Here is a 230,686-nt window from a genome sequence, read left to right as displayed (position 1 = left end):
TTTTTTGCCTTAGGTTTGGCAAAAGCGAAGCAGCGTCCCGTACTATTGATCTGTACATCTGGAACAGCCGCGGCCAACTTTTATCCGGCTGTGGTTGAAGCCCATTATTCAAGGGTGCCTATTATTGTGTTAACTGCTGATCGGCCTCATGAGCTGCGCGAAGTAGGCGCACCGCAGGCTATTAATCAGCACTTCTTATTCGGTAACTTTGTTAAGTTTTTCACAGACTCTGCTCTTCCTGAAGAGTCTCCGCAAATGTTGAGATACATCCGAACGCTGGCAAGCCGCGCTGCCGGAGAAGCACAAAAGCGCCCAATGGGGCCTGTCCATGTGAATGTGCCGCTGCGCGAACCGCTGATGCCGGATCTTTCAGATGAGCCGTTTGGAAGAATGAGAACAGGCCGTCATGTGTCTGTGAAAACGGGTACGCAGTCTGTTGACCGCGAGTCCCTGTCTGATGTGGCTGAGATGCTCGCAGAGGCTGAAAAAGGAATGATCGTCTGCGGAGAGCTCCATAGTGATGCGGACAAGGAAAACATTATTGCGCTTTCAAAAGCGCTTCAGTATCCAATTTTAGCGGATCCGCTGTCTAATCTGCGGAATGGTGTTCATGATAAAAGCACTGTTATTGATGCGTATGATTCGTTTTTAAAAGATGATGAGCTGAAGCGGAAACTCCGTCCTGATGTTGTCATTCGGTTTGGACCGATGCCTGTTTCAAAACCGGTTTTCTTATGGCTTAGGGATGATCCGGCGATTCAGCAAATCGTGATTGACGAGGATGGAGGGTGGAGAGACCCGACACAGGCAAGCGCGCATATGATTCATTGTAATGCGTCTGTTTTTGCTGAGGAGATCATGGCAGGCCTTACTGCTGCTGCCAGATCCTCAGAGTGGCTGGAAAAGTGGCAGTTTGTCAATGGGCGGTTCCGCGAGCATCTGCAAACAATCAGCAGTGAAGATGTTTCGTTTGAAGGCAATCTCTATCGAATCCTTCAGCATCTTGTGCCTGAAAACAGCTCGCTGTTTGTGGGAAACAGCATGCCGATCAGGGATGTTGATACGTTTTTTGAAAAGCAGGACCGCCCTTTCCGGATTTATTCAAACCGGGGAGCAAACGGGATAGACGGTGTCGTCTCCTCTGCCATGGGGGTATGTGAAGGAACAAAAGCGCCTGTTACCCTTGTGATTGGAGATTTATCTTTTTATCACGATTTAAACGGCCTGCTGGCGGCCAAAAAGCTGGGTATTCCTCTTACTGTGATTCTTGTCAATAATGACGGAGGCGGGATTTTCTCCTTTTTGCCGCAGGCTTCTGAGAAGACACACTTTGAAGATTTGTTCGGCACACCGACTGGGCTCGATTTCAAGCATGCGGCTGCACTTTACGGCGGAACGTATTCATGCCCGGCTTCTTGGGATGAATTCAAAACAGCTTACGCGCCGCAGGCAGACAAGCCCGGACTCCATTTGATTGAAATCAAAACGGATCGCCAATCAAGAGTCCAGCTTCATCGCGATATGCTGAATGAGGCTGTGAGGGAAGTGAAAAAACAATGGGAACTGTAAACATAACGGTATCAGATGGTGTCCGATATGCAGTGGCAGACGAGGGGTCGAATGCTTCCGAAGCCGTCGTCTGTCTGCACGGGTTTACCGGCAGCAAACAATCATGGAATTTTCTTGATGAGATGCTGCCTGATTCCCGCTTGATCAAAATTGATTGTTTAGGGCATGGGGAAACAGATGCCCCGCTGAATGGGAAAAGATACAGCACAAGCCGGCAAGTTTCTGACCTTGCCGAGATTTTTGATCAATTAAAACTTCACAAAGTGAAATTGATTGGGTATTCTATGGGAGGAAGGCTTGCTTACTCTTTTGCGATGACATATCCCGAGCGGGTATCGGCACTTGTGCTTGAAAGCACGACGCCGGGTCTCAAAACACTTGGGGAACGGCGGGAACGAATCATGCGGGACCGGAAGCTTGCTGATTTTATTTTACGAGACGGGCTCAAAGCGTTTGTTGCGTATTGGGAGAATATCCCTTTGTTTTCATCTCAGCAGAGGCTGGCTGAAGATATTCGGCACAGGATACGATCGGGCCGTCTGCGGAACAATAAGATTGGGCTTGCGAACAGTTTAACAGGCATGGGCACCGGTTCACAGCCTTCCTTGTGGAGCCGTGTAGAGGAAATAGATGTTCCTGTACTTCTGATCTGCGGGGAGTGGGACGAAAAATTTTGCGCCATCAATCAAGAGGTGCATAAGATGCTTCCTTCTAGTAGAATAGAGATTGTTCCAAAAGCAGGACATACGGTCCATGTGGAACAGCCGCGATTGTTTGGTAAAATAGTGAGTGAGTTTTTGACAAGCATCTGACTCATTCACATAGAGAATAAAAGGAGGTCATCATATGGCTGAATGGAAAACAAAACGGACATACGATGAGATATTGTATGAAACGTATAATGGCATTGCAAAAATAACAATCAACCGACCTGAGGTACATAATGCGTTTACCCCTAAAACGGTTGCTGAAATGATTGATGCGTTTGCTGACGCAAGAGACGACCAAAATGTTGGGGTTATCGTGCTTGCCGGTGCAGGGGACAAGGCATTTTGTTCTGGCGGAGACCAAAAAGTGCGCGGCCACGGTGGATATGTAGGAGACGACCAGATCCCGCGTCTTAACGTATTGGATCTTCAGCGTTTAATCCGCGTCATCCCGAAACCGGTTGTTGCGATGGTGTCCGGATATGCGATCGGCGGAGGCCATGTGCTTCACATCGTATGTGACTTGACAATTGCTGCGGACAACGCAATTTTTGGACAAACAGGCCCTAAAGTGGGAAGCTTCGATGCAGGTTACGGTTCTGGCTACCTGGCTCGAATTGTAGGGCATAAAAAAGCACGTGAAATCTGGTACCTATGCCGTCAGTACAACGCACAGGAAGCACTGGACATGGGTCTTGTCAACACAGTCGTTCCTTTGGAACAGCTTGAAGAAGAAACGATTAAATGGTGTGAAGAAATGCTTGAAAAAAGCCCGACCGCACTGCGCTTTCTTAAAGCTGCGTTTAACGCGGACACAGACGGACTTGCTGGAATTCAGCAGTTTGCAGGGGATGCTACCCTTCTTTACTACACAACAGATGAAGCAAAAGAAGGCCGTGATTCCTTTAAGGAAAAACGCAAACCTGATTTCGGACAGTTCCCTCGTTTCCCGTGATCAGCAATACTTAGTAAACCAACAGCTTGAGACTTTGCGGTCCAAGCTGTTTTCTTTTCAATACAGACATTTTACCTCGGAGATGATGACATGCTGACAGAACAGCCCAACTGGCTCATGCAGCGGGCACAGCTGACACCTGAGAGAATCGCTCTCATCTATAGAGACCAAACCGTGACATTTGCAGAATTATTTGCCGCGTCTAAGCGAATGGCGGCACAGCTTGCCGCTCATTCGCTTCGGAAAGGGGATACTGCGGCTATTTTGCTCCAAAACCGTGCAGAAATGGTATACGCCGTCCACGCTTGTTTTTTGCTTGGTGTTAAGGCGGTGCTTTTGAATACGAAGCTGTCAACACATGAAAGGCTGTTTCAGCTGGAGGATTCCGGATCCGGCTTTTTACTGACAGATTCAAGCTTTAACAAGAAAGAGTATGAACACATCGTTCAAACGATTGATGTGGATGAACTGATGAAAGAAGCAGCAGAGGAAATTGAGATCCAGGCTTATATGCAAATGGATGCAACGGCAACGCTGATGTATACGTCGGGTACGACAGGAAAGCCCAAGGGAGTTCAGCAAACGTTCGGAAACCATTATTTCAGTGCGGTGTCGTCCGCTCTTAATTTGGGTATAACAGAACAAGACCGCTGGCTTATCGCATTGCCGCTCTTTCACATCAGCGGCTTGTCCGCATTATTTAAATCTGTGATCTATGGAATGACTGTCGTGCTTCACCAGCGTTTTTCCGTAAGCGATGTGCTGGATTCTATCAACAGGCATGAAGTGACAATGATATCTGCGGTGCAGACTATGCTGGCCAGTCTTTTGGAAGAAACAAACCGCTGCCCTGAATCCATCAGATGCATTCTTCTCGGCGGCGGTCCTGCACCGCTGCCATTGCTTGAGGAATGCCGTGAGAAAGGATTCCCTGTCTTTCAGTCATATGGAATGACAGAAACATGCTCGCAAATTGTTACCCTGTCGCCGGAATTCAGTATGGAAAAGCTCGGATCTGCGGGGAAACCGCTGTTTTCGTGTGAAATCAAAATAGAGCGGGACGGACAGGTATGTGAACCGTTTGAACACGGTGAAATTATGGTCAAAGGCCCGAATGTCATGAAAAGCTATTTTAACCGGGAGAGCGCAAACGAAGCCTCTTTTCAAAATGGCTGGCTGAAAACAGGTGATCTTGGTTATTTGGACAATGAAGGCTTTTTATATGTATTAGACAGACGTTCAGATCTGATCATTTCTGGCGGAGAAAACATTTATCCGGCCGAAGTGGAGTCAGTGCTGCTTTCACACCCCGCTGTGGCCGAAGCCGGGGTTTCAGGGGCTGAGGACAAAAAATGGGGGAAAGTGCCTCACGCCTATCTTGTCCTTCACACGCCTGTGAGCGCAGAAGAATTGACTGACTACTGTAAAGAACGCTTGGCGAAGTATAAAATTCCGGCAAAATTCTATGTGCTTGACCGCCTGCCGCGCAATGCGTCTAATAAGCTCTTGCGAAATCAGCTGAAGGATGCGCGTAAAGGAGAACTGCTATGATCGAAATAGAAAAAATCACGCTTTACCATTTGAGCATGAACTTAAAGAAACCGTTTAAAAACAGTATCGAAACGCTTCAAGAGCGTAAATTTCTGATCGTGGAAGCCATTGATACAACAGGTGTCACAGGCTGGGGAGAAGTTTCCGCTTTCTCTTCGCCTTGGTACACCGAGGAAACCATTGGAACATGTTTGCATATGCTAAAAGATTTTTTTATCCCAAATGTCGTCGGCCGTGAATTCAATCACCCTTCAGAAGTGCCGGACAGCCTGGCGCGTTATAAAGGAAACCGGATGGCAAAAGCGGGACTTGAATCGGCTATATGGGATATCTATGCCAAAAAGAAGGGCTTATCCCTTGCTGAGGCATTGGGCGGAACAAGGGATAAAGTCCCTGCCGGGGTGGTAGTCGGCCTGGCGCCTCTTGACGATATGCTGAAGGAAATTGAGAGCTATCAAAAAGAAGGCTATCAAAGAATAAAAATTAAAATTCAGCCTGGGCAGGATGTGGAATTGGTCAAGGCCATCCGCAGCCGATTCCCAACCATCCCGCTTATGGCCGATGCCAATTCCTCGTACGAATTGAAGGATATCAGCCGTTTAAAGGAGCTTGATGAGTACCATTTAATGATGATTGAGCAGCCCCTTCAATCCGACGACATCGTTGATCACCGCCACCTGCAGAAACATTTGAAAACGGCCATTTGCCTTGATGAGAGCATTTGTTCAGTTGATGATGCGAGACGGGCGATTGAGCTAGGAAGCTGCAAAATTATTAATATAAAACCTTCTCGTGTCGGCGGCTTAACAGAAGCCTTAAAAATTCATGATTTATGCAAAGAGCATCATATGCAGGTTTGGTGCGGCGGAATGCTGGAAACAGGCATATCAAGAGCGCAGAACGTGGCGCTTGCTTCACTGCCTCAATTCACAATACCTGGCGATATATCTTCATCCTCACGATATTGGGATGAAGATATTGTAACCCCTGATATTCGTATTGATAATGGATTTATTTCTGTGTCAAAACAGCCTGGTTTAGGGGTTGAGGTGAATCAAGACATTATGCGAAAATATGTGACCAAAATGGATGTTTTCACACAGCATGGGTAAGAAAAAAGAATTTTGCTATTTTGAATAAATGACACTGTGCTGTTACAGTAAAAGTGTTCGTTGAATACATCCCTTCTCGTTTGGACCGGCTGCTGACCCAGCCGGTTTTTTTATGTAAATCAGCTTGACAAAAATGGTCAAACGCGATAATTTTGCACAAAGGAAACTTTTTGTCCTGTGTAAATAAAACATGCTTTTGGCTAATTTAATGTCACATGTCTAAGAACTGACAACATAAGATAAAACAATCGGACATTGATGGCAAAGAGGAGGAGAAATATGAGACGAGGGCTGATGGCAGCAGTGCTTTTTGCGACCTTTGCGTTAACGGGATGCGGAACGGATTCAGCCGGAAAAAGCGCTGATCAGCAATTACAAGTGACAGCGACAACATCTCAAATTGCCGATGCAGCAGAAAACATCGGAGGTAAGCATGTAAAAGTCACCTCTTTAATGGGACCGGGGGTTGATCCGCACCTCTACAAAGCTTCCCAAGGTGATACGAAAAAATTAATGTCTGCCGATGTTGTTCTGTACAGCGGGTTGCATTTGGAAGGGAAAATGGAGGATGTCCTCCAAAAAATCGGCGAACAAAAACAAGCGACGGCAGTAGCTGCGGCCATTCCGAAAAATAAGCTTATTCCCGCGGGGGAAGGCAAGACGTTTGATCCCCACGTCTGGTTCAGCATTCCGTTATGGATCTATGCGGTGGATGAAATTGAAGCGCAATTCAGCAAAGCAATGCCTCAGCACGCAGATGCCTTTCGGAAAAATGCCAAAGAGTACAAAGAAGATTTGCAATATTTAGATAAGTGGTCGCGTAAAGAGATCGCACATATTCCGGAGAAAAGCCGTGTGCTTGTGACTGCTCATGATGCGTTTGCGTACTTTGGGAATGAGTATGGATTTAAGGTAAAAGGCCTGCAGGGACTCAGCACAGATTCGGACTATGGATTAAGGGATGTTCAGGAGCTGGTTGATCTTCTGACAGAAAAACAAATAAAAGCTGTGTTCGTAGAAAGCAGTGTATCTGAAAAATCAATCAATGCAGTGGTGGAAGGCGCTAAAGAAAAAGGCCATACAGTCACAATCGGCGGTCAGCTTTATTCGGATGCCATGGGTGAAAAGGGCACAAAAGAAGGTACATACGAAGGAATGTTCCGCCACAATATCAACACGATTACTAAAGCGCTTAAATAAAGAAAAGAGGTGGAGGATATGTTCCCTGTTGAGCTTGATAATGTGACGGTTGCTTATCATAAAAAGCCTGTACTGCAGGACATTTCGCTGCAGGTACCGGAAGGAAAACTTATTGGCATTATCGGCCCAAACGGCGCAGGAAAATCAACCTTGATCAAAACGATTCTCGGTCTTGTGCCCCGTGCTTCCGGAGACATCTCTATTTACGGCAAAGACTATAAGGATCAGCGGACCAGAATCGGATATGTTCCGCAGCGCGGCTCGGTTGACTGGGATTTCCCCACAAGCGCGCTCGATGTCGTCCTAATGGGAAGATACGGGAGAATCGGTTTATTAAAGAGGCCAAAGAAAGCGGATGTGGAGATGGCTAAGGCCGCATTAGCAAAAGTCGGGATGCTTGATTATGCGAAGAGGCAGATCAGCCAGCTGTCAGGCGGCCAGCAGCAGCGGGTGTTTCTTGCCCGGGCACTCTGCCAGAACGCTGACATTTATTTTATGGATGAACCGTTTGCAGGTGTCGATGCAGCGACGGAGCGGGCGATTATGACACTGTTGGCAGAACTCAAAGAAAAAGGAAAAACCGTGCTTGTCGTCCATCATGACCTGCAGACCGCCGAGGATTATTTCGATTGGATTTTACTTCTTCATTTAAGAAAAATCGCTTTCGGACCGGCGGAAAACGTTTTTACGATCGAAAACCTGCAAAAAACATATGGAGGAAGGCTTACGTTTTTAAAAGATAAAGTGCTGGCAGAAGGACATAAGGAGTGAGCGCGATGTTTGAAAGTTTGTGGCTGCAGCTCCAGCTTCCGAATACACAGTGGGTGCTGGCCGGTACGCTTTTGCTCGGGATGGCAAGCGGTGTTTTGGGCAGCTTTGTGCTGCTGAGAAAGCAAAGTTTAATCGGCGATGCGATGGCCCATTCAGCTCTGCCGGGAGTGTGTCTCGCTTTTCTGTTCACTGGGCAAAAATCACTGCCTTTCTTTTTGCTGGGTGCGGCGCTCGCCGGGCTGCTCGGAACGTTTTGTATTCAGCTGATTCCGCGGCTTTCAAAAACAAAGGAGGACTCGGCGATCGGGATTGTTCTTTCTGTGTTTTTTGGCGTCGGGATCATTCTGCTGACATATATTCAGCAACAGGGGGCGGGAAGCCAAAGCGGGCTTGATTCTTTTTTATTCGGCCAGGCTGCTTCATTGGTCAGGCAGGATATCATCCTTATTGCAGGAATATCCGCTGCTCTGCTGCTCCTATGTATTGTTTTCTTTAAGGAATTTACATTGATTACTTTTGATCTCGCGTTTGCAAAGGGATTAGGAATCCCTGTGCGTTTTTTAAACGGGCTTTTGGCTTGTCTGATTGTCTGTGCTGTCGTCATTGGGCTTCAGACTGTTGGTGTGATATTAATGGCGGCTATGCTGATTACACCTGCCATAGCTGCGAGATATTGGACCGAACGATTAACCGGGATGATCGTCATTGCCGGGATTACAGGCGGGGTCAGCGGCGTGGCCGGAACCCTGCTTAGCACCACGATGAAGGGAATGGCGACAGGGCCATTAATGATCTTATCTGCAACGCTGCTCTTTCTTTTTTCAATGATTTGCGCGCCTAAGCGGGGGTTGGCTGCTAAAGCCATAAGGCTGATGAGGCTGCGGCGCAGAACAAGCAGGGAGCAAGTGCTTTTGGAGATTTATGAACAGTATGAAAAGAATAATCTTTGTGTAACTGTTGAAAGTGTAAGAAAGAAAAGACGCCTATCCCCTTCATTATGCCTTAAGGCATTAAATGACTTGGAACAAGAGAGGTGCATTGAGCGTATCGAAAATGGGATTTGGCAAATCACAAGCAAAGGGATAGAAAAAGGCTATCACACAGCTTTGAAGCAGCGGATGTATGAAGTGTATCTCATGCATGAAATGGAACTTGCCAATATAGAATCCGATCAAGACTGCTTTGACCCGGACCGTTTACCGAGAGAAACGAGAGAGCGGCTTTATTCACTCTTAAAGCTGTATGGACGGATGCCTGAGCGTCGAAAAGCGTCTCATGATGCCGAGAAGGGACAGATCGCAAATGAGTTTTGAAGCATGGATTATAGCTACCGGTGTATTAGTCGGTGTAAGCTGCGGATTGATCGGCACATTTCTTGTGCTGAGAAGCATGGCGATGCTGGCCGACGCAATCAGTCATACAGTGTTGCTTGGCATTGTCGGCGCTTTTCTAGTGACGGGAAGTCTCGATGGGATTTCTATGTTTATTGGCGCAGCCGCAACCGGTCTGTTAACGGCTTTCTTGGTTCAGCTTCTTCATAGCAAGGGGGTTCAATCAGATGCTGCCATAGGAGTTGTGTTTACATCCTTATTTGCAATCGGGGTTATTTTGCTTTCTGTGTATGGAGCGAATGTCCATCTCGATATTGAGCACTCGTTAATGGGAGAAATCGCTTTTGTGCCGTGGAATACGGTGACGGTATTCGGGGTTGATATTGGGCCGAAAGCGTTTTGGATGCTGACATCTGTTCTGGTTTTAAACGTAGTGTTGATCAGTGTGTGCTATAAGGAGTTTAAAATCGCTTCGTTTGATCCTCAAATGGCTTTAGCCTTGGGAATACCAGTTTTGCTCATTCATTACGTGCAAATGGGCATGCTGTCCCTGACGACTGTTGCTTCCTTTGATTCGGTTGGTGCCGTATTGGTTGTGGCCATGCTGATTGTTCCGCCGGCTGCGGCACATTTGTTGACAGACCGGCTTCTTTATATGCTGATTCTCAGCGCGTTGATTGGCGGGCTGTCGGCGGTCATGGGCTATTTCTTCGCAACGTGGCTTAATGTTTCGATTTCAGGAGCGATGGCAGCCATGACAGGTGTATGTTATGCAAGCGCCTTTTTGTTTTCACCTGCAAACGGGGTCATAACTAAAAAGCTGAGAACACTCAACATGCAAAAAGAAAGAGCTGGCTGATGCAGCTCTTTCTTTTAATTATAAATCATGCGGCTTAAACGTTTTGCAGTCTGTTTCCCGGCTGTTTTCAGCCGTTTCACCAGTATGGCTGACAACATAAATGGCATCAGCGGTGCATTTGTTACCTTTGCCCCAATAAGAACAGTTGTTGACCTCACATAGAATTTTCTGCTCCATGCCATCCCCTCCTTATAAAGGTTCTGGATTAGTATAGCCGGCTGGCTTGCCCTCTATTCCTCCTGGCGGATATAGCGTTTATCTCGCATAAACATTTTCCAGAAGAAATAAAAGCCCGGAAATAGAATGATAAATGCAACGATATAAGTCGCAAACAGCGCCCTGAACGTTGCTGGCTCTGTGAAGCCTGACATGACTGTCACATCAGGATAAATCATATACGGAAGATGCGCCCGCCCGTACGCGTAGCTTGCGAGAAAATACTGTATCCCAATCGCGACAAGTGCAAGCCGCGGTTTTCCGATGTTTTGCCCAAAGCTCTTATTAGGCAGAAAAAGGGCGATTCCAGCAATGACAAATGTAATGAACGATGCAATAATCCAAGTAAAATCATTCATCATTCCGCTGTACAGCCAGTTTGCTTCATTCCGCATTGTTACCATGATGCATACAGCAAACAACAGTGAAATCGGGCCGGTAATCAGGGCGCTTTTTCTGTAGGCTCGGTACGCATCCTGTTCCTCTGCCACATTTGAAACATCTGCAAGCAGCAGCGAGGACAAAAATAAGGTGCTTAAAATCGCAAATCCGATAAATGAATAGGCGTTGGGGCTTGAAAAGATTTTAGACATATTTAAGTTATAGATTCCATCCGTTTTTTCTATAAACCCTCCGTGTGTCACAGGAAGCACCAAAATTAAAATAGCAGGAATGATAAAGCCGGAGATGCCGGAAATATATCTTAGCGTTTTCCGCTCCTTTGCTGTATTTGAAAAAACGAGAAATCCGCTTCGAATCGCTAAAAGCAGCAAAATCATGCTTCCGGGAATTAATAAAACGGTTCCGAGCACAAATGTCGCGCCGGGGAAAAAACTGAAAAGCGCCACGACGATGGCCACAATAAAGACGTTTGTGACCTCCCAAGTCGGGGACAAAAAGCGATTCGCAATATCGGTGGCCTTCATATGCTCCTTATTTAAATAGATCATAGACCAAAATCCCGCTCCAAAATCCATTGTCGCCATGACGGCGTAAATAAACACAAAGCCCCAGATAATTGAGATGGCGATCAGAGCGTCAGTTGAAATCTCCATTTGTCGATCTTCCTTCCATTTGGTTTCCTGTTTGCGGAGCCATTACGACTCCGCTGTATTTAAATCTTCGTCAACCGGGTGCTTGCGGAAATAATACAGCAGCACGTAGACGACAGCTGCGCCTAACACGGCATAAACAAATGTGAAAAATAAGAACAGCACCCCGATCGAACCAGTCGTTGTTACGACATCTGACGTTTTCAACAGATGATAGATGACCCAAGGCTGCCTCCCCGTACATGCGAAAATCCAGCCGAATTCAATGCCGATGAGACTAAAAGGGCCTGCTGTCATGAAAATGACCAAAAGCCACGTTGGGAAACGGTCTTTCTTAAGCACCTTTCTCCAGACCACACCGATAATGGAATAAAGAATAAGCAGCATGCCTACACCGACCATCGCATTAAACAGCGTGTGAATGAAAAGCGGCGGCCATTCATCTCTCGGAAATGCATTTAATCCCTTTACAACAGTGTCAAAACGGTTCGCTGCCAAAAAGCTTAAAGCCCATGGAATCTCGATTGCCCATTTTACTTTTTCTTCATTCGGGTCGGTAAAACCGCCGATAGCGAGCGGGGCGTGGGATCTTGTTTCAAACAGGCCTTCCGCACCGGCTAATTTTTCGGGCTGGTATTCGTACAGCATCTGTGCAGATTCGTGTCCGTTCAAAGCGGTCAGCAATGAAAAAATACCGCCGATCGTCAGTGCGAGCAAAAGGGCTTTCCGGTGAAAGCGATAGACCTTTTCCTTTTTCCTCGTCCGGATCATTTTATACGCCGCAACAGAAGCCACGATAAACGCACCGGTCATAAACGCGGACAGCACGACATGGCCGGCAGTGATAAAAAAGCTAGGATTAAAAAACGCAGCCCACGGGTCAACATCTGTAATTTTTCCGTTTAAAATTTTAAAACCGGCGGGCGTACCTTCAAAAGCGTGAACATTCGTAATCAGAACAGCTGATGCTGCTGCCCCGACTAACACAAAGAAAACAGCAACAATCCTCATTGCAGGTGACAAACGGTCTGCAGCGTATACATAAATCGACATGAATAGGGCTTCAACAAAAAAAGCATAGATTTCAATTTGAAACGGCAGGGACATGACCCGGCCGATGACTTCCATAAATCCCGGCCATAAAAGCGCGAGCTGAGTGCCCGCGATCGTTCCGGTCGGTATGGCGACCCCCAGCAAAACGGCTTGTGCTTTCGTCCATCTTTTCGCCATGATCGCATAATGGTCATCTTTCGTTTTTTGATAGATCAATTCCGCCACTAAAATCATGAGCGGGAGACCGACTCCAAGCGTTGCGAAAATGATATGAAAGCCCATTGTCGTGCCAAAGAGGCTTCTGGCCAAAACTAAATCATCCACAATCGTAAACCACCTTTCTAAAAAGACGTTCTGTATGTATTTTGGGTTTATTATTTGCTTCCTCGGTTAGATTATTCTTCCTATTCTTAAATGCCATGAGGTTTACGATGTGAAAACAGAGGGAAGGATATAAGAAGATTGACAAAACGTTTGTAAGGTTATAAAATAAAACGTAATTATTACGATTTATTGAAAGGAGATTCACATGAAAGAAGGAATTCATCCGAAGAACCACAAAGTGATATTTCAGGATGTCAACAGCGGCTACCGTTTTCTCAGCACCTCTACGAAAACATCTAATGAAACAGCAGAGTGGGAAGACGGAAACACATATCCTGTCATTAAAGTAGAAGTAAGCTCTGACACGCATCCGTTTTATACTGGCCGCCAGAAATTCAATGAAAAAGGCGGACGAGTTGAGCAGTTCAAAAAACGCTATAACATGGGGAAATAAGGCAGACCAGAGGGTTTGTCTTTTTTTATTATGACGAATAAACAAGGGTTGTGATATATTGAAGAGTAAAAAGAATAGAAAGGGACAACGAACATGAGTCTTCTAAATGATATTCTTGAATTTAACAAGACATTTACTGAACAAAGAGAGTATGAAAAGTATCAAACATCAAAATTTCCAGATAAAAAAATGGCGATTCTTTCTTGCATGGACACTCGTCTGGTTGAACTGCTGCCGCATGCGATGAATTTGCGAAATGGTGATGTGAAAATCATTAAAAGTGCCGGTGCGCTTGTGACACACCCATTCGGAAGCATCATGAGAAGTTTACTCGTCGCAGTGTACGAGCTGAATGCAGATGAGGTGTGTGTGATCGGGCATCACGATTGCGGCATGAGCAAAATCAGCAGCAAAAGCATGCTTGAAAAAATCAAAGCAAGAGGGATTCCGGAAGAACGCATCGAAACAATAAAGTACTCCGGTGTAGACTTTGATCAATGGTTTAAAAGCTTTGATTCAGTGGAAGCGAGTGTGAAAGACAGCGTAGACGTTATTAAACATCACCCGCTGTTCCCTGAAAACGTTCCGGTCCATGGCTTAGTCATTGATCCTAAAACCGGAAAACTGGATCTTATCGTAAACGGTTATAACAATTAATGTTTTTGTTTCTTTTCAGGAACGGGATCGACTCCTCCCGGATGGAACGGGTGGCATTTCAAAATCCGTTTGATTGTCAGCCATCCGCCTTTTAAAGCGCCATGTGTTTTAATCGCTTCGATTCCATATTGGGAACAGGTCGGATAAAAGCGGCACGTTGGCGGTGTCAGGGGCGAGATGAATTTTTGATATCCTCTGATCAGAGCGATGAATAGGGTTTTCATATTTCTTCAGCAACCTTTCTGATGCAAGTATAAGAAAAAAAACACAGATTGAAAAGTTAATCAATAATTCTTATCGGAAAAGTATGTTATAATGAAATTACATTTTTAAAAAAGGGGAGAGTGCCATTATGCCTTCAGTAGAAAGTTTTGAGCTTGATCATAATGCGGTTGTTGCTCCATATGTAAGACATTGCGGCGTGCATAAAGTGGGAACAGACGGCGTTGTAAATAAATTTGACATTCGTTTTTGCCAGCCAAATAAACAGGCGATGAAGCCTGACACCATTCACACACTCGAGCATTTGCTCGCGTTTACGATTCGTTCTCACGCTGAGAAATACGATCATTTTGATATCATTGATATTTCTCCAATGGGCTGCCAGACAGGCTATTATCTAGTTGTGAGCGGAGAGCCGACATCAGCGGAAATCGTTGATCTGCTTGAAGACACAATGAAGGAAGCGGTAGAGATTACAGAAATACCAGCTGCGAATGAAAAGCAGTGCGGCCAAGCGAAGCTTCATGATCTGGAAGGCGCTAAACGTTTAATGCGTTTCTGGCTTTCACAGGATAAAGAAGAATTGCTAAAAGTATTTGGCTAAAATAGAAAGGACCTTTTTGCGCATAAGCAAAAAGGTCTTTTTTGTGACGTCTCATATTTTATGTACCATTTGCTGTAAGCGTTTGCTACTATTTAGGTAAACGATGAAAGGGTGATGGCATGAAAAAGATGTTGGTTGTTCTGCTTTTTTCTGCTTTATTGCTTAATGGATGCGGATCTGGTGAAAGCAAAGCAAATACAGCTGAGACGCCGGAGGTTTTGGATGTCAAGCTGACCGGGCCTGAAAAAGTAAATCCCGGAGAAAGCGCTGCTTATGAAGCAGCCGTATCATATGGTGATGAAGCTGTGACGGATGCCGATGAAGTAGAGTTTGAAGTATGGAAAGAAGGGGAAAAAGACGCAAGCCAAATGTTTAAGGCGAAACAAGAAAAAGGCGTATACCGATTGGAAACGACGTTTAAGGAAGATGGTGTATACACTGTCCAATCCCATGTCACAGCAAAAAAACAGCATAGCATGCCGACCTTAAAAGTCCAAGTCGGAGACGCCGATGCTGCCAGCAATCAGTCAGAAGAGGAGCATTCACATCATCATTGATTGTGTGAATCAGAGTGATTTTCTTGTGGTGGATCAATGGTATGCTTTACATTATAGGCTTTTACAGTCGTCCAAATGGTTACAAGCAAAACAGCCAGCACAATCAAAATACTTATCGTAATGAGAAGCGTCATGACATTCCACCTCCCGTTTTTTAACAATTGTAGCATAATAGAAGAAATCGTGACAGATAAGGGTAAAAAAGAGGTTTTAGCGTACGATATTAAGGGTATACATAGTCATATAACAAGGAGGAGATACCATGTCAGAACAATTGATTCAAGCAGTGAACAAACAAGTAGCCAACTGGACAGTCATGTATGTGAAACTACATAATTATCACTGGTATGTGAAAGGAAAAGATTTCTTCACTCTTCATGAAAAGTTTGAGGAGCTGTACAATGAAACGGCAACTTATATTGATGACTTAGCAGAACGTCTTTTGGCGCTGAACGGAAAACCGATTGCAACAATGAAGGAATCCTTAGAAACGGCTTCTGTCAAAGAAGCTGCTGGAAATGAAACAGCTGAACAAATGGTTCAAAGCGTATATGATGATTTCACAGTCATCGCGGAAGAACTGAAAAACGGCATGGATTTAGCTGATGAAGTCGGTGACGAAACAACAGGGGACATGCTTCTTGCGATCCATCAAAATATTGAAAAACATAACTGGATGCTAAAAGCTTACCTAGGTTAAACTCAAAAATAGAACGGCCGGATGTCTTAAAAAAGACGTCCGGCTTTTCTTTTTGTATCTTAAAAATAGGCGACAACCAGTCCATTTTTCTGAAAAATCCAAACCGTTCGGCTTGTTTACCATAGAATATCGTAAGGCCGTTTCTGTGAAAGGATGTTGGGATAAATGGATAGAGACTTTGGCATCTTTTCGTTTTTAGCAGTCAGCGTTTCAGCAGCGGGTTTTTTCTTTGGAGGTTTTCAGTATTCATTTCTGATTTTGCTCTCTCTTATGGCAATTGAATTTATCAGTACGACTTTGAAGGAAACCATTATTCACAAACTGTCATTTAAAAAGATATTTGCCCGGCTTGTCAAAAAATTAGTCACGCTGGCTCTGATCTCTGTATGCCACTTTTTTGATCAGCTGCTGAATACACAGGGATCAATTCGTGACTTGGCTATTATGTTTTATATTCTTTATGAATCTGTGCAAATTGTTGTGACAGCCAGCTCTCTTGGCATACCGGTTCCCCAGATGCTTGTCGATCTTTTAGAAACGTTAAAAAATAAATTTAAGCGCAAACCGTAACTTTTCCCTGTTCGAGGGTCATAATAAAGCCCAGAGCGTCGGCCGCACTTTTCGGCAAAAGCTATCGCAAAAAACTGTACGAGCTAGTCTGCATGCAGAACCTGACGGCGTGCTGGGTTTCCCTTATTTTTTGATAAAAGGCTTCCGAAGAAACGTAACTGTGGTATGATGTATGGAAGATAGCTAGGAACGGATTTGAGGGATAAACATGTACGAGTTTAAAGATTATTATCAGAATACTGTTCAGCTTTCCTTTGACGATCAGCCTTTCTCGGACAGCCCGAAGCATGTCTGGGTGATTTGCCGTTTTGGCGGCAAATGGCTTTTAACAGAACATGAGGACAGAGGCTATGAGTTTCCAGGCGGGAAAGTAGAGCCGATGGAGTGCGCAGAAGAGGCTGCGCTCCGGGAAGTAAAGGAAGAGACGGGCGCGAGAGTCAAAAGCCTCAAGTATCTCGGACAGTATAAAGTTCTCGGAAAAGAAAAAGTGATTGTGAAAAATATATATTTTGCAGATATAGAAAAGCTTGAAAAGCAGGCTGATTACTTTGAAACGAAAGGCCCGGTTTTGTTTCACGAGCTGCCGGAGAACCTTTCCCGCAATAAAAAATTCAGCTTTATTATGAAGGATTCCGTTCTTCCGATCAGCTTGAAAAAACTGAAAGAATCTGGATGGATTGAATAAAAAACCCGGCACATGTGCCGGGTTTTTTATGTCCTCCCCTTCGTCCATTTCTTTTCCAGCAGCTCGACGCCCTGATACATCAGAGTGGCGAAGATGGCGATGATCAGCAGGCTTAAGAAGACGAGTGTAAAATTGAAGACTTGGAATCCGTAAATAATCATATATCCTAATCCGACCTTCGAAACGAGGAATTCCCCTACAATAACGCCAACCCATGATAAACCGACGTTCACTTTTAGTGTTGAAATAATCGCGGGGGAGGATGCAGGCAGTATGACTTCTTTAAAAATAACCCACTTTTTTGCGCCGAATGTTTTCATGACTTTCGTATAGTTTTCGTCGACCTCTTGGAAGGCGGTGTAGACAACGATGGTTGTGATAATGACGCTGATGATGGCTCCCATCGCAATGATGCTGATAAAACTGGGACCGAGCGCGACAATCAGGATCGGGCCCAGGGCCACTTTCGGCATTGCGTTCAAAATCACAAGATACGGATCTAAAATTCTGGCAAGTCGGTTAGACCACCATAACAAAGCGGCGAGGCACGTGCCCATAAACGTCCCGAGCAAAAAGCCAAGCACCGTTTCAAATAAAGTGACGCCGATGTGTGACAGTAAAGAACCGTCACCAAGTTTCTCCAGCAATAATCGCCACACAGCTGATGGAGAGCTGAAGATCAGCGGATCGATCCAGCCCTGCCTGCTGGAGATTTCCCAGCCCGAGAAAAAGAGAATAAATATGGCAAGCTGAAAGGAATGGACCTTCCACTTTTCCTTTTTCTGTTTGAATTGATACTGCTCGTGAAGCAGATCAATGGTTTCTTTGCTGTTTCTCAAGAGAATTCAGCTCCTTCCATATCGTTTGAAACAGTGTCTGGAAGGAAGGTTCCTGACGGGCGTCAAAAGGCAACATCGCGGCCAATTCCTTAGGAATGGTAAAAATCTGATGGATGGTGCCCGGCTGATTTGAAAATAAAAAGATCGTATCGCTCATCGCTATCGCTTCCCCTATATCATGAGTGACAAGCACTGCTGTTTTTTGATATTCCTTTAATGTGCGGAATACCAGGTTTTCCAAAGACAGCTTTGTCTGAAAATCAAGCGCGGAAAATGGCTCATCCAGCAAAAGCAGACTAGGGTTAGGCGCAAGTGTTCTTGCAAGCGCAGCCCGCTGGCGCATCCCGCCTGACAGCTCTTTCGGATATTTTTTCTCCACATCTATGAGGCCGAACTCCGGCAATAGACCGAGTGCAGCGGCTTTGCTTTCTTCTGTCAGCGTGTCGGCGATTTTTAAACCGAGAAGCACATTTTCCTCGATAGATTTCCAGGGAAATAAGTAATCCTGCTGAAGCATATAGCCAATATTATGTTCTTTTTGATTCGGCTCACGGCCTTCAATCAGAACTCTGCCTTCTGATGGCTCAATCAAACCGGCAATAATGGAAAGCAGTGTTGTTTTTCCGCAGCCGCTTGGGCCGAGAAATGAGATGAAATCACCTTTTTCGGCATCGAAATGAATATCCCGCACAGCCGTTGTTTTTTCTTTAATAGAAAAATAAGTATGGGTTACATGGTCGACATGTAAGAAAGACATAGATGGCGCCTCCTATTTCTCCGAGGTGACTTTTTCAGCAATTTCTTTATTTACAAGCTGATTGTATGGAATGTGCTTCGGCAGTTCTCCCGATTGATCCATAATGGTTTGGAGAAGCTCCCATTCTTTTTCGTTAAGCAGAGGGTCTGGTGAATATGAATGCTGTTTTTTATAGCGTTCAATGGATGTTTCGATGACGTCTGGGTCGGTATCATCAAATTCATCTTTAATGGCATCTGTGATGTCCTTCGCAGAATGGTTTTCAACCCACTGCTGCGCCTTATAAATGGCCTTTGTAAACTTGACGGCTGTGTCTTCATTTTTCTTCAAATAGCTTTGTTTCGCCATAAAAGTCGTATAAGGAACCTCTCCTGATTCTTCTCCGAATGAAGCCACGATATGGCCGATGCCTTTTTTCTCAAAGAGAGAAGCCTGCGGTTCAAAGAGCTGTACATACTCACCGGTTCCAGAAGCAAACGCATTGGCAATATTGGCGAAGTCTATGTTCTGGATGAGGTCTATATCCTTATGCGGGTCAATCTTATGTTTGTTCAGTACATACTCGCCGACCATTTGCGGCATGCCGCCTTTTCGCTGACCGAGAAACGTTTTTCCTTTCAACTGATCCCAGTCGAAGTGTTCAACATCTTCTCTCGCGACAAGAAACGTTCCGTCTGTCTGAGTCAGCTGGGCGAAATTAATGACGGGATCTTTAGCCCCTTGCGCTTCGACATAAATAGATGTTTCTGACCCGACAAGCGCGATGTCGGAGCCGTTGGAAAGAAGCGATGTCATCGTTTTGTCTCCGCCCCAGGTCGTATTCACATCGACATCAAGCCCTTCTTCTTTAAAAAACCCTTTAGACTCAGCAACATATAAAGGTGCGTAAAAAATTGAATGGGTCACTTCAGCTACCTTGACTTTTGTGAGCGTTTCTTCCTGCTTGCAAGCCGCCAGGGCGAACATCAGAAAGATACTGCCGACACAGGCGAAGCTCAGCCTTAACCATCTGTTCACATAGACAACCTCCTTATTTCGCATCAAGTTAATATCCTTTTTTGCTTTACATATCGTATGATGGGTATAAAAATGTGTGAATGCCTAACCAGGTTCTCCGGATGTAATTTTGGAGTAAGGAAAGCATATAGAAAAAAAGGAGGCGGCTGTTTTGATTGTAGAGAAAAGAAGATTTCCGTCGCCAAGCCAGCATGTGCGTTTGTATACGATCTGCTATCTGTCAAATGGATTACGGGTTAAGGGGCTTCTGGCTGAGCCAGCGGAACCGGGACAATATGACGGATTTTTATATTTGCGCGGCGGGATTAAAAGCGTGGGCATGGTTCGGCCGGGCCGGATTATCCAGTTTGCATCCCAAGGGTTTGTGGTGTTTGCTCCTTTTTACAGAGGAAATCAAGGAGGAGAAGGCAATGAGGATTTTGCCGGAGAAGACAGGGAGGATGCATTTTCTGCTTTTCGCCTGCTTCAGCAGCACCCAAATGTCAAGAAGGACAGAATTCATATCTTCGGCTTTTCCCGCGGCGGAATTATGGGAATGCTCACTGCGATCGAAATGGGCGGGCAGGCAGCTTCATTTGTTTCCTGGGGAGGCGTCAGTGATATGATTCTTACATATGAGGAGCGGCAGGATTTGCGGCGAATGATGAAAAGAGTCATCGGCGGAACACCGAAAAAGGTGCCTGAGGAATATCAATGGAGGACACCGTTTGACCAAGTAAACAAAATTCAGGCACCCGTGCTGTTAATCCATGGAGAAAAAGACCAAAATGTTTCGATTCAGCATTCCTATTTATTTGAAGAGAAGCTAAAACAACTGCATAAGCCGGTGGAGACATGGTACTACAGTACATTCACACATTATTTCCCGCCAAAAGAAAACCGGCGTATCGTGCGGCAGCTCACACAATGGATGAAAAACCGCTGACAGTGAAATATGTTATGATAAAGAAAAAAGAGAACGAAAGGGGATTTCACTTTGGGAATGCCTGTTGAATTTAATACACTGATTGTGACAAAAGGAAAAGAAGTTCGCATAGATGAAAATATATTCACGTTAGAGAAGGACGGATACCGAGTATATCCGATGGAGATTCCAATGGATGTACGCAAAACAAAGTTTGGCGAAAAGTCAGGCACAGCTGAAGTGCAGAAGCTTCAATGGGAAGAAGGCCGGACCATCATTACATACAAGCTGACTTCTTTGCATTCCGTCAATTAAAACAAGCCAAGAGCATAATTGCTCTTGGCTTTTGTTTTTTATACGAGAGGGCCGCCTGCCTGGGCGATGGCATCGGTATGTGCGAACTTTTTAAAGTTCTCTTTGAATTCATTTGCAAGGTAGACTGCTTTTTCTTTGTATTCTTCCTTGTTGGTCCACGTATTTTCAGGCTGAAGGATATGATCAGGAACGCCAGGAACATGTGCTGGAATGTGCAGGCCGAAAATATCGTCAGTTATCATTTCAGCATCCTCTAATTTACCTTCAATCGCTGCTTTGACCATTGCTCTAGTGTAAGAAAGCTTCATTCGTTCGCCTGTGCCGTAGCCGCCCCCGGTCCAGCCGGTATTGACTAAGAAAACGTCTGCGCCGTGTTCATCGATCTTTTTGCCGAGCATTTCAGCATAGACGTGAGCAGGAAGCGGCAGGAACGGTGAGCCGAAGCATGTAGAGAACGTCGTTTCAGGAGACGTTACACCACGTTCGGTTCCGGCAAGCTTACTTGTGTAACCGCTCAAGAAATGGTACATGGCCTGCTCCTTCGTTAGTTTGCTGATCGGCGGCAGGACTCCGAATGCATCAGCCGTCAAAAATACAATTGCTGACGGATGGCCGGCCATGCTTGGAGTCACGATGTTGTCAATCATATGAATCGGGTAAGCTGCCCGCGTGTTTTCAGTATAGAAGGAATCATCATAATTGGCTTCGCGTGTATCATCGTCAACAACGACATTTTCGAGAACAGACCCGAAACGGATCGCGTTAAAGATTTGCGGCTCCTTTTCCTCGCTTAAATGAATGCACTTAGCGTAGCACCCGCCTTCAATATTAAAGACGCCTGTATCAGACCAGCCATGTTCATCGTCACCGATCAGCTTGCGGTCAGCATCTGCCGACAGGGTGGTCTTGCCTGTTCCTGACAGTCCGAAGAAAAGGGCGACATCGCCTTTTTCACCGACATTGGCGGAGCAGTGCATAGATAAAATATCTCTTTCAGGCAGCAGGAAATTCATAATGGAGAAAATGGACTTCTTCATTTCACCGGCATACTCAGTTCCGCCGATTAAGATCGTCCGCTTTTCGAAAGAGACAATAATAAACGTTTCGGAATGAGTGCCGTCTGTTTTTGGATCCGCTTTGAAATGCGGAGCAGAAAGAATGGTGAACGGCTGCTCAACTGTTTTCTTATCATTTCCTTCCGGACGGATAAACAGCTGCCGCGCAAATAAATTGTGCCATGCGAATTCATTTACGACAGTGATTGGCAGCCTGTATTTCTCGTCTGCTCCGGCAAATCCTTCGAAAACAAACAGCTCATCTCGCTCCTTTAAATAGCTGACAACTTTCGTGTACAGCCGCTCAAACGCTTCTTCTGAAATCGGCTGATTCACCGGGCCCCAATCGATCTTATTTTTCGTGCTTTCTTCCTCCACGATGAATTTATCTTTAGGTGAGCGTCCTGTGTAAGCGCCTGTTGTCGCGCGAACAGCACCTGTGGATGTTAAAATGCCTTCGTTTCGGGAGAGGACTTTTTCTGTTAGCTGTGCTGCAGATAAATTATGACGCACATTTGGACATGTTAATAAGGCTTGTAAATCAGCGGTCAAATCAACTGAGTTCATATGAAACCTTCCTTTATCGTTTTTTGTGTTTTGCTAATTGTGAATTAGTATAACATATATTTTCAAATAGTCTATACTATTTATTATTTTTTGTGTGTGCATTTCCATTGTTTTCCCTCAATATAGGTGCCTATTTCTTCTGAATCATATTGACATTGCAAACCCTTTTACGATAAGATATTTCATTGAGCGGATACTCTTATCCCGAGCTGGCGGAGGGACAGGCCCTATGAAGCCCAGCAACCGGTTTCTCTGTTATTTATTATGTTCAACTGAGTGAGACAACCAAGGTGCTAACCTGTTGCAAGGTTGTATGATTCCTTGAGCGATAAGAGTGAAAGGCACAAAGACCAAACCCTTTCCTCGATGGAAAAGGTTTTTTTATTTCATAAATATGCCAATTAACATTCTCTAATATAACTGTACATTGTATAAGAGGGAGCGAGTTCCGTATCATATATACAAGGTCTTTCGGGAGGCCTTGTGCAGGAGGAAGCAAATCATGAGTAAAAATCGTCGTTTATTTACATCAGAATCTGTTACGGAGGGGCATCCGGATAAAATCTGTGACCAGATTTCTGACAGCATTTTAGATGAAATTTTAAAGAAAGACCCTAACGCGCGTGTTGCTTGTGAAACATCTGTGACAACAGGTTTGGTTCTTGTAAGCGGAGAGATCACAACTTCTACGTATGTTGACATTCCGAAAACGGTTCGCCAAACCATTAAAGAAATCGGATACACACGTGCAAAATACGGATTTGATGCGGAAACTTGTGCGGTTTTAACATCAATTGATGAGCAGTCTGCTGATATCGCGATGGGCGTAGACCAAGCGCTTGAAGCCCGTGAAGGCACAATGAGCGACGAAGAAATTGAAGCGATTGGTGCGGGTGACCAAGGATTAATGTTCGGTTATGCGTGCAACGAAACGAAAGAGCTTATGCCTCTTCCAATTTCACTTGCCCATAAATTAGCCCGCCGCCTAAGTGAAGTCCGTAAAGAAGATATTCTTCCGTACCTTCGCCCTGACGGCAAAACACAGGTAACGGTTGAGTACGATGAAAATAACAAACCAGTCCGCATTGACGCGATTGTTATTTCAACTCAGCATCATCCTGAAATTACACTTGAGCAAATTCAGCGCAACATTAAAGAACATGTCATCAATCCGGTTGTTCCTGAAGAGCTGATTGATGAAGAAACAAAATATTTCATCAACCCTACAGGACGTTTCGTAATCGGAGGCCCTCAAGGGGATGCGGGACTTACAGGACGCAAAATCATCGTTGATACGTACGGCGGCTATGCACGCCACGGCGGAGGCGCGTTCTCAGGTAAGGACGCGACGAAGGTAGACCGTTCTGCAGCTTATGCGGCAAGATACGTTGCGAAAAACATCGTTGCGGCTGAGCTTGCTGATTCTTGCGAAGTACAGCTTGCTTACGCGATCGGTGTTGCACAGCCTGTGTCAATCTCAATCAACACATTCGGTTCAGGAAAAGCTTCTGAGGAAAAACTGATTGAAGTTGTTCGCAATAACTTTGATTTACGACCTGCCGGCATTATCAAAATGCTTGATTTGCGCCGTCCGATCTACAAACAAACTGCTGCGTACGGCCACTTTGGACGTCACGATGTTGACCTTCCATGGGAGCGCACAGACAAAGCGGAGCAGCTGCGTAAAGAAGCGTTAGGAGAATAATTTTATAGCCGCTTACTGGTTAAGCGGCTTTCCCTTTTTTATCGTTGTATTCATGTTTATTTTTTTACATAACTGTGAAACCAAATACTATTCACAGCGTCTATAAATAGGGGTTCAATGATGACAATTTTAATTATGGAGGCAATACTATGTGTGGATTTGTCGGGGTTTTTAACAAGCATCCGTTAGCTCAAACCGCTGATCAAGAAGAACTAATCAAACAAATGAACCAAATGATCGTTCACCGCGGTCCTGACAGTGATGGATATTTCCATGATGAGCACGTCGGCTTCGGATTCAGACGGCTCAGCATTATTGATGTAGAAAATGGCGGACAGCCTTTATCATATGAAGATGAAACATATTGGATTATCTTTAACGGAGAAATCTATAACTATATTGAACTGAGAGAAGAGCTTGAAGCAAAGGGGTACACATTCAACACGGATTCGGACACAGAGGTTCTTCTTGCGACTTACCGTCACTATAAAGAAGAAGCGGCGTCCAAACTGCGCGGTATGTTTGCCTTTCTGATTTGGAATAAAAACGATCATGTGCTTTATGGGGCAAGAGATCCATTCGGCATTAAACCGTTGTACTACACAACGATCAATGATCAGGTTTATTTTGCCTCAGAGAGAAAAAGTTTAATGGTTGCTCAGAATGATATTGAAATAGATAAAGAGGCATTGCAGCAGTACATGTCTTTCCAATTTGTTCCTGAACCAAGCACGCTTGATGCCCATGTGAAAAAAGTAGAGCCGGGTTCACAATTCACAATCCGCCCGGACGGCGATATCACATTCAAAACGTATTTCAAAGCGAACTTCAAGCCGGTTCAGACTGAAGAAGACAAGCTTGTGAAAGAAGTCCGAGACGCGATCTATGATTCTGTAAACGTTCATATGAGAAGTGACGTTCCTGTCGGTTCGTTTCTGTCTGGCGGGATTGATTCTTCCTTTATTGTGTCTGTTGCGAAGGAATTTCATCCAAGCTTAAAAACATTCTCTGTCGGCTTTGAACAGCAGGGCTTCAGTGAGGTTGATGTAGCGAAAGAAACTGCAGCGGCGCTGGGCATCGAAAATATCAGCAAAGTCATTTCGCCTGAGGAATACATGAATGAGCTTCCGAAGATCGTATGGCATTTTGATGACCCGCTTGCTGATCCGGCAGCGATTCCGTTGTACTTTGTTGCAAAAGAAGCGAAAAAACATGTTACGGTTGCTTTATCAGGTGAAGGAGCGGATGAGCTCTTCGGCGGATATAACATTTACCGTGAACCGCTTTCGCTTAAACCGTTTGAACGGATCCCGTCCGGCTTGAAAAAGATGCTTCTGCACGTCGCTGCCGTTATGCCTGAAGGTATGAGAGGAAAGAGCCTGCTTGAGCGCGGCTGTACTCCGCTTCAAGATCGTTATATCGGTAACGCGAAAATCTTTGAAGAGTCTGTCAAAAAGCAGCTGTTGAAGCATTATAATCCGAACCTTTCATATCGCGATGTGACGAAGACTTACTTTACAGAAAGCAGCTCGTACAGCGATATCAACAAAATGCAGTATGTCGATATCCACACTTGGATGCGCGGCGACATTTTGTTAAAGGCGGATAAAATGACGATGGCGAATTCTTTGGAACTGCGTGTGCCGTTCTTGGATAAAGTCGTATTCGACGTCGCTTCAAAAATTCCTGATGAGCTGAAAACGAAGAACGGCACGACGAAGTATCTTCTTCGCAAAGCCGCTGAAGGAATTGTGCCTGAGCACGTATTAAACCGCAAAAAGCTCGGTTTCCCTGTACCGATCCGTCATTGGCTGAAAAACGAAATGAACGAATGGGTGCGGAATATTATTCAAGAAAGCCAAACGGATGCTTATATCCATAAGGATTATGTCCTTCAGCTTCTTGAAGACCATTGTGCGGACAAGGCTGATAACAGCCGTAAAATCTGGACTGTGCTAATCTTTATGATCTGGCACAGCATCAATATTGAAAAACGGTATATGCCTGAAGAGCTGAGCCATCAGCCTAAAGAAGTCATCTTTGTGTAACAGACAACAAGGCTTTCGAGTAGTCGAAAGCCTTGTTGTTATCCTTTTATTTCTCCATCATCATTGATTTACCCAATCCGTACGAAATATTCAGAAAAATGATTTAATGATATTTTTTTCTAGGGGAGAAGAAAGCATGCAAAAACAAAAACAAGAGCTGCACCGCGGACTCGAAGAAAGGCATATTTCTTTAATGTCTTTAGGAGCTGCTATAGGAGTAGGGTTGTTCCTCGGCTCCGCATCAGCTATTCAATTAGCAGGGCCTGGTATTTTGGTAGCGTATGCCGCAAGCGGCCTGGTCATGTTTTTTATTATGAGAGCGCTTGGGGAAATGGCCATTCAAAAACCGGTCGCAGGCTCCTTCAGCAGGTATGCGCGTGATTATTTGGGACCGCTTGCAGGCTATTTAACAGGGTGGAACTACTGGTTTTTATGGGTTGTCACCTGTATGGCCGAAATTACTGCTGTCGGTATCTATATGGGGTTCTGGTTTCCTGACGTGCCAAACTGGATTTGGGCGTTATCGGCACTGGTCATTATGACGGGTGTTAATTTCCTGGCTGTCAAAGCTTACGGTGAGTTGGAATTTTGGTTCGCATTGATTAAAATTGTTGCGATCTTATCCATGATTGCTGTCGGTTTATTGATGATTATTGCAGGAGTCGGCAATGGGGGCATTGCCACTGGAATCAGCAATTTGTGGAACAACGGAGGATTTTTCCCTCATGGTTTAAAAGGGGTTCTATTGTCTCTTCAAATGGTCATGTTCGCCTATTTAGGGATTGAAATGATCGGGGTGACGGCTGGCGAAGTAAAAAACCCGCAAAAATCGTTAGCCAAAGCAATCGATACAGTATTTTGGAGGATTTTGATTTTTTATGTAGGCGCTTTATTTGTCATTATGTCTATTTATCCGTGGCAGGAAATTGGCTCTCAAGGAAGCCCATTTGTTCTCACATTTCAAAAAGTGGGCATTCCATCGGCGGCAGGTATCATTAACTTTGTCGTGTTGACTGCCGCGCTGTCTTCATGCAACAGCGGTATTTTCAGCACAGGACGGATGCTGTTTAACTTGGCGGAACAGAAAGAGGCGCCACAAGCATACGGTCAGCTGACGAAAGGCGGCATCCCGGGTAAAGCTGTTCTGGCTTCAGCGGGGGCTTTATTAGTCGGAGTGCTGTTAAACTATGTTGTCCCTGCGAAGGTATTTACTTGGGTTACAAGTATTGCGACGTTCGGAGCGATTTGGACGTGGGCAATCATTTTGCTTTCTCAAATAAAATACAGGAAAAGTTTGAAGCCGGAAGAAAAGAAACAATTAAAGTACAAAATGCCTTTCTTTCCGTTTACGTCTTATGTGTCATTGGCGTTTCTAGCATTCGTCGTCATTCTTATGGCTTACAGCCCTGATACAAGAGTAGCCGTGATTATCGGGCCGATATGGTTTCTCATCTTGCTGGCTGTGTACTATGGAAAAGGGTTTCACAAAAAAAATGCAGCAGCTGCCAGCGAACGAAATATCAGCTGACAAAAAGAGCTCCCAGTGGGCTCTTTTTGTGTGTGCTCATAGAAAATAGAGAACAGGAAAGAATAGGTATGTGTGTTTGCAGAGGCTGTTTATAGTTTTGTGATAAGATAAAAGTCATACGTTTCATGCTATATGTGAACGTTTTATGGAAAAATTGAAACCCGAACTGTGATGACGTCCGGGTTAACGATGGTTATTGCTTTCAAATATAATTTGAAAAATGGTAAAGTAAGACGAAGCAGGTCTTATGTTTGTTGAAGAAATTTATAATATTGGCCCTTTTCTACATATTCTGACCGTATTCTTTGCATATCTTTTCGGTCTTCTTCCGTCAAAGGGCGGATGACTTTTGCAGGGCGGCCAAAGGCGAGATGGCCAGGCGGAATGGTTTTTCCAGGCGGGACAAGACTGCCGGCACCAATAAAAGCGCCTTCGCCAATTTCGGCTCCGTCTAAAATGATTGAGCCCATGCCGATTAAGGCGTTCTTGCGGATAACAGCGCTATGAAGTGTAACCTGATGGCCTATCGTGGCGTCATCTTCAATGAGCAGCGTCTGGTTCGGGCTTTGATGGAGGCAGCTTAAATCTTGGATATTGACTCTGTTTCCGATTCTGGTCGGCGCAACATCTCCCCTTATGACAACAGAAAACCAAATGCTGGACTGTTCTCCGATCACGACATCACCGGTAATTGTTGCATTATCAGCTATAAAGGCTGTTGGGTGGATATCTGGCTTGTGTTCCTTATAAGGGTAGATCATAAGATTCATCCTTCTTTCTCTATTTAAATTTCGTATGAGGTGAAGAGCATGTGGACCTGGAAAGCAGACAGACCTGTTGCCGTGATTGTAATTATTCACGGGGCAAGTGAATATCACGGACGATATAAATGGCTGATTGAAATGTGGCGGTCCTCGGGTTATCACGTTGTCATGGGCGATTTGCCTGGACAGGGAACAACGACAAGAGCGAGAGGGCATATTCGCTCGTTTCAAGAATACATTGATGAAGTAGATGCTTGGATAGATAAAGCGCGAACTTTTGATCTGCCGGTTTTTCTTCTAGGTCACAGCATGGGCGGTCTGGTCGCGATTGAATGGATTAAACAGCAAAGAAATCCCAAGATTACGGGAATTATTTTATCATCACCGTGTCTCGGACTGCAAATTAAAGTGAATAAAGCGCTTGATCTTGCATCAAAAGGTCTGAATGTCATCGCTCCGTCACTTAAGGTTGATTCGGGATTATCAATTGATATGGCGACACGCAATGAGGACGTCATCGAAGCTGACCAAAATGATTCGTTATACGTCAGGAAAGTTTCTGTCAGATGGTACAGAGAGCTTTTAAAGACAATTGGATCGGCAATGGTGCCGACAGAGGCATTTTTGAAAGTTCCGCTTCTTGTGATGCAAGCCGGTGATGACAAGCTTGTTGACAAAACGATGGTCATCAAGTGGTTTAATGGTGTTGCTTCTCATAATAAAGCATACAGAGAGTGGGAAGGGCTTTACCATGAGATCTTCAATGAACCCGAGAGAGAAGATGTCTTTAAAGCAGCAAGAGCGTTTACTGATCAATATATTTGAACTAGTAGGGGGTGCATGTGTTGACAGTACCGGAACATCCTTTTGGATTGATGGCAAAGGTATATCGAGATATTTTTCCGCTCGTTCATCAAGAGCTGGACATATGGAAGCAAAAATCAGAATCGATTCATAACAGTGAATTGAAAGCACAGGCAACCGCAAGTATTCGGGACAAAACGTTTCACTGTGAAGGCGGCGGCATACTGGCCTTATTGTCAGGCAGCCAAAAACAGAAATGTGTCGAGTTTATCATCGCGTATCAAACGATTAGTGATTATTTGGACAATCTGTGTGACCGCAGCACCTCGCTGGACCCGCAGGATTTTCGGATGCTCCATGCCTCAATGCAGGATGCACTGACAGTTGGGGCGGAACTGCAAAACTATTATCAATTCAGGGAAGAACAGGATGACAGCGGATATTTGCATGAACTGGTTAAAACGTGCCAGCGTGTTCTCGGCTCCATTGAGCACTATGACATGATTAAACCTTATCTGCTTGAACTGTGCGGCTATTATTGCGATTTGCAGGTGCATAAGCACGTTATTGAGCATGAGCGTGTTCCGCGGCTTGAAAAGTGGTTTACTCAATATGAATCAGAGCTCCCTGAGATGGAATGGTATGAATTTTCAGCCTGTGCAGGCTCAACGTTAGGCATTTTCTGTCTGGTTGCGTATTCGTTCCAGCCTGATTTCACAGAAAGCACCGCTAAAAAAATCCGCGACAGTTATTTTCCTTACATACAGGGCCTTCATATCCTGCTTGATTATTTGATTGATCAAGAGGAGGACTTGCTGGAAGGAGACTTGAATTTCTGCTCGTATTATCAGTCTCATGAAGAGATGATGGACCGGCTTGAACACTTTATCCATAAAGCCGACGAGCATTTACAAGGCATTCCGCATGAAAACTTCCATCGTTTAATCAATCGCGGCTTGCTTGGCGTTTATTTGTCAGATGATAAAGTGGCGGGCCAAAAGGAAATGGGCCGGCTCGCAAAGAAGCTGATCAAAGCCAGCGGAAAAACCTCCCTTTTCTTTTATATCAACGGCAGAGCCTACCGGAAATTTCAAAAAATGTCCTGGATGAAAAACTCAAAGAAAAAAGCTCAAATCATTTGCTGATCTGAGCTTTTTTTTCGATGGCGATAATAAATGGCGGGTCATTTTGCTGATTGATAAATCCGTATGATAATACACGGGCTGTTTGCTGGTCCAAGTCCCGGCAAAACTCGAGCACGTCGTTTTTTTCAGCTTTGCCTTCCGGGTGGCCATGATAGACGACGAGAACAATCAGACCTTCGTCTTTCATGATGCCGAGAAGCTGTTCAATGGCTTTGATCGTAGAACTGCCGTTTGTCGTAATTGATTTGTCCCCGCCAGGCAAATAGCCGAGGTTAAATACCGCGGCCGCCACTTTGCCATGTGTTTCAGGCGGAAGGGATTCAGCGATTTTGTCATGGCTTTTGTGAAATAACGTTGTTCGCGCTTGATACATGTCACCGAGCCGTTCCTTTGTATTGGCCACGGCTGATTCTTGGATGTCGAATGCGTACACATGACCGTTTTCACCAACAAGCTCCGCTAAAAACTGTGTATCATGTCCGTTGCCCATTGTCGCATCTACGACAATATCTCCTTCTCCCGCGGCCATTTTCAGCAGTTCTTTGCTGTAAGGAAGAATTTTCTTCAAAATCATAGCGCTGATTCCTCCTCAAGCCGCTGAAAGAACTTTCCTTGATAGCTGCCTCGGTTTTCTAGCTCTTTATTAATGGCGCCAAGCACTTCCCATTTGTTGACGCTCCACATTGGCCCGATCATCAACTCAATCGGTCCGTCACCTGTAATGCGGTGGACGATCATTTCAGGCGGAATGATCTCAAGCTGATCGCACACGAGCTGCACATAATCATCTTGAGAAAGAAATTCCAGCTTTCCCTTTTCATATTGCTTGACCATCGGCGTGCCTTTCAGTAGGTGAAGCAGATGGATTTTAATGCCCTGGACATCCAAATCTGCGACGGCCTTTGCCGTTTCCATCATCATGTCCCGGTCTTCCAAAGGCAGCCCATTGATAATATGCGAGCAGACACGTATGCCGTGTTTTCTTAATTTATTGACGCCTTCCACATAGCAGTTAAAATCATGTGCGCGGTTGATCAGAAGTGCAGTCCGTTCATGAACTGTTTGAAGCCCAAGCTCCACCCACAAATAGGTGCGTTCATTCAGCTCTGCCAAGTAATCAACGACATCATCAGGCAGACAGTCCGGGCGTGTGGCGATCGAAATGCCGACCACATCATCTAAAGCGAGGACGGATTCGAATTTCTCACGAAGCACCTCAACCGGGGCGTGAGTGTTTGTGAAAGCCTGAAAATAAGCGATGTACTTGCCGTCCTTCCATTTTTCGTGCATGCGGTTTTTGATGTCATGGAATTGCGTAATTAAATCATCGGCCCGGTTCCCGGCAAAATCGCCGGAGCCTGCTGCGCTGCAAAACGTACAGCCTCCGTGGGCTACGGTGCCGTCCCGATTCGGACAGTCAAAACCGCCGTCAAGCGCTACTTTAAACACCTTATGGCCGAAATGTTCTCTGAGATGATAATTCAATGTATGATAGCGTTTTTCCGTATTTGAATAAGGAAAAGGATTGTTCTGCATCACAATTCATGTGCCTCCTTGCGTACGATTGCATCCTAAAATTGTAGCACGCATTTCACAAGAGAACAAATGAATATCGACCATAAATTACTTTATTGAATAAAGTCAGATGAGGCTACAATATGAATGATGGATGAATTCCATTACCAAGAGGAGGGGTTACTGTGGCAACAAGACAATCAGTAGATGAACATCTCCAGCAATGTATGCAGGCCTATGATTATGCTGAAGAACAGCTGAAAATCGCTTCTAAACAAGAGCATTATAACGATCAAGAATATAGTGATGCACAAATGCAGCTAGAAGATGCGGTAAATGCCTTGAATAAACTATGGCTGTCGTCAAATGATCAGCAGAGAGAACAGCTGTACAGAATGAGACTTCAGCTTCAATCTTTGCAAAATAATATGATCCTGCAGCACCCTCTTGATGTGTAGGAAAACGGACCCTTTTAAAAGGGTCCGTTTTTTTGTAAAAAAAGGATTGACTTTGTGAGTCAAAGTATTTATTGTATTAAGTGTACTAATTGAAGTAATACACTGTAGACACTAATATAAAATCATTTATATATTGACATTAAGGGAGGCAGTTATGAAACATAAAAAACGAAACAAACGTAACGTGCCAATGCTGATTGCGGCATCTGTGATCGCTTGTTCTTTTTTTCTTGTTCTCGTGATGATCGGTTTTGAATGGCAAAAAAGTATAATTGATCATTTTTATCTATAAAAGGTTCAGATCGTATAGAAAGTAGGGAAGTAAATGATTCAAATCGATCCAAGAAGCTCAACACCCATTTACGAACAAATTATTCAGCAAATGAAAGAGCTTTGTTTGAAAGGGATCATGAAGCCTGGTGATAAGCTTCCTTCTGTCAGAGAATTGGCAACGATCATTATTGCGAATCCGAACACTGTCAGCAAAGCGTATAAAGAACTTGAGCGAGAGGGGATTATTGAGACGCTGCGGGGCAGAGGGACCTATATATCGGAGAATGCAAAAACGACACTGGTTGAAGGGAAGATGACGATGATTAAAGAGCAACTCAAACAGCTCATCATCGATGCACACTATGCAGGGGTTGAGCTGGAAAAACTGCACGAATGGATAAAGGAAATCAGCGCTGATGTGAAGGGAGGCAAAAAAAATGATTGAACTGCGGCAGCTGTCAAAAGCGATTGACGGCAATCAAGTATTAAAAGATGTTTCATTAACAATCGAAAAAGGAGAAATCTTTGGATTGCTTGGACGCAATGGATCGGGCAAAACGACGATGCTTCGCTTAATCCAGCAAATCATTTTCGCTGACAGCGGAACGATTTTATTTGACGGCGTAGAAATCAAAAAGCACCCGAAAGTCAAACAAAATATCATCTACATGCCTGTTCAAAATCCGTTTTACGATAAGTATACATACAAGCAGTTAGTCGATATTTTGAGAAGAATATATCCGAAATTTGATGTCACGTACGCGAATGAGCTGATGAACAGATACGAAATTCCGGAAACGAAAAAATACCGTGAGCTGTCGACAGGCTTAAAAAAGCAGCTATCGCTCGTTCTGTCGTTTGCGGCGAGACCGGCGCTGATCCTCCTTGATGAGCCGACGGATGGTATTGATGCGGTAACTAGACATGATGTGCTGCAGCTGATGGTCGATGAAGTGGCAGAGCGTGATACGAGTATCCTGATTACGTCCCACCGGCTTGAAGACATAGAGCGGATGTGCAACCGAATTGGCTTTCTTGAAGATAACAGGCTGACCAACGTCATGGATCTTGATGAATTAAAAGAAGAATACATCAAAATACAAATGGCGTTTGACACAGATGTCAATCTGGCCATCAGAGAGCAAAACATTCCGATGCTCGATCAGGCCGGCGTGTTTTACACAGTGCTGATTCCGAAAAGCGATGAGGAGAAAAAGAGCTTTTTGAGAGAGCTGAAGCCAAAAGTATGGAATGAGCTTCCTGTCAACCTGGAAGAAGTGTTCATTGCGAAGTTTGGAGGGAAGCGGAGATGGTAGACCGAGGTCTCCTCTATCGAGAGTGGAAGCAGAATCAAGTGGTGATTTTGTTAAGTATCGCGTTTTTAGTGCTGGCAAATCCGCTTTCTATCGTTAATACGTATTTGTCTTATCAAGGATGTCTTGATCGCCAAGACCCGCAATATTGTGATTTTATTGTGAATTATTCCATAAGCAATCTGATAGATCTCAACTGGGTGCCGGGTGTCATTTTGGCGGTCTGCTTCCTAGGAATGGAACGTTCGAAAGGCACGATGGATTTTATATTAAGCCTTCCATATAACAGAAGCCAAATTTTCCAGACGAAATTTTGGTTAGGCGGTTTTGTGATTGTGCTGTCGCAATTGATTGGCTTTTTACTCGCATGGCTGCTGATTGTTGTCTATAACCCTGAACACGTCTACTTTTTTGAGCACAGCAGCGTTGGAGTAATTGTGATTAGTTTTATGGCTTTTTCACTGGTGATGGCCGCCGGAGCGTTAACTGGAAATGCTTTTGCCCAGCTGTTAACGGCGTTTTCTGCAGCTATATTGCCGTATTTAATTATTGCATTGCCGGTTGGAAACCTTGAAGTTGTTTTTGGTGTGAGTATATGGGAAATGTTCCCTTCCCCTGAGAGTTATTTCTCTCTGGCAAGCAATTTATCGAACCTAGTACCGATTAGTTACGTTGTAAATGAATGGATGACTAACAGTAAATATCTTTTATTGATTCCAGCCGTAATGAGCATTCTATTTTACTTGATTGGTTTGATAAGCTTCAAAAAGCATCCAAGTGAACGAAACGGACACTTTTTCTTATGGAACAGATTAGACCGTCCGGTGCAAATTCTGGTTATGGCTTTCGGCATCCTTGGATTTGGTTTATTTGGATACTATACCGGACATTCCATTATTGGTTATATTTTGGGTATGATCATTGGGGCAGTGGCTGGATTCTTTGTGAGCTACTTCTCTATTTATAAGAAAACAAAAGTGTAAGAAATGCCTTAGGTTTGGAGGGAAGTGAGTTGCCGGATTCCGGACTGCTTTACAAAGAGTGGCGGCAGAATAAAGTCGCCTTAGTTATCACCATTTTGGTTTTTATATTAGGTAATCCATTATCAATTTTAAATATGTATCTCATCTATCAAGGCTGTGTCACTGGAAAAGAAAATTGGGTCGGCCCCTGCGTATTCAGCGTTGATTATTTAAACAGCTCATTTATCTCATTGTTTTGGATTTGGGGAGTCGTTTTGGCGGTCAGCCAGCTAGGGATTGAACGAAGCAAGGGCTTTTTTGATTTTACATTAAGCCTTCCTTATACACGAGGGCAGATATTTAACGCGAAGTTCTTTACTAGCGGAATGGTGATTGTGATCCCGCAGCTCATAGGTTATGTTTTATCTGTTTTACTGATTTTGTTTTTGAAGCCTGATCAGGCCGTTTATTTTCACAATTACAGCTTGGGAATGATTATTGTTAGCATGCTGGCTTATTCTTTGATTATGGCCGGAGGAGCTTTGACAGGCAATAGTTTCGCACAGCTTCTAGTCTCATTTACCGTAGCCATTTCGCCGTTTTTACTCATCAGCCTGCCTGTGATCAACCTCGAGATCCTTATTGGCGGATCAATCGATTTTATCCATGGTCCAGTACCTAAATGGGTGCAGTATTTCATTCCGATAATTTATGTAGACTCAAAATGGGCTGAGAATTCACCATATTATTTAGTGATTCCGGCTATCATGACTATCATCTTCTACATCATCGGCTATATTAGCTTTGTCAAACTGTCTAATGAAAGAAACGGATATTTCTTCTTATGGAAGCCGCTTAACCGCCCGGTGCAGATCATCGTTATTATCATAGGAATCATGGGCTTCGGCTACTTTGGATTTTCTGCCAGCGAGAGCTTTGCAGGCTATTTCATTGGCATGGCTACAGGTGCGGTAATCGGTTTCTTGATTAGTTATTTTGCGATTTATAAAAAAACGAAACTTTTGTAAGGGAGAGAGAACTTATGATAGATGTTCAGCATATCGACCATTCTTTCAAGATCGGAAAAAAGGGCCGTGAGAATGAAGTTCCAGTATTGAAGGATGTTTCATTACGTGTGGCGAAAGGGGAAATCGCCTGTATTGTCGGACGAAGCGGCTCAGGTAAATCAACGCTTTTGAATTTAATTTCCGGCTACATATCGCCGACAAAAGGGCGGATTGTCATTAATGGCACTGATGTTACGGGGTTTAATGAAAAGGAATGGGCGCAATTTCGGCTTGACCATTTCGGGTTTATTTTCCAAAGCTTTCAGCTCATTCCGGGCTTAACGACGTATGAGAATGTGGAAATGCCGCTGGCGTTAAAAGGAATCAAGCCATCTGAGCGGAAGCAAAAGGTGCAGGACATGCTGAAACGCGTCGGTCTGGAAAACCACGCCGCTCATTATCCGAATGAACTGTCAGGCGGCCAGCAGCAGCGTGTCAGTATTGCTCGAGCGTTGATTTTAAATCCTTCGATTATCTTAGCGGATGAGCCGACGGGAAGCCTTGATTCAGAAACGGAACATGAAGTGCTGGAATTGATCCAGCAGCTGAATCGTGAGCGTGGCATTACATTTGTGATCATTACTCACGATGATGAAGTCGCTTCTATCGGACATTCAAAATTTCAGCTTCATGATGGTGTGCTAAAAGGAGGAATTACCGTTGAGGTTTAAGGATCAGGTTCATTTTATCAGAAGAAATATGAAGAAAAACAGACTTCGCGTCTTTATGACGATTCTTGCGACAACAATGGCGTGTGCGTTTTTGGTTGTGCTGTCGTCCGTTGGGTTTGGGATTCAAAAGACAATTACAGATATGACAATGAGCCAGCAGGTTGTAACGAAAGTCAGTGTAATGGGCAAGGAAGGAGACAAGCCTATTAAAAAAGCTGACTTAGAGAAGTATGATCACGTAAGGTCAGTTGTAGAAAGAACGCAAGTGTATGAACCAAACAAAGCTACTTTAGGCAATCGTACAAATGAAAGCTCAAATCTCATTTTTACTAATATGAATGATGAATTAAAGGCCAATATGGAATTGGAAAAGGGAAGAGTCGCAAAGTCGGAAAATGAAATCGTAGTAGGATACGACTTCGCAAAGAGATTATTAACGAAAAAAGAATCGGAAGAATATAACAAAAAAATCGAGGAAGCAAAAGGAAATCCAGAAGATATAAAAGAACCAAAGGGCTATACGAAAGATATTCTGAACAAAACAATAGAACTAAGTGTATCGAAGACAGATCCTAAAACAGGGGATGTTACAAAAACAAAAGCATATGACTTTAAAATTGTCGGTATTACAAAAAAACCATCTCAAGACTGGATGGAGGACTCAAACATTTTTATCAGTGATCAATTCAAAAAAGATTTTTCGGAATTCTTAGATTTCAAAGGCGGAAATGTTGAAACGAACATTGGTGTTTTTGCTGATAAGTTTGAGAATGTGGAACAGCTGACAAATGATCTAACAGATGACGGGTACTATGTCACATCAGTGACTACCGAACTTGAGGGAGCCAATACCTTCTTCATGGTCTTCAAAATCGGACTGATCTTTGTCGGATGTATCGCAGTTATTATTTCAGCGATCGGCATTTTTAACACGATGACGATGGCGGTGACAGAGAGAACGCAAGAGATCGGCATTATGAAAGCGATTGGGGCGAGCCCGTCAATCATTCGCCGAATGTTCTTGATGGAAAGCGCGTATATCGGAATTTTAGGCTGTGTGATTGGGATTATCATTTCTTACGGCGTGAGCTACCTTGTCAACCTGGCCGTTCCGATGATTCTTGCGGCCACAAGCGGAAGCGATGCGGGCGACTTGAATTACACATTCTCCTACATCCCGGCGAGTCTTGTGATCATTGCCGTTGTGATTTGCGGAGGGGTCGCAGTCATTTCCGGAATGAACCCGGCGAGAAAAGCAACAAAAACCAACGTGCTGACAGCGTTGAGAAGAGAACTATAATGCGAACGAGCCGGCTGAGACAGCCGGCTTTTTCTATAGCACATAATAGCGTTTTGCTATACACTTGATAAAAAAGGAAAAAGTGCGGTGAATTGATTGTTTAAACTTTTGCTGATTGAAGATGATGAATCGCTGTTTCATGAAATCAAGGATCGTTTAACGGGATGGTCCTATGATGTATACGGCATTCAGGATTTCAGTCAGGTGCTGCAGGAATTTGCGGCGGTTAATCCTGATTGTGTCATTATTGATGTACAGCTGCCTAAATTTGACGGCTTTCATTGGTGCCGGCAGATCCGCTCCCGGTCAAATGTTCCGATTCTCTTTTTATCCTCCCGGGATCATCCTGCTGATATGGTGATGTCCATGCAGCTCGGGGCAGATGACTTTATCCAAAAGCCATTTCATTTTGATGTGCTGATTGCGAAAATCCAAGCGATGTTCCGGCGTGTGCACCATTATAATACGGAGCCGAGTACGATTAAAACGTGGTGCGGCGCTGCTGTAGACGCGGAGCAGAACCTCGTCAGCAATGACAAAGGATCTGTTGAACTGACCAAAAATGAGATGTTCATTCTTAAACAACTAATAGAGCAAAAAAACAAGATCGTCAGCCGGGAAGAGCTGATCAGAAGCTTGTGGAACGATGAGCGTTTTGTTAGTGATAATACGCTGACCGTCAATGTCAATCGCCTGCGAAAAAAACTGGAGGTCCTGCAGCTAGGTGCATATATCGAGACAAAGGTGGGCCAGGGCTACATCGCGAAGGAAGAGGACAAGTTCTATGATTAAAGCATTCCTTATCGAAAGGCGGAGCTGGATTGCCGCGTTTTTGTTTCAGCAGGCTTTGATGCTGTTCATTGCTTTTGTCGATCCTTCCATATCATTTGGGAATGTACTTTATATGGTGTATTTGTGCATCTTGTTTTTTATCATATTCCTTTGGTTCCGCTATCGGAAAGAAACAGCGTTTTATAAAAGCTTGAAAACATGGGAGAACAATCTCGATGTGACAGCCATAAATGAACCGGAAACGCCGTTTGAAGCAATGATTGAAAGAAGCATTGCCGGGCAAACAGAACACTTGAAGCAGACCGCAGCACGGCATCGCTTAGCATTGGAAAATGAAAAAGATGAGCTGATGGCATGGATCCATGAGGTCAAAACTCCATTAACAGCGATGCATTTAATCATTGATAGAATGGAAGAAAAAGCACTGAAATCCCAGCTGTCATATGAATGGCTGCGAATTCACCTGCTTCTTGATCAGCAGCTTCATCAAAAACGGATATCATTTATTGAAAACGATCTGTCTGTAGAATTCATTCAGCTTCAGCCTTTGATCTTTAAAGAAATCAAAGATTTACAATCGTGGTGTATCCAAAAAGGGATCGGTTTTGACATACAGCTCGATGCCAAAGAAGTGCTGAGCGATGCAAAATGGCTGGCGTTTATCATCAGGCAGCTGCTGACAAACGCGGTGAAATACAGCGAAGCCTCTGAAATCGAGATCAAAAGCTTTCAAAAAGGGGAACAGACGCAGCTCCAAGTGAAAGACTGTGGCAGGGGCATTGATCCAAAAGATGTACCGCGTATTTTTGATAAAGGGTTTACATCCACAACGGATCACCATGATCAAGCGTCAACTGGCATGGGGCTGTACTTGGCAAAAAAAGCAGCGGCGCCGTTATTGATCCTTATTGATGTTGAGTCGGAGTTCGGTGCGGGGACAGTTTTTACATTAATCTTTCCAAGACGGAATCAATTTGAACATGTCATAAGCGTGTGACGAAAATGTCACATGCTTTTCTTTTTTGTTCGCCGTATCGAAGGAAAAGCCCGGCATTCCTTTTTATAATGAGATTATCCAATATAAAGGAGACTGCGTAAATGGTGATTTTAGAAGCGAATAAAATTCGAAAAAGTTATGGAAACAAGCTGAATAAACAGGAAGTGCTGAAGGGCATTGATCTTCACATTGAAAAGGGCGAATTCGTCAGTATTATGGGTGCTTCCGGGTCAGGAAAAACCACTTTGCTTAATGTACTGTCCTCAATCGATCAGGTCAGTCACGGAACCATTCATATTAATGGAAATGACATGACGGCTATGAAGGAAAAGCAGCTGGCTGAATTCAGAAAACAGCATTTAGGCTTTATCTTTCAGGATTACAATTTGTTAGACACATTGACAGTGAAAGAAAATATCCTTCTACCATTATCAATCACGAAACTGTCAAAAAAGGAAGCCAATCGCAAGTTTGAGGAAGTTGCAAAGGAACTGGGAATATATGAATTGCGGGATAAGTACCCGAATGAAATTTCCGGCGGCCAGAAGCAGAGAACATCCGCCGGAAGAGCGTTTATTCATGACCCGAGCATTATTTTCGCTGATGAACCGACCGGCGCGCTTGATTCGAAATCGGCCTCTGATCTATTAAATAAGCTGAGCCAGCTCAATCAAAAACGAAACGCCACGATTATTATGGTTACCCATGATCCCGTCGCTGCCAGCTACTGCGGCAGAGTCATTTTTATTAAGGACGGGCAAATGTATACACAGCTGAATAAAGGGGGCCAGGACAGGCAGACGTTTTTCCAGGATATTATGAAAACGCAAGGCGTGTTAGGCGGGGTGCAGCATGAACATTAATCAGCTCATCCTGCGAAATTTGAAAAAGAATCTTCGTAATTACTATCTGTATGTGTTTGCGCTCATCTTTAGCGTGGCGCTTTATTTCGCCTTTGTCACGCTGCAGTATGACCCAGCAATTAACGAAGTGAAGGCTTCGATCAAGGGAGCTGCGGCTATTAAAACCGCTTCGATTTTGCTTGTGGCTGTGGTCGCGATCTTCATTTTATATGCCAATACGATTTTTATTAAGAGACGGAGTAAAGAAATCGGGCTGTTTCAATTAATTGGAATGACGAAGCATAAAATTTTTCGCATCTTAAGTGCAGAAAATGTCATGCTGTATTTCGGTTCATTAGCGATCGGGGTAGCGGCCGGGTTTTCGATATCGAAGCTTGTCTTGATGATTCTGTTCAAAATTGTCGATGTCAAAGCGGATGCGAAACTGCATTTTTCTGAGCAGGCCTTGGTCCAAACGGTCATTGTGTTCTGCGGCATTTACCTTTTGATCATGATCATGAATTATACGTTTATCAAAAAACAGAGTATTTTATCTTTGTTTAAAGTAACGTCCTCCACTGAAGACAAAGTAAAGAAAATATCATTTTTCCAAATGATAATCGGCGCTTTAGGCATCGTGTTGATTTTGACAGGATACTATGTGTCTTCTGAGCTGTTTGGCGGAAAATTTAAGACCATTAATGAACTGTTTGGTGCGATGAGCTTCATTCTGGGGAGCGTCATTATCGGGACGTTTTTGTTTTATAAAGGATCAGTTACGTTTATCTCGAATATCATTCGAAAAAGCAAGGGCGGCTACTTAAATATTTCTGAGGTCCTGTCACTGTCATCGATCATGTTCAGAATGAAATCGAACGCCTTGCTGCTGACGATTATTACAACCGTTTCAGCGCTCGCCATCGGGCTGTTATCTCTTGCTTACATCTCGTATTACTCGTCAGAAAAGACCGCTGAACAAAATGTAGCGGCTGATTTTTCATTCATGAATGAGAAAGATGCCAAGTTATTTGAAAACAGATTGAGGGAAAGCAACATCTCGTTTGTAAAAAAGGCAACACCTGTCCTGCAAGCAAATGTTGACATTGCAAATATCATGGATGGAACTCCGAAAGAGATGCAGGGCGATCCCAGCAATATGCAGCTTGCTGTTGTTAGCGACAAAGATGTAAAAGGAGTCGATGTGGCGGCTGGAGAAGCCGTTTTCTCAGGATACACCGACTTGCTGCAAAAAATAATGGTTTTCAAGGACTCTGGTATTATTAAAATAAAAAGCAAACATGAGACGCAGCCATTAAAATATAAAGGATTAAGAGAAGAGTTTCTTGTATCCTACACGTTTACAAGCGGGGGCATGCCCGCTGTCATTGTGGATGACAGCCTGTTTCAACAGCTGAACAAGGATAAGGACCCCCGCATTCAGCTGGCGCAATCTACATTTATCGGCGTCAATGTGAAACATGACGATCAAATGGAAAAAGCAAATGAGCTTTTTCAACAGGTGAACAAGAAAAACGAGCATTTATCAAGACTGGATACAAGTGCTGCGCAAAAATCACTGTTTGGTATGGTGATGTTCATCGTCGGCTTCTTAGGGTTAACGTTCCTGATTACATCAGGTTGTATCCTTTATTTTAAACAAATGGGTGAAAGTGAAGATGAAAAACCGAGCTATACGATTTTAAGAAAACTCGGTTTTACGCAGGGCGACCTAATAAAGGGAATACGCATCAAACAAATGTACAACTTCGGCATTCCGCTCGTTGTCGGCCTCTTCCACAGTTACTTTGCCGTCCAATCCGGCTGGTTCTTATTCGGATCAGAGGTATGGGCGCCTATGATTATGGTGATGGTGTTATATACTGCGCTCTACTCCATTTTTGGTTTTCTGTCAGTTCTTTATTATAAGAAGGTCATTAAATCGTCGTTGTGAAACAGAAAAAGCTCCAGACATTCTGGAGCTTTTTGTTTATCGTTTTGGCGCCCTATAACCGGCGGCTTCAGCTTCTTCAACTGAGCAAAACATTTCAGCCGGATCGGTTGTCCGGTCATAGTATGTACTGCCTGGCGTGTGGTAGATGCCGTTTTTGCTTCCTTTGATATTACAGCCTTCTGCTTTGTCAGCTGTTTTGGTTTCATCACTTTTACTCGTATTGTTTGAAGAACTTCCAGTGTCTTCATGAGAACTGGCGGTTTGGCTTTCCGTCTCTTTTAATTGATTTTCAAGCTTTGTTTTATCTTGTCGGAGTGTTTCATTTTCAGCCTTTGCCGTTTTTGCATCTTCTTTGAGCTGCTTTTGATTTTCTTGAAGCTCTTTAATCTCAGCTTTTAATGATTTCTGAGTCTTTTTTAGATCGCTATTTTCGTTTTTAAGCTTCTCAAGCTTGTCTTGATCTTCTTTGTTGTCTTTTAATTTCTTTGCTTCAGAGCTGACAGATTTATATTCTTTCTCAAGTTCTTCATGCTCTTTTGTGAGGTTTTTGTATTCGGCGTTTAGCGCTGAATATTTTTTCTCGGCATTTGCTGCGGAAGTGTCAGGTTCTGCCAATGCTGCCCCGGTAAAGAGCAGCACAAGGCCTCCAATGAAAAGCGGCCAAAAAAGTCTCTTGGAGAAACGTTTTTCCTTTTTCAGTACATATCTGACAAAGTGATATAATCCATAGCCCAGTGCAATGAGACATGCCAGAAAACCTAAGAATGCTAATACCATTTCCATAATATGACCCCTTTTTCTATTTATTTTACATTTTTCAAACAATATTTGTTAGATTTTTTCACGCTCATCAGTTGAAAAATGTGAGAGAGACAGATAGAATGAATGTGCTATGATAACTGGATTCGTACGGAGCCGTTTTAGGTTTCGTTTTTTTCATGAGCTTTTTTAGGTAAGAAAGGGGGATAAGTATGCCGCGTGCTCTTAAAATTTTAGTCATTGGAATGTTTATCAATGTGACGGGTGCTTCTTTTTTATGGCCGCTGAATACGATTTATATCCATAATCATTTAGGAAAGTCGTTAACAGTAGCCGGACTTGTCCTGATGCTGAATTCCGGCGCCAGTGTGGCTGGTAATTTATGCGGAGGTTTTTTGTTTGATAAAATCGGCGGTTTTAAATCGATTATGCTTGGGATAGCCATTACGTTAGCAAGCCTGATGGGTCTTGTCTTTTTTCATGATTGGCCAGCCTATATTGTGCTGCTGACGATTGTGGGCTTTGGCTCCGGTGTAGTTTTTCCGGCCAGCTACGCAATGGCGGGATCGGTATGGCCTGAAGGGGGAAGGAAGGCATTTAATGCGATATATGTCGCGCAAAACGCGGGTGTGGCCGTCGGTTCAGCACTTGGCGGTGTCGTGGCATCTTTCTCGTTTTCATATGTATTTTTGGCAAATGCCGTATTGTATCTGATCTTTTTCTTTGTTGTATATTTCGGATTTCGAAATATTCAGACGGGCGATGCATCCCAAACATCCGTGCTTGATTATGATGCTGTGAACAGCAAAGCAAAATTTGCCGCATTGATCATTTTAAGCGGAGGCTATGTACTCGGATGGCTGGCTTATTCTCAATGGTCCACCACAATTGCTTCGTACACACAAAGCATTGGAATATCTCTTTCCTTATACAGCGTGCTCTGGACGGTTAACGGAATTCTAATTGTGCTCGGCCAGCCGCTCGTCAGTTTTGTGGTGAAAAAATGGGCCGAGTCGCTAAAAGCGCAAATGGTCATCGGCTTTATCATTTTTATTGTGTCTTTCAGCATGCTGCTGACTGCAAAGCAATTTCCGATGTTTCTCGCTGCGATGGTGATCCTGACGATCGGAGAAATGCTTGTTTGGCCTGCTGTGCCGACAATTGCCAATCAGCTCGCCCCTAAAGGGAAAGAAGGCTTTTATCAAGGCTTTGTCAACAGTGCGGCGACAGGCGGCAGAATGATTGGTCCCCTGTTCGGAGGAGTGCTTGTCGATCATTACGGCATTAAGGCCCTTGTTTTATCTCTGTTGGTATTGCTGCTGATCAGTATTGCCACAACGCTTCTATATGACAAACGGATAAAATCAGCTAAAGAAACAAATAAGCAGGCATCAATCTCTTCATAATAAAAGATCCCGCCGAATGAGCGGGATCTTTCAGCGTGTCGACAAACCCTCGCATTCGTTGTCAGGCCTGCGCTTCGGTGCTCACGAATTAGAACATTCGCTCCGCTCCTATGCTCGTCCTTCCTAGACTTCAAGGGTTTTCAATCACGCTGAAAAGATGACAAAATCTTAAAATGAAAACCATTTTAGGATTTTGTCAACAATCTGAAAGATCCCGCCGGATAAGCGGGATCTTTTTACATAATCGGAAGCACTTTAACGGCATCCTTTACATTTGAAAATGTTTTCAGCGACGAAAAATTGGCATCCAATTTATTCATTTTCATGGCCAATTCAGGCTTAATGCCGGTAATGATTAACTCAGTTCCAGTCAATTTCAGCAAATGGCTCAGCTTGAAAATTTGGTCGGCCGTTTGTTCGTTCACTTGGGCCAATCCGGATAAATCAATGATCAAATAATCATCTTTGGATGTTGATAAGATATTCGTCAATGTGCAAACGATGGAATTAAATCGCTCCTCTGTCAGGTTTCCGACTAGCGGAAGAGCTGAAATGCCATTGCGAATCGGGACAATAGGAGTTGAAAGTGCAGTAATTTCCGTGAGGGAATCCTCGAGAAGCTTTTCATACTCTTTTTGCTTGGTGATGTCTTTCTGAATTCCGACAAAATACGTTTTATCCTCTATTTCCATTGGATCAATATTTAATTCATTCCAGAACATCGTTCCGTCTTTTTTGTAGTTTTGAATCTGAACGGTGACCGGTTCTTTATTTTGTAAAGCGGTTCTGATGTTGTCCACTTCTGCAGGATCTGTGTGTTTCCCCTGTAAGAAGCGGCAGTTCTTTCCTAAAATTTCCTCGGTTTCGTAGCCGGTCATTTGAACAAAGCCTTGATTTACGTAGACAATAGGATTATCTTCAAGTGCGGGATCTGTAATTACCACACCGACTCGCACGTGATCAAGCGCTTTTTTGATGACTTCCAGCTGTCCTGGTATCCCAAATGATTGAAAACTAGCCATATAAATCCCCCTTAGGCCGTCAGCTTGCTATGCGAAAGCCTGATATTCCCCTTTTTTAAAATGAATTCTACAGTAACCGTAGCACAACACATGTTCTGATTCAAGCAAGTGCAGTTTGTTGTTTGTCATTAGGGCTTGTCCTCGTATACACTAAAAATAAGAACAGAATATGAACATATGAACGGAAAGGTTTTCTACATGCTAAATAGGTGACTAGGTAAATGTCACTGGGTGAAAAATGAATCCAATGCATCAAGCTTACCGATCATGTGTTCACATATAATGGAAGAAACAAGCTTTTTACAGATTTGCCGGTATGTAGATATCGAAAATCATCGGAATCGTTTAAGGGGGCTGGATGGCCTGAAGTCGCTTTACGAAATAAGGGCTTTAGGAAGGTGATGATGAAGATGCTGCATCAGGTACTTATTGCTTGTGTAATTGGAGGAATCATGGGGATTCTCGGTCATGTGAAAAAGAGAGGCAGACTGGAGAAGCCCAGAATGACGAAGCGGTTTATCTACCTTGGATTTTTGGAAGATTGGTTTATCGGAATGACAGCTTCCATTTTACTTGTATTATCCGCTGACCCCGATTCAGGAATTCAACTTGTCATCTTATCCATTATCTCAGGCTACGGCGGTGAAGCTGTTCTCAGAAGTTTTGACTTTGTGAGAGAACTGAACAGCGGCGGCGAACCGGCCGAGTCCAAACGTCAAACCAAAACTCCACCCGAATAATTGTCCTCAATCTTCGCCCGTTCAGGGTACATTCCCATTGTATACAAACCTGCTTGCACTTATGAACAGAATTCTATAAAATACAGTTAGATTACGGTTGCGATAAGAACAATGAAGAGGAGCAGTAAGAAACAGATATTGTTGCAGAGAGTTGACGGCTGGTGAAAGTCAATCAAGTTTGTTTCCGAACTCACCTCAGAGTTGCAGCGGTGAAAAGCCGCTGACGCATAACTGCGTTAAAAGTATCAAGTGAGTGCGGCGTATGCCGCGCTAACGAGGGTGGTACCGCGGGAAAACGAAAGTCTCTCGTCCCTTTTTGGGATGAGGGAGTTTTTTTTAGTTTGGGAATATTCTGAATATAATCCTCTCCTTCCCGTCAATACTTGAACCATACACGCCGTATTCAATCAGAAGGAGGTTTTTACTTTGAGTTTTCAGCACAAAGAGATAGAAAAGAAATGGCAAACATATTGGCTTGAAAACAAAACATTTGCCACTCTTGATAATAATGAAAAACAAAAATTTTACGCGCTGGACATGTTTCCTTATCCGTCTGGAGCTGGGTTGCACGTCGGCCATCCTGAAGGATACACAGCTACGGATATTCTGTCCCGCATGAAGCGCATGCAGGGCTATGATGTCCTTCATCCAATGGGCTGGGACGCATTCGGCCTGCCAGCTGAACAATACGCCCTTGACACAGGGAACGACCCTGCTGTGTTTACGAAGCAGAATATTGATAACTTCCGCCGCCAAATTCAAGCGCTTGGCTTCTCATATGACTGGGATCGCGAAATCAATACGACTGACCCTGAATACTATAAATGGACGCAATGGATTTTCTTAAAGCTATACGAAAAAGGCCTTGCTTACGTTGACGAAGTGCCTGTAAACTGGTGCCCTGCGCTCGGTACTGTTCTTGCCAACGAAGAAGTCATTGACGGCAAGAGCGAACGCGGCGGCCATCCGGTAGAGAGACGCCCAATGAAGCAGTGGATGCTGAAAATCACCGCTTATGCGGACAGGCTCCTTGAGGATTTGGAAGAGCTTGATTGGCCGGAAAGCATTAAAGATATGCAGCGCAACTGGATCGGCCGTTCGGAAGGCGCTCACGTTCATTTTGCAATAGATGGACATGATGATTCCTTTACGGTGTTTACAACAAGACCAGATACGCTGTTTGGCGCTACATACACTGTCCTTGCCCCGGAACACGCATTGGTGGAAAACATCACAACGGCTGAGCAAAAAGAAGCTGTTGAAGCTTATATCAAAGAAATACAATCAAAGAGTGACCTTGAACGCACAGATCTTGCGAAAACAAAGACAGGCGTATTCACAGGAGCGTATGCGATCAATCCTGTAAACGGAGAAAAACTGCCGATTTGGATTGCGGATTATGTTCTTGCATCATACGGAACAGGTGCTGTCATGGCAGTTCCAGGCCACGACGAGCGTGATTTTGAATTCGCCAAAACATTTGGCCTTCCGGTGAAGGAAGTCGTAAAAGGCGGGAACGTTGAGGAAGCAGCTTATACTGGCGACGGCGAGCACGTGAACTCTGATTTCCTGAACGGCCTTCACAAACAGGAAGCGATTGAGAAAGTGATCGCTTGGCTGGAAGAAACGAAAAACGGTGAGAAGAAAGTGACGTACCGTCTTCGTGACTGGCTCTTCAGCCGCCAGCGTTATTGGGGCGAGCCGATTCCGGTCATTCATTGGGAAGACGGAACGTCAACAGCTGTCCCTGAAGAGGAGCTGCCGCTGATTTTGCCGAAAACGGATGAAATCAAACCGAGCGGAACGGGCGAATCACCGCTTGCGAACATTAAAGAGTGGGTGGAAGTCACAGACCCTGAGACAGGGAAAAAAGGAAGAAGAGAAACGAATACAATGCCGCAATGGGCGGGAAGCTGCTGGTATTTCTTGCGCTATATTGATCCGCACAATCCGGATCAGCTGGCATCACCAGAAAAATTGGAAAAATGGCTTCCGGTCGATATGTATATCGGCGGTGCAGAGCATGCCGTGCTTCACCTTCTGTATGCGCGCTTCTGGCATAAGTTCCTTTATGATATCGGCGTAGTGCCGACGAAAGAACCGTTCCAAAAGCTGTACAACCAAGGAATGATTCTCGGCGAAAATAACGAAAAAATGAGTAAATCTAAAGGGAACGTTGTCAACCCTGACGAAATCGTGTCCTCTCACGGCGCTGATACGCTGAGATTGTACGAAATGTTCATGGGACCTCTTGATGCTTCAATCGCCTGGTCTGAATCAGGATTAGACGGTGCGCGTCGTTTCCTTGACCGTGTATGGCGCCTATTTGTTGAAGAAAACGGTGAGCTTAATGGCAAAATCGTTGAAGGCGCTGGTGAAACATTGGAGCGCGTCTATCATGAAACGGTTATGAAAGTCACAGACCATTATGAAGGCCTTCGTTTCAACACAGGTATTTCCCAGCTGATGGTCTTTATTAATGAAGCTTATAAAGCAACAGAACTGCCGAAAGAATATATGGAAGGCTTCGTGAAGCTTCTTTCTCCTATCGCGCCACACTTAGCGGAAGAGCTTTGGGAGAAGCTTGGCCATTCCGGCACAATTGCCTACGAAGCTTGGCCTGTATATGATGAAACAAAACTTGTGGATGATGAAGTTGAAATCGTTGTTCAGCTGAACGGAAAAGTAAAAGCGAAATTACAGGTTCCTGCCGATGCAACGAAAGAACAGCTGGAACAGCTTGCTCAAGCAGATGAAAAGGTCAAAGAGCAGCTTGAAGGCAAAACGATTCGGAAAATCATCGCGGTGCCTGGCAAGCTTGTCAATATTGTGGCAAACTAAGCCTAGAAAAAATCCCCTTTGCCAAAAGGGGATTTTTTTCATCAGTCTCAGAATAGCAATCGTTCAGCTGACTTTGATATACTGAACATGATCACTGTGAATAGGAGTGTTTTCTTTGGAAATAAAAGAAATCAGCACAGCCGCTTTGAAAGAAAAAATTGAGGCGGACGAAGAATTATATTTAATTGATGTCAGAGAAGATGAAGAGGTAGCGGAAGGCATGATCCCGCAAGCCGTTCATATTCGCATGGGGGATATTCCTGAAAAAATGGAAACCCTTGATAAAGACAAAGAGTACGTATTTATCTGCCGCTCAGGAATGCGCAGCATGAACGTCTGCAAGTACCTGGATGAGCAAGGCTTTAAAACAGTCAATGTTGAAGGCGGCATGATGGCATGGGAAGGCGAAACAAAACCAAAAAACTAGGGGAGAGCGGTCCCCTAGTTTTTATTTGTATTCCGGAAGCCAATCGCCGTGTGCTGCAAATAAATCGTCACACATGGAGATGATGTCCTTCATGGAAAGCTCCGCACTTGTATGCGGATCAAGCATTGCAGCTTGGTAAACCGCTTCTTTTTTCCGTGTGACAGCCGCTTCGATTGTCATCAGCTGTGTATTAATATTCGTCCGGTTTAAGGCGGCAAGCTGCTCAGGCAGTTCTCCGGCGAAGCACGGTGTAATTTTTTTTATGTCGGCGACGCATGTCACTTCCACAACCGCTTTTGAAGGAAGGTTGGTGATCAGCCCTGTATTCAAGACGTTTCCTCCGAAGGTGAATGGTTCGTTTGTTTCCATTGCTTCTATAATTCTTGAACCATATTCCTTTGAGCGTTTGTGCGTAAGGTTTTTATTGTTGACGATGTCATCCCGCATTTTCTCCCAATTTTCAATCTGCTTGACGCACCTTCTCGGATATTCGTCGAGCGGGATTTGCAGCTCGCTGATCAATTCAGGGTAATTCCGTTTAATAAAGTATGGGTGATACTCTGCGTTATGTTCGGACGATTCCGTGACATAATAGCCGAACTTATCCATTAATTCAAACCGCACCATATCATGATGCTTTGTTTTTTGTTTTTCTTTCGCTCTCCTTTTGATTTCTGGATATAAATCTGTGCCGTCTTTTTTGACTTCCAAAAGCCAAGCCATATGATTGATACCTGCGATGCGTTCCTCAATTCCGTCATGCTCCATTCCGAGAGCTTTAAATAAATCCTTCGTGCACACTTGAACACTGTGGCAGAGCCCGATTGTTTTGATATTGGTATAGCGGAGCATGGCGCCTGTAAGAGTGGCCATTGGATTTGTATAGTTTAAGAACCATGCGTCAGGGCACATTTCCTCCATATCTTTTGCGATATCAAATAAGACCGGGATTGTTCTGAGAGATCTGAATATCCCGCCGATGCCGACTGTATCGGCGATCGTCTGGCGCAGCCCATACCGTTTAGGAATCTCGAAATCGATGACTGTGCTCGGTTTGTATCCTCCAACCTGAATCGCATTGATGACATAGCCTGCGTTTTGCAAGGCGAGTTTTCTGTCATCATAGCTGTTGATGGCCACACTTGGGTTATAACGGTCTCTTAGAATTTCGAGCATGAGCTGGGATTCCTGCAGGCGTTTGGGATCAATGTCGTAAAGAGCGAACTCAAATCCATTCAGTGCTTCTGTTAACAGGCAGTCTCCCAAAACATTTTTGGCGAAAATCGTGCTCCCTGCACCGATAAATGTAATCTTTTTCATATTGCTTCCTCCTTTAATGTTAACCCTTTACCGCTCCGGAAGACAGGCCGGCAATAAAGTATTTTTGCAGCGCCAAAAACAGAACAACCATCGGCAGCATTGCCATAAGTGCCGCTGCGGCAACTAAATGAAGGTTGTTTGCGTTTTCTCCGAAAAAACCTGCCATGGCTACTGTTAATGTCTGAACCTTTTGATCTTGTAAAAAGAAAATGGCAAATTGATAGTCGTTCCAAATAAAGACACAAGAAATAATACAGATGGTCGCAGTGATCGGCTTCAGCAGAGGAAACACAATCGTAAAAAAGATTTTCAGCATGCCTGCGCCGTCAATTCTTGCGGCTTCTTCAAGCTCTTTTGGAATGGTCGATCGGATAAAGCCTGAATATAAGAATACGGTTAAAGGCATGTAAGCCGCTGTATTGATGAAAATGGCGATTGCGTGTGTATTGACCATTCCGGCGTCCACGACCATTCGGTACAAAGGAACCATGGACGTTAACGGAGGGATGATCATAATGGAAATCAGCAAGGCAAAAACGGCTTTATTCAGTTTTGTTTCCCGCCGGGCAAGCGGGTAGGCGGCAAGTGAGCCGAATATAATTAATAACAAGGCAGAAAAACCTGTGATGATCATGGTGTTTATAAAAGAGTTTCCTAGCGAAGCGCGCTCCCACGCCTCTGAAAAATTATGAAAGGAGATGTCGGCTGGAAATATCCATTTCGAACTGTAGTCTCCTTTTGCTTTCAATGAAGTGGTCAGCAGGATATAAAAAGGAATAAAATGCGCACAGGCCACAATGGCTGCAAGAAGCGTAATGATCCGCATGCTTTTTGTACGGGCGGCTCTCATGACATTTCCGTCTCCTTTCTTTTAAAGTACGCAAGCGCGCAAAAGCTGATGATCAAAATGACAAATGCCATAAATATGCCTTGCGTTGCGGCATAGCCGGCATCCTGCCGTTTGAAATACAAATCATACATAAATGTGGACATGGATTGTGACGCATTTCCGGGGCCGCCAGCGGTGAGTGCAATGATGACGTCAAACAGCTTTAAGCCTCCGATAATGTTGATGACCATATTAATGGTAATGGAGGGCATTAACAGCGGCAGCGTGATGGTAAAAAACTGCTGGCCTTGTTTCGCGCCATCCATTTGCGCCGCTTCATAGTAGTCTTTCGGAATGCTTTGCAGACCGGCTAAGTAGACAACCATAGCGATCCCGACATATTGATAGGTGTTAATCATGACAATGATCCATGGATTGAGCGAGGGACTGGCGAGCGCATTAATAGGGCTGATGCCGAAGACCCCGAGCAAATCGTTGAGCGCGCCTCCGTCATAGGAGAAGAAAAAGTACCAAATGTAGCCCATAATGAGCGGGCTGATCATCACCGGCAAATACACAATTATTCTTGTTACCGCTTTCGTTTTAATGCTTTGATTTAAGAGCAGAGCGTACAGAAGCCCGACCACATTTTGAAAAAAGGTGCTGCCAAGCCCGTAAAGCAGAGTGTTTTTTAAGATATGCCAAGTATCAGGATCAGAAAACAGCCTTTCATATTGCGCGAATCCAACCCATTGGTAAACTTGTGAAAAGCCGTTCCAGTTTGTAAAGGTAATCAATGTGCCTTTCACAAACGGATAAATCATAAAGACCAGAACGGAGAGCAAAGCAGGAATGTACATCCACCAAAGTGAGGACTGTTTTTTTGGCTTAACCTGTTTCACATGAACGTCCCTTGCGATCTCACTCATTGTTTTCAGCTCCCTGTGTTTCCGATTGCTCCCGGAGTCGTTTATATTCTCTTCCCAGCTTCTGCGAAATGTCTTGAGGCCCCAAAATGTCAGCCGCGAGCTCCTGCCCAACCGTGCCCAGGACATCCCACATTCCGTTTGGCAAGTATAACCGGTCGAAGTAAGGCTCGACTTTGACATCTTGATAATGCTCATAATCGTTTGCGTAGAAAATATCAGCTTTCACATTGGTCAGCCCTGAAGGAAGCGATGTGGCTTCAGCCATTTGTTTGGCATTGGCCGGGCGGGCCATAAATGCGATAAATTCTTTTGCCTCTATTAATTGAGGCGAATCTTTCCATGCTGCAAGCGTGTAGCGTTCACCGCCGATCCATATCGGGTTATCACCGGGATGTATGGCGGGTGTCGGGATAATGCCGATCTTGACGTTCGGATTGATCTGGGCAACGTCTTGGCCGAGGGTGCCGCCTTGCATTGTAAAGGCGATTTTGTTTTGGGCCATTAATTCAATGAGCTGTGATTTTTTTGCCGTGACGGCGTCGATGTTAATCAATTTTTCTTTCTGCATTTGTTTGAGGATTTCTGATAAATAAGTGAATTTACTCCATTGAAAAGTGCCATTGATGAGCTGTTTTTTTTCATTATGGGCAAGGTCTGTGATGAGAAGAGGTGTAGCGAATTGGTCGTAATATTGAGCGAATGAGCTTTTGTCATAGCCGGCAAACCAGAAGGGAACAATGCTTCCCTTGCTCTTTTCTTTAATCGTTCTCAGTGCTTTGATAAAGTCATCCATGGTTTCCGGCGGAGCAATGCCGTAACGGTCTAAAATATTGCGGTTATACGCCAGACCGTCTTTTGCCTGATTGATCGGATAGGCATACACCTTTCCGCTTTTATTTTTGAGGATGCTGTTTAAATTGGGATCAAGATCTTGAGTCCATTCCATATCCCGGAGATCCGCTGTATATTCACCGTACCTGATTTTCCCCCAGCCATGTGTATCGAATAGATCTGGCAAATCATTGGCCGCCATTCTGACACGCATCATATTTTCATAGTCATTGCCTGGGAAATGAAGGCTGACATGAATGTCACTGTGTTCCTTTTCGAATGCTGCCGCTAGTTTTCTGAACGTATCTCTTTCACTGTCGGTTGACATTGTAGAATAAATGGTTAACGTCTTTTTTGCGGTATCTGCTGAGCTTTTCTCTGCTGAACACCCGGGCAGAACAAGCAGAATAAGAGAGAGAAATAAAACAAAAGTGTGTTTCATCTTTTCCTCCTTATCATCGTGATGAATCTTTGCTTATGTCACCTCCTTTGCTGTACATCCGCAGCTTTGTCTTACGATTAATGTTGTAGGCAGGGTGACATGGTGAGGAAGCGTTCGGCCATTGAGACGGTCAAGCAGCAGTTTTACGCCTGTCCGGCCCATTTCCTCTGTGTATACCTTCACCGTCGTTAAAGGCGTGCTGGCAAATTCAGCTTCCTCAATGCCGTTAAAGCTGACGATTGCGGTATCCCGCGGCACTTGCAGTCCGGCTTCCTGAAGCGCTTTTAATGCGCCGATCGCCATAGAATCGCTGGCAATAAAGAATGCTTCCGGCAGATGGCCTTGATCGATTGCTTTCTTCATCAGGCGATAGCCCTCACGCATGCTGTATTCTCCGATCAGCACATGCTCAGGCTGGGGGGCGGCTGACTCCAAAAAAGCGGTCAGGCGTTTATCTTCAATCGTTCTGCGAATGCTTTGGCCGTCCTTCAGCGTATGCTCTTTTTCTTGTCCGCCAATGTAGCCTAACCGTTTGTAGCCTAAGTCGAGAAGGTGATCAATCGCCTGGCGTGAAGCCGATTCAAAATCGATTCCAATCGAATCGTATGCTTGCGGATCTGGTGAATGATTGATAAATACGGCATGCTCCAGCCTCCCGCTGATATGCTTAACCGCTTCATCATGAACACGGCCGATGACAATGACACCATCCAATTCCCGAAAGATATGTTCCTGAAAGGAGCCGAGATGAATCGAATTTGTAATGAAAATTTCCTGTTCAAAGCATTCCTTTTCAATCCCTTTCCGAATGGAAGAAAAATAAGGGTCCTGCCTTTCCTGATCAGGGGACAGACAGCTCAACACACCGATCAGCGGCTGAGCCCGCTGTTTTTGCCCGCGGGATTTTCGGCGTTTGGCAACGGTTTGATAACCAAGCTCTTCAGCGATGTTGATGACTCTTTGTCTCGTTTCGCCCGCAACAGAAAGCGACTCATCTTCATTTAAAATTCTGGACACAGTTGCGCTGGAAACTTTAGCTTTCAAGGCGATATCTTTAATACGAACCATGGGTATCCCTCTCATCTATTTAGTAAAATATTAACTCATCTGTTTTTGATAAATTGATACTATCATATAAAAGTAAGCGGTTACAATAATTGTTTTCGGAATATTTCGTTATATTTACTAAATATTTAGTAAATGATGTGATTTATGTTGGAAAAATAAAGGGGAACCCAGATCTGTCTCGTAAATGTGAAGTAAGCGAAAAAGGAAGGGTGATGGGATGAGAGTCGAAAGAAGAAAGCAACTGTTTCGTTTGCTTGGTGATTTGCCTGATCGGAGGCCAATCAGTGTTGAGACATTACGTATTGAAGAAAGAGAAGAAAATATTGTTGAAACGCTCCTGCTCGATTTAAATGGACATGAAAAGGTGCCCGCTTATTTTGTGAAGCCGAAGAAAACAGAAGGACCGTGCCCAGCCGTATTGTTTCAGCATTCGCATGGGGGCCAGTATGATAGGGGAAAAAGTGAGCTGATTGAGGGAGCGGATTATTTGAAAACGCCTTCTTTTTCTGATGAGCTTACTTCACTCGGATACGGCGTTCTTGCGATTGATCATTGGGGATTTGGAGATCGGCGGGGAAAAGCGGAAAGCGAGATATTTAAAGAAATGCTTCTCACCGGAAAAGTGATGTGGGGGATGATGATTTATGACAGTTTAAGTGCGTTGGACTATATGCAGTCACGCTCTGATGTTCAGCCTGACAGGATCGGAACCATCGGCATGTCTATGGGAGGTTTGATGGCGTGGTGGACAGCGGCGCTCGATGACCGGATTAAGGTGTGTGTGGATTTGTGCAGCCAGGTGGATCATCACGTGCTGATCAAAACACAGAATCTTGATAGGCACGGCTTTTATTATTACGTCCCATCGCTTGCAAAGCATTTTTCCGCATCGGAGATCCAAGGCCTGATCGCGCCGCGCCCGCACCTTAGTCTTGTTGGTGTACACGATCGGTTAACGCCGGCCGAGGGCGTGGACAAAATCGAAAAAGAATTGACAGCTGTCTATGCTGGACAGGGAGCTTCTGATTGCTACCGAGTGGTCCGTTCTGCTTCGGGACATTTCGAAACAGCAGTTATGAGGCATGAAGCTGTCCGGTTTTTGCAAAAGTGGCTGTGACTGTAAAAAGAAATCGAAAAAGACCGTTTTGTGTGAAAACGGTCTTTTTGTTTCCTTTTAACCAACTGCCATAAATCGATCCTTTCTTCTATTGACAGAAACAGGAGAGAATAATATATTCTAATTGTTAACCTTTAAATATAATTGGTTAACAATTGAGGTGAGAAGCACTACACGTTCTTCAGTTTCAGTGAAAGGGCGAGAAATGATGCAAGAAGAAACTTTTTATAGTGTCAGAATGAGGGCTTCTATGAATGGATCTCATGAAGACGGCGGAAAGCATATATCCGGCGGAGAACGGCTTATTCCTTTCCATGAGATGAAGCATACAGTCAATGCTTTATTAGAAAAAGGGTTATCCCATTCAAGAGGAAAACCTGATTTTATGCAAATTCAATTTGAAGAGGTACATGAATCGATAAAAACCATTCAGCCATTGCTTGTGTATACGAATGAAGTGAGCTGCCCGGAAGAAGGACAAAAGCTTGCCCGATTGTTATTGGAAAAAGAAGGCGTTTCACGAGACGTGATTGAAAAAGCATATGAACAAATCCCTGAATGGTCAGATGTCAGGGGTGCGGTGTTGTTTGATATTCATACAGGCAAGCGAATGGATCAAACAAAAGAAAAAGGGGTGCGGGTCTCCAGAATGGATTGGCCGGACGCTAATTTTGAAAAATGGGCGCTTCACAGTCACGTGCCAGCTCATTCAAGAATAAAAGAGGCCCTTGCGCTCGCTTCAAAGGTAAGCTGGCACCCGGCAGCCGTTGCAGAATTATGCTGGTCGGACGATCCGGATTACATAACAGGCTATGTTGCGGGTAAGAAAATGGGCTATCAGCGTATTACAGCAATGAAAGAATACGGGACTGAAGAGGGCTGCCGAGTCTTTTTTATTGATGGATCCAATGATGTAAACACGTACATACATGATCTGGAGAAGCAGCCTATTTTAATCGAGTGGGAGGAAGACCATGACTCATGATTTGATAGAAAAAAGTAAAAAGCACCTCTGGCTGCCATTTACCCAAATGAAAGATTATGATGAAAACCCCTTAATCATCGAAAGCGGGACTGGAATCAAAGTCAAAGACATAAATGGCAAGGAATACTATGACGGTTTTTCATCAGTTTGGCTTAATGTCCACGGACACCGCAAAAAAGAACTAGATGACGCCATAAAAAAACAGCTCGGAAAAATTGCGCACTCCACGTTATTGGGCATGACCAATGTTCCAGCAACCCAGCTTGCCGAGACATTAATCGATATCAGCCCAAAAAAGCTCACGCGGGTCTTTTATTCAGACAGCGGCGCAGAAGCGATGGAAATAGCCCTAAAAATGGCGTTTCAGTATTGGAAGAACATCGGGAAGCCCGAGAAACAAAAATTCATCGCAATGAAAAACGGGTATCACGGTGATACGATTGGCGCCGTCAGTGTCGGTTCAATTGAGCTTTTTCACCACGTATACGGCCCGTTGATGTTCGAGAGTTACAAGGCCCCGATTCCTTATGTGTATCGCTCTGAAAGCGGTGATCCTGATGAGTGCCGTGATCAGTGCCTCCGAGAGCTTGAACAGCTGCTTAAGGAACATCACGAGGGAATTGCCGCGCTTTCCATTGAATCAATAGTACAAGGCGCGTCCGGTATGATCGTGATGCCGGAAGGATATTTGGCAGGGGTGCGCGAGCTATGTACAACATACGATGTCTTAATGATCGTTGATGAAGTCGCTACAGGCTTTGGCCGTACAGGAAAAATGTTTGCGTGCGAGCACGAGAATGTCCAGCCTGATCTGATGGCTGCCGGTAAAGGCATTACAGGAGGCTATTTGCCAATTGCCGTTACGTTTGCCACTGAAGACATCTATAAGGCATTTTATGATGATTATGAAAACCTAAAAACCTTTTTCCATGGCCATTCCTATACAGGCAATCAGCTTGGCTGTGCGGTTGCGCTTGAAAATCTGGCATTATTTGAATCTGAAAACATTGTGGAACAAGTAGCGGAAAAAAGTAAAAAGCTCCATTTTCTTCTTCAAGATCTGCACGCTCTTCCTCATGTTGGGGATATTCGGCAGCTTGGCTTTATGTGCGGTGCAGAGCTTGTCCGGTCAAAGGAAACCAAAGAACCTTACCCGGCTGATCGGCGGATTGGATACAAAGTTTCCTTAAAAATGAGAGAGTTAGGAATGCTGACAAGGCCGCTTGGGGACGTGATTGCATTTCTTCCTCCTCTTGCCAGCACAGCTGAAGAGCTCTCGGAAATGGTTGCCATTATGAAACAAGCGATCCACGAGGTTACGAGCCTTGAAGATTGATTCCTGGTTAAACGAGCGGTTAGACATAGTAAAGGAAGCCGGCGTACACCGTAACCTGCGGTCAATGAATGGGGCACCGGTTCCAGAGAGGAACATTGATGGCGAAAATCAAACGGTCTGGTCCTCAAACAATTATTTAGGGCTCGCAAGCGATAGACGTTTGATCGATGCAGCCCAAACAGCATTGCAGCAATTTGGGACAGGAAGCAGCGGTTCACGTTTAACGACAGGCAATTCGGTCTGGCATGAAAAGCTAGAAAAGAAGATTGCCAGCTTTAAACGGACAGAAGCGGCCCTGCTGTTTTCGAGCGGTTACTTGGCCAATGTCGGTGTCCTTTCATCCTTGCCAGAAAAGGAAGATGTCATTTTAAGTGACCAGCTCAATCATGCAAGTATTATTGACGGCTGCCGACTTTCTAAGGCTGATACAGTTGTTTATCGGCATATTGATATGAATGATCTTGAAAACAAGCTGAATGAAACACAGCGTTATCAGCGCCGTTTTATCGTAACAGACGGGGTATTCAGCATGGATGGCACAATCGCCCCTCTTGATCAGATCATCTCACTTGCGAAACGCTATCATGCCTTCGTGGTCGTTGATGATGCCCATGCAACAGGAGTTTTGGGTGATTCGGGACGAGGAACGAGTGAATACTTTGGTGTTTGTCCTGACATTGTGATCGGCACCTTAAGCAAAGCTGTTGGTACGGAAGGAGGTTTTGCGGCAGGATCAGCGGTCTTCATCGACTTTTTGCTGAACCATGCCAGAACATTTATCTTTCAAACCGCTATTCCGCCAGCCAGCTGTGCGGCTGCTCACGAGGCTTTCAACATCATTGAAGCCAGCAGGGAAAAACGACAGCTTTTATTTTCTTATATCAGCATGATCAGAACCAGTCTGAAGAATATGGGTTATGTCGTGAAAGGAGATCACACGCCGATTATTCCCGTGGTCATCGGCGATGCCCATAAAACGGTCCTATTTGCTGAAAAGCTGCAGGGCAAGGGAATTTATGCTCCTGCCATTCGGCCGCCGACCGTTGCGCCAGGTGAAAGCCGGATTCGAATCACAATCACGTCGGATCACAGTACGGGTGATATTGATCATTTGCTGCAAACATTTCATTCAATCGGAAAGGAGCTGCACATCATTTGAGGGGTTTTTTTGTGACAGGAACAGATACAGAAGTGGGGAAAACGGTTATATCCAGCGGAATCGCCGCTTTATTGCGAGAACATAACAAAGATGTCGGTGTGTATAAACCATTTTTAAGCGGGATATCGCGTCATCATCCAGATAGTGATACAAGTTTGCTGAAAGACATGTCACAGACCGGTCTTTCTCATGAAGACATTACGCCTTTTGCCTTCAAGGCGCCGCTTGCACCATACGTTGCAGGGAAACTTGAGGGAAAGACTGTCACCATGGAAGAGGTTTTAAGCCATTGGGGGCGGATTAGAGAAAAACATGAATGCTTCATCGTAGAAGGTGCAGGCGGTATTTCTGTGCCATTGGGAGAGGACTATTTGGTCAGTCATGTCATAAAAGCGTTGCAGCTTCCCATGATTATTGTGGCACGTCCTCACCTTGGAACCATTAATCATACCTTTTTAACTGTCAAATATGCAGAAAGCATGGGGCTTCCAATTGCCGGAATTATCATCAATGGAATCAGTGACTCTCCTGATGAAGATGAAAAAACCAATCCTGAGATGATTGAGCGCTTATGCGGTGTTCCGATTTTAGGGGTTACGCCAAAGCTTGCCAACGTTACGAAAGAAACGGTTCTACATATGGTAAAAGACCATATCAATCTATCATTACTGATGAATCAAGTGGGGGTATGAGAATGAATCAATGGATGGAACTTGCAGACCGGGTGCTGGCTGGAGCAGAAGTGACTGACGAAGAGGCGCTTTCAATATTACATTGTCCTGATGAAGATATTTTGCTATTAATGCATGGAGCTTTTCATATCAGAAAACACTTTTATGGAAAAAAAGTAAAGCTCAATATGATTATGAATGCGAAATCCGGGCTCTGCCCGGAAAACTGCGGCTATTGTTCACAGTCTGCGATTTCGAAAGCGCCGATTGAGTCTTATCGGATGGTGAATAAGGAAACGCTGCTTGAAGGCGCGAAGCGGGCGCACGATCTGAATATTGGCACATATTGTATCGTGGCAAGCGGCAGAGGGCCGTCTAACAGAGAAGTGGATCAGGTCGTAGATGCGGTTCAGGAAATTAAAGAGACGTATGGACTGAAGGTTTGTGCGTGTCTCGGACTGTTGAAGCCAGAGCAGGCGAAGCGTCTCAAAGATGCCGGAGTAGACCGCTATAATCATAATTTGAATACGTCACAGAGGAACCATTCAAACATCACGACCTCACATACATACGATGACAGAGTCAATACGGTTGAAATCGCAAAAGAATCGGGGTTGTCTCCGTGTTCAGGCGCCATTATCGGGATGAAGGAGACGAAACAGGATGTCATTGACATCGCCAAAAGCTTGAAGGCTCTTGACGCGGATTCCATTCCGGTGAATTTTTTGCATGCAATTGATGGCACGCCGTTAGAAGGCGTCAACGAATTAAACCCGCTGTATTGTTTAAAAGTGCTGGCGCTGTTCCGTTTTATCAATCCATCAAAAGAAATTCGCATTTCCGGAGGAAGAGAGGTCAATCTCCGCACATTGCAGCCATTAGGGCTTTACGCCGCAAACTCCATTTTTGTCGGAGACTACTTAACAACTGCCGGGCAAGAGGAGACGGAGGATCATAAAATGCTGAGTGATTTAGGCTTTGAAGTTGAATCAGTCGAAGAAATGAAGGCTAGTTTAAGTGCGAAAAGCTGAAAGAATCAATAAAAGCAATCGGTATGATGTCGATTGTTTTTATTTTTGAACAGAAAGGAGAAAATCACGTGACAATTGCATCGTCAACTGCATCTTCTGAGTTTTTGAAAAACCCATATTCTTTTTACGACACATTGCGAGCTGTTCATCCTATCTATAAAGGGAGTTTCTTAAAATACCCGGGCTGGTATGTCACAGGATATGAAGAAACGGCTGCTATTTTGAAAGATGCGAGATTCAAAGTCCGCACCCCGCTGCCTGAGAGCTCAACCAAATATCAGGACCTTTCACATGTGCAAAATCAAATGATGCTGTTTCAGAACCAGCCTGATCATAGACGATTGCGGACGCTTGCCAGCGGAGCGTTTACGCCGAGAGCGACAGAGAGTTATCAGCCGTATATCATTGAAACTGTCCATCATTTGCTTGATCAAGTGCAAGGTGAAAAAAAAATGGAGGTCATTTCGGACTTTGCTTTTCCTTTAGCAAGCTTTGTCATAGCTAACATTATAGGTGTACCGGAGGAAGATAGGGAGCAATTAAAGGAGTGGGCTGCGAGTCTCATTCAAACGATTGATTTTACCCGGTCAAGAAAGGCATTAACAGAGGGCAATCATATGGCTGTGCAGGCTATGGCATATTTCAAAGAGCTGATTCAAAAGCGAAAACGCCACCCTCAACAGGATATGATCAGCATGCTCTTGAAGGGGAAAGAAAAGGATAAGCTGACGGAAGAGGAGGCGGCATCTACGTGCATATTGCTGGCGATCGCCGGACATGAGACAACGGTTAATCTCATCAGCAATTCAGTCCTTTGTCTGCTGCAGCATCCAGAACAGCTTTTGAAACTGAGAGAAAATCCAGATCTTATTGGTACCGCAGTTGAGGAATGTTTACGCTATGAAAGCCCCACGCAAATGACAGCCAGAGTTGCGTCAGAGGATATTGACATCAGCGGGGTGACGATCCGTCAAGGAGAGCAAGTCTATCTTTTGTTAGGAGCGGCTAATCGAGACCCAAGCATTTTCACGAACCCGGATGTCTTCGATATTACGAGAAGTCCTAATCAGCATCTTTCATTCGGTCATGGCCATCATGTTTGTTTAGGGTCCTCGCTGGCACGATTAGAAGCGCAAATTGCGATTAACACTCTTCTGCAGCGGATGCCCAGCCTTAAGCTCGCGGATTTTGAATGGCGGTATCGGCCGCTTTTTGGATTTCGGGCGCTTGAGGAGCTGCCGGTGACTTTTGAATAATCCTAAGAATATGAGTGCCAAAAAAGTGTCAGCCCCGCCGAAAATGGGCAATCTATAAAAAAGGGGAGTGAACATCGTGAAAAAAGTGCTGATCGTCGGCGGAAATGGTGTGATTGGGAGACTGCTTGCTGAAGGGCTTATTTCAGACTATGAAGTGACAGTGCTTGATAAAGATCATTTCGATGGCAAAGCCTCTTCCATTCAGGCTGACGCGGCAAATTATGAGGAGCTGTTGAAGAAGATTCCAAAAGATACCGATGCCATCTTGAATTTACTCGCTGTTAAAATCAAATACGATATTATGGACATCGCTGAGTTTGAAAAAATGACGGATGTTTTCTATAGGGCAAGCTATTATCTGTGCCGTGCGGCAGCGGAGCTCGGCATTCAAAAGCTCGTGTTCGCCAGCAGCAATCATGTCACAGATGTATACGAAAAAGACGGGCGCTCGCTCTTAGGACGGGAAATCACAACAAGCGATTATCCGCTGTCAAAAAACTTGTACGGTGTATTAAAGCTGACCTCTGAACAGATTGGCCATTTGTTTTATTTGGAAAATAAGCTATCAGTAATCAACCTTCGAATCGGAACAGTCGTGACAGATGAAATGGATACGCTGCATGAAAAAGAACGGACGAAAAAGACACTGCTTTCTCACCCCGATCTGCTGTCGATTTTTAAAGCCGCTATTGAGACCAATATCCGGTACGGCACTTATTACGCCGTCTCTGATAATCCGGGCCGGCCATGGTCCATTGAATCTGCCGTGAATGAACTTGGGTTTTCGCCACAAATCAATACGGCCGAACTTCTGAACGAGGAGGAGAACGGAGCATAATCATTTTCTAAGATTATGCTCTTTTTCTTTTGTTATCGGTCTCAATTCGCGGAAGCCCCCGCCCGGCCAGGGACTCTGTTCAAATGATTATAGACATGGCAATCACAGATTTGCTACATTTTAGACACGATATCGTCACATGCTGAGCTCGGTTTTCAAAATATGATAACGCTTACAAAGAGAGGTGGGAGCTATCGCACATTCACTGAAAAACCGTCTGTTTGATATGTTGATTTATGGTTTCTTGCTGATGTTCGCTTTAATATGCGTACTTCCGTTCATTCATGTCATCGCAGCATCCTTTGCCACAGTAGAAGAAGTCGTGTCGAAAAAATTTATTTTAATACCGACCACTTTTTCGCTAGATGCTTATCGCTACATTTTTTCAACAGATATTATTTATAAGAGTTTGCTTGTTTCTGTGTTTGTGACAGTGATAGGCACTGCGGTCAGCATGTTTCTTTCTTCACTGATGGCTTACGGGTTATCCCGCCGTGATTTAATCGGCCGGCAGCCGCTCATGTTTCTCGTCGTATTTACGATGCTGTTTAGCGGCGGCATGATTCCGACTTTCCTTGTGGTCAAATCGCTTGGATTGCTCGATTCTTACTGGGCGCTTATTTTGCCGACAGCCATTAATGCCTTTAACCTGATCATTCTGAAAAACTTCTTTCAAAATATCCCGTCAAGCCTGGAAGAGTCCGCGAAAATTGACGGGTGCAATGATCTGGGCATATTCTTTAAAATTGTGCTGCCGCTGTCTCTTCCTGCGATCGCAACGATTTCACTATTTTATGCGGTCACGTATTGGAACACGTATATGACAGCGATCTTGTACTTAAATGATTCAGCAAAATGGCCGATTCAGGTGCTTCTGCGCCAAATCGTCATTGTATCAAGCGGTATGCAGGGGGATATGTCTGAAATGGGGTCGGGCAGCCCGCCGCCTGAGCAAACCATTAAAATGGCGGTCATAGTGGTGGCGACCATCCCGGTTCTGCTTGTCTATCCGTTTATACAAAAGCATTTTGCAAAAGGAGCTTTGCTGGGATCTGTCAAAGGATAAAGAAATATGAAACGGAGGGGTACGATGGGAAACAAATGGAGGGTGCTTTTGATTGTGCTTGTACTGGCACTCGGCGGAGTGCTGGCGGGCTGTAAAGGGGCTGATCAGTCTTCGGCTGAAGGCAAAGCTGACTCGGATTCAAAGGTAAAGCTGTCTTGGATGGCGATTTTGTATCACCAGCAGCCGCCGAAAGACAGGGCGATTAAAGAAATTGAAAAGCTGACAAATACAGAACTCGACATCACCTGGGTTCCAGACGCGGTGAAAGAAGACAGGCTGAATGCGGCGCTTGCAGCGGGCAATCTTCCGCAAATCGTGACGATCCAGGATATTAAAAATTCGTCAGTCATGAATGCCTTCCGGTCAGGAATGTTCTGGGAAATCGGTGATTATATCAAGGATTATCCCAACTTAAACAAAATGAACAAACTCATTAATAAAAATGTGACAATTGACGGCAAGCTCTACGGGATATACAGAGAGCGCCCGCTTTCCAGACAGGGGATCGTCATTCGGAAGGACTGGCTGGACAATTTAAATTTGAAAACCCCGAAAACGTTGGATGAGCTTTATGAAGTGGCCAAAGCATTTACGGAGGACGACCCGGACAAGGATGGGGAAGATAATACGATCGGGCTGGCAGACCGTAATGACTTGATTTACGGCGCGTTTAAAACGATTGGCTCGTATGAAGGCATGCCTACAGATTGGAAGGAATCAGGCGGCAAATTCACGCCTGATTTCATGACACAGGAATACAAAGACACGATGAACTATATGAAAAAGCTGCGTGATAACGGGTATATGAATAAGGATTTTCCCGTCACAAGCAAAACCCAGCAGCAGGAGCTGTTTTCGCAAGGAAAAGCCGGAATTTATATTGGCAATATGGTAGATGCGGTCAATCTGCGCGACCATGCCTCTGATAAATCGATGAAGCTCGAGATCGTCAACCGTATAAAAGGCCCAGATGGGAAAGAGCGGGTATGGGCATCAGGAGGCCATAACGGCGTGTTTGCTTTCCCGAAAACGAGTGTGAAAACGGAAGCTGAGCTTAAACGGATCTTGGCTTTTTTTGACCGAATTGCCGAAGAAGATGTCTATAGCCTGATGACTTATGGCATTGACGGCGTTCATTACAACAAAGGTGAGGACAAAACGTTCACACGCAAAGAAAGCCAGGTAAAAGACTGGCAGACTGATATTCAGCCGCTGTCCGCCTTAATTGCCATTGATAAAGCCTACTTAAAAAACACTGGAGATCCGCTTCGGACGGCGTACGAGGAGCTGACCGAGGACAATGAAAAGATTATCGTCTCAAACCCGGCTGAAAGCCTGTATTCCGCATCGGAGTCGGAACGGGGGGATGAACTGAAGAAAATCATTGATGATGCGACTTATAAATATATGATTGGAGACATCACAGAAAGCCAGTTCGATAAAGAAGTGGAAAAATGGGAGTCAAGCGGAGGAAAACAAATTATTCAGGAATACGAAGAAGCATTTAAACAAACAAAATAATGTTGGAAAAACCCAAAACGCGCAAGCGGTTTTGGGTTTTTTACATGCTTCTTTTTTGCTGGCGGTAGTTTCCCGGTGTAATCCCCTCCAGCTTTTTAAAAGACCTGATAAAATTTTGCGAGTTTTTATATTTCAGCTTTTCGGCAATGTCCTTGACCGCCATGTCTGTTTCGGCAAGCCAGCTTTTCGCCATATGGTGTCGGTAGCTTGAGACATACTCGCTGAATGAAATACCCATTTCTTTTTTGAAAATGCTGCTTAAATAATTTGGGTTGTAATGCAGCCTGCGCGCGATTTCGTCCAGTGTCAATTCGGATTCAAACTCATGATGGATGATATGAATGATGTTGTCGGAAATATTTTTGTACTGGGCATCCGCGCGGGCGTTCACTTTGTCTGTCATCGGATCAATAAACTCATTCTTTAGCCAGTTTTCGGTATCCTCGAACGTTTTCAGCTCAAAAATTTGGTCATACAGCATTTTGTTTTCTTCAAGCTCAAACAATTCGATCCCAAGCACATGCATCAGCTCAATCACATGGTTCAAAAAACGGGCGATGGCGATTTGAAATTGATACGGGTTGGTGTTCTGGGTGAAGATGGCTTGCAAAATCGCGTGCAGGCATTTATCCGCTTTCTCCTTGTCTCCTGCTTTAACGGCATCGAACAGCTCATGCTGAAGCTGCTTTGGAAAATGGGTTTTGAAGGTTTTTTTCTGGTCAAGGTCTTCGTAAAAGATGATCAACTTGTTTTCCGCTTTAAGCCGGTATTTCAACGCTTCTGAGCCTTCCGCATAGGCTGTTTTCGCTTTTGTCAGCACATCAAACGGCTGGCTGATGCCGATGCTGACAGACAGCTGCAGCTCAGCTTCCGCTTTTTCCTGAATCATCCTTGCAGTCTCATTCAGCTCAGCTATGAATTCTTCTTTTGTCCCGCTTTGGTTGATCAAAATCGTCGCCTGCTGTTTGTCAACTACGGCGGGGGCAAGATGTTTGTCCGTCGGGATGCTGCGCTCAATCATGCTGTTGACTGCAAACAAAAGCAGATCCATATCTTTTTTCTCATAAGGCGTATGATTCAGTGTGTCAATTTGGAGCACAAGCAGGGCAAGGTGCCGCCAATTTTGCTTTAAGCCGAGGCTTTCAAAACGGTTATCAACCTCCTCATCCGTCAGTTTTCCAAGCATAAGCCTGACCATAAAATATTGCTGCAAGTGAGTGGCCTGCTGCTTCATCGTTTCCTCAAGGTCGTCATTTCTGTCCTTCAGCTGCTTAAAGCTCTGTTCAATTAACTCAAATTCATTTTGAGGAGGCTGCTGTTTCTCTTGTATGGCTCCATGTCTTGCGAATGATTCGTAAAGCATCCTGATCGGCTTGTAAAAATGGCGGGAGCCCAGCCAAGAGAACAATAATGAAAGCGTTAACAAAATAAGGCATACTGCAAAAGTGATCCAGCCAATTGACTTGGCTTCTTTTTTTAGCTCGGGCAGGGAAACGAGAGAAAAATAAGTCCATGTATTATAGTCAGATTTTTGATAGGTGACTTTATAATGAATCCGGTCAATCACTGTTTCAAACTGTCCGCTATTGGCGGTTTGCGCCAGCACTTTTTGGACAAAGCCGTCGTTATGAAGAGATTCACCGACATCAGACATGTTGTTATGAAGGATAATGCGGCCTTTTTCATCGATGATAAACAGGTTGTTGGCGTTTGAATAGCCAGGCATATTTTTGACAAGCGAACAGCTCGGAATGCTTGCGGCGGCCAATCCTTTTGTATTTGTGCTGTTCAAAGGAAGCTGCTTAATTAAATTGATATTGTAGCGGCAGTTTTCTGCTGTGCTTTCTTTGGTTGAAATCAAATGATTGTTTTCCTCAAGCGTCCAATAGGAGCGGCTCGCTTTGTGTTTCGTGTACGCTGAGGCTGCTTCATGAAGAGTGTCTGTATTCAAACGGTACAAACCGGAATTGTTCATGTACCATTTTTTCGTATAACTGACTAACGTCATGTTGGACAGATCGGTATCAAAGCTTTGCAGATAATTGAGCTCTTGGTTCACTTGGTTATAGATTTGAAATTGGTCTGAGTGCAAAGGCTCGGACAATGTGCGAAGGAGAGGCGGCGAACTCACATAGTGGGTTAAAGAGTGATCGACGGTTTTCAATATATGCTCGATGCTTTGCTGGGTCTGCTGGAGTGTGTCGAATTTTTCCTCCGAAACGTTGGAAATAGCCGTTTTCTGAGAGTGCTCGTACGAAAACAATCCGACCAAAATAACCGGAATGGTGCTGAGCAGGCAGAAAAACGTGATCAGTTTGTAGTAAAACTTGTATTGGCTTCTTTTCATAAAACCCCCCATTTCATAACATCCACTTCACCTTAATACAATTAATCCAAAGATTGATAGATATTGTCAATAATCATTTTCTAATATCGGTGTCTTTTTTTCAGGTGGACCTGCTGAACCCTTGATTATAAAGGGATAAAACAGGATGTGATCATATGATTGTAGACGGACTTTTGCCTGCTGCGCTACAGTGAATGCAAGAACCCGTGAAAGGAGGCTAGGAAAAAATGAAAACAGCAGAAGCGCAAGCGCCGGCTGTTGATACAGTCATTTTTAAAAAAGAAAAAAGAAAGCGCTTACTAAGTAAGCTGATTCAGCAAAAATATTTGTACTTGATGATTTTGCCTGGGTGTATTTATTTTTTGCTTTTTAAGTATGTCCCGATGTGGGGAATTGTGATTGCGTTTCAGGATTATCAGCCGTTCCTCGGCATTTTGGGCAGTGAGTGGGTGGGGCTGAAGCATTTTATCAGGCTGTTTACTGAGCCTACATTTTTTCTCTTGTTAAAAAACACGCTCGTGTTATTTGCTTTGAACCTGGCCATATTTTTCCCGGTGCCGATACTGCTGGCGCTTCTATTGAACGAAGTGCGGATTGCTCTCTTTAAAAAATTTGTTCAGACGCTGATTTATATCCCGCATTTTATGTCTTGGGTCATTGTTGTATCGCTTTCGTTTGTGCTGTTAACGGTAGACGGAGGCTTGGTTAATGAACTGATTGTGTTTTTTGGCGGTGAAAAAATCAATTTTCTGCTGAACGAAGAATGGTTCCGGCCCCTGTATATTCTGCAGGTTATCTGGAGGGAAGCAGGCTGGTCGACGATCATTTATCTGGCGGCCATTACAGCGGTTGACCCCCAGCTGTATGAAGCGGCGAAAATGGACGGAGCGGGACGGCTGCGGCAAATGTGGCATATTACGCTGCCCGCCATTAAAAGCGTTATCGTCGTTTTGCTGATTTTGAAAATCGGAGACACGCTGGAGCTTGGCTTCGAGCATGTGTATTTGCTGTTAAATGCGACTAACAGGGAAGTGGCGGAAATTTTTGATACGTACGTTTATACTGCAGGGCTGAAACAGGGCCAATTCAGCTACAGTACAGCAGTCGGCGTATTTAAAGCGGCGGTCGGGCTGATTTTGGTCATGCTAGCGAATCGTTTGGCGAAGAAATTTGGCGAGGAAGGAATTTATTAAGAAAGGGATGGGATCAATGGATCAATCAATCGCTGTAAAATCGCCTCTTACGTACGCGGAGGCATTGGCAAAAACCATTATGAATACGTACACAGTCGAGGAGCTGCCTCCTGCAAACCGCTGGCACTACCATCAGGGTGTTTTCTTATGCGGTGTATTGCGGCTGTGGAAAGCAACCGGGGAAAAGCGGTATTTTGAGTATGCGAAGGCCTATGCAGATCTCTTAATCGATGATTATGGCAATCTATTATTTAGAAGAGATGAACTGGACGCCATTCAAGCGGGTCTCATTCTTTTTCCATTATACGAGCAGACGAAGGATGAACGGTATGTCAAAGCGGCAAAAAGGCTGCGCGGCTTATATGGAACACTGAACCGGACGTCTGAGGGCGGTTTTTGGCACAAAGACGGTTATCCTTACCAAATGTGGCTTGACGGCTTATACATGGGGGGGCCGTTCGCACTGAAATATGCCAATCTGAAGCAGGAGCCGGAGCTGTTTGATCAGGTTGTGCTGCAGGAGTCATTAATGAGAAAGCATACGAAGGATGCAAAAACCGGACTCTTTTATCACGCCTGGGATGAAGCGAAAAAAATGCCTTGGGCCAATGAAGAGACAGGCTGTTCACCGGAATTTTGGGCACGTTCCATCGGCTGGTACGTCATGTCTCTTGCTGACATGATTGAAGAGCTGCCGAAGAAGCATCCAAACCGTCATGTGTGGAAAAACACGCTGCAGGACATGATGGAAAGCATCTGCCGCTATCAAGACAAGGAGACCGGGTTATGGTATCAGATCGTTGATAAGGGAGACAGGTCTGATAACTGGCTGGAAAGCTCAGGATCCTGCCTGTACATGTACGCATTTGCGAAGGGAATCAATAAAGGCTATTTAGACAGAGCTTACGAAACAACACTGCTAAAAGCGTATCAAGGCTTGATTCAGCATAAAACCGAAACATCAGAAGACGGCGCGTTTCTCGTCAAAGACATATGTGTCGGAACGTCAGCCGGTTTCTATGACTATTATGTCAGCCGCGAAAGAAGCACAAACGACCTGCACGGAGCCGGCGCGTTTATTTTAGCTATGACAGAGCTGGAGCCTCTTTTTAGGTCAGCGGGGAAATGACAAAAAAGATACGTACGGCTTTGTGTGTGATCGTCTCAGTGCTCTTTTTGGCATCATGCTCAAGCAGGCCGGACGGAATGCATGTCATTCTCTTTTCTGATATGCAGGCTGGCGTACAGGAAAAAATAAAAAAGGCCGCCGAGCAGAATGCCGGGAAGGTCGATATCTTTCCAGCTTTTCAGGAAAAACTGCTGACTGAAATTACCGCCCATGAGGGAGATGTTTTCATCGTGCCTGAAGACATGTTTCAAGCTTACGATGATCCGGAAAATTTTCAGCCGTTAATCGGATTGCCTCCTAAAAAAACATCTCCTTATACAACTGTTAATAAAAAAACAGGAGAAAAAACGATCTATGCCGTTCAGATCGAAAAAGGGAAAAAACAGCTGAACGGCTATTCTTTTCGATTGAATCGCGATATGGCGGCGTTTATCCCTGTGTATGCTGAAAAAACAGAGGAAGCGCTGCAGCTGATTTCTCAACTAACTGAAGCCCGATAGAGGTGAGGATATTGAAGAACATCGTCTTTTGCGGATTGAGCAGCAGAGCATTCAGTATGTTTATCAAACCGCTGTTGGAGCGGTTTTCAACTCATTATGAGATTACGGGATTGCTGGATGCCGATCCGAAACGTTTTGCCGTTTGCAAAAAGAAATTTCCCGAGCTGGCCCACGTGCCCGAGTTTAGCGAAGATGCTTTTGACGAGATGATGCGCGTGTCAAAGCCTGATATCGTCATTGTGGCAGGCAGGGACGATACGCATGTCACATATATTGTAAAAAGCCTTCAGTGGGATACAGATGTAATTACTGAAAAACCAATGGTGACAACAGTGCAGGATGCCAATCGGGTGCTTGAAGCGGAGGCCAAAAGCGAAGGAAAAGTCACCGTCGCGTTTAACTATCGCTACAGCCCGTTTCATCGGAAAATAAAAGAAATGATTCTGGACGGAAAAATAGGCAGGGTCACCTCCGTTGATTTAAATTGGTATATTGATACGTATCATGGCGCCAGCTATTTTAAACGCTGGAACAGGTCGAGACAGTTTTCCGGCGGTCTTTCTGTCCATAAATCAACACATCACTTTGATCTCGTCAATTGGTGGCTCGGGCAAAATCCGGAAGAGGTATTTGCTTATGGCGCCTTGAATTACTATGGGCCGGACAGTGAGTGGAACCCCTTGCCCGAAGAAGACGGGCGTTTTTGCGGGACGTGCCGGGTCAAAGAAAAATGCCACTACTATTCAAGGTGGCATCCCCGTTCCTCTAAAGCTTCTATAAAAGATGATCATCTCGAAGCAGGAGACCAGTCTAGCTTATATACTGCATACAGGCCTGACGCGTGTATTTTTGACGAGGAAATTGACATCGAGGATACGTACGTAGCGGCAGTCAAATATGATGGCGGCGCACTGTTAAGCTACTCGATTGTTTTTTCGGCCCCGTATGAAGGCTACCGGCTGACGATCAACGGCACAAAAGGGCGTATTGAATCAAATGAATTTCACGAACCTTCCAGAATTCCGTTTGCTTTTCCTGAGCAGACAATCGAATACTATCCGCTTTTTGAATCAAAGCAGACGATACAAGTAGTCAAAAATGAAGGGGGGCATGGCGGAGGTGATCCGCTTTTGCTTGAGGATCTTTTTTTAGGAAAAGACCCGCTGCGCCGCTATGATATTTTAGCCGGGGCTGAAGCTGGAGCCTACTCCATCGCGGTTGGTGAGGGAATGTGGCGCTCGGTTGCCGAAAAGAAGCCGATCGGCATGAAAGAGCTTTTTCAGATGCAGAATGTATAATGCAAAAAAAGGAGGGGGCACCATGGAACATGATGGCTCACTGGGACGGATGCTGCGTTTTTGCGAATGGATCATGAGATTTGCGTATACAAACTTGCTGTGGCTGTTTTTTACGTTGCTCGGTCTCGGTGTGTTTGGCGTCATGCCCGCGACCGCGGCTTTATTCGCTGTCATGCGGAAGTGGATTCAGGGGCAGGACAACGTTCCGGTGCTCAAAACGTTTTGGCAGGAATACAAGGGTGAATTTTTTCGTTCAAATCTGCTCGGAGCTGTACTGGCGCTCATCGGAGTGATCATTTATATTGATTTGGCCTTCATTTATCCAAGTCATTTCCTTCTGCACATCCTGCGCTTCGCCATTATGATATTTGGCTTTTTGTTCGTATCCATGCTTTTTTATGTGTTTCCGCTGCTTGTCCATTTTGACTGGAAAAAACGTCTGTATGTGAAATTTTCGCTCTTGCTCAGTGTGGCGTATTTGCAATATACGCTTACTATGCTTGCGCTGACTGTTGCTCTCTTTTTCTTGCTTGCGTACCTGCCCGGCATTGTCCCTTTTTTCAGCGTCAGCCTGATCAGCTACTGCCATATGCGGATTGTTTATGCCGTGCTGCTGAAAGTGGAGCAGCAAGGCGGCGAGCCACAGAGGGAATCCCATATACGGAAAGCTTTTTATCCGGAAACGAGATAATCATCATTTCTCTATCATAAGGCTGTTCCAAACGGAATAGATTGATAGAGAAAGGAGAGCGGATAAAATGCTGAAGGTAGCGGTATTTGATGAAGAGCATGAAAAAGACTTACAGACGGAAATCAATTCATTTTTAAAAGGGATATCGGAGGAGCAGCTGATTGATATCAAATATACGGTTTCGGCAGCGTGCGACCCAGACGGCGAGCAGCTTTACTGTTTTTCCGCCCTTATTTTATATCGCAAATAAAAAGATCTTTCCGCAGGCGCGGAAAGATCTTTTTTGTTAATATGCTTTTTTCACTCTTGGACTTCTCGGTTTATCGAGTTTCTCCGCTTTTTTGATCTCTCTTCTTTCTTTTGAGAGCGATTGATAGAGAGAGGCAATCATCAGCAGGATAACGATAGAAAACGGCAGCGCTGCCAGAATCGCTGTGTTCTGCAAAGCGGCAAGCCCTCCGGAATATAGGAGCACAGCCGCCATGGCAGACTGAATGATGCCCCAGCTGAGTTTCACAGAATTCGCCGGATTTAAAGAACCGTACGACGTCTGCATGCCCAGCACGAATGTAGCTGAATCTGCAGACGTGATAAAAAATACTGCGATCAGAATCAATGCAAGGATCGATGTCACCATTGTCAGCGGATAGTGATCAAGTGTTCCGAACAGCATCGTTTCAGTGGACAGCTTTGCTACATTGAACGTGCCTTTTTGCTGGAGATCCATGGCTGATACGCCGAAAATGGAGAACCATAGAAATGTCAAAATACAAGGTGTCACCAAGACGCCAATTAAAAATTCGCGGATCGTCCGGCCTCTGGATACACGGGCGATGAAAATGCCGACAAATGGAGACCAGGAAATCCACCATGCCCAATAGAAAATCGTCCAGCTGTTAATCCATTCGCGTTTTTCAGGATCATTCGGTGTCAGTCTGAAGCTCATTTGAACAATATTTTGAATGTATTGTCCGATAGAATCTGTAAATGAGTTCATTATCAGCACTGTAGGACCGACAACGAGCATAAACAACATTAACAATCCGGCCAATACCATGTTTGTGTTGCTTAAATACTTAATTCCTTTTCCGAGTCCGCTCCACGCAGAAAGTAAAAAGAGCACTGTCACAATAATGATTAAAACCAATTGGACGATAAACGCATTCGGAATGCCGAACAGGTAATTCAAACCGCCGTTAATTTGGGTTGCGCCAAGACCAAGACTTGTTGACACCCCGACAACAGTGGCGAAAACTGCAATACAGTCAATGGCCTTTCCGATCGGTCCGTTTACTTTATCCCCGAGAATCGGTGACAGTGTGCTGCTGATTAATCCGGGCGCGCCTTTGCGGAATTGGAAATAGGCAATGCATAATGCCACAATGGCATAAATGGCCCAAGCGTGCAAACCCCAGTGGAAAAACGTATAGCGGAGTGCATCTCTGAAGGCTTGGGGGGTTTCTGTTTCACCTGATGGAGAGCTAATTGCGTAATGGCTGATCGGTTCAGCCGCACCGTAGAATACTAAGCCGATTCCCATGCCTGCGCTGAACAGCATGGCAAACCATGATAATAACCCGAATTCCGGTTTTTCATCAGGCTTTCCGAGTTTGATTTTTCCGATCGGGCTGAAAATCAAAAAGAGACAAAACCCGACAAACAAAGAGACAACTAAAAGATAATACCAACCAAATGAATCGGTAATAAATGCTTGTGCCGATTGAGACACATTTTGCAGGCTGTCAGGAGAAATAACACCCCATAATACAGCTGCAGCTGTGATTGCAATCACAATCCAAAATACACTAGATATATGTTTCAACATTTCTCACCCTCTAATTTTTTGTGTACGCCTATATCTTGCTCGCAGGCTTAGTATGGTCGTACGATGGCAGCTCATTCCTCTCTTAAAATTACCCCGCAATCAGGTGAAACAAAACAAGTCTCACCCTAACATGAATGCGGGGAATGTTCAAATGTGAGTTTGGAGGCAAGAGATTTAAAGAGTAATGATTAAGAACGGGCGTATTGCCCGGCATTTAGCCCTGCAAGCCTGCCTGTGACAAGGGCGGAGGTAATATTGTATCCGCCTGTGTAGCCATGGATATCCAGAATTTCACCGCAAAAATAAAGCCCCTCCATTTTTTTAGAAGCCATCTTTTTCGGGTCAATTTCTTTTACAGATACCCCGCCTCCCGTGACAAATGCCTTATCAAGCGACAGTGTGCCATTTGCGAGGACAGTAAACTGCTTGCAGTCCCTTACAAATTGTCTGAAAGGATCCTTCGGCAGCTCAGAAAACGATACGTTCGGAGAGATGCCGTTTTTTTCGAGCAGGAATAGAAGATAGCGCTCCTGCATCCAAGGCTTCAGCACGTTTTTAATGGTTTTTTTCGGTGCTTCCTTCAGTTCTTTATACATCTTTTGGAAAAGCGTTTCTTCATTGATATCCGGATACAAGTCGATTCTGATCGGCACTTGAGGCTGTTTTTTCAGCTCTTTTACGACAAATTGGCTGCATCTGAGAATGGCAGGTCCTGAGAGGCCGAAATGGGTAAACAGCATGTCCATTTTATGTGTGATAATCGGTTTGCCTTTTTTATTTAACACACTGACGGCTACATCTCTTAGTGATAAGCCCTGAAGTGTTTTTTGCTTAATGAACGGTTCGCCAGAAGTGACGGGAACCTCTGTCGGAAACAGCTCTGTTATGGTATGGCCCGCGGCTTCAGCCCATTCATAGCCGTCTCCCGTGCTTCCGGTATGAGGCACGCTTTTACCGCCGACAGCGATAATGACTGCCTGGCTATGGATCATTTCGCCATTATTCGTCACAATCCCTGCTGCCTGTCCATCTTCATATAAAACAGATTTAATTTTCTCGTTCGTTCTGATTGTTACGCGGAGCTGCTTCAGCCTGTTTAACAGCGCGTCAACGACACTTTGGGCTTTGTCGGTCACAGGAAACATCCGGCCGTGATCCTCTTCCTTCAATTGAATGCCGAGGTTTTCAAAAAACTTGATAATGTCCTCATTATTAAATTCAGAAAACGCGCTGTATAAAAAACGCCCGTTGCCGGGGATGTGCTTGATAATTTCTTCCACAGGAAGGCGGTTCGTCACATTACAGCGGCCGCCCCCGGAAATCGCGAGTTTCCGTCCTAATTTATTTCCTTTATCTATCAGCAACACGCCAGCGCCCTGTTCTCCTGCTGCAATCGCAGCCATCAAGCCTGAAGGGCCTCCGCCGATTACGATTACGTCATATTGTTTCATCTTTATCATCAACTTTCTTTTCATTTCGTGTGCGGACACCCCCGTCCACAGTACTATTATAGCGAAAGAAAGCCGCTCCTTAAACGTCTTTTGCCGCGGACATGAATGTTCACAGGATTGCTTTTGTATTTATTACCGTCTAAATGCCCAGTTGTGGTAAAATAGAAAAGTTGAATCTTCGTAGAAAATGGTGATGAAGAAACATGTCAAGCAAACTGTTAAGAGGCACGTTTGTATTAACGCTCGGTACATATATATCGCGGATTCTGGGGATGGTCTATTTAATTCCCTTCAGCATTATGGTCGGGGCGACAGGCGGTGCATTATTTCAATACGGATACAACCAATACACTTTATTTTTGAATATTGCTACGATGGGCTTTCCGGCCGCTGTTTCTAAATTTGTTTCCAAATATAATTCAAAAGGGGATTATGAGACAAGCAGGAAAATGCTCAAGGCGGGCATGTCGGTTATGCTCGTCACAGGAATGATAGCCTTTTTCATTCTGTATCTATCGGCTCCGATGTTTGCGGAAATATCGCTGGGAGGCAAGGATAATAACGGCCTGACAATTGATCATGTTGTTTATGTCATCCGCATGGTCAGCTTAGCGCTTTTGGTCGTACCGATTATGAGCCTTGTCCGCGGATTCTTTCAAGGGCACCAAATGATGGGTCCGACAGCTGTTTCCCAAGTCGTTGAACAGATTGTCCGCATCATCTTTCTATTGAGTGCGACATTCTTGATTTTGAAGGTTTTCAACGGCGGCCTTGTCATCGCTGTGGGCTATGCAACCTTCGCAGCGCTGATCGGTGCCTTCGGTGGGCTGGTCGTGCTTTATATTTATTGGAACAAACGGAAGGGCAGCCTGCTGGCGATGATGCCGAATACGGGTCCGACAGCAAACCTAAGCTACAAAAAAATGTTTTTCGAGCTGTTCAGCTATGCTGCTCCGTACGTTTTTGTCGGACTAGCCATCCCTTTGTATAACTATATTGATACAAATACGTTTAACAAAGCGATGATTGAAGCCGGTCATCAAGCCATCAGCCAAGACATGCTTGCGATTCTAACCCTGTATGTTCAGAAGCTCGTGATGATCCCGGTTTCCCTAGCAACTGCTTTCGGACTGACATTAATTCCAACGATTACTGAATCGTTTACAAGCGGAAACTATAAGCTGTTAAATCAGCAGATTAATCAAACGATGCAGACGATCCTGTTTTTAATTATTCCGGCTGTTGTCGGGATCTCTCTATTGTCAGGACCGACGTATACGTTCTTTTACGGGTCAGAGAGCCTTCACCCTGAACTGGGAGCAAACATTTTGCTATGGTATTCGCCAGTCGCGATTTTGTTCTCTTTGTTTACAGTCAACGCAGCCATTCTGCAGGGCATCAATAAGCAAAAATTTGCGGTTGTCAGCCTTGTGATCGGTGTCGTGATCAAGCTTGTGCTGAATGTTCCGCTGATCAAGCTGATGCAGGCTGACGGAGCGATTTTAGCGACGGCGCTTGGATATATCGCTTCACTTTTATATGGGTTTATCATGATTAAGCGCCATGCAGGCTATTCGTATAAGATACTAGTTAAACGAACTGTTTTGATGCTTGTCTTATCAGCCATTATGGGTATTGCCGTGAAAATCGTGCAGTGGGTATTAGGCTTCTTTATTTCCTATCAGGATGGCCAGCTGCAAGCTGCGATTGTTGTGGTGATCGCGGCCGCTGTTGGCGGAGCTGTCTACCTGTATTGCGGCTACCGATTAGGATTTTTACAGAAAATTTTAGGCCGCCGTTTGCCAGGTTTCTTAAGGAAAGGCAGACATGCAGGCTGATGAACTAGATATGATGAAACTGAGGGCTCGCATGCTGCGGGCTTTCTTTTATAAAGGAGAGATTGGGAATGAGACTTGATAAGCTGCTTGCCAACAGCGGGTATGGTTCCAGAAAAGAAGTCAAAGCCGTTGTAAAGGCTGGAGCCGTGATGATCGACGGCAAACCTGCCAAAGATGTAAAGGCGCACGTTGATCCTGATACGCAGGAGGTGACCGTATACGGGGAACCGGTTGATTATCGAGAGTTCATTTATCTTATGATGAATAAACCGCAGGGCGTGCTGTCGGCGACTGAGGACAGCCGGCAGCAAACAGTGGTCGATCTGCTGACGCCGGAGGAGATGAGATTTGAGCCATTTCCAGCCGGCAGGCTTGATAAAGATACAGAGGGCTTTTTGCTGCTCACAAATGATGGCCAGCTCGCACATCGGCTCCTTTCTCCTAAAAAGCATGTTCCAAAAACATATGAAGTCCATTTAAAATCACAGATTTCTAGGGAAGACATCTCCGATTTGGAAACGGGTGTCTACATAGAGGGCGGCTATAAAACAAAGCCGGCAAGAGCGGAAATCAAAACAAACAACAGTGGCAATACCGTGATATACCTGACAATTACAGAAGGAAAATACCATCAGGTCAAGCAAATGGCAAAGGCAGTCGGCAATGAAGTGGTTTATCTGAAGCGGCTTTCGATGGGACGCGTTTCCCTAGATCCCGCTCTGGCACCCGGAGAATACCGTGAGCTGACAGAGGAAGAGCTTCATTTGCTCAATGAGCCGCAAGCATGACAAAAACCCCGCATATCGAATGCGGGGTTTTATTTATAAGCACACAAAAACAAGGCTCAGTAGTTTCTGCGCCCTATTATCTATCGGGCCGCTCTCAGGCGGCCCTATGTAATTTTTCAATTTATGAGGTAATCTTTACTTTCTTTCTCGTTGTCTCCCACTTGCCACGGCTTGGACTATGAACAAGATCATTATATGCCAACACATTTAAGTCTCTTTGAATCGTTCTAGGTGTAATGCCGAATTCGTCAACCAGTTCCTGTGTTGTCACAAGACCTTTTTCTTGGATAAACATGTAAACTGATTTGATTCGAGTTAGCATACGGTTTGTTGAAGGTTTCAAAAAACCACTCCCTATCATAAGATCGGATGGACTTGACTAACCACAACTCACGACTATCAACTGCGTACGAAATAGCAACAAAGGCAGACATCTGTAATTGTTATAATAATTCGCCCTCATTATACACGATATTGCAGTGATGAATCTAGGGATAACTCCTATTAATTTTTTCCAATTCGCGTTGGGCAGCCATCCTTGTTGGATTACTATGTATTTCGGCTCAATATTATTATGGTTAAAGAAACTTTTTTTATTCTGTTTCGTAGTAAATTTTGGAGGTGGGAGAGTTTTGACAAATTTGCTTGAAGCTTCAATAGAACAGGCCGGGTATACAAGCCGAAAAAAAGTGCTCACCGATGTTTTTCTGGAAGTCAGAAAAGGGGAACTGGTTGGACTGATCGGAGCTAACGGCGCCGGAAAAAGCACCGCAATCAAGGCGATACTCGGCCTTTCAGAAGATTTTAAAGGGCATATTGCCTGGAACGACTGTTCATTTGCATATATTCCGGAGCATCCGTCCTTCTACGAAGAACTGACGCTGTGGGAGCATTTGGATCTGATCAGCACACTCCACGGCATTGAAGAGAGTGAATTTGCGCATCGGGCCCAAAGCCTGCTGCAGACGTTTTCGCTTGATCAGGTCAAACATGAGCTGCCTGTCACCTTTTCGAAGGGCATGCAGCAAAAACTAATGCTTATCCAGGCCTTTCTCTCTAAGCCGGATATGTATGTGATTGATGAACCGTTTATCGGCCTTGATCCGATATCGACGAAACGCTTTGTGGACATGCTTAAGGCTGAAAAAGAACGTGGAGCCGGAATTCTTATGTGCACGCATGTACTCGATACCGCGGAAAAAATCTGTGACCGGTTTTATATGATTGAGAAAGGTTCATTATTTCTCCAAGGCACGTTAAAAGATATTCAGGACAAGACCGGATTAGAGGGGCAGTCATTGCTTGACTGTTTTTATAAGGCAGTTCAAGGTGATCGGCCATGAACGGGCGTACGCTCTTTTTTCGAAGGCTGTTTGACTATTACAAGTATCAGTTTAAAGTGTTGCATGCGGTCATTGACTGGACAGTCGCTCTCTATATTGTTTTGCCGGCGATTGCTTTTGTCATCTATCAGTATATTGATTTGATGAATGGAAGAGGCCTTCTTTATGAGTGGTCTGAAGTGGCGGAGTGGAGATGGCTGTACGCTGTGTGTGGGCTGATCATGTTTACAGGCTCGATTCGTACATTTTTAATGGAAGCGGACAAAGTGTTTTTGCTGCAAAAGAAAGAAATCATCTATCAGCTCAAACGGTACGCGCTTTTGTATTCTTTTCTCGTCACGATGGCTAAATGGCTGCTTCTCTTTTTCATTGTCCTTCCCTTGATCAGTCATTCTGTTCACATCACATTCGCAGAAAGCACTGCTCTATTGTGTTATTTGTTTGGCCTTCATATATTCTTTTTATCCTTAAAGCAAGACAGGATCAGAAAGCCGCGCTCTATTTCGAGATGGATTGGTGATATCCTTGTCAGAGCTATATTTTTTGCTGGTTCTGCTATCCTGATTGTTTTGACTCAGTGGCACTTGCTTGCGCTTTTTGGCATTTTATTTTTGCTTTTCTCAGTTATCCGCAGTTTGAAAAAGACGGCTTCGTTCACGGCTTTTGAAGCTGAGGTGACTGAAGAGAAAAAAAGCAGGCTTGCCCTTGCAGGACTTGTGATGATGATGAGTCAGGAGGCGGGAATGCCAAAAGTAAAAGACAGGATGAGAAGAAAACCGTTATTATACCGAAATTCAAAAAGGATATTTAAAAGACGAACGATCTGCACAGGCTATAAGGAATTGTTTTTTAAAGTCATGCTGAGGAATGGCGAGTATGCGAGGCAGATGTACATGCTATTGTCAGCTTTCACCGTTCTCATATTTGTTTCCCCAATTTGGCTGAAGGTGATTGCGCTGCTGGTCTATACAGGTGTTTGCCGTTATATCCTGACGCTTATTTTTGACAAGGTCATGGATGCCCCTTTTTTAATTGGCACCGATAAGGAAAGTGATGAATATTATCGGGCCAGAAAAAACTGTATCAACATCCTGCACTATGCGTTTGCCGCCTGTTGTTTTTTAGCGGCCGCTGTCTCTTTATTGTTTACATAAAAAACCCAAACGACGACGTTTGGGTTTTTTGGTCTATGTTATAAAATAAACAGCTGGATGAAAAACAGAATGGCGAAAACGATGACGAGCGGATGAATCTCTCTCCATTTTCCCCGCGCCGCTTTTACGATCGGATATGAAATAAAGCCAAGCGCAATTCCTGTTGAAATGCTGGATGTCAAAGGCATGGCCAGAATGACGAGAAACGCTGGAAATGCCTCGTCCATCTCTTTCCAGTTCATATTGGAAACCGAGCCCATCATCAAGCTGCCGACGATAATCAAAGCAGGCGAGGTGATGGCGGCTATACCGGACAAGGCGCTGACAAGCGGACTGAAAAACATTGAAGCCGCAAACATCACCGCGACAGTCAAAGCCGTAAGCCCCGTTCTTCCCCCGGCTGCGACACCGGCGGAAGATTCGATAAATGCGGTCGTCGGACTTGTGCCGAAAACAGCTCCTACTGTCGTCGCTGTTGAATCAGCAAGCAGCGCTTTTCGCACGTTAGGCAGCTTGTTGTTTTTCATCAGCCCGGCTTGCTCGGCAACTCCGATCATCGTGCCTGTCGTATCAAAAATGGTGACTAATAGAAAAGAAAAGACGACAGCGTACAGGCCGTGATGAATGACATCGCCAAAAGCGGTAAATGGATTTGAGATCATCAATCCTTCCGGCAAATGAGGAAGCGACATAAATCCCTTTGGAAAATGGAGCTGGCCGGTGAAAAAGGCGATCAAAGCGGTAGCTGCCATTCCGATAAATAAAGCGCCGCTTACATTCAGCACCATCAGGACCACGCTGATCAAAAGGCCAACCAGCGTTAAGATAACACCAGGTGAATGCAGATTGCCGAGAGTGACCAGGTTTGACTCATCAGCTGCCACAATGCCCGCTTGACGCAAACCGATAAATGCAATAAACAGCCCGATCCCTGTTGTGATCCCGTATTTTAAATTGTTTGGAATCGCTTCTATAAGTTGTTTTCTTAAAGGCGTTAACGATAGAATAATGAAGAGAACCCCTGCTGTAAATACTGCGCTGAAAGCTGTTGCGTACGTGATGCCGCCATCGCTTGCGCTTACGACATGAAAGGCTAAATAAGCGTTCAAGCCCATGCCGGGCGCAATAGCAATCGGATAATTTGCTGCCAGGGCCATCCACAGCGTTCCGACAATGGAGGCAATAATCGTTGCGGTGAACACCTGGTCGAAAGGAACCCCGGCGTTAGCCAGAATGACCGGATTGACCACGACGATATAGACCATTGTGAAAAAGGTCGTCAGCCCTGCTATGATTTCTTGCTTTATGGATGTTTGCTGCTCTTTTAGATGAAACATAGTATCCTCCAATTACGAACGTTTTAACAAAACACCATTAATATTATTCGTTTTATTTGGTTTTTGCAAGTCATTTCTTGCGGAAAGGGGATCATTATGAACTGGGAAGTTGAAGTGATCAGAAAAAAAGAGGATTTAATTCGTGATACGCAGGAATTTTTGAGAATCAACAGTGTCATGGACGAAACAACCGCCGGACCCGGTAAACCGTTTGGAGAGGGGGTAAACGCCAGCCTGACTTCATTGCTGGAGCTTGGAGAAAAAGAAGGCTTTACAACAAAAAATCTTGACGGCTTCGCAGGTCATATTGAATGGGGGGAGGGCGATGACATTATCGGCGTACTTTGCCATGTTGACGTCGTGCCGCCGGGAGATGGGTGGACGAGTGATCCATTTTCAGCTGAAATCCGCAACGGACGGATTTATGCAAGGGGCGCCATTGATGACAAAGGCCCGACAATGGCGGCATTCTACGCGCTGAAAATCGTGAAAGACATGAATTTGCCCCTGTCCAAGCGAGTCAGAATGATTATCGGAACAGATGAAGAAAGCGATTGGAGATGCGTAGAGCATTATTTCAAGCATGAAGAAATGCCAACAATGGGCTTTGCGCCTGACGCCGATTTTCCGATCATTAATGCGGAAAAAGGGATCATCGATGCTTCTTTACTTATTCCACACCGTCCAAATCAAGCAGAACCAAAGGCAGTGCTTGTCTCGTTTCAATCAGGCCTTCGCTTAAACATGGTGCCTGACGCTGCGGAAGCTGTCATTGAAGGGCCGAAAAATGAAGAGATTCTGTCTTCATTTAAAGACATGCTCCGCACGACGGACCAAAAAGGGGAAGCTGCAATAGAGAACGGACAGCTCATTTTGCGTATGTACGGTCTTTCCTGCCATGCGATGGAACCGAACAATGGGATCAATGCCGGCATTTTATTGTGCGAATTTCTCCAGCAGACTGAGCTTGACGATGCAGGAAAGCGGTTTGTGCAAGTTGTGACAGATAAGTTCTCAGGTGATACAAGAGGAAAAAAACTGGACATCGACTGTGAGGATGAAATCAGCGGTGAGCTGACATTAAATGTCGGAACACTGCGCTATAAAGAAGGGCAAGGAGGCGAGCTCGGGATCAATATCCGCTATCCTGTGACAGCTGAAAGCAAAGTGATCCGCGATGCATTCGAAAGCGCATCTGAATTTGAGCTGGGAGAATTCAAAGACAGCAAGCCGCATCACGTGTCCGCAGATCATCCGTTAGTCAAAACCCTGCAAAAGGTTTATGAAGGCCAGCTGGGTAAAAAAGCTGACTTAATCTCAATCGGCGGGGGGACATATGCGAGATCCTTAAAAGCCGGTGTCGCGTTCGGCCCGCTGTTCCCCGGACGTCCTGACAGCGCACACCAAAAGGATGAATATATCGAAATTGATGACCTGCTGAGATCGACAGCGTTATATGCTCAGGCCATTTACGAGCTTGCAAAATAAAAGGACCGGCTTCTGCTGAAGCCAGTCCTTTTTTTAAATAAATGACCATAAATCAGTTGATAAGTACCGTTCTCCTGTATCAGCTGTCATGCAGACCACAACTTTGTCAGGAGAGAGGCGTTTCGCTGTTTCGATTGCCGCGAAGCAGGCAGCGCCTGATGAAGGACCGACAAGAATTCCTTCTTCAGCAGCAAGCCGTCTTGTCGTCGTATACGCGTCTTCATCAGAGATTTTGATAATTTCATCATAAACGTCTTCATTTAAAATCGGCGGTATAAAGCCTGGGCTCGTTCCTACAAGTTTATGCGCGCCAGGTTTTCCGCCGGATAATACAGGCGAACCCGCTGGCTCAACAACATGAACCGTGATATCCGGAAAAAGCTCTTTGAGCGCCTCACCTGTTCCGGTAATGGTTCCGCCCGTTCCAGAGGAGGCGACAAAAGCGCCGAGCGGTTTTCCGATTTCCTCTATTGCCCGGGCGATTTCAGGCGCTGTTGTTTTCCGGTGCGCATCAGGATTAGCAGTGTTATCGAACTGCATTGGAATATAGCTGTTCGGAATTTGTTCGGCAAGCTCCTTCGCTTTTTTGATGCTGCCCGGCATTCTTTCCTCTCCGGGAGTTAATACAACCTCTGCACCGTAAGCTTTAAGTAGGTTGATCCGTTCCTTCGTCATCGTATCAGGCATAACTAAGATTGCTTTATATCCGCGTGCTGCCGCATTCATGGCGAGCCCGATTCCGGTATTTCCGCTTGTCGGCTCTATAATAACTGATCCCGGCTTGAGTAAACCGTTTTGTTCAGCTTCTATGATCATTTGATAAGCGGCTCTGTCTTTCACACTGCCGCTCGGATTGAAAAATTCAAGCTTCAAATAGACTTGTGCCGCATTTTCCGGCTGAAGCCGATTCAATCTCACTAGCGGTGTATCTCCTATCAGATCAGCTGTGTTTGCAACGATTTTCAACATTGTCATTCCTTTCTGAATAAAACAAGTGTCATATAATATCCTAACATAATAAACGTTTGTGCGAGAGTGTTTTCATACACTGTTCCTCTATCCGCACAGCCTCTTTATTGATAAAATAATAGCTGTCAAAGAAGGGAGTGTCAGACGGATGCCAGATATACGGCCTCATTATTTCATCGGTGTTCCCATACCTGAGGGAATTGCAAATCCGATCTACCAGGCTGCGAAAAACGAACCGGTATTGACGTTTCAAAAATGGGTGCACCCGCTTGACTATCATATCACGTTAATTTTTCTCGGAACGGCGGATGAGACACAAATAAAGAAGCTTGAAGTTTCGCTAGCAGAGATTGCTTCAGAAATTGACCCATTTTCAATTGAGTTTGACAAGATAGATGTATTCGGCGACCGCAGAAGGCCGCGCGTTTTACATCTGGAGCCAAAGAAAAACAAAACGCTTGATAGACTGCGGGAACATACGAAGCAGGCTGTACTTCAGGCCGGCTTTCAAGTGGAAAAAAGACCGTATCATCCTCATATGACGCTGGCAAGAAAATGGACAGGCGAAAATGGATTTCCAGCTCATGTTCCGTTTGAAAGCGGCGAAGTTTCGATGATGGCTGAACGATTTTCGCTCTTTCAAATACACTTGAACCAATCACCAAAATACGAGGAAATATTCAAATTTCAATTATCTTAATTCATTGCGGAGTGGAGAAACAAACATGGCACAAATCATCAAAATTCATGATTATATATCGAGATATGAGCTTGATCCGTACCATTATATCAACCAGTTTGTACGTCTGAAAAAAGAGCGCTGGCTTTCACTAGTAGAAGCAGCGGAGCGCCAGCATGAAGAAAGGCAAGCCAGTGCTGAAGAACCGGAACCGGTGCAGAAACGAAAAAAATTTTCATTGAAAAGAAGAAAAGAAGAGATAAAAGCCGATATACAAGAAGAGAGACACCAATGGTTTGAGGACGAAGAAGATATTCATGTAAGGCTCCCGAAGAGCAGGGTGGCGCTTGCTTCTTTTTATAAAAGACATTTATATGATTTTCAGCTCAAATGGGCAAGCTCTACTCTTTCAGAAATATCTCAACTCTCAAACCAGGTGAAGCAGGACCGCATTTTGCGTTATCTGACCCAGCAGCTGCCTGATTCTTATTTTATTATGTATAAGCCTGTGCTGAAAATTCAGCAGGCGGCGGTTGAATTAAGCATTGTGATTATTTCTCCTCTGGAAATTTATTGCGTTTCTTTTTTAGAGGCTGAGGAAGACAGTGTCTACATAGGGTCTAAAAATCGTTTTTGGGACAAGAAAACAGCCTCTCAGACTGCATCAGTGTTAAATCCAGGGCTTAGCCTGTTTCGTACGGACTCGGTTGTGTCGAAGATCGTAAAGGAAAAACAGGCTGAGATCCCAGTTCGAAAATTGCTTCTGAGCAGAACGTCGTACATCGATTACCCGGAGCCGCCATACGGCTTAGAAATAGCGGATAAGCGGAGCGCGGAAGAATGGATTGAGCGGCAGAAGAAAAACACTGCTCCGATCAAACATCATCAGGTAAAGGCTGCAAAGGCTCTATTGTCTTACTGCATGTCTGACTCCTATCGCAGACAGGAGTGGCTGGAGTAAAAGAGAACGATTTGAGCGGTTTTCTCATAACATAAGCAGGTGAGAAAGATGAGCCATTGGTTTTTTATTATTAATCCGACAGCAGGACATCGAAACGGCCTGCGTGTTTGGAAGTCCATTCAAAAAGAATTGATCAAACGAAAGGTTGAGCACCGTTCATTTTTAACTGAACATCCGGGACACGCCGAGGTGCTCGCCAGACAGATTTCAACGATACAGGAATATAAGCTGAAGCGTCTGATCGTCATTGGCGGAGACGGAACCATGCATGAAGTTGTCAACGGGCTGAAAGATGTTGACGATATTGAGCTGAGCTTTGTGCCGGCGGGCGCATATAATGATTTTTCGCGAGGATTCTCTATTAAAAAAATCGATCTGATACAGGAAATCAAGAAGGTAAAGCGCCCGTTAACAAGAACCTTTCATTTAGGGAGCGTCAATTTCCTTCAGGATAAATCACAGATTCTTTATTTTATGAATCATATCGGGATCGGGTTTGACGCATATGTTAATAAAAAGGCGATGGAATTTCCGTTGAGACGGGTTTTTCTTTTTCTCCGCCTTCGATTTCTGGTGTATCCGCTTTCTCATTTGCACGCTTCGGCAACCTTTAAGCCGTTTACGTTAGCTTGTACGACGGAAGACGAGACGCTCGAATTTCATGATGTCTGGTTTGCCGTTGTATCCAACCATCCGTTTTACGGGGGAGGCATGAAGGCGGCGCCCCTAGCAAATCCGCGCGAGAAGACATTTGATATTGTAATCGTTGAAAACCAGCCGTTTTTGAAAAAATATTGGCTTTTATGTCTCATGGCATTTGGAAAACATACAAAGATGGATGGCGTTACGATGTTTAAAGCGAAGGACATTACATTTTACACGAAGGACAAAATCCCGTTCCATGCTGACGGAGAAATCATGGGCACTACCCCGTTTCGTCTGGCTTCTAGTCCTTCACCCCTAAGGATCAAAACATAAACGTGTTTGAAGGAGAGAGCTTCCGATGGTCAGCATCCGCCGCAGCTTCGAAGCGTATGTCGATGACATGAATATCATTACTGTTCTGATTCCTGCTGAACAAAAGGGAATCATGACACCGCCGTTTCGGCTTGAGACAGAAACAACATTTTTTCCTCTGGCTGTCAGGGAGGAATACTCCCTTGAAGCAAAATACAAGTACGTCTGCGTATCCGACCATCCTGTGACATTTGGAAAAATCCATTGCGTCAGAGCATCCAGCGGCCACAAAACGGATCTCCAAATTGGCGCGGTCATCCGGACGGCTGCGTTTGATGACGAATTTTATTATGACGGAGAGCTGGGCGCCGTTTATACCGCGGATCATACCGTATTTAAAGTATGGGCGCCTGCTGCAACCTCAGCTACTGTCAAGCTTTCATACCCCAATAAAAGCGGGCGCACATTCCAAATGACTCGGTTGGAAAAAGGCGTCTATGCCGTTACGGTCACAGGTGACCTTCACGGATATGAGTATTTGTTTTGCATCTGCAACAATTCAGAATGGATGGAAACCGTTGACCCGTATGCCAAGGCTGTGACTGTAAATGGAGAGAAGGGCGTCGTCTTGCGCCCGGATCAAATGAAATGGACTGCTCCTCTTAAACCATTCTCACACCCTGTGGATGCCGTCATCTATGAGACGCACCTTCGCGACTTCTCCATCCATGAAAACAGCGGCATGATAAACAAGGGAAAATACTTAGCATTAACGGAAACTGATACACAAACCGCAAATGGCAGTTCTTCGGGACTGGCGTATGTAAAAGAGCTTGGTGTTACACATGTGGAGCTTCTGCCGGTGAATGATTTTGCCGGAGTTGATGAAGAGAAGCCGCTTGATGCATACAATTGGGGATATAACCCGCTTCATTTCTTTGCCCCGGAGGGAAGCTATGCCTCAAACCCTCATGATCCTCAAACGAGAAAAACAGAGCTGAAACAAATGATCAATACCCTGCATCAGCACGGTCTGCGAGTCATTCTGGATGTTGTTTTTAACCATGTGTATAAGAGGGAGAATTCCCCCTTTGAAAAGACAGTGCCCGGTTATTTTTTCCGGCACGACGAATGTGGGATGCCATCAAACGGCACCGGCGTTGGCAATGATATTGCATCAGAAAGAAGGATGGCAAGAAAATTCATTGCGGATTGCGTGGTCTATTGGCTTGAAGAATACAATGTTGACGGCTTCCGCTTTGATCTCCTCGGGATTTTAGATATTGACACCGTGCTTTATATGAAAGAGAAAGCAACTAAGGCAAAGCCCGGAATCCTGCTTTTTGGAGAAGGGTGGGATCTGGCTACACCGCTGCCGCATGAACAGAAAGCTGCTTTGGCGAACGCGCCAAGAATGCCGGGCATCGGTTTTTTTAATGATATGTTTCGTGACGCTGTAAAAGGGAACACCTTTCACCTTATGGCAGCAGGGTTTGCGCTCGGCGGCAGTGAATCAGCACAAGCTGTGATGCATGGAATTGCCGGGTCTTCCGGATGGAAGGCATTAGCACCGATTGTTCCGGAACCAAGCCAGTCCATCAATTATGTCGAATCACACGACAATCACACCTTTTGGGATAAAATGAGCTTCGCGCTTCCTCAAGAAAATGACAGCCGAAAGCGAAGCAGGCAAAGGCTTGCAGCCGCGATTATTTTGCTTGCCCAAGGGGTGCCGTTTATTCACAGCGGCCAGGAATTTTTCCGGACGAAGCAGGGAGTGGAAAACAGCTATCAATCCAGTGACAGCATCAACCAGCTCGACTGGGATCGCCGTGAAACATTCAAAGAAGATGTTCACTATATCCGCAGGCTGATCTCGCTGAGAAAAGCGCATCCTGCATTCCGTCTTAGGTCCGCTGCAGACATCCGGCGCCATCTTGAATGCTTGACGCTAAAAGAACACCTTATCGCATACAGGCTTTATGATCTTGACGAGGTTGACGAATGGAAAGATATCATTGTTATCCATCACGCGAGTCCAGACTCCGTCGAGTGGAGGCTGCCAAACGACATACCTTATCGGCTTTTATGTGATCCATCAGGATTTCAGGAAGACCCGGCAGAAATTAAGAAAACGGTTGCAGTAAACGGCATCGGAACGGTTATCTTATATTTAGCATCAGATCTTAAGAGTTTTGCTTGACGAAGTTTGTGCTATAGCGCTAAAATTTAAAGGACGGCTATTGATTAGCATATGAGACTCTCAATAGCTGTCTTTTTTATTTTTATACGATTCGTACGAAAAAGGCATTCGCTGGATAGACTAGAAACGATTAGCCTTAATTCTAAAATATTTTAAGAAATGATGGGTTGAACATTGATATGAACTGGTTGGGACAATTACTAGGTAGCGATTGGGAGATCTTCCCCGCCGGAGGAGCTACAGGAGATGCATATTATGCGAAACATAACGGGCAGCAGCTTTTTTTAAAACGTAATAGCTCACCTTTTTTAGCTGTTTTATCCGCCGAAGGCATTGTTCCGAAGCTGGTTTGGACAAAACGGATGGAAAATGGGGACGTCATTACGGCCCAGCACTGGATGACCGGCAGAGAGCTGAAGCCTAAAGACATGAGCGGACGGCCCGTTGCTGAATTGCTTCGTAAAATACACACATCAAAAGCCTTGCTGGACATGCTGAAGAGACTTGGAAAAGAACCGCTGAACCCGGGGGCTCTTTTGTCTCAGCTGAAGCAGGCTGTATTTGCTGTGCAGCAATCTTCGCCGCTGATTCAAGAAGGGATCAAGTATTTGGAAGAACACCTGCATGAAGTGCATTTCGGTGAGAAAGTCGTTTGCCATTGTGATGTCAATCATAATAACTGGCTATTGTCTGAAGACAACCAGCTGTATTTAATTGACTGGGACGGCGCCATGATCGCTGATCCGGCGATGGACCTCGGGCCTTTGCTGTACCACTACGTCGAAAAGCCAGCTTGGGAGAGCTGGCTGAGCATGTACGGCATAGAGCTGACAGAAAGCCTTCGGTTGCGAATGGCTTGGTATGTGTTATCTGAAACAATTACTTTCATTGCCTGGCATAAAGCAAAAGGCAATGATAAGGAATTTCATGATGCAATGGAAGAGCTGCATATCCTCATGAAACGAATTGTTGATTAATCAGGAATACGACTCCATTTGCTCTACCCATTGAGACAGGCTGTTCTGATGCTCTTGTATGTGTGAGTCGATGGATTTGGACGATATTCCTGATTGGCTGTAGCGGTAAACATCTTCAAGTACGTTTTTGAAATTTGAATCAAGCTCGGTGTTTGCCATCAGTGATTTAATCACACGCTCAAGCTGCTCGTACTCTGCGACTGTTCCGCAGCAGTCCAATTGATGGTCAGTCAATATATCCTTCAATAAATGAACTTGATGCTCATAATGTAAACCCATAACGGTACACATCCCTTCAGTATCATACGGGTTAAATTGTTCAAAACAGAGCGTTTTTATACATGTGAAAGGAGTGTTCCAGCAGACGGGACCCTCTTTTTTTATGCGCTCGGCCTTAAGAGAGATACACTGGAAAAACGAGCTTGCGGGTCTTTTTAATTCATGGTATGTTGTTAGTCGAAATAATAGATAGAGGTGTCAATCATATGAGAATGCGCCACAAGCCTTGGGCTGATGACTTTTTGGCTGAAAACGCAGATATTGCCATCAGCAATCCTGCTGATTATAAAGGGAAATGGAACACAGTGTTTGGCAACGACAATCCGATCCATATCGAGGTTGGTACAGGAAAAGGCCAATTTATTTCTGGTATGGCCAAACAAAATCCCGACATCAATTATATTGGTATTGAGTTATTTAAAAGCGTCATCGTGACAGCCGTCCAAAAAGTAAAAGACAGCGAAGCGCAGAATGTAAAGCTTCTGAATATAGATGCGGACACGCTGACGGATGTGTTTGAGCCGGGGGAAGTGAAACGGGTCTACTTGAACTTTTCTGATCCTTGGCCGAAGAAACGGCATGAAAAACGCCGCCTGACATATTCCCACTTCCTCAAAAAATATGAAGAAGTAATGGGCAAAGGCGGAGCGATTCATTTTAAAACGGACAACCGAGGTTTGTTTGAGTACTCTTTGAAGAGCTTCTCTGAGTACGGCCTCCTGCTGACATACGTCAGTCTCGATTTGCATAACAGCAATCTCGAAGGCAATATTATGACAGAATATGAAGAAAAATTCTCTGCACTCGGCCAGCCGATCTATCGGGCTGAGGTTGAATGGAGAACGTAAAGACAGACTCTGACAGGAGTCTGTTTTTTTTATGGACCGTTTGCTACCATGATGACAGGGGGGATGAAAATGGAAACAATGAAAATTGGAAACATCACGTTGACCTGGCTTGACGGAGGCGTGACGCATATGGACGGAGGCGCCATGTTCGGCGTTGTGCCAAAGCCGCTTTGGTCTAAAAAATATCCAGTCAATGAAAAAAACCAGATTGAACTAAGGACAGACCCTATTTTGATTCAAAAGGATGGGCTCAATATCATCGTTGACGCCGGAATTGGGTCCGGCAAGCTGACTGATAAACAAAAACGAAACTATGGCGTGACACAAGAGTCGAATGTGAAACCCTCATTAGCTGCACTCGGATTAACGGTTGCCGATATAGATGTGATCGCAATGACACACCTTCATTTTGATCATGCATGCGGTTTAACGGAGTATGAAGGTGAACGGCTCGTCTCTGTCTTTCCGAATGCAGTGATTTATACATCTGCTGTTGAATGGGACGAAATGCGCCATCCGAATATCAGGTCGAAAAATACGTATTGGAAAGAAAATTGGGAGGCTGTAGCTGGCCAAGTCAAAACCTTTGAAGACACCTTAACGATCACAGAGGGTATTACACTGCATCACACCGGAGGCCATAGCGACGGACACAGTGTCCTGATATGCGAGGATGCGGGTGAAACTGCCGTACATATGGCAGATCTGATGCCGACACATGCCCACCGCAATCCGCTATGGGTGCTGGCTTACGATGATTATCCGATGACCTCTATCCCGCAAAAGCAGAAATGGCAGGCGTTCGCAGCAGAAAAAGACGCTTGGTTTATTTTTTATCATGATGCCGAGTATCGCGCCCTTCAATGGGAGGAGGACGGAAGCATCAAAGATTCAGTCAAGCGAATGAAGCAATAGCATATTTTTATGTTTACCCTGCATGTTTTCCGGCTAATAATGCAAACCTAGTACTAATTATGCTCAGAAAGGAAGAGGCAGGGTGAAACAATTCAAAGTAACAAACGAAGGAGACATTCAAACAACATTAAGAGGCCTTGAAGTGCTCTCTGTTCCTTTTTTGAACAAAGGTGTTGCTTTTACTGAGGAAGAAAGAAAAGAACTTGGTTTAATAGGCTTTCTGCCGCCTAAGGTATTAACAATTGATGATCAGGCGAAAAGAGCGTATGAACAATATTCCGCACAGCCTGACGATTTGAGCAAAAATGTCTATTTAACGGCGCTGCACGATCGGAATGAAACGCTGTTTTACCGCTTGTTAAATGACCATTTAGGGGAAATGCTCCCGATTGTCTACACACCGACAGTTGGAACGGCAATCCAGAGATACAGCCATGAATACAGAAAACCACGAGGGCTCTATCTGTCAATCGATGACCCGGACGGTATGAAAGAAGCATTTAAACAGTATAAAGATCAAAGCGATACGATCGATTTAATTGTTGCAACTGATGCGGAAGGAATTTTAGGAATCGGTGACTGGGGCGTCGGAGGAATCGCAATTTCTATTGGCAAGCTGGCGGTTTATACAGCGGCTGCGGGCATTGATCCGAGCAGAGTGCTGGCTGTTGTTTTAGATGCGGGGACAAATCAGGAGAGCCTCTTGAACGACCCGCTTTATGTCGGCAACCAGCATTCTAGAGTGCGCGGAGAACGCTATGACCAATTTATTGACGACTACGTTGCGCTGGCGAGAGAAACATTTCCGAATGCATTGCTGCATTGGGAGGATTTCGGGGCGAAAAACGCGCGAAGCATTTTGAAACGCTATAAAGATAAAGTGTGTACCTTTAATGATGATATCCAAGGAACTGGCGCTGTTTCTTTGGCCGCAGTCTTATCCTGTGCAAAAGCGTCTAAAGTTCCGCTGAGGGATCACAGAGTTGTTATATTCGGAGCGGGAACGGCAGGAATCGGAATTGCCGAACAGCTGCGGGAAGCATTGGTGCGCGAGGGACTGAGTGAAGAAGAATCATACAAGCGCTTCTGGTGCATAGACAGAAACGGGCTGTTAACAGATGATATGGATCAGCTTCTTGATTTCCAAAAGCCGTATGCCCGTTCGGCTGATGAAGTGAAGGATTATCAGCGGAACGGAGATGGCGGAGGCATTGATCTTCTTGAAGTGGTCCGGCAGGCGAAACCGACGATCCTGATCGGCACATCTACGGTTTCCGGCGCTTTCACTGAAGAAATTGTAAAAGAAATGGCGTCACATGTGAAACGGCCGGCGATTTTGCCAATGTCAAATCCGACAACTCTTTCTGAAGCAAAACCGGAGGATTTAATCGAATGGACAGAAGGCCGTGCGCTGATCACGACAGGAAGCCCGTTCCCGCCAGTTGAATATAACGGAGTTACGTATCATATCGGGCAGGCAAACAACGCGCTTGTCTTCCCTGGTCTCGGTCTTGGAACGATTGTTACCAAATCAAAATTAATTACCGACGGCATGTTTGAAGCATGTGCCCGGGCAATCGCAGGTATGGTCAATGTCGGGGTGCCTGGCGCGCCGATGCTTCCAAAAGTTGAAGATTTGCGCACTGTTTCGGCAACCGTTGCTGTTGAAGTTGCAAAAACCGCAATGAAGGAAGGCGTCGCTACGGAAGAGCCTGAAGACATTATACAGGCAGTGCAGGATGCGATGTGGTATCCGGTATACAAACCGATTCGCGCGATATAATAAAAAAGAGCCGCTGCATAGGCAGCGGCTTCTATTTTTTGCTTGTCCGGTGTTAAGAGGCGATTGTATCAATGACATCAACAATTTCTCCCGTTTTCGCATCCACCATGACTTCATACTGTTCTAATTCTCCGAAAGCTGATCGTGTAATGCCGGTTTTGTATACCTGTACCGTTTCTCCGTTAATATTGTAAGGCTCCGGCTGGGTGTAAATCCATGATCCGTCAATCGGGCCCCGCTGCTTAAAAGCAGATTTTACAATTCGAAGCGCTTTTTCTGAAGAAATATAAGGCTTCATCACATATTGTTTCACAACGACAGCCGTACAAATTCCAAGTCCTGCTCCTAAAAGAAGATGACGCAATTTCAAAATAAAGCACCTCCTGGTTGATCGTACTTTTCATTATACAGAAACAGCCAAATCCTGTTAAGCAATACGCGGCTGATCGAGCAGATTGGGTCAGGGTGCTTGGAAAACTTCATTGTTTCTAATAAAATAAAAGGACTACATAGAAATGAGGGAAAAACATGAATCAAGAAACGAAAGCGCTTTTCCAAACACTGACGCAGCTTCCCGGCGCGCCGGGCAATGAGCATCAGGTTCGTGCTTTTATGAAGCAGGAGCTAGCCAAATATGCCGATGACATCGTTCAGGACAGACTGGGAAGTGTTTTCGGAGTCAGACGAGGCGCAGAGGACGCACCGAGAATTATGGTAGCCGGGCACATGGACGAAGTCGGCTTCATGGTGACATCCATTACAGACAACGGGCTGCTCAGGTTCCAGACGCTCGGAGGCTGGTGGAGCCAGGTTTTGCTTGCGCAGCAGGTTGAAATTCAAACAGATAACGGGCCGGTTCCGGGTGTGATTTCAAGCATACCGCCGCATTTATTGACAGATGCGCAGCGAAACCGTCCGATGGATATCAAAAACATGATGATCGACATTGGAGCGGATGATAAGGAAGACGCCATCAAAATCGGCATTAAACCGGGACAGCAGATTGTGCCTGTTTGTCCGTTTACGACGATGGCGAATGAAAAGAAAATTTTATCAAAAGCATGGGATAACAGATATGGATGCGGCTTAAGCATTGAACTTCTGAAGGAATTACACGGTAAAGAGCTTCCGAATACACTCTATGCGGGTGCAACGGTTCAGGAAGAAGTAGGGCTAAGGGGCGCGCAGACGGCTTCTCATATGATTAGACCGGACTTGTTTTTCGCCCTTGACGCCAGCCCGGCAAACGATATGAGCGGAGACAAAAATGAATTCGGCCAGCTTGGAAAAGGCTTTTTGCTGCGCATTCTTGACAGAACGACAGTCATGCATCGCGGAATGAGGGAATTCGTTCTTGATATGGCTGAAACGCATGATATTCCATATCAATATTTTGTATCCGGCGGGGGAACAGACGCAGGCAAGGTTCATATTTCGAACAGCGGTGTGCCGTCAGCGGTTATCGGAATATGTTCCCGCTATATTCATACAAACGCTTCTATCATTCATATTGATGATTATGCTGCTGCTAAAGAAATGCTCATCAAACTTGCAACAGCCTGCGATAAGCAGACGGTGGATGCGATTAAAGAAAATATGTAGGTTTCATAAAAGCTTGTTGAACGAGCAGTAAGCCCGGATCGACAAGCTTTTTTCTTATTCTGTTTCAAATAGATAGGAAAGGGCCTTAATGGCTTGGTTAACGGTTTCAACCGTAATATTCGCTTTATTGGAAAGCTCTTTTAAAGGATGGTGGAGCGATTCCGGCCGGATGATAATCAGGGGTTTTCCTTTTGCGATCGCATATGATGCATCCATTGCCGTGTTCCACTGTTTGTACTTTTCGCCAAACAGGGCGATCACAAAGTCTGCTTTATTCATCAGGACGGCGGTTCTGAAGTTGTTGATGTCAGAGGCTTTGTCATCCTTTAAAACGGCATTTGGCTGTACGCCCATAATTTCTTCACCAATATTGTCTGAGCGGTCATGATTCTCCATCGGGCCAACAAACGTAATCGGGAGCTTCAGTGATTTTGTTTTTTCTTTAATTTCCTCGCGCCAATTGCTGTGGATTTCTCCTGCTAAATAGACGATAAACTCCATATAAAAATCCCTCCTTATGTATGTCCATCTGTAAATTTTACCCTCATGTACACGATGTTAAACGAAACGAACTTGATAATGCAAATAAAATATGATAATGATAATGGGAAAGCCAATCTTACATATTCATTCGTTGCATATAAGTGGTTTTGCCTCAAGCAGTTTGGTATGATCCAAATGGACGAGTATCGATAAAAAACATGTAAGAACATAAACAACTGGAGGGATATGAAATGAAAAAAATTGAATCAACTCAAGAGCTGGAAAAAGCGGTAAAGGATGATTGGTCTGTATTTATGTTTTCAGCCGATTGGTGCCCGGATTGCCGTTTTGTAGAGCCTTTCCTACCTGAATTGGAAGCGAATTTCCCTGAATTCACCTACTACTACGTAGACCGTGACAAATTCATTGATACATGTGCAGAGTGGGAAATTTACGGAATCCCAAGCTTTGTGGTGTTTAATGAAGGAAAAGAAGTAAATCGTTTTGTGAGCAAAGACCGCAAAACAAAAGAAGAAATTGAACAGTTTTTAACAGACTCTCTCGCTAAAGCGTAAAGGAGGACATCGGTTTGAAAATGACCTCAAGGAAGCTGTCAGATATACTGAAGCAGCGCCTTCAGCACGAGAATCGCTCCTTTCTGTTTGACAGAGAAAAAGACACCCTCCGTGTTGAGGATCAAACGACTAAAAAAGGGATTACACTCGATTTGCCGCCGATTATTGCAAAATGGGAACTGAAAAAAGACGAAGCCATTGATGAGATCGTGTACTATGTCTCCGAAGCGATGACGGCAATGGAAGGGAAGGCTCAGGAAATGACCGGGAAAGAAACTCGCATTTATCCGGTCATCCGCTCGACTTCCTTCCCGGACAAGTCCAGCGAAGATATCCCGCTCATTTATGACGATCATACCGCAGAGACAAGAATTTATTACGCGCTAGATCTCGGGAAAACCTACCGTTTAATTGACCAGCGCATGCTTGAGAAAGAAAACTGGACAAAAGAGCGGATCAGAGAGACGGCCGCATTTAATCTCCGTTCCCTGCCGACGGTTGTCAAAGAGGATACGGTTGCCGGCAATTACTTTTATTTCTTCAGGGCAAACGACGGATACGATGCAAGCCGGATTTTGAACGAAGCGATCTTAAATGAGTATAAGCAGCATGCAGAAGGGGAGCTGGCGATCTCTGTTCCTCATCAGGACGTTTTGATTCTTGCTGACATCCGGAATGAATCGGGGTATGATATTCTAGGACAAATGTCGATGAGCTTCTTTGCAGGCGGCACCGTCCCGATTACCGCCCTTTCATTTTTGTACAATGAAGGAAAGCTGGAACCGGTGTTTATCCTGGCGAAAAGCCGTCCGAAAAAGGATTAGAAAGGATTTTTACTTATGAACGCTTTTTATAATAAAGAAGGTGTGGGAGACACGCTCCTGATCTCTCTTCAAGATGTGACACGCGAACAATTAGGCTATGAAAAACACGGCGACGTCGTCAAAATTTTCAATAACGAAACAAAAGAAACAACGGGCTTCAACATTTTCAACGCGTCTTCTTACTTGACCATTGATGAAAACGGCCCTGTTGCGCTCTCAGAAACATTCGTGCAAGATGTGAATGAGATTTTAAACAGAAACGGCGTTGAAGAAACATTAGTCGTTGATTTATCTCCGAAGTTTGTTGTGGGGTATGTAGAATCAAAAGAAAAACATCCGAATGCGGATAAATTAAGCGTATGTAAAGTCAACGTAGGAGAAGAAACGCTTCAGATCGTCTGCGGCGCGCCTAACGTTGACCAAGGCCAAAAAGTTGTCGTTGCCAAAGTCGGTGCTGTGATGCCTAGCGGACTTGTCATTAAGGATGCAGAGCTTCGCGGCGTTCCGTCAAGCGGGATGATCTGCTCAGCGAAAGAGCTTGATTTGCCGGATGCCCCTGCTGAAAAAGGAATCCTTGTGTTAGAAGGAGACTATGAGGCGGGAGACGCATTTCAGTTTTAGACTCCCATAAATCCGCCAAAAAAAACGAATCATGTGAAAAGCCGCTAAGCCCTTGTTTAGCGGCTTTGTTTCTGCTGATAGCTTAATCTTTTCTGGGCCGACCAGCAGTGGTATACTAAAAACCGTCCCAGAAAACTATAAGGGAGTTAGAGATAAATTATGAGTTGGCTTCATAAATTTTTTGATTTGTTTTTAGGCGAAAGCGAAGAGGATGCTGAACGGGAGACAAAACCCGCTCAAATTCCGCAGCAACAAGAAGTACATCATCCTGAAGGACAATTAAAAAGATTGGAAGATCCTAAAATATATTATGAATATCCAAAAGGCAAATTCCGTTTTCCAGTCGTGCCTGACGGATACAAAAATCATGACCTGAGAAGGCGCCGGACACCATCGGACGAACCGAAATCCGCGCCTCGTCCAAGTGCTGCACCTTACAGAGAGCGTCCCAGAAATGAAGAAGAGCAGCATACATATCAAGCAGCAGAGCCGGCGAAGAAACCGTTTAAACCGACAAATATCCCTTCGCCTGTCTATGGATTCAATCAAAAACCATCTGTTAAAAAGGATGTGCCGAAAAAGCCTTCTGAAACATTGAACGAACCGGATAAATCGGTAAAAGAGAAGGTAACACTGCTGTCAGAAGAGATCGAACGTGAACGCGGCTATCCTGCTTCAGACACACAGGCGCATTCCAAAAAAGAAAGTCCTTTCTTCCCGGATACCCAATTTGAAAAACAGCCTTCTGGCGTTTTAAACAGAAAGGATACGGAGAATGATGAGGCGCTGGCGAAACGGCCAGCCGAGCCGTCAGGTAACAAAGTGCCATTTGAGTCAGGCGTTCAACAGCCGGAAGAAGAGGAGCCTTCCTTCCCAGCTGAACATGCCGAAGAGCAAACACCGCCTGAGATGCTCACAGATACGGCGGCTGAAGGGCTTTCAGACAGTGAAGTAGGCCGCGAAGAGCCTGCAACGGCTAAGGAAGAACAAAGGGAGCAGCAGCCAGAGAAAATTGAAGAGCCTGTTTTTTCCGCTGAACTTGATGAAGAGCAAACAGCTCCTGAATCTCAGACTGAGTCAGTATCTGAGGATGAAAAAGCAAAAGAGCCGTCAGACAGCCCAGTATACAATCACCATGAAAACGCGGCAGAAGGTGCTGAGTCCCCGTTCGTTCAAGAAGAACAAATGGACATTCGTCAGGAAGAGCCTTTATTTACTGATCATGAGTATTCATCAGAGGCTCTGGCTCAAGCAGAAACTGTGGCAAAAGAATCAGAAGAGCCATCAGAAAGCATAATAAATAATCATTATGACACCCTGGGAGAGGCTCAGGAAACGAAGATAGATGTTCAGCCAGACAGCCATACAGAGCTTGAGAAAACTGAACGCTTGGAGCAGGGTTCCAAATCGTTTACTGCAACTCTTGAAAACCGGCAGGAAATTCGCGCAGACAAACCTCGCGAAGCTTCAGAAGAGCCGAAAAAAAGGCCTGGTGTACAGGCGAAAAGGACTGAACAAAACGCATCTTCTCAAAAAGGGCCATCCGTTCCTTTTAATGTGATGATGCTGAAAAGAGATACGCATAAACAGCAAAAAGCAGAGGAGCGCCGCGGCAGCTATGTATTTCCGAATGTTGCACTGCTTGATGTCCCGCCAGCGCAGGTTCAAGATGATGCTGCGTGGATCGAAGAACAGCGTCAGCTTCTTGATTTGACCTTTAAAAACTTCAATGTCCGCGCCAATGTGGTCCATGTAACCCAGGGTCCGTCTGTCACGAGATTTGAAGTGCATCCTGAACCAGGTGTAAAGGTGAATAAAATCACCAACTTGTCTGATGATATTAAACTTAGTCTTTCAGCGAGAGATATTCGGATTGAAGCGCCGATTCCGGGGAAAAATACGATCGGAATTGAAGTGCCGAACCGCACGAGCAAGGTGGTTGATTTGCGCCAAATGATTCGCAGCTCAGCTTTCAGGACAAGCAAGTCACCGCTCACAGCTGCGCTGGGATTAGATATTTCAGGAAATCCTGTTGTTATCGACTTGAAGAAAATGCCGCATGGCTTGATTGCCGGCGCTACAGGCTCCGGAAAAAGCGTATGCATCAATACAATATTAGTCAGCCTGCTTTATAAAGCTGACCCGAGTGAGGTAAAGGTGCTGCTGATTGATCCGAAAATGGTAGAGCTGGCCCCTTACAATAAAATTCCTCACCTCGTCAGCCCGGTCATTACTGATGCTAAAGCGGCTACAGCTGCTTTGAAATGGGTCGTTGAGGAAATGGAGCGCCGCTATGAGCTTTTTGCCCATTCAGGTGTTCGCGACATTGACCGCTTTAATCAATTAACCGCTGAACACCAAATGGGTGAAAAGCTGCCATATTTAGTTGTCATTATTGATGAGCTTGCAGATTTGATGATGGTGGCTCCAAACGATGTGGAAGAAAGCATTGCGCGGATCGCCCAAAAAGCCAGAGCGTGCGGTATCCATCTTCTCGTCGCAACTCAGCGTCCGTCAGTCGATGTCATAACAGGTCTGATTAAGGCGAATATCCCGACGAGAATCGCCTTTTCTGTCTCAAGCCAGGTTGATTCCCGAACAATTATTGACATAGCCGGTGCAGAAAAGCTTCTCGGAAAAGGGGATATGCTCTTTTTGGAAAACGGATCGGGAAAACCGGTCCGTCTGCAAGGTAACTTTGTGTCAGACCGGGAAATCGACCGCGTCGTTTCCCACGTCAGAAGCCAAATGCCGCCGACCTATTTATTTGAACAAGAAGAGCTCGTAAGACAAGGATCAGCCCTGAAAGAAGAGGACGAACTGTTTTACGAAGCGTGTGAGTTTGTTGTAGAGCAAAACAGTGCGAGCACTTCAAGCCTGCAAAGAAGATTCAGAATCGGTTACAATCGTGCGGCAAGGCTGATCGACATGATGGAAGCGGAAGGCATGATCTCTGAGGCAAAAGGAAGCAAGCCTCGAGAGGTGCTGATCACAGCAAGTGATTTAATAAACGAATAATATGGGTTCATTTTCACACCAAACATGGTATGATAGTGTTTAGAGCATTTAACAGCTATGCCGCTTTACAGCAGCTGTGCATAGACAAATCTTGATATCTGGGTTTAATCGGAAAGAAATAACCTGATACTAAACATAACAAAACATATAAAATACGCCGCTAAGGGAGGCTTTTCAGCCGCCGCGGTCGCAAATTGAAATGAGCGTCATATACTGGGGAACAGATAGACGTTTGTTGGAGGTACAATTATGACTGTTTATCATTTTGTTGGAATAAAAGGGACCGGTATGAGTCCGCTTGCCCAAATACTTCATGATAATGGATATACTGTCCAAGGATCGGATATCGAAAAATTTATTTTTACGCAAACAGCGCTTGAAAAAAGAAATATTACGATTCTTCCTTTTAGCGCGGAAAATATTAAACCCGGCATGACAGTCATCGCCGGAAACGCATTCCCAGACACGCATCCTGAGATAGAAAAAGCGATGTCTGAGGGAATTCCGGTGATACGTTATCATAAGTTTTTAGGCGACTACATGAAAAAATTCACGAGTGTTGCCGTTACGGGCGCACACGGCAAAACGTCGACTACGGGTCTGCTGGCTCACGTGATCCAAAACGCAAAACCGACGTCTTTCTTAATCGGAGACGGAACAGGCCAGGGAAATGAAAACAGCGAATACTTTGTGTTTGAAGCGTGCGAATACCGCCGCCATTTCTTAAGCTATCAGCCAGATTATGCGATTATGACGAATATTGATTTTGATCACCCTGATTACTTTTCAAGCATTGACGATGTATTTGACGCTTTCCAAGAGATGGCTCTTCAAGTCAACAAAGGCATTATTGCCTGCGGAGACGATGAGCATCTGCCGAAAATCCATGCAAACGTCCCGGTTGTGTATTACGGCACGGGGGAAGAAAATGATTTTCAAGCCAGAAACATCGTAAAAAGCACGGAAGGGACAACTTTTGATGTCTTTGTCCGCAATACGTTCTATGATACGTTTTATATTCCTGCGTACGGCCACCACAATGTATTAAACTCATTGGCGGTCATTGCGTTATGCCATTATGAAGAAATTGATTCCAGCATCATTAAGCATGCTCTCAAATCCTTTGGGGGCGTCAAACGCAGATTCAATGAGAAGCAGCTTGGGGATCAAGTGCTGATTGATGACTATGCCCATCATCCGACAGAAATAAAAGTGACAATCGAGGCGGCAAGACAGAAGTATCCAGATCGGGAAATTGTCGCGGTATTTCAGCCTCATACATTTACACGGACGCAGCAGTTCCTTGACGAATTTGCAGAAAGCCTGAGCGGCGCTGACTGTGTGTATTTATGCGATATTTTCGGCTCAGCCCGTGAGAATGCCGGAAAGCTGACGATCGGCGATCTCCAGGGAAAAATTCATAATGCCAAGCTGATTGAAGAAGATGACACATCTGTTTTAAAAGCTCATGATAAAGCCGTTCTCATCTTCATGGGAGCAGGAGATATCCAAAAATATATGAGAGCCTACGAAAACGTCATGGCATAATAAAAAGCAGTGATCTCACTGCTTTTTATTTATCTGATGGGAAAGCTTATTAAAGGATTTTCTTACATAACGGAGAATAGTATGTATACAGCCCAGTACACATGTTTATGATTGAAGAAAACGGGTAAACAGCAGTATATCCTGCAGCAAGGAGGTTTGAGATGATTATTATTCTTTATTTGAGCGTTGCACTCATCGCAGTTGCATTTCTCGTATTAGTGATCTACTTGTCTAAAACATTGAAGTCATTGCAGCTGACACTAAAAAACGTCGCATCCACTCTTGAAGGGCTGGAGGGACAAATGAAGGGCATCACAACTGAAACAGCCGAGCTTTTACATAAGACCAACCGCCTGGCTGAAGATATTCAGGAAAAATCAGAAAAGCTGAACACGGTCGTTCATGCTGTTCAAGGAGTGGGAGCTTCTGTACAGCAGTTCAATACATCCATGAAACAAGCGGCAGGGTCTGTATCGGCATCAGTTAGAGAAAATCAAGATAAGATCAATCAAGTTGTCACATGGAGTCAAGCAGCAATGGAAATTTGGGAGAAATGGAAGCAAAAGAAAAAATCAGCCCTGTAAGAGAAAAAAATACTAAGAGGAGGAATAATGATGAGCAAAGATGGAATTAATAGTAAAGATTTTTTAATCGGAACTTTAATCGGGGGAATCATCGGTGCCACTACAGCTCTTTTTCTAGCGCCTAAATCAGGCAAAGAACTTCGCGACGATCTTGGCAGCCAAGCTGTTGCTTTACGGGACAAAACTGATAAAATGACGGCAGATGCGAAGGAAAAAGGCACGCAATATGTCAGCATCGCAAAAGACAAAACTTCCAACATCACACAGCTTGTAGCGGATCAGTCTGGGCAGATCATGAACAAGGTAAAGGATTTAAGAGACCGTTCCAAATCTGACAAAACGGATTCATCGACTGCAATGCAGGATATGAGGGAAGAAGCAATGCAGGCAGCCGATGAAACAAAAGATCAAGTCCTCCAGACGAAAGAAGATGTAAAAGACGAACTGAAAGATGCACAAAAACAGGCTGAGCAGTTGAATCGCTGAGCAGGGAAGGAAGAGCTTGAGTCATGGCTAAACAGCTTATTCAATCTGAGGAAGAATTTAAACGGATTGCAGAACAGGAAGGCGTTTTCGTCTTCTTTAAACACAGCACCACATGCCCGATCAGCCAGGCAGCATTTCATGAGTTTGATGCCTTTGCAAATCAGCATGAGGATGTGCCGGCTTACTATCTTCAAGTACAAGAAGCCCGGCCGCTGTCCAATTTCATTGCAGAAACATATGGGGTCAAGCATGAAAGCCCTCAGGTATTCATCATCCAGAACGGTGAAGTGAAATGGCATACCTCACATTCACAAATTACAGAAGCCGCTATTGAGCAGCATTTGTCATAGAAAAAAGCGTCCAGATATCATCTGGCGCTTTTTTTTGTAAAAAACCCTTGAACATTGCCCTCACATCATGTAGGATAGCTTCATAGATTACTTTATCACTTAAAAGCGTTTGGGTAATAAAGTAGAGTTTTTATAAAATTTTTTGTATTTCAGTATTTCCATTTGGAATTACTTATAGTAAGATGCATGATAACTACAAAATAAAAAATGAATGTGCAGGGAAAGGATGAAAAAAATGAGCAACACAGAGTTAGAGCTTTTAAGGCAGAAAGCAGACGAATTAAACCTACAAATTTTAAAACTAATCAACGAACGCGGAAATGTTGTAAAAGAGATCGGTAAAGCGAAGGAAGCACAGGGTGTCAACCGATTTGACCCTGTCAGAGAACGCACAATGTTAAACAATATCATTGAAAACAATGACGGGCCGTTCGAAAATTCAACCATCCAGCACATTTTTAAAGAGATATTCAAAGCCGGTTTAGAGCTTCAGGAAGAAGATCACAGCAAAGCGCTGCTTGTCTCCCGCAAGAAAAAACCTGAAGATACAATTGTTGATATCAAAGGCGAAAAAATCGGAGACGGCCAGCAAAGATTCATTGTCGGCCCATGTGCGGTAGAGAGCTATGAGCAGGTAGCTGAAGTCGCTGCAGCTGCGAAAAAACAAGGGATTAAAATTTTGCGCGGTGGAGCCTTTAAGCCTCGTACGAGCCCATACGATTTCCAAGGGCTTGGTGTTGAAGGCCTTCAAATTTTAAAACGTGTAGCGGATGAATTTGATCTGGCGGTTATCAGTGAAATCGTAACTCCGGCTCATATCGAAGAAGCGCTGGACTACATTGATGTCATTCAAATCGGAGCGCGCAACATGCAAAACTTCGAATTGCTGAAAGCGGCCGGCGCCGTGAAAAAGCCAGTGCTTCTGAAGCGCGGTCTTGCTGCAACGATCTCTGAATTCATCAATGCTGCTGAATACATCATGTCACAAGGAAATGACCAAATTATCCTTTGTGAGCGCGGAATCAGAACATATGAAACAGCAACGAGAAACACGCTGGATATTTCAGCTGTGCCGATTTTGAAACAAGAAACGCATTTGCCAGTCTTTGTTGATGTTACGCATTCAACAGGCCGCCGTGACCTCTTGCTTCCGACAGCTAAAGCCGCTTTAGCGATCGGTGCAGATGGCGTAATGGCTGAGGTTCACCCTGATCCGTCAGTCGCACTTTCTGACTCTGCTCAGCAAATGGCGATTCCTGAATTCGAAAAATGGCTGAATGAACTGAAGCCAATGGTGAAAGTCAACGCTTAATTGAACAATCCAAAAGGCCGCGCCTGCGGCCTTTTTTTATGCTTTCTCGTTTATTTAGTTATAAAAACCAAGTATACGTTTTCATCATCTATAAAAACGTGTATAATTTCATGAGAAGTAATTAAATTTGATGAATAATGAAAAATAATGTACACTACTGACTTACGCTTACAAATCATAAACGACATAAATTCGGACATTATGACATTTCTCTACATAAAGTGTTTATGCTATAGATAAGGATAAGTGTATCCAGTAAAAGGAGTGGTTTTAGGATGAGCAATATTACGATCTACGATGTAGCGAGAGAAGCTAATGTAAGCATGGCAACCGTTTCCCGTGTCGTGAACGGCAACCCGAATGTAAAACCGACAACGAGGAAAAAAGTCTTGGAAGCCATTGAACGTCTCGGTTACCGTCCAAACGCGGTGGCAAGAGGGCTGGCAAGTAAAAAAACAACAACTGTAGGTGTCATCATTCCCGATATCTCAAGCATTTTCTATTCAGAGCTTGCACGCGGAATTGAAGATATCGCGACAATGTATAAATACAATATTATTTTGAGCAACTCTGACCAAAACATGGAGAAAGAGCTGCACTTGTTAAACACAATGCTCGGCAAACAAGTGGACGGCATCGTGTTTATGGGCGGAAACATTACGGACGAGCATGTGGCGGAATTTAAGCGTTCCCCAGTGCCGATTGTACTTGCCGCTTCTGTAGAAGAGCAGGAGGAAACACCGTCAGTCGCTATCGATTACGAACAGGCGATTTATGATGCTGTGAAGCTTTTGGTTGATAAAGGACATACAGACATCGCATTCGTTTCCGGACCAATGGCAGAACCGATCAACCGTTCAAAAAAACTCCAAGGCTACAAACGTGCGCTTGAAGAAGCGAACCTTCCGTTTAATGAACAATTTGTAGCTGAAGGGGATTACACATATGATTCCGGACTCGAAGCACTGCAGCATCTGATGAGCCTGGATAAAAAACCGACAGCCATTCTTTCTGCAACTGATGAAATGGCACTCGGCATTATCCATGCCGCTCAGGATCAGGGCTTATCCATTCCGGAGGATCTCGACATTATCGGTTTTGATAATACAAGATTAAGCCTCATGGTTCGTCCGCAGCTTTCAACAGTTGTTCAGCCGACATATGATATCGGCGCCGTTGCGATGAGACTGCTGACGAAGCTCATGAATAAAGAGCCGGTTGAAGAGCATATCGTCGAACTGCCGCACCGTATAGAGCTTAGAAAGTCAACCAAGTCATAAGAAAAACAAAGAGCAAGCTTCACCTTTATGGTGAATTCTTGCTTTTTTCATGGGGAGAAATGATGAAACGTTTTGATTATCTTACACCTGTTGGATTTGTGTTAGGAACGATTATTATTGTTATCGGGATTATTTCGGGATCTGGAGTAAGCGGTTTCCGCTCTTTTCTTGATCTGACCTCTTTCTTCATCGTAACAGGGGGACTTTGCGCCGCTGTTTTTATCAGTTTTCCGCCAAGAGAGCTGAAAAAAGCGCCCTCTGTGTTAAAGCAGGCATTCATCCGCCAGGAAGACAATGTGAAAGATCTTGTGAAAACCTTTGTTTCCCTTTCCGATCACGCGCGAAAACACGGGCTTTTATCATTGGATGATCAGGCTCGGGAAATCAAAGATCCATTCTTGAAAAAAGGGCTGCTTTTAGCGATTGACGGCTGGGATGAAGAAACGATTCGGCTCGTCATGGATTCAGAAATCGCAGCAATGGAGGAACGGCACCGAAAAGGGCGGCGAGTTTTTGAAAAAGCGGGAGAATTCGCTCCGGCGTGGGGAATGATCGGAACACTCGTCGGGCTTGTGCTGATGCTTAAAAACTTAAATGACCCGCATATGCTCGGACCAAACATGGCCATTGCGCTTCTGACGACTTTATATGGTTCATTACTGGCAAATATGGTCTTCAACCCGATCGCGGCTAAGCTTGAAGAGAAAACAGAAAGTGAAATTTTTATCAAGCAGGTAATGGTGGAAGGGATTATCGGTGTTCAATCCGGAAAAAACCCGCGCAACCTTGAAAGCCAGCTGGTCGTTTTCAGCTCACGGGAAGAATGGCAGAAGCAGCCAAAACAAGTAAAAACAAAAAAGGGATCTGTACATGAAGCTTAGAAGAGAACGTTTTGAAAGAAGGAATGGAAGCGGAAAAAACAGTCAATCTTCATCCAGCTGGATGGTAACCTTTACAGATTTGATCACCTTGATCCTTGTGTTCTTTATTTTACTCTTTTCGATGTCCCAAATCGATCTGCAAAAATTTAAAGCGGCAGTGGACTCGATCCAGAAGGAAGGCAACGGGCTTCAGCCGGACCAAACATCCATAGAAAAAAAGAATACATCCCCATCTGATACGAAGAACCAAGAGGATCAGCAGGATCAGCTTCTCAAGAAAGTAAATACATATATAAAAGACAATCATTTAAAGGCCCAAATGACAGCCAAACGGGATGAACGCGGTGTCGTGCTCGTTCTTCAGGAGGCTGTGCTGTTTGATACAGGTGAGGCAAAGGTGCTGAAAAATGCCGAAACACTTCTTCACCAAATTGCCGTTCTTCTTCAAACAATTCCAAATGACATTCAGGTGGAGGGGCATACAGACAGCCGAAACATTTCGACATACCGATACCCGTCGAACTGGGAGCTATCAGCAGCACGGGCAAGTGGAGTGATTCAATACTTCACGTCTAAAGAGAAGCTTCCCTCCAAGCGCTTTATTGCTGTCGGTTATGCGGATACAAAGCCGGTGAAGGATAACAAGACAAATGAACACATGAAGGAAAATCGGCGTGTGGAAATAGTGATAAAAAAATCAAAAACGACCTCTTCGTAAAGGTCGTTTTTTACTTTGTTCTTTGCTGTTCAGAACGTATCGCATATAATGCTTTGCTGACAGTTTGGGCATTTTTTTCTGTGATTTCAGGCTTGCGGGGAATCGGAGGATATAAATCAGCCGGATCGCTCCAGCTCGACGGAAGGGCCACGGGGCATTGTTTTTGCCATTTAGCAATCCATTCCGGCGGGATCTCGTGTCCCGGGTCAATTCCCTTCATTTCAAGCCATATTCTGGCCCAGGCGCGGGGCACGACACGCCAAATATCATATCCGCCGCCTCCGACTGCAATCCATTTCCCTCCGCAATATTGATGAGCCAAAGTGTGTGCAAGACGGGGGATTTCTTCGTATATATTGATTGTTGCTGATAAATGCGTCAGCGGGTCGTAGTAATGGGCATCGGCGCCGTTTTGGCTGATAATGACATCGGGCTTGAAATAAGCGGCGACTTCTGAAGCTGCTGTCCGGTAAGCCTCAAGAAAAGAATCATCCTCTGTAAAAGCGTCAAGCGGGATATTAAAGGAATAGCCATATCCTTTTCCGCTGCCTTTTTCTTGGATCTGACCGGTTCCAGGGAATAAATACCTTCCTGTTTCATGAATGGACAGCGTGCATACGTCAGGATTATCGTAAAAGGTAAATTGCACACCGTCCCCGTGGTGGGCGTCGGTATCAATATAAAGTACCCTGGATCTGTATTTTTTCTGGATATATTGAATCGCCACAGCGCTGTCATTATATATGCAAAACCCTGAAGCTCTCCCACGAAAGCCGTGATGAAGCCCTCCGCCAAGGTTTGCCGCATGCAGGGCTTGTCCTGACATGACCCAGTCTGCGGCCGTTAAAGTGCCGCCGACCAAGAGTGATGCCGCTTCGTGCATGCCGGCAAAGACGGGTGTGTCTTCAGTGCCGAGCCCGTAGCTTTCTCCTTCTTCAGCGGGAAGCTTTCCGGCGCCCGCAAGCTTTACGGCCTGAATGTAATCGTCCGTGTGGACAAGGGAAAGCTCCTCTTCTGAAGCGAGTCTGGGGGTGACAATGTCTCCATCATCAAAGGCATTGATCGTCTTAAGCAAATCATATGTTAACAGAACCCGCTGCTGATTAAAGGGATGCTCCTGATGAAACATATAGGTTTGGTAGGATGGAGAATAGATAAATACACTGTCTCTCATAGCAGGTCCCTTTGCTCTGACGGCCATACGACGTGGTGTCCATTTCTTTGTAATGCCTGCAAAAACGGCAGCGGATTCATCGTTTTTACACGGAAGACAAGCACTTTTACACCGGGATCGTCATGCGGATAAACAAGCACGCTTAATATTTTCACTTGAAGGTCTTGGCAAAGACTGCTGATCTCAGCGAGGCTTTTGGTGATGTCGTTTACTTTTATCTCAATTTGCGATCCCGGCTGGTCAGCGCCTGTCAATTTGACAAACGTCCGCAGCAAATCGGTTTTTGTTAAAATGCCTATTAATTTTTGATGGTGTACCACTGGAAGGCAGCCGATGCCATGCTCGTAGAACACGGCTGATATTTCTTCGACAAAATCTAACGGATGGGCGCAGACAACATCCTTTTTCATAATTGAATCTACGCTTCGTGTGAGAAATAGGCTTCGTTTGTTTTCTTCAAAAATACTCGGGCTGGCCTGTTTCATGTCTCTGTCTGTAATCATGCCGATCACGTGTCGTTCTTCATCTACAACAGGCAGATGCCTGATATGGAATTCCTTCAGTTTGCATATTGCTTGTTCAAGCGTATCCGTCTTCGTTAATGTAATGACATCTCTTTTCATGATTTGCTCAACAATCATTATTTTTTCCCCTTTGCCAGTGTCAGTTAATACATATAACGATGATAAAAACGGAGCCTGTCAAATTGCTCAATTGATTCTTGGCTGACGTTTTTTCCAATGCGGGCCATCAGACAGTTTGCAGGGTGGGAGCTGATCTCCGGCTCATCCGTTGCAAACCAGACCAATCCGCCTGCATTCATCATCTTTTCCATGATCTTTCTGTATTCCCACACATCTTTTTTCATCCCTTTTAAATCCCAATGCCAGTAATATTCTGTCGTCATCACAATGTAGTTTTCCATTTGTTCATCCATCATGCTGACGGTCAGGAGCGTCTTTCCGACAGCGCATCCCCGATAGTCCGGCGCTACTTCGATGGCTCCGAGCTCAATCAAATCCTCCATATTTCCTTCAGACCATCTTTCGAGCGGGTCAGGATATAAATACGTGACATAGCCGACAATGGTTCGGCCGTCTCTGGCAATAATAATGCGCCCTTCGGGAAGGCCTGCAATGTCGACTAGCGCTTCATGCTGCTCGCGAGGCGGGCGAAATGCGGTTAAATCTTTATGAAACTCATAACCTGCCAAATCCTCTGGAGAGACAGGCCCTTCTATCAGTAAAGAGCCGGTTGCTGTTTTGATGTTTGCTGAATGGTATGTTTTATGATGTTCCACTAATTCACCGTCCCATCAATTCTTATCAAAAATACATGCCTTCTTTAAGAATACCAAATTATAAAGCGTTTTCAACATGGTTTATATTTTAAAAATTGAGAAGAATATGAATATATACTATAATAATTGTGACAACTTCAGCAAAGGGGGATGTTTGGGCATGAATTTGAAAGCGTTACCAGCAATAGAGGGGGATCATAACTTAAAAAACTATGAAGAAACGTATCGGCATTTTGATTGGGCCGAGGCAGAGAAACATTTCTCTTGGCATGAGACAGGGAAACTGAATGCGGCGTATGAAGCGATTGACCGCCATGCCGAATCGTTTCGAAAAAACAAAGTAGCGCTTTATTATAAAGACGCAAAAAGGGATGAAAAATACACATTTAAAGAAATGAAGGAAGAATCAAACAGAGCCGGGAATGTGCTGAGACGGTATGGAAATGTGGAAAAAGGGGACCGCGTTTTTATTTTTATGCCGAGATCACCCGAGCTTTATTTTATTATGCTTGGCGCAATCAAAATTGGCGCCATCGCCGGGCCGCTGTTCGAAGCATTTATGGAGGGAGCGGTGAAAGATCGGCTTGAAAACAGTGAGGCAAAGGTTGTTGTCACAACACCTGAGCTGCTGGAGAGAATACCGGTAGACAAACTGCCTCACTTGCAGCATGTCTTCGTAGTCGGGGGAGAGGCTGAGAGCGGCACGAATATCATCAATTATGATGAAGCAGCGAAACAGGAAAGCACAAGACTGGATATCGAATGGATGGATAAAAAAGACGGCTTTCTGCTTCACTATACATCAGGTTCCACTGGTACGCCAAAGGGCGTGCTGCATGTCCATGAAGCGATGATTCAGCAATATCAAACAGGAAAGTGGGTCCTTGATTTAAAGGAAGAAGACATTTATTGGTGCACGGCTGATCCAGGCTGGGTGACAGGTACGGTATACGGCATTTTTGCACCGTGGCTGAACGGAGCGACAAATGTCATCGTCGGCGGACGTTTCAGCCCGGAAAGCTGGTATGGTACGATTGAACAGCTTGGCGTCAATGTCTGGTACAGCGCGCCGACCGCTTTTCGGATGCTGATGGGAGCGGGAGATGAAATGGCTGCGAAATATGATCTAACTTCACTCCGGCATGTGCTCAGTGTCGGTGAGCCGCTAAATCCGGAAGTCATCAGATGGGGACATAAAGTTTTTAACAAACGAATTCATGATACATGGTGGATGACAGAAACGGGCAGTCAGCTTATCTGCAACTATCCTTGCATGGATATTAAACCGGGTTCAATGGGTAAGCCGATTCCAGGAGTGGAGGCAGCGATCGTTGACAATCAAGGCAACGAGCTTCCGCCGTACCGAATGGGCAATCTCGCCATCAAAAAGGGCTGGCCTTCCATGATGCATACCATTTGGAATAACCCTGAAAAGTATGAATCGTATTTCATGCCGGGCGGCTGGTATGTGTCTGGGGATTCTGCTTACATGGATGAAGAGGGATACTTTTGGTTCCAAGGCAGAGTTGATGACGTCATCATGACCTCCGGTGAGCGCGTCGGCCCATTTGAAGTGGAAAGCAAGCTTGTCGAACATCCGGCTATTGCAGAAGCAGGCGTAATCGGAAAGCCTGACCCGGTGCGTGGAGAAATCATTAAAGCTTTTATTGCACTCAGGGAAGGATTTGAGCCGTCTGATAAACTGAAAGAAGAGATCCGCCTATTTGTAAAGCAGGGTCTTGCAGCCCATGCGGCTCCGCGTGAGATCGAATTTAAAGATAAGCTTCCGAAAACCCGAAGCGGAAAGATCATGAGGCGCGTGCTGAAGGCATGGGAGCTTAATCTGCCGGCTGGAGATCTGTCAACAATGGAGGATTAAAAGGCGACGTTGACACAGGATTTTATTTATGTTAAAAATGATATAGCTTCATATGAAAAGGTAAAGATTGAGACAAGTAGAATATCCTTACGTTCCAGAGAGCTGATGGCCGGTGAAAATCAGCACAGACGGATATATCGAATACACTCATGAACCGCTTTTGCAAACAAAGCCGGCCAGGCTTTCAGTAGTGAAAGAACGGACCTGATCCGTTATCAGGCAAAGTGATAAGACGAATGTTTGCATTCTCTTATTAGTAGGGTGGTACCGCGATAATCAATCGTCCCTTCGTGTAAACGAAGGGGCGTTTTTTATTTTAATCAAAAAAGGAGCTTTATCTTATGACTAACTTACTTGAAGACTTATCCTTCCGCGGATTGATTCAGCAAATGACAGATGAAGAAGGGTTAAATAAACAGCTGAATGAAGAAAAAATCCGCTTGTACTCAGGCTTTGACCCGACAGCAGACAGCTTGCATATCGGACACCTGCTGCCTATTTTAACACTTCGACGTTTTCAGCTTGCAGGGCATCATCCGATTGCGCTTGTGGGCGGCGCGACGGGCCTCATCGGTGATCCAAGCGGAAAAAAAGCAGAGCGTACATTAAACACTGCTGACATCGTATCCGAATGGTCCCAAAAAATCAAAAACCAGCTGTCCAGATTTCTAGATTTTGAAGCAGCGGAAAACCCAGCTGTCATCGCGAACAACTTTGACTGGATCGGCAAAATGAATGTGATCGATTTCCTTCGTGACGTTGGTAAAAATTTCGGCATCAATTACATGCTGGCAAAAGATACGGTCAGCTCAAGAATTGAATCCGGCATCTCGTACACGGAATTCAGCTACATGATTCTTCAATCTTATGATTTCTTAAATCTTTACAGAGACAAAAACTGTAAACTGCAAATCGGCGGAAGCGATCAGTGGGGCAACATCACAGCCGGTCTTGAACTGATCAGAAAATCGGAAGAAGAAGGAGCAAAAGCGTTCGGTCTTACGATTCCGCTTGTCACAAAAGCAGACGGCACGAAGTTCGGAAAAACGGAAGGCGGTGCGATCTGGCTTGATAAAGAAAAAACATCGCCATATGAATTCTATCAATTCTGGATCAACACAGACGACCGTGACGTTGTCAAATACTTGAAATACTTTACGTTCCTTTCAAAAGAGGAAATTGAAGCGTACGCTGAAAAAACAGAAACGGCGCCAGAAAAACGTGAAGCGCAAAAACGCCTGGCAGAAGAAGTGACATCGCTTGTTCACGGACGCGAGGCGCTGGAGCAAGCCATCAACATCTCCCAAGCGCTGTTCAGCGGCAATATTAAAGAGCTTTCTGCTCAAGACGTAAAAGTAGGCTTTAAAGATGTTCCTTCTATGGAAGTTGACAGCAGCCAAGAGCTTTCACTTGTAGATGTGTTGGTGCAATCTAAATTATCTCCTTCTAAACGCCAAGCGCGTGAAGACATCCAAAATGGAGCTGTTTACATTAACGGCGAACGCCAGACGGAAATAAATTATACTCTATCAGCAGAAGACCGTATCGAAAATCAATTTACTGTTCTGCGCCGCGGGAAGAAAAAATACTTCCTTGTGACGTATAAATAAGAAAAAGATCCTTTGCCACTGAAGGCAAAGGATCTTTTTGTTTACCGCATAGGAATGAAAGGAAAAGAGTATATTAGATAGGGCAAACACGACCAATCACCACCTTTTAAATGAAAGGAGCGCTAAAGTGTGAATCTCATGTGTACGATTGCAAAAGAACGGCTGCAGCAGGATTACTGGGATCAGCAGGCGCAAGATAGTGTTGGCCAGCAAGAGGCGAATGACGAAACAGACGATAAAAAAACCCCGACCGCATAGCGGCAGGGGTTTTTAAAACGATTAACGAGAGTAGAACTCAACGATAAGCGCTTCGTTAATTTCCGGAGCAAGTTCAGAACGCTCAGGAAGACGAGTGAAAGTACCTTCAAGCTTTTCGGCGTCGAAAGTAAGGTATTCAGGAACGAAGTTGTTCACTTCAACAGATTCTTTGATGATAGAAAGGTTTCTTGATTTTTCGCGAACACCGATTGTTTGACCAGGTTTCACAAGGTAAGACGGGATGTCAACGCGGCTTCCGTCTACAAGAATGTGACCGTGGTTAACCAATTGGCGAGCTTGACGGCGAGTACGTGCTAAACCTAGCTTGTACACAACGTTATCAAGACGAGAATCTAAAAGAATCATGAAGTTTTCACCGTGTTTACCAGCTAGTTTGCCAGCTTTGTCAAACAAAGTGCGGAATTGACGTTCGTTTACACCGTACATGTGACGAAGCTTTTGCTTTTCTTGCAATTGCAAACCGTATTCTGATAATTTTTTACGTTGTCCTGGACCGTGGGGACCTGGAGCGTAAGGGCGTTTTTCTAATTCTTTTCCTGTACCGCTAAGAGAGATTCCTAGACGGCGGGACAGTTTCCAAGATGGACCTGTATAGCGAGCCATAATGTGACTCCTCCTTTGGTTTTATTTTTGTGGAAAATAAAAACCGTCTGCTCTATTCGACCATGCACATTTTGTTTTCATGTATCCTCGCTCCAGCAGCAGAGAGTTACACGATACACCTTATTGATAAGGAACAAAATGAAAACATAGAAGCTGAACAAAAAGGCTGCAATATTTCACACAAAGGTCATTATATAATTTATTTGTTTTGAAGTCAACCATTCCTCCATTATTGCTTCACCGTTTATGATATAATAAACAAAAATTAGTGGTAAACTTTTAGGTGATAAAAACATGGTAGAACAAACTAAAGATCAATTATCCGCCTTTCATTATCATATGCTCGATTTTTTATTAACCAAATCTGAAAAAGTCACATTCACCGACTCTTTCATATGGCTGACTTCGGCTATTCAAACCTATTTTTCAACCCTTTGTGTTTCGCTTACACCGTCACCATCAGACTTTGTGACAAAACTGGCAGATGGTGAAGCGCGTTTTTCCGCTTCAAAAATAAACGCTTCATGTTATCTGATTGAGGATGGCTCCGGCAGGCGTTTCCATCTTGCGTGCAGGCAGGATGAAGAGATTCCTGAAGGGCTTCCGGACGTGGTTGCTTCATTTTTAAACCAGTCGATGAAACAGGAAAGACTCTATAACAAAACGATCTACCAAAAAAAGATATACAAAATGACAGAGCTGTTCCATTCACTGCTTGATCAGACAGATGTGCTGAAGCAGCTTTTAGAAAGCTTGACCAGCACATTTTCTCTTTTTGAGTTTTCTTTATTTATATCGCACGATCAAGACCAATGTTTAGGGATACCTGCAAAAGAGCTGTATATGGAAGGGGAAAAATCCGATTCCTTTGCGCTCAAAGTGTATTTGTCCGGAGACATTTTGCGGAAAAATGAATCTGTCGCCTATATTCCGATCAAAGGACAGCAGGGCACATACGGGGTGTTGAAGGCTGAGGGAACGGGTGACAGCTTTCTTACTGATGCCTGCCTTGATGAAATGTCGCTGTTAGCAAACGCGGCGGGAAAAGCGTTTGAAAATGCCCAGCTCTACGAACAATCCAAAGCAAGCATCGCAAATTTGGAATTGATTAATGAAACATCACGCCGCCTGAATCAGCGGCTGACACTGACTGATACAATGAATGATCTGGCTGTGAGAATGGCAGAATCGTTTCAGGCAGAAGAAGTGGGATTTTTTCATATAGACCATTTTGAAAACCTAACATTGCTTCCAGGCAGCACAGCATTTTTTAAAGAAGCGAAACCGTCAGATTTTTATAATGAGCTGAAAGAAAAGCTGTATGAAGGTGAAAAAGGGGTTTTCATCGGGAATGGCCAGTCTGTTTTTGGGAAGGCGGGGTACGGCTCGCTGATGGCTGCTCCGATGATTCAAAACGACCGGCTTCTGGGCTTTGCGGTTTTATTGAAACAGGAGCTGTACGCTTTTACATTTGAAATGTACAAGCTGTTTCAGGCGCTGATTCATCACGCGACACTGGCTGTAACCAATTCAATGCTTCGCGACCGTCTTGAGCACCTTGTGAAAACAGATCAGCTGACTGAACTGTATTCACGAGTGTATTTAGATGAAAAAATTCAATACAGCATGAAAATCCACCAAAAGGGTGTTTTTATTCTTGTTGATATTGATAATTTTAAAAATGTAAATGATACGTACGGCCATCAGACTGGGGACGAGATTTTAATTCAAGTCGCTTCAGTGATTAAAAGCAACATCCGAAAGCATGATGTCGGTGCCCGCTGGGGAGGCGAGGAGCTGGCGATTTATTTGCCAAATGTGCCGGTTGCAGTGGGGAAACGGATTACTGAGCGACTGGTTTATGCGGTCAGAAAAAATACGAAACCCGAGGTAACCATTTCCTGCGGTATATCCTGCTGGACGACAGAAACAAAAAAGTCGCTGAAAGAGCTTGTGCATGAGGCAGATGAAGCGCTCTACAGCGCGAAACGGAGCGGGAAAAACCGCTTGATGATTCATGACTCAATAAAATAAAAAAAGCCCAAAACGATATCAGTTTTGGGCTTTTATATTACTGCGCTAACGCTTTTTCTAGCGTTTCGGCAAATTGAGTTAAGTATTTTTCATCAATTTCGTCGAAACGGTTTTTCACTGGGCTGTCGATGTCCAAGACGCCGACAATTTTTCCGTCTACACGAATCGGAAGCACAATTTCTGATTGAGACGCTGCATCGCAGGCGATATGTCCAGGAAACGCGTTTACATCCTCAACACGTTCCACTTTTCCGTTTGCGTACGCTGTGCCGCAAACCCCTCTGCCGAAAGGAATCCGAACACATGCCGGCAGGCCTTGGAACGGACCTAACACAAGCTGTCCATCCTCTTCTTTGGCAAAATAGAAACCTGCCCAGTTGACTTCAGGCAGCGAATGATACAGCAGTGCTGAGGCATTTGCATAGTTAGCTATTTGGTCTGTTTCGTCTTCGGTCATGGCTTCGAGCTGTTTTAGCAGAAGCTGATAGCCTTTTTCTTTATCTCCAGATTGTTTTTCGACATGGAACATGGAAAACCCTCACTTTTTCTATAATATAAAACAAAGTTCCGGCTTTTCTGCCGGCATTTGTCGATAAGTTCTTACAGGAACAGCGGCTTTCTGCTTGAATAGTATCAAGAGGAAGGAGTGAGCCGTATGAAAGTAAGCACCAAAGACAAAATTATTGAATCTGCTGTCATGCTTTTTAACCAAAAAGGATTTTCTGGCACGTCTGTCCGTGAAATCGCAAAGTCAGCTGATGTAAATGTTGCGCACATCTCCTACTATTTTAAAGGCAAAGGAGGCTTGATGGAACACTTAGTTTCAGAGTTTTACGAAGGCTACAGCAAAACGCTTGAAACAGCGACAAGCAATATCTCTTCTCAAAGCACGCAGGAACAGCTTCTTCAATTGGTTTTCGATATTTTATCCTATCAGCATAATCATCGTCAATTAACTCGTTTTGTCTACCGGGAAGTCACAATTGACTCCACATTAATCAGGGAAATTATGTCGACATATCTAATGAAGGAAAAGTATATCTTCCAGCTGATCATTGAGGAAGGAGAAAAACAGCGTGAATATTTAACGCTGCCGCTGCCTCATTTTATTCTCCAATTAAAATCTCTCTTGATGATGCCCTATCTCCAGCCTCAATATATTTCAGAAGTACTCTACATGCAGCCGCACGAGCCGTATTTTTATAAAATGTATTTTGAAGAAATCAAGATTTGGATCAGAAGCGTCTTCCGGACAGGAGACGTGGCGCTCACCAATTAGCACCGTTCCAAAAACGCCTCATACGCATATCCGACATCTCCCGCTTGATGGGCATCAGACCCAAACACAAGCGGGATCTTCTTTTGCTTCGCTTCATTCAGCATCCAATCCTCGATATAAATACCGCCAGCGTAAGTTTTTCTTAAGCCGGAAGTATTGAAGTCGAGCTCCATTCCGTTTTCTTCAATGGCATTCAGGCACAGGGAAACGAGGCCGCGAATATGCTCTGACATGCTGTATGGAAACAGCTTGATGAATTTTTGGACGAGTGTGATGTGACCGACTCTTTTTGGCTTATAAACGCCGAGAGATGCTACAATGGAAGAATAGACACTCCGGTAATATTGTTCGTATACAGCTTCAATGCTTCCGCAGGCTGAAATCAGCTCTTTGAAGGTATGCTCGTCATAATCAAGGCATAGATAGGAAGAGTCTGTGCGCAAAAAATGAACGGATAAGATGCTGTCATCTAAATATGGCCCGTATGTGTCCAGGAATAATGTAATTTCGTCTTCAAATTCAGCGATATAATCGACTTCAAGCCCTGTCCGTATGCTAAGCTGTCCGCGATATTCTTTTTTTAATCCGGAAATTTCATGAATATAGCGTTCCAAAGAAGCTTGCGCCATCGCGCTGTCTTTCAGCGGCGTGGGATCGGTAAAAGAGGGCGGCAATGGGGCGTGTTCGGTAAAAGTAATCGATTCGAACCCTTTTTTTAAGGCTTCTTCTGCATATTGTCTGAGTGTGTCATTGGAGCCGTGAGGGCAAAATGGTGTGTGAATATGTCCGTCTCGCTTTTGCATTGATGTCACCCCATGAAAAAATAGTCAATTCCTGCCGATTTTGCACAAAAAGTTTTTGATTTCTGGTCAAAAAATGTTTGTTACATGGTATCATAATAACAATGAAAACGACAGTTTTTCTCAATACATATCCTGAAATCTTTCTGAATAAATAAAACACCCTGACAGATTAAGGTAAACAGCAAGGGGGCTCATTATGGAGTTTGTCATTGGATTATTAATTGTACTGCTTGCGCTGTTTGCGGCAGGCTACTTTTTCAGGAAAAAAATCTACGCCGAAATCGACCGGCTGGAATCGTGGAAGATTGAAATTCTGAATCGGTCGATCGTGGAAGAAATGTCTAAAATAAAACATTTAAAAATGACGGGTCAGACAGAAGAGTTCTTTGAGAAGTGGCGTGAAGAATGGGACGAGATTGTCACAGCCCACATGCCGAAAGTTGAAGAGCTCCTTTATGATGCCGAGGAAAATGCAGACAAATACCGGTTTAAAAAGGCCAATCAAGTGCTCGTTCATATCGACGACCTGCTGACAGCGGCTGAATCAAGCATTGAAAAGATTCTTCGGGAAATCAGCGATCTTGTCACAAGTGAGGAAAAGAGCCGTGAAGAGATTGAACAGGTGAGGGAGCGCTATTCGAAATCTCGAAAAAACCTGCTGGCTTACAGCCACCTTTACGGGGAGCTTTATGACAGCCTTGAAAAGGATCTGGACGAAATTTGGAGCGGCATCAAACAATTTGAAGAAGAAACAGAAGGCGGAAACTATATTACTGCACGAAAAGTACTGCTTGAGCAGGACCGCAATCTTGAACGGCTTCAGTCATACATAGATGATGTGCCGAAGCTGTTAGCTGACTGTAAACAGACGGTGCCTGGACAGATTGCAAAGCTCAAGGATGGCTATGGCGAAATGAAAGAAAAAGGGTACAAGCTTGAGCATATCCAGCTTGATAAGGAATTAGAAAATCTGTCAAACCAGCTGAAACGAGCGGAACATGTCCTGATGACTGAGCTGGATATTGATGAAGCGTCCGCAATCCTGCAGCTCATTGACGAAAATATTCAATCTGTTTATCAGCAGCTGGAGGGCGAAGTTGAAGCCGGTCAATCCGTACTAAGCAAAATGCCTGAATTGATTATTGCTTACGACAAGCTTAAAGAAGAGAAAGAGCATACGAAAGCGGAAACTGAGCTGGTGAAGGAAAGCTACAGGCTGACAGCCGGTGAGCTCGGCAAACAGCAGGCTTTTGAAAAGCGCCTTGATGAAATTGGGAAGCTGCTATCATCCGTTAAAGATAAGCTCGATGCAGAGCATGTCGCCTACTCACTTTTAGTAGAAGAAGTTGCTTCAATAGAGAAGCAAATTGAAGAAGTGAAAAAAGAGCATGCCGAGTATCGTGAAAACCTGCAAGCGCTGAGAAAAGAAGAGCTTCAGGCGAGGGAGACGCTCAGCAATTTGAAAAAAACAATTTCTGAGACAGCAAGACTGCTGAAGACTAGCAACATTCCAGGCATTCCGAGCCATATTCAAGAGATGCTGGAGAACGCGCATCATCATATTCAAGAAACAGTCAATCAACTAAACGAACTTCCATTAAATATGGAAGAAGCCGGAGCCCATTTGAAACAAGCAGAAGATATCGTCAACAGGGCAAGCCGGGAATCAGAGGAACTTGTCGAGCAGGTCATCCTCATTGAAAAAATCATTCAGTTCGGAAACCGGTTCAGAAGCCAAAATCACATTTTATCTGAACAGCTGAAAGAAGCGGAAAGACGTTTTTATGCTTTTGATTATGACGACTCTTATGAAATTGCAGCTGCCGCTGTAGAAAAGGCTGCGCCAGGTGCAGTTGAAAAAATCAAAGCTGACATATCCGCTTAGATAATCACGACCATGAAAAAGAGCCCGCAGTGTAATGAGCAGGCTCTTATTTTCATTACAAAACGCCTGCGCAATAACGCAGGCGTTCTGTGACATTAACTTATTTCATTAAGCTGTTTGGATGGTCCGATGAATAAGGTCAGCACATAGCCGATAACCGCTCCGACGATTCCTGGAAGCACCCAGCCGATGCCGAGGCTGTAAAGAGGAAGATTCGCATTTAGAAACACATCTAAAGATCCAAGTGAAAAACCGGCTGCTTTGATACCGTCTAAAATACTGAAAAGTCCTGTACCGATCAAGCATGCGATGTACACTTCGCGTCTTTCTTTAAAGATCTTATCGATGAAGGAAAGAACGATAATGACAATGGCAAGCGGATAGATAGCTGATAAAATAGGAACAGAAAACGCGATAATTTGCGCGAGTCCGAAATTCGCAATGATCAAGCTGAATAACGTGACAATCGTAACGACAATTTTATATGATAATGCCGGAATAAGTTTTGAAAAATATTGGCCGCAAGATGTGACAAGGCCGATGCTTGTTGTTAAACATGCGACTGTAATCGCTGCTCCGAGTACGATGTTGCCTAATGAACCGAATAAATAATGGGAAGACGCAGATAAAATTTTAGCTCCTTCACCAACAGGACCAATGGCATTTGTGCTTGTTGCACCTAAATAAGCAAGGGATACATAAATGAAAGTCAGGCCTAAAGCGGCAATCACACCTGCTTTAATGCAGGCTGCAGCAAGAGCTTTAGACTGTGTGACGCCTTTGCTTTTTACAGCATTTACAACGACAACGCCAAATACAATTGAAGCAAGTGCGTCCATTGTTTTATAGCCTTCTAAAAATCCTTTAAAAACCGGTGTTCCTTTATATGCTTCTGTCACGGCGCCCAATCCGCCCATCGGCGTGAAGATGGCTTTGAGAACAATGATTAAAATAATTGTGAATTTGATGGGAGTCAGAATTTTTCCGACTCGATCGACAACCTTGGATGGGTTTAACGCTAAATAGTACGTAACACCGAAAAAGATAAGTGTAAATATTAATAAAGAAAGTCTTTCTGGTACGCCAGTCAAAAATGGAACAGCGCCAATTTCATATGAAACAGTTCCTGTTCTCGGGATGGCGAATAATGGTCCGATTGATAAATAAAGCACGACAGTAAAGATTGTGCCGAAAACAGGGTGCGCTTTGTCAGCAAGGCCTTTAGCGTCCTTACCGGTTAATGCGATGGCGATAATGCCGAGAAGCGGCAGGCCTACCCCTGTCAGTAAAAATCCGCCGATGGCCTTCCAGACGTTGTGTCCGGCTGCTTGTCCAAGTTCCGGCGGATAAATCATATTTCCTGCTCCAAAGAATAACGCAAATAGCATGAAACCAATAATAATGGTATCTTTGACAGGCAGTGAGTGTTTCATGAAAAAAATCCTCCTAATAATTATGTTAAAATATTCTGTCAATTAATTGTCAGATAATATGACGAAACGAACAAATCTTATTATATGGTAAAAAAATTAGAAGTCAATACTAGTTTTTCGTAATTTTCTATTAAATTTTGTTATGGTAACATAAATATCATACCTTGTACCGCTTTCATAAAGGAGTAAAAAAGATGATATATTTAGATAATAGTTCAACGACTAAGCCTTACGATGAAGTCTTGAACGTATATGAACAGACAAGCAGCCGATACTTTGGCAATCCTTCATCTTTGCACCGATATGGAGCCGAAACGGAACAGCTGCTTCAAGCAGCCAAAAATCAAATCAAAAGGTCCTTAGGCCTAAAAAAATATGATATTGTATTTACGTCAGGCGCCACAGAAGCCAATAATGCGGCTTTAAAAGGAGCGGCTTTGTCAAAGATAAAAACAGGCAAACATATCATTGCCACTTCTATTGAACATCCATCCGTTACGGAATCGTTAGAACAGCTGAAAGAGTTGTTCGGGTTTGATATCACTTATCTTTCTGTGAATGAAGACGGATTTGTTTCTATTGAAGATCTAAAAGCAGCCATCCGTCCCGATACCGTGCTTGTCAGCATGATGCATGTGAACAATGAAGTCGGTTCCGTGCAGCCGATTGAAGCGGCAGGGGAAGTGCTGAAGAAGCACCCGAACATTTTGTTCCACGTCGATTATGTGCAGGGCATCTATAAAGTGCCCTTGGCAATTGAAAAGGCCGGCATTGATCTATGTTCAATTTCGGGGCATAAATTTCACGGCCTAAAGGGGACAGGCGCACTTATTGTAAAAGAGGGAACACCCCTTATTCCGCTCATAACGGGAGGCTCTCAGCAAAAAGGCATACGGGCCGGAACAGAACATACTGCTGGAGCGGTTTCGCTTGCCAAGGCCATTAATCTTGCCTCTGCTGATTTTGACACACGGCTTGACACGATGACTGCCGCAAAGGAATTGTTTATGAAAAGGCTGAGTGAAATTGAGGGCGTCGTTATCAACACGCCTCAAATGAATAGCGCGCCGCACATTATTAATTTCTCTGTACCGGGGATTAAAGCGGAAGTGCTTTTACACATGCTTGAGGAACAGGATATTTTCGTCTCCACAACATCGGCTTGCTCGGCAAAAGAACATAAGCCCAGCAAGGTTCTCTTAGAGATGGGCAAAGGAGAGCAGATTGCCGGAAGCAGCATCAGAATCAGTTTAAATTACAGCCAGACAAGCGATGTGGCAGAACCGTTTATGAACGCGCTTCGTCCTGGCATCAAAAAATTAAGGAAAATGATGAGGTAGAACATGAATTACGATCATATATTAATTCGTTTTGGGGAAATTTCGACCAAAGGCAAAAACAGAAAAAGCTTTATTGAGCGCTTAAAACAAAACATCAGACTCGTTTTGAAAGACTATCCGAATTTAAAATACTTTTCCAACAGGGATCGTATGACGATTACATTAAATGGAGAGGATCCTGAGGCTCTTTTTCCTCATTTAAAGCAAGTGTTTGGGATTCAAAGCTTCAGCCTGGCAATTAAATGTGACAGCCGCCTTGATGATATTAAGGCAACCGCACTAAAGGCTATCAAAGATCAGTATAAACCAGGTGATACGTTTAAAGTCGCGACAAAGAGAGCGTATAAGCAATTTGAATTAGATACAAACCAGATGAACGCTGAAATCGGCGGCCATATTTTGCGAAATACAGAAGGATTGACGGTCGATGTTCGCAACCCAGACATCCCGCTCAGAATCGAAATCAGGGAAGAAGCAACATTTTTGACAATTCGTGATGAAAAAGGTGCAGGCGGGCTGCCAGTTGGTTCAGCAGGAAAAGCGATGCTGATGCTTTCTGGCGGTTTTGACAGCCCTGTGGCCGGTTTTTATGCGATGAAACGGGGATTGTCGGTAGAAGCTGTTCATTTCTTCAGCCCGCCATACACAAGCGAGCGCGCAAAGCAAAAGGTAATGGATCTGGCGAAATGTCTGTCCCGTTTTGGGGGAAGCATGACACTTCATATTGTTCCATTTACAAAAACGCAAGAGCTCATCCAAAAACAAATTCCTGAAAATTACACAATGACGGCAACCCGCCGCCTCATGCTTCAGATAGCCGACAGAATCAGAGAAAAGAGAAACGGGCTTGCCATTATTACGGGAGAAAGCCTCGGTCAGGTAGCGAGCCAAACGCTTGAAAGCATGTATGCAATTAATGCGGTGACGTCAACACCGATTTTGCGTCCGCTAATCGCCATGGACAAAACAGAAATCATCGAAAAATCACGGGAAATTGGCACATATGAGACAAGCATTCAGCCGTTTGAAGACTGTTGCACGATCTTTACACCGCCAAGCCCGAAAACACGCCCTAAAAAAGAGAAAATTGAACACTTTGAAAGCTTTGTTGATTTCGAGCCGTATATTCAAGAAGCGGTAGATAACATTGAGACAATGACCCTGTATAGCGAACAAGAAGCTAACGATAAATTCGCTGAACTCTTTTAAATCAATTTTCAGCTCCTGTATACAATTACCAAAGTTTTTCTGAATGAAGCCATGTGTTTTGACACATTCTATACTCACAAGGAGGTGAGACACATGGCTAACAATAACTCAGGTAACAGCAACAACCTTTTAGTACCAGGAGCTGCTCAAGCGATCGACCAAATGAAATTAGAAATCGCTTCTGAATTCGGTGTAAACCTTGGAGCAGACACAACTTCTCGCGCTAACGGTTCTGTTGGAGGAGAGATCACAAAACGTCTTGTATCTTTTGCTCAACAAAACATGGGCGGAGGACAATTCTAATTTACAATTTCACATAATGGCTTAGGAGTGGGGGTATCCCCACTCTTTTTCATTTTTTACATATAAAAAAGGACCAGCGGCCTATAAAATCTATGTTTACAGAGGTTGCTTTTAGGCATATCCTTACGGAAAGAGCCTGTATTTATGTATAATGGGTGGAGAAAGTGAGGAGTTGTTCGTGTTAAAACGTGAAGATTTAATTGCCCCTGTGCAATATAATTTAGTGAATGAAATGGAAAAGTTCAGTGCTGCTGGACAAAAAACCGCTCTTCTTTGGGAGGACGAGTCGGGCAAGCAAGAATCTTGGTCGTATGAAAAGCTGATGGAAGAAACAAATAAAATCGGAGCGGCCTTAGCTGATCTTGGATTTAAAAAGGGAGACAAGCTGATTGTAATGGTACCGCGGGTGCTTGAAGCCTATGCTGTTTATTTGGCTATCCTGAAATCAGGAATGGTTGTCATTCCGTGCTCCGAAATGCTTCGCGCGAAAGATCTTGAATACCGGATTGAACATGCAGAGGTAAAAGGCGCTATCGTCTACTCAGAATTTATTGGCGCTTTCCGGGATGTCAGTACGACTGACAAACTGATTACACTGTCTATTGGTGAAAATGATGCCGGCTGGAAAAACCTCTTATCAATTGAAGCGGACGGAAGCCAATTTAAAACAGCTGACACAACAAGAGATGATATGGCTTTCTTATCTTATACATCCGGGACAACAGGTCAGCCGAAAGGTGTTGTACATACACATGGATGGGCATTTGCTCATTTAAAAACTTCTGCCGGCGCTTGGCTTGATATTTCTGAAAAGGATATCGTCTGGGCAACTGCTGCCCCTGGCTGGCAAAAGTGGGTATGGAGTCCGTTTTTAGCGGTGCTTGGCAGCGGAGCAACCGGTTTTGTGTATCACGGCAGATTCAAAGCAGAAAAATATCTAGAGCTTTTAAATCGCTACAAAATCAATGTTTTCTGCTGCACGCCGACAGAATACCGCTTAATGGCGAAGGTTGAAGGCTTGGACCGTTTTGATCTTTCTGCCCTGCACAGCGCTGTTTCCGCAGGTGAGCCGCTCAATCGTGAAGTCATTGATGTTTTCCAAAAGCACTTTGGCATTAAGGTACGGGACGGATATGGCCAAACAGAAAGCACGCTTTTGGTTGGTGTTTTGAAAGATACGCCTATTAAACCGGGAAGCATGGGAAAACCGACACCGGGAAATCAGGTGGAGATCATAAATGAAGACGGTGAAATCTGCAAACCTGGTGAGGTTGGCGATATCGCTGTTCACCTCAGTACGCCTGCGCTCTTTAAAGAGTATTTTAAAGATCCGGAAAGAATGAAAACACAAATTCGCGGCGATTATTTCCTAACGGGAGACAGAGCAAGAAAAGATGAGGAAGGTTACTTCTGGTTTGAAAGCCGAAATGACGATATTATTATCAGCTCCGGCTATACGATCGGGCCTTTCGAGGTGGAAGACGCGCTTGTTAAGCACCCAGAAGTAAAAGAATGTGCTGTTGTCGCGAGCCCTGATGAAATCAGAGGCTCCATTGTAAAGGCATATGTTGTCCTGCAAAATCATGAAAAACGCAGTGATGAGCTTGTCAAAATGCTGCAAAACCATGTGAAGACGATTACCGCTCCATACAAATATCCTAGAGAAATTGAATTTGTGGAAAGCCTGCCGAAAACGGCTTCTGCAAAAATCAGACGAGTGGAATTAAGAAAACGTGAAGAACAGCTCAAAGCCAATAAAAAGGCATAAAGAAAGAGAGTGAACGTGAATGAAGGCGATATGGCACGGCGGTTTCATTTATACGATGCTCAAAGAAGGCGATCGGACTGAGGCAGTTTATGTTGAGGATGGTGTCATAAAAGGCACCGGCAGCTATGAACGTTTGAAGGAAAAGTACGGGTCGCCGGAAACAGAAGAAATCAGCCTGAACGGAGCAGTGATGTTCCCCGGTTTTGTTGACAGCCATCTACATTTGATCGGCCACGGTGAGAAACAGCTTCAGCTCGATCTGTCCGCACTGACGTCGAAAGATTCAATTTTACAGGCTGCGAAGGAAAGAGAGCGGCAGCTTCCTAAAAACGATTGGCTCATTGGAGAAGGCTGGAATGAAAATCAGTTTGAGACACCTGACTACTTGACTAAGCATGATCTTGATCGCCTGTTTCCTGACAGGCCCGTCTTGCTCAAGCGTATATGCCGGCATGCAATAGCTGTCAATTCTGCGGCTCTTCAAGCAGCGGGAATTTCAAGAAATACTCCTGATCCTGACGGCGGAGTCATCGTAAAAGATGCAAATGGCGAGCCGACCGGACTCCTGTTTGATAAGGCGCAGGATTTGATTCTGAAGGCTGTCCCGCCAGTCTCCCAGCACTATGTTGATGAGGCATTAACGGCTGGAATAAAGGATTGCTGGACAAAAGGCCTGACGGGCGGTCATTCGGAAGACTTGTCCTATTATGGTGATGTTTCGGTGCCGTTGAAAGCTTATGAGAAAGCTGCCGCTGGCGGAAAGTATCCGTTCCGCTGCCATTTGCTCGTTCATCATGAAGCGGTCGATCGATGGGAGCAGCTGGATAAGCCGTCCGGCCCTTATGTGGAGTTTGGTGCGATGAAAATCTTTGCGGACGGGGCGCTTGGCGGGAGAACGGCTTTGTTGAAAGAACCATATCAGGATGATCCATCAACAAATGGTGTTCAGGTTCACGATGACGAAACCCTTGGCCGGCTCATTCGCAAAGCGAGAGAAAAAGGGATGGAGGTTGCTGTTCATGCAATCGGAGATCTTGCTTTTGAAAAAGTGCTGAACGCAATTGAAAAGCATCCGCCCAAAAACGGCCGGCATGATCGGCTTATTCATGCCCAAGTGCTTGATAACGAATTAATCGAGAGAGCAGCACGCATGCCGATCGCACTTGATCTTCAGCCGCATTTCGTTGCAAGCGACTTTCCATGGGTCATTGACCGTCTCGGAAAAGACCGGATGAAGACTGCATTTGCCTGGAAAACCCTCATATCTAAAGGCATTTTATGCGCGGGCGGTTCAGACGCCCCGATTGAGCCTGTTGACCCGCTTCTAGGGATCCAGTCCGCGGTCCTCAGGAAAAGCAGTCATGAGCAAAACGGGCCAAGCTATAATGAAAGTGAATGTTTACCTGTATATGAAGCGATAAAGCTTTATACAGAAGGTAGCGCCGGTATCATTTATAAAGAGAAGTCACGCGGGAAAATTGCGGAAGGCTATGACGCGGATTTTACAGTTCTCAGTGGTGATCCGTTTGCCATTGACCCCGCACAGCTTCATCTGTTAGATATTAAAAAAACCGTGATTAACGGCCAGATTGTATATGAGAAATCATAAAAGGACAGGCAGCAGCCTGTCCTTTTATTTTCTATAAAAAAGTACGCTTCACTTTTTCCCAAAATGAATTGTCCTTTAGTTTGACTGTTTTGATTTTCTTATTAGACAGTTTGATTTCGATCGTTTTCACATTTCTCGTGCTGAGTGCTTCATTGTCCAAGCCAATGATTGGGTGTTCGTTGCCGTCCTGCACCACACGAAGGGTCAGCTTTCGGTCAGAGCTGAGGACAAATGGCGAGCCGAGTGTCCGGTAGGTATTATTGTTAAGGGATGCAAGCTCTGATACCTGCATGCATGGAAGCAATGGATCAACAACCGCTCCTGCAACAGATTTGTTATAGGCGGTGCTGCCTGTAGGCGTTGAGATAATCATCCCGTCACCTCTAAATGTTTCAAAGTGCAGATCGTCAATCAGCACGTCCATCACAAAGGTTTTGATGATGCTTGAGCGGATGGATACCTCGTTTAAGCAGTGAAAAGGACTGGCGTGGTCCACTGTCACTTCAATCAGCGGGTATTTTCTCACTTCAATTTGTTCAAACGTCATTGCATCGACCATTTTTTCTCGCTCATCACTATGAAAGTCGCAATATAAATGAGCTTTCCCCTTTTTGGTAATGCCGACGTACAAGCAGTCGTCACGAAAATTCGTCTTTCTGACTGCCTGCAAAAATGTGCCGTCCCCGCCAATGCTAGCGATAATATTGGCGTCTGAGTGCTGGTTCACAACGGTAAATCCATGCTCTTCCGCTAATTGTGTTAACGAGCGGGCTTGTTCGTTCGTTTCCTGATCCTGTTTGTGAAAAAAATAAACATTACGGCGTTGATCGGTCATATCCCATTTCCCCTTTGCTGTCATATTTAAGTTTTTCTGCCATCCAGTATTTGTGATAAAATACCTTTGGCCATAAGTGTACCACGTTTGCCGGCAGCCCGTTAAGCCGGAGCTTTCTCATGAAGTGAAACATTTTTCATATTGAATCGTATAATGAGAGAGTTTAGGAAAAAGGAGGAGAAAAAATGAATGCAAAAAGATGGATTGCATTAGTGATTGCTCTGGGGATTTTCGGCGTGTCTATTATCGTCAGCATCTCTATGAGTTTCTTTGAAAGCGTCAAAGGCGCTCAAACGGATCTCACATCACTGACGGATGAATCGCAGGAAAAGACGCTGGAAAACGGCAGTCTCTCAAGTAAAATTGCCGTATTAGAGGTCAGCGGCACCATTCAGGATAATGGGGACTCAAGCAGTCTGCTTGGTGCAGACGGATATAACCACAGAACGTTCTTAAAAAACCTTGAGCGCGCAAAAGATGACAAGGCGGTCAAAGGTATCGTTCTGAAGGTGAATTCTCCGGGTGGCGGAGTGTATGAAAGTGCTGAAATACATAAGAAACTGGAAGAAATCAAGAAAGAAACGAAAAAACCGATTTACGTGTCAATGGGTTCGATGGCAGCATCAGGAGGCTATTACATCTCAACAGCAGCTGATAAGATTTTTGCGACACCGGAAACCCTGACCGGGTCACTCGGCGTCATTATGGAAAGCGTCAATTATTCAAAGCTTGCCGACAAGCTTGGCATTTCTTTTGAAACGATTAAGAGCGGGGCCCATAAGGACATTATGTCTCCTTCCCGTGAGATGACGAAAGAAGAAAAAAACATCATGCAATCGATGGTTGATAATTCGTATGAAGGCTTTGTTGATGTCATTTCAAAAGGGCGCAGCATGCCGAAAGCAGAGGTAAAGAAAATTGCGGACGGCCGCGTGTATGACGGACGGCAGGCGAAAAAACTGAACCTCGTTGATGAGCTTGGTTTTTATGACGATACCATTACGGCCATGAAAAAGGATCACAAGGATTTGAAAAACGCCTCTGTCATTTCTTATGAGGAAAGCTTCGGATTAGGCTCACTGTTTTCCATGGGCGCGAACAAAATGTTTAAAAGTGAAATTGATTTTTTGAATATGAGAGAAATTCTATCGCAATCCGGTTCGCCGAGAATGATGTATCTCTATGCGAAGTAGGAGGGAACAATAATGGACGCGACATATGAAGAGTTAGAGCGCAATGACATCAAAGGCCCGCAAGAAGCGGAGCAGCTGACACATGCCTATGCTGGCTTTTGGGTTCGTTTCTGGGCTTTCCTGCTTGATTGGCTCGTGATATGGGGATTAAACCATTTGCTCGTTTCTCCCCTCTTTACCGTATTGGATCTGCCGAAAACATCCGGCATGTTTACCTTCTCGGCCTACAGTGTGACAACGCTTATTGTGTATCTTGCCTACTTCGCACTCATGACTAAATACTTCAGGCAGACGCTTGGTAAAATGGTGTTCGGCCTCAAAGTGGTTTCTGTGAAGCGAGATAGCAAGCTGACATGGAGTACAGTGATTTTTCGTGAAGTGGTGGGACGGTATATTGATAAGATTTGGATTTTATATATCGTTGTTGCCTTTTCACCTACAAAACAAGGGATTCATGATTACATCGCGGATACCACCGTGGTGCATGAAAAATTATACCGCAAATAACCGATAACCCGGACCTCCGTCCGGGTTTATTTTTTTAGGAATTGGCGATAATGCTCCTAGAGGAAGTGAAGAATATGGTGTATGTACTGATAGCCATTCTTATTCTCATAGGGATCGTACTGCTTCTCAGAATGAAAATCCATGTCGCGCTGGAGTATCTTCATGCCGCTGATAATGACAAATTGACCTTGAAGATTACGGCGCTGTTTGGCCTTATAAGGATCAAAAAAACAATTCCGGCGATTAAGGTGAACAAAGAAGACGGAACAGTGGATATCAAACAAAAAACTGAATCTAAAATGAAAAAAAGCAGCGGAAAGAAAAAAATTACACAAAATGATGTGCAGCAAAGCATTAATAAAATTGAAATGCTTTTGCATCAGGTTACCAGACTGCGAAAAATCAGCGCGTCTTTTCTCGCGCATTTACATATCACAAAACTAGAATGGGTTACAGTAATCGGAATTCAGGACGCGGCAGTGACAGGTGTGTTAACAGGTGCTGTATGGGGTGTGAAGGGCGGTATCGCAGCAATGCTCTACGACCACCTGGACTTTGTGAATAAACCTGTCTATGAGGTGATCCCGTCATTTCAAGTCCCTGTTTCCAATACCCATTTTCAGTGTATATTCTTTTTTCGCTTTGGACATGCTATGCTTGCAGCTTTCAAATTCGTCAAATACGGACGGGAGCTATCCGTATTAAAGAAGAATCCGTCGGCTAGAATGACTTCAAAGAATGATTCATCAGTTTAAGGAGGAAGCGTATATGGCAGACCATCCCATCCAAGGTTTAATGAAAACCGCAATGGAAAACTTGAAGGAAATGATTGATGTTAACACCATCATCGGAGATCCAGTAGAAACGCCTGATGGAAGTGTGATTTTAACTGTTTCTAAAGTTGGATTCGGATTCGCCGCAGGCGGAAGCGAGTTTGGCGGAAAGCCGGCCGAAAAGAAATCGGAAGACGATGAGACAAGAGAACAGAAACTTCCTTTCGGAGGCGGAAGCGGGGGCGGTGTGTCCATTACGCCGATCGCGTTTTTAATTGTCGGATCGACAGGCATCAGAATGCTTCATTTAGATGAAAATACCCATTTAATAGAGAAAATTTTAGACGCAGCCCCTCAAACACTCGAGCGCATCCAGCAAATGTTCAAGAAAAATAACAAGAACCAAGGCCAGGGCCAAAATCAAAACCAAATGAACAATATGAATTATTAAAAAAAGGTTAACTGCGCTGGCCGCAGTTAACTTTTTTTTGGCATAAACTTTGCAGTTTGCAGGAAACTTTACTATGATAGAGACATACATACAAAAGGGAGGAATTATAATGGCTGAAATTACATTCAAAGGCGGTCCGGTTACACTTGTCGGACAAGAAGTGAAGGTAGGAGATCAAGCTCCTGATTTCACAGTGCTGACTAACAGCCTTGAAGAAAAATCGTTAGCTGACATGAAAGGAAAGGTAACGATTATTTCTGTTATCCCTTCAATTGATACAGGTGTTTGTGATGCACAAACACGCCGTTTTAACGAAGAAGCTGCAAAGCTTGGAGATGTCAACGTCTACACAATCAGTGCAGACCTTCCATTTGCGCAAGCGCGCTGGTGCGGCGCTAACGGAATTGACAAAGTGGAAACACTGTCTGACCACAGAGATATGTCATTTGGCGAAGCGTTCGGTGTGTATATTAAAGAACTTCGTCTGCTTGCGCGTTCCGTATTTGTCCTTGATGAGAACGGAAAAGTCGTTTACGCTGAATATGTAAGCGAAGCAACAAACCACCCGAACTATGAAAAGCCAATTGAGGCTGCTAAGGCATTAGTGAAGTAAGCAGGGAAAAAAGCTCCAGGCTGCCGCCGGAGCTTTTTTCATGGCAAGGAGGAACACAATATGCAAAAAGACCATGTAGGTGCGGTGTATGAGCTGTTAAACGAAGCCGCGATTATGATAAAGAATGAATTGCAGATTTCATATATAGAGGCGCTGGCCGAAGCAGGAGAAATGTATTTTCTTGAAAAAACGGATCAGCTGAAACTGCCTGCTGATCAGAAAACCAAACAACTTCAGGCTCTGCTTGAAAAAGCGGAATTCGGCACGTATGAGCATGAGTGGGTACGCAAGGCTTTTCAGCTTGCCGTCCTTAAAGGAATGAAAGATATCTCCCATCCAAACAGACAGATGACGCCGGATACGATCGGGCTTTTCATCAGCTATTTGGTGAATAAGTTTATGGCGGACAAAAAGGAACTGACCATTCTTGATCCAGCCTTGGGAACTGGGAACCTTCTGTTTACCGTGCTGAACCAGCTGTCTGAAAAAACGGCAAACAGCTTTGGCATTGAAATTGATGATGTGCTCTTGAAGATCGCCTATGCCCAAGCGAACCTTCTGAAAAAAGAGCTTGAGCTTTTCCACCAAGACAGCCTTGAGCCGTTGTTTATCGATCCAGTTGACACGGTCATTTGTGATCTGCCAGTCGGCTATTATCCGAATGACGAAGGAGCAGAAGCGTTTGAGCTCAAAGCTGACGAAGGCCATTCCTTCGCTCATCATCTGTTTATTGAACAGAGCGTCAAGCATACCAAACCGGGCGGCTACTTATTTTTTATGATTCCGAATCATTTGTTTGAGAGCTCCCAAAGCGGCAAGCTGAAACAGTTTTTCAAAGATAAGGTTCATATCAACGCACTGTTGCAGCTGCCAAAATCTATTTTTAAAGACGAAGCTCATGCCAAAAGCATCCTTGTGCTTCAGAAACAAGGAGAGAATACGAAAGCGCCGGGGCAAATTCTGCTTGCGAATCTTCCGTCTTTCTCCAATCAAAAGGCGATGCTTGATATGATGGCTCAATTTGATGAATGGTTTAAAAAAGAAAAGTAAGTGTTTTAAAAGCAGCTTAGACAGCCGTATGAGGTCGATGCCTAAGCTGCTTTTATTTATGCTTTTGAAGACCGGACTTGACGAATTGAATCCAGCTTTGAAACACAAAATACAGAGGGAAAAACCACAAATTGTAAGCGTTCATCAATACAAAACCTATAGGGAATGTGTCTGAAAATAACGACTTCTTATTGTAAGCGTTATCAATACGCAAGTTGACTTGAAAAGCCGACATGACAATGTTTAAATGGAAAAGTCAGATATTTTTCGGAGAAGATGTTGATATTCACCGGGAAAAAAGTACGAAAAACGAAGTTGTTGATACAGAGTATAAAGGAGCGTCAATCATGTCCAAAATTATTGCAATTAACGCAGGAAGCTCGTCTTTGAAATTTCAGCTTTTCGAAATGCCTTCAGAAACCGTTTTAACGAAGGGTTTAGTTGAACGAATCGGTATCGCCGACAGCGTATTCACAATTTCTGTGAACGGCGAAAAAAATACAGAAGTAACTGATATTCCAGATCATGCGGTAGCTGTTAAAATGCTGCTGAATAAGTTAACGGAATTCGGCATTATTAAAGACTTGAATGAAATTGACGGAATTGGCCATCGTGTCGTTCACGGCGGAGAAAAATTCAGCGATTCTGTTTTATTAACGGATGAAACCATTAAGGAAATCGAAGATATTTCTGAATTGGCACCGCTTCACAATCCGGCAAATATCGTTGGAATTAAAGCGTTCAAAGAAGTGCTTCCAAATGTTCCTGCGGTAGCTGTATTTGATACAGCATTCCACCAAACAATGCCTGAGCAGTCTTACCTTTACAGCTTGCCGTATGAATACTATGAAAAATTCGGCATACGTAAATACGGCTTCCACGGCACTTCACATAAATATGTAACTGAGCGTGCGGCAGAGCTTCTCGGCCGTCCGTTAAAAGACTTGCGCCTGATTTCCTGCCACCTTGGAAACGGAGCAAGTATTGCGGCTGTTGAAGGCGGAAAATCTATTGACACATCCATGGGCTTTACGCCGCTTGCCGGTGTAGCAATGGGCACACGCTCTGGAAACATCGACCCTGCCCTGATCCCATACATCATGGAGAAAACAGGCCAAACGGCTGACGAAGTACTGAATACATTAAACAAAAAAAGCGGACTGCTCGGCATTTCCGGTTTCTCAAGCGATCTTCGTGACATCGTTGAAGCAACGAAAGAAGGAAATGAGCGCGCGGAAACGGCTCTTGAAGTATTCGCAAGCAGAATCCACAAATACATCGGTTCTTACGCTGCAAGAATGAGCGGTGTCGATGCGATCATCTTTACTGCCGGTATCGGTGAAAACAGTGTGGAAGTCAGAGAACGCGTTCTTCGCGGTTTAGAATTCATGGGCGTATACTGGGATCCTGCGCTTAATAACGTGCGCGGCGAGGAAGCTTTCATCAGCTATCCGCATTCTCCAGTAAAAGTCATGATCATTCCGACTGATGAAGAAGTCATGATTGCGCGCGACGTTGTTCGTTTAGCAAAATAAATCGCATGAAAGCACATTCTCTTGAATGTGCTTTTTTGTTGATGCATGATAGTGACAGACAGAAAACATAAAAGAGGTGGGCCAATGAGTGTTCAAGAGCATAAACAAGAAGCTCCCGATATCGTTCGTTGCAAAGTGATTACTGTCAGTGACACGAGGACAGAGGAAACCGATAAAAGCGGCAAGCTGATGATCTCGTTTTTAGAAGAAGCCGGTCATCATATTGCCGCATATGAAATTGTAAAAGACGAAAAGGATGCTTTGCAGCGGTCAGTGCTTGCGGGCTGCATGGATGAACAGACAGACGCGGTACTCTTAAACGGAGGGACAGGCATAGCAGATCGTGATGTCACAATTGAAGCCATTACGCCGCTGTTTTCGAAAGAACTGCCCGGCTTTGGAGAAATATTCAGGATGCTGAGTTATACAGAGGATATCGGCCCTGCCGCAATCATGTCGAGAGCAACTGCCGGCGTCATTCAGCATACCGCTGTTTTCTCAACGCCAGGCTCAAGCGGCGCGGTAAAGCTGGCAATGAATAAGCTGATTATTCCCGAACTTGCGCATGTGGTCAGAGAAATCAGAAAAGACAAGTAAATGAATAAATACTATGAAACTTCACCTGAAATTTAGGTGAAGTTTTTTTTATAAAAGGCTTGAAAAAACGAAACGTACTTGTTAAAGTGTATACATACAAAATGTATTTTTATTAAATATAATTTATTTTTATACAAAATAGAAACACGGTTGAGAGGGGAATTTTATCATGTCAGAACAGAAAAAAGTCGTATTAGCATACTCAGGGGGTCTTGATACTTCCGTCGCAATAAAATGGCTTCAGGAGCAAGGATATAATGTAATCGCCTGCTGTCTGGATGTCGGTGAGGGCAAAGATTTGGCATTTGTTCAGCAGAAAGCGCTTGAAGTCGGCGCGACAAACTCCTACGTGATCGATGCAAAAGAAGAATTTGCACAGGACTACGCGCTTATTTCTTTGCAGGCCCACACGATGTATGAAGGAAAATACCCGCTTGTTTCGGCATTATCTCGACCGCTGATCGCGAAAAAACTGGTTGAAATAGCGGAAAAAGAAGATGCACAGGCGATTGCCCACGGATGCACAGGGAAAGGAAATGACCAGGTTCGTTTCGAAGTCTCCATTAAATCATTAAACCCTGACCTTGAAGTCATCGCGCCGGTTCGCGAATGGCAGTGGTCACGTGAAGAAGAAATTGAATATGCGGCTAGCCGCGGCATTCCGATTCCGATCAATCTTGACAGCCCGTATTCTATCGACCAAAACCTCTGGGGACGTGCCAATGAGTGCGGCATTTTAGAAGATCCATGGGCGGCGCCGCCAGAAGGTGCATACGATTTAACAGCTCCGCTGGAAAAAACGCCGGACACGCCGGAAGTGATTGAAATTGCATTTGAACAAGGCGTGCCTGTCTCCATTGACGGTGTTTCCTACTCGCTTTCTGAACTGATCTTGAAGCTGAATGAAATGGCGGGCGCGCACGGTGTCGGACGTATCGACCACGTGGAAAACCGCCTCGTTGGCATTAAATCCCGGGAAGTATACGAATGCCCTGGTGCGATGACACTGATCAAAGCGCATAAAGAATTAGAAGATTTGACTCTGGTGAAAGAGGTAGCCCACTTTAAACCGATCATCGAGCAAAAAATGTCAGAAATCATTTACAACGGCTTATGGTTCTCACCGTTAAAAGAAGCGCTGCACGCTTTCTTAAAAGAAACGCAAAAGCATGTCACAGGCATTGTCCGCGTGAAGCTGTTTAAAGGCCATGCAATTGTAGAAGGGCGTAAATCGGAATACTCTCTATATGATGAAAAACTTGCAACATATACAAAAGACGATGCATTTGATCACCATGCAGCAATCGGATTTATCGAGCTTTGGGGACTTCCGACAAAAGTGAACAGCATCGTGAAAAAGAAGGAGCAGATTAAAGCATGAAGAAGCTTTGGGGAGGCCGATTTCAAAAAACACCGGAAAAATGGGTCGACGAGTTCGGCGCGTCCATATCATTTGACCAACATTTAGTTGCTGAAGACATTACAGGGTCTCTCGCACATGCTGCCATGCTGAAAAAATGCGGTATTCTGACAGCAGAAGAAGAGCTGAAAATCCGAGAGGGCCTGAATACCCTTTTGCAAAAAGCAGAGGAGGGAGCATTGGAATTCTCAGTCGATTATGAGGATATTCATTTGAACATTGAGAAAATGCTCATTGACGAAATCGGTCCTCTTGGCGGCAAGCTGCATACCGGCAGAAGTCGGAATGACCAGGTGGCGACTGACATGCATTTATACTTGAAGAATCATGTCGGCCACATCATCGAGCTGATTGAGGCATTCCAAAGTGCGCTGATTGAAAAGGCGGAAGCGAACATCGAAACAATTCTCCCTGGCTACACACATCTGCAGCGCGCCCAGCCGATTTCATTCGCTCACCATCTGCTTGCGTATTTCTGGATGCTGGAGCGCGACAAGGAGCGTTTTCAGGATTCAATGAAGCGGATTAACAAATCTCCGCTCGGCTGCGGGGCGCTCGCGGGAACAACCTTCCCAATTGACCGTGATTATTCAGCAGAACTGCTCGGCTTTGATGCCATTTATGAAAACAGCTTGGACGGCGTCAGCGACAGAGACTTCATTTTGGAGTTTTTAAGCAACAGCAGTATGCTGATGATGCACCTATCCCGTTTCTCTGAAGAAATCATTTTATGGTGCTCGCAGGAGTTTAAATTCATCGAGCTTGACGATACGTACGCAACAGGAAGCAGCATGATGCCGCAAAAGAAAAATCCTGATATGGCGGAGCTGATCCGCGGCAAAACAGGACGCGTATACGGCGATATGATGGGGCTGTTTACGATCATGAAAGGACTTCCGCTCGCTTACAACAAAGATCTGCAGGAAGACAAAGAGGGCATGTTTGACACGGTGAAAACGGTGGAGGGCAGTCTGCAAATCTTCACAGGCATGATCCAAACAATGACTGTAAACAAAGACGTCATGAAGCAAGCGACAAAACAAGACTTTTCAAATGCGACGGAACTGGCGGATTATTTAGCTAAAAAGGGAATGCCGTTCAGAGAAGCGCATGAAGTGGTCGGGAAACTTGTGTACACATGCATCGAAAGAGGGATCTATTTAAGCGATATGCCGTTTGGCGAGTTTCAGCAGGCTAGCACACTATTCGAAGAAGATATTTACACTGTGTTAGACCCTTACTACGCAGTTGAAAAAAGAATGAGCGCCGGGGGCACCGGATTTAAACAGGTAAAGCAGGCGCTTGAAAAAGCGAAAGCTTGCGTGGCAGCTGGAGTTTGTTAAAATTTCCTTCATAAAATCCCGTCATTATAGCCAACCTACCTCTATAATGATGGGAGGCAGAATGATGAAAAAAGAACCGGAACGCTATATTTATGATGAACAAGAAAGCCAGGAGACAACAAGGCTCATTTCAGAAGCATATCAAAGCGGTTATGTCGATATGCCTGATCAGGAGTCTTCATCTCCTGCAGAATAAGCTGTCTGTACAGGCAGCTTTTTTTGTATGCCAAAGTGTAAAAAGTGATATTGCAAGCCTTTTATAGTAAAGTAGAAGAAGAAACACTTTATTGAAAGCGGCGACGTTGCTTTGGGAGGTATTCATGTGCGACATGCTTTAATTACTGCCGGTTCGAAGGGTTTAGGCCGCAAAGTGACTGAAACGTTGCTTGCAAAGGGGTATTCAGTAACAGTCAATTACAGACAGGATGAGGAGGCAGTCAGCCGCCTGAAGGAAGCCTGTCCCGATTGTCTTGACCGGCTGCAATTTGTAAAAGGTGATGTCACCAAAAAAGAAGATCTGCTGCGTATTGCAGAGGCTGCCTTAAACCGCTTCGGAAGGATCGACTTTTTGATTAACAACGCGGGACCATACATATTTGAACGTAAAAAGTTAGCCGATTATACTGATGATGAATGGTATGGCATGCTGGAAGGAAATTTAAGCGCCGTCTTTCATTTATTCAAAGCGGTTATTCCTATTATGAGAAAACAGCAATTTGGACGCATCATTACGTACGGATTCCAAGGTGCGGCTCACGCGCCCGGCTGGCTTCACCGATCGGCATTTGGCGCTGCAAAAGTGGGCTTGGCTTCTTTGACGAAGACAATTGCCATTGAAGAAGCCGAATTCGGCATAACCGCCAACATGGTTTGCCCGGGAGACATTGTCGGCGACATGAAAGAAGCATCGATAGAGGAAGCCAGAATGCGAATCGGCAAAGAAAAAACGCCGATAGGAAGATCCGGTACAGGCGAGGATATCGCCCGGATTATCGCTTTCTTGTGTGAGGAGAACTCAGACCTTGTGACAGGGACTGTCATTGAAGCCACCGGAGGCCTCAATGTCATTAACAAGAATCAAACAACATAAGTTTTTCAGCTTTTTAAAAAGGGAAAATAAAAAAATCAAAATCATGTGACGAGGTGAAAGAAATGAAAGTGACATATCACGGACATTCTGTAATCACAGTGGAAACGAAGGACCATCATATTATTTTTGATCCGTTTTTAACAGGGAATTCATTAACGGATATAAAGCCGGAGGATGTAAAAGCGGATGTCATCTTACTAACGCACGGCCACAATGACCATGTCGGTGATACTGAACAAATCGCCAAGCAAAATAACGCGTTGGTTATAGCCCCGAACGAGCTCGCTGTGTACTTAGGCTGGAAAGGCTTGAATGTTCATCCAATGCATATTGGCGGCTCCCGCCAGTTCGATTTTGGAAAAGTGAAGCTTACACAGGCCTTTCATGGATCAGCCATCACAGATGAAGAAAACAAAACGATCACTTACACAGGCATGCCTGCCGGTATTTTACTGACTGTAGAAGATAAAACGATTTTCCACGCGGGCGATACGGCTCTTTTCTCTGATATGAAACTCATTGGCGAATTGAATCATATCGACCTTGCTTTCCTGCCGATTGGCGATAACTTTACGATGGGGCCTGAAGACGCCAAGCTTGCCGCTGAATGGCTGCGCGCAAAACAGGTCGTGCCGGTGCATTACAATACATTCCCGGTCATCGAACAAGACCCAGAAGCATTCGCTGACAGCCTGCCGGGCGGAGTCGGCAAAGTCATGTCGGTCGGTGAGACGATCGAGCTTTAAACCGTGAAACCATCTCTAGGAGATGGTTTTTTATTTTCCAGCCTCATTGCGTATAAATCCTTTGAAACCTTATAATAAAAACAAGAAGACTGTCCTTAGAGGTGAAAGGCTTGGCAACGAAGCATGAACAAATTTTAACGTATATCGATTCACTGCCTGTCGGTGAAAAAATTTCTGTCCGAAGAATTGCAAAGGAAATGAAAGTAAGCGAAGGAACCGCGTACAGAGCGATCAAGGAAGCAGAGAATAAAGGGTTTGTCAGCACGATTGAACGTGTGGGCACAATCAGAATTGAACAAAAGAAAAAAGAGAACATTGAAAAGCTTACCTATGCAGAGGTTGTAAATGTTATAGACGGACAAGTGCTCGGAGGCAGGGCAGGGCTCCATAAGACATTGAATAAATTCGTCATCGGCGCGATGGAGCTTGACGCGATGATGCGTTACACCGCAGCGGGGAATCTTTTGATTGTCGGAAACAGAATCAATGCACACAGGCAGGCGCTTGAAGCGGGCGCGGCCGTATTGGTGACCGGGGGCTTTAACACGGATGACAGCATTGTGCAGCTGGCAGATGAGCTTGAACTGCCGATTTTATCCACGAGCTATGACACCTTTACAGTTGCCGCGATGATTAACCGGGCAATTTATGACCAGCTGATCAAAAAAGAAATTGTTTTGGTGGAGGACATCCTAACACCCGCTGACCGCACGGTATATCTTTCGCCAAAGGATAAACTTGAAAAATGGTATGAGAAAAATTTTGAAACCGGCCACGGCCGATTCCCAGTTGTCGACGATCAAATGAAAATCCACGGCATTCTGACATCAAAAGATATTGCCGGCCATGACCGAAATGCATCTATAGAAAAAGTTATGACCAAAAATCCCGTCACGGTTATTGGGAAAACATCTGTCGCTTCAGCTGCGCAAATGATGGTATGGGAAGGGATCGAAGTGCTTCCCGTCACTGACGGCCACCAAAAACTCATCGGCATGATCAGCCGCCAAGACGTATTGAAAGCTCTTCAAATGATTCAAAAGCAGCCGCAGGTCGGGGAGAAGCTTGATGATATCGTTTCAAGGGGGTTTAAAGATGAGGATGATGATAAAGAAGATCAAACGGTTTACGAGTATGAAGTCACGCCGCAAATGACAAATCAGCTTGGAACCATTTCTTATGGTGTATTTACGACCATTTTGACGCAAGCGGCAAACCGATTTTTGCGCTCGAAAAAACGCGGCGAACTCGTCATAGAGAGCATCACCATCTTCTTTTTGAAGCCTGTGCAGATGGAATCAGTCATCGAAGTCAAACCTCGCATCTTGGAGGCTGGCAGAAAGTTCGGGAAAATGGAAGTGGAAGTGCACAGCCAAGGTCATATCGTGTCTAAAGCGATGCTGATGGTTCAGCTGATGGAAAGAAGCTAAGGGACGTTCAGGCGCCCCTTACGCGTGATCTCTTTCAGCTTCTTTGGCGTGAAGGGGATTGTAATGTCTAAAGGCTTTATAACCTGCCCAAGCGCTTCCTGCTCCTATGACGATAAAGATACCGCCGATTACTAACGTTAATACTGAATGGAATAATATCATTTGGTTAAGCCCGTAGAACAGGACTAGTGACCCTAAGGCCATGCTTGATTTTGCTGAACATATTTCTTTTGCCAAAGATGGCTTTGCCCGTACGCCTTTTACTTTATAGAACACATAAAAGCAGGCTGAAAGCCCAATCAAAAAAACAAGAACCAGCATAAATGAAATCCTCCATCGTAAAAGTTTACAAACCCATTTTATACAAAAACGGGCTTGGTTTTGACGTTATTTTTCTTTTCCGTCGGCAGAGAATGTGATTTAATGAATAAAAACAATAAAGGAGTATCAAATGAAAACAGAATTGATCAGAACCATATCATTATATGACACGATTATCTTACATAGACATGTGCGTCCTGATCCGGATGCCTACGGATCACAGTGCGGGCTTACGGAAATCCTGCGTGAAACATATCCTGAAAAAAATATTTTTGCGGTCGGCACGCCTGAACCGTCCCTCTCTTTCTTATATTCCCTTGATGAGGTGGACAATGAAACATATGAAGGCGCACTTGTCATTGTCTGCGATACGGCAAATCAGGAAAGAATCGACGATCAGCGTTATCCTTCAGGCGCCAAACTAATGAAAATCGACCACCATCCGAACGAAGATCCATACGGTGACCTTCTCTGGGTCGATACAAGCGCCAGCTCAGTAAGTGAAATGATTTACGAGCTGTATTTAGAAGGAAAAGAGCACGGCTGGAAGCTGAATACGAAAGCGGCAGAGCTGATCTACGCCGGCATTGTTGGAGATACCGGACGCTTTTTATTTCCGAATACCACGGAAAAAACATTAAAATATGCAGGCGAGCTCATTCAGTATCCATTCTCTTCCTCAGAGTTATTTAATCAATTGTATGAAACAAAACTGAATGTGGTGAAGCTTAACGGCTTTATCTTTCAAAATGTGTCTTTGTCCGAAAACGGGGCTGCTTCTGTTTTCATCAAAAAGGATACGCTTGAAAAATTCGGCACAACGGCTTCTGAAGCGTCGCAGCTTGTCGGGACGCTTGGCAATATCTCAGGTATTCGCGCCTGGGTGTTTTTCGTAGAAGAAGACGATCAAATCAGAGTCAGATTCCGTTCGAAGGGGCCTGTCATTAACGGACTTGCCCGGAAATATAACGGCGGAGGGCATCCGTTAGCTTCAGGCGCCTCTATTTACAGCTGGGATGAAGCTGATCGGATTTTAGCTGATCTGGAAACATTATGTAAAGAACACGAGTAGAGGGGAGACCCTCTCTCTTAGTGTTCATCTGTGACGGGGATGAACCAGTAGCCGAAATCAGTAAGGTCCTCGTAGACTTGGAGATTGTGTGATTGAAGTTCTTTTTTGATGAGGGAAGCGAGTGAGTTTGTTTCGGCATATGCAGAAAAACCTTGTCTGAGACGGGCTGCTTGATCTTTTGCTAACTGACGGTCACTGTAAACCTCCATTTCCCTTCCTCCTTCCTTTCGCCATTAAGCCTCACATATAGTTTATAAAAAAGAATGGGAAAAAGCGACAGAAGTTTGGAGAATTTAAAAAAAATCCATAATTATGTGGCGAAAGATATTTCAAGTTCCACTGTCAGCCTCGTATAAATAATCAATTCTCTGACGGTTGCCTCGTATTTTTTTTCATTGATCATATAGACTTTATTTTCAATTGTCCGCTTCAAGAGATCCTTTGTTTGATAGACGCTCTCTATGTCTTTTGTAATCACCTCTGAAATATCATCCTTTACATGCTCCTCGAATTTCGTTTTATCCGGCTGTGATATTTTATATTTATCCCCATTCAGCAATTTGACGCTGACGCTTTGAATCAGCAGTTTTCTTTTATTATCTTCATTCAGTTTATGGAGGTCTTCTTGATAGATCGAAATTTGATTGTTCAAGTCTTTTACATGCTCTTTTTGCTTTTCGATGAGGCTGACCTGCTCCTCTTGGAATGTTCCGTAAGTAAACAGGAAAAAGAACCAGCTGATTACGGCTCCGCACATCATTCCCGCGAAAAAACGCTGCCATCCCGGTTTTTTGTAATGTTGGGGGACCCTCATGAAGAAAGATGCTCCTGGGTCAGCCATGATATAATAAGCCAGCCGCTTTGCGCGCCCCCCATGGCCGAAATAATTAAAAGAAGCTGTTTAAAGATATCTCTCGTATTGCCTTCGAGTATGCCGCGTTCAAAGCTGTATACCGCATCAAAGGTGCCTCCGATAGCTGCGACAAGTGCCCATATTTTTAACCGGTTGGCAAGCTTTGTAATGGCTGTAAGCGGGGGTTCGCCTGCCAAATATGCACCGAGCCCTCCGATGAGTGCGCCCCCGATCAGCACCCCTAACGCAATGAAGTAGCTATTGATAAAATTCACCATAAATCCTGCTTCCTGATCCATCTTTATCACCTCACCTTTTATATCATATTGAGCTTTCAGGACAAGTATGATGATGAGTCAAAAAAGAACATTTGTTTCTTTTGGAAACCGGCCTTATAATGAGGGAAGAAATGAATCGTAATGAGAAAGAGGTGATAGCATGTCTTTTGTTCACCTGCAAGTGCATAGCGGGTATAGCCTGCTAAACAGCGCCGCGGCTGTGGAAGAGCTCGTCAGTGAAGCTGACAGGCTCGGATATGCGTCTTTGGCGCTGACAGATGATCATGTCATGTACGGAGCTATTCAATTTTATAAAGCTTGCAAGGCGAGAGGGATCAACCCAATAATCGGTTTGACGGCTTCTGTTTTTACAGATGACAGCGAGCTTGAAGCATACCCGCTCGTCCTGCTGGCAAAATCAAATACAGGCTATCAAAACCTGCTGAAAATCAGCAGCGTTCTGCAATCTAAATCAAAAGGCGGACTGAAGCCGAAATGGCTTCACAGTTATCGAGAAGGGATTATCGCAATAACGCCCGGCGAAAAAGGATATATTGAAACACTTCTTGAAGGAGGGCTGTTCGAACAGGCTGCTCAAGCCTCGCTGGAATTTCAGTCTATATTCGGAAAGGGAGCTTTTTATTTCTCCTATCAGCCTTTTAAAGGGAATCAAGTCTTGTCTGAGCAGATTCTAAAGCTATCAGAAGAAACGGATATCCCTGTTACGGCCACAGGCGATGTGCATTACATAAGGAAGGAAGATAAGGCTGCCTACCGTTGTTTGAAAGCGATTAAAGCGGGGGAAAAACTGACGGATGCACCCGCTGAAGATTTGCCTGATCTCGATTTGAAACCACTCGAAGAAATGCAAAACATTTATCGAGAGCATCCCGAGGCACTGCAAGCTTCTGTAGAGATCGCGGAACAATGCCGGGTTGACGTCAGTCTCGGGCAGACCCGTCTACCGTCTTTTCCGACCCCAGACGGAACGTCCGCTGATGATTATTTAACGGATATCTGTATGGAGGGACTCCGCAGCCGTTTCGGCAAGCCTGATGAACGATACCTTCGCCGTCTTCAATATGAGCTTGATGTCATCAAGCGGATGAAGTTCAGCGATTACTTTCTGATCGTGTGGGATTTTATGAAGCACGCCCATAAAAAAGGGATTGTTACAGGACCGGGAAGAGGTTCTGCGGCAGGTTCTCTTGTGGCATATGTGCTGTATATCACAGATGTTGACCCGATTAAGCATCACCTTCTGTTTGAAAGATTTTTAAATCCCGAGCGCGTCAGCATGCCGGATATTGATATTGACTTTCCCGATACTAGAAGGGATGAAGTCATTCAATATGTTCAGCAGAAATACGGTGCAATGCACGTCGCACAGATTATCACCTTTGGAACACTTGCGGCAAAGGCGGCGCTCCGGGACGTCGGCAGAGTATTCGGCGTCAGCCCGAAGGAGGCAGATCAGCTTGCAAAACTCATTCCTTCAAGACCGGGCATGACGCTGGATGAAGCGAGACAGCAGTCACCGCAGCTGGATAAGCGGCTTCGGGAGTCAAGCCTGCTTCAGCAAGTCTATTCAATTGCCCGGAAAATAGAAGGGCTGCCAAGGCATGCATCAACCCACGCAGCGGGCGTTGTCCTGAGTGAAGAACCCTTAACAGATGTTGTTCCGCTTCAAGAAGGGCATGAAGGGATCTATTTAACGCAATACGCGATGGACCATCTTGAAGACTTGGGCCTTTTAAAAATGGATTTCTTAGGTTTGAGGAATCTGACACTTATTGAATCCATCACTTCAATGATTGAAAAAGAAGAAAATATTAAAATAGATCTTTCAAGTATTTCCTACAGCGATGACAAAACGTTCTCCTTGCTGTCAAAAGGGGATACGACAGGCATTTTCCAGCTTGAATCTGCAGGGATGAGAAGCGTCTTGAAACGGCTGAAACCTTCGGGCCTAGAAGATATTGTGGCGGTCAATGCACTGTACCGGCCGGGTCCGATGGAAAATATTCCGTTATTTATCGACCGTAAACACGGCCGGGCGCCTGTTCACTATCCTCATGAAGATTTAAGGAGCATTTTGGAAGATACATATGGCGTCATTGTGTATCAGGAACAAATTATGATGATTGCTTCCCGTATGGCGGGGTTTTCTTTAGGCGAAGCGGACCTATTGAGAAGGGCGGTCAGCAAAAAGAAAAAAGAAATCCTGGACAGAGAGCGAAGCCATTTTGTTGAAGGGTGCTTAAAAAAGGAGTATTCTGTAGACACTGCAAATGAGGTCTACGATTTAATCGTCAAATTCGCAAACTATGGCTTTAACAGAAGCCATGCGGTGGCATACAGCATGATCGGGTGCCAGCTTGCGTATTTGAAAGCTCATTATCCGTTATATTTTATGTGCGGATTGCTGACAAGCGTCATTGGCAATGAGGATAAAATCTCTCAATATCTTTACGAAGCAAAGGGGAGCGGGATTCGTATCCTTCCTCCGTCAGTGAATAAAAGCAGTTTTCCGTTTACAGTTGAAAACGGATCTGTCAGATACAGCCTCCGCACAATAAAAAGTGTAGGCGTCTCAGCAGTCAAAGATATATATAAAGCAAGAAAAGAGAAACCATTTGAAGATCTTTTCGATTTCTGCTTTCGCGTGCCGTCAAAAAGCGTAAATCGCAAAGTGCTTGAAGCACTTATCTTTTCTGGTGCGATGGACGAATTCGGCCAAAACCGGGCCACGCTGCTCGCATCCATTGATGTTGCTTTGGAACATGCTGAGCTATTCGCCGCGGACGATGACCAAATGGGATTGTTTTTAGATGAATCGTTTTCAATTAAGCCGAAGTATGTGGAGACGGAGGAGCTTCCTCTGGTGGATTTACTTGCGTTTGAAAAGGAAACGCTTGGCATTTATTTTTCAAATCATCCCCTCTCCGCCTTCCGAAAACAGCTCACTGCGCAAGGAGCAGTCTCCATTCTGCAGGCTCAGCGAGCAGTCAAAAGGCAGCTTTCACTAGGCGTTCTGCTGTCGAAGATCAAAACGATTCGGACGAAAACAGGTCAAAACATGGCGTTTTTAACGCTCAGTGATGAAACCGGCGAGATGGAAGCCGTAGTCTTCCCTGAACAATTCAGACAGCTTTCTCCCGTTTTAAGAGAAGGCGCTCTTTTGTTCACTGCGGGGAAATGTGAAGTTAGACAAGATAAGATCCAATTCATCATGTCCCGGGCAGAATTATTAGAAAATATGGATGCAGAAAAAGCGCCATCGGTTTATATAAAAATAGAAAGCAGTCAGCACAGCCAGGAGATCCTGGCAAAGATTAAGCGCATTTTGCTGGAGCATAAAGGGGAAACAGGCGTTTATCTCTATTATGAAAGGCAAAAACAGACGATTAAGCTACCTGAGTCGTTCCATATCAATGCAGATCACCAGGTGTTATATCGCTTAAAAGAGCTGTTGGGTCAAAAAAACGTCGTTTTAAAACAGTGGTAACGATTCGCTTTTTGTTATACAATTGGAGCAATTATGTGATCCTGTTTAAATATTCAGATAGATTTACTCCGCAGAATGCAGCAATCAACGCAGCAGTATACGAATCAAAAAATATCCATAAGGAGTGTTTAGGAGAATGTCATTAAGAGAAGAAGCATTACACCTGCATAAAGTCAACCAGGGGAAACTGGAGTCTAAATCAAAAGTAGAGGTCAGAAATGCGAAAGATCTAAGCCTCGCGTATTCTCCGGGTGTTGCAGAACCGTGTAAGGATATTCATGAAGACATTAACAAAGTATATGATTATACAATGAAGGGGAACATGGTAGCAGTTGTAACTGACGGTACAGCTGTACTTGGCCTTGGAAACATCGGCCCTGAAGCGGCGCTTCCTGTTATGGAAGGGAAAGCAGTTCTTTTCAAAAGCTTTGCGGGCGTAGATGCGTTCCCGATTGCTTTAAACACAAACGATGTTGATAAAATCGTTGAAACTGTAAAATTGCTGGAACCGACATTTGGCGGCGTCAACCTTGAAGATATTGCAGCGCCAAACTGCTTTATCATTGAAGAGCGCCTCAAAAAAGAAACAAACATCCCGGTTTTCCATGATGATCAGCACGGTACTGCCATTGTAACCGTAGCAGGTCTTGTGAACGCGCTGAAACTGTCTGGAAAATCCATGTCATCCATTAAAGTTGTCGCAAACGGCGCGGGTGCGGCTGGCATTGCGATTATCAAGCTTCTTCATCATTATGGCGTTCGCGACATTGTGATGTGCGATTCCAAAGGGGCCATTTATGAAGGGCGCCCGAACGGCATGAACGATGTCAAAAATGAAGTGGCGAAGTTCACGAACCAAGATCGCAAAGACGGTTCTCTGAAAGATGTCATCGTTGATGCTGACGTATTTATCGGTGTCTCTGTAGCAGGCGCGTTAACAAAAGAGATGGTTCAAAGCATGGCAAAAGATCCGATTATCTTTGCAATGGCAAATCCAAATCCGGAAATCATGCCGGAAGATGCGCGTGAAGCCGGAGCAAGCGTTATCGGAACTGGCCGTTCTGACTTCCCGAACCAAGTAAACAATGTTCTTGCATTCCCTGGTATTTTCCGCGGAGCACTTGATGTGCGTGCCACTCATATTAACGAGGAAATGAAAATCGCAGCGGTTGAAGCCATTGCTTCACTGGTTTCAGAAGATGAGCTTAGCGCAGACTATGTCATCCCTGCACCGTTTGATAAACGTGTTGCGCCTGCTGTTGCGAAGGCTGTGGCAAAAGCTGCGATGGAAACAGGTGTTGCAAGAATCACTGTTGACCCTGAGGAAGTCGCAGAAAAAACAAGAAAACTTACGATTATTGGTGAATAATTTTAATTCATTCCAAAAATGGCAGCGCGTTGGCGGAGACCGGCGCGCTGTTCTCAAGTTAAACTGACGGCTGAAATTTTTTTAGGGGGTTAGCCTTAAAAAAATTTCAGCCGGGTTTAACATTATTTTTGAATGCGCTGTCAACCTTGTCGTTTCAACACCTTATCTGATTTCATACAAGCCTTTCCGAGCACGTCATCGAATAAAAAGTTGTCGAATTGAGGATGACAGCGTTTGACAAAAAAAGTACAATAGTTTCGGTAAAGTTATTAGCAAGTCTATCTGTTTGATGACATGCGGTGAAGAGAACCCTTCACAAAAGGGAGGTAATCATTTGTTAAAGGATATATTCACGAAAAAGAAAAAGTATGCTTCCGTACCATCTGATCAAGCGAAGCACGATGTTCCGGAAGGCATTATGACAAAATGTCCTAAGTGTAAAAAAATCATGCTCACTAAAGAGTTGGATAAAAATATGCGGGTATGCATGAACTGCGATTATCATTTCCCAATGAACGCAAAACAGCGTATCGAAAGCTTGATGGATGAAAAATCCTTTGAGGAATTCAATCAGGGAATGCTCTCGGAAAATCCGCTTGGTTTCCCGGGATATCTGGAAAAGCTTGAAAAAGATCGCGAGAAAACATCCTTAAACGAGGCTGTTGTGACAGGCAAGGGCACCATCGGCGGACACCCGGCTGTAGTCGCCGTCATGGATTCTTCATTCAGAATGGGCAGCATGGGTTCAGTCGTCGGTGAAAAAATCACGCTTGCGATTGAAAAAGCAAAAGCTGATAAAGTTCCGTTTATTATTTTTACGGCTTCAGGCGGCGCTAGAATGCAGGAAGGCGTATTAAGTTTAATGCAGATGGCTAAGACAAGCTCTGCGTTAAAACTGTTCAGTGAAGAACAGGGTCTTATTATTTCAGTAATGACGCATCCGACTACCGGGGGCGTATCAGCAAGCTTTGCATCCCTTGGCGATTACAATTTCGCTGAGCCTGGCGCGTTGATTGGTTTTGCCGGAAGACGGATTATTGAACAGACAATAGGAGAAAAACTGCCTGAGGACTTCCAAACGGCTGAATTTTTATTAAAACATGGACAGCTTGATGCGGTTATTCATCGTGACGATATGAAAAAAACGTTAGAAAATCTGCTGGATATGCATCAAACAGGAGGTGACATTGAGTGGCTCCAAGATTAGAATTTGAAAAACCGGTGATTGAACTGCAAACCAAAATCGCCGAACTAAAAAAATTCACCCAAGATTCCGATATGGATCTAAGTGCGGAAATCGAACGGCTCGAAGACCGTCTCGCTAAGCTTCAGGATGATATTTACAAAAATCTGAAGCCATGGGACCGGGTTCAAATCGCGCGTCTGGCGGACCGTCCGACAACTCTTGATTATATCGAACACCTGTTTACCGACTTTTTTGAATGTCACGGAGACAGAGCGTACGGGGACGATGAAGCCATTGTCGGCGGGATTGCGAAGTTCCACGGCCTCCCTGTAACGGTAATCGGGCATCAGCGCGGCAAAGACACGAAGGAAAACCTAGTCCGCAATTTTGGGATGCCGCATCCAGAAGGCTACAGAAAAGCGCTTCGTCTGATGAAACAGGCTGACAAATTTAACAGGCCGATTATCTGTTTTATTGATACGAAGGGGGCATACCCTGGACGAGCAGCTGAAGAAAGAGGACAAAGTGAAGCTATTGCCAAAAACCTGTTTGAGATGGCCGGCCTTCGAGTGCCTGTTATCTGCATCGTCATCGGTGAAGGCGGAAGCGGCGGAGCCCTTGGTCTGGGTGTAGGGAATCACTTGCATATGCTGGAAAACTCTACTTATTCTGTTATTTCTCCGGAAGGTGCCGCGGCACTTTTATGGAAGGACTCCAGTCTTGCTAAAAAAGCAGCAGAAACAATGAAAATCACTGCGCCGGATTTAAAAGAATTAGGTATTATAGATCATATGATTAAAGAAGTAAAAGGCGGAGCGCACCATGATGTGAAGCTGCAGGCAAGCTATATGGACGAAACCCTTAAACAATCGTTAAAAACTTTGCTGAAGCTGAGCGAAGAAGAATTAGTTCAGCAGCGCTATGAAAAATATAAAGCAATTGGCAAAGTCTCGGTTGAAGATCAATATATCGGGGTAAACTAAATAAACGTGAAGCCTTTGGCTCACGTTTATTTTTTGTGACATTCCTTAAATTTTATTTAAAAACAATTTATTTAATTGTATAATAGGTAAGGTTTCATAGGGAGGATGGAGATCCCTTTTCATTGTTTTTAGGGCAATGATCATGTTATGTTTAATCATATATGTTGCTGAGGTGAATGGAGAATGAAACGTATAGGGGTATTAACGAGCGGCGGGGATTCCCCGGGAATGAACGCAGCAGTTCGCGCAGTAGTCAGAAAAGCGATCTATCATGACGTTGAAGTTTACGGTATTTACAACGGATACGCGGGATTGATCAGCGGAAAGATTGAAAAGCTTGAACTCGGATCAGTAGGCGATATTATACATCGTGGAGGAACTAAGCTTTATACGGCAAGATGTCCTGAATTCAAAACAGTTGAAGGCCGTGAAAAAGGGATAGAAAACTTGAAGAAGCTTGGTATTGAAGGCCTTGTTGTTATCGGCGGAGACGGTTCATATATGGGTGCGAAAAAATTAACGGAACACGGGTTTCCATGTGTAGGTGTACCGGGTACAATTGATAATGACATTCCGGGCACTGATTTTACAATCGGTTTCGATACAGCTTTAAATACAGTAATTGACGCAATTGATAAGATTCGCGATACAGCGACTTCTCATGAACGTACATATGTAATCGAAGTAATGGGTCGTCATGCCGGCGATATCGCATTGTGGGCCGGTCTTGCAGGGGGCGCGGAATCGATCTTAATCCCTGAGGCAGACTATGACATGCACGAAATCATTGCCCGCTTAAAACGCGGCCACGAACGCGGCAAGAAGCACAGTATTATTATTGTTGCCGAAGGTGTAGGCAGCGGTGTTGAATTCGGGAAACGCATTGAAGAAGAAACAAATCTTGAAACTAGGGTATCTGTATTGGGCCATATCCAGCGCGGAGGTTCTCCGAGTGCTGCTGACCGTGTGTTAGCAAGCCGTCTCGGCGCATATGCAGTTGAACTGCTGCTTGAAGGAAAAGGCGGACGCTGTGTAGGTATACAAAACAATAAGCTTGTAGACCATGATATTATAGAAATACTTGAGACAAAACACACAGTTGAGCAAAACATGTATCAGCTTTCAAAAGAACTGTCTATCTAATGTACAGCTGAAGGCTGAAGATTTCAGAAGGAAGTGAACCAAATGAGAAAAACTAAAATTGTTTGTACCATCGGTCCGGCAAGTGAAAGTATTGAAATGCTTACGAAATTAATGGAGTCAGGAATGAACGTGGCTCGATTAAACTTTTCTCACGGAGATTTTGAGGAACACGGTGCAAGAATTAAAAATATCCGCGAAGCAAGTAAAAAACTTGGCAAAAACGTTGGAATTCTGCTTGATACAAAAGGTCCTGAAATCCGCACACATACAATGGAAAACGGCGGTATTGAGCTTGAAACAGGCAAAGAGCTCATTATTTCAATGGACGAGGTTGTAGGAACAACAGATAAAATTTCAGTGACATATGAAGGTTTAGTCCATGACGTTGAACAAGGTTCAACGATTCTGTTAGATGACGGCCTTATCGGTCTTGAGGTACTTGATGTAGATGCCGCTAAACGCGAAATCAAAACAAAAGTATTAAACAACGGAACACTCAAAAATAAAAAAGGTGTTAACGTACCGGGCGTAAGTGTCAATCTTCCGGGTATTACTGAAAAGGATGCGCGAGACATCGTTTTCGGTATTGAGCAAGGAGTAGACTTCATCGCACCATCTTTCATTCGACGTTCCACGGATGTGCTCGAAATCCGTGAGCTTCTTGAAGAGCACAACGCTCAGGATATTCAAATCATCCCTAAAATCGAAAACCAAGAGGGCGTCGACAACATCGATGCGATTCTCGAAGTGTCTGACGGCTTAATGGTTGCACGCGGAGACTTAGGTGTGGAAATTCCAGCTGAAGAAGTGCCGCTTGTGCAAAAAGAACTGATCAAAAAATGCAACGCGCTGGGCAAACCTGTTATTACAGCAACACAAATGCTTGACAGCATGCAGCGCAACCCGCGTCCGACTCGTGCGGAAGCAAGTGACGTTGCAAACGCGATCTTCGACGGAACAGATGCGATCATGCTTTCTGGTGAAACTGCTGCCGGAAGTTATCCGGTTGAAGCAGTTCAAACAATGCATAACATCGCGTCCCGTTCTGAAGAAGCTTTAAATTATAAAGAAATTCTCTCAAAACGCAGAGATCAAGTGGGCATGACAATTACAGACGCAATTGGACAATCTGTCGCACATACGGCGATTAACCTGAATGCTGCTGCGATCGTAACGCCGACAGAAAGCGGCCATACAGCACGTATGATTGCAAAATACCGTCCGCAGGCTCCGATTGTTGCGGTTACTGTAAATGACTCTATTTCCAGAAAGCTTGCCCTCGTATCTGGTGTATTCGCGGAAAGCGGCCAAAATGCGAGCTCAACAGATGAGATGCTTGAGGATGCTGTCCAAAAATCATTGAACAGCGGAATTGTAAAACACGGCGATCTTATCGTTATTACAGCAGGCACTGTCGGTGAGTCCGGCACTACGAACTTAATGAAGGTTCATACTGTCGGCGATATCGTCGCTAAAGGCCAAGGCATTGGACGCAAATCAGCTTACGGTCCGGTTGTTGTTGCACAAAATGCAAAAGAAGCTGAGCAAAAAATGACTGACGGTGCGGTACTTGTTACCAAAAGCACTGACCGTGATATGATTGCATCCCTTGAAAAAGCGTCTGCTCTTATTACAGAAGAAGGCGGTTTGACTAGCCATGCGGCGGTAGTCGGATTAAGCCTTGGCATCCCGGTTATCGTGGGTCTGGAAAATGCGACATCTATTTTGACAGATGGCCAGGATATTACAGTTGACGCTTCCAGAGGTGCAGTCTATCAAGGCCGTGCGAGCGTTCTTTAATTACAGGTGAAAATGGAAGGGGAATCCCTTCCTTTTCTCTTTATCATGCCTTTTGTTGAACAGAACGTGTTACACGTGTGGGGGGCTTGGATATGAGATTTTTGTTTTTGCTTTTTATTGTGTTTCCGGCAATAGAAATCGGCATATTCCTATTTTTAGGCAAGCTGATTGGCATTTTACCGACAGTTCTATTCATGATTCTGACTGGCATTATCGGCGCAGCAGCTGCAAAAAAACAAGGAACCGAAGTGTATTATAAGGTTCAGCGTGATCTTCAATATGGCAAAATGCCGGGGGAAGCGATTGCTGACGGTCTGTGCATTTTCATTGGCGGTCTATTGCTGATGCTTCCGGGCTTTTTATCAGATTTGGCCGGCGCCTGTCTTCTTATCCCGTTTACCCGCGGCTGGTGTAAGCCGATTCTGTTCAAATGGCTGAGAGGAATGTCGAAGAATAAGCGGATCATCATCAAATAAAAAACGGCAGCCATGAAAAAAACGGCTGCCGTTTTATTTTTGCTGAACGGTGATATAGGACCATATTTCTTTTAATGCGCCTGTAGTGATGAAAGCTTGGATGATGACGAGTACAGCCGGTCCCGCAATCAGTCCTAAAAACCCGAATAATTTAAAGCCGGCAAACAGGGCGATGAGTGTTGCCAGCGGATCGATCCCGATAGATTTACTTAGTATCTTGGGCTCTGTCAGCTGCCGCTGAATAAGAACGACGAGGTACAGGATACCAATTCCGATCGCTTGGGGCAGCTGGCCCGTAATCGATAAATACAAAATCCAGGGCACAAATACGGAGCCGGCACCTAAGTAAGGGAGAAGATCTACAAGCCCGATTAAAAAAGCAATTGTTGCGGCGTGTTCAACCTTTAAGAGAGAAAGGCCGATAAATACAATCACCATCGTGATGAAAACGAGGACGGCTTGTGCTTTGATAAAACCAGTCATTGCTTTTTTTAATTCGCTGCTGATTGCTTTGCTGTTAGCTGTCACACGATCCGGCAGAATTAAAACAAGCATGGCTTTCAGCTTGTGCCAATCCTTTGTCATAAAAAAGGTTGCCAGAAGAGAAAAAATCAGAACCGCCGCCGTATTGGGAAGAAGAGCGAAAAATCTCGGGATCATCTCTAGAATGTGGGACAGCAGGAGCCCGGCATTTTTAGCGGCAGAATCACCGAGTGTCTGGATATGAGTGACGATGGAAGCCTGCTGGTTCGTTTCCAATTCTTGAAACAAAAGAGTTAACTCGTTATAGAGCGGCTGAATATGTGTTGTAAACAATTTTTCGCAATATGAAATAAACGTGCTGATATGCGGAGGCAGCGTTTTTGCTAGATAGGCTGTTCCCGTTACGATTTCGGCTACCAGAATGGTAAGGACGCCGAAGGCTGCGAGCAGAAAAAAAGCAAGAACGCCCAGAACATTTATCGTTCGGGGGAATCCTGTCACTTTGTCCAAATAATCGACAACAGGATGAATCACTGATGAAAGAATAAGGGCGATCAGGAACGGATAAGTTAACGGAAACGAATAATAGGCCGCAGCTATCGACCCTGCGGTCATTGATATGACAAAGAGGGTTCTGAAAAAAATAGTGATATAAGATTGATTCACGAAAACGGTCCTCCTCTCGTCAGCATGTCCTATTTTTTATATGTATTCACGCTGTTGCTGAATATGAATACATTCATCTTAAAGGAGGGATGGCATGTGTTTACACAAGCGAATTTATTTTTAATTTTACTCTTGGCTATCGCACTTATCGCAAAAAACCAATCATTGCTCTTTGCTGTATCCGTCCTTTTGATCATCAAAATCGTTGGGCTTGATCAGAAATTATTTCCGACCATCCAGTCAAAAGGCATTAACTGGGGTGTGACCATTATTACCATCGCCGTTCTTGTCCCGATTGCCACGGGAGAAATTGGATTTAAGCAGCTTGGAGAAGCAATGCGGTCTTCCTACGCATGGATCGCCCTTGGAGCGGGGATCGCAGTGGCGCTGATTGCAAAAAACGGCCTGACCCTGCTTGAAAATGATCCACATATTACAACTGCTCTCGTGATCGGTACCATTCTTGCAGTCGCGCTTTTTGGAGGAGTTGCGGTGGGGCCGCTGATCGGAGCGGGGATTGCTTATTTAGCCATGCAGATCGTAAAACTGTTCACTTCATAAAAAAAAAGCGGCCTTAAAGCCGCTTTTTTTTATGCAAAAACCCGCAAATAAAGGCGTTTTTTCGGGGAAATCACAGAATGAAAAAAAAAAATTATAGGTAAACATTTAACAAATGTCTGATTATTGTTTATAATGAGAATAGGCTTAAACTTAAATAAGCTTATAAGAATTTGTTATGTTCTTTCATAAGCAAAGAGTTTTAGTTCCAGCAGCCAGTAAAATGTAAGCATTTTCTTTTTGGGGGAGAGAAATACTTGCATCGTGCTTTTTAAGTAAGCCTCATGTTTTTACAACACTCTTAAAGGGGAAATTTATTGAAAAGGAGATGTTATATATGACAGCGACACGCGGTCTTGAAGGGGTTGTAGCAACAACATCATCTGTTAGTTCTATTATTGATGATACCCTTACATATGTGGGGTATGATATCGATGATTTGACAGAGAATGCAAGTTTTGAAGAAATCATCTACTTGCTTTGGCATCTAAGGCTGCCAAACAAAAAAGAGCTTGAAGAGTTAAAGCAGCAGCTTGCAAAGGAAGCTGCCGTTCCGCAAGAAATTATTGAGCACTTCAAATCTTATTCCCTCGAAAATGTTCATCCCATGGCTGCTCTTCGGACAGCAATTTCATTACTAGGCCTGCTTGACAGCGAGGCTGATACCATGAACCCGGAAGCCAACTACAGAAAGGCGATCCGCCTTCAGGCAAAGGTGCCTGGCTTGGTTGCAGCGTTTTCCAGAATTCGCAAGGGTCTTGAGCCTGTTGAACCGAGAGAAGATTACGGTATTGCGGAGAATTTTCTTTACACATTAAACGGTGAAGAGCCTTCACCAATTGAAGTTGAAGCCTTCAACAAAGCATTGATTTTACATGCTGACCATGAGTTGAACGCGTCAACGTTCACAGCGAGGGTCTGCGTCGCAACACTTTCTGACATCTATTCAGGCATTACTGCAGCAATCGGCGCGCTGAAAGGGCCTCTTCACGGCGGAGCGAATGAAGGCGTTATGAAAATGCTGACAGAAATCGGTGAAGTGGAAAACGCTGAGCCGTACATCCGCGCTAAACTTGAAAAGAAAGAAAAAATCATGGGATTCGGCCACCGTGTGTATAAGCATGGTGATCCGCGCGCGAAGCATCTGAAAGAAATGAGCAAGCGCCTGACCAACCTGACAGGCGAAAGCAAATGGTATGAGATGTCGATTCGTATAGAAGACATCGTCACATCAGAGAAAAAGCTTCCGCCTAACGTTGATTTCTATTCGGCTTCTGTATATCACAGCCTCGGTATTGACCATGATTTGTTTACACCGATTTTTGCAGTAAGCAGAATGTCCGGCTGGCTCGCTCATATTCTTGAGCAGTATGACAACAACCGTCTGATCCGCCCGCGGGCAGATTACACAGGCCCTGACAAACAAAAATTCGTTCCGATTGAAGAAAGAGCCTAAAGAACCATTGGAGGCTGGCTTGCGTCAATGAGGTTAGCCTCTTGTTCAGAACATCAAAATTGGGTTACACTTTAAATTGAATGTTAGGAAAAATCATTTTATTTTCTATATAAGAAAAATAAAATGTTTTCTAAATATGAATTACATACTGGGAGGTTTTTATTGTGGCACAAGGTGAAAAAATTACAGTCTCTAACGGAGTATTAAACGTACCAAACAACCCGATTATCCCATTTATCGAAGGAGACGGAACCGGTCCTGATATTTGGAACGCGGCTTCGAAGGTTTTGGAAGCAGCAGTAGAAAAAGCATACAAAGGCGAAAAGAAAATTACATGGAAAGAAGTTTACGCCGGAGAAAAGGCTTATAATAAAACAGGTGAGTGGCTCCCTGCTGAAACATTAGATGTGATCCGCGAATATTTCATCGCGATTAAAGGCCCGTTAACGACACCTGTCGGCGGCGGTATCCGTTCTTTGAACGTAGCGCTCAGACAAGAGCTTGACCTATTCGTCTGCTTAAGACCTGTAAGATACTTTACTGGAGTGCCGTCACCGGTAAAACGCCCTGAAGATACTGATATGGTCATCTTCCGTGAAAATACAGAAGATATTTACGCAGGCATCGAGTATGCAAAAGGCTCTGAAGAAGTGCAAAAGCTTATCAGCTTCCTTCAAAATGAGTTAAACGTCAATAAAATCCGTTTCCCTGAGACATCAGGTATCGGCATTAAGCCTGTTTCAGAAGAAGGAACAAGCCGCTTGGTCAGAGCTGCCATTGATTATGCGATCGAGCATGGCCGCAAATCTGTAACGCTTGTTCACAAAGGAAACATCATGAAGTTCACAGAAGGCGCGTTCAAAAACTGGGGCTATGAACTTGCTGAAAAAGAATACGGAGATAAAGTCTTCACATGGGCTCAATATGACCGCATTGCTGAAGAAGAAGGAAAAGACGCTGCCAACAAAGCGCAAAGCGAAGCGGAAGCAGCAGGAAAAATCATTATCAAAGACAGCATTGCTGACATTTTCCTTCAGCAGATCTTAACGCGTCCAAACGAGTTTGATGTCGTTGCGACAATGAACTTGAACGGAGATTACATTTCTGATGCTCTTGCTGCGCAAGTCGGCGGAATCGGCATTGCTCCTGGAGCGAACATCAACTACGAAACAGGACATGCGATTTTCGAGGCGACGCACGGAACGGCTCCTAAATATGCAGGCCTTGATAAAGTAAACCCATCTTCAGTTATTCTTTCAGGCGTTCTGCTTCTTGAGCATTTAGGATGGAACGAAGCGGCTGATTTGGTTATCAAATCTATGGAAAAAACAATCGCTTCCAAAGTCGTAACTTACGATTTTGCTAGATTAATGGACGGGGCGACTGAAGTGAAATGTTCAGAGTTCGGAGAAGAACTGATCAAAAACATGGACTAAGCAAGGAAAAAGCCTAAAACTAGCCATAAAGGAGAAGAGAGACATGGGAAATACTCGTAAAAAAGTTTCTGTTATCGGAGCAGGTTTTACCGGAGCTACAACTGCATTTTTAATCGCTCAAAAAGAGCTGGCAGACGTTGTTCTTGTTGACATTCCGCAATTGGAGAACCCGACAAAGGGAAAAGCGCTTGATATGCTTGAAGCAAGCCCGGTTCAAGGCTTTGACGCAAAAATTACGGGAACATCCAATTACGAGGATACAGCTGGCTCTGACATTGTTGTCATTACAGCCGGTATCGCAAGAAAACCTGGTATGAGCAGAGATGATCTGGTCTCTACAAACGAAAAGATTATGAGAAGCGTTACCCGGGAAATCGTGAAATATTCTCCTGACTCTATTATTGTGGTGCTGACAAATCCTGTTGATGCAATGACATACGCGGTGTACAAAGAATCAGGCTTCCCTAAAGAGCGTGTAATCGGCCAGTCCGGTGTGCTTGATACGGCAAGATTCAGAACATTTGTGGCAGAGGAATTAAACTTGTCAGTGAAAGATGTGACTGGTTTCGTACTCGGCGGACACGGTGACGATATGGTGCCGCTTGTGCGTTATTCTTATGCTGGCGGTATCCCGCTTGAAACTCTTATTCCGAAAGAACGGATTGACGCAATTGTGGAGCGCACTAGAAAAGGCGGAGGCGAAATCGTGAATCTTCTTGGAAACGGAAGCGCGTATTATGCGCCTGCGGCTTCTCTGACAGAAATGGTCGAAGCGATCTTGAAAGATCAGCGCCGCGTCCTTCCTACAATTGCTTATCTTGAAGGGGAATACGGCTATGAAGGCATCTACCTTGGTGTTCCTACAATTGTAGGCGGCAACGGTCTTGAGCAAATCATTGAACTTGAACTGACAGACTATGAAAGAGCGCAGCTGAATAAATCAGTTGAATCTGTCAAAAATGTCATGAAAGTATTATCCTAATAAAAAGAGAGAAAGGCTTGCTTAATACAGCCTTTCTCTTTTTACTATAAATGAAAGCGCTATCATACACATCTTTATTTCTTTTAAAAATGATGTAAAAGGCGAATTGTCGGAATGTCCTGCTTTCGCTAAAATAAAATCATGAAACATGTTAAGATGACATAAAATAGAGAAATAGGATGTCGGGGAATTATAATACTGGAGGCACAGCATGAACAAGAAAATTTTAGTTGTGGATGATGAAGAATCTATTGTTACTCTTTTACAGTACAATTTGGAACGGTCAGGCTATGATGTCATTACCGCCTCGGATGGGGAAGAAGCACTCAAAAAAGCGGAAACAGAGAAGCCTGATTTGATTGTGCTTGATGTGATGCTTCCAAAATTGGACGGAATCGAAGTATGCAAGCAGCTGAGACAGCAAAAACTGATGTTTCCCATTTTAATGCTGACAGCGAAGGATGAGGAATTCGACAAAGTATTAGGGCTTGAGCTCGGTGCTGATGATTATATGACCAAGCCGTTCAGTCCAAGGGAAGTAAATGCGAGAGTCAAAGCGATTTTAAGGCGTTCGGAAATGGCTGCGCCCTCTAGTGAGATGAAGAACGATGAAATGGAAGGCCAGATCGTAATCGGCGATCTGAAAATCCTGCCTGATCATTATGAAGCGTACTTTAAAGAAAGTCAGCTTGAATTGACACCGAAAGAATTCGAACTGCTGCTCTATTTAGGCAGACATAAAGGCAGAGTTCTGACAAGAGACCTGCTGCTGAGCGCAGTCTGGAATTATGATTTTGCCGGAGATACGAGAATTGTTGATGTGCACATCAGCCATCTTCGCGACAAAATTGAAAACAATACCAAAAAACCGATCTACATTAAAACGATTAGGGGATTGGGGTATAAACTGGAGGAGCCAAAAATGAATGAATAAATACCGTGTGCGCCTTTTTTCTGTATTCGTTGTCTGTATGATTCTGGTGTTTTGTGTCCTCGGGCTGTTTTTACAGCAGCTTTTTGAAACATCTGATCAAAGGAAAGCAGAGGAACACATTGAAAAAGAAGCAAAATACTTGGCTTCGCTTCTTGATGCCGGCAATCTGAATAATCAAGCAAATGAGAAAATCATTAAAGATGCAGGCGGCGCGCTTGATGTGAGCGCATCCGTTATTGATACAGACGGCAAGGTGCTGTATGGGTCAAACGGGAGATCGGCTGATTCCCAAAAGGTGCAGGCGCTTGTTTCTGGACATGAGGGTATTCTGTCAACAACAGATAACAAGCTTTATTACGGACTTTCACTTAGAAGCGAAGGTGAAAAAACAGGATATGTACTGCTTTCCGCCTCTGAAAAAAGCGACGGCTTAAAAGGCGAATTGTGGGGGATGCTGACGGCCAGTCTTTGTACCGCATTTATCGTCATTGTTTATTTTTATTCCAGCATGACCTCACGTTATAAAAGGTCAATTGAGTCAGCGACAAATGTAGCCACAGAACTCTCTAAGGGCAACTACGATGCACGGACGTACGGCGGCTATATTAGGCGTTCTGATAAGCTAGGACATGCGATGAACAGCCTTGCCATTGATCTGATGGAAATGACGCGAACGCAGGAAATGCAGCGGGATCGGCTGCTGACAGTCATTGAAAACATTGGCTCCGGGCTGATTATGATCGACGGAAGAGGCTTTATTAATCTCGTAAACAGATCTTACGCCAAGCAGTTTCATATCAATCCGAATCATATGCTGCGCCGTCTTTATCACGATGCATTTGAACATGAAGAAGTGATCCAGCTTGTCGAAGACATTTTTATGACGGAGACAAAGAAATGCAAGCTGTTAAGACTTCCGATCAAAATAGAACGGCGTTATTTTGAAGTGGACGGCGTTCCGATTATGGGGCCGGACGATGAATGGAAAGGAATTGTGCTCGTTTTCCATGACATGACGGAAACAAAGAAATTAGAGCAGATGAGGAAGGATTTTGTGGCCAATGTTTCTCATGAGCTGAAAACACCGATTACGTCCATAAAAGGGTTTACGGAGACGTTATTGGATGGGGCGATGGAGGACAAAGAGGCGCTTTCTGAATTTCTCTCTATTATTCTTAAGGAAAGCGAAAGGCTTCAGTCTTTGGTTCAGGATTTGCTCGATCTCTCAAAAATCGAGCAGCAAAATTTCACGCTCAGTATCGAAACGTTTGAACCGGCCAAAATGCTTGGTGAGATAGAAACGCTTCTGAAGCATAAAGCGGATGAGAAAGGCATCTCCTTGCACCTGAATGTCCCGAAAGACCCTCAATATGTATCTGGTGACCCGTACAGGCTGAAACAGGTATTTCTTAATCTCGTAAACAATGCGTTAACGTACACGCCTGAGGGGGGCTCCGTGGCTATCAATGTAAAACCCAGAGAAAAAGACATTCAGATTGAGGTTGCCGATTCTGGAATCGGAATTCAGAAAGAAGAAATTCCGCGAATCTTTGAACGCTTTTACCGCGTAGATAAAGACAGAAGCAGGAATTCGGGCGGAACAGGGCTGGGCCTTGCGATTGTCAAGCATTTAATAGAGGCTCATGAAGGGAAAATTGATGTCACAAGCGAGCTTGGACGGGGAACTGTCTTTACCGTGACGCTGAAACGGGCCGCTGAAAAGTCCGCCTAATGTTTACAAAGGTTTAACAATATCTTCATGCACTGTTAAACCTATGCTGGTAGGATGTAGTAGAACCCCTTCATCCAAGGAGCCAATTTTGACGGCGGGAACCTATTTGTGTTCCCGTCCTTTTTTGTGTCTTCTCTTATAGTTCACGTATTTTCCTTTCAAATTGAACTTTGTTAAAATAAGAGGAGCTAATGACTATGTAAGAGATGAATGGAAGCCTGAGGCTTCTTAGGAGGAAATTGAATGACGGAACGAAAAAAATTAGTGCTTGTAGACGGAAACAGTCTGGCTTACCGGGCGTTTTTTGCATTGCCGCTGTTAAGCAATGATAAAGGTGTTCATACGAATGCTGTATACGGCTTTGCGATGATTTTGATGAAAATGCTTGAGGATGAAAAACCGACGCACATGCTGGTTGCGTTTGATGCCGGGAAAACAACATTTCGTCACGGCACATTTAAAGAATATAAAGGCGGCAGACAGAAAACCCCGCCTGAGCTTTCCGAACAAATGCCGTTTATCCGCGAGCTGCTGGATGCCTACCAGATCAGCCGCTATGAACTGGAACAATATGAAGCGGATGATATTATCGGCACACTGGCCAAATCGGCTGAAAAAGACGGATTTGAAGTTAAGGTTTTCTCAGGAGATAAGGATTTAACCCAGCTGGCAACGGACAAAACGACAGTTGCCATTACGAGAAAGGGAATTACCGATGTTGAATTTTACACACCGGAGCATGTCAAAGAGAAATACGGGCTTACGCCTGAACAAATCATTGACATGAAGGGTCTGATGGGCGATTCCTCAGATAATATTCCGGGTGTGCCCGGCGTCGGAGAAAAGACTGCGATTAAGCTTTTAAAACAATTTGATTCGGTTGAAAAGCTGCTGGAGTCCATTGACGAGGTGAGCGGAAAGAAATTGAAGGAAAAGCTTGAGGAGTTTAAGGATCAGGCATTGATGAGCAAGGAGCTTGCGACAATTATGACGGATGCTCCGATTGAGGTATCTGTTTCCGGCCTGGAATATCAGGGCTTTAATCGTGAACAGGTCATTGCCATCTTTAAAGATCTTGGCTTCAACACGCTTCTTGAACGGCTTGGAGAAGGCAGTGCAGAAGCAGAACAGGATCAATCGTTGGAAGACATTAATGTCAAAACAGTCACAGACGTGACAAGCGATATATTGGTTTCTCCATCCGCATTTGTCGTTGAACAGATTGGCGATAATTATCATGAAGAGCCGATCCTCGGATTTTCGATCGTAAATGAAACGGGAGCTTATTTCATTCCGAAAGACATTGCCGTTGAGTCTGAGGTGTTTAAAGAATGGGTGGAAAATGACGATCAGAAGAAATGGGTCTTCGACAGCAAGCGGGCTGTTGTCGCTTTGCGCTGGCAGGGCATTGAGCTGAAAGGAGCCGAGTTTGATACGCTCCTTGCGGCTTATATCATCAACCCGGGCAATTCATATGACGACGTTGCGAGTGTGGCTAAGGATTACGGCCTGCATATCGTTTCAAGTGATGAATCAGTTTATGGAAAAGGAGCAAAACGAGCAGTGCCGTCAGAAGACGTACTGTCTGAGCACCTTGGCCGCAAAGCGTTAGCGATTCAAAGCCTTCGGGAAAAGCTCGTTCAGGAGCTGGAAAACAACGACCAGCTTGAACTGTTTGAAGAGCTGGAAATGCCTCTTGCGCTTATTCTCGGCGAAATGGAATCAACTGGCGTCAAAGTCGATGTTGACCGTTTAAAACGGATGGGTGAAGAACTGGGTACGAAGCTGAAGGAATATGAAGAAAAAATCCATGAGATTGCGGGAGAGCCGTTTAACATCAATTCTCCGAAACAGCTAGGCGTCATCTTATTTGAAAAGATCGGCCTTCCTGTCGTAAAGAAAACGAAAACAGGCTATTCTACGTCTGCCGATGTGCTTGAAAAGCTGGCTGACAAGCATGATATTGTCGACTATATTTTACAGTACAGACAAATTGGCAAGCTTCAATCAACATATATCGAAGGGCTTTTAAAGGTGACGAGACCGGATTCGCATAAAGTGCACACGCGATTTAACCAGGCCTTAACGCAAACTGGCCGTCTCAGCTCGACTGATCCGAACCTGCAAAACATTCCGATCAGGCTTGAGGAAGGGCGGAAAATTCGCCAAGCTTTTGTGCCGTCTGAAAAAGACTGGCTCATTTTTGCAGCCGATTATTCACAAATCGAGCTGCGGGTGCTTGCCCATATTTCAAAGGATGATAATCTGATCGAAGCTTTTACAAATGATATGGATATTCACACGAAAACGGCAATGGATGTGTTCCATGTCGCTAAGGATGAAGTGACATCTGCGATGAGACGCCAGGCGAAAGCGGTCAACTTTGGCATTGTATACGGGATCAGCGATTACGGTCTGTCACAGAACCTCGGCATTACCCGGAAGGAAGCGGGAGCATTTATCGACCGCTATCTGGAAAGCTTCCAAGGCGTAAAAGCGTACATGGAAGATTCAGTACAGGAAGCGAAGCAAAAAGGATACGTAACAACGCTTATGCATCGCCGCCGCTACATCCCTGAGCTGACGAGCCGGAACTTTAATATCCGAAGTTTTGCGGAGCGGACGGCCATGAATACGCCGATTCAAGGAAGCGCCGCTGATATTATCAAAAAAGCCATGATTGACATGGCTGCCAAGCTGAAAGAAAAACAGTTGAAAGCAAGGCTTCTGCTTCAAGTACACGATGAATTGATTTTTGAGGCGCCAAAGGAAGAAATTGAAATTCTTGAAAAGCTTGTTCCTGAAGTGATGGAGCATGCGCTTGCATTAGATGTGCCGTTAAAGGTGGACTTTGCATCAGGCCCATCTTGGTACGATGCGAAATAAACAGAGATAGGAAGTGATGGATGTGCCGGAATTACCAGAGGTTGAGACGGTCCGGCGCACTCTGACCGGGCTTGTAAAGGGAAAAACAATCAAATCGGTAGAGATCAGATGGCCGAATATCATCAAACGGCCTGCCGAGCCGGAGGAATTTGCGCGAAAACTAGCAGGAGAAACGATACAGTCCATCGGAAGACGGGGAAAGTTTTTACTGTTTCATTTAGATCATTATGTTATGGTTTCTCACCTTCGAATGGAAGGAAAATACGGTCTTCATCAAGCCGAGGAGCCTGACGATAAACACGTGCATGTCATATTCACGATGACGGATGGAACCCAGCTTCGGTACAGGGATGTGCGGAAATTTGGAACTATGCACTTATTTAAACCGGGAGAAGAAGCGGGCGAGCTCCCGCTTTCTCAGTTAGGTCCGGAGCCGGATGCAGAAGAATTTACAAGTGCGTATTTAAAAGAACGGCTTGCGAAAACAAACCGCGCTGTCAAAACTGCCCTACTGGATCAAAAAACGGTAGTTGGACTCGGGAACATTTATGTGGATGAGGCTCTTTTCAGAGCGGGTGTCCATCCCGAGACAAAAGCAAATCAATTATCAGATAAAACAATCAAAACCCTTCACGCTGAAATCAAAAACACCCTGCAGGAGGCGATTGATGCGGGCGGAAGCACAGTCCGTTCATATATCAACTCCCAAGGGGAAATCGGAATGTTCCAGCTGCAGCATTTTGTGTACGGAAAAAAAGACGAGCCATGCAAAAATTGCGGAACGATGATTTCGAAAATTATCGTTGGAGGAAGAGGCACGCATTTTTGCGCAAACTGCCAGAAAAAAAAGTAGCATAATGCTTCATCGTCCAAGCTGTCGGTGCATATATCAGTAACTCTGTAATGGAGGATGCCTTTTTCGAAACACGGATTTTTCACTTTCCCATATATATGATTGTGATGAATCCCGGGCATTTCACATCTGATACAAGAGCACCAACAGAAAGGAAGAAACGGATATGCAAATGGTTTCTATACTGCTGCTGGCGTTGGCTGTCAGCTTGGACAGTTTTTCAGTCGGATTTACGTACGGATTGAGAAAAATGAAAATACCGTTTAAAGCGATTTTGGTTATCGCCTGCTGTTCCGGTGCTGTCATGTTTATATCCATGCTGATCGGAAGCTTTCTCACGAAGTTTTTTCCTGTTTATGTGACGGAGAAGCTTGGCGGTTTGATATTGGTTGGAATCGGTGCGTGGGTTCTGTACCAATTCTTCAAACCGGCAAAAGATAAAGAATACCTCTTGCATGAAAAAACACTGCTTAATTTAGAGGTTCGGTCATTAGGGATTGTGATTCATATTTTGAGAAAACCCATGAGTGCGGATATCGACAAATCGGGTGTGATCAACGGAATTGAGGCGGTCTTATTGGGATTTGCCTTATCGATTGATGCCTTTGGAGCAGGTATAGGCGCAGCCATTCTCGGTTTTTCGCCGATTGTGATGAGCATCGCCGTGGCAATCATGAGCTCGCTGTTTGTATCAATTGGAATCAATGCCGGCCATTTTCTGTCTAAGTGGAAATGGATCGATAAAATGGCGTTTTTGCCGGGGCTTCTATTAATCACGATTGGGCTCTGGAAATTGTAAAAAGGAGTGGATCTCTTGACCTTAGTCATTGGTTTAACGGGAGGAATAGCTAGCGGCAAAAGCACGGTAGCCAATATGCTGATTGAAAAAGGAATAACAGTTATAGATGCAGATATCATTGCAAAACAAGCGGTAGATAAAGGGATGCCGGCCTACCGGCAAATCATTGACGAATTCGGTGAAGACATACTGCTCTCAAATGGCGATATAGATCGAAAAAAGCTTGGAGCGCTGGTATTTACAAATGAACAAAAGCGTCTCGCTTTAAATGCAATTGTTCATCCCGCAGTCAGGCAGGAAATGCTCAAGCGCCGTGATGAAGCCGTTGCAAATCGGGAGGCATTTGTTGTATTGGATATCCCGCTATTGTTCGAAAGCAAATTGGAATCATTGGTTGATAAAATTATTGTGGTCAGTGTGACAAAAGAGCTTCAACTGGAACGTCTGATGAAGCGCAATCAGCTGACGGAAGAAGAAGCAGTCAGCCGTATCCGCTCTCAAATGCCCTTAGAGGAAAAAACAGCAAGAGCAGATCAAGTCATTGATAACAGCGGCACGCTTGAAGAGACCAAAAGGCAGCTTGATGAAATCATGAACAGCTGGGCATAATCAAAAAACACCGTTCATATTGAACGGTGTTTTTTTGCCATTAAAAATCAAAGTTGTCCGGATCAGGACCGACGCGCAAGTTTTCATTCAGTGCATCGATTCGGTTCATGTCATCCTGCGTTAATTCAAAGTCAAATACGCTTGCATTTTCTTTAATGCGGTGTTCCTTCGTTGATTTAGGAATCGTAATGATGCCATGCTGCAGATCCCAGCGCAAAATAATTTGTGCGACAGATTTATTATATGTTTGAGCGATGTCAGCCAATACAGGGTGATCCAGCAGCTGTCCCTGCATTAAAGGTGACCAAGCCTCCATCTGGATGCCCTGATTTTGGCAGTATCTTATCAACTCTTTTTGTGTGAGGCGCGGGTGAAATTCCACTTGGTTAATCATAGGCTTAATTTCAGCTGCCGTCATCAGATCTTCAAGATGGTGAATTTGGAAGTTGCTTACGCCAATCGCTTTGATGCGGCCTTCTTTATACAGCGTTTCAAGCGCTCTCCAAGCTTCTTTATACTTTCCTTCTACAGGCCAGTGGATGAGGTATAGATCCAAATAGTCCAGACCGAGTTTGGACAGACTTGTTTCAAACGCGGCGAGTGTTTCTTCGTAGCCTAAATCCGCATTCCATACTTTCGATGTGATAAACAGATCCTCTCTTGAAATGCCTGCTTCTTCAATGCCTTCCCGAATCCCTTCTCCGACTCCAGCTTCATTTCCATAGATTGCTGCAGTATCAATACTGCGGTACCCGTGAACAATGGCAGTTTTAACTGCGTTTACCAGTTCAGATCCTTCTTCCACTTGGAACACGCCAAGGCCGAACCAAGGCATTTCTACCCCATTATGAAGTGTTGCTTTTGCTTGTAAATGTGTTGTCATGTTCATTTCCTCCTTTAAAATTGTCAGGCTTCCTGCCGATCTCGTTTTTCCATCAAGCGGCTCCAGCCTGTTAAAATGACTGCACCGACCACCATTAATCCGCCTATCCAAGCGGTATGAATCAATCCGATTGAATCGGTGATCACACCGCCAAGGTATGACCCAAGCGCGATCCCTGCATTAAAGGCAGCGATATTCATCGCGGATGCGACGTCAACTGCACTCGGGACAAAACGCTCAGCCAGCATGACGACATACACCTGAAGGCCGGGCACGTTCATAAAGGCCAGCAATCCCATACAGAGAATGGTAATGAGCCCAGCTGCTTGATACGGGGCTGTAAATGTCAGTACGAATAGAACAATTGCCTGTACGATAAACATATAGAATAAAGCGGCAATTGGATTTCGGTTTGACAGCTTTCCGCCAATCATATTGCCGATAGCAATAGCTATTCCGTATCCGAGCAGAATCACTGCAACAGTCCCGGCTTTGAAGCCTGTTACTTCCTGAAGCAGGGGAGACAGATACGTGAACACAACGAATGTTCCTCCGTATCCAAGCGCTGTAATGACAAATAAAAGCAATAACCGGCTGTTTGTCACAAGCTTCAATTGATCCCGCATCGTTGTTTTCGTCCCTTTTCGTAATTTGGACGGTACAAGAATGCCATTTGTAATGAAAGCAATGATTCCGACGGCGATAATGACCATAAAGGCGAAACGCCAGCCGAACTGCTGGCCGATAAATGTCCCAAAAGGAACTCCGGTTACAGTTGCCACAGTGAGGCCAGTAAACATAATTGAAATCGCGCTAGCCCTTTTATCTTCCGGGACAATATCCGCTGCGATTGTCGAACCGATCGACATAAACACACCGTGCGAAAATGCCGATATCACACGTGCTGCTAGTAAAATCCCGATGCTTGAAGCGGTTGCTGCCATCGTATTACCGGCAATAAAAATAAACATGATCCAAAGCAATAGTGTCTTACGTGACATGCTTGAGGTCAATGAAGTTAATATAGGTGCCCCAAATGTAACGCCGAGCGCATAAAGGGAAACGGTCAATCCTGCTGTCGTGACGGGAATATCCAGGTCATCAGCAATGAGCGGCAAAAGGCCGACACTGATAAATTCAGTTGTCCCTATTGCGAATGCACTTACGGCCAAAGCCAGTAGTGCAGGAATACTACTTTTATTGGCTGAAGTCATGATGTTCCTCCTTTGTAAGATGTGTTGTATGATTGAAATTCTGCCGAGTAAGCTATATAAATAAAAAAGAGCAGATTCAAATCAGCCGGCAAATGTGATTATGAAACATATCGTTAAGAAATAAAAGTACGTACTTTGAAGTGCTATAGTCACTTTTTGGTGCCTGTGAGGAGAATGGATTGTATGGAGAAGAAAAAATATAACATTTCTGTTGAAGCGACTCTTGAAGTGATCGGTGGGAAATGGAAATGCGTCATTTTATGCCATCTGACGCACGGAAAAAAACGCACAAGCGAATTAAAACGCCTAATGCCCAACATCACGCAAAAAATGCTGACTCAGCAGCTGCGCGAGCTGGAAGCGGACGGTGTCATTAAACGAATCGTATATAATCAAGTTCCTCCCAAAGTGGAATATGAGCTCAGCGAATACGGCCGCAGCTTAGAAGGAATTTTAGATATGCTTTGTGCTTGGGGAGCGAATCATATTAACAGAGTGTACGGGGATACATTTTCTGTGCTAGAAGAAAGTGTGCTCAATGATAAGTTAAAACAGGAATCATAAAGCATGAGGGCAGTCAGTGCGGAGCGCTGGCTGCTTTTTGGTTCTTACGCCTGATATTCTGTGCAAGAAAACATAAGATGCATCATAAATTAGCGTTATAATCGTTGATTTTTATCAATATGTACTGGCGAATTTGTTTTAATGTGTTATACTAATTTTAGATAGTAACAAATTAGGATGGCATAATTGATAAGGGGTGTCCAACATGAAGGTAAAAGTAGCGATCAACGGGTTTGGAAGAATCGGAAGAATGGTTTTTAGAAAAGCGATGTTAGACGATCAAATTCAAGTAGTGGCCATTAACGCCAGCTATTCCGCAGAAACGCTGGCTCATTTAATAAAGTATGACACAATTCACGGCAGATACGACAAAGAAGTTGTGGCTGGTGAAGACAGCCTGATCGTAAATGGAAAGAAAGTGCTTTTGTTAAACAGCCGTGATCCAAAACAGCTGCCTTGGCGGGAATATGATATTGACATAGTTGTCGAAGCAACAGGGAAGTTTAATGCTAAAGATAAAGCGATGGGCCATATAGAAGCAGGCGCAAAAAAAGTGATTTTGACCGCTCCGGGAAAAAATGAAGACGTTACCATTGTGATGGGCGTAAATGAGGACCAATTCGACGCTGAGCGCCATGTCATTATTTCAAATGCGTCATGCACGACAAATTGCCTTGCGCCTGTTGTAAAAGTGCTGGATGAAGAGTTTGGCATTGAGAGCGGTCTGATGACTACAGTTCATGCGTATACGAATGACCAAAAAAATATTGATAACCCGCACAAAGATTTGCGCCGGGCGCGGGCTTGCGGTGAATCCATCATTCCGACGACAACAGGAGCGGCAAAGGCGCTTTCGCTTGTGCTGCCGCATCTGAAAGGAAAACTTCACGGCCTCGCCTTGCGTGTCCCTGTTCCGAACGTCTCATTGGTTGATCTCGTTGTTGATCTGAAAACGGATGTTACGGCTGAAGAAGTAAACGAGGCATTTAAACGCGCTGCCAAAACGTCGATGTACGGTGTACTTGATTACTCAGATGAACCGCTCGTTTCGACTGATTATAATACGAATCCGCATTCAGCGGTCATTGACGGGCTTACAACAATGGTAATGGAAGACAGGAAAGTAAAGGTGCTGGCGTGGTATGACAACGAATGGGGCTACTCCTGCAGAGTTGTTGATCTGATCCGCCATGTAGCGGCACGAATGAAACATCCGTCTGCTGTATAAAATAAGGTCATGGACACATTTTAAAGAAAAAACCCTTAACAGCATATTTCTGAAAAAACGCACCTTGCAAATTAGACTTAAACACAGTATACTATTTTTCGTGAACTTCTTGCTTGAGACTGTTTCGGAATTACTTAAAGGGTTAGGACCTCTCCGGACTAACTTTCCCCCGTGGTAAATGGCCGACCCAGTTGTTGGAATTTCACTTTTTAATTCTTGTTAAGGGGGGTCCATGACTATGGAAACAATGGGGCGTCACGTTATCTCCGAGCTATGGGGATGCGATTTTGATAAGCTGAATGACATGGATTTTATTGAAAAAACGTTTGTAAATGCTGCTCTAAAATCAGGTGCTGAGGTGCGCGAGGTTGCATTTCACAAATTTGCACCGCAAGGCGTAAGCGGAGTTGTGATTATTTCTGAATCACACTTAACGATTCACAGTTTTCCTGAGCACGGATATGCGAGCATTGATGTTTATACTTGTGGAGACTTAGATCCTAATGTCGCTGCTGATTACATTGCAGAGGCATTACATGCTGATACAAGAGAAAACATTGAAATACCAAGAGGAATGGGGCCTGTGCAAATTAAACAGGCGCAAGCGAAAGTACTATAAAGTAAATTGCGAACACAAAGGGAGCTGAAGCTAGAAAGCCATTATGCGCTTTTTAGCTTATGCTCCTTTTATTTTTATAAAGAAACGAGAGTGTCAGCTTTTTCTTTTTTCATTTTTTTTGTAAAATAAGAAGGAGATTTTCACAACCACCTAATGCTATAGAAACAAATTTAACAACGGCTCTCCCGACAGATGCTGTCACATCTATTTTTAAAAGGCGGAGGCTGCCGAAAATACATTGCAGGGAACGATATAGTTGGGAGCTGATTTTATTGAAATGTCCTTCATGCCAGCATAACGGAACACGAGTCCTTGATTCACGGCCTGTGGATGACGGAAAGTCGATTCGCCGAAGACGCGAGTGCGAATCCTGCCACTACCGGTTTACGACCTTTGAGAAAGTGGAGGAAACCCCGCTCATCGTCGTGAAAAAAGAAGGTGTGCGTGAGGAATTCAGCAGAGAAAAAATGCTGCGCGGCCTCATAAAAGCATGTGAAAAAAGGCCTGTTTCACTCAAAACGCTTGAAGACATGTGCTTTGATATTGAAAAAGAGCTTCGCAATCAAGGCTGCTCCGAGGTGAAGAGTGAGCTCGTCGGAGAAATGGTCATGGACCGGCTGGCTAAGATTGACGAAGTCGCATATGTGCGGTTCGCGTCCGTCTATCGGCAGTTTAAAGATATAAACGTCTTTATCGACGAATTAAAAGACTTAATAAAGAAAGAGCGTTAAAAGAGCTAAGAGGATTCTTCTAGCTCTTTTCTCATGTGCAAAATTGGCATTTGATAGATATAAGAAACGGTGTAAAATGAAAGGTAGAAACAAATTCGGAAGGTTTGAGAATGTATGGCTGACTATTGGAAAGATGTACTGCCTGTAGACCCGTATGTGGTTAAAAGCAGATCGATGCTGCAGGATATTGACAGACAAATTATTACACAACTGTACCAGCCCTTAATCGGCCCTGTTGCATTCTCTCTTTATATGACATTGTGGGGAGAGCTTGAACAAAACCGTCTGTGGGGCGGAGAGTCCACACATAGACAGCTGATGGGGATGACACAGTCCAACTTAAAAACGATCCATCAGGAACAGGGGAAGCTCGAGGGCATCGGATTGCTGAAAGTATATATGAAAGAATCCGAGCGGCAGGAGCGCCTCTTTATATATGAACTCCTTCCGCCGCTCAGACCGAATGAATTTTTTGAAGACGGAATGCTGAATGTTTTTCTGTATAATAGAGTCGGAAAAACGAAATATCAGCAATTAAAACAATTTTTTACGCACCCGGCCATTTCAGAAGATGCGAAGGACATTACGCGTCCGTTTAATCATGCGTTTGAATCGCTGCAGCCGAGTGAATGGAAGCTCACATCCGATATGGAGGAAACGGTAAGGCTTGCCGAGGGGTCCGAGTATACTTCTGTCGGACAGTCTCCGTCCTACACCATAACGGAGGATGTATTTGATTTTGATTTGTTTTTAGCGGGACTTTCTGAGACGATGATACCGAGAAAAGCGATGACCCAGCAGGTGCGGGACACAATCAAAAAGCTTTCTTATCTGTACGGAATTGACCCTTTGCAAATGCAAAATGTTGTAATGAGCGCAATTGATGAGCGTGACGTCATTACGACGGAGGCATTAAGAAAAGCGGCGAGCGACTGGTATCAAATTGAAAGAAACGGACAGCTGCCCGATTTGGTGGAAAAAACACAGCCGATGCATCTGCGTGAAGGCGAAAAACCGGCAGAAGAGGATTCTCTGGATGGGAAGCTGATTGCATTGCTTGAGGCGATTTCCCCGAAGAAGCTTCTGCAGGACATTGCTGACGGAACAGAGCCGTCAAAAGCTGATCTGAAGATCATAGAAGAAATTATGTTCGAACAGAAGCTCGAGCCAGGCGTCACAAATGTGTTAATTTATTATGTCATGCTGAAAACCGACATGAAGCTGTCCAAAAACTATATCCAAAAAATCGCTTCGCATTGGGCACGCAAAAAGGTAAAAACGGTCAGGGAAGCGATGAAGCTCGCAATAGAAGAAAACCGCCAGTATCTTGAATGGGCTGAAGGAAAAACAAAGTCTTCGAAACGAAACCAAAAAGTGATTCGTGAAGAAAAGCTTCCTGATTGGATGACAGAAAAGGAAACAGCGTCTGACTCAGAATCCGGACAGCAGAAGCTGCATCCGCAGGATTTGGAAGAACAGAAGAAAAAGATGATGGAAGAAATGCAAAAACTGAAAAAATACTCTGCCTATTAAAGACAGAGATGCGGGGTGAAGGAATAGATGGAACCAATCGGCCGTTCCCTGCAGGGCGTAACCGGCAGGCCGGATTTCCAAAAACGTCTTGAACAAATGAAGGAAAAAGTCATGAAAGATCAAGATGTTCAAGCATTTTTGAAGGAAAACGAAGAAGTGATTGACCAAAAAATGATCGAAAAGAGCTTAAATAAGCTTTATGAATATATTGAACAAAGCAAGAATTGCTCCTATTGTTCGGAAGATGAAAACTGCAACAATTTGTTGGAGGGCTACCATCCGAAACTTGTTGTCAGTGGGCGGTCTATTGATATCGAGTATTATGAATGTCCAGTCAAACGGAAGCTCGACCAGCAGAAGAAACAAAAGTCTCTTATGAAAAGCATGTATATCCAGCAGGATCTTCTCGGAGCGACGTTCCAGCAAGTTGATATCAGTGACCCGAGCAGGCTCGCGATGTTTCAGCATGTTACAGACTTCCTGAAAAGCTATAATGAGACGGGAAAAGGGAAAGGATTATATTTATACGGGAAATTTGGGGTAGGAAAAACGTTTATGCTCGCTGCAATTGCCAATGAGCTGGCGGAAAAAGAGTACTCCTCCATGATTGTCTATGTGCCTGAATTTGTGAGAGAGCTTAAAAATTCGCTGCAAGACCAGACATTGGAAGAGAAGCTCAATATGGTAAAGACCACACCCGTATTGATGCTTGATGACATCGGAGCAGAATCAATGACAAGCTGGGTAAGGGATGAAGTCATCGGAACGGTGCTTCAGCACAGAATGTCCCAGCAGCTGCCAACGTTCTTTTCTTCTAATTTCTCACCTGACGAGCTGAAGCATCATTTTACGTATTCGCAGAGGGGAGAAAAAGAAGAAGTAAAAGCTGCAAGATTAATGGAGCGGATATTATATTTGGCTGCTCCGATCCGCCTTGACGGAGAAAACCGCCGACATCCATAATTGCTGTGGTTCAAAGGGGAAGGAACTGAGGGTATGAAACGAAAAACGGCTGTCAAATGGCTGGCAGTGCTTGCAGGTGCTGGTTTACTCTATTGGGGAAATAAAACGTATTTGAATGTATCGCCGAAAGAAATCAGGGTTTGGGTATTGTCGTTCGGAGTCTTTGCACCTCTGATGTTTATCGGGATATCCATCGTCAGGCCACTTGTTTTATTTCCGGTGTCTGTTATTTCAATAGCTGGCGGACTTGCGTTTGGCCCGCTTCTCGGCACGCTTTATACGTTAGTCGGTTCAATGTGCGCTTCAGCTGTTTCGTTTTTTGCGGCCGGTTTGTTTTCGGCGAAAAAGAACGGGCATTACGAAAGGCTTGAAGCCATTCAGAAGCAAATGGAGGATAACGGATTTTTCTACATCTTTCTTTTGAGAATCCTGCCGATCAATTTTGATTTCGTCAGCTATGCGGCAGGTCTTTCCAATGTCAAAGCGCTGCCGTATTTTGCGGCGACGGCTGTGGGTATCATTCCTGGGACGATTGCGCTTAATGTGCTGGGTGCGAGCTTTTTGGCTGGCAATCTGCCCGCTTTCTTTCTTGTCCTAGCTCTGTATATCGTGTTTATCTCGCTGCCATTCATCCTCAGAAAGAAAATGCAAAACTTGTTCCAAGAATCAAATTAAGATTTGCCAGTGACCTTTACGTCTATTTTAAAAACATCCCCCATATACTTGTAACAGATGCCGTAAGGGGGGACAAACATGCTTGAAATAATCTTTGAAGATGACCATGATGCAGCCGCTTTTTTACATCTCATTCAGCATTCGGACGATCGGAACAATATCATTGTCCGTGAAGGCATACGAAAAATCGGGATTGAAAAAGCGAATCCGGCTTTTCCTATTCAGCGTTTTATGGAGCCGATTCTGGTCAAATTTTTTTTGGAATGCAAAGAAGACGAGCATATGCTGTCATTGATTGAGGAAACTTATTGTTTCACGGACCAGGATGAACAGCAGCAAATCCTTCAGCTCGCACACAGTATTATTGAAGGTGAAGCAGACGATCTTCCGTTTGAGCCGCTGAAGCTTTCACGGAAACAATCTATTTTGGATGAACTCCAAACGATCTGTTTAGAGGAAGGAGTATTTTACATTCGCTCCTTTCAGACCTTCCGACTTGGATCATACTATAAGCAGCTGAGAGATATTACAGAAGCAGCGATTGATGAATATAAGATGGAACAGGAATATCAAAACTTTATTCAAACACTCAGAGACTATGTGAACGCCAAACAGCCGCGAATCAAAAAAGTGCATATTGTCCATGATGGTTCCTTTACATTATGGGAGCTGCGCTATGTGCCGGAACGGGAAAAAATGAAATACATAGACAGAAGATTTGTCCGGGATCATCCTATGTATATTGATTCTCATTTGCTCGCGCCGCTGATTTCCATTGCGCCTGATGAAGTCGTGCTTTATACCGACCAGCCCGAGCACATGATGGCAAGGACCATTCAAAACGTATTTCAAGAGAGAGTGGAAATGCTCCCGCTGCATGCTTTTACAGATGCAGAAATACCGGTGAAGCACTCGGAAGGATGAGGGCCGGCAGCCTGTCTATATAAGGCTGTCGGTTTAAAAAAAGGAAACGCGATCGTGTTGATTTTTTGGATTGAACAATTTATAATACATAGGAGATTAAGAAAGACACACGTATTGATAAGGACACGAAGGAATGATACCGGCTCAAAGAGAGGGAAGCCCTGGCTGCAAGCTTCCCAGCTAAGGACCATTCGCTTTACCGCCTTTGAACTTCAGCTGTGAACCTCTTGAAAAGGAACAGTAATGGCTGACGGGAACTCCCGTTACAGAGCTTAGAGCCGCAGGTGCCGTATTGGCTTTGCGGAAAAAAGGGTGGAACCACGATTCCGTTTATTCAACCTCGTCCCTTTCATAGGGGGCGGGGTTTTTATATGCAAAAAAAGGAGTGACAAAGATGTCAGATATGGTAAAAATCACATTTCCTGATGGAGCAGTCAAGGAGTTTGCGAAAGGAACAACAACAGAAGATATCGCGGCATCCATCAGTCCGGGATTAAAGAAAAAATCATTAGCCGGAAAACTGAACGGAAAAGAAATCGATTTGAGAACGCCGATCAATGAAGACGGTACAGTGGAAATCATTACAGAAGGCTCAGAAGAAGGTCTTCAAATTATGCGCCACAGTACGGCTCACTTGCTGGCTCAAGCGATTAAACGCATCTACAAGGATGTTAAATTCGGCGTCGGTCCGGTTATCGAAAACGGGTTTTACTACGATGTAGAAATGGACGAAGCGATTACACCGGAGGATCTGCCGAAAATCGAGAAAGAAATGAAAAAAATCGTTAATGCGAACCTTCCGATCGTTCGAAAAGAAGTCAGCCGTGAAGAAGCGAAAGCCCGTTTTGCGGAAATCGGCGACGACCTGAAGCTTGAACTATTGGATGCGATTCCTGAAGGAGAAACCGTTTCGATCTATGAGCAAGGCGAATTCTTTGACCTGTGCCGCGGCGTCCACGTTCCTTCAACCGGAAAAATCAAAGAATTTAAGCTGTTAAGCCTTGCAGGCGCATACTGGCGCGGTGACAGCAAAAACCAAATGCTTCAGCGCGTATATGGCACAGCTTTCTTCAAAAAAGCTGATCTTGAAGAGCATCTTCGTATGCTAGAAGAAGCGAAAGAACGCGACCACAGAAAGCTCGGCAAAGAATTAAAGCTGTTTGCGAACTCTCAAAAAGTCGGACAAGGCCTGCCGCTTTGGCTGCCAAAAGGCGCGACAATCCGCCGCGTCATCGAGCGCTACATTGTTGATAAAGAAATCAGCCTCGGCTATGAGCACGTATACACACCTGTGCTAGGCAGCAAAGAGCTGTATGAAACATCAGGACACTGGGATCATTATCAGGAAGGCATGTTCCCTCCGATGGAAATGGACAATGAAACACTTGTATTGCGTCCGATGAACTGTCCGCACCATATGATGATTTACAAACAAGACATTCACAGTTACCGCGAGCTTCCGATTCGTATTGCAGAGCTTGGAACGATGCACCGCTATGAAATGTCAGGTGCGCTGTCAGGGCTTCAACGGGTACGCGGAATGACGTTAAATGATGCACACATCTTTGTGCGCCCGGATCAAATTAAGGATGAGTTTATCCGTACAGTCCGTTTAATCCAGGATGTTTATGAAGACTTCGGTTTAAGTGATTACACATTCCGTCTGTCTTACCGCGATCCGGAAGATACAGAGAAATATTTTGATGACGATGAAATGTGGAACAAAGCGCAATCCATGCTGAAAGAGGCAATGGACGAAATCGGCCACGACTATTACGAAGCAGAAGGTGAAGCGGCATTCTACGGCCCTAAACTTGATGTTCAGGTGAAAACTGCGATCGGAAAAGAAGAAACACTGTCTACGGTTCAGCTTGATTTCTTATTGCCGGAACGTTTCGACCTGACATACATCGGTGAGGACGGCAAGCAGCACCGTCCGGTTGTCATTCACAGAGGTGTCGTTTCAACAATGGAACGCTTTGTTGCCTTCTTAATCGAAGAACACAAAGGCGCGCTGCCGACATGGCTTGCACCGGTTCAGTTCCAAGTCATCCCGGTTTCTCCGGCTGTGCATTTAGACTACGCGAAAAAAGTGCAGGAACGCCTGCAACGTGAAGGCCTGCGTGTTGAAGTCGACAGCCGCGATGAAAAAATCGGCTACAAAATCCGTGAAGCGCAAATGCAAAAAATCCCGTACATGCTGGTGGTCGGTGACCAAGAAGCAGAAAACGGAGCGGTAAACGTGCGTAAATACGGAGAACAGAACTCTGAAACCATTTCACTTGATGAGTTTGTGAAAAAGGCAGTAGCTGAAGCGAAAAAATAAAATAAAAAGCATGATCTCGTTGAAGAGATCATGCTTTTTTATTTCTCTAATATAGGAAACAAATCATGAAGGCTGCTGATGATGTAATCAGGCGTTACGTCAGTTTCGTTTTTCTTATCAGTCCGGTTGATCCAAACGGTTTTGATTCCGGCTCTTGAAGCGCCTAAAATATCAGTATTCAAATTATCGCCGACCATGATGGCATCGTCTTTTTCAATATTCATCAGCTTAAGGCAGTGTTCAAAAATTGAAACATCCGGCTTGCCCTTGCCGAATGCGCCCGAGATGACGATTTCATTGAAGTAAGGAGCGAGCTCAGGTACGCCGGCAAGCTTCTCCTTTTGCAGACTCGGATCGCCATTTGTCAAAAGCAATAATTCATACTTGCCTTTTAATTGATCGAGTACAGCAAAAGTTTCATCATATACAAACGGGCGTTTTCTGCGCTCTGCCGCAAAAAACTCTCCCAAGTATTCGCCATATGCAGGATCATCGATCCCAAGCGCTTTCAGTCCGTTTGTCCATGCATTTCTTCTGTACTCCGGCACAATCTTGTTCAGCTTTTGAAAGCCTTCACTGATTGGCTCTGAGAAATTGGACCACAGTCCTTCAAACGGGTTAATGCCGATCATCACTGTATATGGATACGTCTCATATGACATGTACAATTCTCTCGCCGCTTCGCGAACAGCTGCTTCGAATTCCTCAGGGTCAAGGCCATATTTTTTCTCCGCCTGTAAGCAAGTTTCTGCAAATGTTGTTCTGACGCTTTTTTCGTCCCAAAGTAGTGTATCATCTAAATCAAAAAATACGGCTTTCATGATCTTCTCCTCTGCTTCAGATTCAAATCTTTCTGCCAAAAGGCTCATGTTTTATTTTACAATAGATAAAAGCCTTGTGAAATATGTTTTCAGACGATTTTAAAAAAACAGTCAGCCGTAAAACGAAAACATGCTAGAATGAAAACGGAAAGAACAGGTGACATGAATGATTCATTTAATGATTATGATGCTGGAGAGAGTGGGGATTATTGTTATATTAGGGTTCATTCTCGCCCATACGAAACTTTTCAGACAAGCTCTTCAGAATCAGGACGGCTATAAAGGAAAAGCGATTTTAATTTCAATTTTTTCTCTTTTCAGCATCATCAGCAATTATACAGGCATCGAAATTCAAAGAAATATGATTGTAAACAATGACTGGGTGTTTACGATAGATCCATCGGGCTCTATCGCGAATACCCGTATTTTGGGCGTGGAAATCGGGGGCCTTCTCGGAGGTCCGTTTGTAGGAGCTGGGATCGGCATACTGGCGGGCCTGCATCGTTTTTCACTCGGTGGCAGCACGGCTTTAAGCTGTGCCGTATCATCTATTTTAGCGGGTGTTCTTGCAGGCTTGATCGGCAGGTATTTTACGAAGCGATATCGAATGCCGACACCGCGCATCGCCGCTCTTGTGGGAATCGGCATGGAGTCACTGCAAATGATCATTATTTTGCTGATGGCAAAGCCGTTCAGTGACGCTTGGGAGCTTGTCAGCATGATCGGAATTCCGATGATACTCATCAATGGAACAGGCAGTTTTATTTTTCTGTCTATTATTCAAGCGATCATTCGCAAGGAAGAACAGGCAAGAGCTCTCGAAACGCATCGAGTGCTGACGATTGCTGATCAGACACTTCCATTTTTTCGCCAAGGATTAAATGAAAACTCCTGTAAAAGTGTAGCGGCTATTATCCATAAGCTGACAGGAACAGATGCGGTGTCTCTCACTGATAAAGAAAAGATCCTTGCGCATGTCGGTGCGGGAATGGATCACCACATCCCATCGAAAAGTTTGATCACCGGCCTGTCCAAAAAGGTGATTAAAACAGGGCATATTATGAAGGCGATTTCGCAGGAAGAGATTGAATGCACGCATGCTGAATGCCCTTTGCACGCTGCAATTGTTCTGCCGCTGACATCGAACGGCAATACAATCGGCACCTTAAAAATGTACTTTAAAAGCCCGGCAGGCCTGAGTCAGGTAGAGGAGGAACTTGCCGAGGGGCTGGCCATGCTGTTTTCGACACAGCTTGAGCTTGGGGAAGCAGAGCTGCAAAGCAAACTTCTCAAGGATGCTGAAATTAAAGCGCTTCAAGCACAGGTGAATCCGCATTTTTTATTTAATGCGATCAACACGATTTCTGCGCTATGCCGTACAGATGTTGAAAAAACCCGTAAGCTCCTATTGCAGCTCAGTGTTTATTTTCGTTCAAACCTTCAAGGAGCGAGACAGCTGCTGATTCCGCTCTCAAAGGAGCTGAACCATCTTAACGCCTATTTGTCATTAGAACAGGCGCGTTTTCCCGGGAAATATAAAATTGAGCTTAAGATCGACACAAGACTGGAGCAGATTGAAATCCCTCCGTTTGTTTTGCAGGTGCTTGTCGAGAACGCGCTTCGGCACGCGTTTCCGAAAAAACAAGACATATGCAAGGTTACAGTCTGTGTCTTATCTGATGATGCATCCGTCTATATGAAGGTGGCGGATAACGGACGCGGAATTCCGCCGGACGTCTTGCCGGAACTGGGAAAGAAACCGTTTCCGTCTAAGGAGGGAACCGGTACAGCGCTTTATAACCTAAATCAGCGGCTGATCGGTTTATTCGGACAGCAGGCTGCACTGCATATCAGCAGTGAGGTTCATAAAGGGACAGAGGTTTCCTTTCAAGTGCCAATGGCAACAGATGAAAGAGGGAGAAGAACATGCTCAGGGTGTTAATAGTTGATGATGAGATGCTGGCAAGAGATGAACTGGCTTACTTGCTTAAGCGGACCAATGAGGAAATGGAAATCAATGAAGCGGAAAATATCGAATCCGCTTTTGACCAAATGATGGATCAAAAACCTGATTTGCTGTTTCTAGACGTTGATTTATCCGGAGAAAACGGTTTTGATATCGCAAAGCGATTGAAGAAAATGAAGCATCCTCCTGCAGTTGTGTTTGCGACAGCGTATGACCAGTATGCGCTCAAAGCGTTTGAGGTGGACGCTCTTGATTATTTAACCAAGCCTTTCGATGAAGAAAGAATTCAGCAAACGCTGAAAAAATATAAAAAAGTCAATCGGGATATTGTAGAAATAGAGCAAAACAGCCATGCGGGCCAGCACAAGCTCGCGCTATCTGTGGGGGAATCGATTGTGATTGTGGATACGAAGGACATTATCTATGCCGGAACAGAAGATGGTCATGTCAATGTAAAAACCTTCGATCATTCTTATACGGTCAGCGATACACTCGTTGTGATTGAGAAAAAGCTGCCGGATTCTGATTTTATCCGCGTCCATCGGAGCTTTGTCGTGAATACCGAATATATTAAAGAAATTCAGCCATGGTTTAATTCAACGTATAATCTGATCATGAAAGACGGATCGAAAATACCGGTCAGCCGGACATATGCGAAGGAATTGAAAAAGCTGCTCCATATTTGATGGGCGGCTTTTTGCATTTCAGCCATTTGATTCTGCAACTCAGCCCCGCTATTCGGCATGTTATCTTGTAAGCGCTTTATAACAGGGGATTCTTATTTATAATGAGGGTACCAAAGAGAAAGAGGTGAAGAAAATGAGTGCTAAAAAAGTGTACGGGTTTTTAACACAAGCATTTATTTTTGCCGTCATTATGCTGGTTTCAAATATGATTGCCGCTATTGTCCCAATACCTATCCCGGCATCGGTTGTAGGGTTGGTCTTATTATTTCTCCTATTATGTTTGAAAGTCATTAAACTGGAACAAGTGGAAACGCTCGGAACGTCTTTAACCTCTCTGATCGGATTTTTATTTGTTCCGTCAGGTATATCTGTTATGAATTCGCTTGGTGTGATGCAGCAATACGGCCTGCAAATTGTTCTTGTCATTCTGCTCGCAACGATTATTTTGCTGGGGGCTACGGGATTGTTTTCTCAGCTGATTCTTTCGCTGAGCGGAAAACGCAAGACCGCAGCGGACATGAAAACAAAAACAGTACAAAGCCCGCAGAACAATAACGAACTCGTTCACCATTAAGGGAAACAGGAGGTTCTTCAAATGGAAAGCACAATGAGTCCTTATTTTGGGATTGTCGTATCACTTGCTGCATTCGGCATCGGCACCTTTTTATTTAAGAAAACGAAAGGCTTCTTCCTTTTCACTCCTTTGTTTGTTGCCATGGTGCTGGGGATCGCATTTTTAAAAATCGGCGGTTTTTCCTACGCGGATTATAATAACGGGGGAGAGATCATTAAGTTTTTCCTTGAACCGGCAACGATCGCATTTGCAATTCCTTTGTACAAACAAAGAGATAAGCTTAAAAAATACTGGTGGCAAATCATGGCCTCCATTATTGCCGGCTCTATCTGCTCTGTCACGATTGTTTATCTGCTCGCTAAAGGCATTCATCTCGATTCGGCCGTAATGAAAAGCATGCTTCCGCAGGCGGCTACAACGGCAATTGCGCTTCCTTTATCAAAAGGCATCGGGGGCATCAGCGACATCACAGCCTTTGCGGTCATCTTTAACGCTGTCATCGTATATGCGCTCGGAGCATTGTTCTTGAAGGTGTTTAAAGTGAAAAATCCGATTTCTAAAGGATTGGCTCTTGGAACATCCGGACATGCACTTGGTGTAGCGGTCGGGATTGAGATGGGAGAAGTTGAAGCTGCGATGGCAAGTATTGCTGTTGTCGTAGTAGGAGTGGTAACGGTTCTGGTCATCCCTGTGTTCGTGCAGCTGATCGGAGGATAAGCCAAGGCTGAATGCCTTGGCTTTTTTTATTTTATGGTGCGTCTTCGGGATCGATATACCCTTGTTTAATGCCCCATTCTACTTGATCGTCATGCCACTTTTTTCGTTCTTCATAACCATAACCATCGTCATCAGGAAGCTCTGAAGCTGGCTGTTGAATGGTTTTATCTGTCTGACTCGAGGAAGATGGTGGATTTTTACTATTAGATGAGGGTGCCTCGGTCTGCTGCCGTTGTGCCTGTGATTGCCGCTTTTTCTCAGCGTTCGCTTTCTGCTCTTTTTGGATTGCTGCCTGCCGCTGTCTTTCAAGTTCAGCTTGTCTTTTTGCTTCCGCTAATCGCTGATTCTCTGCCGCCTGCTGCTCTGCTAATCGCTGTCTCTCTGCTTTTTCCTCCTGCTGTTTCTTTCGTTTCGCCTCCCGCTCTTTTTCAAGCTTTTTCTCTGCGGCGATTTGTCTTTGCTTTTCAGCTTCTTCTTTTGCCTTCCGCTTTCCTAACTCAGTAGCAAGTGGACTCTCGAACTTCATGTCCAATGAAACGGGTTTTAGTTTTTTTAGCTCTTTCTCCAGCCCCTTTTGAGGAAATGCTGCAGTTGTCTTAACAGTTTCGACTTTTGATTCGGAAGATGTGCTGCTATTCGAGCAACCGGTTAATATCAATGTGAAAAATAAAGCAAGCTGTATCAGTTTGTTCATGTGTCAGGCTCCCTTCTGCTTCTTATATCGGTCAGAGATTAACTTTGTTTTACATTTCTTCCTGTCGGTGGTTTTGTTGTAAATTGCGAAATAAGGGGGGAATTGTTGGTTCTTTGCATTCTGGGTGGGGATGAAAGATTTTCTTTTTCTCTCTTGCGCTCATAGAAAACCCATGTTACAATGTAAAAGTTGTTCCGGATAAGTCGTCCTTGACTAAAGATCCGGTATTGTGTAGAATAGTTATTGAATTGAATATAAATCACAAGCAGAAGCACCCGCTTCTCACCTGATTGACACATGCATGTAGTTGGCAGGTTGACCGTACATTTTTATTGATACAGATGTTCGTAGTGTGGGTGTTTTATAATGCCCACACTTTTTGTTTGCCTGCAAAATGCATTCAAAATGAGTTGTGAATCAATTCGAAGAAACTATGGAGGTGGCTCATTATTAGCAAAGATCAATTGGTTAATGAGGGTATCCGTGCACGTGAGGTCCGTTTAATCGGACAAAATGGCGACCAGCTTGGAATCAAGTCCCGTCAGGAAGCACTTGAAATCGCCGGCCGCGCAAATCTTGACCTTGTGTTAGTTGCAGCGAATGCAAAACCGCCTGTCTGCCGAATCATGGACTACGGTAAGTTCCGATTTGAGCAGCAGAAAAAGGAAAAAGAAGCACGCAAGAATCAAAAAATCATTAACTTAAAAGAAGTTCGGTTAAGTCCGACAATCGATGAGCATGACTTTAACACGAAATTGCGCAATGCGATTAAATTCCTTGAAAAAGGCGATAAAGTGAAAGCTTCTATCCGCTTTAAAGGACGCGCAATCACTCATAAAGAAATCGGTCAGCGTGTATTAGACCGTTTCTCCGAAGCATGTGCTGAGGTTGCGACAGTCGAAACAAAACCAAAAATGGACGGCCGCAGCATGTTCTTAATGCTCGCACCGAAAAACGAAAAGCAATAAGGAGGAAATCCCATGCCAAAAATGAAAACTCACCGCGGATCTGCTAAACGTTTTAAAAAGACAGGTTCTGGGAAGTTAAAACGTTCTCACGCGTACACAAGTCACTTATTCGCCAACAAATCTCAAAAGCAAAAGCGTAAGCTTCGCAAGAGTGCTGTTGTAAGCGCAGGAGACTTCAAACGTATCAAACAAATGCTTGCTAACATCAAGTAATCGGATAAGGAACAATTAGGAGGGAAATTCAATGCCAAGAGTAAAAGGCGGAACTGTTACACGTAAGCGTCGTAAAAAGGTTCTTAAATTAGCAAAAGGTTATTTCGGTTCAAAACATACATTATACAAAGTAGCTAACCAGCAGGTCATGAAATCTGGAAACTATGCTTTCCGTGACCGTCGTCAGAAAAAACGTGATTTCCGTAAACTTTGGATCACTCGTATCAACGCAGCTGCTCGCATGAACGGCCTTTCTTACAGCCGTTTAATGCACGGTCTTAAGCTTTCTGGTATCGAAGTAAACCGTAAAATGCTTGCTGATCTTGCTGTAAACGATCTTACTGCATTCAATCAGCTTGCTGATGCTGCTAAAGCTCAATTAAACAAGTAATCATATAGAGCCGCTCTCCAGCAGAGCGGCTTTTTCTATATAAAGGATGAGGCAACATGATTATTGCTGCTTATTTGGTGTTGATTAATCTGTGCGGTTTTTGGGTGATGGGCATTGACAAACGCAAAGCGCAGCAGCACAAGTGGAGAATTTCTGAAGACCGGCTGTGGCTGATAGCCATCGTGTTTGGAGCGCTCGGTGTCTGGCTTGGCATGCAAACCTTCAGACATAAAACGAAACACGCTTCTTTTAAGTACGGAGTACCGCTTCTTCTGGTAATTGAAGCGATTCTCATCGCTATTTACTACAGCCCGTTTGATTTATAAAAAGCAGAAAAGCGTTTAACGCTCTTCTGCTTTTTTTGCGAGTTTAATGGGCTGGTCCCAGTCAATCTTACAATTTGGATATCGTTCCAGCACTTTTTCTTCAATGCTCTCAAAATCTTTTGCAGAGAAATGCTTCAGCTTCTCAGGAGATTCTGTCCAGACAAAGATCGTGTGAATAAACAGCGGATGATCCTTGGAAGGAATATGCTTTTCTCCCTCAAAAAGCACGCCTTTATACGTCAGCTGAAAATTCTTCCGGGTATTGTTTTGTTCATCAATAATATAAAAATGTTCTTTTGATTGGGCCAGCTTAAGCCTTCTCTTAGGATTCGCGACATATTTGACCACGGCATAAATACAATAAGCAAAAAGTGCAAGCAAAATAATCCTTAGAACCATGACAAACATTGTGTGAAGGCACCTCCCTTATGGTGATGATCTGATGTAATACGAAAAGCATAGAAAAAGGTTTCACTTTTTCTAAAAGAAAGCTGTAAAAACATATACCCGATTTTCAAGTGAAATAGTCGTATGGTTAGCGCTATGTTTTGTATAATAAGAATGCAGGACTGATGAAGGAGGGTTTGGAACATGGCAAAATTAGATGAAACATTGACCATGCTGAAAGATTTAACAGATGCAAAAGGCATACCGGGCAATGAAAGAGAAGTAAGGCAAGTGATGAAATCATACATAGAACCATTTGCTGATGAGGTGACAACAGATCGCCTGGGCAGTTTAATTGCCAAAAAAACTGGTGCAGAAAACGGCCCGAAAATTATGATCGCCGGACATTTGGATGAAGTCGGCTTTATGGTGACACAAATCACCGATAAAGGCTTTATCCGTTTTCAAACCGTTGGCGGCTGGTGGGCTCAGGTTATGCTTGCCCAGCGCGTCACCATTGTCACAAAAAAAGGAGAAATCACAGGGGTTATCGGATCTAAGCCGCCTCATATTTTGTCTCCTGAAGCAAGAAAAAAATCAGTGGAAATAAAAGACATGTTTATTGATATTGGAGCTTCAAGCCGGGAAGAAGCCTTGGAGTGGGGTGTACTCCCGGGAGATATGGTCGTTCCGCATTTTGAGTTTACGGTCATGAACAATGAAAAATTCCTACTCGCAAAGGCCTGGGACAACCGCATCGGCTGTGCGATTGCAATTGATGTGTTAAGAAACTTACAAAACACAGACCATCCAAATATAGTGTATGGCGTCGGAACCGTGCAGGAGGAAGTCGGGCTGAGAGGAGCGAAAACGGCTGCACACACCATTCAGCCTGATATTGCGTTTGGTGTTGATGTAGGGATAGCAGGAGACACGCCTGGCATTTCCGAGAAGGAAGCGCAGAGCAAAATGGGCAAAGGCCCGCAGATTATCGTTTATGATGCATCTATGGTCTCTCACAAAGGTTTGCGCGATGCAGTTGTGGCAACTGCAGAGGAAGCCGGCATTCCCTACCAATTTGATGCCATTGCCGGCGGCGGAACTGATTCGGGTGCCATCCATTTGACGGCAAATGGCGTTCCTGCGCTGTCCATTACCATTGCAACCCGCTACATTCATACGCACGCGGCCATGCTGCATCGTGATGATTATGAAAACGCGGTAAAGTTAATTACAGAAGTCATTAAGAAGTTAGACCGAAAAACGGTTGACGAAATTACGTACCAATAAAAGATACGGAAGAATCCGCCTATTGAGGCGGATTCTATTTTTTTGTCTGTACAAATTACAGCATAGTGACTACAATAAAGGGGATACCGAAAATTTCCTGAACATGACGATATACGATACGCAGCTCGATTTGATAGGAAGGGAGGATAAACAATCTAATTTGTAAGCGCTTTCTAATATAAAGGAGGTTAAACAAAATTGAAAAAGAAAAAAACATGGAAACGCTTCTTACATTTTTCGAGTGCAGCTCTGGCTGCAGGTTTGATATTCACTTCTGCTGCTCCCGCAGAGGCAGCGTTTTGGGGTGCATCCAATGAACTGCTTCATGACCCGACTATGATTAAAGAGGGGAGCTCATGGTATGCGCTCGGAACAGGGCTTACTGAAGAACGGGGACTGCGGGTTTTGAAGTCTTCAGACGCTAAAAATTGGACCGTACAAAAATCCATTTTCACTACACCGCTATCGTGGTGGTCCAATTATGTGCCGAATTATGGCCAAAACCAGTGGGCGCCGGACATCCAATACTATAACGGCAAGTACTGGCTGTATTATTCCGTTTCTTCTTTTGGAAGCAATACATCTGCCATTGGCCTGGCATCTTCAACAAGCATCAGTTCGGGGAGCTGGAAGGACGAGGGCTTGGTGATTCGTTCGACAAGCTCAAATAATTATAACGCCATTGATCCGGAGCTGACATTCGACAAGGATGGCAACCCGTGGCTTGCATTCGGCTCGTTTTGGAGCGGCATTAAGCTGACTAAGCTCGATAAGAGTACGATGAAGCCTACAGGCTCGCTCTATTCGATTGCAGCTAGACCGAATAATGGAGGTGCCTTAGAAGCTCCTACTCTTACGTATCAAAATGGGTATTACTATTTAATGGTTTCATTTGATAAATGCTGTGACGGGGTAAACAGTACGTACAAAATTGCTTACGGAAGGTCCAAAAACATTACAGGCCCTTATCTTGATAAAAGCGGAAAAAGCATGCTTGAAGGCGGAGGCACCATTTTGGATTCGGGCAATGACCAATGGAAAGGACCTGGAGGCCAGGATATTGTGAACGGAAACATTCTTGTTCGCCATGCCTATGATGCCAATGACAACGGCATTCCAAAGCTTCTTATCAATGATTTGAATTGGAGTTCGGGCTGGCCGTCCTATTGAATCAAAAAGCCGGGCTCTGCCCCCGGCTTTTTTTAAAAGAAAAGATTGACAGTATAATAGTCAATTACTATAATGAAATTGTTCGTACAAATATTTATTTATAGGTTTATTTTCTATTATTAGTACGTATCTTTTGTATTTGAAAGCGTTTTATTTTATGAGAAAGGGGCAGTTTACATGCTTCAGACAAAGGATTATGAATTCTGGTTTGTGACAGGAAGCCAGCACCTATACGGGGAAGAGACGCTGGAACTCGTAGATCAGCATGCTAAAAGCATTTGTGAGGGGCTCAGCGGGATTTCTTCCAGATATAAAATCACTCATAAGCCCGTCGTCACTTCACCGGAAACCATTAGAGAGCTGTTAAGAGAAGCGGAGTACAGTGAGACATGTGCTGGCATTATTACATGGATGCACACATTTTCCCCTGCAAAAATGTGGATAGAAGGCCTTTCCTCTTATCAAAAACCGCTTATGCATTTGCATACCCAATATAATCGCGATATCCCGTGGGGTACGATTGACATGGATTTTATGAACAGCAACCAATCCGCGCATGGCGATCGTGAGTACGGTTACATCAACTCGAGAATGGGGCTTAGCCGAAAAGTCATTGCCGGCTATTGGGATGATGAAGAAGTGAAAAAAGAAATGTCCCAGTGGATGGATACGGCGGCTGCATTAAATGAAAGCAGACATATTAAGGTTGCCAGATTTGGAGACAACATGCGTCATGTCGCGGTAACGGACGGAGACAAGGTGGGAGCGCATATTCAATTTGGCTGGCAGGTTGACGGATATGGCATCGGGGATCTCGTTGAAGTGATGGATCGCATTACGGACGACGAGGTTGACACGCTTTATGCCGAGTATGACAGACTATATGTGATCAGTGAGGAAACAAAACGTGACGAAGCAAAGGTAGCGTCCATTAAAGAACAGGCGAAAATTGAACTTGGCTTAACCGCTTTTCTTGAGCAAGGCGGATACACAGCGTTTACGACATCGTTTGAAGTGCTGCACGGAATGAAACAGCTGCCGGGACTTGCCGTTCAGCGCCTGATGGAGAAAGGCTACGGGTTTGCCGGTGAAGGAGATTGGAAGACAGCGGCCCTTGTACGGATGATGAAAATCATGGCTAAAGGAAAAAGAACTTCCTTCATGGAAGATTACACGTACCATTTTGAACCGGGAAATGAAATGATTCTGGGCTCTCACATGCTTGAAGTGTGTCCGACTGTCGCTTTGGATCAGCCGAAAATCGAGGTTCATCCGCTTTCGATTGGCGGCAAAGAGGACCCTGCGCGTTTTGTATTTAACGGCATCAGCGGTTCTGCCATTCAAGCTAGCATTGTTGATATTGGCGGGCGTTTCCGCCTTGTGCTGAATGAAGTCAACGGCCAGGAAATTGAAAAAGACATGCCGAATTTACCGGTTGCCCGTGTTCTCTGGAAGCCGGAGCCGTCATTGAAAACAGCAGCGGAGGCATGGATTTTAGCCGGCGGTGCACATCATACCTGCCTGTCTTATGAACTGACAGCGGAGCAAATGCTTGATTGGGCGGAAATGGCGGGGATCGAAAGTGTTCTCATTTCCCGTGATACGACAATTCATAAACTGAAACACGAGTTAAAATGGAACGAGGCGCTTTACCGGCTTCAAAAGTAGAGGGGGATGTCACATGGCTTACACAATAGGGGTTGATTTTGGAACTTTATCAGGAAGAGCAGTGCTCGTTCATGTCCAAACAGGGGAGGAACTTGCGGCTGCTGTAAAAGAATACAGGCATGCTGTCATTGATACCGTCCTTCCAAAAACCGGTCAAAAGCTGCCGCGCGACTGGGCGCTGCAGCACCCTGCTGATTACCTCGAAGTCTTGGAAACAACCATTCCGTCTTTACTCGAACAGACGGGCGTTGAACCGAAAGACATTATCGGGATTGGAATTGATTTCACGGCATGTACGATCCTTCCTATTGACAGCAGCGGGCAGCCGTTATGCATGCTGCCTGAATATGAAGAGGAGCCGCACAGCTATGTGAAGCTCTGGAAGCATCATGCGGCCCAAAAACATGCTGATCGGCTCAATCAAATCGCGGAAGAAGAAGGAGAGGCTTTTTTACAGCGGTACGGAGGAAAAATTTCATCAGAATGGATGATTCCAAAGGTCATGCAAATTGCCGAGGAAGCGCCTCACATTTATGAAGCGGCTGACCGGATCATCGAGGCTGCGGACTGGATCGTGTACCAGCTGTGCGGCTCGCTCAAGCGAAGCAATTGTACCGCAGGGTATAAAGCGATGTGGAGTGAAAAAGCGGGGTATCCGTCAGATGATTTCTTTGAGAAATTAAACCCTTCAATGAAAACGATTACAAAGGACAAATTGGCAGGTTCTATTCATTCGGTAGGAGAAAAAGCCGGCAGTCTGACTGAAAAAATGGCAAAACTGACAGGGCTTCTCCCGGGAACGGCTGTTGCGGTTGCCAATGTGGACGCTCATGTTTCCGTACCGGCGGTCGGCATTACAGAGCCAGGGAAAATGCTGATGATTATGGGAACCTCAACGTGCCATGTTCTTCTTGGTGAAGAGGTGCATATCGTTCCAGGTATGTGCGGCGTTGTGGACAATGGAATTCTCCCGGGCTATGCGGGATATGAAGCCGGGCAGTCCTGTGTCGGCGATCATTTTGACTGGTTTGTGAAAACATGTGTCCCGCCAGCTTATCAAGAGGAAGCAAAGGAAAAAAACATTGGCGTTCATGAGCTGCTGAGTGAGAAAGCAAACCATCAAGCGCCAGGTGAAAGCGGCCTGCTTGCTTTAGATTGGTGGAATGGAAACCGTTCAACTCTTGTTGATGCAGATTTAACAGGGATGATGCTTGGCATGACACTGCTGACGAAGCCTGAAGAGATTTATAGAGCGTTAGTTGAGGCGACAGCTTACGGAACACGGATGATTATCGAAACATTCAAAGAAAGCGGTGTTCCGATTGAGGAACTATACGCAGCCGGCGGAATAGCTGAGAAAAACCCGTTTGTCATGCAGATTTATGCGGATGTGACAAACATGGACATTAAAATCTCTGGTTCACCGCAAGCCCCAGCCTTAGGATCTGCCATTTTCGGCGCGCTTGCAGCAGGCAAAGAAAAAGGCGGCTACGATGACATCAAAGAGGCAGCGGCGAACATGGGAAAACTGAAAGATATAACTTATACGCCAAATGCCGAAAACGCCGCGGTTTATGAAAAATTGTACGCTGAATATAAAGAGCTGGTTCATTATTTCGGAAAAGAAAACCATGTCATGAAACGTCTGAAAACGATCAAAAATCTTCAATTTTCATCTGCCGCCAAAAAGAATTGATAAAGGGTGATGGAGCATGCTTGAAACATTAAAAAAAGAAGTGCTGGCTGCCAACCTGAAGCTTCAAGAGCATCAGCTGGTAACCTTTACGTGGGGAAATGTCAGCGGCATTGACCGTGAAAAAGAAAGAATTGTCATCAAACCTAGCGGAGTCGAATACAGCGACCTGACAGCCGATGACTTGGTTGTTTTGAACCTTGATGGAGAGGTCGTCGAAGGCTCGCTTAAGCCTTCTTCAGATACACCTACCCATGTTTATTTATATAAAGCCTTTCCGAATATCGGGGGAATTGTCCATACCCATTCTCAATGGGCGACAAGCTGGGCGCAATCGGGCAGAGACATCCCTCCGTTAGGCACGACCCATGCTGATTATTTTGACAGTGCGATTCCATGTACTCGAGAAATGTACGATGAAGAAATCATTCATGACTACGAACTGAATACAGGAAAAGTCATAGCGGAAACCTTTCAGCATCATAACTACGAACAGGTGCCGGGTGTGCTCGTGAATAATCACGGACCGTTCTGCTGGGGCACTGACGCCTTAAATGCCATTCATAACGCAGTTGTATTAGAAACGGTTGCCGAAATGGCCTATCACTCCATTATGCTGAACAAGGATGTAACCCCAATCAATACAGTCCTGCATGAAAAGCATTTTTATCGAAAACACGGAGCAAATGCGTATTATGGCCAGTCATGATACGCCTGTGTCACCGGCTGGCATTCTGATTGACTTGGACGGTACTGTATTCAGAGGAAATGAGTTGATCGAAGGAGCAAGAGAAGCGATCAAAACGCTTAGGAGAATGGGAAAGAAAATCGTCTTTTTAAGCAACCGGGGGAATATCTCCCGTGCCATGTGCAGAAAAAAACTTCTTGGCGCGGGGATTGAAACGGACGTAAACGACATTGTTCTGTCATCAAGCGTGACAGCGGCTTTTCTGAAAAAACATTATCGTTTTTCAAAGGTATGGGTGCTTGGGGAGCAAGGCTTGGTTGACGAGCTGAGGCTGGCCGGTGTGCAGAACGCGAACGAACCGAAGGAAGCGGATTGGCTCGTGATCTCCCTTCATGAAACGCTCACGTACGAAGATTTAAATCAAGCCTTTCAAGCGGCTGCCGGCGGCGCTCGTATTATCGCTACAAACAAAGACCGCTCTTTTCCGAACGAAGACGGAAATGCCATTGATGTGGCTGGAATGATTGGGGCGATAGAGGCTTCCGCACAAGCGAAGACTGAACTTGTTGTCGGAAAACCGTCATGGCTGATGGTGGAGGCTGCCTGTACAGCAATGGGGCTGTCCGCACATGAATGCATGATTATAGGAGACAGCATTGAATCTGACATTGCGATGGGGAAGCTTTATGGCATGAAAAGCGCCTTAGTGCTAACTGGTTCTGCGAAACAGGGTGAACAGCGTTTGTACACGCCGGATTATGTGCTGGATTCTATTAAAGATGTAACCAAATTGGCTGAGGAGGGGATTCTGATATGAATCGTATCGCAGCTGACGTTCAGCGTGCTTTTGAACACGCCGGAGAAAAGACGTTACCTATAAAAGTTGAAGAAATTGTTCTCGGTAAGCAAGCAGCTGATTCGCTTTTGGATTATGTAAAACGAAAAAACAATCAACATATTGTCCTTGTCTGCGACGCGAATACACACCGCATTGCAGGAATTGATTTAGAAAACCGACTGAATCAAGCAGGATTTCAGGCCGAGTGCCTGATCATTCCAGAAAATGAAGCCGGAGATGTGACAGCTGATGAACGATCGCTCATTCATGTGCTGATCCATACGAAACAACCAACGGATGTCATGATCGCAGTCGGTTCGGGCACGATTCATGATATCGTCCGCTTTGCGGCGTTTCAAAGAGATTTGCCGTTTATTTCTTATCCGACTGCTCCATCTGTAGACGGTTTTACATCAGCAGGGGCGCCGATTATTTTATACGGCACGAAAACAACCATTCAAACGAAGGCCCCATCTGCGCTGTTCGCTGATCTGGATCTATTAAAAGCGGCACCGCAGTCAATGGTGGCGGCTGGCTTTGGTGACATGCTCGGTAAAATCACGTCTTTAGCAGATTGGGAAATATCCCGGCATCTTGCCGGTGAGCCTTATTCGCCTGCAGGAGCTAAGATCGTTCAGGAGGCGCTTGCTGCCTGCATTGAACACACAGAAGACATTGCGATGAAAACGGAAACAGGCATACGGGTTTTGATGGAGTCTTTACTTGTATCGGGGCTTGTCATGCTGGCATTAGATCATTCCCGCCCGGCATCAGGCGGAGAGCATCATATTTCACATTGGATTGAGATGGAATTAATGGAGAAAAAACGGCCACAGATTCTTCATGGGGCAAAGGTGGGCTGTGCAGCTGTTTTATTAACTGACACATACAGAAAGCTCGCTCAGGATGACGGGCTGAACGAATTTTCACCGAGCCGGCGGCAAGCCATCCAATCGGCTTATCAAACTCTCCCGGAAGGAGAAGTGCTGGCTGATTGGCTGAGATCAGCCGGAGGCCCTGCGAATTTTGACGAAATCGGTGTCGGGCAGGATTCCGTCAAGAATGCCTTCAGACATGCGCACACCTTAAGAGACCGCTGCACCGGATTAAGAATCATTAATGAAAACAAAACGCTGATCAACCATGGTCTATATGAATAGCCCGCACCTCGAATGGAAGGGGTAACGCAGATGAAAAAAATGACTGTCTGTTTTCTTGTGCTCATGATGCTGCTGACATTAGTCATTGCTGGGTGTTCAGTAGAAAGATCATCCGGGAAGTCGGGTGAAACCGAGCTGACCTTTTGGACATTTAACGGGCTTCATGAGCAGTTCTATGTGGAAATGGTGAAGGAATGGAACAAAAAATATCCTGACCGCAAAATTAAGCTGAATACGGTCGTTTATCCATATGGACAAATGCACGATAACTTATCTATCTCCCTAATAGCGGGAGAAGGCGTTCCTGATATTGCAGATGTCGAATTGGCCCGTTTTTCAAACTTTTTGAAGGGCTCTGACATACCGCTTGCCGACTTGACTCCGCTGATTGAAAAGGATCGCGATAAATTCGTTGAGGCGCGGCTGACATTGTACAGCAAAAACGGAAAGCTTTACGGACTCGATACACATGTAGGGACAACGGTCATGTTTTATAACATGGATGTGATGAAAAAAGCCGGCGTCAATCCTGACGATATTAAAACATGGGATGATTACCATAAAGCCGGACAGAAAGTGCGCAAAGTGACCGGGAAGCCGATGGGAACGGTGGAAACAAATGATTCCGCAACGTTCTTATCTATGATTTCACAGCAAAACTCAGGCTATTATGATAAAAACGGCAAGCTGATCCTCAATAATGACACCAACGTAAAAACACTTCAATATTTAAAAGACATGATCAATGATAAAACGATGATTCCTGCGCCGGGCGGCGGGCATCACAGTGAAGAATACTACGGCTTTATGAACCAAGGAGGAGCTGCTTCAGTCCTCATGCCGATTTGGTATATGGGAAGATTTATCGATTATATGCCTGATCTGAAAGGGAAGATTGCCATCAGACCGCTCCCGGCATGGAAAGAGGGGGGCGACCGCTCGGCAGGTTTGGGCGGTACGGCAACTGTTGTACCGAAGCAATCCAAGCATGTTGAGTTAGCAAAAGAGTTTTTGGCCTTTGCGAAGGGCTCTGAAGAAGGAAATAAAAAACTCTGGAGCGTACTCGGCTTTGACCCGCTTCGCTGGGATGTTTGGAGCTCCAAGGAATTGAAAGAGAAAAACAAATACACGGATTACTTCCAAAACGGAACAGGCATTTTTTCTGTGCTGCTCGATATCAAGGATGAAATCAATCCAATTTATTTACATGAGGATTTTGCCAAGGCTTCAGACCTTGTCAACAGAAGCGTATTGTTCGACGCGCTTAAATCTCAGCAAAAAACGCCTAAACAAGCCTTGGACAGAGCGGCAGGTGAACTGAAACAGAAATAGAATCCCATTCAAAAAGTGAAAGCGGGGAGGTTCTCATGAAACCTGTGAAAACGGGAACGGTTCATCCCGTTCCTTCAGCTGCGAAACAATCAGGCTGGCGAGATGTATTTTATTCGAAAAAAGCGGCGCCCTATCTGTTTACAGCGCCATTCGTTTTATCCTTTCTCGTATTTTTTCTATACCCCATCATTAGTGTCTTCATCATGAGCTTTCAAAGAATATTGCCGGGAGAGGTGTCCTTTGTCGGTTTGTCTAATTATACAGCGCTAAACAACCCGACGTTCTATACCGCCCTTTGGAATACGCTGGAATACACCTTTTGGACGCTGATCGTGCTGATTCCTGTTCCATTGCTTCTGGCCATATTCCTGAATTCAAAGCTGGTCAAATTTAGAAATATATTTAAATCAGCATTATTCATCCCGGCATTGACCTCCACCATTGTCGCGGGGATCATTTTTCGGCTGATCTTCGGAGAAATGGAAACGTCTCTGGCCAATTCCATCCTACTCAAACTCGGCTTTTCACCTCAGAACTGGATGAACAATGAACATACCGGCATGTTTTTGATGGTGCTGCTTGCTTCATGGAGATGGATGGGAATCAACATCCTTTACTTTTTAGCCGGTTTGCAAAATGTGCCGAAAGAGCTGTACGAAGCCGCTGATATAGACGGCGCGAATACAATGAAAAAATTTCTGCACATCACGCTGCCGTTTCTCAAGCCTGTAACCGTATATGTGCTGACCATCAGCATCATCGGCGGCTTCAGGATGTTTGAGGAAAGCTACGTCCTTTGGCAGAATAATTCCCCGGGTAATATTGGTCTGACGCTTGTCGGATATTTGTATCAGCAGGGACTTGCCTACAACGAAATGGGATACGGAGCGGCCATCGGCATTGTGCTTTTGATTGTGATCCTTGTTGTCAGCCTGATTTCATTAAAGCTGTCAGGCTCGTTTAAGGGGGAGGGATAAATGTTGCGGCACAGTCCTCAGTTTAGCGTTTATAGAATTGCGCTAACCCTGTTTTTTATGATGCTGAGCCTATTGTATCTTTTTCCGATTTTCTGTTTGCTTTTAGGATCATTAAAGCCGTCATCTGAGCTTTTGCGTGTGGGGCTGAATCTTGATATTGATCCAAAAGTGATGAGTTTTGATAACTACACATTTCTGTTTAATGGCGGCAGCATTTATTTCAAATGGTTTTTTAACAGTCTTGTACTCGGACTTTTTACGACCGTGCTCACTCTGTTTTTTTCTTCGATGATCGGGTACGGGCTTGCGGTTTATGATTTTAAGGGAAGAAATATCATCTTTGTTCTTGTGCTGATTATTATGATGGTTCCGCTGGAAGTGATGATGCTTCCTCTGTTTAAACTTACTGTCGGACTGCACTTGATCGATTCATATACGGGTGTCATATTGCCGTTTATCGTTTCACCTGTTGCCGTTTTCTTTTTCAGGCAATATGCTCTTGGCCTTCCAAGAGATCTGCTGGACTCTGCAAGGATGGACGGCTGTACGGAATTCGGCATCTTTTTCAGGATTATGGCACCGCTGATGAAACCGGCTTTCGGTGCGATGATTATCCTTCAGTCCTTAAACAGCTGGAACAACTTCTTGTGGCCGCTGATTGTGCTTCGGTCGAAAGAAATGTTTACGCTTCCAATAGGGCTGTCCAGCTTGCTGAGCCCTTATGGAAATAATTACGACATGCTTATATCCGGCTCAGTATTTGCGATTTTGCCGGTGATTATCATTTTCTTGTTTTTCCAAAAGTACTTTATCTCCGGCCTGACGGTAGGGGGAGTCAAAGGTTAATGAAGGAGGAAACGTGTGATGAAAAAAGCGCGAATGATTGTAGACAAAGAATATAAAATCGGTGAAGTAGATAAACGGATTTATGGCTCGTTTATCGAACATATGGGTCGTGCGGTATATGAAGGCATATACGAGCCTGATCACCCTGAAGCGGATGAAGATGGATTTAGAAAAGATGTCCAGTCGCTGATCAAAGAATTACAGGTTCCCATCATCCGCTATCCGGGCGGAAACTTTTTATCCGGATACAACTGGGAGGACGGTGTCGGACCAGTCGAAAACCGCCCGAGACGGCTTGACTTGGCATGGCAAACGACAGAAACCAATGAAGTGGGAACAAATGAATTTTTATCTTGGGCAAAAAAGGTGAACACTGAGGTCAATATGGCCGTCAACCTTGGCACAAGAGGCATAGATGCCGCTCGTAATCTCGTTGAATATTGCAACCATCCGAAAGGCTCTTACTGGAGTGATTTAAGAAGATCGCATGGCTATGAACAGCCGTATGGCATCAAAACATGGTGCTTAGGAAACGAAATGGATGGACCGTGGCAGATCGGCCACAAAACAGCTGATGAATACGGACGGCTTGCTGCAGAGACAGCAAAGGTCATGAAGTGGGTTGACCCATCAATTGAACTCGTTGCCTGCGGCAGCTCAAACAGCGGCATGCCGACCTTTATCGATTGGGAAGCGAAGGTGCTTGAGCATACGTATGAGCATGTCGACTATATCTCTCTTCACACTTACTACGGAAACCGGGATAACAATCTGCCAAACTACTTGGCCCGTTCCATGGATTTGGATCATTTTATCAAATCAGTCGCTGCGACCTGTGACTATGTAAAAGCAAAAACACGCAGCAAGAAAACAATCAATCTATCTCTGGATGAATGGAACGTATGGTATCACTCAAATGAGGCTGATAAAAAAGTCGAACCGTGGATCACTGCGCGTCCGATTTTAGAGGATATTTACAATTTTGAAGATGCCTTATTAGTCGGCTCTCTGCTCATTACGATGCTGCAGCACGCAGACCGTGTGAAAATTGCGTGTCTTGCACAGCTTGTCAATGTCATCGCGCCGATCATGACGGAAAAAGGCGGTGAAGCATGGAGACAGCCGATTTTCTATCCATACATGCATGCTTCTGTTTATGGAAGGGGCGAGTCACTGAAACCGCTTATTTCTTCTCCGAAGTACGACTGTTCTGATTTCACTGATGTGCCATATGTTGATGCTGCTGTTGTGTACTCTGAAGAGGAAGAAACCCTCACTATTTTTGCGGTAAACAAGGCTGAGGATCAGATGGAGACGGAGATTTCGCTCAGAGGCTTTGAATCCTACCAAATCGCAGAGCACATCGTACTTGAGCATCAGGATATCAAAGCGACAAACCAGCATAACAGAAAAAATGTCGTTCCGCATTCCAACGGAACATCGTCTGTCAGCGAAAACGGCTTAACTGCTCATTTCACGCCGCTTTCCTGGAATGTGATCCGCCTGAAAAAACAGTCATAAGAGAAGCTAAGCCGGAGATTTCTCTCCGGCTTGTCTTTCAACTGCCACGAGCCGGCCCGTTCAAGCCGGCTTTTTGTATAGGAAAAAATGACCGCTTTTCACCATGAAATTATGATATATTTATGAAAAACAGCAAAGGGGATGGGAGAAAATGAATGCGGTTACAATTGTGATAGCATCAATGTGTATTTTGGCTATTGCCTATCGTTTATACGGAACATTTATGATGGTGAAGGTTCTCAAAGTGAATGATGACAAGCCAACACCTGCTCATGCGCTTGAGGATGGGAAAGACTATGTGCCTACAAATAAATGGGTTTCGTTCGGCCACCACTTTGCCGCGATCGCAGCGGCCGGGCCGCTGGTTGGACCAATTCTGGCGGCGCAGTTTGGCTATTTGCCGGGATTATTGTGGCTGTTAATCGGGGCGGTAATTGGGGGAGCCGTCCATGATATTGTGGTGTTGTTTGCATCGATGCGCAAAAACGGAAAATCGCTGTCGGAAGTGGCGAAGGATGAGCTTGGCCCTGTTGCAGGATTTTGTACAGGACTGTCCATGCTGTTTATCATCACGATCACAATGGCGGGCCTGTCGATGGTTGTCTTGCATGCGCTTGAACGTAATCCATGGGGAACATTTGCGGTAGGGATTACGATACCGATTGCGATGGGTGTGGGCTTATTTTATAAGAAAACGGGAAATTTAAAGCTCGCTTCAACGGTCGGCTTTCTCTTTTTAATGGCAGGAGTCTTTATCGGTCCATGGGTACAGACTACAGCGCTCGGTGACTTTTTAACACTAGATACGAAAACGCTTGCAATAGCGCTTCCTGTTTATGCGTTTTTTGCGGCTGCGCTTCCCGTTTGGCTGCTTCTTGCTCCGCGTGATTATTTAAGCAGCTTTATGAAAATCGGTGTTTTTATCGCTTTGATTGTTGGTGTGTTTGTCGTCAATCCGTCCATTCCGTTCCCTGCGTTTACAGAATTCGTAAAAGGCGGCGGGCCGGTGCTGGCAGGACCTGTCTGGCCGTTCATCTCAATAACCATCGCCTGCGGGGCGATCTCTGGGTTCCATGCCTTTGTCGGCTCAGGAACGACACCGAAAATGCTGAATAAATGGAGTGATATGAAGCCGGTTGCGTTTGGCGCAATGCTTGTTGAGTGTCTTGTCGGCATCATGGCGCTGATTGCAGCGACCGCTTTACAGCCTGCTGATTACTTTGCGATTAACAGCACGCCTGAGGTTTTCCGTACGCTTGGCATGAATGTCGTACATTTGCCTGAATTGAGCAGGGAAATCGGTTTGGACTTAGAAGGAAGAACAGGGGGAGCCGTCACACTTGCGGTGGGAATGACTTATATTTTTACCGGAATGCCGTTTTTCAGCCATTTGGCCTCATACTTTTTCCAATTTGTCATTATGTTTGAAGCGGTCTTTATTTTAACAGCGATTGACGCCGGCACACGCGTCGCCCGTTATTTGATCCAGGATTTCTTCGGGGAGGTGTATAAGCCGCTGAAGAAAACAGACTGGATTCCGGGCTCTGTATTTGCCAGCGCGCTTGCCTGTTTGATGTGGGGGTACTTGCTGTATTCAGGAGATATCGGTTCCATTTGGGCGCTGTTCGGCGTTTCTAATCAGCTGATGGCTTCAGTGGGGCTGATTATCGGAGCGACCATCGTGCTGAAAATCGCTGATAAACGCCGATACATTCTGACTTGCCTTATCCCGCTTGCCTATTTATATGTCACTGTCAATTATGCGGGCTATTGGATGGTGCGCAATGTGTATCTCAATCCTGAAGCAGCAGGATATAGTGTATTGAATGGCGTATTATCTATCATCATGCTGGTGTTAGGCTTCATTATTATCGTGGCGGCTGTGAAAAAATGGGCGCAGATGTGGAAAGATCCGAGCTTAAGGATGGAAGCGTCTATACCGGGCTAGAAGGACTATTGAAAATGTTGAGGGGGGTTTCAATGAATCTATCAATGAAATATCTTATTCTATACGTATCGGACAGCAAGCGGGCTATTCATTTTTACCGGGATATTTTAGGACTGCCGATTCGTGCTGAACACGGCACTTATGTCGAATTTGATACAGGGTCTACGATATTGGCGCTTAATACGCGGGAAAGCGCCAGAGACATCACGGCGCTGGACATTCCGGATACATCTGCTTCAAACACATTTGAAATCGGGTTTGTTACTGAAAATGTAGAAGCGGTCATCAAAAGGATGAGAGAACAAGGCGTATCGATTATCGGGGAGCCAAAAGTGAAACCATGGGGGCAGACGGTCGCCTATATCGCTGATCCGGATGGACATTATATCGAAATTTGCAGTCCGATGGAATAACGCACAAAAGCCCAAAACAGTGTCTGTTTTGGGCTTTCTCATGATGTTTTGTGCCTGGCTGCTTCCAATAGCAGATCAGCCAGGTGAACGGCTCTGACTTTACCGCTTAGTCCTTCGCGTTCAATCCCGAGCTTCATCTGCAGCAGGCAGCCGGGATTTGCTGTTACAATGAGGATCGCTTCGGTTGCTTTGACGGCAGCCATTTTGCTGTCCAGTATTTTCATAGACATTTCAGCTTCGACGATGTTGTAAATTCCCGCTGACCCGCAGCAGCTGTCTGCTTTCTCCATTTCTTTGAATTCCGCCCCTTTGATGCTTTTAAGAAGCTGGCGGGGCTCGAGTGACGTATGCATCACATTTCTTAGATGACATGAATCTTGATAGGTAATGATCTGCGGCGTCTCGAGTGCTAGATCCATTTGATGGAAATCGAGCTCAACCAAAACGGACGAAAAATCTTTCAGCTTCTGAACAAACGCAGCAGCCCGTTCCGACCACTCAGGGTCATCCTTCAGCAAATGATCATATTCAGTGAGAAAGGCTCCGCATCCTCCTGCGTTTGTAATGACTGCATCCACGTCTAACGCTTCAAAAGCAGCGATATTTTGTTTCGCGAGCTCTTTCCCTGTGTTTTTTTCACCGCTGTGTCCATGAAGCGCCCCGCAGCAAGCCTGTTCAGGCGGAATGACAATGTCGCAGCCTGCCAGCTGTAAAAGCTTCAATGTGGCGTTGTTGGTCGGTAAAAACATTGTATCCATTAAGCAGCCCGAAAAAAAGGCGACCCGTTTTTTCATGGGACCAATGGACGGCAGGAAACGCGGCCGATGTTTCATGTCTTTGCTTTTTGGAACATCAGGAAGAACAGCTTCCATCGTCCGCAAATGCTCAGGCAGGACCCGAAGCATGCCTGATTTTCGCACAGCGGTTTGCAGTCCTGAACGCTGATACAAACCGATAAGGCTTACAGCTGAGCGCATGCGGTTTTGATGCGGAAACAGCTCGTGAAAAGCCGTCTTTCGCATGACACGTTCACCAAGCGAGTGTTTTTTATTTTGGTGGATAATATCTCTGGCTTCCTCAAGCAGCTGCCCGTATTTCACGCCAGACGGGCATACAGGCTCACAGGCGCGGCAGCCGAGGCAAAGTGACAGCGACCGTTCGACATCTTCATCCGGTTCAATCATACCGTCGGCTACGGCTTTCATTAAGGCGATGCGCCCGCGCGGAGAGTGTGTTTCCTGAAATCCCGATTCGATATAGGTCGGACAGGAAGGAAGACAGAAACCGCAGCGCATACAATTTAATAACTCGCCTTCATCCATACGCTCTTTAAATTCATTTTGGATCTGTTTCATTTCTTTTTCTGTTGTCATCTTTCCGTCACCACACGTTTTCTCGCATCTTTCGCAAACATTTTGCCGGGATTTAATATGTTCCGGGGGTCAAATGCCGCTTTCAACGCTTTCATCGCATCAATGCCTTCTTTTTTCAGCTTCATTTCCAAGTAAGGCGCTTTCATTTCCCCGACTCCGTGCTCTCCGGTTATCGTCCCGCCAAGTTCAATCGCTTTCTCAAAAATCTCGGCAAAAGCCTGTTCGACACGTTCCATTTCATCCTTATTTCTTATGTCTGTCGTGCATGTCGGGTGAAGGTTCCCGTCTCCCGCATGGCCAAAGGTGCAGATGGAAATATCATATTTAGCAGCAATATCATTAATCGCTTTAACCATATTGGCGATTTCTGAGCGAGGAACGGTCGCATCCTCTAAAATCGTCGTCGGTTTGAGGCGGGCTAGGGCAGAAAGTGCAGAACGCCGGGCTTCAGTCAGGGCAAACGCTTCCTCCTCTGTTTGTGCGGTCTGAACGGAAACGGCGTCGCCTTTTTTGCAGATCGCCTCAATCTTTTCCATATCCCGTTCAACAGTTTCATATGGCCCGTCTTGTTCAATTAACAAAACTGCTTTTGCGCTTGTCGGAAGTCCGATTTTGGCATAATCCTCAATCACCAAAAGTGTAGGCTGGTCGAGAAATTCAAGCGTGGCGGGTATGATTTTTGCGGCAATGATGTCTGATACCGTTTGAGCAGCGGCATCGATATTTTCATATAGGGCAAGCAGCGTCTTTTTTGTTTCAGGCTTTGGAACGAGCTTGACGATTGCCTCTGTCACAATGCCGAGTGTTCCTTCTGAGCCGACAAAAAGACGTGTGAGATCGTATCCGGCCACATCCTTTGCGAGTTTTCCGCCGGTGCGGATGATGTCACCATTTGCGAGCACAACCTCCAGTCCAATAACATAGTCGCGGGTGACGCCGTATTTTAATCCGCGGAGCCCGCCGGAATTTTCATTGATGTTGCCGCCGATAGTTGATATTTTCATAGAACTCGGATCGGGCGGATAAAACAAACCTTTGCTTTCAACTGCCTTGATCATATCCAGCGTAATAACGCCCGGCTGAACTGTGGCAGTTAAATTTTCTTCATCAATTTCAAGAATCCGGTTCATGTGCTTAAAGAGAAGCACAAGTCCGCCTTCAGTCGGGCACGTGCCGCCGCACAGGTTTGTCCCTGATCCTCTTGGAACGATCGGCACTCGATGTTCGCTGCAAATTGTTAAAATGCGTGATACTTCATCAGTATTCCTCGGAGCAATCACGGCATCAGGCATAGACTGATACTGAGGCGTCGCATCATATGAATAGACGAGACGGCCGGCATTCGAGTCATCAAAGTTTTCTGGTCCGGAGACCAGAATCAGCTGTTCCTTTACATCCTTGGTGATCATTTCACCCATCCCCCTGTCAAAAAACGCTTCCAATCTATTGTAAGAGAAAAAAAGCAAAGCCTTCCATGGAGAAACATACAAAAAATGAAACTGAAACTCTCTCTATTTTGTATCTTGATCTAAAAAATAGAGTGCGACGTACATCGTGACGACGTCCTCGGTACGGTCAAAACGTAAACCCGTCAGCTGTTCAGCCTTAGACAGACGATAACGCAATGTATTGATGTGTATATGCATGTCTTCAGCGGTTTGTTTCAAAGACAAATCGTGATGAAAGAAAGTCCGTATCGTATTCATAAGTTCCTGATGCTCTAGCGCATCTCCTAATACTCTTTGCGGAAATTCGTTTCGGGTTCCCGGGCTGATCTCCGTCAGACACATATCAAGCTTCAGATCCTCTTCAAATATGGGCGTTTTTCGCTTAAGGCTGACAGCCAGCGCTTTTTCCGCTTGCTCGTATGACTCTGTCAGGCTGGAGCTTGCGACAGCCCTTCCGGCGCCAGCTGCTGTATATTGGCTGCTTGCGGTATTGGCAAACGAACAAATGTGAAGGATTTTCCGTAAAAGCCGATCCCTTTGTTCATGCTGCGGCACTTCATGATTAATCAAAATCCGTTCATTTCCCCACCTGATGAACAAATCCGCAGGGTACGATGATTTCCAGATGCGTGCCATTTTTTCAATATCATGACGTGACCACTCATACCCCTGAATAAGAATCATTTGGCGCCGGGAGGAAAGGTCAACACCAAGAAGCTGAGCTTTCTCAAGAAAACTGGGAGACCACTCCTTTAGTTGCAGCCAATCGATCATAAAAGACTCCAGCATTCTCTCACGCCACTGGGATTGCTCTAAGTGCCGCGATTCCTTAATGAACAGCTCTGTCATTTTTCGAAGCAGTTCTCCGAATGGCTGAATCTCTGCAGGCTCACCTGTCAGCCCGAAGACGGCGATCACATCATGGTCAAAAAATACAGGGAGGTTTATGCCTGCTTTCACTCCTTTTAACCTTGTTTCATCTTCTTTTGTAATAATCACGCTGCGTCTTTCTTTTGCGCAGATAAGCGCTCCCTCATGAAATTGTCCGACACGCTCATCGTTTGTGCCTGCCATAATAAGACCGTCCGTGTTTACAATAATGACTTCACGTTCGTACATTTTTTTAACTTCAGCAATAATTTTTTTCGCTAATAACCGCTGTAAAAACATGGCGTTCCCCCTCATCATGTTTTTATTATATAAGAAAAAAACCGGGCGCTGTCACCCGGTTTCATGTCTTATTCGGCGGATTTTAATCCGCCTTCAAGCGTTTTCAGCATTTCGTTTTTCTCACTTTCGGATGCGTGCTGCCAAATGACTTCGAATAAAACGCCGAGCCCTGGAAGCATTTTTTCTTCACCGCTTTGAATCGCATCTACGATTGTATGCTCAAGCTGCTCCTGATTATTGCCGGTGACATTGGAGATGACGGCATGACGTAAATTAAGATCCATGTAAAACGCTCCTTTTTCTAAAATGTAATACGTATATTCTAACCCTGCACCTGGTTTATTATGTGCTGTTCTTGCGATATAATAACATCATGTTAAAAAAAGGAGCGCCACATAGACAGTGAAACAAATAGAATCGGCAAAAAACCAAAAAGTGAAGGATTGGAAAAAGCTTCACACAAAAAAAGAACGAACAAAAACAAATACATTTCTGATAGAGGGAGAACACCTCGTTGAAGAGGCGTTGAAAAGCCCGGGCATTGTGAAAGAAATCCTTGTAAAGGATGAAACGAAGATTCCTTCAGATCTTGAGACTGGTATCCAGTGCTATATGCTGAGTGAAGATGCGTTTTCAGCTGTGACTGAAACCGAAACGCCGCAGCAGATTGCCGCTGTGTGCCATATGCCTGAAGAAAAGCTGGCAACGGCACGCAAGGTGCTGCTGATTGACGCTGTGCAAGATCCGGGAAACCTTGGCACAATGATTCGAACGGCTGATGCGGCCGGTTTGGATGCGGTTGTACTCGGTGACGGCACGGCGGACGCCTTTAACGGAAAAACACTGCGATCTGCTCAGGGATCTCACTTCCATATTCCTGTTGTGAGAAGAAACCTGCCTTCATATGTGGACGAATTGAAGGCAGAGGGCGTAAAAGTATACGGCACGGCGCTGCAAAACGGAGCGCCTTACCAGGAGATTCCTCAGTCTGAATCCTTTGCGCTCATTGTAGGAAATGAAGGTGCAGGGGTGGATGCTGCATTGCTGGAAAAAACGGATTTGAACCTGTACGTGCCGCTTTACGGACAGGCTGAATCACTAAACGTTGCGGTTGCGGCTGCCATCCTCGTGTATCACTTGCGAGGATAGTGTTGCGCCAAGCGTTGGATTTCTCTATAATAGAACATAATATTTCAAAAACCGTGACAGAGGACCTCAATTTCTGATCAACTGCTTTCCAGGGAGAAAATGCCGCTGACTGAGAGCATTTTTAACGCAGCCGGAAATTGGCTTCACCTCTTGAGTTGTCGCCGGGACCGCGTACACTGCGCGTAAAGGTGAACCGGAATCTGATTCCGTTATGTCAATGAAGCTGACGACAGCATCAGTCTGTCTGAAATAAGGGTGGTACCGCGGCCACAACTCGTCCCTTGTACAAGGGACGGGTTTTTTTTATTTTCCAAAGACATATGACGGTTTGTTTACATAAAAGGAGGATGCAAAATGGAAGAAAAGCTAAAACAGCTGGAACAAGAAGCTTTAGAACAAGTAGAAGCGGCAAGCTCATTGAAGGTTGTCAATGATATTCGGGTGCAATATCTCGGAAAAAAAGGGCCGATTACAGAAGTGCTGCGCGGAATGGGCAAGCTTTCTGCTGAGGAACGTCCAAAAATGGGGGCGCTCGCGAACGAAGTAAGGGAGCGCATTGCCAATGCGATTGCTGACAAAAACGAGAAGCTTGAAGAAGAGGAAATGAAACAGAAGCTTGCAGGGCAGACAATTGACGTCACGCTGCCGGGGAACCCTGTTGCAGTCGGCGGCCGCCATCCGCTCACTGTTGTCATTGAAGAAATTGAAGATTTATTTATCGGGATGGGCTACACAGTCGAGGAAGGGCCAGAGGTTGAAACGGATTACTACAACTTCGAATCGCTCAATCTTCCGAAAGAACACCCAGCGCGCGATATGCAGGACAGCTTTTACATCACAGAGGAAACTTTGATGAGAACGCAAACGTCTCCTGTCCAAACACGGACGATGGAAAAGCATGAAGGCAAAGGTCCCGTTAAAATCATTTGCCCGGGTAAAGTATACCGCCGTGATAACGATGACGCGACGCACTCTCACCAATTTATGCAAATTGAAGGGCTTGTCGTTGACAAAAACATCAGCATGAGTGATTTAAAAGGAACGCTTGAACTCGTTGCGAAAAAAATGTTCGGGCAAGACCGCGAAATCAGACTCCGCCCAAGCTTCTTCCCGTTTACTGAGCCTTCAGTAGAAGTGGATGTGACATGCTTTAAATGCGGTGGGAACGGCTGCTCAGTCTGTAAAGGAACAGGCTGGATTGAAATCCTCGGCGCCGGCATGGTTCACCCGAACGTGCTTAAAATGGCTGGCTTTGATCCGAAGGAATATCAGGGCTTCGCATTCGGAATGGGTGTTGAGCGCATCGCGATGCTGAAATACGGCATTGATGATATTCGCCACTTCTATACAAACGATGTCAGATTTATTTCGCAGTTTAAACAGGCGTAAGAGGAGGATGCAAGGATGTTTGTTTCTTATAAATGGTTAGAGGATTATGTTGATTTAAAAGGCATGGACCCGGCTGTTCTTGCTGAAAAAATTACAAGAGCCGGTATTGAGGTTGAAGGAATTGAATACAAAGGAGAAGGCATCAAAGGCGTTGTCATCGGCCATGTGCTGGAGCGCGAGCAGCATCCGAATGCTGATAAACTGAATAAGTGCCTTGTGGATATTGGAGCTGAAGCCCCTGTACAAATCATTTGCGGTGCGCCGAATGTGGATAAAGGACAAAAAGTCGCGGTTGCAACAGTCGGAGCGGTGCTGCCGGGCAATTTCAAAATCAAAAAAGCTAAGCTTCGCGGTGAAGAATCAAACGGCATGATCTGTTCCTTACAGGAGCTTGGTATTGAAAGCAAACTTGTGGCGAAGGAGTATGCAGAAGGCATTTTCGTATTCCCGAATGACGCTGAAACAGGAAGCGATGCCTTAGCGGCTTTACAGCTTGACGATGCGATTCTTGAGCTGGGTTTAACGCCAAACCGCGCGGATGCCATGAACATGCTTGGTGTTGCTTACGAGGTTGCCGCGATTTTAGATACTGAGGTAAAGCTTCCGCAAACGGATTATCCGGCTGCTTCAGAACAAGCGTCTGATTACATTTCAGTCAAAATTGAAGATCAAGAAGCGAACCCGCTGTACACTGCAAAAATCATTAAAAATGTCACGATTGCTCCGTCACCGCTTTGGATGCAGACAAAGCTGATGAATGCAGGCATTCGTCCGCATAACAACGTCGTTGACATCACAAATTTTGTCCTGTTGGAATACGGACAGCCGCTTCATGCGTTTGATTATGACAGATTTGGCTCTAAGGAAGTGGTAGTAAGAAAAGCAGCTGAGAATGAAATGATCGTAACTCTTGATGATCAAGAACGTAAGCTGTCCGCCGATCACCTTGTCATTACAAACGGAACGAAAGCGCAGGCCGTTGCGGGTGTCATGGGAGGAGCAGAGTCAGAGGTTCAGGAAGATACGAAAACGATTTTGCTTGAGGCTGCGTATTTCAACGGGCAGACGGTTCGCAAGGCTTCCAAAGACCTTGGTTTGAGAAGTGAATCAAGCGTAAGATTTGAAAAAGGAATTGATCCGGCGCGCGTACGTCTTGCAGCAGAACGGGCTGCGCAGCTGATCCATCTGTATGCCGGCGGTGAGGTGCTTGCAGGAACAGTTGAGGAAGATCACCTGACAATCGAAGCAAATAACATTCACGTATCTGCTGACAAAGTGAGCAGCGTTCTAGGCCTGACGATCAGTAAAGAAGAACTGATTAGCATTTATAAACGTCTCGGTTTTACGGTCGGTGAAGCGGGTGAACTTCTCGTTGTGACTGTCCCATCACGCCGCGGCGACATTACAATAGAAGCGGATTTAATCGAAGAAGCGGCAAGACTGTACGGCTACGATAACATTCCGTCTACGCTTCCTGAGACAGCGGGAACTACAGGCGGGTTAACGCCATACCAGGCAAAACGCCGTAAAGTCAGACGCTTCCTTGAAGGCGCAGGCTTATCACAAGCCATCACTTACTCACTGACAAACGAGAAGAAAGCGGCAGCGTTTGCGATTGAAAAATCACTGAATACTGTGCTTGCGCTTCCAATGAGTGAAGAAAGAAGCATTCTCAGACACAGTCTTGTTCCGAATCTGCTTGATTCTGTTTCTTACAACATCGCGAGGCAGACTGACTCAGTTGCACTGTACGAAGTCGGCTCCGTTTTCCTGACGAAGGAAGAGGACACAAAACCTGTTGAAACAGAACGCGTAGCAGGAGCTGTTACCGGATTATGGCGCAAGCAGCTATGGCAGGGTGAAAAGAAACCAGTTGATTTCTTTGTTGTCAAAGGAATTGTAGAAGGGCTGTTAGACAAACTCAACGTCCTAGACAGCATTGAATTTGTACAGTCTGAACGCAAACAGCTGCATCCGGGCAGAACAGCGAACATTTTATTGAATGGTTCTCTGATCGGCTTCATCGGCCAAGTCCATCCTTCATTGGAAAAAGAACTGGATATAAAGGAAACATACGTATTTGAGCTCGATCTTCATGCGTTGCTCGCAGCAGAAACAGCACCTCTTGTTTACACGGCGATTCCGAAATATCCGTCTGTGACACGTGATATCGCCCTTGTAACAGATAAAACCGTCACAAGCGGACAGCTCGAGAGCGTCATTAAAGAGGCTGGCGGAAAGCTTCTGAAAGAGGTAACCGTCTTTGACGTATACGAAGGCGAACATATGGAGGAAGGCAAGAAGTCAGTCGCTTTCTCACTCCAGTATGTCAACCCTGAACAAACACTGACTGAAGAAGAAGTGACAAAGGCGCACAGCAAAGTGCTGAAAGCGTTAGAAGACGCATATCAAGCTGTTTTAAGAGGCTGATAAAAAAGCTTGCAGAGAAATCTGCAAGCTTTTTTCTATGAACGTTTTTTATCAGCAAGGCGCTGCGCTTTTTGCGTATTGGCGAAATGGAGTTTTGTAAAGGTTCTGAGTGCAGATGCCCCTTTTTTGAGGATCAGCTTGGCGGCCGCTTCATCGACGTGAGGACCGGCCCCTTTTGGAAGCGTCATTCCTGCCTCGCGTGATAGTTTATCCATTTCCATTAAAAACGAATATCTTGCAATGATTGAAGCAGCGGCGACAGCCAGGTGAATACCTTCAGCTTTTGTGCTAAAATAGGTCCGCTCCTTCACAATGTCTCTGCCCTTTAAATGATTGAAGTAGACGCCTGGCTCAGCGAATTGGTCAATCAAAATGGCTTCAGGCTTTACTCCATCCAATTTTCTTAATAAATGGGTGATCGCCTGATTGTGCAGCAAAGCTTTCATTTTCCCTTGGCTCATGCCTTTTTCCTGCATGCTGTTATACTTTTCATTTTTTAAAACCAGCAGGCTATATGGAATAGTTTTGATCAGGTTTCGGGCAATCTCGATGATTTGCGGATCTTTTAAATCTTTAGAATCCTTAACACCGAGTTCCTTCATTAAAGGAAGCATGGTTTTGTCGACGTACGCGCATACAACCGTCATTGGGCCAAAGTAATCTCCGGTTCCGACTTCGTCAGAACCGATAACAGACATTCCGGCGATATCTGCCGGAGGGGCATAGCGGGGATCAGCCGGCTTTTTGGCCATTTTCTTCTTTTCCGGCTCTGCTGTTCCCCAGCGCGCGGATTCTGCCGCTGCGTTTTTGCCTTGAAACAAGACCTTGCCTGATTTATATGCTGTAATGGTACAGCCGGGCGGTTTCGCCTGAAAAACGGCTCCCTGCGGAACAGAGGCTGTAAGCGAACCGCTGTATGTCATTTTCATTTGGTCAATAGCAGACAACGATACTTTTATCACTGAATGGGACACGTAATAATCTCCTTTTTTTACACTTTTCGCTGTATATACCAGTGTATCATAACAGCGGGAGGCTCGTCTTTCCATTCATTTAATAAACGTGTTATGATAAGAACTAGGATTCTCGCGGAATGGAGGAGAAACGTTGTCTGACGGCAAAAAAACAAAAACAACCGTTGACATTTACGGCCAGCACTTCACGATTGTCGGTGAAGAAAGCAGAGCCCATATGAGGTATGTCGCCGGAATTGTTGATGATAAAATGAGAGAAATCAATGAAAAAAATCCATACCTTGATATAAATAAACTTGCAGTGCTGACAGCGGTAAATGTGGTGCACGATTATGTCAAATTACAAGAGAAATGTGAAAAACTGGAGCGTCAGCTTAAAGAAAAGGATTGAACAACTATGCTAGATATCATCATCTTAATCTTGCTCCTGATGGGGACTTTACTGGGGTTAAAACGCGGTTTTATCCTGCAGTTTATCCGCTTGACGAGCTTTATTTTATCAATTGCCTTTGCGGCTTTATTCTATAAAAACGTGGCACCGCATTTACATTGGATTCCCGCACCCGATTTTTCAGCGGGACAGCCGGCTCTTTCTTTTTTTACGGGGAATTTGGAAGCAGCGTACTATAATGCGATTGCGTTTATCGTTTTATTTATCATTGCTAAAATCTTACTGAGAATCATCGGCTCGTTCTTGAGTATTGTCGCCGGCATTCCGGTGATCAAACAAATCAACCAATTGCTGGGCGCCGTTCTCGGTTTTCTAGAAGTCTATTTATTTACATTTGTGCTGCTGTATGTCGCATCCGTTCTGCCGGTAGATGCACTGCAGCAAATGATGGGGCAATCGTCCCTCGCAAATGTGATCATTAACCATACACCATACTTGTCAGGGCTCCTACAAGAGCTGTGGACACAGTACGGGGCATAAAAAAACTTCTCTTGTCCGGAGAAGTTTTTTTCAAGTATGATGGAAACATATGTGAACGTCTGGGGGTTATGATATGCATAAAAAAGATATTATCCGGCTGCTTGAAACCATTGCAGTCTATATGGAACTAAAAGGGGACAACCCGTTTAAAGTATCCGCCTTCCGAAAAGCGGCGGCAGCCCTGGAACAGGACGACCGAAGCTTATCAGAAATGGACGATATGATGTCGCTGTCCGGCATTGGAAAAGGAACGTACAGCGTCATTAAAGAGTATATAGATGAAGGAAAGTCAAGCACGCTCGAATCGCTTCAGAAAGAAGTGCCGGAAGGACTCGTGCCTTTATTGAAGCTGCCGGGGCTCGGCGGCAAAAAAATCGCAAAGCTATATAAAGAGCTCGGCGTACATGATGCAGAATCTCTGAAGGAAGCCTGTGAACAGCAAAAGGTGCAAGGTCTTGCGGGCTTCGGCAAAAAATCGGAAGAAAAAATATTACAGGCGCTCGGGGAAGCCGGAAAACAGCCTGAACGGTTCCCGATCGGCTACGCCCTCCGGATCGCGCGGGAAATTGAGGAGCATCTTTCTCAATTTACGCATATCATCAAATTTTCTCGTGCCGGAAGTCTCCGCAGAGCGCGGGAAACGGTGAAGGATCTGGATTATATCATTGCTACAGATCATCCGGCTGAAGTAAGAGAGCAGCTTCTTGAGCTGCCAAACATCAAAAGCGTGATCGCAAGCGGAGATACGAAGGTGTCCGTCATCCTTTCCTTTGAATATGAAACAAGCGTCGATTTCCGTCTTGTGACGGAAGAGCAGTTTCCGACAACACTCCATCATTTTACGGGATCAAAGGATCACAATATTAAAATGCGCCAAATCGCCAAAGAACGCGGCGAGCGGATCAGTGAATACGGCGTTGAGACAGTTGAAACCGGAGAGATCAAAACATTTCCGAGTGAACGTGAATTTTATGCGCACTTCGGCCTGCCGCTGATTCCGCCGGAAATTCGTGAAAGCGGACAGGAAGTGGAAACCTACAGCGACAGCATTGAACTGATAGAACCCGGGCAAATCAAAGGGGATCTCCACATGCACTCAACGTGGAGCGATGGTGCATTTTCGATCAGAGAGATGGCTGAAGCCTGCATCAAAAAAGGCTATCAATACATGGCGATCACCGATCACTCACAATATTTAAAGGTCGCCAACGGCCTTACTGCAGAAAGACTTAAGCAGCAGGCAAAAGAAATTGACGCACTGAATGCAGAGTTTGAAAACTTCCGTATTTTGAAAGGCGTTGAGATGGATATCCTGCCTGACGGTACGCTCGATTATGATGACGATGTGCTTGCGGAAATGGATATCGTTATTGCATCGATTCATTCCAGTTTTAATCAGCCGGAACACGTGATTATGAAACGGCTTGAGACGGCACTGACAAACAAGCATGTTGACATTATCGCACACCCGACCGGGCGCCTTATCGGCAGACGGGCCGGTTACGAAATCGATATTGATCAGCTGATTGAGCTTGCGAGGAAAACAAATACGGCGCTTGAACTCAACGCCAACCCTGCGCGCCTTGATCTACGCACAGAGCATTTAATGAAAGCAAACGAACAAGGGGTTACATTGGTGATTAATACTGATGCCCATAATATTGAGATGTTAGACGATATGAAAACTGGCGTTACTGCCGCGCGCAAAGGATGGACGGAAACGAAAAACGTTCTGAATGCCCGGTCGCTTAAAGACGTAGAGGCATTTCTGAAGCGCAACGATTAAGTAAGGAGGCTCACACAATCGTGCAGCAAAAAGTATTATCAGCTCTTGAATTTCATAAAGTGAAAGAACAGGTTATTGGGCATGCCGCTTCATCGCTCGGAAAAGAAATGCTTCTCGAGCTTAAGCCTTCTGCTTCTATAGACGAAATCAAAAAACAGCTGGATGAAGTAGACGAAGCTTCTGACATTATTCGGCTGAGAGGCCAAGCGCCATTTGGCGGCCTTGTAGATATCAGAGGAGCGTTAAGACGGGCGGAAATCGGCAGCGTTCTCAGTCCTTCTGAATTCACTGAAATCTCAGGCCTGCTTTATGCAGTTAAACAAATGAAACATTTTATCACCCAAATGGCTGAAGACGGTGTCGACATTCCGCTGATCCATCAGCATGCTGAACAGCTGATCACGCTGTCCGATTTAGAGCGGGACATTAATTCCTGCATCGATGATCACGGAGAAGTGCTTGATCATGCATCGGAAACATTAAGAGGAATCCGCACACAGCTCAGAACACTCGAATCAAGAGTCAGAGACCGGTTAGAGTCGATGCTGCGTTCCTCTTCCGCATCGAAAATGCTGTCTGATACGATTGTTACGATTCGGAATGACCGCTTTGTGATCCCGGTCAAACAGGAGTACAGATCCAGCTATGGAGGAATTGTGCACGACACCTCATCCTCTGGTGCGACACTATTCATTGAACCGCAGGCGATTGTAGATATGAACAATTCCCTTCAACAGGCGAAAGTGAAAGAAAAGCAAGAAATTGAACGGATTTTGCGTGTGCTGACAGAGAAAACGGCAGAGTATACAGAGGAGCTATTTCTAGATTTGCAAGTGCTGCAGACACTTGACTTTATTTTTGCAAAAGCTAGATATGCAAAAGCGGTTAAAGCAACAAAACCGATTATGAACGATACCGGCTTTATCCGTTTGAAAAAAGCCCGCCATCCATTGCTTCCGCCTGACCAGGTTGTTGCCAATGACATCGAGCTTGGCCGCGATTTTTCAACCATTGTCATCACAGGGCCAAACACAGGGGGGAAAACAGTCACCCTTAAAACGTTAGGCCTGCTAACCTTAATGGCGCAATCAGGTCTTCATATCCCGGCAGATGAAGGGTCAGAAGCGGCAGTATTTGAGCACGTATTCGCTGATATCGGTGATGAACAGTCGATTGAGCAAAGTTTAAGTACGTTCTCATCCCATATGGTGAACATTGTCGGCATTTTAGAACAGGTCAATGAAAACAGCCTTGTGCTTTTCGATGAACTTGGTGCAGGGACAGACCCGCAGGAGGGGGCGGCCCTCGCCATGAGCATCTTGGATGACGTGCATCGCACCAATGCACGAGTGTTAGCTACGACGCATTATCCGGAATTGAAGGCGTACGGCTATAACAGAGAAGGCGTCATGAATGCCAGCGTTGAATTTGACATCGAAACGCTGTCACCGACCTATAAACTTTTAATTGGTGTGCCGGGTCGAAGCAATGCTTTCGAAATTTCAAAACGCCTCGGGCTTCCGGACCATATCATCGGGCAGGCGAAGTCAGAAATGACGGCCGAGCATAACGAAGTCGATACGATGATTGCGTCGCTGGAACAAAGCAAAAAACGTGCGGAAGAAGAGCTTTCTGAGACAGAATCAATCAGAAAAGAAGCGGAAAAACTGCATAAAGAGCTGCAGCAGCAAATCATCGAGCTTAACAGCAAAAAAGACAAAATGCTTGAAGAGGCAGAACAGCAGGCTGCTGAAAAAGTAAAAGCGGCAATGAAAGAAGCCGAGGACATTATTCATGAATTGCGCACCATAAAAGAAGAACACAAATCCTTCAAGGATCACGAGCTGATTAACGCGAAGAAACGGTTAGAAGGCGCTATGCCGGCTTTTGAAAAGTCCAAGAAACCGGAAAAACCGAAAGCGCAAAAACGCGACTTTAAGCCTGGCGACGAGGTGAAAGTCCTCACTTTCGGGCAAAAAGGAACATTGCTCGAAAAAACAGGCGGCAATGAATGGAATGTTCAAATCGGTATTTTAAAGATGAAAGTAAAAGAAAAAGATCTGGAGTTTATCAAATCAGCTCCGGAGCAAAAAAAAGAAAAAATCATTACAGCGGTCAAGGGAAAGGACTATCACGTATCGCTTGAACTTGATCTCCGCGGCGAACGCTATGAAAATGCCCTCAGCCGGGTTGAAAAATACTTGGATGATGCGGTGTTAGCCGGATATCCAAGAGTGTCAATCATCCACGGAAAAGGAACCGGCGCTTTAAGAAAAGGCGTACAGGATCTTCTGAAAAACCACCGCAGCGTCAAAAGTTCCCGTTTCGGTGAAGCAGGTGAGGGAGGATCAGGCGTTACGGTTGTTGAACTAAAATAAAAGGGAGTATGGCCATGAGTGATTTTTGGGAAAACGAGCTTGTGGAAATCGCGGCATATTACAGTGTCGCGGTTCTCTGCCTCGTCCTCTTTTTGACTGTGTTTGAGCTGGTGACGGCTTATAAAAACTGGGAAGAGATTCAAAAAGGAAATCTTGCGGTGGCAATGGCGACCGGCGGAAAAATTTTGGGAATCGCAAACGTATTTCAGCATTCCATCTCCCAGCATAATTCGCTGCTGCAAATGATCGGCTGGGGCGTTTACGGGTTTGTTATGCTTCTGATCAGCTACTTTATTTTTGAGTTTTTGACTCCGCGGTTTAAAATTGATCAGGAAATCGAAAATGATAACCGGGCTGTCGGCTTTATTTCATTTGTCATTTCTGTCGGGCTTTCATTTGTGGTGGCAGCCGGAATATAAGGGGACGGAGAATAGATGGAAAAGCTTGCGAAAATACTGCTCGCCGCGGCGGGAATCTTTTTGTTAATTGGTCTTATATATCTGTTCATATTATGAGAAAAAGAAAGATTTACCTTTCTTTTTCTTTTTTTTGCCGTCCATCTGCTATAATGATAAGGTGGATCTCTAAAATCGAAAGGGGAGGTTTTATGCAGTCTCAAAAGCCGTGGCTTGCCGAGTATCCCAACGATATCCCGCATGAGCTTCCGTTGCCGAATAAAACCCTGCAATCCATCCTGACAGACTCCGCCGCACGATTCCCTGATAAAACCGCAATATCGTTTTATGGAAAAAAACTCACCTTTCATGACATTCTGACGGATGCTCTTAAACTTGCAGCTTTTTTGCAGGTCAATGGCCTGCAAAAAGGAGACAGAGTGGCTGTTATGCTGCCCAATTGCCCGCAAACAGTGATTTCTTATTATGGCGTCTTGTTTGCCGGTGGCATCGTGGTGCAGACGAATCCGCTTTATACCGAGCATGAGCTTGAATACCAGCTTAGAGATGCTCAGGTAAGTGTAATCATCACCTTAGATTTGCTTTTCCCGAAGGCAATAAAAATGAAAACGTTATCAATAGTCGACCAGATTTTGATAACCAGCGTAAAAGACTATTTGCCTTTTCCGAAGAATATTCTTTACCCGCTGACGCAAAAACAAAAAGTGCATATCGACTTTGACAAAACAGCTAACATTCACACGTTCGCTTCCAGTATGAAGCAGGAAAAAACTGAACTCCTGACAATCCCGAAGATCGATCCTGAGCATGATATCGCTGTCCTCCAGTATACCGGAGGAACAACCGGAGCTCCAAAAGGGGTCATGCTCACGCACCAAAATATTTTGGCAAATACTGAAATGTGCGCCGCTTGGATGTATGACGTGAAAGAAGGCGCTGAAAAAGTGCTGGGCATCGTCCCGTTTTTTCATGTCTACGGACTGACGGCAGTCATGAACTATTCGATTAAACTAGGCTTCGAAATGATTCTTCTTCCTAAGTTTGATCCGCTCGAAACACTTAAAATCATCGACAAACACAAACCGACGCTCTTTCCTGGCGCACCGACAATTTACATTGGCCTTTTGCATCACCCCGAATTGCAGCATTATGATCTGTCATCCATTAAAAGCTGTCTTAGCGGATCAGCCGCGCTCCCTGTGGAGGTAAAGCAGAAATTTGAAAAGGTGACTGGCGGAAAGCTTGTGGAAGGCTATGGTTTGTCTGAGGCATCCCCAGTGACGCACGCCAATTTTATCTGGGGAAAAAACAAGCCGGGCAGTATCGGCTGTCCTTGGCCAAGTACGGACGCTGCGATCTATTCTGAAGAGACGGGTGAGCTTGCCGCTCCGTATGAGCATGGAGAAATCATTGTAAAAGGTCCGCAAGTCATGAAAGGATACTGGAATAAACCAGAGGAAACCGCCGCAGTGCTGAGAGATGGCTGGCTGTTCACCGGGGACATGGGCTATATGGATGAAGAAGGCTTTTTCTATATTGCTGACAGGAAGAAGGATATCATCATTGCCGGCGGTTACAATATTTACCCGCGTGAGGTAGAAGAAGCGCTTTATGAACATGAAGCCATACAGGAAATTGTTGTTGCAGGCGTTCCCGATTCCTACAGGGGAGAAACAGTAAAAGCATTTGTCGTATTAAAGAAAGGCGCAAAAGCCGATGCAGAAGAACTGGACGCTTTTGCGAGATCACGTCTAGCTCCCTATAAGGTGCCCAAAGCCTATGACTTCAGAAAGGAGTTGCCGAAAACGGCGGTGGGAAAAATTTTAAGAAGGCGTTTACTTGAAGAAGAAACCGAAAATCATCATATCAAATAAAAAAAAGAGAACGCCTATGAATAAACTTGACAAACCTGAAAATCCTTCTTATCATGAAATTATGAATGAATAGTCATTCATTTCTATAGGAAGGAACGATGAACATTGAAGCAAAAACGGCCAAAGTATATGCAGATTATTGATGCAGCAGTAGAAGTCATTGCAGAAAACGGCTACCACCAGTCACAGGTATCCAAAATTGCCAAACAAGCCGGAGTAGCGGACGGCACCATCTATCTCTATTTTAAAAACAAAGAAGATATTTTAATTTCTCTTTTCAAAGAAAAAATGGGTCAATTTATTGAGCGGATGGAAGAGGACATTAAAGAAAAAGCAACAGCGAAAGAGAAATTGGCGCTTGTGATTTCAAAGCATTTTTCCCTTTTAGCGGGTGACCATAATCTCGCAATTGTCACGCAGCTTGAGCTCCGCCAATCCAACTTGGAGCTGCGCCAAAAAATCAACGAAATATTAAAAGGCTACTTAAATATTTTGGATGGCATTTTGACGGAAGGCATACAATCAGGCGAATTAAAAGAAGGCCTCGACGTCCGCCTCGCCCGGCAGATGATTTTTGGAACGATTGACGAAACCGTGACAACATGGGTGATGAATGACCAAAAGTACGATCTCGCTGCGCTTTCTGACAGCGTTTTAGAATTATTGGTGTCCGGAATTCATAATAAGTAAAGGAGTTCTGTCCTATGAATGCAATATCACTGGCAGTTGATCAATTTGTGGCAGTTTTGGCGATTCACAATCCGCCGGCAAATGCGCTTTCCAGCCGGATATTAGAAGAGCTGTCTTCCTGTCTTGATCAATGTGAGACAGATGCAGGCGTACGAAGCATTATCATTCACGGCGAGGGAAGATTTTTCTCAGCCGGCGCTGATATTAAAGAATTTACATCGCTTAAAGGCAATGAGGATTCCTCATTGCTCGCTGAGCGCGGCCAGCAGTTAATGGAGAGAATCGAAAGCTTTCCAAAACCGATTATCGCAGCGATTCACGGCACTGCTCTCGGAGGCGGGCTGGAGCTTGCGATGGCCTGTCATATCAGAATTGCAACAGAAGATGCTAAGCTGGGGCTCCCGGAGCTTAATCTCGGTATCATTCCAGGTTTTGCGGGGACACAGCGCCTTCCGAGATATGTCGGTACAGCCAAAGCATTAGAGCTCATCGGATCAGGAGAACCGATATCCGGAAAAGAAGCGCTTGATCTCGGACTTGTCTCAATTGGAGCGAAAGATGAGGCAGAAGTGATTGAAAAAGCAAAGGCACTTGCCGCTAAGTTTGCAGAGAAAAGCCCGCAAACGCTGGCATCTTTGCTTGAACTTCTCTATTCCAACAAGGTGTATTCCTATGAAGGCAGCTTAAAGCTTGAAGCAAAGCGATTTGGGGAAGCATTTGAGTCAGAGGACGCCAAGGAAGGCATCCAGGCATTTCTCGAAAAAAGAAAGCCTCAGTTCAAAGGCGAATAAAAGGGGATATGATCATGAATCTATTTGTACTGATGAAACGGACGTTTGACACAGAAGAAAAAATCGTCATTGAAACAGGAAAGATTCAGGATGACGGAGCGGAATGGATTATTAATCCATATGATGAGTACGCGATAGAAGAAGCCATCCAGCTGAAGGAAAAGCATGGCGGCACGATCACCGCCGTCACGGTCGGCGGTGAAGAAGCGGAGAAAGAATTGCGTACGGCGCTTGCCATGGGTTGTGACCAAGCTGTTTTAATCAACATAGAAGATGATCTTGAAGAACCCGACCAATATTCCATTTCTCAAGTTTTATACCACTATATGAAGGATCAGGAGTTTGATTTGATTCTCGGCGGAAATGTTGCCATTGACGGAGGATCAGGACAAGTGGCGCCTCGGCTTGCCGAGCTACTGGACATTCCATGTATCACTACGATCACCAAACTCGAAATCAACGGCACTGATGCAGAAGCAGAAAGGGACGTTGAAGGGGATGTTGAAAAAATCAAAACGACGCTCCCATTGCTTGTCACAGCTCAGCAGGGCTTAAACGAGCCGCGCTATCCATCGCTTCCGGGAATTATGAAGGCTAAGAAAAAGCCGCTTGAAGAGCTTGAACTTGATGATCTTGACCTGGACGAAGAGGATGCTGAACCAAAGCTGAAAACCATTGAACGTTTTCTGCCGCCGAAAAAAGAAGCCGGGAAGCTTCTCCAAGGTGAGCCTGCTGAACAGGCAAAAGAGCTTGTTTCATTGCTCCGCAGCGAAGCTAAAGTCATTTAAAGCTTGGACATTCAAAGAAACAGGGGGATGTTAGAATGGGAAAAAAAGTGATCGTGCTTGGAGAAATACGCGATGGGGAATTGCGGAATGTCACCTTTGAAGCAATAGCTGCAGGAAGAACCATTTCAGGAGATGGGGAAGTCATCGGTGTTCTCATCGGTGAAAATGTACAAAGCATTGCACAAGAGCTTATTCATTACGGAGCAGATAAAGTTCTTACCGCTGAGGACCCGAAGCTGAAAACATACACGGCAGACGGGTACAGCCAGGTCATGAGAGGTGTTATCGAGCAAGAAAATCCTGATTCAGTCATCTTCGGGCATACGGCAATGGGCAAGGATCTTTCACCGAAGCTTGCTGCCCGTCTGCAAACAGGCTTAATTTCTGATGCTATAGATGTAAGCGTTACCGGAGGGAATGTTGTGTTCACACGGCCGATTTACTCGGGGAAAGCTTTTGAACGCGTCATTTCAACCGATCCGATGATCTTTGCAACAATTCGCCCCAATAACATTCAAGCTTCAGAAAAAGACACCAGCAGATCGGGGAGCATCGAAAGCATTGATGTTTCTCTTACTGACCTCCGCACTGTTATCCAAGAGGTCGTGAAAAAAACAGCTGACGGCGTTGATCTCTCCGAAGCAAAAATTATCGTTGCGGGCGGCCGAGGAGTCAAAAGCAAGGAGGGATTTCAGCCTCTGCAGGAGCTTGCAGAGGTGCTAGGGGCCGCAGTCGGGGCTTCTCGCGGGGCATGTGACGCTGATTATTGCGATTATGCTCTCCAAATCGGGCAGACCGGGAAAGTCGTCACTCCGGATTTGTACATTGCATGCGGCATTTCCGGCGCCATCCAGCATTTGGCCGGCATGTCAAACAGCAAGGTGATCGTCGCCATCAATAAAGACCCCGAAGCCGATATCTTTAAAATAGCGGATTACGGCATCGTTGGTGATTTATTTGAAGTTGTCCCGTTATTAACTGAGGAATTCAAACAATTGAATATACACTCATAAAGGAAATCCCGGACTTTAAAAGTTCGGGATTTTTTCATATTTATAAATACATACGTACAAATATAAAAACAATAGAAAATTTCGTTGACATGTACGAACATATATAATATGGTTACTTTAAAAGCGCTTACATTCATGCTGACTCCTCAGGCAAAAGACAGATCACATATTTGACTGTGGTGCTTTTCATATCCGTATGAAAGGAATGATCAGAGGCATGTCTGAACATCAAGCAGTGATTCAAACAGATATCGTAAAAGGAACCATTAACAAAAATATATACGGTCATTTTGCTGAGCATTTAGGAAGAGGGATTTATGAGGGGATCTGGGTCGGAACGGACTCAGACATCCCCAATATCAACGGGATACGAAAGGACGTGCTGGAGGCGCTCAAACAGCTGCACATTCCTGTCCTCAGGTGGCCGGGCGGGTGTTTTGCGGACGAATACCATTGGGCAAACGGTGTCGGTGACCGTAAGACAATGCTGAACACTCACTGGGGCGGTACAATTGAATCAAATGAATTCGGAACGCATGAATTTATGATGCTTTGCGAGCTGCTTGAATGCGAGCCATATATTTGCGGCAATGTCGGAAGCGGAACCGTTCAGGAAATGGCGGAGTGGATTGAGTATATGACATTTGAAGAAGGCACGCCGATGTCAGACTGGAGAAAGCAAAATGGAAGAGAAGAACCTTGGAAGCTGAAATATTTCGGCGTGGGCAATGAAAACTGGGGCTGCGGCGGCAACATGCATCCCGAATACTACGCAGATCTGTACCGGCGTTTTCAGACTTATGTCCGCAATTACAGCGGGAATGACATTTATAAAATTGCAGGCGGCGCAAATGTGGATGATTTTAATTGGACGGACGTGCTTATGAAAAAAGCCGCTGGCCTGATGGACGGGTTGAGTCTTCATTATTACACGATTCCGGGGGATTTCTGGAAGGGCAAAGGATCAGCCACAGAATTCACGGAAGATGAATGGTTTATTACGATGAAAAAAGCCAAATACATCGATGAATTGATTCAAAAACACGGCACGATTATGGACCGGTACGATCCGGAGCAGCGGGTCGGGCTGATTATTGATGAATGGGGCACGTGGTTTGATCCCGAGCCAGGCACGAATCCCGGTTTCTTATATCAGCAAAACACCATTCGTGATGCACTGGTGGCGGCTTCTCATTTCCACATTTTCCATCAGCATTGCCGCCGGGTGCAAATGGCCAACATCGCCCAAACAGTAAATGTTCTTCAAGCGATGATTTTGACTGAGGGAGAGCGGATGCTTTTGACACCGACGTACCATGTATTCAATATGTTTAAGGTGCACCAGGACGCTTCTCTTTTAGCCACAGAGACAATGTCTGCCGACTATGAATGGAACGGTGAAACGCTTCCGCAAATCAGCATTTCAGCGTCGAAACAAGCTGAAGGCGATATCAATATCACAATTTGCAACATCGATCACCAAAACAAAGCAGAGGCGGAAATCGAGCTGAGGGGCCTACACAAGGCAGCGGACCATTCCGGGGTCATTCTTACGGCAGAAAAAATGAATGCGCATAACACGTTTGACGATCCTCATCATGTCAAACCGGAATCCTTCAGACAATACACGCTCAGCAAAAACAAACTGAAAGTAAAACTCCCGCCAATGTCAGTCGTCTTACTTACGCTGCGTGCTGATTCTTAATCGCGCAAGAGCGCCGGAGCTTCATGCCGGCGCTCTTTTTCAGGTTTTAAAACAGCTCCGGCAGGGCATGGTAAAGTACATGACAGTGAAGAGGAGATGTGATCCTATGCTTCGTACCATTTTAATGATTATTGGGGCAATTGTAGTGATCGGGGCCATTATCAGATTTGTGTTTTAAAAAAAGAGCATATCCCATTCAACCATATAAAAATGAGTAAACCGGCTGTGATCAGGAAAAAATAATTTGTAAGCATTAAAATAGCGTGAACGAATGGGAGATGCTATACTAAAAATCATCATTTCACATTGGAGGAATTCAATAATGGCTATCGTAAAAGCAACTGATCAATCTTTCTCAGCTGAAACAAGCGAAGGCGTCGTACTGGCAGACTTCTGGGCTCCTTGGTGCGGACCTTGTAAAATGATTGCACCTGTTCTTGAAGAATTGGATCAAGAAATGGGAGACAAACTGAAAATCGTAAAAATCGATGTAGACGAAAACCAAGAAACTGCCGGAAAATACGGCGTTATGAGCATCCCGACTCTTCTTGTGTTAAAAGACGGCGAAGTAGTTGAAACTTCAGTCGGCTTCAAACCAAAAGAAGCGCTTCAAGAGCTTGTAAACAAACATCTTTAATTTTCCGCTGCTTACATGCCAGAGCGATTCCGATTGAGGGATCGCTTTTTTTATTCGCCAATTGTGAACCATAGAGAAAAACAAACGTTCGTGTTAAACTGGAAATAAAGGATTAAACATAAGGAAGGGTAACATATGAACAAACAACTGAAAGAAAAACTCGCCCTCCTTCCTGATCAACCGGGTTGTTATCTCATGAAGGACCGGCAGCAGACTGTGATCTACGTAGGGAAAGCAAAAGTGCTGAAAAACAGAGTGCGCTCCTACTTCACCGGTTCTCACGACGCGAAAACCCAAAGGCTTGTGACGGAAATCGAGGATTTTGAATATATCGTGACGTCCTCCAATCTTGAAGCGCTTATTTTAGAAATGAATCTGATCAAAAAGCATGATCCGAAATACAACGTCATGCTCAAAGACGACAAAACCTATCCTTTCATAAAACTCACCCATGAACGCCACCCAAGGCTGATTGTCACCCGCAATGTCAAAAAAGACAAAGGGCGCTATTTCGGGCCGTATCCGAATGTACAGGCAGCAAGGGAAACAAAAAAACTGCTCGACCGTCTGTATCCTCTCAGAAAATGCTCCAAGCTCCCGGACAGAGTGTGCCTTTACTATCATCTGGGCCAATGCCTCGCTCCGTGTGTAAAGGATATTTCCGAAGAGACGAACAGAGAGCTGGTTGAAAGCATTACACGTTTCTTAAGGGGCGGCTATAATGAGGTCAAAAAAGAGCTTGAAGAGAAAATGCATGAAGCTGCTGAGAATCTTGAGTTTGAACGAGCAAAAGAGCTTCGTGACCAAATTGCCCATATTGAATCAACGATGGAAAAACAAAAAATGACGATGAACGATCTAGTCGACCGTGATGTATTCGCGTACGCGTACGATAAGGGCTGGATGTGCGTGCAGGTCTTTTTCATCCGCCAAGGAAAGCTCATTGAACGCGATGTCAGCATGTTCCCGCTTTATCAGGAAGCAGATGAAGAGTTCCTCACGTTCATCGGGCAGTTCTATTCAAAAAACAACCACTTCCTTCCGAAGGAGATTTTAGTTCCGGACAGCGTAGATCAATCCATGATCGAGCAGCTGCTGGAAACAAACGTTCACCAGCCGAAGAAAGGCCCGAAAAAAGAACTGCTCATGCTTGCCCATAAAAATGCGAAAATCGCATTGAAAGAAAAATTCTCTTTAATCGAACGCGACGAGGAGCGTTCAATCGGGGCTGTGCAGAAACTAGGTGAGGCATTAAATATTTATACGCCGCACAGAATTGAAGCGTTTGATAACTCAAACATACAGGGGACAAACCCGGTTTCCGCGATGATTGTGTTTATCGACGGCAAACCATACAAAAAGGAATACCGCAAATATAAAATCAAAACCGTTACAGGGCCGGATGATTACGGTTCTATGAGAGAGGTTGTCAGAAGACGCTATACGAGAGTGCTTCGTGAGAATCTGCCGCTGCCCGATCTGATTATCATTGACGGAGGAAAAGGGCAGATCAACGCAGCAAGGGATGTCATTGAAAATGAACTCGGCTTGGATATCCCGATCGCCGGTTTAGCGAAAGATGAAAAACACAGAACCTCAAATTTACTGATCGGTGAGCCGCTGGAGGTGGTGTATCTGGAACGAAACAGCCAGGAATTTTACCTCCTGCAGCGCATTCAGGACGAGGTGCACCGTTTTGCAATCAGTTTTCACAGGCAAATCCGCGGAAAAAGCGCGTTTCAATCCGTTTTGGACGACATCCCGGGTATCGGAGAGAAAAGAAAGAAAATGCTGTTAAAGCATTTCGGTTCCGTTAAAAAAATGAAGGAAGCAAGCCTTGAGGACATCAAAAAAGCCGGTGTTCCTGCAGCGGCGGCTCAGCTCCTTTACGACAAATTGCAAAAATAATGTTGTCCTTTTAAATAAGATCTGATAAAATGTGAACTAATTTCATAGTTAGATCGTGTTATATGGTGAAGATAGAGGTGCGAACTTCAAGAGTATGCCTTTGGAGAAAGATGGATTCTGTGAAAAAGGCTGAAAGGGGAGCGTCGCCGAAGCAAATAAAACCCCATCGGTATTATTTGCTGGCCGTGCATTGAATAAATGTAAGGCTGTCAAGAAATCATTTTCTTGGAGGGCTATCTCGTTGTTCATAATCATTTATGATGATTAATTGATAAGCAATGAGAGTATTCCTCTCATTGCTTTTTTTATTGTGGACAAAGCGCTCTTTCTCCTCACCCGCACGAACCAAAATGTAAAGGGTGGTAATACATGGGTCTTATTGTACAAAAATTCGGAGGCACTTCCGTCGGCTCAGTCGAAAAAATTCAAAATGCGGCAAACCGCGCAATTGCAGAAAAACAGAAAGGCCATCAAGTCGTTGTCGTCGTTTCAGCAATGGGAAAATCCACTGACGAATTGGTCAGCCTTGCAAAAGCTATTTCTGACCAGCCGAGCAAACGCGAAATGGATATGCTGCTGGCGACAGGCGAGCAGGTCACGATTTCACTCCTTTCAATGGCATTGCAGGAAAAAGGCTATGACGCTGTGTCTTATACTGGCTGGCAGGCGGGAATCCGTACGGAGGCCATTCACGGAAACGCCAGAATTACAGATATCGACACTTCGGGTTTAGCAGACCAGCTTGAAAAAGGAAAAATTGTCATTGTTGCAGGATTCCAAGGCATGACAGAGGATTGTGAAATTACGACATTGGGCCGGGGCGGTTCAGATACAACAGCAGTTGCTTT

At 44.8% G+C, this 230,686-nt stretch carries 223 protein-coding genes, 3 pseudogenes, 2 riboswitches and 3 other annotated features (2 of these 231 only partly in view); of the genes and pseudogenes, 174 read left to right on the top strand and 52 right to left on the bottom strand.

Features of this window, described 5'->3' with window-relative positions; translation table 11 throughout:
- From menD to mntD, 9 genes are all read left to right on the top strand, one after another.
- Positions 1-1,569 carry the 3' portion of a 2-succinyl-5-enolpyruvyl-6-hydroxy-3-cyclohexene-1-carboxylic-acid synthase gene (menD, locus tag FB592_RS16160; RefSeq protein ID WP_015384451.1) on the top strand. The gene continues 174 nt to the left of window position 1, outside the view, so 1,569 of the gene's 1,743 nt are visible here — the last part of the coding sequence; the start codon falls outside the window, past its left edge; it ends in the stop codon at positions 1,567-1,569.
- The gene (menH, locus tag FB592_RS16155; protein WP_141949787.1) at positions 1,557-2,381 is read left to right on the top strand and encodes a 2-succinyl-6-hydroxy-2,4-cyclohexadiene-1-carboxylate synthase; all 825 of its coding nucleotides are present in this window, start codon (positions 1,557-1,559) and stop codon (positions 2,379-2,381) included. Before menD ends, menH begins: the two co-directional genes overlap by 13 nt.
- Positions 2,382-2,415: 34 nt before the next feature.
- On the top strand, positions 2,416-3,231 hold the full coding sequence (gene menB / locus FB592_RS16150; RefSeq protein ID WP_003229054.1) for a 1,4-dihydroxy-2-naphthoyl-CoA synthase: 816 nt from the start codon (positions 2,416-2,418) through the stop codon (positions 3,229-3,231).
- Between the two features lie 90 nt (positions 3,232-3,321).
- Complete coding sequence (locus tag FB592_RS16145; protein WP_141949785.1) at positions 3,322-4,782, top strand: o-succinylbenzoate--CoA ligase; 1,461 nt, start codon at positions 3,322-3,324, stop codon at positions 4,780-4,782.
- A complete protein-coding gene (gene menC, locus FB592_RS16140) occupies positions 4,779-5,894 on the top strand; it encodes an o-succinylbenzoate synthase (protein ID WP_049140989.1) in 1,116 nt (371 codons plus the stop codon). Before FB592_RS16145 ends, menC begins: the two co-directional genes overlap by 4 nt.
- A gap of 279 nt (positions 5,895-6,173) precedes the next feature.
- On the top strand, positions 6,174-7,094 hold the full coding sequence (mntA, locus tag FB592_RS16135; RefSeq protein ID WP_141949783.1) for a manganese ABC transporter substrate-binding protein/adhesin MntA: 921 nt from the start codon (positions 6,174-6,176) through the stop codon (positions 7,092-7,094).
- Positions 7,095-7,112: 18 nt separating this feature from the next.
- Positions 7,113-7,865, top strand: coding sequence for a manganese ABC transporter ATP-binding protein MntB (mntB, locus tag FB592_RS16130; protein ID WP_014480635.1), 753 nt, complete (start codon positions 7,113-7,115; stop codon positions 7,863-7,865).
- Positions 7,866-7,870: 5 nt separating this feature from the next.
- Complete coding sequence (gene mntC, locus FB592_RS16125; protein WP_141949781.1) at positions 7,871-9,178, top strand: manganese ABC transporter permease MntC; 1,308 nt, start codon at positions 7,871-7,873, stop codon at positions 9,176-9,178.
- Positions 9,168-10,055 carry a manganese ABC transporter permease MntD gene (mntD, locus tag FB592_RS16120; RefSeq protein ID WP_041851129.1) on the top strand — a complete coding sequence of 296 codons (888 nt, stop codon included), beginning with the start codon at positions 9,168-9,170 and terminating at the stop codon, positions 10,053-10,055. The genes mntC and mntD overlap by 11 nt, the downstream gene beginning before the upstream one ends.
- A gap of 18 nt (positions 10,056-10,073) precedes the next feature.
- Here mntD and FB592_RS16115 read toward each other — a convergent pair whose 3' ends face one another.
- From FB592_RS16115 to FB592_RS16105, 3 genes are read right to left on the bottom strand one after another with little or no spacing between them, the layout of a single operon-like run.
- Entirely contained in the window at positions 10,074-10,232 is a 159-nt protein-coding gene (locus FB592_RS16115) for a DUF1540 domain-containing protein (RefSeq protein ID WP_003229069.1), read from the bottom strand.
- Positions 10,233-10,285: 53 nt separating this feature from the next.
- Entirely contained in the window at positions 10,286-11,326 is a 1,041-nt protein-coding gene (locus FB592_RS16110) for a cytochrome d ubiquinol oxidase subunit II (RefSeq protein ID WP_015251386.1), read from the bottom strand.
- Between the two features lie 42 nt (positions 11,327-11,368).
- Complete coding sequence (locus tag FB592_RS16105; protein ID WP_003229073.1) at positions 11,369-12,700, bottom strand: cytochrome ubiquinol oxidase subunit I; 1,332 nt, start codon at positions 12,698-12,700, stop codon at positions 11,369-11,371.
- Between the two features lie 205 nt (positions 12,701-12,905).
- Here FB592_RS16105 and FB592_RS16100 point away from each other — a divergent pair, with 205 nt between their 5' ends.
- Positions 12,906-13,154 (top strand): type B 50S ribosomal protein L31, encoded by a 249-nt coding sequence (locus tag FB592_RS16100; RefSeq protein WP_003219346.1) that lies wholly within the window; start codon positions 12,906-12,908, stop codon positions 13,152-13,154.
- A 93-nt stretch (positions 13,155-13,247) separates the two neighbouring features.
- Positions 13,248-13,811 (top strand): beta-class carbonic anhydrase, encoded by a 564-nt coding sequence (locus FB592_RS16095; protein WP_014477744.1) that lies wholly within the window; start codon positions 13,248-13,250, stop codon positions 13,809-13,811.
- On the opposite strand, the gene yidD is transcribed toward FB592_RS16095, so the two are convergent.
- On the bottom strand, positions 13,808-14,035 hold the full coding sequence (gene yidD, locus FB592_RS16090) for a membrane protein insertion efficiency factor YidD (RefSeq protein WP_003229076.1): 228 nt from the start codon (positions 14,033-14,035) through the stop codon (positions 13,808-13,810). The two genes, FB592_RS16095 and yidD, sit on opposite strands and share 4 nt — an antisense overlap.
- A gap of 128 nt (positions 14,036-14,163) precedes the next feature.
- On the opposite strand from yidD, the gene FB592_RS16085 reads away from it, so the two are divergent.
- Positions 14,164-14,637 (top strand): S-ribosylhomocysteine lyase, encoded by a 474-nt coding sequence (locus FB592_RS16085; protein WP_003219361.1) that lies wholly within the window; start codon positions 14,164-14,166, stop codon positions 14,635-14,637.
- Positions 14,638-14,756: 119 nt separating this feature from the next.
- A complete protein-coding gene (locus FB592_RS16080; protein ID WP_014477743.1) occupies positions 14,757-15,194 on the top strand; it encodes a FixH family protein in 438 nt (145 codons plus the stop codon).
- On the opposite strand, the gene ytzI is transcribed toward FB592_RS16080, so the two are convergent.
- Entirely contained in the window at positions 15,188-15,328 is a 141-nt protein-coding gene (gene ytzI, locus FB592_RS16075) for a YtzI protein (RefSeq protein WP_003229081.1), read from the bottom strand. The genes FB592_RS16080 and ytzI overlap by 7 nt on opposite strands.
- A 128-nt stretch (positions 15,329-15,456) precedes the next feature.
- On the opposite strand from ytzI, the gene FB592_RS16070 reads away from it, so the two are divergent.
- The 3 genes from FB592_RS16070 (at position 15,457) to ytkD (ending at position 17,149) form a co-directional block, all read left to right on the top strand.
- Positions 15,457-15,894 carry a Dps family protein gene (locus FB592_RS16070; protein ID WP_003229083.1) on the top strand — a complete coding sequence of 146 codons (438 nt, stop codon included), beginning with the start codon at positions 15,457-15,459 and terminating at the stop codon, positions 15,892-15,894.
- A 165-nt stretch (positions 15,895-16,059) separates the two neighbouring features.
- Positions 16,060-16,464 (top strand): phage holin family protein, encoded by a 405-nt coding sequence (locus tag FB592_RS16065; RefSeq protein ID WP_021480358.1) that lies wholly within the window; start codon positions 16,060-16,062, stop codon positions 16,462-16,464.
- A gap of 208 nt (positions 16,465-16,672) precedes the next feature.
- Positions 16,673-17,149 carry an RNA deprotection pyrophosphohydrolase gene (gene ytkD, locus FB592_RS16060; RefSeq protein ID WP_003229087.1) on the top strand — a complete coding sequence of 159 codons (477 nt, stop codon included), beginning with the start codon at positions 16,673-16,675 and terminating at the stop codon, positions 17,147-17,149.
- A 26-nt stretch (positions 17,150-17,175) separates the two neighbouring features.
- Here the strand turns inward: ytkD and FB592_RS16055 are convergent, their stop codons facing one another.
- The 3 genes from FB592_RS16055 to FB592_RS16045 are packed head-to-tail and all read right to left on the bottom strand — an operon-like array spanning position 17,176 to position 19,762.
- Positions 17,176-17,988: an ABC transporter permease gene (locus tag FB592_RS16055; RefSeq protein ID WP_003229090.1), complete on the bottom strand. Its 813-nt coding sequence runs from the start codon at positions 17,986-17,988 to the stop codon at positions 17,176-17,178.
- Positions 17,963-18,745 (bottom strand): ABC transporter ATP-binding protein, encoded by a 783-nt coding sequence (locus tag FB592_RS16050; RefSeq protein ID WP_003229092.1) that lies wholly within the window; start codon positions 18,743-18,745, stop codon positions 17,963-17,965. Before FB592_RS16050 ends, FB592_RS16055 begins: the two co-directional genes overlap by 26 nt.
- 12 nt (positions 18,746-18,757) lie before the next feature.
- Entirely contained in the window at positions 18,758-19,762 is a 1,005-nt protein-coding gene (locus FB592_RS16045; protein ID WP_021480357.1) for an ABC transporter substrate-binding protein, read from the bottom strand.
- A gap of 151 nt (positions 19,763-19,913) precedes the next feature.
- Here FB592_RS16045 and FB592_RS16040 point away from each other — a divergent pair, with 151 nt between their 5' ends.
- Together FB592_RS16040 and FB592_RS16035 are read left to right on the top strand one after the other, a co-directional pair.
- A complete protein-coding gene (locus FB592_RS16040) occupies positions 19,914-20,687 on the top strand; it encodes an alpha/beta hydrolase family protein (protein WP_029318292.1) in 774 nt (257 codons plus the stop codon).
- 51 nt (positions 20,688-20,738) lie between these two features.
- The gene (locus tag FB592_RS16035) at positions 20,739-20,981 is read left to right on the top strand and encodes a DUF2584 domain-containing protein (protein WP_004398611.1); all 243 of its coding nucleotides are present in this window, start codon (positions 20,739-20,741) and stop codon (positions 20,979-20,981) included.
- Between the two features lie 38 nt (positions 20,982-21,019).
- On the opposite strand, the gene pckA is transcribed toward FB592_RS16035, so the two are convergent.
- Positions 21,020-22,603 carry a phosphoenolpyruvate carboxykinase (ATP) gene (gene pckA, locus FB592_RS16030; RefSeq protein WP_141949779.1) on the bottom strand — a complete coding sequence of 528 codons (1,584 nt, stop codon included), beginning with the start codon at positions 22,601-22,603 and terminating at the stop codon, positions 21,020-21,022.
- 196 nt (positions 22,604-22,799) lie between these two features.
- Positions 22,800-22,938: riboswitch (SAM riboswitch) on the top strand.
- Between the two features lie 167 nt (positions 22,939-23,105).
- Between pckA and metK the strand changes: the two genes are divergently transcribed.
- From metK to alaP, 3 genes are all read left to right on the top strand, one after another.
- Positions 23,106-24,308: a methionine adenosyltransferase gene (gene metK, locus FB592_RS16025; RefSeq protein WP_003229102.1), complete on the top strand. Its 1,203-nt coding sequence runs from the start codon at positions 23,106-23,108 to the stop codon at positions 24,306-24,308.
- Between the two features lie 149 nt (positions 24,309-24,457).
- Positions 24,458-26,356, top strand: a complete 1,899-nt coding sequence (gene asnB, locus FB592_RS16020; protein WP_004398625.1) for an asparagine synthase (glutamine-hydrolyzing) — start codon at positions 24,458-24,460, stop codon at positions 26,354-26,356.
- A gap of 136 nt (positions 26,357-26,492) precedes the next feature.
- Positions 26,493-27,884, top strand: a complete 1,392-nt coding sequence (gene alaP, locus FB592_RS16015; protein ID WP_141949777.1) for an alanine permease AlaP — start codon at positions 26,493-26,495, stop codon at positions 27,882-27,884.
- A 245-nt stretch (positions 27,885-28,129) separates the two neighbouring features.
- On the opposite strand, the gene FB592_RS16010 is transcribed toward alaP, so the two are convergent.
- Positions 28,130-28,645, bottom strand: coding sequence for a gamma carbonic anhydrase (locus FB592_RS16010; protein ID WP_032726461.1), 516 nt, complete (start codon positions 28,643-28,645; stop codon positions 28,130-28,132).
- A gap of 48 nt (positions 28,646-28,693) precedes the next feature.
- Here FB592_RS16010 and ytpA point away from each other — a divergent pair, with 48 nt between their 5' ends.
- Both ytpA and tbcS read left to right on the top strand, forming a co-directional pair.
- Complete coding sequence (ytpA, locus tag FB592_RS16005; protein WP_049140983.1) at positions 28,694-29,473, top strand: phospholipase YtpA; 780 nt, start codon at positions 28,694-28,696, stop codon at positions 29,471-29,473.
- A 20-nt stretch (positions 29,474-29,493) separates the two neighbouring features.
- Positions 29,494-30,597 (top strand): tetraprenyl-beta-curcumene synthase, encoded by a 1,104-nt coding sequence (gene tbcS / locus FB592_RS16000; protein WP_004399076.1) that lies wholly within the window; start codon positions 29,494-29,496, stop codon positions 30,595-30,597.
- Here the strand turns inward: tbcS and mnmM are convergent.
- Both mnmM and mnmL read right to left on the bottom strand, forming a co-directional pair.
- Positions 30,587-31,171 carry a tRNA 5-(aminomethyl)-2-thiouridylate-methyltransferase MnmM gene (gene mnmM, locus FB592_RS15995; protein ID WP_038429495.1) on the bottom strand — a complete coding sequence of 195 codons (585 nt, stop codon included), beginning with the start codon at positions 31,169-31,171 and terminating at the stop codon, positions 30,587-30,589. The two genes, tbcS and mnmM, sit on opposite strands and share 11 nt — an antisense overlap.
- Complete coding sequence (gene mnmL / locus FB592_RS15990; protein ID WP_024572829.1) at positions 31,168-32,136, bottom strand: tRNA modification radical SAM protein MnmL/YtqA; 969 nt, start codon at positions 32,134-32,136, stop codon at positions 31,168-31,170. Before mnmL ends, mnmM begins: the two co-directional genes overlap by 4 nt.
- A gap of 161 nt (positions 32,137-32,297) precedes the next feature.
- On the opposite strand from mnmL, the gene FB592_RS15985 reads away from it, so the two are divergent.
- The 12 genes from FB592_RS15985 to bceB all read left to right on the top strand — a co-directional run bounded on the left by FB592_RS15985 (position 32,298) and on the right by bceB (position 42,738).
- Positions 32,298-32,570, top strand: coding sequence for a YtzC family protein (locus FB592_RS15985; protein ID WP_003229117.1), 273 nt, complete (start codon positions 32,298-32,300; stop codon positions 32,568-32,570).
- A 154-nt stretch (positions 32,571-32,724) separates the two neighbouring features.
- Positions 32,725-32,862, top strand: a complete 138-nt coding sequence (locus tag FB592_RS15980; protein ID WP_003229119.1) for a hypothetical protein — start codon at positions 32,725-32,727, stop codon at positions 32,860-32,862.
- A 33-nt stretch (positions 32,863-32,895) separates the two neighbouring features.
- Positions 32,896-33,288, top strand: a complete 393-nt coding sequence (ytrA, locus tag FB592_RS15975; protein WP_003229121.1) for a GntR family transcriptional regulator YtrA — start codon at positions 32,896-32,898, stop codon at positions 33,286-33,288.
- Positions 33,281-34,159 carry an ABC transporter ATP-binding protein YtrB gene (gene ytrB, locus FB592_RS15970; RefSeq protein ID WP_003229123.1) on the top strand — a complete coding sequence of 293 codons (879 nt, stop codon included), beginning with the start codon at positions 33,281-33,283 and terminating at the stop codon, positions 34,157-34,159. The genes ytrA and ytrB overlap by 8 nt, the downstream gene beginning before the upstream one ends.
- On the top strand, positions 34,153-35,139 hold the full coding sequence (ytrC, locus tag FB592_RS15965; protein WP_015483589.1) for an ABC transporter permease YtrC: 987 nt from the start codon (positions 34,153-34,155) through the stop codon (positions 35,137-35,139). The genes ytrB and ytrC overlap by 7 nt, the downstream gene beginning before the upstream one ends.
- A gap of 29 nt (positions 35,140-35,168) precedes the next feature.
- A complete protein-coding gene (ytrD, locus tag FB592_RS15960) occupies positions 35,169-36,146 on the top strand; it encodes an ABC transporter permease YtrD (protein WP_072175871.1) in 978 nt (325 codons plus the stop codon).
- A gap of 14 nt (positions 36,147-36,160) precedes the next feature.
- Positions 36,161-36,856 carry an ABC transporter ATP-binding protein YtrE gene (gene ytrE, locus FB592_RS15955; RefSeq protein WP_047183063.1) on the top strand — a complete coding sequence of 232 codons (696 nt, stop codon included), beginning with the start codon at positions 36,161-36,163 and terminating at the stop codon, positions 36,854-36,856.
- Positions 36,846-38,156, top strand: coding sequence for an ABC transporter permease YtrF (gene ytrF, locus FB592_RS15950; RefSeq protein WP_049140981.1), 1,311 nt, complete (start codon positions 36,846-36,848; stop codon positions 38,154-38,156). Before ytrE ends, ytrF begins: the two co-directional genes overlap by 11 nt.
- A 96-nt stretch (positions 38,157-38,252) precedes the next feature.
- A complete protein-coding gene (bceR, locus tag FB592_RS15945; protein ID WP_038828831.1) occupies positions 38,253-38,948 on the top strand; it encodes a two-component response regulator BceR in 696 nt (231 codons plus the stop codon).
- A complete protein-coding gene (gene bceS / locus FB592_RS15940) occupies positions 38,941-39,945 on the top strand; it encodes a two-component sensor histidine kinase BceS (RefSeq protein ID WP_141949774.1) in 1,005 nt (334 codons plus the stop codon). The genes bceR and bceS overlap by 8 nt, the downstream gene beginning before the upstream one ends.
- Before the next feature lie 101 nt (positions 39,946-40,046).
- On the top strand, positions 40,047-40,808 hold the full coding sequence (bceA, locus tag FB592_RS15935; protein WP_103803281.1) for a bacitracin ABC transporter ATP-binding protein BceA: 762 nt from the start codon (positions 40,047-40,049) through the stop codon (positions 40,806-40,808).
- Positions 40,798-42,738 carry a bacitracin ABC transporter permease BceB gene (bceB, locus tag FB592_RS15930; protein ID WP_141949772.1) on the top strand — a complete coding sequence of 647 codons (1,941 nt, stop codon included), beginning with the start codon at positions 40,798-40,800 and terminating at the stop codon, positions 42,736-42,738. Before bceA ends, bceB begins: the two co-directional genes overlap by 11 nt.
- A gap of 36 nt (positions 42,739-42,774) precedes the next feature.
- Here the strand turns inward: bceB and FB592_RS15925 are convergent, their stop codons facing one another.
- Entirely contained in the window at positions 42,775-43,521 is a 747-nt protein-coding gene (locus tag FB592_RS15925; protein ID WP_014477720.1) for an LMBR1 domain-containing protein, read from the bottom strand.
- 188 nt (positions 43,522-43,709) lie between these two features.
- Between FB592_RS15925 and FB592_RS15920 the strand changes: the two genes are divergently transcribed.
- On the top strand, positions 43,710-44,903 hold the full coding sequence (locus FB592_RS15920; RefSeq protein ID WP_041851117.1) for an MDR family MFS transporter: 1,194 nt from the start codon (positions 43,710-43,712) through the stop codon (positions 44,901-44,903).
- Between the two features lie 236 nt (positions 44,904-45,139).
- Here the strand turns inward: FB592_RS15920 and ytvA are convergent, their stop codons facing one another.
- Positions 45,140-45,925, bottom strand: a complete 786-nt coding sequence (ytvA, locus tag FB592_RS15915; RefSeq protein WP_014477717.1) for a YtvA family blue-light photoreceptor — start codon at positions 45,923-45,925, stop codon at positions 45,140-45,142.
- Between the two features lie 404 nt (positions 45,926-46,329).
- Here ytvA and FB592_RS15910 point away from each other — a divergent pair, with 404 nt between their 5' ends.
- The 3 genes from FB592_RS15910 (at position 46,330) to FB592_RS15900 (ending at position 49,933) form a co-directional block, all read left to right on the top strand.
- Complete coding sequence (locus tag FB592_RS15910) at positions 46,330-46,665, top strand: DUF4257 domain-containing protein (protein ID WP_003246114.1); 336 nt, start codon at positions 46,330-46,332, stop codon at positions 46,663-46,665.
- 102 nt (positions 46,666-46,767) lie between these two features.
- Positions 46,768-46,982, top strand: a binding site (T-box leader).
- 109 nt (positions 46,983-47,091) lie between these two features.
- Positions 47,092-49,506 carry a leucine--tRNA ligase gene (leuS, locus tag FB592_RS15905; protein WP_070547656.1) on the top strand — a complete coding sequence of 805 codons (2,415 nt, stop codon included), beginning with the start codon at positions 47,092-47,094 and terminating at the stop codon, positions 49,504-49,506.
- A 115-nt stretch (positions 49,507-49,621) separates the two neighbouring features.
- The gene (locus FB592_RS15900; protein WP_004398993.1) at positions 49,622-49,933 is read left to right on the top strand and encodes a rhodanese-like domain-containing protein; all 312 of its coding nucleotides are present in this window, start codon (positions 49,622-49,624) and stop codon (positions 49,931-49,933) included.
- Between the two features lie 21 nt (positions 49,934-49,954).
- Here the strand turns inward: FB592_RS15900 and melA are convergent, their stop codons facing one another.
- From melA to FB592_RS15875, 5 genes are read right to left on the bottom strand one after another with little or no spacing between them, the layout of a single operon-like run.
- Positions 49,955-51,253, bottom strand: a complete 1,299-nt coding sequence (melA, locus tag FB592_RS15895) for an alpha-galactosidase MelA (protein WP_141949770.1) — start codon at positions 51,251-51,253, stop codon at positions 49,955-49,957.
- 19 nt (positions 51,254-51,272) lie between these two features.
- Positions 51,273-52,103, bottom strand: a complete 831-nt coding sequence (locus FB592_RS15890) for a carbohydrate ABC transporter permease (RefSeq protein WP_014480612.1) — start codon at positions 52,101-52,103, stop codon at positions 51,273-51,275.
- Positions 52,100-53,011 (bottom strand): carbohydrate ABC transporter permease, encoded by a 912-nt coding sequence (locus FB592_RS15885; protein ID WP_141949768.1) that lies wholly within the window; start codon positions 53,009-53,011, stop codon positions 52,100-52,102. The genes FB592_RS15890 and FB592_RS15885 overlap by 4 nt, the downstream gene beginning before the upstream one ends.
- Positions 53,004-54,284, bottom strand: a complete 1,281-nt coding sequence (locus FB592_RS15880; RefSeq protein WP_141949766.1) for an ABC transporter substrate-binding protein — start codon at positions 54,282-54,284, stop codon at positions 53,004-53,006. The genes FB592_RS15885 and FB592_RS15880 overlap by 8 nt, the downstream gene beginning before the upstream one ends.
- Before the next feature lie 33 nt (positions 54,285-54,317).
- Positions 54,318-55,352: a LacI family DNA-binding transcriptional regulator gene (locus FB592_RS15875; protein WP_041851113.1), complete on the bottom strand. Its 1,035-nt coding sequence runs from the start codon at positions 55,350-55,352 to the stop codon at positions 54,318-54,320.
- A gap of 217 nt (positions 55,353-55,569) precedes the next feature.
- Here FB592_RS15875 and FB592_RS15870 point away from each other — a divergent pair, with 217 nt between their 5' ends.
- From FB592_RS15870 to FB592_RS15825, 10 genes are all read left to right on the top strand, one after another.
- On the top strand, positions 55,570-56,469 hold the full coding sequence (locus FB592_RS15870) for a dienelactone hydrolase family protein (RefSeq protein WP_041851112.1): 900 nt from the start codon (positions 55,570-55,572) through the stop codon (positions 56,467-56,469).
- A 208-nt stretch (positions 56,470-56,677) separates the two neighbouring features.
- Positions 56,678-57,454 (top strand): 6-carboxyhexanoate--CoA ligase, encoded by a 777-nt coding sequence (gene bioW / locus FB592_RS15865; protein WP_041851143.1) that lies wholly within the window; start codon positions 56,678-56,680, stop codon positions 57,452-57,454.
- Positions 57,444-58,790, top strand: a complete 1,347-nt coding sequence (bioA, locus tag FB592_RS15860) for an adenosylmethionine--8-amino-7-oxononanoate transaminase (RefSeq protein ID WP_021480339.1) — start codon at positions 57,444-57,446, stop codon at positions 58,788-58,790. Before bioW ends, bioA begins: the two co-directional genes overlap by 11 nt.
- Complete coding sequence (gene bioF, locus FB592_RS15855; RefSeq protein WP_141949764.1) at positions 58,780-59,949, top strand: 8-amino-7-oxononanoate synthase; 1,170 nt, start codon at positions 58,780-58,782, stop codon at positions 59,947-59,949. The genes bioA and bioF overlap by 11 nt, the downstream gene beginning before the upstream one ends.
- A complete protein-coding gene (bioD, locus tag FB592_RS15850; RefSeq protein ID WP_141949762.1) occupies positions 59,946-60,641 on the top strand; it encodes a dethiobiotin synthase in 696 nt (231 codons plus the stop codon). The genes bioF and bioD overlap by 4 nt, the downstream gene beginning before the upstream one ends.
- 2 nt (positions 60,642-60,643) lie before the next feature.
- Positions 60,644-61,651 carry a biotin synthase BioB gene (bioB, locus tag FB592_RS15845; protein WP_077671495.1) on the top strand — a complete coding sequence of 336 codons (1,008 nt, stop codon included), beginning with the start codon at positions 60,644-60,646 and terminating at the stop codon, positions 61,649-61,651.
- A 68-nt stretch (positions 61,652-61,719) separates the two neighbouring features.
- Positions 61,720-62,907, top strand: coding sequence for a biotin biosynthesis cytochrome P450 (gene bioI / locus FB592_RS15840; protein WP_038828879.1), 1,188 nt, complete (start codon positions 61,720-61,722; stop codon positions 62,905-62,907).
- Positions 62,908-62,983: 76 nt separating this feature from the next.
- The gene (locus FB592_RS15835) at positions 62,984-63,745 is read left to right on the top strand and encodes an NAD-dependent epimerase/dehydratase family protein (RefSeq protein WP_141949759.1); all 762 of its coding nucleotides are present in this window, start codon (positions 62,984-62,986) and stop codon (positions 63,743-63,745) included.
- 205 nt (positions 63,746-63,950) lie between these two features.
- A complete protein-coding gene (locus FB592_RS15830; protein ID WP_010886597.1) occupies positions 63,951-64,811 on the top strand; it encodes a carbohydrate ABC transporter permease in 861 nt (286 codons plus the stop codon).
- A gap of 24 nt (positions 64,812-64,835) precedes the next feature.
- Positions 64,836-66,332, top strand: coding sequence for an extracellular solute-binding protein (locus tag FB592_RS15825; RefSeq protein ID WP_049141007.1), 1,497 nt, complete (start codon positions 64,836-64,838; stop codon positions 66,330-66,332).
- Between the two features lie 40 nt (positions 66,333-66,372).
- Here FB592_RS15825 and FB592_RS15820 read toward each other — a convergent pair whose 3' ends face one another.
- The gene (locus tag FB592_RS15820) at positions 66,373-68,691 is read right to left on the bottom strand and encodes a helix-turn-helix domain-containing protein (RefSeq protein ID WP_070547645.1); all 2,319 of its coding nucleotides are present in this window, start codon (positions 68,689-68,691) and stop codon (positions 66,373-66,375) included.
- A 215-nt stretch (positions 68,692-68,906) separates the two neighbouring features.
- On the opposite strand from FB592_RS15820, the gene rmgP reads away from it, so the two are divergent.
- The 6 genes from rmgP to FB592_RS15790 all read left to right on the top strand — a co-directional run bounded on the left by rmgP (position 68,907) and on the right by FB592_RS15790 (position 73,740).
- Positions 68,907-69,872, top strand: a complete 966-nt coding sequence (gene rmgP / locus FB592_RS15815; RefSeq protein WP_141949757.1) for a polygalacturonan/rhamnogalacturonan ABC transporter permease — start codon at positions 68,907-68,909, stop codon at positions 69,870-69,872.
- 7 nt (positions 69,873-69,879) lie between these two features.
- On the top strand, positions 69,880-71,001 hold the full coding sequence (gene rmgQ / locus FB592_RS15810) for an unsaturated rhamnogalacturonyl hydrolase (protein WP_141949798.1): 1,122 nt from the start codon (positions 69,880-69,882) through the stop codon (positions 70,999-71,001).
- On the top strand, positions 70,998-71,501 hold the full coding sequence (gene rmgS, locus FB592_RS15805) for a rhamnogalaturonan transport/degradation protein RmgS (protein WP_080474428.1): 504 nt from the start codon (positions 70,998-71,000) through the stop codon (positions 71,499-71,501). The genes rmgQ and rmgS overlap by 4 nt, the downstream gene beginning before the upstream one ends.
- Positions 71,502-71,512: 11 nt before the next feature.
- Positions 71,513-72,799 (top strand): Gfo/Idh/MocA family protein, encoded by a 1,287-nt coding sequence (locus FB592_RS15800; RefSeq protein WP_021480330.1) that lies wholly within the window; start codon positions 71,513-71,515, stop codon positions 72,797-72,799.
- A gap of 22 nt (positions 72,800-72,821) precedes the next feature.
- The gene (locus tag FB592_RS15795) at positions 72,822-73,490 is read left to right on the top strand and encodes a YesL family protein (RefSeq protein ID WP_141949755.1); all 669 of its coding nucleotides are present in this window, start codon (positions 72,822-72,824) and stop codon (positions 73,488-73,490) included.
- A gap of 67 nt (positions 73,491-73,557) precedes the next feature.
- Positions 73,558-73,740 carry a sporulation protein Cse60 gene (locus tag FB592_RS15790; RefSeq protein ID WP_003223398.1) on the top strand — a complete coding sequence of 61 codons (183 nt, stop codon included), beginning with the start codon at positions 73,558-73,560 and terminating at the stop codon, positions 73,738-73,740.
- A gap of 36 nt (positions 73,741-73,776) precedes the next feature.
- Here FB592_RS15790 and opuD read toward each other — a convergent pair whose 3' ends face one another.
- Positions 73,777-75,315: a glycine betaine transporter OpuD gene (gene opuD / locus FB592_RS15785; RefSeq protein ID WP_015384403.1), complete on the bottom strand. Its 1,539-nt coding sequence runs from the start codon at positions 75,313-75,315 to the stop codon at positions 73,777-73,779.
- A gap of 188 nt (positions 75,316-75,503) precedes the next feature.
- Positions 75,504-76,766 carry a BaiN/RdsA family NAD(P)/FAD-dependent oxidoreductase gene (locus tag FB592_RS15780; RefSeq protein ID WP_003229222.1) on the bottom strand — a complete coding sequence of 421 codons (1,263 nt, stop codon included), beginning with the start codon at positions 76,764-76,766 and terminating at the stop codon, positions 75,504-75,506.
- A gap of 203 nt (positions 76,767-76,969) precedes the next feature.
- On the opposite strand from FB592_RS15780, the gene murJ reads away from it, so the two are divergent.
- Together murJ and FB592_RS15770 are read left to right on the top strand one after the other, a co-directional pair.
- On the top strand, positions 76,970-78,604 hold the full coding sequence (gene murJ / locus FB592_RS15775) for a lipid II flippase MurJ (RefSeq protein WP_014480588.1): 1,635 nt from the start codon (positions 76,970-76,972) through the stop codon (positions 78,602-78,604).
- Positions 78,605-78,672: 68 nt separating this feature from the next.
- Positions 78,673-79,392: a pseudouridine synthase gene (locus tag FB592_RS15770; protein ID WP_101502192.1), complete on the top strand. Its 720-nt coding sequence runs from the start codon at positions 78,673-78,675 to the stop codon at positions 79,390-79,392.
- Between the two features lie 121 nt (positions 79,393-79,513).
- Here the strand turns inward: FB592_RS15770 and FB592_RS15765 are convergent, their stop codons facing one another.
- Complete coding sequence (locus FB592_RS15765; protein WP_003152337.1) at positions 79,514-79,735, bottom strand: DeoR family transcriptional regulator; 222 nt, start codon at positions 79,733-79,735, stop codon at positions 79,514-79,516.
- Positions 79,736-80,024: 289 nt separating this feature from the next.
- Here FB592_RS15765 and FB592_RS15760 point away from each other — a divergent pair, with 289 nt between their 5' ends.
- Together FB592_RS15760 and FB592_RS15755 are read left to right on the top strand one after the other, a co-directional pair.
- On the top strand, positions 80,025-80,735 hold the full coding sequence (locus FB592_RS15760; protein ID WP_042977616.1) for an ABC transporter ATP-binding protein: 711 nt from the start codon (positions 80,025-80,027) through the stop codon (positions 80,733-80,735).
- Positions 80,732-81,889 carry an ABC transporter permease gene (locus tag FB592_RS15755; RefSeq protein ID WP_070547642.1) on the top strand — a complete coding sequence of 386 codons (1,158 nt, stop codon included), beginning with the start codon at positions 80,732-80,734 and terminating at the stop codon, positions 81,887-81,889. Before FB592_RS15760 ends, FB592_RS15755 begins: the two co-directional genes overlap by 4 nt.
- Before the next feature lie 38 nt (positions 81,890-81,927).
- Here FB592_RS15755 and pbuO read toward each other — a convergent pair whose 3' ends face one another.
- Positions 81,928-83,226 carry a hypoxanthine/guanine permease PbuO gene (pbuO, locus tag FB592_RS15750; protein ID WP_014480583.1) on the bottom strand — a complete coding sequence of 433 codons (1,299 nt, stop codon included), beginning with the start codon at positions 83,224-83,226 and terminating at the stop codon, positions 81,928-81,930.
- A gap of 96 nt (positions 83,227-83,322) precedes the next feature.
- Between pbuO and pepV the strand changes: the two genes are divergently transcribed.
- Complete coding sequence (gene pepV, locus FB592_RS15745; RefSeq protein WP_021480325.1) at positions 83,323-84,714, top strand: dipeptidase PepV; 1,392 nt, start codon at positions 83,323-83,325, stop codon at positions 84,712-84,714.
- A gap of 33 nt (positions 84,715-84,747) precedes the next feature.
- Here the strand turns inward: pepV and cysK are convergent, their stop codons facing one another.
- Positions 84,748-85,683, bottom strand: coding sequence for a cysteine synthase A (gene cysK / locus FB592_RS15740; protein ID WP_003229237.1), 936 nt, complete (start codon positions 85,681-85,683; stop codon positions 84,748-84,750).
- A gap of 148 nt (positions 85,684-85,831) precedes the next feature.
- Here cysK and thpR point away from each other — a divergent pair, with 148 nt between their 5' ends.
- The 5 genes from thpR (at position 85,832) to FB592_RS15715 (ending at position 91,460) form a co-directional block, all read left to right on the top strand.
- The gene (thpR, locus tag FB592_RS15735) at positions 85,832-86,383 is read left to right on the top strand and encodes an RNA 2',3'-cyclic phosphodiesterase (protein WP_070547640.1); all 552 of its coding nucleotides are present in this window, start codon (positions 85,832-85,834) and stop codon (positions 86,381-86,383) included.
- Between the two features lie 25 nt (positions 86,384-86,408).
- Positions 86,409-87,323 (top strand): hypothetical protein, encoded by a 915-nt coding sequence (locus FB592_RS15730; RefSeq protein ID WP_003229241.1) that lies wholly within the window; start codon positions 86,409-86,411, stop codon positions 87,321-87,323.
- Between the two features lie 48 nt (positions 87,324-87,371).
- Positions 87,372-88,301 carry a YegS/Rv2252/BmrU family lipid kinase gene (locus FB592_RS15725; RefSeq protein ID WP_021480323.1) on the top strand — a complete coding sequence of 310 codons (930 nt, stop codon included), beginning with the start codon at positions 87,372-87,374 and terminating at the stop codon, positions 88,299-88,301.
- Between the two features lie 25 nt (positions 88,302-88,326).
- Complete coding sequence (pulA, locus tag FB592_RS15720) at positions 88,327-90,483, top strand: type I pullulanase (RefSeq protein WP_141949753.1); 2,157 nt, start codon at positions 88,327-88,329, stop codon at positions 90,481-90,483.
- Positions 90,484-90,662: 179 nt separating this feature from the next.
- A complete protein-coding gene (locus tag FB592_RS15715) occupies positions 90,663-91,460 on the top strand; it encodes a phosphotransferase family protein (RefSeq protein WP_009967993.1) in 798 nt (265 codons plus the stop codon).
- On the opposite strand, the gene FB592_RS15710 is transcribed toward FB592_RS15715, so the two are convergent.
- Entirely contained in the window at positions 91,461-91,739 is a 279-nt protein-coding gene (locus FB592_RS15710) for a YtzH-like family protein (RefSeq protein WP_041851100.1), read from the bottom strand.
- Between the two features lie 206 nt (positions 91,740-91,945).
- Here FB592_RS15710 and trmB point away from each other — a divergent pair, with 206 nt between their 5' ends.
- The 3 genes from trmB to FB592_RS15695 all read left to right on the top strand — a co-directional run bounded on the left by trmB (position 91,946) and on the right by FB592_RS15695 (position 95,285).
- Positions 91,946-92,587, top strand: coding sequence for a tRNA (guanosine(46)-N7)-methyltransferase TrmB (trmB, locus tag FB592_RS15705; RefSeq protein ID WP_021480321.1), 642 nt, complete (start codon positions 91,946-91,948; stop codon positions 92,585-92,587).
- A 69-nt stretch (positions 92,588-92,656) separates the two neighbouring features.
- Positions 92,657-93,502 carry a YtnP family quorum-quenching lactonase gene (locus FB592_RS15700; protein ID WP_032726424.1) on the top strand — a complete coding sequence of 282 codons (846 nt, stop codon included), beginning with the start codon at positions 92,657-92,659 and terminating at the stop codon, positions 93,500-93,502.
- An 82-nt stretch (positions 93,503-93,584) separates the two neighbouring features.
- Entirely contained in the window at positions 93,585-95,285 is a 1,701-nt protein-coding gene (locus FB592_RS15695; protein ID WP_141949751.1) for an NAD-dependent malic enzyme, read from the top strand.
- Between the two features lie 52 nt (positions 95,286-95,337).
- On the opposite strand, the gene FB592_RS15690 is transcribed toward FB592_RS15695, so the two are convergent.
- On the bottom strand, positions 95,338-95,655 hold the full coding sequence (locus FB592_RS15690; protein ID WP_014477682.1) for a PepSY domain-containing protein: 318 nt from the start codon (positions 95,653-95,655) through the stop codon (positions 95,338-95,340).
- A 158-nt stretch (positions 95,656-95,813) separates the two neighbouring features.
- Here FB592_RS15690 and FB592_RS15685 point away from each other — a divergent pair, with 158 nt between their 5' ends.
- Positions 95,814-96,887: a M42 family metallopeptidase gene (locus FB592_RS15685; protein ID WP_141949749.1), complete on the top strand. Its 1,074-nt coding sequence runs from the start codon at positions 95,814-95,816 to the stop codon at positions 96,885-96,887.
- Between the two features lie 54 nt (positions 96,888-96,941).
- On the opposite strand, the gene FB592_RS15680 is transcribed toward FB592_RS15685, so the two are convergent.
- On the bottom strand, positions 96,942-97,388 hold the full coding sequence (locus FB592_RS15680) for a YtoQ family protein (protein ID WP_003229263.1): 447 nt from the start codon (positions 97,386-97,388) through the stop codon (positions 96,942-96,944).
- Positions 97,389-97,466: 78 nt separating this feature from the next.
- Between FB592_RS15680 and FB592_RS15675 the strand changes: the two genes are divergently transcribed.
- The 13 genes from FB592_RS15675 (at position 97,467) to motS (ending at position 109,567) form a co-directional block, all read left to right on the top strand.
- Positions 97,467-97,583, top strand: coding sequence for a hypothetical protein (locus tag FB592_RS15675; RefSeq protein WP_004399150.1), 117 nt, complete (start codon positions 97,467-97,469; stop codon positions 97,581-97,583).
- Between the two features lie 38 nt (positions 97,584-97,621).
- Positions 97,622-97,945, top strand: coding sequence for a thioredoxin family protein (locus tag FB592_RS15670; protein ID WP_003229265.1), 324 nt, complete (start codon positions 97,622-97,624; stop codon positions 97,943-97,945).
- A gap of 14 nt (positions 97,946-97,959) precedes the next feature.
- Entirely contained in the window at positions 97,960-98,769 is an 810-nt protein-coding gene (locus tag FB592_RS15665; protein WP_009967991.1) for a DUF1444 domain-containing protein, read from the top strand.
- 15 nt (positions 98,770-98,784) lie between these two features.
- Complete coding sequence (gene ytpR, locus FB592_RS15660; RefSeq protein WP_003229269.1) at positions 98,785-99,390, top strand: YtpR family tRNA-binding protein; 606 nt, start codon at positions 98,785-98,787, stop codon at positions 99,388-99,390.
- 159 nt (positions 99,391-99,549) lie between these two features.
- Complete coding sequence (gene sftA / locus FB592_RS15655) at positions 99,550-102,408, top strand: DNA translocase SftA (protein WP_072173623.1); 2,859 nt, start codon at positions 99,550-99,552, stop codon at positions 102,406-102,408.
- Positions 102,409-102,657: 249 nt separating this feature from the next.
- The gene (murC, locus tag FB592_RS15650; protein ID WP_003229274.1) at positions 102,658-103,956 is read left to right on the top strand and encodes a UDP-N-acetylmuramate--L-alanine ligase; all 1,299 of its coding nucleotides are present in this window, start codon (positions 102,658-102,660) and stop codon (positions 103,954-103,956) included.
- 161 nt (positions 103,957-104,117) lie between these two features.
- The gene (locus FB592_RS15645; protein ID WP_003229276.1) at positions 104,118-104,540 is read left to right on the top strand and encodes a DUF948 domain-containing protein; all 423 of its coding nucleotides are present in this window, start codon (positions 104,118-104,120) and stop codon (positions 104,538-104,540) included.
- Between the two features lie 30 nt (positions 104,541-104,570).
- A complete protein-coding gene (locus tag FB592_RS15640) occupies positions 104,571-105,026 on the top strand; it encodes a YtxH domain-containing protein (protein ID WP_004398549.1) in 456 nt (151 codons plus the stop codon).
- Between the two features lie 23 nt (positions 105,027-105,049).
- Entirely contained in the window at positions 105,050-105,376 is a 327-nt protein-coding gene (gene ytxJ / locus FB592_RS15635; RefSeq protein WP_015714529.1) for a bacillithiol system redox-active protein YtxJ, read from the top strand.
- Between the two features lie 235 nt (positions 105,377-105,611).
- Positions 105,612-106,688: a bifunctional 3-deoxy-7-phosphoheptulonate synthase/chorismate mutase gene (locus tag FB592_RS15630; protein ID WP_003223454.1), complete on the top strand. Its 1,077-nt coding sequence runs from the start codon at positions 105,612-105,614 to the stop codon at positions 106,686-106,688.
- A gap of 275 nt (positions 106,689-106,963) precedes the next feature.
- Positions 106,964-107,968 carry a catabolite control protein A gene (gene ccpA / locus FB592_RS15625; protein ID WP_003229285.1) on the top strand — a complete coding sequence of 335 codons (1,005 nt, stop codon included), beginning with the start codon at positions 106,964-106,966 and terminating at the stop codon, positions 107,966-107,968.
- 62 nt (positions 107,969-108,030) lie between these two features.
- Positions 108,031-108,849, top strand: coding sequence for a flagellar motor protein MotP (motP, locus tag FB592_RS15620; protein ID WP_014477672.1), 819 nt, complete (start codon positions 108,031-108,033; stop codon positions 108,847-108,849).
- Positions 108,839-109,567: a flagellar motor protein MotS gene (gene motS, locus FB592_RS15615; RefSeq protein WP_141949747.1), complete on the top strand. Its 729-nt coding sequence runs from the start codon at positions 108,839-108,841 to the stop codon at positions 109,565-109,567. The genes motP and motS overlap by 11 nt, the downstream gene beginning before the upstream one ends.
- Before the next feature lie 10 nt (positions 109,568-109,577).
- Here motS and FB592_RS15610 read toward each other — a convergent pair whose 3' ends face one another.
- Genes FB592_RS15610 through acuA form a run of 3 tightly spaced genes read right to left on the bottom strand, consistent with a single transcriptional unit; the run spans position 109,578 to position 112,041 of the window.
- Positions 109,578-110,741 (bottom strand): acetoin utilization protein AcuC, encoded by a 1,164-nt coding sequence (locus FB592_RS15610; RefSeq protein WP_015714526.1) that lies wholly within the window; start codon positions 110,739-110,741, stop codon positions 109,578-109,580.
- Positions 110,738-111,382: an acetoin utilization AcuB family protein gene (locus FB592_RS15605; protein ID WP_086344203.1), complete on the bottom strand. Its 645-nt coding sequence runs from the start codon at positions 111,380-111,382 to the stop codon at positions 110,738-110,740. The genes FB592_RS15610 and FB592_RS15605 overlap by 4 nt, the downstream gene beginning before the upstream one ends.
- Before the next feature lie 26 nt (positions 111,383-111,408).
- Positions 111,409-112,041, bottom strand: a complete 633-nt coding sequence (gene acuA / locus FB592_RS15600) for an acetoin utilization protein acetyltransferase AcuA (RefSeq protein WP_003229296.1) — start codon at positions 112,039-112,041, stop codon at positions 111,409-111,411.
- A gap of 160 nt (positions 112,042-112,201) precedes the next feature.
- Between acuA and acsA the strand changes: the two genes are divergently transcribed.
- The 3 genes from acsA to sr7p all read left to right on the top strand — a co-directional run bounded on the left by acsA (position 112,202) and on the right by sr7p (position 115,788).
- The gene (gene acsA, locus FB592_RS15595; RefSeq protein ID WP_004399030.1) at positions 112,202-113,920 is read left to right on the top strand and encodes an acetate--CoA ligase; all 1,719 of its coding nucleotides are present in this window, start codon (positions 112,202-112,204) and stop codon (positions 113,918-113,920) included.
- A 54-nt stretch (positions 113,921-113,974) separates the two neighbouring features.
- Positions 113,975-114,211 (top strand) — a binding site (T-box leader).
- A 50-nt stretch (positions 114,212-114,261) separates the two neighbouring features.
- Positions 114,262-115,530 (top strand): tyrosine--tRNA ligase, encoded by a 1,269-nt coding sequence (gene tyrS, locus FB592_RS15590; RefSeq protein ID WP_024571561.1) that lies wholly within the window; start codon positions 114,262-114,264, stop codon positions 115,528-115,530.
- A gap of 129 nt (positions 115,531-115,659) precedes the next feature.
- Positions 115,660-115,788: a small protein SR7P gene (sr7p, locus tag FB592_RS21165; RefSeq protein WP_015714524.1), complete on the top strand. Its 129-nt coding sequence runs from the start codon at positions 115,660-115,662 to the stop codon at positions 115,786-115,788.
- A 21-nt stretch (positions 115,789-115,809) separates the two neighbouring features.
- Here the strand turns inward: sr7p and rpsD are convergent, their stop codons facing one another.
- Positions 115,810-116,412: a 30S ribosomal protein S4 gene (rpsD, locus tag FB592_RS15585; RefSeq protein ID WP_003229304.1), complete on the bottom strand. Its 603-nt coding sequence runs from the start codon at positions 116,410-116,412 to the stop codon at positions 115,810-115,812.
- 294 nt (positions 116,413-116,706) lie between these two features.
- Here rpsD and FB592_RS15575 point away from each other — a divergent pair, with 294 nt between their 5' ends.
- Complete coding sequence (locus FB592_RS15575; protein ID WP_021480316.1) at positions 116,707-118,446, top strand: diguanylate cyclase domain-containing protein; 1,740 nt, start codon at positions 116,707-116,709, stop codon at positions 118,444-118,446.
- Positions 118,447-118,483: 37 nt separating this feature from the next.
- Here the strand turns inward: FB592_RS15575 and FB592_RS15570 are convergent, their stop codons facing one another.
- Positions 118,484-118,975, bottom strand: a complete 492-nt coding sequence (locus tag FB592_RS15570; RefSeq protein ID WP_015714522.1) for a GAF domain-containing protein — start codon at positions 118,973-118,975, stop codon at positions 118,484-118,486.
- Positions 118,976-119,101: 126 nt separating this feature from the next.
- Here FB592_RS15570 and refZ point away from each other — a divergent pair, with 126 nt between their 5' ends.
- Positions 119,102-119,725 (top strand): transcriptional regulator RefZ, encoded by a 624-nt coding sequence (gene refZ / locus FB592_RS15565; protein WP_064670902.1) that lies wholly within the window; start codon positions 119,102-119,104, stop codon positions 119,723-119,725.
- Here refZ and hisJ read toward each other — a convergent pair.
- On the bottom strand, positions 119,722-120,528 hold the full coding sequence (hisJ, locus tag FB592_RS15560; protein ID WP_021480315.1) for a histidinol-phosphatase HisJ: 807 nt from the start codon (positions 120,526-120,528) through the stop codon (positions 119,722-119,724). The two genes, refZ and hisJ, sit on opposite strands and share 4 nt — an antisense overlap.
- A 196-nt stretch (positions 120,529-120,724) precedes the next feature.
- On the opposite strand from hisJ, the gene ezrA reads away from it, so the two are divergent.
- Positions 120,725-122,413: a septation ring formation regulator EzrA gene (ezrA, locus tag FB592_RS15555; RefSeq protein ID WP_003229320.1), complete on the top strand. Its 1,689-nt coding sequence runs from the start codon at positions 120,725-120,727 to the stop codon at positions 122,411-122,413.
- Positions 122,414-122,508: 95 nt separating this feature from the next.
- On the opposite strand, the gene brnQ is transcribed toward ezrA, so the two are convergent.
- Positions 122,509-123,846, bottom strand: a complete 1,338-nt coding sequence (brnQ, locus tag FB592_RS15550) for a branched-chain amino acid transport system II carrier protein (RefSeq protein WP_003229322.1) — start codon at positions 123,844-123,846, stop codon at positions 122,509-122,511.
- Between the two features lie 194 nt (positions 123,847-124,040).
- Here brnQ and FB592_RS15545 point away from each other — a divergent pair, with 194 nt between their 5' ends.
- The 5 genes from FB592_RS15545 (at position 124,041) to FB592_RS15525 (ending at position 130,075) form a co-directional block, all read left to right on the top strand.
- Positions 124,041-125,186 (top strand): cysteine desulfurase family protein, encoded by a 1,146-nt coding sequence (locus tag FB592_RS15545; RefSeq protein ID WP_038827967.1) that lies wholly within the window; start codon positions 124,041-124,043, stop codon positions 125,184-125,186.
- Positions 125,187-125,189: 3 nt separating this feature from the next.
- Positions 125,190-126,395 carry a tRNA uracil 4-sulfurtransferase ThiI gene (thiI, locus tag FB592_RS15540; protein WP_003229326.1) on the top strand — a complete coding sequence of 402 codons (1,206 nt, stop codon included), beginning with the start codon at positions 125,190-125,192 and terminating at the stop codon, positions 126,393-126,395.
- 93 nt (positions 126,396-126,488) lie between these two features.
- A complete protein-coding gene (gene sspA, locus FB592_RS15535) occupies positions 126,489-126,698 on the top strand; it encodes an alpha type acid-soluble spore protein SspA (RefSeq protein WP_003223491.1) in 210 nt (69 codons plus the stop codon).
- A gap of 178 nt (positions 126,699-126,876) precedes the next feature.
- Positions 126,877-128,466, top strand: coding sequence for an acyl-CoA synthetase MbcS (mbcS, locus tag FB592_RS15530; RefSeq protein WP_038827971.1), 1,590 nt, complete (start codon positions 126,877-126,879; stop codon positions 128,464-128,466).
- A 19-nt stretch (positions 128,467-128,485) separates the two neighbouring features.
- Entirely contained in the window at positions 128,486-130,075 is a 1,590-nt protein-coding gene (locus FB592_RS15525; RefSeq protein WP_064670903.1) for an amidohydrolase, read from the top strand.
- A gap of 31 nt (positions 130,076-130,106) precedes the next feature.
- Here FB592_RS15525 and FB592_RS15520 read toward each other — a convergent pair whose 3' ends face one another.
- A complete protein-coding gene (locus FB592_RS15520; RefSeq protein WP_014477655.1) occupies positions 130,107-130,910 on the bottom strand; it encodes an NAD kinase in 804 nt (267 codons plus the stop codon).
- Positions 130,911-131,095: 185 nt separating this feature from the next.
- On the opposite strand from FB592_RS15520, the gene sppA reads away from it, so the two are divergent.
- The 15 genes from sppA (at position 131,096) to FB592_RS15445 (ending at position 143,658) form a co-directional block, all read left to right on the top strand.
- Complete coding sequence (gene sppA, locus FB592_RS15515; RefSeq protein WP_064670904.1) at positions 131,096-132,103, top strand: signal peptide peptidase SppA; 1,008 nt, start codon at positions 131,096-131,098, stop codon at positions 132,101-132,103.
- A 12-nt stretch (positions 132,104-132,115) separates the two neighbouring features.
- A complete protein-coding gene (locus tag FB592_RS15510) occupies positions 132,116-132,610 on the top strand; it encodes an RDD family protein (protein ID WP_014480553.1) in 495 nt (164 codons plus the stop codon).
- Between the two features lie 74 nt (positions 132,611-132,684).
- Positions 132,685-133,365, top strand: coding sequence for a DUF2953 domain-containing protein (locus FB592_RS15505; protein ID WP_141949744.1), 681 nt, complete (start codon positions 132,685-132,687; stop codon positions 133,363-133,365).
- A gap of 13 nt (positions 133,366-133,378) precedes the next feature.
- Positions 133,379-133,834, top strand: coding sequence for a GerW family sporulation protein (gene ytfJ / locus FB592_RS15500; RefSeq protein WP_003223504.1), 456 nt, complete (start codon positions 133,379-133,381; stop codon positions 133,832-133,834).
- A gap of 109 nt (positions 133,835-133,943) precedes the next feature.
- Positions 133,944-134,447, top strand: a complete 504-nt coding sequence (tpx, locus tag FB592_RS15495; RefSeq protein WP_003223506.1) for a thiol peroxidase — start codon at positions 133,944-133,946, stop codon at positions 134,445-134,447.
- Between the two features lie 60 nt (positions 134,448-134,507).
- On the top strand, positions 134,508-135,497 hold the full coding sequence (locus tag FB592_RS15490; protein WP_003229346.1) for a class I SAM-dependent methyltransferase: 990 nt from the start codon (positions 134,508-134,510) through the stop codon (positions 135,495-135,497).
- The gene (locus tag FB592_RS15485) at positions 135,469-135,672 is read left to right on the top strand and encodes a hypothetical protein (protein WP_120028477.1); all 204 of its coding nucleotides are present in this window, start codon (positions 135,469-135,471) and stop codon (positions 135,670-135,672) included. The genes FB592_RS15490 and FB592_RS15485 overlap by 29 nt, the downstream gene beginning before the upstream one ends.
- 172 nt (positions 135,673-135,844) lie before the next feature.
- A complete protein-coding gene (locus FB592_RS15480; protein ID WP_003223511.1) occupies positions 135,845-137,032 on the top strand; it encodes an acetate kinase in 1,188 nt (395 codons plus the stop codon).
- 84 nt (positions 137,033-137,116) lie between these two features.
- The gene (locus FB592_RS15475) at positions 137,117-137,629 is read left to right on the top strand and encodes a MogA/MoaB family molybdenum cofactor biosynthesis protein (RefSeq protein ID WP_021480306.1); all 513 of its coding nucleotides are present in this window, start codon (positions 137,117-137,119) and stop codon (positions 137,627-137,629) included.
- Positions 137,630-137,798: 169 nt separating this feature from the next.
- A complete protein-coding gene (locus FB592_RS15470; RefSeq protein ID WP_021480305.1) occupies positions 137,799-139,010 on the top strand; it encodes an argininosuccinate synthase in 1,212 nt (403 codons plus the stop codon).
- Complete coding sequence (gene argH / locus FB592_RS15465; RefSeq protein WP_049141025.1) at positions 139,007-140,392, top strand: argininosuccinate lyase; 1,386 nt, start codon at positions 139,007-139,009, stop codon at positions 140,390-140,392. Before FB592_RS15470 ends, argH begins: the two co-directional genes overlap by 4 nt.
- A 64-nt stretch (positions 140,393-140,456) precedes the next feature.
- On the top strand, positions 140,457-140,588 hold the full coding sequence (locus FB592_RS21160; protein ID WP_009967976.1) for a hypothetical protein: 132 nt from the start codon (positions 140,457-140,459) through the stop codon (positions 140,586-140,588).
- Positions 140,589-140,714: 126 nt separating this feature from the next.
- The gene (locus FB592_RS15455; RefSeq protein ID WP_004398521.1) at positions 140,715-141,482 is read left to right on the top strand and encodes an SDR family oxidoreductase; all 768 of its coding nucleotides are present in this window, start codon (positions 140,715-140,717) and stop codon (positions 141,480-141,482) included.
- A 62-nt stretch (positions 141,483-141,544) separates the two neighbouring features.
- Positions 141,545-142,228: a metal-dependent hydrolase gene (locus FB592_RS15450; RefSeq protein ID WP_003245964.1), complete on the top strand. Its 684-nt coding sequence runs from the start codon at positions 141,545-141,547 to the stop codon at positions 142,226-142,228.
- 110 nt (positions 142,229-142,338) lie between these two features.
- Complete coding sequence (locus tag FB592_RS15445) at positions 142,339-143,658, top strand: CBS domain-containing protein (RefSeq protein WP_021480302.1); 1,320 nt, start codon at positions 142,339-142,341, stop codon at positions 143,656-143,658.
- Between the two features lie 18 nt (positions 143,659-143,676).
- Here the strand turns inward: FB592_RS15445 and FB592_RS15440 are convergent, their stop codons facing one another.
- Positions 143,677-143,979 carry a YtpI family protein gene (locus FB592_RS15440; protein ID WP_021480301.1) on the bottom strand — a complete coding sequence of 101 codons (303 nt, stop codon included), beginning with the start codon at positions 143,977-143,979 and terminating at the stop codon, positions 143,677-143,679.
- A gap of 130 nt (positions 143,980-144,109) precedes the next feature.
- On the opposite strand from FB592_RS15440, the gene nrnA reads away from it, so the two are divergent.
- On the top strand, positions 144,110-145,051 hold the full coding sequence (gene nrnA, locus FB592_RS15435; RefSeq protein ID WP_004398971.1) for a bifunctional oligoribonuclease/PAP phosphatase NrnA: 942 nt from the start codon (positions 144,110-144,112) through the stop codon (positions 145,049-145,051).
- A gap of 17 nt (positions 145,052-145,068) precedes the next feature.
- Here the strand turns inward: nrnA and FB592_RS15430 are convergent, their stop codons facing one another.
- From FB592_RS15430 to ytrH, 3 genes are all read right to left on the bottom strand, one after another.
- On the bottom strand, positions 145,069-145,260 hold the full coding sequence (locus tag FB592_RS15430; protein WP_141949742.1) for a YtzJ family protein: 192 nt from the start codon (positions 145,258-145,260) through the stop codon (positions 145,069-145,071).
- Positions 145,261-145,361: 101 nt separating this feature from the next.
- Entirely contained in the window at positions 145,362-145,865 is a 504-nt protein-coding gene (ytrI, locus tag FB592_RS15425; protein ID WP_003229408.1) for a sporulation membrane protein YtrI, read from the bottom strand.
- Entirely contained in the window at positions 145,862-146,203 is a 342-nt protein-coding gene (gene ytrH, locus FB592_RS15420; protein ID WP_003229410.1) for a sporulation membrane protein YtrH, read from the bottom strand. Before ytrH ends, ytrI begins: the two co-directional genes overlap by 4 nt.
- Before the next feature lie 139 nt (positions 146,204-146,342).
- On the opposite strand from ytrH, the gene dnaE reads away from it, so the two are divergent.
- The 7 genes from dnaE (at position 146,343) to FB592_RS15385 (ending at position 156,647) form a co-directional block, all read left to right on the top strand.
- Positions 146,343-149,690: a DNA polymerase III subunit alpha gene (dnaE, locus tag FB592_RS15415; protein ID WP_124048020.1), complete on the top strand. Its 3,348-nt coding sequence runs from the start codon at positions 146,343-146,345 to the stop codon at positions 149,688-149,690.
- A gap of 136 nt (positions 149,691-149,826) precedes the next feature.
- The gene (gene ystJ, locus FB592_RS15410; RefSeq protein ID WP_014664951.1) at positions 149,827-151,059 is read left to right on the top strand and encodes an NADP-dependent malic enzyme; all 1,233 of its coding nucleotides are present in this window, start codon (positions 149,827-149,829) and stop codon (positions 151,057-151,059) included.
- Between the two features lie 334 nt (positions 151,060-151,393).
- Complete coding sequence (accD, locus tag FB592_RS15405) at positions 151,394-152,266, top strand: acetyl-CoA carboxylase, carboxyltransferase subunit beta (protein WP_024573337.1); 873 nt, start codon at positions 151,394-151,396, stop codon at positions 152,264-152,266.
- Positions 152,251-153,228, top strand: coding sequence for an acetyl-CoA carboxylase carboxyl transferase subunit alpha (gene accA, locus FB592_RS15400; protein WP_003229417.1), 978 nt, complete (start codon positions 152,251-152,253; stop codon positions 153,226-153,228). Before accD ends, accA begins: the two co-directional genes overlap by 16 nt.
- A gap of 183 nt (positions 153,229-153,411) precedes the next feature.
- Entirely contained in the window at positions 153,412-154,371 is a 960-nt protein-coding gene (pfkA, locus tag FB592_RS15395) for a 6-phosphofructokinase (protein ID WP_003237788.1), read from the top strand.
- A 42-nt stretch (positions 154,372-154,413) separates the two neighbouring features.
- The gene (gene pyk / locus FB592_RS15390) at positions 154,414-156,171 is read left to right on the top strand and encodes a pyruvate kinase (protein ID WP_021480298.1); all 1,758 of its coding nucleotides are present in this window, start codon (positions 154,414-154,416) and stop codon (positions 156,169-156,171) included.
- A gap of 92 nt (positions 156,172-156,263) precedes the next feature.
- Positions 156,264-156,647: an FxsA family protein gene (locus FB592_RS15385; protein WP_015251477.1), complete on the top strand. Its 384-nt coding sequence runs from the start codon at positions 156,264-156,266 to the stop codon at positions 156,645-156,647.
- Positions 156,648-156,680: 33 nt separating this feature from the next.
- On the opposite strand, the gene ytvI is transcribed toward FB592_RS15385, so the two are convergent.
- Positions 156,681-157,796 carry a sporulation integral membrane protein YtvI gene (gene ytvI, locus FB592_RS15380; RefSeq protein WP_004399115.1) on the bottom strand — a complete coding sequence of 372 codons (1,116 nt, stop codon included), beginning with the start codon at positions 157,794-157,796 and terminating at the stop codon, positions 156,681-156,683.
- A 96-nt stretch (positions 157,797-157,892) separates the two neighbouring features.
- On the opposite strand from ytvI, the gene FB592_RS15375 reads away from it, so the two are divergent.
- The 10 genes and pseudogenes from FB592_RS15375 (at position 157,893) to coaE (ending at position 170,041) form a co-directional block, all read left to right on the top strand.
- Positions 157,893-158,357 carry a DUF441 domain-containing protein gene (locus FB592_RS15375; RefSeq protein WP_004398695.1) on the top strand — a complete coding sequence of 155 codons (465 nt, stop codon included), beginning with the start codon at positions 157,893-157,895 and terminating at the stop codon, positions 158,355-158,357.
- A gap of 334 nt (positions 158,358-158,691) precedes the next feature.
- A complete protein-coding gene (gene citZ / locus FB592_RS15370; protein ID WP_004398810.1) occupies positions 158,692-159,810 on the top strand; it encodes a citrate synthase in 1,119 nt (372 codons plus the stop codon).
- A 164-nt stretch (positions 159,811-159,974) separates the two neighbouring features.
- Positions 159,975-161,246 carry an NADP-dependent isocitrate dehydrogenase gene (gene icd, locus FB592_RS15365; RefSeq protein WP_014477637.1) on the top strand — a complete coding sequence of 424 codons (1,272 nt, stop codon included), beginning with the start codon at positions 159,975-159,977 and terminating at the stop codon, positions 161,244-161,246.
- 43 nt (positions 161,247-161,289) lie between these two features.
- A complete protein-coding gene (mdh, locus tag FB592_RS15360) occupies positions 161,290-162,228 on the top strand; it encodes a malate dehydrogenase (RefSeq protein ID WP_003237775.1) in 939 nt (312 codons plus the stop codon).
- Positions 162,229-162,439: 211 nt separating this feature from the next.
- Positions 162,440-163,162: a two-component system response regulator PhoP gene (phoP, locus tag FB592_RS15355; RefSeq protein WP_014477634.1), complete on the top strand. Its 723-nt coding sequence runs from the start codon at positions 162,440-162,442 to the stop codon at positions 163,160-163,162.
- Positions 163,155-164,894, top strand: a complete 1,740-nt coding sequence (gene phoR / locus FB592_RS15350; protein WP_004398493.1) for a sensory box histidine kinase PhoR — start codon at positions 163,155-163,157, stop codon at positions 164,892-164,894. Before phoP ends, phoR begins: the two co-directional genes overlap by 8 nt.
- Positions 164,895-165,137: 243 nt before the next feature.
- Positions 165,138-167,780, top strand: a complete 2,643-nt coding sequence (gene polA / locus FB592_RS15345) for a DNA polymerase I (protein WP_072173608.1) — start codon at positions 165,138-165,140, stop codon at positions 167,778-167,780.
- Positions 167,781-167,802: 22 nt separating this feature from the next.
- Positions 167,803-168,633: a DNA-formamidopyrimidine glycosylase gene (gene mutM / locus FB592_RS15340; RefSeq protein ID WP_141949740.1), complete on the top strand. Its 831-nt coding sequence runs from the start codon at positions 167,803-167,805 to the stop codon at positions 168,631-168,633.
- Positions 168,634-168,781: 148 nt separating this feature from the next.
- Positions 168,782-169,432, top strand: a pseudogene (ytaF, locus tag FB592_RS15335) (sporulation membrane protein YtaF); the annotation flags it as partial.
- 15 nt (positions 169,433-169,447) lie between these two features.
- A complete protein-coding gene (gene coaE, locus FB592_RS15330; protein ID WP_124058834.1) occupies positions 169,448-170,041 on the top strand; it encodes a dephospho-CoA kinase in 594 nt (197 codons plus the stop codon).
- A gap of 40 nt (positions 170,042-170,081) precedes the next feature.
- On the opposite strand, the gene ytbE is transcribed toward coaE, so the two are convergent.
- Together ytbE and FB592_RS15320 are read right to left on the bottom strand one after the other, a co-directional pair.
- Complete coding sequence (ytbE, locus tag FB592_RS15325; protein ID WP_003229455.1) at positions 170,082-170,924, bottom strand: aldo/keto reductase YtbE; 843 nt, start codon at positions 170,922-170,924, stop codon at positions 170,082-170,084.
- A 23-nt stretch (positions 170,925-170,947) separates the two neighbouring features.
- On the bottom strand, positions 170,948-172,138 hold the full coding sequence (locus tag FB592_RS15320; protein ID WP_015483547.1) for an MFS transporter: 1,191 nt from the start codon (positions 172,136-172,138) through the stop codon (positions 170,948-170,950).
- Positions 172,139-172,321: 183 nt separating this feature from the next.
- Between FB592_RS15320 and FB592_RS15315 the strand changes: the two genes are divergently transcribed.
- The 9 genes from FB592_RS15315 (at position 172,322) to thrS (ending at position 181,701) form a co-directional block, all read left to right on the top strand.
- On the top strand, positions 172,322-172,702 hold the full coding sequence (locus FB592_RS15315) for a winged helix-turn-helix transcriptional regulator (protein ID WP_021480292.1): 381 nt from the start codon (positions 172,322-172,324) through the stop codon (positions 172,700-172,702).
- Positions 172,703-172,907: 205 nt separating this feature from the next.
- Positions 172,908-173,930: a glyceraldehyde-3-phosphate dehydrogenase gene (locus FB592_RS15310; RefSeq protein ID WP_003229459.1), complete on the top strand. Its 1,023-nt coding sequence runs from the start codon at positions 172,908-172,910 to the stop codon at positions 173,928-173,930.
- Positions 173,931-174,168: 238 nt separating this feature from the next.
- Complete coding sequence (gene speD, locus FB592_RS15305; protein WP_003223584.1) at positions 174,169-174,549, top strand: adenosylmethionine decarboxylase; 381 nt, start codon at positions 174,169-174,171, stop codon at positions 174,547-174,549.
- A gap of 272 nt (positions 174,550-174,821) precedes the next feature.
- Positions 174,822-175,280: a transcriptional regulator NrdR gene (nrdR, locus tag FB592_RS15300; protein ID WP_003223586.1), complete on the top strand. Its 459-nt coding sequence runs from the start codon at positions 174,822-174,824 to the stop codon at positions 175,278-175,280.
- 114 nt (positions 175,281-175,394) lie between these two features.
- Entirely contained in the window at positions 175,395-176,813 is a 1,419-nt protein-coding gene (dnaB, locus tag FB592_RS15295; protein WP_021480291.1) for a replicative helicase loading/DNA remodeling protein DnaB, read from the top strand.
- Between the two features lie 27 nt (positions 176,814-176,840).
- Entirely contained in the window at positions 176,841-177,776 is a 936-nt protein-coding gene (gene dnaI, locus FB592_RS15290) for a primosomal protein DnaI (protein ID WP_038827989.1), read from the top strand.
- A 33-nt stretch (positions 177,777-177,809) separates the two neighbouring features.
- Complete coding sequence (locus tag FB592_RS15285; RefSeq protein WP_038828001.1) at positions 177,810-178,451, top strand: TVP38/TMEM64 family protein; 642 nt, start codon at positions 177,810-177,812, stop codon at positions 178,449-178,451.
- A 78-nt stretch (positions 178,452-178,529) separates the two neighbouring features.
- Positions 178,530-179,375 (top strand): putative sporulation protein YtxC, encoded by an 846-nt coding sequence (gene ytxC / locus FB592_RS15280; RefSeq protein ID WP_021480288.1) that lies wholly within the window; start codon positions 178,530-178,532, stop codon positions 179,373-179,375.
- A 394-nt stretch (positions 179,376-179,769) separates the two neighbouring features.
- Complete coding sequence (gene thrS, locus FB592_RS15275; protein WP_014480529.1) at positions 179,770-181,701, top strand: threonine--tRNA ligase; 1,932 nt, start codon at positions 179,770-179,772, stop codon at positions 181,699-181,701.
- A gap of 38 nt (positions 181,702-181,739) precedes the next feature.
- On the opposite strand, the gene FB592_RS15270 is transcribed toward thrS, so the two are convergent.
- On the bottom strand, positions 181,740-182,522 hold the full coding sequence (locus tag FB592_RS15270; protein WP_032726370.1) for an HAD family hydrolase: 783 nt from the start codon (positions 182,520-182,522) through the stop codon (positions 181,740-181,742).
- 166 nt (positions 182,523-182,688) lie between these two features.
- Between FB592_RS15270 and lytS the strand changes: the two are divergent.
- From lytS to lrgB, 4 genes and pseudogenes are all read left to right on the top strand, one after another.
- Positions 182,689-184,471, top strand: a pseudogene (gene lytS / locus FB592_RS15265) (two-component system sensor histidine kinase LytS).
- Complete coding sequence (lytT, locus tag FB592_RS15260; RefSeq protein WP_019712907.1) at positions 184,449-185,174, top strand: two-component system response regulator LytT; 726 nt, start codon at positions 184,449-184,451, stop codon at positions 185,172-185,174. The pseudogene lytS and the gene lytT overlap by 23 nt, the downstream one beginning before the upstream one ends.
- Positions 185,175-185,307: 133 nt before the next feature.
- Positions 185,308-185,748 carry an antiholin-like murein hydrolase modulator LrgA gene (lrgA, locus tag FB592_RS15255; protein ID WP_014477620.1) on the top strand — a complete coding sequence of 147 codons (441 nt, stop codon included), beginning with the start codon at positions 185,308-185,310 and terminating at the stop codon, positions 185,746-185,748.
- A 21-nt stretch (positions 185,749-185,769) separates the two neighbouring features.
- On the top strand, positions 185,770-186,465 hold the full coding sequence (gene lrgB / locus FB592_RS15250) for an antiholin-like protein LrgB (RefSeq protein ID WP_003229482.1): 696 nt from the start codon (positions 185,770-185,772) through the stop codon (positions 186,463-186,465).
- A 31-nt stretch (positions 186,466-186,496) separates the two neighbouring features.
- On the opposite strand, the gene FB592_RS15245 is transcribed toward lrgB, so the two are convergent.
- Complete coding sequence (locus tag FB592_RS15245) at positions 186,497-187,159, bottom strand: hypothetical protein (RefSeq protein WP_041851081.1); 663 nt, start codon at positions 187,157-187,159, stop codon at positions 186,497-186,499.
- 257 nt (positions 187,160-187,416) lie between these two features.
- Positions 187,417-187,547: a sequence feature (ribosomal protein L20 leader region), on the top strand.
- 58 nt (positions 187,548-187,605) lie between these two features.
- On the opposite strand from FB592_RS15245, the gene infC reads away from it, so the two are divergent.
- The 4 genes from infC to FB592_RS15225 are packed head-to-tail and all read left to right on the top strand — an operon-like array spanning position 187,606 to position 189,057.
- Positions 187,606-188,127, top strand: coding sequence for a translation initiation factor IF-3 (gene infC, locus FB592_RS15240; protein ID WP_010886591.1), 522 nt, complete (start codon positions 187,606-187,608; stop codon positions 188,125-188,127).
- A gap of 12 nt (positions 188,128-188,139) precedes the next feature.
- The gene (gene rpmI / locus FB592_RS15235) at positions 188,140-188,340 is read left to right on the top strand and encodes a 50S ribosomal protein L35 (protein WP_003222418.1); all 201 of its coding nucleotides are present in this window, start codon (positions 188,140-188,142) and stop codon (positions 188,338-188,340) included.
- Positions 188,341-188,371: 31 nt separating this feature from the next.
- Positions 188,372-188,731 carry a 50S ribosomal protein L20 gene (rplT, locus tag FB592_RS15230; RefSeq protein ID WP_003222420.1) on the top strand — a complete coding sequence of 120 codons (360 nt, stop codon included), beginning with the start codon at positions 188,372-188,374 and terminating at the stop codon, positions 188,729-188,731.
- A 56-nt stretch (positions 188,732-188,787) separates the two neighbouring features.
- A complete protein-coding gene (locus FB592_RS15225) occupies positions 188,788-189,057 on the top strand; it encodes a DUF1294 domain-containing protein (protein ID WP_003229490.1) in 270 nt (89 codons plus the stop codon).
- A 15-nt stretch (positions 189,058-189,072) separates the two neighbouring features.
- Here the strand turns inward: FB592_RS15225 and ysdB are convergent, their stop codons facing one another.
- A complete protein-coding gene (gene ysdB / locus FB592_RS15220; protein ID WP_029318219.1) occupies positions 189,073-189,465 on the bottom strand; it encodes a sigma W pathway protein YsdB in 393 nt (130 codons plus the stop codon).
- 183 nt (positions 189,466-189,648) lie between these two features.
- On the opposite strand from ysdB, the gene FB592_RS15215 reads away from it, so the two are divergent.
- The 14 genes and pseudogenes from FB592_RS15215 (at position 189,649) to FB592_RS15150 (ending at position 204,988) form a co-directional block, all read left to right on the top strand.
- A complete protein-coding gene (locus FB592_RS15215) occupies positions 189,649-190,734 on the top strand; it encodes a M42 family metallopeptidase (protein ID WP_024573509.1) in 1,086 nt (361 codons plus the stop codon).
- Between the two features lie 198 nt (positions 190,735-190,932).
- On the top strand, positions 190,933-191,904 hold the full coding sequence (gene abnA, locus FB592_RS15210) for an arabinan endo-1,5-alpha-L-arabinosidase AbnA (RefSeq protein WP_015251497.1): 972 nt from the start codon (positions 190,933-190,935) through the stop codon (positions 191,902-191,904).
- A gap of 177 nt (positions 191,905-192,081) precedes the next feature.
- Positions 192,082-193,572 (top strand): L-arabinose isomerase, encoded by a 1,491-nt coding sequence (gene araA / locus FB592_RS15205; RefSeq protein ID WP_041851079.1) that lies wholly within the window; start codon positions 192,082-192,084, stop codon positions 193,570-193,572.
- 13 nt (positions 193,573-193,585) lie between these two features.
- The gene (gene araB, locus FB592_RS15200; RefSeq protein WP_041851078.1) at positions 193,586-195,268 is read left to right on the top strand and encodes a ribulokinase; all 1,683 of its coding nucleotides are present in this window, start codon (positions 193,586-193,588) and stop codon (positions 195,266-195,268) included.
- Between the two features lie 16 nt (positions 195,269-195,284).
- The gene (araD, locus tag FB592_RS15195; RefSeq protein ID WP_003229501.1) at positions 195,285-195,974 is read left to right on the top strand and encodes an L-ribulose-5-phosphate 4-epimerase; all 690 of its coding nucleotides are present in this window, start codon (positions 195,285-195,287) and stop codon (positions 195,972-195,974) included.
- A complete protein-coding gene (gene araL / locus FB592_RS15190; protein WP_077671574.1) occupies positions 195,952-196,770 on the top strand; it encodes a sugar-phosphatase AraL in 819 nt (272 codons plus the stop codon). Before araD ends, araL begins: the two co-directional genes overlap by 23 nt.
- Complete coding sequence (egsA, locus tag FB592_RS15185) at positions 196,767-197,951, top strand: sn-glycerol-1-phosphate dehydrogenase (protein ID WP_141949736.1); 1,185 nt, start codon at positions 196,767-196,769, stop codon at positions 197,949-197,951. The genes araL and egsA overlap by 4 nt, the downstream gene beginning before the upstream one ends.
- 30 nt (positions 197,952-197,981) lie before the next feature.
- A complete protein-coding gene (gene araN / locus FB592_RS15180) occupies positions 197,982-199,283 on the top strand; it encodes an arabinooligosaccharides ABC transporter substrate-binding protein AraN (protein WP_041851076.1) in 1,302 nt (433 codons plus the stop codon).
- A 35-nt stretch (positions 199,284-199,318) separates the two neighbouring features.
- Positions 199,319-200,260, top strand: a complete 942-nt coding sequence (gene araP / locus FB592_RS15175; protein ID WP_014480514.1) for an arabinooligosaccharides ABC transporter permease AraP — start codon at positions 199,319-199,321, stop codon at positions 200,258-200,260.
- Positions 200,261-201,106, top strand: a complete 846-nt coding sequence (gene araQ, locus FB592_RS15170) for an arabinooligosaccharides ABC transporter permease AraQ (RefSeq protein ID WP_003229508.1) — start codon at positions 200,261-200,263, stop codon at positions 201,104-201,106. It begins immediately after the preceding gene.
- Between the two features lie 18 nt (positions 201,107-201,124).
- The gene (gene abfA / locus FB592_RS15165) at positions 201,125-202,627 is read left to right on the top strand and encodes an alpha-L-arabinofuranosidase AbfA (RefSeq protein ID WP_003222445.1); all 1,503 of its coding nucleotides are present in this window, start codon (positions 201,125-201,127) and stop codon (positions 202,625-202,627) included.
- Positions 202,628-202,778: 151 nt separating this feature from the next.
- Positions 202,779-204,575 (top strand): carbon starvation protein CstA, encoded by a 1,797-nt coding sequence (gene cstA / locus FB592_RS15160; protein ID WP_014477607.1) that lies wholly within the window; start codon positions 202,779-202,781, stop codon positions 204,573-204,575.
- Positions 204,518-204,705, top strand: a pseudogene (locus FB592_RS21155) (hypothetical protein). Before cstA ends, FB592_RS21155 begins: the two are co-directional and overlap by 58 nt.
- Complete coding sequence (locus tag FB592_RS15150) at positions 204,620-204,988, top strand: VOC family protein (RefSeq protein WP_225510034.1); 369 nt, start codon at positions 204,620-204,622, stop codon at positions 204,986-204,988. The pseudogene FB592_RS21155 and the gene FB592_RS15150 overlap by 86 nt, the downstream one beginning before the upstream one ends.
- 38 nt (positions 204,989-205,026) lie before the next feature.
- Here the strand turns inward: FB592_RS15150 and FB592_RS15145 are convergent, their stop codons facing one another.
- The 4 genes from FB592_RS15145 to sspI form a co-directional block, all read right to left on the bottom strand.
- Positions 205,027-206,361, bottom strand: a complete 1,335-nt coding sequence (locus tag FB592_RS15145) for a (Fe-S)-binding protein (protein WP_032726359.1) — start codon at positions 206,359-206,361, stop codon at positions 205,027-205,029.
- Positions 206,358-207,770, bottom strand: a complete 1,413-nt coding sequence (gene glcD / locus FB592_RS15140; protein ID WP_021480277.1) for a glycolate oxidase subunit GlcD — start codon at positions 207,768-207,770, stop codon at positions 206,358-206,360. Before glcD ends, FB592_RS15145 begins: the two co-directional genes overlap by 4 nt.
- Before the next feature lie 102 nt (positions 207,771-207,872).
- On the bottom strand, positions 207,873-208,979 hold the full coding sequence (locus FB592_RS15135) for a CdaR family transcriptional regulator (RefSeq protein ID WP_141949733.1): 1,107 nt from the start codon (positions 208,977-208,979) through the stop codon (positions 207,873-207,875).
- 68 nt (positions 208,980-209,047) lie between these two features.
- Positions 209,048-209,263: a small acid-soluble spore protein SspI gene (sspI, locus tag FB592_RS15130; protein ID WP_141949731.1), complete on the bottom strand. Its 216-nt coding sequence runs from the start codon at positions 209,261-209,263 to the stop codon at positions 209,048-209,050.
- A 118-nt stretch (positions 209,264-209,381) separates the two neighbouring features.
- Here sspI and FB592_RS15125 point away from each other — a divergent pair, with 118 nt between their 5' ends.
- Positions 209,382-210,128, top strand: a complete 747-nt coding sequence (locus FB592_RS15125) for a TrmH family RNA methyltransferase (RefSeq protein ID WP_015714484.1) — start codon at positions 209,382-209,384, stop codon at positions 210,126-210,128.
- A gap of 66 nt (positions 210,129-210,194) precedes the next feature.
- On the opposite strand, the gene FB592_RS15120 is transcribed toward FB592_RS15125, so the two are convergent.
- The gene (locus FB592_RS15120) at positions 210,195-210,401 is read right to left on the bottom strand and encodes a hypothetical protein (RefSeq protein ID WP_004398812.1); all 207 of its coding nucleotides are present in this window, start codon (positions 210,399-210,401) and stop codon (positions 210,195-210,197) included.
- An 81-nt stretch (positions 210,402-210,482) separates the two neighbouring features.
- Between FB592_RS15120 and pheS the strand changes: the two genes are divergently transcribed.
- Together pheS and pheT are read left to right on the top strand one after the other, a co-directional pair.
- Positions 210,483-211,517, top strand: coding sequence for a phenylalanine--tRNA ligase subunit alpha (gene pheS, locus FB592_RS15115; protein WP_004398818.1), 1,035 nt, complete (start codon positions 210,483-210,485; stop codon positions 211,515-211,517).
- Positions 211,518-211,532: 15 nt separating this feature from the next.
- Positions 211,533-213,947, top strand: coding sequence for a phenylalanine--tRNA ligase subunit beta (pheT, locus tag FB592_RS15110; RefSeq protein ID WP_141949729.1), 2,415 nt, complete (start codon positions 211,533-211,535; stop codon positions 213,945-213,947).
- Positions 213,948-213,982: 35 nt separating this feature from the next.
- On the opposite strand, the gene rnhC is transcribed toward pheT, so the two are convergent.
- On the bottom strand, positions 213,983-214,921 hold the full coding sequence (gene rnhC / locus FB592_RS15105; protein ID WP_014480506.1) for a ribonuclease HIII: 939 nt from the start codon (positions 214,919-214,921) through the stop codon (positions 213,983-213,985).
- 133 nt (positions 214,922-215,054) lie between these two features.
- On the opposite strand from rnhC, the gene zapA reads away from it, so the two are divergent.
- From zapA to FB592_RS15025, 14 genes are all read left to right on the top strand, one after another.
- Complete coding sequence (zapA, locus tag FB592_RS15100) at positions 215,055-215,312, top strand: cell division protein ZapA (protein ID WP_003229534.1); 258 nt, start codon at positions 215,055-215,057, stop codon at positions 215,310-215,312.
- Between the two features lie 6 nt (positions 215,313-215,318).
- Positions 215,319-215,852, top strand: a complete 534-nt coding sequence (locus FB592_RS15095; protein ID WP_014480505.1) for a CvpA family protein — start codon at positions 215,319-215,321, stop codon at positions 215,850-215,852.
- A gap of 73 nt (positions 215,853-215,925) precedes the next feature.
- Positions 215,926-217,638: a DNA polymerase/3'-5' exonuclease PolX gene (polX, locus tag FB592_RS15090; protein ID WP_015384310.1), complete on the top strand. Its 1,713-nt coding sequence runs from the start codon at positions 215,926-215,928 to the stop codon at positions 217,636-217,638.
- A gap of 20 nt (positions 217,639-217,658) precedes the next feature.
- Positions 217,659-220,016 (top strand): endonuclease MutS2, encoded by a 2,358-nt coding sequence (locus tag FB592_RS15085; protein ID WP_014480503.1) that lies wholly within the window; start codon positions 217,659-217,661, stop codon positions 220,014-220,016.
- 14 nt (positions 220,017-220,030) lie between these two features.
- Positions 220,031-220,435: a DUF350 domain-containing protein gene (locus FB592_RS15080; protein WP_003237674.1), complete on the top strand. Its 405-nt coding sequence runs from the start codon at positions 220,031-220,033 to the stop codon at positions 220,433-220,435.
- A 188-nt stretch (positions 220,436-220,623) separates the two neighbouring features.
- Positions 220,624-222,306 carry a long-chain-fatty-acid--CoA ligase LcfA gene (lcfA, locus tag FB592_RS15075; protein ID WP_141949727.1) on the top strand — a complete coding sequence of 561 codons (1,683 nt, stop codon included), beginning with the start codon at positions 220,624-220,626 and terminating at the stop codon, positions 222,304-222,306.
- 105 nt (positions 222,307-222,411) lie between these two features.
- Entirely contained in the window at positions 222,412-222,996 is a 585-nt protein-coding gene (fadR, locus tag FB592_RS15070; protein ID WP_014477593.1) for a fatty acid metabolism transcriptional regulator FadR, read from the top strand.
- 14 nt (positions 222,997-223,010) lie between these two features.
- A complete protein-coding gene (locus tag FB592_RS15065) occupies positions 223,011-223,787 on the top strand; it encodes an enoyl-CoA hydratase (RefSeq protein WP_021480269.1) in 777 nt (258 codons plus the stop codon).
- Between the two features lie 14 nt (positions 223,788-223,801).
- On the top strand, positions 223,802-224,575 hold the full coding sequence (etfB, locus tag FB592_RS15060; protein WP_014480500.1) for an electron transfer flavoprotein subunit beta: 774 nt from the start codon (positions 223,802-223,804) through the stop codon (positions 224,573-224,575).
- A gap of 35 nt (positions 224,576-224,610) precedes the next feature.
- Positions 224,611-225,588 carry an electron transfer flavoprotein subunit alpha gene (etfA, locus tag FB592_RS15055; RefSeq protein ID WP_004398999.1) on the top strand — a complete coding sequence of 326 codons (978 nt, stop codon included), beginning with the start codon at positions 224,611-224,613 and terminating at the stop codon, positions 225,586-225,588.
- Between the two features lie 217 nt (positions 225,589-225,805).
- On the top strand, positions 225,806-227,293 hold the full coding sequence (gene abfB, locus FB592_RS15050) for an alpha-L-arabinofuranosidase AbfB (RefSeq protein WP_015483534.1): 1,488 nt from the start codon (positions 225,806-225,808) through the stop codon (positions 227,291-227,293).
- Between the two features lie 322 nt (positions 227,294-227,615).
- Positions 227,616-227,930, top strand: a complete 315-nt coding sequence (gene trxA, locus FB592_RS15040) for a thioredoxin (protein ID WP_003222500.1) — start codon at positions 227,616-227,618, stop codon at positions 227,928-227,930.
- A 135-nt stretch (positions 227,931-228,065) separates the two neighbouring features.
- A complete protein-coding gene (gene uvrC / locus FB592_RS15035) occupies positions 228,066-229,838 on the top strand; it encodes an excinuclease ABC subunit UvrC (RefSeq protein ID WP_038828019.1) in 1,773 nt (590 codons plus the stop codon).
- 64 nt (positions 229,839-229,902) lie between these two features.
- Positions 229,903-230,082, top strand: a riboswitch (Lysine riboswitch).
- Positions 230,083-230,207: 125 nt separating this feature from the next.
- A protein-coding gene (locus FB592_RS15025; RefSeq protein ID WP_032726339.1) for an aspartate kinase crosses the window boundary here: on the top strand, positions 230,208-230,686 show its 5' portion. The gene runs 748 nt beyond the window's last position; 479 of the gene's 1,227 nt are visible here — the first part of the coding sequence; it begins with the start codon at positions 230,208-230,210; its stop codon lies off the right edge, out of view.

Origin of the sequence: Bacillus sp. SJZ110 (assembly GCF_006715455.1) — a bacterium.
Classification (GTDB): Bacteria; Bacillota; Bacilli; order Bacillales; family Bacillaceae; genus Bacillus; species Bacillus subtilis.
Note: the sequence above shows the minus strand (reverse complement) of the source record. Positions and strands in the feature narration are given on the sequence as shown.

What these genes read in the sequence shown, in the direction of transcription:
- menH (WP_141949787.1), top strand. Translation starts at nt 1,557, where the DNA reads ATGGGAACTGTAAACATAACGGTATCAGATGGTGTCCGATATGCAGTG.
- menB (WP_003229054.1), top strand. Translation starts at nt 2,416, where the DNA reads ATGGCTGAATGGAAAACAAAACGGACATACGATGAGATATTGTATGAA.
- FB592_RS16145 (WP_141949785.1), top strand. Translation starts at nt 3,322, where the DNA reads ATGCTGACAGAACAGCCCAACTGGCTCATGCAGCGGGCACAGCTGACA.
- menC (WP_049140989.1), top strand. Translation starts at nt 4,779, where the DNA reads ATGATCGAAATAGAAAAAATCACGCTTTACCATTTGAGCATGAACTTA.
- mntA (WP_141949783.1), top strand. Translation starts at nt 6,174, where the DNA reads ATGAGACGAGGGCTGATGGCAGCAGTGCTTTTTGCGACCTTTGCGTTA.
- mntB (WP_014480635.1), top strand. Translation starts at nt 7,113, where the DNA reads ATGTTCCCTGTTGAGCTTGATAATGTGACGGTTGCTTATCATAAAAAG.
- mntC (WP_141949781.1), top strand. Translation starts at nt 7,871, where the DNA reads ATGTTTGAAAGTTTGTGGCTGCAGCTCCAGCTTCCGAATACACAGTGG.
- mntD (WP_041851129.1), top strand. Translation starts at nt 9,168, where the DNA reads ATGAGTTTTGAAGCATGGATTATAGCTACCGGTGTATTAGTCGGTGTA.
- FB592_RS16115 (WP_003229069.1), bottom strand. Translation starts at nt 10,232, where the DNA reads ATGGAGCAGAAAATTCTATGTGAGGTCAACAACTGTTCTTATTGGGGC.
- FB592_RS16110 (WP_015251386.1), bottom strand. Translation starts at nt 11,326, where the DNA reads ATGGAGATTTCAACTGACGCTCTGATCGCCATCTCAATTATCTGGGGC.
- FB592_RS16100 (WP_003219346.1), top strand. Translation starts at nt 12,906, where the DNA reads ATGAAAGAAGGAATTCATCCGAAGAACCACAAAGTGATATTTCAGGAT.
- FB592_RS16095 (WP_014477744.1), top strand. Translation starts at nt 13,248, where the DNA reads ATGAGTCTTCTAAATGATATTCTTGAATTTAACAAGACATTTACTGAA.
- yidD (WP_003229076.1), bottom strand. Translation starts at nt 14,035, where the DNA reads ATGAAAACCCTATTCATCGCTCTGATCAGAGGATATCAAAAATTCATC.
- FB592_RS16085 (WP_003219361.1), top strand. Translation starts at nt 14,164, where the DNA reads ATGCCTTCAGTAGAAAGTTTTGAGCTTGATCATAATGCGGTTGTTGCT.
- FB592_RS16080 (WP_014477743.1), top strand. Translation starts at nt 14,757, where the DNA reads ATGAAAAAGATGTTGGTTGTTCTGCTTTTTTCTGCTTTATTGCTTAAT.
- ytzI (WP_003229081.1), bottom strand. Translation starts at nt 15,328, where the DNA reads ATGACGCTTCTCATTACGATAAGTATTTTGATTGTGCTGGCTGTTTTG.
- FB592_RS16070 (WP_003229083.1), top strand. Translation starts at nt 15,457, where the DNA reads ATGTCAGAACAATTGATTCAAGCAGTGAACAAACAAGTAGCCAACTGG.
- FB592_RS16065 (WP_021480358.1), top strand. Translation starts at nt 16,060, where the DNA reads ATGGATAGAGACTTTGGCATCTTTTCGTTTTTAGCAGTCAGCGTTTCA.
- ytkD (WP_003229087.1), top strand. Translation starts at nt 16,673, where the DNA reads ATGTACGAGTTTAAAGATTATTATCAGAATACTGTTCAGCTTTCCTTT.
- FB592_RS16050 (WP_003229092.1), bottom strand. Translation starts at nt 18,745, where the DNA reads ATGTCTTTCTTACATGTCGACCATGTAACCCATACTTATTTTTCTATT.
- pckA (WP_141949779.1), bottom strand. Translation starts at nt 22,603, where the DNA reads ATGAACTCAGTTGATTTGACCGCTGATTTACAAGCCTTATTAACATGT.
- metK (WP_003229102.1), top strand. Translation starts at nt 23,106, where the DNA reads ATGAGTAAAAATCGTCGTTTATTTACATCAGAATCTGTTACGGAGGGG.
- asnB (WP_004398625.1), top strand. Translation starts at nt 24,458, where the DNA reads ATGTGTGGATTTGTCGGGGTTTTTAACAAGCATCCGTTAGCTCAAACC.
- alaP (WP_141949777.1), top strand. Translation starts at nt 26,493, where the DNA reads ATGCAAAAACAAAAACAAGAGCTGCACCGCGGACTCGAAGAAAGGCAT.
- FB592_RS16010 (WP_032726461.1), bottom strand. Translation starts at nt 28,645, where the DNA reads ATGATCTACCCTTATAAGGAACACAAGCCAGATATCCACCCAACAGCC.
- ytpA (WP_049140983.1), top strand. Translation starts at nt 28,694, where the DNA reads ATGTGGACCTGGAAAGCAGACAGACCTGTTGCCGTGATTGTAATTATT.
- mnmM (WP_038429495.1), bottom strand. Translation starts at nt 31,171, where the DNA reads ATGATTTTGAAGAAAATTCTTCCTTACAGCAAAGAACTGCTGAAAATG.
- FB592_RS15980 (WP_003229119.1), top strand. Translation starts at nt 32,725, where the DNA reads ATGAAACATAAAAAACGAAACAAACGTAACGTGCCAATGCTGATTGCG.
- ytrA (WP_003229121.1), top strand. Translation starts at nt 32,896, where the DNA reads ATGATTCAAATCGATCCAAGAAGCTCAACACCCATTTACGAACAAATT.
- ytrB (WP_003229123.1), top strand. Translation starts at nt 33,281, where the DNA reads ATGATTGAACTGCGGCAGCTGTCAAAAGCGATTGACGGCAATCAAGTA.
- ytrC (WP_015483589.1), top strand. Translation starts at nt 34,153, where the DNA reads ATGGTAGACCGAGGTCTCCTCTATCGAGAGTGGAAGCAGAATCAAGTG.
- ytrE (WP_047183063.1), top strand. Translation starts at nt 36,161, where the DNA reads ATGATAGATGTTCAGCATATCGACCATTCTTTCAAGATCGGAAAAAAG.
- bceS (WP_141949774.1), top strand. Translation starts at nt 38,941, where the DNA reads ATGATTAAAGCATTCCTTATCGAAAGGCGGAGCTGGATTGCCGCGTTT.
- bceA (WP_103803281.1), top strand. Translation starts at nt 40,047, where the DNA reads ATGGTGATTTTAGAAGCGAATAAAATTCGAAAAAGTTATGGAAACAAG.
- bceB (WP_141949772.1), top strand. Translation starts at nt 40,798, where the DNA reads ATGAACATTAATCAGCTCATCCTGCGAAATTTGAAAAAGAATCTTCGT.
- FB592_RS15925 (WP_014477720.1), bottom strand. Translation starts at nt 43,521, where the DNA reads ATGGAAATGGTATTAGCATTCTTAGGTTTTCTGGCATGTCTCATTGCA.
- FB592_RS15920 (WP_041851117.1), top strand. Translation starts at nt 43,710, where the DNA reads ATGCCGCGTGCTCTTAAAATTTTAGTCATTGGAATGTTTATCAATGTG.
- ytvA (WP_014477717.1), bottom strand. Translation starts at nt 45,925, where the DNA reads ATGGCTAGTTTTCAATCATTTGGGATACCAGGACAGCTGGAAGTCATC.
- FB592_RS15910 (WP_003246114.1), top strand. Translation starts at nt 46,330, where the DNA reads ATGAAGATGCTGCATCAGGTACTTATTGCTTGTGTAATTGGAGGAATC.
- melA (WP_141949770.1), bottom strand. Translation starts at nt 51,253, where the DNA reads ATGAAAAAGATTACATTTATCGGTGCAGGGAGCACGATTTTCGCCAAA.
- FB592_RS15890 (WP_014480612.1), bottom strand. Translation starts at nt 52,103, where the DNA reads ATGAGAGCCGCCCGTACAAAAAGCATGCGGATCATTACGCTTCTTGCA.
- FB592_RS15885 (WP_141949768.1), bottom strand. Translation starts at nt 53,011, where the DNA reads ATGAGTGAGATCGCAAGGGACGTTCATGTGAAACAGGTTAAGCCAAAA.
- FB592_RS15880 (WP_141949766.1), bottom strand. Translation starts at nt 54,284, where the DNA reads ATGAAACACACTTTTGTTTTATTTCTCTCTCTTATTCTGCTTGTTCTG.
- FB592_RS15875 (WP_041851113.1), bottom strand. Translation starts at nt 55,352, where the DNA reads ATGGTTCGTATTAAAGATATCGCCTTGAAAGCTAAAGTTTCCAGCGCA.
- FB592_RS15870 (WP_041851112.1), top strand. Translation starts at nt 55,570, where the DNA reads ATGAGAGTCGAAAGAAGAAAGCAACTGTTTCGTTTGCTTGGTGATTTG.
- bioW (WP_041851143.1), top strand. Translation starts at nt 56,678, where the DNA reads ATGCAAGAAGAAACTTTTTATAGTGTCAGAATGAGGGCTTCTATGAAT.
- bioA (WP_021480339.1), top strand. Translation starts at nt 57,444, where the DNA reads ATGACTCATGATTTGATAGAAAAAAGTAAAAAGCACCTCTGGCTGCCA.
- bioB (WP_077671495.1), top strand. Translation starts at nt 60,644, where the DNA reads ATGAATCAATGGATGGAACTTGCAGACCGGGTGCTGGCTGGAGCAGAA.
- FB592_RS15825 (WP_049141007.1), top strand. Translation starts at nt 64,836, where the DNA reads ATGGGAAACAAATGGAGGGTGCTTTTGATTGTGCTTGTACTGGCACTC.
- FB592_RS15820 (WP_070547645.1), bottom strand. Translation starts at nt 68,691, where the DNA reads ATGGGGGGTTTTATGAAAAGAAGCCAATACAAGTTTTACTACAAACTG.
- rmgP (WP_141949757.1), top strand. Translation starts at nt 68,907, where the DNA reads ATGAAAACAGCAGAAGCGCAAGCGCCGGCTGTTGATACAGTCATTTTT.
- rmgQ (WP_141949798.1), top strand. Translation starts at nt 69,880, where the DNA reads ATGGGATCAATGGATCAATCAATCGCTGTAAAATCGCCTCTTACGTAC.
- rmgS (WP_080474428.1), top strand. Translation starts at nt 70,998, where the DNA reads ATGACAAAAAAGATACGTACGGCTTTGTGTGTGATCGTCTCAGTGCTC.
- FB592_RS15795 (WP_141949755.1), top strand. Translation starts at nt 72,822, where the DNA reads ATGGAACATGATGGCTCACTGGGACGGATGCTGCGTTTTTGCGAATGG.
- FB592_RS15790 (WP_003223398.1), top strand. Translation starts at nt 73,558, where the DNA reads ATGCTGAAGGTAGCGGTATTTGATGAAGAGCATGAAAAAGACTTACAG.
- opuD (WP_015384403.1), bottom strand. Translation starts at nt 75,315, where the DNA reads ATGTTGAAACATATATCTAGTGTATTTTGGATTGTGATTGCAATCACA.
- FB592_RS15780 (WP_003229222.1), bottom strand. Translation starts at nt 76,766, where the DNA reads ATGAAACAATATGACGTAATCGTAATCGGCGGAGGCCCTTCAGGCTTG.
- murJ (WP_014480588.1), top strand. Translation starts at nt 76,970, where the DNA reads ATGTCAAGCAAACTGTTAAGAGGCACGTTTGTATTAACGCTCGGTACA.
- FB592_RS15770 (WP_101502192.1), top strand. Translation starts at nt 78,673, where the DNA reads ATGAGACTTGATAAGCTGCTTGCCAACAGCGGGTATGGTTCCAGAAAA.
- FB592_RS15755 (WP_070547642.1), top strand. Translation starts at nt 80,732, where the DNA reads ATGAACGGGCGTACGCTCTTTTTTCGAAGGCTGTTTGACTATTACAAG.
- pbuO (WP_014480583.1), bottom strand. Translation starts at nt 83,226, where the DNA reads ATGTTTCATCTAAAAGAGCAGCAAACATCCATAAAGCAAGAAATCATA.
- pepV (WP_021480325.1), top strand. Translation starts at nt 83,323, where the DNA reads ATGAACTGGGAAGTTGAAGTGATCAGAAAAAAAGAGGATTTAATTCGT.
- cysK (WP_003229237.1), bottom strand. Translation starts at nt 85,683, where the DNA reads ATGTTGAAAATCGTTGCAAACACAGCTGATCTGATAGGAGATACACCG.
- thpR (WP_070547640.1), top strand. Translation starts at nt 85,832, where the DNA reads ATGCCAGATATACGGCCTCATTATTTCATCGGTGTTCCCATACCTGAG.
- FB592_RS15730 (WP_003229241.1), top strand. Translation starts at nt 86,409, where the DNA reads ATGGCACAAATCATCAAAATTCATGATTATATATCGAGATATGAGCTT.
- FB592_RS15725 (WP_021480323.1), top strand. Translation starts at nt 87,372, where the DNA reads ATGAGCCATTGGTTTTTTATTATTAATCCGACAGCAGGACATCGAAAC.
- pulA (WP_141949753.1), top strand. Translation starts at nt 88,327, where the DNA reads ATGGTCAGCATCCGCCGCAGCTTCGAAGCGTATGTCGATGACATGAAT.
- FB592_RS15715 (WP_009967993.1), top strand. Translation starts at nt 90,663, where the DNA reads ATGAACTGGTTGGGACAATTACTAGGTAGCGATTGGGAGATCTTCCCC.
- FB592_RS15710 (WP_041851100.1), bottom strand. Translation starts at nt 91,739, where the DNA reads ATGGGTTTACATTATGAGCATCAAGTTCATTTATTGAAGGATATATTG.
- trmB (WP_021480321.1), top strand. Translation starts at nt 91,946, where the DNA reads ATGAGAATGCGCCACAAGCCTTGGGCTGATGACTTTTTGGCTGAAAAC.
- FB592_RS15700 (WP_032726424.1), top strand. Translation starts at nt 92,657, where the DNA reads ATGGAAACAATGAAAATTGGAAACATCACGTTGACCTGGCTTGACGGA.
- FB592_RS15685 (WP_141949749.1), top strand. Translation starts at nt 95,814, where the DNA reads ATGAATCAAGAAACGAAAGCGCTTTTCCAAACACTGACGCAGCTTCCC.
- FB592_RS15680 (WP_003229263.1), bottom strand. Translation starts at nt 97,388, where the DNA reads ATGGAGTTTATCGTCTATTTAGCAGGAGAAATCCACAGCAATTGGCGC.
- FB592_RS15675 (WP_004399150.1), top strand. Translation starts at nt 97,467, where the DNA reads ATGCAAATAAAATATGATAATGATAATGGGAAAGCCAATCTTACATAT.
- FB592_RS15670 (WP_003229265.1), top strand. Translation starts at nt 97,622, where the DNA reads ATGAAAAAAATTGAATCAACTCAAGAGCTGGAAAAAGCGGTAAAGGAT.
- ytpR (WP_003229269.1), top strand. Translation starts at nt 98,785, where the DNA reads ATGAACGCTTTTTATAATAAAGAAGGTGTGGGAGACACGCTCCTGATC.
- sftA (WP_072173623.1), top strand. Translation starts at nt 99,550, where the DNA reads ATGAGTTGGCTTCATAAATTTTTTGATTTGTTTTTAGGCGAAAGCGAA.
- murC (WP_003229274.1), top strand. Translation starts at nt 102,658, where the DNA reads ATGACTGTTTATCATTTTGTTGGAATAAAAGGGACCGGTATGAGTCCG.
- FB592_RS15645 (WP_003229276.1), top strand. Translation starts at nt 104,118, where the DNA reads ATGATTATTATTCTTTATTTGAGCGTTGCACTCATCGCAGTTGCATTT.
- FB592_RS15640 (WP_004398549.1), top strand. Translation starts at nt 104,571, where the DNA reads ATGAGCAAAGATGGAATTAATAGTAAAGATTTTTTAATCGGAACTTTA.
- ytxJ (WP_015714529.1), top strand. Translation starts at nt 105,050, where the DNA reads ATGGCTAAACAGCTTATTCAATCTGAGGAAGAATTTAAACGGATTGCA.
- FB592_RS15630 (WP_003223454.1), top strand. Translation starts at nt 105,612, where the DNA reads ATGAGCAACACAGAGTTAGAGCTTTTAAGGCAGAAAGCAGACGAATTA.
- ccpA (WP_003229285.1), top strand. Translation starts at nt 106,964, where the DNA reads ATGAGCAATATTACGATCTACGATGTAGCGAGAGAAGCTAATGTAAGC.
- motP (WP_014477672.1), top strand. Translation starts at nt 108,031, where the DNA reads ATGAAACGTTTTGATTATCTTACACCTGTTGGATTTGTGTTAGGAACG.
- motS (WP_141949747.1), top strand. Translation starts at nt 108,839, where the DNA reads ATGAAGCTTAGAAGAGAACGTTTTGAAAGAAGGAATGGAAGCGGAAAA.
- FB592_RS15610 (WP_015714526.1), bottom strand. Translation starts at nt 110,741, where the DNA reads ATGAGAGACAGTGTATTTATCTATTCTCCATCCTACCAAACCTATATG.
- FB592_RS15605 (WP_086344203.1), bottom strand. Translation starts at nt 111,382, where the DNA reads ATGATTGTTGAGCAAATCATGAAAAGAGATGTCATTACATTAACGAAG.
- acsA (WP_004399030.1), top strand. Translation starts at nt 112,202, where the DNA reads ATGAATTTGAAAGCGTTACCAGCAATAGAGGGGGATCATAACTTAAAA.
- tyrS (WP_024571561.1), top strand. Translation starts at nt 114,262, where the DNA reads ATGACTAACTTACTTGAAGACTTATCCTTCCGCGGATTGATTCAGCAA.
- rpsD (WP_003229304.1), bottom strand. Translation starts at nt 116,412, where the DNA reads ATGGCTCGCTATACAGGTCCATCTTGGAAACTGTCCCGCCGTCTAGGA.
- FB592_RS15575 (WP_021480316.1), top strand. Translation starts at nt 116,707, where the DNA reads ATGGTAGAACAAACTAAAGATCAATTATCCGCCTTTCATTATCATATG.
- FB592_RS15570 (WP_015714522.1), bottom strand. Translation starts at nt 118,975, where the DNA reads ATGTTCCATGTCGAAAAACAATCTGGAGATAAAGAAAAAGGCTATCAG.
- refZ (WP_064670902.1), top strand. Translation starts at nt 119,102, where the DNA reads ATGAAAGTAAGCACCAAAGACAAAATTATTGAATCTGCTGTCATGCTT.
- hisJ (WP_021480315.1), bottom strand. Translation starts at nt 120,528, where the DNA reads ATGCAAAAGCGAGACGGACATATTCACACACCATTTTGCCCTCACGGC.
- ezrA (WP_003229320.1), top strand. Translation starts at nt 120,725, where the DNA reads ATGGAGTTTGTCATTGGATTATTAATTGTACTGCTTGCGCTGTTTGCG.
- brnQ (WP_003229322.1), bottom strand. Translation starts at nt 123,846, where the DNA reads ATGAAACACTCACTGCCTGTCAAAGATACCATTATTATTGGTTTCATG.
- FB592_RS15545 (WP_038827967.1), top strand. Translation starts at nt 124,041, where the DNA reads ATGATATATTTAGATAATAGTTCAACGACTAAGCCTTACGATGAAGTC.
- thiI (WP_003229326.1), top strand. Translation starts at nt 125,190, where the DNA reads ATGAATTACGATCATATATTAATTCGTTTTGGGGAAATTTCGACCAAA.
- sspA (WP_003223491.1), top strand. Translation starts at nt 126,489, where the DNA reads ATGGCTAACAATAACTCAGGTAACAGCAACAACCTTTTAGTACCAGGA.
- FB592_RS15525 (WP_064670903.1), top strand. Translation starts at nt 128,486, where the DNA reads ATGAAGGCGATATGGCACGGCGGTTTCATTTATACGATGCTCAAAGAA.
- FB592_RS15520 (WP_014477655.1), bottom strand. Translation starts at nt 130,910, where the DNA reads ATGACCGATCAACGCCGTAATGTTTATTTTTTTCACAAACAGGATCAG.
- sppA (WP_064670904.1), top strand. Translation starts at nt 131,096, where the DNA reads ATGAATGCAAAAAGATGGATTGCATTAGTGATTGCTCTGGGGATTTTC.
- FB592_RS15510 (WP_014480553.1), top strand. Translation starts at nt 132,116, where the DNA reads ATGGACGCGACATATGAAGAGTTAGAGCGCAATGACATCAAAGGCCCG.
- FB592_RS15505 (WP_141949744.1), top strand. Translation starts at nt 132,685, where the DNA reads ATGGTGTATGTACTGATAGCCATTCTTATTCTCATAGGGATCGTACTG.
- ytfJ (WP_003223504.1), top strand. Translation starts at nt 133,379, where the DNA reads ATGGCAGACCATCCCATCCAAGGTTTAATGAAAACCGCAATGGAAAAC.
- tpx (WP_003223506.1), top strand. Translation starts at nt 133,944, where the DNA reads ATGGCTGAAATTACATTCAAAGGCGGTCCGGTTACACTTGTCGGACAA.
- FB592_RS15490 (WP_003229346.1), top strand. Translation starts at nt 134,508, where the DNA reads ATGCAAAAAGACCATGTAGGTGCGGTGTATGAGCTGTTAAACGAAGCC.
- FB592_RS15480 (WP_003223511.1), top strand. Translation starts at nt 135,845, where the DNA reads ATGTCCAAAATTATTGCAATTAACGCAGGAAGCTCGTCTTTGAAATTT.
- FB592_RS15475 (WP_021480306.1), top strand. Translation starts at nt 137,117, where the DNA reads ATGAGTGTTCAAGAGCATAAACAAGAAGCTCCCGATATCGTTCGTTGC.
- FB592_RS15470 (WP_021480305.1), top strand. Translation starts at nt 137,799, where the DNA reads ATGTCAGAACAGAAAAAAGTCGTATTAGCATACTCAGGGGGTCTTGAT.
- argH (WP_049141025.1), top strand. Translation starts at nt 139,007, where the DNA reads ATGAAGAAGCTTTGGGGAGGCCGATTTCAAAAAACACCGGAAAAATGG.
- FB592_RS21160 (WP_009967976.1), top strand. Translation starts at nt 140,457, where the DNA reads ATGAAAAAAGAACCGGAACGCTATATTTATGATGAACAAGAAAGCCAG.
- FB592_RS15450 (WP_003245964.1), top strand. Translation starts at nt 141,545, where the DNA reads ATGAAAGTGACATATCACGGACATTCTGTAATCACAGTGGAAACGAAG.
- FB592_RS15440 (WP_021480301.1), bottom strand. Translation starts at nt 143,979, where the DNA reads ATGCTGGTTCTTGTTTTTTTGATTGGGCTTTCAGCCTGCTTTTATGTG.
- nrnA (WP_004398971.1), top strand. Translation starts at nt 144,110, where the DNA reads ATGAAAACAGAATTGATCAGAACCATATCATTATATGACACGATTATC.
- FB592_RS15430 (WP_141949742.1), bottom strand. Translation starts at nt 145,260, where the DNA reads ATGGAGGTTTACAGTGACCGTCAGTTAGCAAAAGATCAAGCAGCCCGT.
- ytrI (WP_003229408.1), bottom strand. Translation starts at nt 145,865, where the DNA reads ATGAGGGTCCCCCAACATTACAAAAAACCGGGATGGCAGCGTTTTTTC.
- ytrH (WP_003229410.1), bottom strand. Translation starts at nt 146,203, where the DNA reads ATGGATCAGGAAGCAGGATTTATGGTGAATTTTATCAATAGCTACTTC.
- dnaE (WP_124048020.1), top strand. Translation starts at nt 146,343, where the DNA reads ATGTCTTTTGTTCACCTGCAAGTGCATAGCGGGTATAGCCTGCTAAAC.
- ystJ (WP_014664951.1), top strand. Translation starts at nt 149,827, where the DNA reads ATGTCATTAAGAGAAGAAGCATTACACCTGCATAAAGTCAACCAGGGG.
- pfkA (WP_003237788.1), top strand. Translation starts at nt 153,412, where the DNA reads ATGAAACGTATAGGGGTATTAACGAGCGGCGGGGATTCCCCGGGAATG.
- pyk (WP_021480298.1), top strand. Translation starts at nt 154,414, where the DNA reads ATGAGAAAAACTAAAATTGTTTGTACCATCGGTCCGGCAAGTGAAAGT.
- FB592_RS15385 (WP_015251477.1), top strand. Translation starts at nt 156,264, where the DNA reads ATGAGATTTTTGTTTTTGCTTTTTATTGTGTTTCCGGCAATAGAAATC.
- citZ (WP_004398810.1), top strand. Translation starts at nt 158,692, where the DNA reads ATGACAGCGACACGCGGTCTTGAAGGGGTTGTAGCAACAACATCATCT.
- mdh (WP_003237775.1), top strand. Translation starts at nt 161,290, where the DNA reads ATGGGAAATACTCGTAAAAAAGTTTCTGTTATCGGAGCAGGTTTTACC.
- phoP (WP_014477634.1), top strand. Translation starts at nt 162,440, where the DNA reads ATGAACAAGAAAATTTTAGTTGTGGATGATGAAGAATCTATTGTTACT.
- phoR (WP_004398493.1), top strand. Translation starts at nt 163,155, where the DNA reads ATGAATAAATACCGTGTGCGCCTTTTTTCTGTATTCGTTGTCTGTATG.
- polA (WP_072173608.1), top strand. Translation starts at nt 165,138, where the DNA reads ATGACGGAACGAAAAAAATTAGTGCTTGTAGACGGAAACAGTCTGGCT.
- ytbE (WP_003229455.1), bottom strand. Translation starts at nt 170,924, where the DNA reads ATGACAACACATTTACAAGCAAAAGCAACACTTCATAATGGGGTAGAA.
- FB592_RS15320 (WP_015483547.1), bottom strand. Translation starts at nt 172,138, where the DNA reads ATGACTTCAGCCAATAAAAGTAGTATTCCTGCACTACTGGCTTTGGCC.
- FB592_RS15315 (WP_021480292.1), top strand. Translation starts at nt 172,322, where the DNA reads ATGGAGAAGAAAAAATATAACATTTCTGTTGAAGCGACTCTTGAAGTG.
- FB592_RS15310 (WP_003229459.1), top strand. Translation starts at nt 172,908, where the DNA reads ATGAAGGTAAAAGTAGCGATCAACGGGTTTGGAAGAATCGGAAGAATG.
- speD (WP_003223584.1), top strand. Translation starts at nt 174,169, where the DNA reads ATGGAAACAATGGGGCGTCACGTTATCTCCGAGCTATGGGGATGCGAT.
- dnaB (WP_021480291.1), top strand. Translation starts at nt 175,395, where the DNA reads ATGGCTGACTATTGGAAAGATGTACTGCCTGTAGACCCGTATGTGGTT.
- dnaI (WP_038827989.1), top strand. Translation starts at nt 176,841, where the DNA reads ATGGAACCAATCGGCCGTTCCCTGCAGGGCGTAACCGGCAGGCCGGAT.
- FB592_RS15285 (WP_038828001.1), top strand. Translation starts at nt 177,810, where the DNA reads ATGAAACGAAAAACGGCTGTCAAATGGCTGGCAGTGCTTGCAGGTGCT.
- ytxC (WP_021480288.1), top strand. Translation starts at nt 178,530, where the DNA reads ATGCTTGAAATAATCTTTGAAGATGACCATGATGCAGCCGCTTTTTTA.
- thrS (WP_014480529.1), top strand. Translation starts at nt 179,770, where the DNA reads ATGTCAGATATGGTAAAAATCACATTTCCTGATGGAGCAGTCAAGGAG.
- FB592_RS15270 (WP_032726370.1), bottom strand. Translation starts at nt 182,522, where the DNA reads ATGAAAGCCGTATTTTTTGATTTAGATGATACACTACTTTGGGACGAA.
- lytT (WP_019712907.1), top strand. Translation starts at nt 184,449, where the DNA reads ATGCTCAGGGTGTTAATAGTTGATGATGAGATGCTGGCAAGAGATGAA.
- lrgA (WP_014477620.1), top strand. Translation starts at nt 185,308, where the DNA reads ATGAGTGCTAAAAAAGTGTACGGGTTTTTAACACAAGCATTTATTTTT.
- lrgB (WP_003229482.1), top strand. Translation starts at nt 185,770, where the DNA reads ATGGAAAGCACAATGAGTCCTTATTTTGGGATTGTCGTATCACTTGCT.
- FB592_RS15245 (WP_041851081.1), bottom strand. Translation starts at nt 187,159, where the DNA reads ATGAACAAACTGATACAGCTTGCTTTATTTTTCACATTGATATTAACC.
- rpmI (WP_003222418.1), top strand. Translation starts at nt 188,140, where the DNA reads ATGCCAAAAATGAAAACTCACCGCGGATCTGCTAAACGTTTTAAAAAG.
- rplT (WP_003222420.1), top strand. Translation starts at nt 188,372, where the DNA reads ATGCCAAGAGTAAAAGGCGGAACTGTTACACGTAAGCGTCGTAAAAAG.
- FB592_RS15225 (WP_003229490.1), top strand. Translation starts at nt 188,788, where the DNA reads ATGATTATTGCTGCTTATTTGGTGTTGATTAATCTGTGCGGTTTTTGG.
- ysdB (WP_029318219.1), bottom strand. Translation starts at nt 189,465, where the DNA reads ATGTTTGTCATGGTTCTAAGGATTATTTTGCTTGCACTTTTTGCTTAT.
- FB592_RS15215 (WP_024573509.1), top strand. Translation starts at nt 189,649, where the DNA reads ATGGCAAAATTAGATGAAACATTGACCATGCTGAAAGATTTAACAGAT.
- araA (WP_041851079.1), top strand. Translation starts at nt 192,082, where the DNA reads ATGCTTCAGACAAAGGATTATGAATTCTGGTTTGTGACAGGAAGCCAG.
- araB (WP_041851078.1), top strand. Translation starts at nt 193,586, where the DNA reads ATGGCTTACACAATAGGGGTTGATTTTGGAACTTTATCAGGAAGAGCA.
- araD (WP_003229501.1), top strand. Translation starts at nt 195,285, where the DNA reads ATGCTTGAAACATTAAAAAAAGAAGTGCTGGCTGCCAACCTGAAGCTT.
- araL (WP_077671574.1), top strand. Translation starts at nt 195,952, where the DNA reads ATGCGTATTATGGCCAGTCATGATACGCCTGTGTCACCGGCTGGCATT.
- egsA (WP_141949736.1), top strand. Translation starts at nt 196,767, where the DNA reads ATGAATCGTATCGCAGCTGACGTTCAGCGTGCTTTTGAACACGCCGGA.
- araN (WP_041851076.1), top strand. Translation starts at nt 197,982, where the DNA reads ATGAAAAAAATGACTGTCTGTTTTCTTGTGCTCATGATGCTGCTGACA.
- araP (WP_014480514.1), top strand. Translation starts at nt 199,319, where the DNA reads ATGAAACCTGTGAAAACGGGAACGGTTCATCCCGTTCCTTCAGCTGCG.
- araQ (WP_003229508.1), top strand. Translation starts at nt 200,261, where the DNA reads ATGTTGCGGCACAGTCCTCAGTTTAGCGTTTATAGAATTGCGCTAACC.
- abfA (WP_003222445.1), top strand. Translation starts at nt 201,125, where the DNA reads ATGAAAAAAGCGCGAATGATTGTAGACAAAGAATATAAAATCGGTGAA.
- cstA (WP_014477607.1), top strand. Translation starts at nt 202,779, where the DNA reads ATGAATGCGGTTACAATTGTGATAGCATCAATGTGTATTTTGGCTATT.
- FB592_RS15150 (WP_225510034.1), top strand. Translation starts at nt 204,620, where the DNA reads ATGAAATATCTTATTCTATACGTATCGGACAGCAAGCGGGCTATTCAT.
- FB592_RS15145 (WP_032726359.1), bottom strand. Translation starts at nt 206,361, where the DNA reads ATGACAACAGAAAAAGAAATGAAACAGATCCAAAATGAATTTAAAGAG.
- glcD (WP_021480277.1), bottom strand. Translation starts at nt 207,770, where the DNA reads ATGATCACCAAGGATGTAAAGGAACAGCTGATTCTGGTCTCCGGACCA.
- FB592_RS15135 (WP_141949733.1), bottom strand. Translation starts at nt 208,979, where the DNA reads ATGTTTTTACAGCGGTTATTAGCGAAAAAAATTATTGCTGAAGTTAAA.
- sspI (WP_141949731.1), bottom strand. Translation starts at nt 209,263, where the DNA reads ATGGATCTTAATTTACGTCATGCCGTCATCTCCAATGTCACCGGCAAT.
- pheS (WP_004398818.1), top strand. Translation starts at nt 210,483, where the DNA reads ATGGAAGAAAAGCTAAAACAGCTGGAACAAGAAGCTTTAGAACAAGTA.
- pheT (WP_141949729.1), top strand. Translation starts at nt 211,533, where the DNA reads ATGTTTGTTTCTTATAAATGGTTAGAGGATTATGTTGATTTAAAAGGC.
- FB592_RS15095 (WP_014480505.1), top strand. Translation starts at nt 215,319, where the DNA reads ATGCTAGATATCATCATCTTAATCTTGCTCCTGATGGGGACTTTACTG.
- polX (WP_015384310.1), top strand. Translation starts at nt 215,926, where the DNA reads ATGCATAAAAAAGATATTATCCGGCTGCTTGAAACCATTGCAGTCTAT.
- FB592_RS15080 (WP_003237674.1), top strand. Translation starts at nt 220,031, where the DNA reads ATGAGTGATTTTTGGGAAAACGAGCTTGTGGAAATCGCGGCATATTAC.
- lcfA (WP_141949727.1), top strand. Translation starts at nt 220,624, where the DNA reads ATGCAGTCTCAAAAGCCGTGGCTTGCCGAGTATCCCAACGATATCCCG.
- FB592_RS15065 (WP_021480269.1), top strand. Translation starts at nt 223,011, where the DNA reads ATGAATGCAATATCACTGGCAGTTGATCAATTTGTGGCAGTTTTGGCG.
- etfB (WP_014480500.1), top strand. Translation starts at nt 223,802, where the DNA reads ATGAATCTATTTGTACTGATGAAACGGACGTTTGACACAGAAGAAAAA.
- etfA (WP_004398999.1), top strand. Translation starts at nt 224,611, where the DNA reads ATGGGAAAAAAAGTGATCGTGCTTGGAGAAATACGCGATGGGGAATTG.
- abfB (WP_015483534.1), top strand. Translation starts at nt 225,806, where the DNA reads ATGTCTGAACATCAAGCAGTGATTCAAACAGATATCGTAAAAGGAACC.
- trxA (WP_003222500.1), top strand. Translation starts at nt 227,616, where the DNA reads ATGGCTATCGTAAAAGCAACTGATCAATCTTTCTCAGCTGAAACAAGC.
- uvrC (WP_038828019.1), top strand. Translation starts at nt 228,066, where the DNA reads ATGAACAAACAACTGAAAGAAAAACTCGCCCTCCTTCCTGATCAACCG.